The 225,322-nt window shown below is 60.5% G+C and carries 218 protein-coding genes, 4 tRNA genes, 2 pseudogenes and 1 riboswitch (2 of these 225 running past the window's edge); of the genes and pseudogenes, 128 read left to right on the forward strand and 96 right to left on the reverse strand.

Going from position 1 to position 225,322, the window contains the following annotated elements; all coding sequences use genetic code 11:
* Both PAF17_RS00275 and PAF17_RS00280 read right to left on the reverse strand, forming a co-directional pair.
* Nucleotides 1–1,027 carry the 5' portion of a hybrid-cluster NAD(P)-dependent oxidoreductase gene (locus PAF17_RS00275; protein ID WP_271887077.1) on the reverse strand. The gene continues 65 nt to the left of window position 1, outside the view, so 1,027 of the gene's 1,092 nt are visible here — the first part of the coding sequence; it begins with the start codon at nt 1,025–1,027; its stop codon lies beyond the left edge, outside the window.
* Nucleotides 1,028–1,033: 6 nt separating this feature from the next.
* Complete coding sequence (locus tag PAF17_RS00280; RefSeq protein ID WP_271887078.1) at nt 1,034–2,266, reverse strand: aromatic ring-hydroxylating oxygenase subunit alpha; 1,233 nt, start codon at nt 2,264–2,266, stop codon at nt 1,034–1,036.
* A gap of 232 nt (nt 2,267–2,498) precedes the next feature.
* Between PAF17_RS00280 and PAF17_RS00285 the strand changes: the two genes are divergently transcribed.
* The gene (locus tag PAF17_RS00285; RefSeq protein ID WP_271887079.1) at nt 2,499–3,545 is read left to right on the forward strand and encodes a DUF475 domain-containing protein; all 1,047 of its coding nucleotides are present in this window, start codon (nt 2,499–2,501) and stop codon (nt 3,543–3,545) included.
* Nucleotides 3,546–3,552: 7 nt separating this feature from the next.
* Here the strand turns inward: PAF17_RS00285 and PAF17_RS00290 are convergent, their stop codons facing one another.
* From PAF17_RS00290 to PAF17_RS00335, 10 genes are all read right to left on the reverse strand, one after another.
* Entirely contained in the window at nt 3,553–3,867 is a 315-nt protein-coding gene (locus tag PAF17_RS00290) for a protealysin inhibitor emfourin (protein WP_271887080.1), read from the reverse strand.
* A 15-nt stretch (nt 3,868–3,882) separates the two neighbouring features.
* Nucleotides 3,883–4,980, reverse strand: coding sequence for a M4 family metallopeptidase (locus tag PAF17_RS00295; protein WP_271887081.1), 1,098 nt, complete (start codon nt 4,978–4,980; stop codon nt 3,883–3,885).
* 107 nt (nt 4,981–5,087) lie between these two features.
* Nucleotides 5,088–6,095 carry a sn-glycerol-3-phosphate import ATP-binding protein UgpC gene (locus tag PAF17_RS00300; RefSeq protein ID WP_271887082.1) on the reverse strand — a complete coding sequence of 336 codons (1,008 nt, stop codon included), beginning with the start codon at nt 6,093–6,095 and terminating at the stop codon, nt 5,088–5,090.
* A gap of 1 nt (nt 6,096) precedes the next feature.
* Nucleotides 6,097–6,945: a sn-glycerol-3-phosphate ABC transporter permease UgpE gene (gene ugpE / locus PAF17_RS00305; RefSeq protein ID WP_271887083.1), complete on the reverse strand. Its 849-nt coding sequence runs from the start codon at nt 6,943–6,945 to the stop codon at nt 6,097–6,099.
* On the reverse strand, nt 6,945–7,823 hold the full coding sequence (gene ugpA / locus PAF17_RS00310; protein WP_271887084.1) for a sn-glycerol-3-phosphate ABC transporter permease UgpA: 879 nt from the start codon (nt 7,821–7,823) through the stop codon (nt 6,945–6,947). Before ugpA ends, ugpE begins: the two co-directional genes overlap by 1 nt.
* A gap of 66 nt (nt 7,824–7,889) precedes the next feature.
* Entirely contained in the window at nt 7,890–9,209 is a 1,320-nt protein-coding gene (gene ugpB, locus PAF17_RS00315) for a sn-glycerol-3-phosphate ABC transporter substrate-binding protein UgpB (protein ID WP_271887085.1), read from the reverse strand.
* A 179-nt stretch (nt 9,210–9,388) separates the two neighbouring features.
* A complete protein-coding gene (locus PAF17_RS00320; protein WP_271887086.1) occupies nt 9,389–10,393 on the reverse strand; it encodes a DUF808 domain-containing protein in 1,005 nt (334 codons plus the stop codon).
* Between the two features lie 184 nt (nt 10,394–10,577).
* Entirely contained in the window at nt 10,578–11,135 is a 558-nt protein-coding gene (locus PAF17_RS00325) for a fasciclin domain-containing protein (protein WP_271887087.1), read from the reverse strand.
* 101 nt (nt 11,136–11,236) lie between these two features.
* Nucleotides 11,237–11,947 carry an anti-sigma factor gene (locus PAF17_RS00330; RefSeq protein WP_271887088.1) on the reverse strand — a complete coding sequence of 237 codons (711 nt, stop codon included), beginning with the start codon at nt 11,945–11,947 and terminating at the stop codon, nt 11,237–11,239.
* On the reverse strand, nt 11,944–12,498 hold the full coding sequence (locus tag PAF17_RS00335) for a sigma-70 family RNA polymerase sigma factor (protein ID WP_334223650.1): 555 nt from the start codon (nt 12,496–12,498) through the stop codon (nt 11,944–11,946). Before PAF17_RS00335 ends, PAF17_RS00330 begins: the two co-directional genes overlap by 4 nt.
* Nucleotides 12,499–12,630: 132 nt before the next feature.
* On the opposite strand from PAF17_RS00335, the gene cobS reads away from it, so the two are divergent.
* Genes cobS through cobT form a run of 3 tightly spaced genes read left to right on the forward strand, consistent with a single transcriptional unit; the run spans nt 12,631 to nt 16,168 of the window.
* Nucleotides 12,631–13,602, forward strand: coding sequence for a cobaltochelatase subunit CobS (cobS, locus tag PAF17_RS00340; protein ID WP_271887089.1), 972 nt, complete (start codon nt 12,631–12,633; stop codon nt 13,600–13,602).
* The gene (locus tag PAF17_RS00345) at nt 13,599–14,249 is read left to right on the forward strand and encodes a hypothetical protein (protein WP_271887090.1); all 651 of its coding nucleotides are present in this window, start codon (nt 13,599–13,601) and stop codon (nt 14,247–14,249) included. The genes cobS and PAF17_RS00345 overlap by 4 nt, the downstream gene beginning before the upstream one ends.
* A 47-nt stretch (nt 14,250–14,296) precedes the next feature.
* Entirely contained in the window at nt 14,297–16,168 is a 1,872-nt protein-coding gene (gene cobT / locus PAF17_RS00350) for a cobaltochelatase subunit CobT (RefSeq protein ID WP_271887091.1), read from the forward strand.
* 108 nt (nt 16,169–16,276) lie between these two features.
* Here cobT and PAF17_RS00355 read toward each other — a convergent pair.
* From PAF17_RS00355 to PAF17_RS00365, 3 genes are all read right to left on the reverse strand, one after another.
* Nucleotides 16,277–16,352: transfer RNA gene (locus tag PAF17_RS00355), tRNA-Val, on the reverse strand.
* Nucleotides 16,353–16,364: 12 nt separating this feature from the next.
* Nucleotides 16,365–16,970, reverse strand: coding sequence for a histidine phosphatase family protein (locus PAF17_RS00360; RefSeq protein ID WP_271887092.1), 606 nt, complete (start codon nt 16,968–16,970; stop codon nt 16,365–16,367).
* A gap of 111 nt (nt 16,971–17,081) precedes the next feature.
* Nucleotides 17,082–18,053 (reverse strand): siderophore-interacting protein, encoded by a 972-nt coding sequence (locus tag PAF17_RS00365; RefSeq protein ID WP_271887093.1) that lies wholly within the window; start codon nt 18,051–18,053, stop codon nt 17,082–17,084.
* 199 nt (nt 18,054–18,252) lie between these two features.
* Here PAF17_RS00365 and PAF17_RS00370 point away from each other — a divergent pair, with 199 nt between their 5' ends.
* The 9 genes from PAF17_RS00370 to rplQ all read left to right on the forward strand — a co-directional run bounded on the left by PAF17_RS00370 (nt 18,253) and on the right by rplQ (nt 26,891).
* Nucleotides 18,253–20,310 (forward strand): TonB-dependent siderophore receptor, encoded by a 2,058-nt coding sequence (locus PAF17_RS00370; RefSeq protein ID WP_271887094.1) that lies wholly within the window; start codon nt 18,253–18,255, stop codon nt 20,308–20,310.
* 2 nt (nt 20,311–20,312) lie between these two features.
* Entirely contained in the window at nt 20,313–21,560 is a 1,248-nt protein-coding gene (locus PAF17_RS00375) for an MFS transporter (protein ID WP_271887095.1), read from the forward strand.
* Nucleotides 21,561–21,680: 120 nt separating this feature from the next.
* Nucleotides 21,681–22,157, forward strand: a complete 477-nt coding sequence (gene rplO / locus PAF17_RS00380) for a 50S ribosomal protein L15 (protein ID WP_271887096.1) — start codon at nt 21,681–21,683, stop codon at nt 22,155–22,157.
* 108 nt (nt 22,158–22,265) lie between these two features.
* Complete coding sequence (gene secY / locus PAF17_RS00385) at nt 22,266–23,636, forward strand: preprotein translocase subunit SecY (RefSeq protein ID WP_271887097.1); 1,371 nt, start codon at nt 22,266–22,268, stop codon at nt 23,634–23,636.
* 39 nt (nt 23,637–23,675) lie between these two features.
* Nucleotides 23,676–24,260: an adenylate kinase gene (locus PAF17_RS00390; protein WP_271887098.1), complete on the forward strand. Its 585-nt coding sequence runs from the start codon at nt 23,676–23,678 to the stop codon at nt 24,258–24,260.
* A 204-nt stretch (nt 24,261–24,464) separates the two neighbouring features.
* Entirely contained in the window at nt 24,465–24,833 is a 369-nt protein-coding gene (rpsM, locus tag PAF17_RS00395; protein ID WP_271887099.1) for a 30S ribosomal protein S13, read from the forward strand.
* Between the two features lie 12 nt (nt 24,834–24,845).
* Nucleotides 24,846–25,235: a 30S ribosomal protein S11 gene (gene rpsK, locus PAF17_RS00400; RefSeq protein ID WP_089344978.1), complete on the forward strand. Its 390-nt coding sequence runs from the start codon at nt 24,846–24,848 to the stop codon at nt 25,233–25,235.
* 114 nt (nt 25,236–25,349) lie between these two features.
* Nucleotides 25,350–26,366 (forward strand): DNA-directed RNA polymerase subunit alpha, encoded by a 1,017-nt coding sequence (locus PAF17_RS00405; protein ID WP_271887100.1) that lies wholly within the window; start codon nt 25,350–25,352, stop codon nt 26,364–26,366.
* Between the two features lie 111 nt (nt 26,367–26,477).
* A complete protein-coding gene (gene rplQ / locus PAF17_RS00410) occupies nt 26,478–26,891 on the forward strand; it encodes a 50S ribosomal protein L17 (protein ID WP_271887101.1) in 414 nt (137 codons plus the stop codon).
* A 39-nt stretch (nt 26,892–26,930) separates the two neighbouring features.
* Here rplQ and PAF17_RS00415 read toward each other — a convergent pair whose 3' ends face one another.
* Nucleotides 26,931–27,134: a hypothetical protein gene (locus PAF17_RS00415; RefSeq protein ID WP_271887102.1), complete on the reverse strand. Its 204-nt coding sequence runs from the start codon at nt 27,132–27,134 to the stop codon at nt 26,931–26,933.
* 95 nt (nt 27,135–27,229) lie between these two features.
* Here PAF17_RS00415 and PAF17_RS00420 point away from each other — a divergent pair, with 95 nt between their 5' ends.
* The 8 genes from PAF17_RS00420 to PAF17_RS00455 all read left to right on the forward strand — a co-directional run bounded on the left by PAF17_RS00420 (nt 27,230) and on the right by PAF17_RS00455 (nt 33,874).
* Nucleotides 27,230–27,841: a helix-turn-helix transcriptional regulator gene (locus PAF17_RS00420; RefSeq protein WP_271887103.1), complete on the forward strand. Its 612-nt coding sequence runs from the start codon at nt 27,230–27,232 to the stop codon at nt 27,839–27,841.
* A 64-nt stretch (nt 27,842–27,905) separates the two neighbouring features.
* Nucleotides 27,906–28,496 (forward strand): acyl-homoserine-lactone synthase, encoded by a 591-nt coding sequence (locus PAF17_RS00425; protein WP_271887104.1) that lies wholly within the window; start codon nt 27,906–27,908, stop codon nt 28,494–28,496.
* Nucleotides 28,497–28,557: 61 nt separating this feature from the next.
* Nucleotides 28,558–29,877: a replication-associated recombination protein A gene (locus PAF17_RS00430; RefSeq protein ID WP_271887105.1), complete on the forward strand. Its 1,320-nt coding sequence runs from the start codon at nt 28,558–28,560 to the stop codon at nt 29,875–29,877.
* A 31-nt stretch (nt 29,878–29,908) separates the two neighbouring features.
* Nucleotides 29,909–30,283: a fluoride efflux transporter CrcB gene (gene crcB, locus PAF17_RS00435; RefSeq protein WP_271887107.1), complete on the forward strand. Its 375-nt coding sequence runs from the start codon at nt 29,909–29,911 to the stop codon at nt 30,281–30,283.
* Entirely contained in the window at nt 30,280–31,329 is a 1,050-nt protein-coding gene (locus PAF17_RS00440; protein ID WP_271887108.1) for an RluA family pseudouridine synthase, read from the forward strand. The genes crcB and PAF17_RS00440 overlap by 4 nt, the downstream gene beginning before the upstream one ends.
* Nucleotides 31,326–31,982, forward strand: coding sequence for an HAD-IA family hydrolase (locus PAF17_RS00445; RefSeq protein ID WP_271887109.1), 657 nt, complete (start codon nt 31,326–31,328; stop codon nt 31,980–31,982). Before PAF17_RS00440 ends, PAF17_RS00445 begins: the two co-directional genes overlap by 4 nt.
* Nucleotides 31,979–32,692 (forward strand): ATP12 family chaperone protein, encoded by a 714-nt coding sequence (locus PAF17_RS00450; protein WP_271887110.1) that lies wholly within the window; start codon nt 31,979–31,981, stop codon nt 32,690–32,692. Before PAF17_RS00445 ends, PAF17_RS00450 begins: the two co-directional genes overlap by 4 nt.
* A 165-nt stretch (nt 32,693–32,857) precedes the next feature.
* Complete coding sequence (locus tag PAF17_RS00455; protein ID WP_271887111.1) at nt 32,858–33,874, forward strand: amino acid ABC transporter substrate-binding protein; 1,017 nt, start codon at nt 32,858–32,860, stop codon at nt 33,872–33,874.
* 54 nt (nt 33,875–33,928) lie between these two features.
* Here the strand turns inward: PAF17_RS00455 and PAF17_RS00460 are convergent, their stop codons facing one another.
* The 11 genes from PAF17_RS00460 to rpmH form a co-directional block, all read right to left on the reverse strand.
* Nucleotides 33,929–34,447 carry a SixA phosphatase family protein gene (locus PAF17_RS00460; RefSeq protein WP_271887112.1) on the reverse strand — a complete coding sequence of 173 codons (519 nt, stop codon included), beginning with the start codon at nt 34,445–34,447 and terminating at the stop codon, nt 33,929–33,931.
* Nucleotides 34,444–35,058 (reverse strand): ferredoxin, encoded by a 615-nt coding sequence (locus PAF17_RS00465; RefSeq protein WP_271887113.1) that lies wholly within the window; start codon nt 35,056–35,058, stop codon nt 34,444–34,446. The genes PAF17_RS00460 and PAF17_RS00465 overlap by 4 nt, the downstream gene beginning before the upstream one ends.
* Nucleotides 35,048–35,947 (reverse strand): acetylglutamate kinase, encoded by a 900-nt coding sequence (gene argB, locus PAF17_RS00470; protein WP_271887308.1) that lies wholly within the window; start codon nt 35,945–35,947, stop codon nt 35,048–35,050. The genes PAF17_RS00465 and argB overlap by 11 nt, the downstream gene beginning before the upstream one ends.
* A gap of 64 nt (nt 35,948–36,011) precedes the next feature.
* On the reverse strand, nt 36,012–36,662 hold the full coding sequence (gene yihA / locus PAF17_RS00475; protein WP_271887114.1) for a ribosome biogenesis GTP-binding protein YihA/YsxC: 651 nt from the start codon (nt 36,660–36,662) through the stop codon (nt 36,012–36,014).
* Nucleotides 36,659–37,420 carry an MOSC domain-containing protein gene (locus PAF17_RS00480; protein WP_271887115.1) on the reverse strand — a complete coding sequence of 254 codons (762 nt, stop codon included), beginning with the start codon at nt 37,418–37,420 and terminating at the stop codon, nt 36,659–36,661. The genes yihA and PAF17_RS00480 overlap by 4 nt, the downstream gene beginning before the upstream one ends.
* Entirely contained in the window at nt 37,417–39,276 is a 1,860-nt protein-coding gene (gene yidC / locus PAF17_RS00485; RefSeq protein WP_271887116.1) for a membrane protein insertase YidC, read from the reverse strand. The genes PAF17_RS00480 and yidC overlap by 4 nt, the downstream gene beginning before the upstream one ends.
* Before the next feature lie 130 nt (nt 39,277–39,406).
* Complete coding sequence (locus PAF17_RS00490) at nt 39,407–40,699, reverse strand: EAL domain-containing protein (protein ID WP_271887117.1); 1,293 nt, start codon at nt 40,697–40,699, stop codon at nt 39,407–39,409.
* Between the two features lie 60 nt (nt 40,700–40,759).
* Nucleotides 40,760–41,632, reverse strand: coding sequence for a tRNA 2-thiocytidine(32) synthetase TtcA (gene ttcA / locus PAF17_RS00495; protein WP_271887118.1), 873 nt, complete (start codon nt 41,630–41,632; stop codon nt 40,760–40,762).
* Nucleotides 41,619–41,897, reverse strand: coding sequence for a membrane protein insertion efficiency factor YidD (yidD, locus tag PAF17_RS00500; protein WP_271887119.1), 279 nt, complete (start codon nt 41,895–41,897; stop codon nt 41,619–41,621). Before yidD ends, ttcA begins: the two co-directional genes overlap by 14 nt.
* A complete protein-coding gene (rnpA, locus tag PAF17_RS00505) occupies nt 41,894–42,259 on the reverse strand; it encodes a ribonuclease P protein component (RefSeq protein ID WP_271887309.1) in 366 nt (121 codons plus the stop codon). Before rnpA ends, yidD begins: the two co-directional genes overlap by 4 nt.
* A gap of 91 nt (nt 42,260–42,350) precedes the next feature.
* A complete protein-coding gene (gene rpmH, locus PAF17_RS00510; RefSeq protein ID WP_089344996.1) occupies nt 42,351–42,485 on the reverse strand; it encodes a 50S ribosomal protein L34 in 135 nt (44 codons plus the stop codon).
* Nucleotides 42,486–42,736: 251 nt separating this feature from the next.
* Between rpmH and PAF17_RS00515 the strand changes: the two genes are divergently transcribed.
* Nucleotides 42,737–44,122 (forward strand): sensor histidine kinase, encoded by a 1,386-nt coding sequence (locus tag PAF17_RS00515; protein WP_271887120.1) that lies wholly within the window; start codon nt 42,737–42,739, stop codon nt 44,120–44,122.
* Nucleotides 44,123–44,232: 110 nt separating this feature from the next.
* Nucleotides 44,233–44,309 (forward strand) — tRNA-Arg (locus tag PAF17_RS00520).
* Nucleotides 44,310–45,146: 837 nt separating this feature from the next.
* Here the strand turns inward: PAF17_RS00520 and PAF17_RS00525 are convergent.
* On the reverse strand, nt 45,147–45,635 hold the full coding sequence (locus tag PAF17_RS00525; protein ID WP_271887121.1) for a hypothetical protein: 489 nt from the start codon (nt 45,633–45,635) through the stop codon (nt 45,147–45,149).
* Nucleotides 45,636–45,908: 273 nt separating this feature from the next.
* On the opposite strand from PAF17_RS00525, the pseudogene PAF17_RS00530 reads away from it, so the two are divergent.
* A pseudogene (locus PAF17_RS00530) lies at nt 45,909–46,361 on the forward strand (transposase); the annotation flags it as partial.
* 322 nt (nt 46,362–46,683) lie between these two features.
* Here PAF17_RS00530 and PAF17_RS00535 read toward each other — a convergent pair.
* Complete coding sequence (locus tag PAF17_RS00535; RefSeq protein ID WP_271887122.1) at nt 46,684–47,865, reverse strand: GAK system CofD-like protein; 1,182 nt, start codon at nt 47,863–47,865, stop codon at nt 46,684–46,686.
* Between the two features lie 80 nt (nt 47,866–47,945).
* Between PAF17_RS00535 and PAF17_RS00540 the strand changes: the two genes are divergently transcribed.
* From PAF17_RS00540 to PAF17_RS00580, 9 genes are all read left to right on the forward strand, one after another.
* A complete protein-coding gene (locus PAF17_RS00540; protein WP_271887123.1) occupies nt 47,946–48,398 on the forward strand; it encodes an NUDIX domain-containing protein in 453 nt (150 codons plus the stop codon).
* Nucleotides 48,385–50,016 carry a phosphotransferase gene (locus PAF17_RS00545; protein ID WP_271887124.1) on the forward strand — a complete coding sequence of 544 codons (1,632 nt, stop codon included), beginning with the start codon at nt 48,385–48,387 and terminating at the stop codon, nt 50,014–50,016. Before PAF17_RS00540 ends, PAF17_RS00545 begins: the two co-directional genes overlap by 14 nt.
* 10 nt (nt 50,017–50,026) lie before the next feature.
* Nucleotides 50,027–50,890 carry a GAK system ATP-grasp enzyme gene (locus PAF17_RS00550; RefSeq protein ID WP_271887125.1) on the forward strand — a complete coding sequence of 288 codons (864 nt, stop codon included), beginning with the start codon at nt 50,027–50,029 and terminating at the stop codon, nt 50,888–50,890.
* Nucleotides 50,887–51,963 carry an HprK-related kinase B gene (locus PAF17_RS00555; protein ID WP_271887126.1) on the forward strand — a complete coding sequence of 359 codons (1,077 nt, stop codon included), beginning with the start codon at nt 50,887–50,889 and terminating at the stop codon, nt 51,961–51,963. The genes PAF17_RS00550 and PAF17_RS00555 overlap by 4 nt, the downstream gene beginning before the upstream one ends.
* Complete coding sequence (locus PAF17_RS00560) at nt 51,956–52,642, forward strand: histidine phosphatase family protein (protein ID WP_271887127.1); 687 nt, start codon at nt 51,956–51,958, stop codon at nt 52,640–52,642. Before PAF17_RS00555 ends, PAF17_RS00560 begins: the two co-directional genes overlap by 8 nt.
* 27 nt (nt 52,643–52,669) lie before the next feature.
* Nucleotides 52,670–53,974: a metallophosphoesterase family protein gene (locus tag PAF17_RS00565; protein ID WP_271887128.1), complete on the forward strand. Its 1,305-nt coding sequence runs from the start codon at nt 52,670–52,672 to the stop codon at nt 53,972–53,974.
* 16 nt (nt 53,975–53,990) lie between these two features.
* Nucleotides 53,991–54,263 (forward strand): amphi-Trp domain-containing protein, encoded by a 273-nt coding sequence (locus PAF17_RS00570; protein ID WP_271887129.1) that lies wholly within the window; start codon nt 53,991–53,993, stop codon nt 54,261–54,263.
* A gap of 195 nt (nt 54,264–54,458) precedes the next feature.
* A complete protein-coding gene (locus PAF17_RS00575) occupies nt 54,459–55,760 on the forward strand; it encodes an NCS2 family permease (protein ID WP_271887130.1) in 1,302 nt (433 codons plus the stop codon).
* A 61-nt stretch (nt 55,761–55,821) separates the two neighbouring features.
* Nucleotides 55,822–57,030 carry an HPP family protein gene (locus PAF17_RS00580; RefSeq protein ID WP_271887131.1) on the forward strand — a complete coding sequence of 403 codons (1,209 nt, stop codon included), beginning with the start codon at nt 55,822–55,824 and terminating at the stop codon, nt 57,028–57,030.
* On the opposite strand, the gene PAF17_RS00585 is transcribed toward PAF17_RS00580, so the two are convergent.
* On the reverse strand, nt 56,984–57,766 hold the full coding sequence (locus PAF17_RS00585) for an IclR family transcriptional regulator (protein WP_271887132.1): 783 nt from the start codon (nt 57,764–57,766) through the stop codon (nt 56,984–56,986). The genes PAF17_RS00580 and PAF17_RS00585 overlap by 47 nt on opposite strands.
* Nucleotides 57,767–57,950: 184 nt before the next feature.
* Here PAF17_RS00585 and PAF17_RS00590 point away from each other — a divergent pair, with 184 nt between their 5' ends.
* The 5 genes from PAF17_RS00590 (at nt 57,951) to PAF17_RS00610 (ending at nt 63,296) form a co-directional block, all read left to right on the forward strand.
* Complete coding sequence (locus tag PAF17_RS00590) at nt 57,951–58,310, forward strand: hypothetical protein (RefSeq protein WP_271887133.1); 360 nt, start codon at nt 57,951–57,953, stop codon at nt 58,308–58,310.
* Between the two features lie 130 nt (nt 58,311–58,440).
* Nucleotides 58,441–59,844: a PepSY-associated TM helix domain-containing protein gene (locus tag PAF17_RS00595; RefSeq protein ID WP_271887310.1), complete on the forward strand. Its 1,404-nt coding sequence runs from the start codon at nt 58,441–58,443 to the stop codon at nt 59,842–59,844.
* 143 nt (nt 59,845–59,987) lie between these two features.
* Nucleotides 59,988–60,668 (forward strand): acrylate utilization transcriptional regulator AcuR, encoded by a 681-nt coding sequence (acuR, locus tag PAF17_RS00600; RefSeq protein WP_456299654.1) that lies wholly within the window; start codon nt 59,988–59,990, stop codon nt 60,666–60,668.
* The gene (gene acuI / locus PAF17_RS00605) at nt 60,646–61,638 is read left to right on the forward strand and encodes an acrylyl-CoA reductase (NADPH) (RefSeq protein WP_271887135.1); all 993 of its coding nucleotides are present in this window, start codon (nt 60,646–60,648) and stop codon (nt 61,636–61,638) included. The genes acuR and acuI overlap by 23 nt, the downstream gene beginning before the upstream one ends.
* A 224-nt stretch (nt 61,639–61,862) precedes the next feature.
* Nucleotides 61,863–63,296 carry a mannose-1-phosphate guanylyltransferase/mannose-6-phosphate isomerase gene (locus tag PAF17_RS00610; RefSeq protein WP_271887136.1) on the forward strand — a complete coding sequence of 478 codons (1,434 nt, stop codon included), beginning with the start codon at nt 61,863–61,865 and terminating at the stop codon, nt 63,294–63,296.
* Between the two features lie 91 nt (nt 63,297–63,387).
* Here PAF17_RS00610 and metH read toward each other — a convergent pair whose 3' ends face one another.
* The 3 genes from metH to PAF17_RS00625 all read right to left on the reverse strand — a co-directional run bounded on the left by metH (nt 63,388) and on the right by PAF17_RS00625 (nt 67,701).
* A complete protein-coding gene (gene metH / locus PAF17_RS00615) occupies nt 63,388–66,108 on the reverse strand; it encodes a methionine synthase (protein WP_271887137.1) in 2,721 nt (906 codons plus the stop codon).
* The gene (locus PAF17_RS00620) at nt 66,101–67,144 is read right to left on the reverse strand and encodes a homocysteine S-methyltransferase family protein (RefSeq protein ID WP_271887138.1); all 1,044 of its coding nucleotides are present in this window, start codon (nt 67,142–67,144) and stop codon (nt 66,101–66,103) included. Before PAF17_RS00620 ends, metH begins: the two co-directional genes overlap by 8 nt.
* Before the next feature lie 95 nt (nt 67,145–67,239).
* Nucleotides 67,240–67,701, reverse strand: coding sequence for an Lrp/AsnC family transcriptional regulator (locus tag PAF17_RS00625; RefSeq protein ID WP_271887139.1), 462 nt, complete (start codon nt 67,699–67,701; stop codon nt 67,240–67,242).
* Between the two features lie 134 nt (nt 67,702–67,835).
* Between PAF17_RS00625 and hppD the strand changes: the two genes are divergently transcribed.
* Nucleotides 67,836–68,948: a 4-hydroxyphenylpyruvate dioxygenase gene (hppD, locus tag PAF17_RS00630; protein ID WP_271887140.1), complete on the forward strand. Its 1,113-nt coding sequence runs from the start codon at nt 67,836–67,838 to the stop codon at nt 68,946–68,948.
* Nucleotides 68,949–68,988: 40 nt separating this feature from the next.
* Complete coding sequence (locus PAF17_RS00635) at nt 68,989–69,354, forward strand: Rieske (2Fe-2S) protein (RefSeq protein ID WP_271887141.1); 366 nt, start codon at nt 68,989–68,991, stop codon at nt 69,352–69,354.
* An 84-nt stretch (nt 69,355–69,438) separates the two neighbouring features.
* On the opposite strand, the gene PAF17_RS00640 is transcribed toward PAF17_RS00635, so the two are convergent.
* From PAF17_RS00640 to PAF17_RS00660, 5 genes are all read right to left on the reverse strand, one after another.
* Nucleotides 69,439–70,479 carry an ABC transporter substrate-binding protein gene (locus tag PAF17_RS00640; protein WP_271887142.1) on the reverse strand — a complete coding sequence of 347 codons (1,041 nt, stop codon included), beginning with the start codon at nt 70,477–70,479 and terminating at the stop codon, nt 69,439–69,441.
* A gap of 141 nt (nt 70,480–70,620) precedes the next feature.
* Nucleotides 70,621–71,493 (reverse strand): polyphosphate kinase 2, encoded by an 873-nt coding sequence (ppk2, locus tag PAF17_RS00645; RefSeq protein ID WP_271887143.1) that lies wholly within the window; start codon nt 71,491–71,493, stop codon nt 70,621–70,623.
* A 4-nt stretch (nt 71,494–71,497) separates the two neighbouring features.
* Nucleotides 71,498–72,424, reverse strand: a complete 927-nt coding sequence (locus PAF17_RS00650; protein WP_271887144.1) for a homoserine O-succinyltransferase — start codon at nt 72,422–72,424, stop codon at nt 71,498–71,500.
* A gap of 4 nt (nt 72,425–72,428) precedes the next feature.
* Entirely contained in the window at nt 72,429–73,289 is an 861-nt protein-coding gene (locus PAF17_RS00655; protein ID WP_271887145.1) for an ATPase, read from the reverse strand.
* A gap of 144 nt (nt 73,290–73,433) precedes the next feature.
* Nucleotides 73,434–74,567 carry an OmpP1/FadL family transporter gene (locus tag PAF17_RS00660; protein ID WP_271887146.1) on the reverse strand — a complete coding sequence of 378 codons (1,134 nt, stop codon included), beginning with the start codon at nt 74,565–74,567 and terminating at the stop codon, nt 73,434–73,436.
* Nucleotides 74,568–74,840: 273 nt separating this feature from the next.
* Between PAF17_RS00660 and guaB the strand changes: the two genes are divergently transcribed.
* The 3 genes from guaB (at nt 74,841) to PAF17_RS00675 (ending at nt 79,747) form a co-directional block, all read left to right on the forward strand.
* Complete coding sequence (guaB, locus tag PAF17_RS00665; RefSeq protein ID WP_271887147.1) at nt 74,841–76,289, forward strand: IMP dehydrogenase; 1,449 nt, start codon at nt 74,841–74,843, stop codon at nt 76,287–76,289.
* Nucleotides 76,290–76,384: 95 nt separating this feature from the next.
* On the forward strand, nt 76,385–77,533 hold the full coding sequence (locus tag PAF17_RS00670) for an RsmB/NOP family class I SAM-dependent RNA methyltransferase (protein WP_271887148.1): 1,149 nt from the start codon (nt 76,385–76,387) through the stop codon (nt 77,531–77,533).
* Between the two features lie 84 nt (nt 77,534–77,617).
* Nucleotides 77,618–79,747: an ATP-binding protein gene (locus tag PAF17_RS00675; protein WP_271887149.1), complete on the forward strand. Its 2,130-nt coding sequence runs from the start codon at nt 77,618–77,620 to the stop codon at nt 79,745–79,747.
* A gap of 12 nt (nt 79,748–79,759) precedes the next feature.
* Here PAF17_RS00675 and PAF17_RS00680 read toward each other — a convergent pair whose 3' ends face one another.
* Nucleotides 79,760–80,275 (reverse strand): hypothetical protein, encoded by a 516-nt coding sequence (locus PAF17_RS00680; protein ID WP_271887150.1) that lies wholly within the window; start codon nt 80,273–80,275, stop codon nt 79,760–79,762.
* Nucleotides 80,276–80,597: 322 nt separating this feature from the next.
* Here PAF17_RS00680 and recA point away from each other — a divergent pair, with 322 nt between their 5' ends.
* The 3 genes from recA to PAF17_RS00695 all read left to right on the forward strand — a co-directional run bounded on the left by recA (nt 80,598) and on the right by PAF17_RS00695 (nt 84,837).
* Complete coding sequence (gene recA / locus PAF17_RS00685) at nt 80,598–81,668, forward strand: recombinase RecA (RefSeq protein ID WP_271887151.1); 1,071 nt, start codon at nt 80,598–80,600, stop codon at nt 81,666–81,668.
* A 215-nt stretch (nt 81,669–81,883) separates the two neighbouring features.
* Nucleotides 81,884–84,541, forward strand: coding sequence for an alanine--tRNA ligase (alaS, locus tag PAF17_RS00690; RefSeq protein WP_271887152.1), 2,658 nt, complete (start codon nt 81,884–81,886; stop codon nt 84,539–84,541).
* Complete coding sequence (locus tag PAF17_RS00695; RefSeq protein ID WP_271887153.1) at nt 84,538–84,837, forward strand: DUF1330 domain-containing protein; 300 nt, start codon at nt 84,538–84,540, stop codon at nt 84,835–84,837. The genes alaS and PAF17_RS00695 overlap by 4 nt, the downstream gene beginning before the upstream one ends.
* 91 nt (nt 84,838–84,928) lie before the next feature.
* Here PAF17_RS00695 and PAF17_RS00700 read toward each other — a convergent pair whose 3' ends face one another.
* Both PAF17_RS00700 and gatB read right to left on the reverse strand, forming a co-directional pair.
* The gene (locus PAF17_RS00700; RefSeq protein ID WP_271887154.1) at nt 84,929–85,267 is read right to left on the reverse strand and encodes a DUF4177 domain-containing protein; all 339 of its coding nucleotides are present in this window, start codon (nt 85,265–85,267) and stop codon (nt 84,929–84,931) included.
* Nucleotides 85,268–85,321: 54 nt separating this feature from the next.
* Nucleotides 85,322–86,836 (reverse strand): Asp-tRNA(Asn)/Glu-tRNA(Gln) amidotransferase subunit GatB, encoded by a 1,515-nt coding sequence (gene gatB / locus PAF17_RS00705; RefSeq protein WP_271887155.1) that lies wholly within the window; start codon nt 86,834–86,836, stop codon nt 85,322–85,324.
* A gap of 297 nt (nt 86,837–87,133) precedes the next feature.
* On the opposite strand from gatB, the gene PAF17_RS00710 reads away from it, so the two are divergent.
* Nucleotides 87,134–87,760, forward strand: a complete 627-nt coding sequence (locus PAF17_RS00710) for a transglycosylase SLT domain-containing protein (protein ID WP_271887156.1) — start codon at nt 87,134–87,136, stop codon at nt 87,758–87,760.
* Between the two features lie 36 nt (nt 87,761–87,796).
* Here the strand turns inward: PAF17_RS00710 and PAF17_RS00715 are convergent, their stop codons facing one another.
* Complete coding sequence (locus PAF17_RS00715) at nt 87,797–89,182, reverse strand: M20/M25/M40 family metallo-hydrolase (protein ID WP_271887157.1); 1,386 nt, start codon at nt 89,180–89,182, stop codon at nt 87,797–87,799.
* A gap of 164 nt (nt 89,183–89,346) precedes the next feature.
* Here PAF17_RS00715 and hemA point away from each other — a divergent pair, with 164 nt between their 5' ends.
* Together hemA and PAF17_RS00725 are read left to right on the forward strand one after the other, a co-directional pair.
* Nucleotides 89,347–90,576, forward strand: coding sequence for a 5-aminolevulinate synthase (gene hemA, locus PAF17_RS00720; protein WP_271887311.1), 1,230 nt, complete (start codon nt 89,347–89,349; stop codon nt 90,574–90,576).
* Nucleotides 90,577–90,683: 107 nt separating this feature from the next.
* Complete coding sequence (locus PAF17_RS00725) at nt 90,684–91,952, forward strand: helix-turn-helix domain-containing protein (RefSeq protein WP_271887158.1); 1,269 nt, start codon at nt 90,684–90,686, stop codon at nt 91,950–91,952.
* 39 nt (nt 91,953–91,991) lie between these two features.
* Here the strand turns inward: PAF17_RS00725 and PAF17_RS00730 are convergent, their stop codons facing one another.
* Nucleotides 91,992–93,041, reverse strand: coding sequence for a dipeptidase (locus PAF17_RS00730; RefSeq protein WP_271887159.1), 1,050 nt, complete (start codon nt 93,039–93,041; stop codon nt 91,992–91,994).
* A gap of 136 nt (nt 93,042–93,177) precedes the next feature.
* On the opposite strand from PAF17_RS00730, the gene PAF17_RS00735 reads away from it, so the two are divergent.
* Together PAF17_RS00735 and parA are read left to right on the forward strand one after the other, a co-directional pair.
* Nucleotides 93,178–93,498 (forward strand): antibiotic biosynthesis monooxygenase family protein, encoded by a 321-nt coding sequence (locus PAF17_RS00735; protein WP_271887160.1) that lies wholly within the window; start codon nt 93,178–93,180, stop codon nt 93,496–93,498.
* Between the two features lie 96 nt (nt 93,499–93,594).
* Nucleotides 93,595–94,230, forward strand: a complete 636-nt coding sequence (gene parA / locus PAF17_RS00740) for a ParA family partition ATPase (RefSeq protein ID WP_271887161.1) — start codon at nt 93,595–93,597, stop codon at nt 94,228–94,230.
* Nucleotides 94,231–94,241: 11 nt separating this feature from the next.
* On the opposite strand, the gene PAF17_RS00745 is transcribed toward parA, so the two are convergent.
* From PAF17_RS00745 to PAF17_RS00770, 6 genes are all read right to left on the reverse strand, one after another.
* On the reverse strand, nt 94,242–94,982 hold the full coding sequence (locus tag PAF17_RS00745) for an ABC transporter ATP-binding protein (protein WP_271887162.1): 741 nt from the start codon (nt 94,980–94,982) through the stop codon (nt 94,242–94,244).
* Nucleotides 94,982–95,968 (reverse strand): FecCD family ABC transporter permease, encoded by a 987-nt coding sequence (locus tag PAF17_RS00750; RefSeq protein WP_271887163.1) that lies wholly within the window; start codon nt 95,966–95,968, stop codon nt 94,982–94,984. The genes PAF17_RS00745 and PAF17_RS00750 overlap by 1 nt, the downstream gene beginning before the upstream one ends.
* On the reverse strand, nt 95,965–96,723 hold the full coding sequence (locus PAF17_RS00755; RefSeq protein WP_271887164.1) for an ABC transporter substrate-binding protein: 759 nt from the start codon (nt 96,721–96,723) through the stop codon (nt 95,965–95,967). Before PAF17_RS00755 ends, PAF17_RS00750 begins: the two co-directional genes overlap by 4 nt.
* A gap of 31 nt (nt 96,724–96,754) precedes the next feature.
* Nucleotides 96,755–98,611 carry a TonB-dependent receptor plug domain-containing protein gene (locus tag PAF17_RS00760; RefSeq protein WP_271887165.1) on the reverse strand — a complete coding sequence of 619 codons (1,857 nt, stop codon included), beginning with the start codon at nt 98,609–98,611 and terminating at the stop codon, nt 96,755–96,757.
* 116 nt (nt 98,612–98,727) lie between these two features.
* Nucleotides 98,728–98,918, reverse strand: a riboswitch (cobalamin riboswitch).
* A gap of 40 nt (nt 98,919–98,958) precedes the next feature.
* A complete protein-coding gene (locus tag PAF17_RS00765; protein ID WP_271887166.1) occupies nt 98,959–99,639 on the reverse strand; it encodes an NAD-dependent deacylase in 681 nt (226 codons plus the stop codon).
* Between the two features lie 4 nt (nt 99,640–99,643).
* The gene (locus PAF17_RS00770; RefSeq protein ID WP_271887167.1) at nt 99,644–99,946 is read right to left on the reverse strand and encodes a hypothetical protein; all 303 of its coding nucleotides are present in this window, start codon (nt 99,944–99,946) and stop codon (nt 99,644–99,646) included.
* Between the two features lie 142 nt (nt 99,947–100,088).
* On the opposite strand from PAF17_RS00770, the gene PAF17_RS00775 reads away from it, so the two are divergent.
* From PAF17_RS00775 to PAF17_RS00800, 6 genes are all read left to right on the forward strand, one after another.
* Nucleotides 100,089–100,958, forward strand: a complete 870-nt coding sequence (locus tag PAF17_RS00775; RefSeq protein WP_271887168.1) for an HAD family hydrolase — start codon at nt 100,089–100,091, stop codon at nt 100,956–100,958.
* Nucleotides 100,955–101,863: a DMT family transporter gene (locus tag PAF17_RS00780; RefSeq protein ID WP_271887169.1), complete on the forward strand. Its 909-nt coding sequence runs from the start codon at nt 100,955–100,957 to the stop codon at nt 101,861–101,863. Before PAF17_RS00775 ends, PAF17_RS00780 begins: the two co-directional genes overlap by 4 nt.
* A 137-nt stretch (nt 101,864–102,000) precedes the next feature.
* Complete coding sequence (gene lepA / locus PAF17_RS00785) at nt 102,001–103,800, forward strand: translation elongation factor 4 (protein ID WP_271887170.1); 1,800 nt, start codon at nt 102,001–102,003, stop codon at nt 103,798–103,800.
* A 196-nt stretch (nt 103,801–103,996) separates the two neighbouring features.
* Nucleotides 103,997–104,650, forward strand: coding sequence for a protein-L-isoaspartate O-methyltransferase family protein (locus tag PAF17_RS00790; RefSeq protein ID WP_271887171.1), 654 nt, complete (start codon nt 103,997–103,999; stop codon nt 104,648–104,650).
* A complete protein-coding gene (locus PAF17_RS00795; RefSeq protein WP_271887172.1) occupies nt 104,647–106,041 on the forward strand; it encodes a TolC family outer membrane protein in 1,395 nt (464 codons plus the stop codon). Before PAF17_RS00790 ends, PAF17_RS00795 begins: the two co-directional genes overlap by 4 nt.
* Before the next feature lie 23 nt (nt 106,042–106,064).
* On the forward strand, nt 106,065–107,084 hold the full coding sequence (locus tag PAF17_RS00800; RefSeq protein WP_271887173.1) for a hypothetical protein: 1,020 nt from the start codon (nt 106,065–106,067) through the stop codon (nt 107,082–107,084).
* Nucleotides 107,085–107,144: 60 nt separating this feature from the next.
* On the opposite strand, the gene PAF17_RS00805 is transcribed toward PAF17_RS00800, so the two are convergent.
* From PAF17_RS00805 to surE, 3 genes are read right to left on the reverse strand one after another with little or no spacing between them, the layout of a single operon-like run.
* Complete coding sequence (locus tag PAF17_RS00805) at nt 107,145–108,278, reverse strand: LysM peptidoglycan-binding domain-containing protein (RefSeq protein WP_271887174.1); 1,134 nt, start codon at nt 108,276–108,278, stop codon at nt 107,145–107,147.
* Nucleotides 108,279–108,314: 36 nt separating this feature from the next.
* On the reverse strand, nt 108,315–108,977 hold the full coding sequence (locus tag PAF17_RS00810) for a protein-L-isoaspartate(D-aspartate) O-methyltransferase (protein ID WP_271887175.1): 663 nt from the start codon (nt 108,975–108,977) through the stop codon (nt 108,315–108,317).
* Nucleotides 108,974–109,807, reverse strand: a complete 834-nt coding sequence (gene surE / locus PAF17_RS00815; protein ID WP_271887176.1) for a 5'/3'-nucleotidase SurE — start codon at nt 109,805–109,807, stop codon at nt 108,974–108,976. The genes PAF17_RS00810 and surE overlap by 4 nt, the downstream gene beginning before the upstream one ends.
* A 171-nt stretch (nt 109,808–109,978) precedes the next feature.
* On the opposite strand from surE, the gene PAF17_RS00820 reads away from it, so the two are divergent.
* Together PAF17_RS00820 and PAF17_RS00825 are read left to right on the forward strand one after the other, a co-directional pair.
* Nucleotides 109,979–110,893 (forward strand): sulfite exporter TauE/SafE family protein, encoded by a 915-nt coding sequence (locus tag PAF17_RS00820; RefSeq protein WP_271887177.1) that lies wholly within the window; start codon nt 109,979–109,981, stop codon nt 110,891–110,893.
* Nucleotides 110,893–111,774 carry a TIGR02186 family protein gene (locus tag PAF17_RS00825; RefSeq protein WP_271887178.1) on the forward strand — a complete coding sequence of 294 codons (882 nt, stop codon included), beginning with the start codon at nt 110,893–110,895 and terminating at the stop codon, nt 111,772–111,774. Before PAF17_RS00820 ends, PAF17_RS00825 begins: the two co-directional genes overlap by 1 nt.
* 141 nt (nt 111,775–111,915) lie before the next feature.
* On the opposite strand, the gene PAF17_RS00830 is transcribed toward PAF17_RS00825, so the two are convergent.
* On the reverse strand, nt 111,916–112,875 hold the full coding sequence (locus PAF17_RS00830; protein WP_271887179.1) for an L-malyl-CoA/beta-methylmalyl-CoA lyase: 960 nt from the start codon (nt 112,873–112,875) through the stop codon (nt 111,916–111,918).
* A 157-nt stretch (nt 112,876–113,032) separates the two neighbouring features.
* Between PAF17_RS00830 and PAF17_RS00835 the strand changes: the two genes are divergently transcribed.
* A complete protein-coding gene (locus PAF17_RS00835; protein ID WP_271887180.1) occupies nt 113,033–113,899 on the forward strand; it encodes a D-amino-acid transaminase in 867 nt (288 codons plus the stop codon).
* A gap of 24 nt (nt 113,900–113,923) precedes the next feature.
* Here PAF17_RS00835 and PAF17_RS00840 read toward each other — a convergent pair whose 3' ends face one another.
* Nucleotides 113,924–114,664, reverse strand: coding sequence for an N-formylglutamate amidohydrolase (locus tag PAF17_RS00840; RefSeq protein ID WP_271887181.1), 741 nt, complete (start codon nt 114,662–114,664; stop codon nt 113,924–113,926).
* A 113-nt stretch (nt 114,665–114,777) separates the two neighbouring features.
* Between PAF17_RS00840 and pyk the strand changes: the two genes are divergently transcribed.
* The 8 genes from pyk (at nt 114,778) to PAF17_RS00880 (ending at nt 121,680) form a co-directional block, all read left to right on the forward strand.
* Nucleotides 114,778–116,223, forward strand: a complete 1,446-nt coding sequence (gene pyk / locus PAF17_RS00845; RefSeq protein ID WP_271887182.1) for a pyruvate kinase — start codon at nt 114,778–114,780, stop codon at nt 116,221–116,223.
* A 33-nt stretch (nt 116,224–116,256) separates the two neighbouring features.
* Nucleotides 116,257–116,487: a hypothetical protein gene (locus tag PAF17_RS00850; protein ID WP_271887183.1), complete on the forward strand. Its 231-nt coding sequence runs from the start codon at nt 116,257–116,259 to the stop codon at nt 116,485–116,487.
* A gap of 108 nt (nt 116,488–116,595) precedes the next feature.
* On the forward strand, nt 116,596–116,796 hold the full coding sequence (gene rpmI / locus PAF17_RS00855) for a 50S ribosomal protein L35 (RefSeq protein ID WP_271887184.1): 201 nt from the start codon (nt 116,596–116,598) through the stop codon (nt 116,794–116,796).
* 15 nt (nt 116,797–116,811) lie between these two features.
* Nucleotides 116,812–117,171, forward strand: coding sequence for a 50S ribosomal protein L20 (gene rplT / locus PAF17_RS00860; protein WP_271887185.1), 360 nt, complete (start codon nt 116,812–116,814; stop codon nt 117,169–117,171).
* Between the two features lie 216 nt (nt 117,172–117,387).
* Complete coding sequence (locus PAF17_RS00865) at nt 117,388–118,728, forward strand: cytochrome P450 (protein ID WP_271887186.1); 1,341 nt, start codon at nt 117,388–117,390, stop codon at nt 118,726–118,728.
* A gap of 86 nt (nt 118,729–118,814) precedes the next feature.
* Nucleotides 118,815–120,221: an alanine/glycine:cation symporter family protein gene (locus PAF17_RS00870; RefSeq protein WP_271887187.1), complete on the forward strand. Its 1,407-nt coding sequence runs from the start codon at nt 118,815–118,817 to the stop codon at nt 120,219–120,221.
* A gap of 92 nt (nt 120,222–120,313) precedes the next feature.
* Nucleotides 120,314–121,393: a phenylalanine--tRNA ligase subunit alpha gene (gene pheS / locus PAF17_RS00875; RefSeq protein WP_271887188.1), complete on the forward strand. Its 1,080-nt coding sequence runs from the start codon at nt 120,314–120,316 to the stop codon at nt 121,391–121,393.
* Complete coding sequence (locus PAF17_RS00880; protein WP_271887189.1) at nt 121,390–121,680, forward strand: YrhK family protein; 291 nt, start codon at nt 121,390–121,392, stop codon at nt 121,678–121,680. The genes pheS and PAF17_RS00880 overlap by 4 nt, the downstream gene beginning before the upstream one ends.
* Nucleotides 121,681–121,759: 79 nt before the next feature.
* Here PAF17_RS00880 and PAF17_RS00885 read toward each other — a convergent pair whose 3' ends face one another.
* From PAF17_RS00885 to PAF17_RS00900, 4 genes are read right to left on the reverse strand one after another with little or no spacing between them, the layout of a single operon-like run.
* Nucleotides 121,760–122,557 carry an SDR family NAD(P)-dependent oxidoreductase gene (locus PAF17_RS00885; RefSeq protein ID WP_271887190.1) on the reverse strand — a complete coding sequence of 266 codons (798 nt, stop codon included), beginning with the start codon at nt 122,555–122,557 and terminating at the stop codon, nt 121,760–121,762.
* A gap of 4 nt (nt 122,558–122,561) precedes the next feature.
* Nucleotides 122,562–123,536: an LLM class oxidoreductase gene (locus tag PAF17_RS00890; RefSeq protein ID WP_271887191.1), complete on the reverse strand. Its 975-nt coding sequence runs from the start codon at nt 123,534–123,536 to the stop codon at nt 122,562–122,564.
* An 18-nt stretch (nt 123,537–123,554) separates the two neighbouring features.
* Nucleotides 123,555–124,331 carry a CmcJ/NvfI family oxidoreductase gene (locus tag PAF17_RS00895; RefSeq protein WP_271887193.1) on the reverse strand — a complete coding sequence of 259 codons (777 nt, stop codon included), beginning with the start codon at nt 124,329–124,331 and terminating at the stop codon, nt 123,555–123,557.
* A gap of 36 nt (nt 124,332–124,367) precedes the next feature.
* On the reverse strand, nt 124,368–124,670 hold the full coding sequence (locus tag PAF17_RS00900) for a DUF1330 domain-containing protein (protein ID WP_271887194.1): 303 nt from the start codon (nt 124,668–124,670) through the stop codon (nt 124,368–124,370).
* A gap of 112 nt (nt 124,671–124,782) precedes the next feature.
* Between PAF17_RS00900 and PAF17_RS00905 the strand changes: the two genes are divergently transcribed.
* On the forward strand, nt 124,783–125,685 hold the full coding sequence (locus tag PAF17_RS00905) for a LysR family transcriptional regulator (protein ID WP_271887195.1): 903 nt from the start codon (nt 124,783–124,785) through the stop codon (nt 125,683–125,685).
* Between the two features lie 83 nt (nt 125,686–125,768).
* Here PAF17_RS00905 and nfsB read toward each other — a convergent pair whose 3' ends face one another.
* Nucleotides 125,769–126,431 (reverse strand): oxygen-insensitive NAD(P)H nitroreductase, encoded by a 663-nt coding sequence (gene nfsB, locus PAF17_RS00910; RefSeq protein ID WP_271887196.1) that lies wholly within the window; start codon nt 126,429–126,431, stop codon nt 125,769–125,771.
* A gap of 313 nt (nt 126,432–126,744) precedes the next feature.
* On the reverse strand, nt 126,745–127,065 hold the full coding sequence (locus tag PAF17_RS00915; RefSeq protein WP_271887197.1) for a TM2 domain-containing protein: 321 nt from the start codon (nt 127,063–127,065) through the stop codon (nt 126,745–126,747).
* A gap of 178 nt (nt 127,066–127,243) precedes the next feature.
* On the opposite strand from PAF17_RS00915, the gene pheT reads away from it, so the two are divergent.
* Entirely contained in the window at nt 127,244–129,631 is a 2,388-nt protein-coding gene (gene pheT / locus PAF17_RS00920; RefSeq protein ID WP_271887198.1) for a phenylalanine--tRNA ligase subunit beta, read from the forward strand.
* Between the two features lie 163 nt (nt 129,632–129,794).
* On the opposite strand, the gene PAF17_RS00925 is transcribed toward pheT, so the two are convergent.
* Both PAF17_RS00925 and PAF17_RS00930 read right to left on the reverse strand, forming a co-directional pair.
* Nucleotides 129,795–129,868: transfer RNA gene (locus PAF17_RS00925), tRNA-Gly, on the reverse strand.
* An 88-nt stretch (nt 129,869–129,956) separates the two neighbouring features.
* The gene (locus tag PAF17_RS00930) at nt 129,957–130,406 is read right to left on the reverse strand and encodes a nucleoside deaminase (protein WP_271887312.1); all 450 of its coding nucleotides are present in this window, start codon (nt 130,404–130,406) and stop codon (nt 129,957–129,959) included.
* A 118-nt stretch (nt 130,407–130,524) separates the two neighbouring features.
* Between PAF17_RS00930 and PAF17_RS00935 the strand changes: the two genes are divergently transcribed.
* The gene (locus tag PAF17_RS00935) at nt 130,525–131,811 is read left to right on the forward strand and encodes a pseudouridine synthase (RefSeq protein WP_271887199.1); all 1,287 of its coding nucleotides are present in this window, start codon (nt 130,525–130,527) and stop codon (nt 131,809–131,811) included.
* Nucleotides 131,812–131,851: 40 nt separating this feature from the next.
* Here the strand turns inward: PAF17_RS00935 and hemP are convergent, their stop codons facing one another.
* Both hemP and PAF17_RS00945 read right to left on the reverse strand, forming a co-directional pair.
* Nucleotides 131,852–132,028 (reverse strand): hemin uptake protein HemP, encoded by a 177-nt coding sequence (gene hemP, locus PAF17_RS00940; protein ID WP_271887200.1) that lies wholly within the window; start codon nt 132,026–132,028, stop codon nt 131,852–131,854.
* A gap of 103 nt (nt 132,029–132,131) precedes the next feature.
* The gene (locus PAF17_RS00945; protein WP_271887201.1) at nt 132,132–133,157 is read right to left on the reverse strand and encodes a zinc ABC transporter substrate-binding protein; all 1,026 of its coding nucleotides are present in this window, start codon (nt 133,155–133,157) and stop codon (nt 132,132–132,134) included.
* Nucleotides 133,158–133,245: 88 nt separating this feature from the next.
* On the opposite strand from PAF17_RS00945, the gene PAF17_RS00950 reads away from it, so the two are divergent.
* The 4 genes from PAF17_RS00950 (at nt 133,246) to PAF17_RS00965 (ending at nt 135,719) form a co-directional block, all read left to right on the forward strand.
* Nucleotides 133,246–133,746 carry a Fur family transcriptional regulator gene (locus PAF17_RS00950; protein WP_271887202.1) on the forward strand — a complete coding sequence of 167 codons (501 nt, stop codon included), beginning with the start codon at nt 133,246–133,248 and terminating at the stop codon, nt 133,744–133,746.
* Nucleotides 133,743–134,543, forward strand: a complete 801-nt coding sequence (locus PAF17_RS00955) for a metal ABC transporter ATP-binding protein (protein WP_271887203.1) — start codon at nt 133,743–133,745, stop codon at nt 134,541–134,543. Before PAF17_RS00950 ends, PAF17_RS00955 begins: the two co-directional genes overlap by 4 nt.
* The gene (locus PAF17_RS00960) at nt 134,536–135,318 is read left to right on the forward strand and encodes a metal ABC transporter permease (RefSeq protein WP_271887204.1); all 783 of its coding nucleotides are present in this window, start codon (nt 134,536–134,538) and stop codon (nt 135,316–135,318) included. The genes PAF17_RS00955 and PAF17_RS00960 overlap by 8 nt, the downstream gene beginning before the upstream one ends.
* A gap of 197 nt (nt 135,319–135,515) precedes the next feature.
* Nucleotides 135,516–135,719 carry a hypothetical protein gene (locus PAF17_RS00965; protein ID WP_408636351.1) on the forward strand — a complete coding sequence of 68 codons (204 nt, stop codon included), beginning with the start codon at nt 135,516–135,518 and terminating at the stop codon, nt 135,717–135,719.
* 352 nt (nt 135,720–136,071) lie between these two features.
* Here the strand turns inward: PAF17_RS00965 and PAF17_RS00970 are convergent, their stop codons facing one another.
* The 4 genes from PAF17_RS00970 to PAF17_RS00985 all read right to left on the reverse strand — a co-directional run bounded on the left by PAF17_RS00970 (nt 136,072) and on the right by PAF17_RS00985 (nt 141,400).
* Nucleotides 136,072–136,731 carry a YjbF family lipoprotein gene (locus PAF17_RS00970; protein WP_271887206.1) on the reverse strand — a complete coding sequence of 220 codons (660 nt, stop codon included), beginning with the start codon at nt 136,729–136,731 and terminating at the stop codon, nt 136,072–136,074.
* Between the two features lie 2 nt (nt 136,732–136,733).
* The gene (locus tag PAF17_RS00975; protein WP_271887207.1) at nt 136,734–138,923 is read right to left on the reverse strand and encodes a YjbH domain-containing protein; all 2,190 of its coding nucleotides are present in this window, start codon (nt 138,921–138,923) and stop codon (nt 136,734–136,736) included.
* A gap of 143 nt (nt 138,924–139,066) precedes the next feature.
* On the reverse strand, nt 139,067–139,909 hold the full coding sequence (locus PAF17_RS00980) for a COG3650 family protein (protein ID WP_271887208.1): 843 nt from the start codon (nt 139,907–139,909) through the stop codon (nt 139,067–139,069).
* Nucleotides 139,910–140,017: 108 nt separating this feature from the next.
* Nucleotides 140,018–141,400, reverse strand: coding sequence for an L-serine ammonia-lyase (locus tag PAF17_RS00985; protein WP_271887209.1), 1,383 nt, complete (start codon nt 141,398–141,400; stop codon nt 140,018–140,020).
* Nucleotides 141,401–141,626: 226 nt separating this feature from the next.
* Here PAF17_RS00985 and dusB point away from each other — a divergent pair, with 226 nt between their 5' ends.
* From dusB to hflX, 9 genes are all read left to right on the forward strand, one after another.
* Complete coding sequence (gene dusB, locus PAF17_RS00990) at nt 141,627–142,628, forward strand: tRNA dihydrouridine synthase DusB (RefSeq protein ID WP_271887210.1); 1,002 nt, start codon at nt 141,627–141,629, stop codon at nt 142,626–142,628.
* Complete coding sequence (locus PAF17_RS00995) at nt 142,625–143,743, forward strand: two-component system sensor histidine kinase NtrB (protein ID WP_271887211.1); 1,119 nt, start codon at nt 142,625–142,627, stop codon at nt 143,741–143,743. Before dusB ends, PAF17_RS00995 begins: the two co-directional genes overlap by 4 nt.
* Nucleotides 143,744–143,755: 12 nt before the next feature.
* The gene (locus PAF17_RS01000) at nt 143,756–145,198 is read left to right on the forward strand and encodes a response regulator (protein ID WP_271887212.1); all 1,443 of its coding nucleotides are present in this window, start codon (nt 143,756–143,758) and stop codon (nt 145,196–145,198) included.
* 73 nt (nt 145,199–145,271) lie between these two features.
* Nucleotides 145,272–147,539, forward strand: coding sequence for a sensor histidine kinase NtrY-like (locus PAF17_RS01005; RefSeq protein ID WP_271887213.1), 2,268 nt, complete (start codon nt 145,272–145,274; stop codon nt 147,537–147,539).
* A complete protein-coding gene (gene ntrX / locus PAF17_RS01010) occupies nt 147,532–148,923 on the forward strand; it encodes a nitrogen assimilation response regulator NtrX (RefSeq protein WP_271887214.1) in 1,392 nt (463 codons plus the stop codon). Before PAF17_RS01005 ends, ntrX begins: the two co-directional genes overlap by 8 nt.
* Before the next feature lie 604 nt (nt 148,924–149,527).
* Complete coding sequence (gene trkA, locus PAF17_RS01015) at nt 149,528–150,904, forward strand: Trk system potassium transporter TrkA (protein ID WP_271887215.1); 1,377 nt, start codon at nt 149,528–149,530, stop codon at nt 150,902–150,904.
* A gap of 10 nt (nt 150,905–150,914) precedes the next feature.
* Complete coding sequence (locus tag PAF17_RS01020) at nt 150,915–152,543, forward strand: potassium transporter TrkG (protein WP_271887216.1); 1,629 nt, start codon at nt 150,915–150,917, stop codon at nt 152,541–152,543.
* Between the two features lie 119 nt (nt 152,544–152,662).
* The gene (gene hfq / locus PAF17_RS01025; protein WP_020949330.1) at nt 152,663–152,896 is read left to right on the forward strand and encodes an RNA chaperone Hfq; all 234 of its coding nucleotides are present in this window, start codon (nt 152,663–152,665) and stop codon (nt 152,894–152,896) included.
* On the forward strand, nt 152,897–154,234 hold the full coding sequence (hflX, locus tag PAF17_RS01030; protein WP_271887217.1) for a GTPase HflX: 1,338 nt from the start codon (nt 152,897–152,899) through the stop codon (nt 154,232–154,234). It begins immediately after the preceding gene.
* Nucleotides 154,235–154,273: 39 nt separating this feature from the next.
* On the opposite strand, the gene PAF17_RS01035 is transcribed toward hflX, so the two are convergent.
* From PAF17_RS01035 to PAF17_RS01080, 10 genes are all read right to left on the reverse strand, one after another.
* Nucleotides 154,274–155,188, reverse strand: coding sequence for a carbohydrate kinase family protein (locus PAF17_RS01035; RefSeq protein ID WP_271887218.1), 915 nt, complete (start codon nt 155,186–155,188; stop codon nt 154,274–154,276).
* Between the two features lie 75 nt (nt 155,189–155,263).
* Nucleotides 155,264–156,493, reverse strand: coding sequence for a zinc ribbon domain-containing protein (locus PAF17_RS01040; protein WP_271887219.1), 1,230 nt, complete (start codon nt 156,491–156,493; stop codon nt 155,264–155,266).
* Between the two features lie 7 nt (nt 156,494–156,500).
* Entirely contained in the window at nt 156,501–157,631 is a 1,131-nt protein-coding gene (locus PAF17_RS01045) for an SPFH domain-containing protein (protein ID WP_271887220.1), read from the reverse strand.
* Between the two features lie 84 nt (nt 157,632–157,715).
* A complete protein-coding gene (locus PAF17_RS01050; RefSeq protein ID WP_271887221.1) occupies nt 157,716–158,555 on the reverse strand; it encodes an alpha/beta fold hydrolase in 840 nt (279 codons plus the stop codon).
* Nucleotides 158,552–159,205 (reverse strand): haloacid dehalogenase type II, encoded by a 654-nt coding sequence (locus PAF17_RS01055; RefSeq protein WP_271887222.1) that lies wholly within the window; start codon nt 159,203–159,205, stop codon nt 158,552–158,554. Before PAF17_RS01055 ends, PAF17_RS01050 begins: the two co-directional genes overlap by 4 nt.
* A complete protein-coding gene (locus tag PAF17_RS01060) occupies nt 159,202–159,990 on the reverse strand; it encodes an enoyl-ACP reductase FabI (RefSeq protein WP_271887223.1) in 789 nt (262 codons plus the stop codon). The genes PAF17_RS01055 and PAF17_RS01060 overlap by 4 nt, the downstream gene beginning before the upstream one ends.
* Before the next feature lie 27 nt (nt 159,991–160,017).
* A complete protein-coding gene (gene fabB / locus PAF17_RS01065; protein ID WP_271887224.1) occupies nt 160,018–161,247 on the reverse strand; it encodes a beta-ketoacyl-ACP synthase I in 1,230 nt (409 codons plus the stop codon).
* A 20-nt stretch (nt 161,248–161,267) separates the two neighbouring features.
* Complete coding sequence (gene fabA / locus PAF17_RS01070) at nt 161,268–161,777, reverse strand: bifunctional 3-hydroxydecanoyl-ACP dehydratase/trans-2-decenoyl-ACP isomerase (protein ID WP_271887225.1); 510 nt, start codon at nt 161,775–161,777, stop codon at nt 161,268–161,270.
* A gap of 137 nt (nt 161,778–161,914) precedes the next feature.
* On the reverse strand, nt 161,915–162,787 hold the full coding sequence (locus PAF17_RS01075) for a glycosyltransferase family 2 protein (RefSeq protein ID WP_271887226.1): 873 nt from the start codon (nt 162,785–162,787) through the stop codon (nt 161,915–161,917).
* A complete protein-coding gene (locus tag PAF17_RS01080) occupies nt 162,784–163,464 on the reverse strand; it encodes a hypothetical protein (RefSeq protein ID WP_271887227.1) in 681 nt (226 codons plus the stop codon). Before PAF17_RS01080 ends, PAF17_RS01075 begins: the two co-directional genes overlap by 4 nt.
* Nucleotides 163,465–163,616: 152 nt before the next feature.
* On the opposite strand from PAF17_RS01080, the gene infC reads away from it, so the two are divergent.
* The 4 genes from infC (at nt 163,617) to PAF17_RS01100 (ending at nt 167,869) form a co-directional block, all read left to right on the forward strand.
* A complete protein-coding gene (gene infC / locus PAF17_RS01085) occupies nt 163,617–164,210 on the forward strand; it encodes a translation initiation factor IF-3 (protein ID WP_271887228.1) in 594 nt (197 codons plus the stop codon).
* A gap of 75 nt (nt 164,211–164,285) precedes the next feature.
* A complete protein-coding gene (dut, locus tag PAF17_RS01090) occupies nt 164,286–164,756 on the forward strand; it encodes a dUTP diphosphatase (protein ID WP_271887229.1) in 471 nt (156 codons plus the stop codon).
* On the forward strand, nt 164,756–165,784 hold the full coding sequence (locus PAF17_RS01095; RefSeq protein WP_271887230.1) for a HesA/MoeB/ThiF family protein: 1,029 nt from the start codon (nt 164,756–164,758) through the stop codon (nt 165,782–165,784). The genes dut and PAF17_RS01095 overlap by 1 nt, the downstream gene beginning before the upstream one ends.
* Nucleotides 165,785–165,844: 60 nt before the next feature.
* On the forward strand, nt 165,845–167,869 hold the full coding sequence (locus PAF17_RS01100; RefSeq protein ID WP_271887231.1) for a M3 family metallopeptidase: 2,025 nt from the start codon (nt 165,845–165,847) through the stop codon (nt 167,867–167,869).
* 38 nt (nt 167,870–167,907) lie between these two features.
* Here PAF17_RS01100 and PAF17_RS01105 read toward each other — a convergent pair whose 3' ends face one another.
* Nucleotides 167,908–168,510, reverse strand: coding sequence for an SH3 domain-containing protein (locus PAF17_RS01105; RefSeq protein WP_271887232.1), 603 nt, complete (start codon nt 168,508–168,510; stop codon nt 167,908–167,910).
* Between the two features lie 206 nt (nt 168,511–168,716).
* Between PAF17_RS01105 and PAF17_RS01110 the strand changes: the two genes are divergently transcribed.
* Nucleotides 168,717–169,718, forward strand: a complete 1,002-nt coding sequence (locus tag PAF17_RS01110) for a 2-hydroxyacid dehydrogenase (RefSeq protein WP_271887233.1) — start codon at nt 168,717–168,719, stop codon at nt 169,716–169,718.
* A 61-nt stretch (nt 169,719–169,779) separates the two neighbouring features.
* Nucleotides 169,780–170,979, forward strand: coding sequence for an MFS transporter (locus PAF17_RS01115; RefSeq protein ID WP_271887234.1), 1,200 nt, complete (start codon nt 169,780–169,782; stop codon nt 170,977–170,979).
* Here the strand turns inward: PAF17_RS01115 and panB are convergent.
* The 6 genes from panB to uvrA all read right to left on the reverse strand — a co-directional run bounded on the left by panB (nt 170,976) and on the right by uvrA (nt 177,107).
* Complete coding sequence (panB, locus tag PAF17_RS01120; RefSeq protein ID WP_271887235.1) at nt 170,976–171,785, reverse strand: 3-methyl-2-oxobutanoate hydroxymethyltransferase; 810 nt, start codon at nt 171,783–171,785, stop codon at nt 170,976–170,978. The genes PAF17_RS01115 and panB overlap by 4 nt on opposite strands.
* 13 nt (nt 171,786–171,798) lie before the next feature.
* Nucleotides 171,799–172,656, reverse strand: coding sequence for a pantoate--beta-alanine ligase (panC, locus tag PAF17_RS01125; RefSeq protein ID WP_271887236.1), 858 nt, complete (start codon nt 172,654–172,656; stop codon nt 171,799–171,801).
* Between the two features lie 93 nt (nt 172,657–172,749).
* On the reverse strand, nt 172,750–173,349 hold the full coding sequence (locus PAF17_RS01130) for a TetR/AcrR family transcriptional regulator (protein ID WP_271887237.1): 600 nt from the start codon (nt 173,347–173,349) through the stop codon (nt 172,750–172,752).
* Nucleotides 173,350–173,641: 292 nt separating this feature from the next.
* A tRNA-Gly gene (locus PAF17_RS01135) sits at nt 173,642–173,716 on the reverse strand.
* A gap of 152 nt (nt 173,717–173,868) precedes the next feature.
* Complete coding sequence (locus tag PAF17_RS01140) at nt 173,869–174,252, reverse strand: DUF4260 domain-containing protein (RefSeq protein WP_271887238.1); 384 nt, start codon at nt 174,250–174,252, stop codon at nt 173,869–173,871.
* On the reverse strand, nt 174,249–177,107 hold the full coding sequence (gene uvrA / locus PAF17_RS01145) for an excinuclease ABC subunit UvrA (RefSeq protein WP_271887239.1): 2,859 nt from the start codon (nt 177,105–177,107) through the stop codon (nt 174,249–174,251). The genes PAF17_RS01140 and uvrA overlap by 4 nt, the downstream gene beginning before the upstream one ends.
* Nucleotides 177,108–177,342: 235 nt before the next feature.
* Between uvrA and PAF17_RS01150 the strand changes: the two genes are divergently transcribed.
* The 26 genes from PAF17_RS01150 to trmB all read left to right on the forward strand — a co-directional run bounded on the left by PAF17_RS01150 (nt 177,343) and on the right by trmB (nt 203,444).
* Entirely contained in the window at nt 177,343–180,777 is a 3,435-nt protein-coding gene (locus PAF17_RS01150) for a pyruvate carboxylase (protein ID WP_271887240.1), read from the forward strand.
* Between the two features lie 269 nt (nt 180,778–181,046).
* Nucleotides 181,047–181,412 (forward strand): NADH-quinone oxidoreductase subunit A, encoded by a 366-nt coding sequence (locus PAF17_RS01155; RefSeq protein WP_271887313.1) that lies wholly within the window; start codon nt 181,047–181,049, stop codon nt 181,410–181,412.
* Nucleotides 181,403–181,936, forward strand: a complete 534-nt coding sequence (locus PAF17_RS01160; protein ID WP_271887241.1) for a NuoB/complex I 20 kDa subunit family protein — start codon at nt 181,403–181,405, stop codon at nt 181,934–181,936. Before PAF17_RS01155 ends, PAF17_RS01160 begins: the two co-directional genes overlap by 10 nt.
* Nucleotides 181,937–181,939: 3 nt before the next feature.
* Nucleotides 181,940–182,560, forward strand: coding sequence for an NADH-quinone oxidoreductase subunit C (locus PAF17_RS01165; RefSeq protein ID WP_271887242.1), 621 nt, complete (start codon nt 181,940–181,942; stop codon nt 182,558–182,560).
* A complete protein-coding gene (locus PAF17_RS01170) occupies nt 182,557–182,982 on the forward strand; it encodes a GFA family protein (protein WP_271887243.1) in 426 nt (141 codons plus the stop codon). The genes PAF17_RS01165 and PAF17_RS01170 overlap by 4 nt, the downstream gene beginning before the upstream one ends.
* On the forward strand, nt 182,982–184,226 hold the full coding sequence (locus PAF17_RS01175; RefSeq protein ID WP_271887244.1) for an NADH-quinone oxidoreductase subunit D: 1,245 nt from the start codon (nt 182,982–182,984) through the stop codon (nt 184,224–184,226). Before PAF17_RS01170 ends, PAF17_RS01175 begins: the two co-directional genes overlap by 1 nt.
* Nucleotides 184,226–184,576 carry a hypothetical protein gene (locus tag PAF17_RS01180; protein WP_271887245.1) on the forward strand — a complete coding sequence of 117 codons (351 nt, stop codon included), beginning with the start codon at nt 184,226–184,228 and terminating at the stop codon, nt 184,574–184,576. The genes PAF17_RS01175 and PAF17_RS01180 overlap by 1 nt, the downstream gene beginning before the upstream one ends.
* A gap of 7 nt (nt 184,577–184,583) precedes the next feature.
* Nucleotides 184,584–185,789: an NADH-quinone oxidoreductase subunit E gene (locus PAF17_RS01185; RefSeq protein ID WP_271887246.1), complete on the forward strand. Its 1,206-nt coding sequence runs from the start codon at nt 184,584–184,586 to the stop codon at nt 185,787–185,789.
* 32 nt (nt 185,790–185,821) lie between these two features.
* Complete coding sequence (locus PAF17_RS01190; protein ID WP_271887247.1) at nt 185,822–186,418, forward strand: helix-hairpin-helix domain-containing protein; 597 nt, start codon at nt 185,822–185,824, stop codon at nt 186,416–186,418.
* Nucleotides 186,418–186,633 carry a DUF5337 domain-containing protein gene (locus PAF17_RS01195; RefSeq protein WP_271887248.1) on the forward strand — a complete coding sequence of 72 codons (216 nt, stop codon included), beginning with the start codon at nt 186,418–186,420 and terminating at the stop codon, nt 186,631–186,633. The genes PAF17_RS01190 and PAF17_RS01195 overlap by 1 nt, the downstream gene beginning before the upstream one ends.
* 28 nt (nt 186,634–186,661) lie before the next feature.
* The gene (gene nuoF / locus PAF17_RS01200) at nt 186,662–187,957 is read left to right on the forward strand and encodes an NADH-quinone oxidoreductase subunit NuoF (protein ID WP_271887249.1); all 1,296 of its coding nucleotides are present in this window, start codon (nt 186,662–186,664) and stop codon (nt 187,955–187,957) included.
* A 103-nt stretch (nt 187,958–188,060) separates the two neighbouring features.
* Nucleotides 188,061–188,480, forward strand: a complete 420-nt coding sequence (locus PAF17_RS01205; RefSeq protein WP_271887250.1) for a DUF5333 domain-containing protein — start codon at nt 188,061–188,063, stop codon at nt 188,478–188,480.
* Between the two features lie 11 nt (nt 188,481–188,491).
* Entirely contained in the window at nt 188,492–190,516 is a 2,025-nt protein-coding gene (gene nuoG, locus PAF17_RS01210) for an NADH-quinone oxidoreductase subunit NuoG (protein ID WP_271887251.1), read from the forward strand.
* Nucleotides 190,517–190,520: 4 nt separating this feature from the next.
* The gene (locus PAF17_RS01215; RefSeq protein ID WP_271887252.1) at nt 190,521–191,300 is read left to right on the forward strand and encodes a hypothetical protein; all 780 of its coding nucleotides are present in this window, start codon (nt 190,521–190,523) and stop codon (nt 191,298–191,300) included.
* Nucleotides 191,301–191,318: 18 nt separating this feature from the next.
* On the forward strand, nt 191,319–192,350 hold the full coding sequence (nuoH, locus tag PAF17_RS01220; RefSeq protein ID WP_271887253.1) for an NADH-quinone oxidoreductase subunit NuoH: 1,032 nt from the start codon (nt 191,319–191,321) through the stop codon (nt 192,348–192,350).
* A 3-nt stretch (nt 192,351–192,353) separates the two neighbouring features.
* Nucleotides 192,354–192,845, forward strand: a complete 492-nt coding sequence (gene nuoI, locus PAF17_RS01225; protein ID WP_271887254.1) for an NADH-quinone oxidoreductase subunit NuoI — start codon at nt 192,354–192,356, stop codon at nt 192,843–192,845.
* Complete coding sequence (locus PAF17_RS01230; protein WP_271887255.1) at nt 192,842–193,255, forward strand: carboxymuconolactone decarboxylase family protein; 414 nt, start codon at nt 192,842–192,844, stop codon at nt 193,253–193,255. Before nuoI ends, PAF17_RS01230 begins: the two co-directional genes overlap by 4 nt.
* On the forward strand, nt 193,252–193,854 hold the full coding sequence (locus tag PAF17_RS01235) for an NADH-quinone oxidoreductase subunit J (RefSeq protein WP_271887256.1): 603 nt from the start codon (nt 193,252–193,254) through the stop codon (nt 193,852–193,854). The genes PAF17_RS01230 and PAF17_RS01235 overlap by 4 nt, the downstream gene beginning before the upstream one ends.
* A 99-nt stretch (nt 193,855–193,953) precedes the next feature.
* Nucleotides 193,954–194,259 (forward strand): NADH-quinone oxidoreductase subunit NuoK, encoded by a 306-nt coding sequence (nuoK, locus tag PAF17_RS01240; RefSeq protein ID WP_089343058.1) that lies wholly within the window; start codon nt 193,954–193,956, stop codon nt 194,257–194,259.
* 6 nt (nt 194,260–194,265) lie between these two features.
* Nucleotides 194,266–196,377 (forward strand): NADH-quinone oxidoreductase subunit L, encoded by a 2,112-nt coding sequence (gene nuoL, locus PAF17_RS01245; protein ID WP_271887257.1) that lies wholly within the window; start codon nt 194,266–194,268, stop codon nt 196,375–196,377.
* A gap of 1 nt (nt 196,378) precedes the next feature.
* Nucleotides 196,379–197,947: an NADH-quinone oxidoreductase subunit M gene (locus PAF17_RS01250; RefSeq protein ID WP_271887258.1), complete on the forward strand. Its 1,569-nt coding sequence runs from the start codon at nt 196,379–196,381 to the stop codon at nt 197,945–197,947.
* A 10-nt stretch (nt 197,948–197,957) separates the two neighbouring features.
* The gene (gene nuoN / locus PAF17_RS01255) at nt 197,958–199,439 is read left to right on the forward strand and encodes an NADH-quinone oxidoreductase subunit NuoN (RefSeq protein ID WP_271887259.1); all 1,482 of its coding nucleotides are present in this window, start codon (nt 197,958–197,960) and stop codon (nt 199,437–199,439) included.
* Nucleotides 199,432–200,205: a biotin--[acetyl-CoA-carboxylase] ligase gene (locus tag PAF17_RS01260; RefSeq protein ID WP_271887260.1), complete on the forward strand. Its 774-nt coding sequence runs from the start codon at nt 199,432–199,434 to the stop codon at nt 200,203–200,205. Before nuoN ends, PAF17_RS01260 begins: the two co-directional genes overlap by 8 nt.
* Nucleotides 200,206–200,210: 5 nt before the next feature.
* Nucleotides 200,211–200,990, forward strand: coding sequence for a type III pantothenate kinase (locus tag PAF17_RS01265; RefSeq protein WP_271887261.1), 780 nt, complete (start codon nt 200,211–200,213; stop codon nt 200,988–200,990).
* Nucleotides 200,983–202,659 carry a ribonuclease J gene (locus PAF17_RS01270; protein WP_271887262.1) on the forward strand — a complete coding sequence of 559 codons (1,677 nt, stop codon included), beginning with the start codon at nt 200,983–200,985 and terminating at the stop codon, nt 202,657–202,659. Before PAF17_RS01265 ends, PAF17_RS01270 begins: the two co-directional genes overlap by 8 nt.
* 68 nt (nt 202,660–202,727) lie before the next feature.
* Complete coding sequence (gene trmB, locus PAF17_RS01275; protein ID WP_271887263.1) at nt 202,728–203,444, forward strand: tRNA (guanine(46)-N(7))-methyltransferase TrmB; 717 nt, start codon at nt 202,728–202,730, stop codon at nt 203,442–203,444.
* 50 nt (nt 203,445–203,494) lie between these two features.
* On the opposite strand, the gene PAF17_RS01280 is transcribed toward trmB, so the two are convergent.
* Complete coding sequence (locus PAF17_RS01280) at nt 203,495–203,722, reverse strand: DUF1150 family protein (protein ID WP_271887264.1); 228 nt, start codon at nt 203,720–203,722, stop codon at nt 203,495–203,497.
* 15 nt (nt 203,723–203,737) lie between these two features.
* Nucleotides 203,738–204,148 (reverse strand): Hsp20 family protein, encoded by a 411-nt coding sequence (locus PAF17_RS01285; RefSeq protein ID WP_271887265.1) that lies wholly within the window; start codon nt 204,146–204,148, stop codon nt 203,738–203,740.
* A gap of 219 nt (nt 204,149–204,367) precedes the next feature.
* On the opposite strand from PAF17_RS01285, the gene PAF17_RS01290 reads away from it, so the two are divergent.
* Genes PAF17_RS01290 through PAF17_RS01300 form a run of 3 tightly spaced genes read left to right on the forward strand, consistent with a single transcriptional unit; the run spans nt 204,368 to nt 206,160 of the window.
* Complete coding sequence (locus tag PAF17_RS01290) at nt 204,368–204,586, forward strand: YdcH family protein (RefSeq protein ID WP_271887266.1); 219 nt, start codon at nt 204,368–204,370, stop codon at nt 204,584–204,586.
* Between the two features lie 58 nt (nt 204,587–204,644).
* Entirely contained in the window at nt 204,645–205,130 is a 486-nt protein-coding gene (purE, locus tag PAF17_RS01295) for a 5-(carboxyamino)imidazole ribonucleotide mutase (protein WP_271887267.1), read from the forward strand.
* Nucleotides 205,123–206,160 carry a 5-(carboxyamino)imidazole ribonucleotide synthase gene (locus tag PAF17_RS01300; protein ID WP_271887268.1) on the forward strand — a complete coding sequence of 346 codons (1,038 nt, stop codon included), beginning with the start codon at nt 205,123–205,125 and terminating at the stop codon, nt 206,158–206,160. Before purE ends, PAF17_RS01300 begins: the two co-directional genes overlap by 8 nt.
* 26 nt (nt 206,161–206,186) lie before the next feature.
* Here PAF17_RS01300 and PAF17_RS01305 read toward each other — a convergent pair whose 3' ends face one another.
* From PAF17_RS01305 to radA, 4 genes are all read right to left on the reverse strand, one after another.
* Entirely contained in the window at nt 206,187–207,134 is a 948-nt protein-coding gene (locus PAF17_RS01305; RefSeq protein ID WP_271887269.1) for a glutaminase, read from the reverse strand.
* 109 nt (nt 207,135–207,243) lie between these two features.
* Nucleotides 207,244–208,734 carry an amidophosphoribosyltransferase gene (gene purF / locus PAF17_RS01310; RefSeq protein ID WP_271887270.1) on the reverse strand — a complete coding sequence of 497 codons (1,491 nt, stop codon included), beginning with the start codon at nt 208,732–208,734 and terminating at the stop codon, nt 207,244–207,246.
* 135 nt (nt 208,735–208,869) lie between these two features.
* Nucleotides 208,870–209,466 carry a CvpA family protein gene (locus PAF17_RS01315; protein WP_271887271.1) on the reverse strand — a complete coding sequence of 199 codons (597 nt, stop codon included), beginning with the start codon at nt 209,464–209,466 and terminating at the stop codon, nt 208,870–208,872.
* A gap of 42 nt (nt 209,467–209,508) precedes the next feature.
* Nucleotides 209,509–210,873 (reverse strand): DNA repair protein RadA, encoded by a 1,365-nt coding sequence (gene radA / locus PAF17_RS01320; protein WP_271887272.1) that lies wholly within the window; start codon nt 210,871–210,873, stop codon nt 209,509–209,511.
* A gap of 135 nt (nt 210,874–211,008) precedes the next feature.
* On the opposite strand from radA, the gene PAF17_RS01325 reads away from it, so the two are divergent.
* Genes PAF17_RS01325 through PAF17_RS01335 form a run of 3 tightly spaced genes read left to right on the forward strand, consistent with a single transcriptional unit; the run spans nt 211,009 to nt 213,437 of the window.
* Nucleotides 211,009–212,310, forward strand: a complete 1,302-nt coding sequence (locus tag PAF17_RS01325) for a lipoprotein-releasing ABC transporter permease subunit (RefSeq protein WP_271887273.1) — start codon at nt 211,009–211,011, stop codon at nt 212,308–212,310.
* Nucleotides 212,303–212,974 (forward strand): ABC transporter ATP-binding protein, encoded by a 672-nt coding sequence (locus tag PAF17_RS01330; RefSeq protein ID WP_271887274.1) that lies wholly within the window; start codon nt 212,303–212,305, stop codon nt 212,972–212,974. Before PAF17_RS01325 ends, PAF17_RS01330 begins: the two co-directional genes overlap by 8 nt.
* A 52-nt stretch (nt 212,975–213,026) precedes the next feature.
* The gene (locus tag PAF17_RS01335; protein WP_271887275.1) at nt 213,027–213,437 is read left to right on the forward strand and encodes a c-type cytochrome; all 411 of its coding nucleotides are present in this window, start codon (nt 213,027–213,029) and stop codon (nt 213,435–213,437) included.
* 5 nt (nt 213,438–213,442) lie between these two features.
* Here PAF17_RS01335 and PAF17_RS01340 read toward each other — a convergent pair whose 3' ends face one another.
* Both PAF17_RS01340 and parE read right to left on the reverse strand, forming a co-directional pair.
* Nucleotides 213,443–214,216 (reverse strand): hypothetical protein, encoded by a 774-nt coding sequence (locus PAF17_RS01340; RefSeq protein ID WP_271887276.1) that lies wholly within the window; start codon nt 214,214–214,216, stop codon nt 213,443–213,445.
* Between the two features lie 18 nt (nt 214,217–214,234).
* Nucleotides 214,235–216,196: a DNA topoisomerase IV subunit B gene (parE, locus tag PAF17_RS01345; RefSeq protein WP_271887277.1), complete on the reverse strand. Its 1,962-nt coding sequence runs from the start codon at nt 216,194–216,196 to the stop codon at nt 214,235–214,237.
* Nucleotides 216,197–216,446: 250 nt separating this feature from the next.
* Here parE and ccoG point away from each other — a divergent pair, with 250 nt between their 5' ends.
* The 4 genes from ccoG to ccoS are packed head-to-tail and all read left to right on the forward strand — an operon-like array spanning nt 216,447 to nt 220,762.
* The gene (gene ccoG, locus PAF17_RS01350) at nt 216,447–217,922 is read left to right on the forward strand and encodes a cytochrome c oxidase accessory protein CcoG (RefSeq protein WP_271887278.1); all 1,476 of its coding nucleotides are present in this window, start codon (nt 216,447–216,449) and stop codon (nt 217,920–217,922) included.
* Between the two features lie 3 nt (nt 217,923–217,925).
* The gene (locus PAF17_RS01355) at nt 217,926–218,390 is read left to right on the forward strand and encodes a FixH family protein (RefSeq protein ID WP_271887314.1); all 465 of its coding nucleotides are present in this window, start codon (nt 217,926–217,928) and stop codon (nt 218,388–218,390) included.
* A 1-nt stretch (nt 218,391) separates the two neighbouring features.
* Nucleotides 218,392–220,599, forward strand: a complete 2,208-nt coding sequence (locus tag PAF17_RS01360; RefSeq protein WP_271887279.1) for a heavy metal translocating P-type ATPase — start codon at nt 218,392–218,394, stop codon at nt 220,597–220,599.
* A 1-nt stretch (nt 220,600) separates the two neighbouring features.
* Nucleotides 220,601–220,762, forward strand: a complete 162-nt coding sequence (gene ccoS / locus PAF17_RS01365; protein ID WP_271887280.1) for a cbb3-type cytochrome oxidase assembly protein CcoS — start codon at nt 220,601–220,603, stop codon at nt 220,760–220,762.
* Between the two features lie 256 nt (nt 220,763–221,018).
* On the opposite strand, the gene PAF17_RS01370 is transcribed toward ccoS, so the two are convergent.
* Entirely contained in the window at nt 221,019–221,213 is a 195-nt protein-coding gene (locus tag PAF17_RS01370) for a hypothetical protein (RefSeq protein WP_271887281.1), read from the reverse strand.
* 70 nt (nt 221,214–221,283) lie between these two features.
* Here PAF17_RS01370 and PAF17_RS01375 point away from each other — a divergent pair.
* Nucleotides 221,284–221,457 (forward strand): annotated as a pseudogene (locus PAF17_RS01375) (IS3 family transposase); the annotation flags it as partial.
* Between the two features lie 310 nt (nt 221,458–221,767).
* A complete protein-coding gene (locus PAF17_RS01380; protein ID WP_271887315.1) occupies nt 221,768–222,352 on the forward strand; it encodes a (d)CMP kinase in 585 nt (194 codons plus the stop codon).
* Here PAF17_RS01380 and ade read toward each other — a convergent pair.
* Together ade and PAF17_RS01390 are read right to left on the reverse strand one after the other, a co-directional pair.
* Nucleotides 222,349–224,046: an adenine deaminase gene (gene ade / locus PAF17_RS01385; RefSeq protein ID WP_271887316.1), complete on the reverse strand. Its 1,698-nt coding sequence runs from the start codon at nt 224,044–224,046 to the stop codon at nt 222,349–222,351. The two genes, PAF17_RS01380 and ade, sit on opposite strands and share 4 nt — an antisense overlap.
* Before the next feature lie 69 nt (nt 224,047–224,115).
* On the reverse strand, nt 224,116–225,322 hold the 3' portion of the coding sequence (locus PAF17_RS01390) for a type III PLP-dependent enzyme (RefSeq protein WP_271887282.1). It continues 41 nt past the right edge of the window; only the last 1,207 of its 1,248 coding nucleotides appear in the window; the start codon falls outside the window, past its right edge; it ends in the stop codon at nt 224,116–224,118.

The raw sequence follows: 225,322 nt of genomic DNA on the forward strand, positions 1-225,322 counted from the left end.
TGTCTTCATCCGAGATGCCGCCGTTATGGACCATATGCACCTCGCCCGAGATCTTTCTGACCTTGCAGGTGCCGCAAAGCCCGAAGGTGCAACCTGACGGAATGTTCAGGCCCGCGCGTTTTGCTACTGCAAGCACCGTGTCGGTTTCGGTGCAGCTGGTCGTGACGCCGCTGGCCGTGAAGGCGATCTGGGCGCGGCTTTCCTCGTCGGGGATGACATCGTCGATCTCGGGGGCCTCGGCTTCGGTTTCGACCGGCGCGCCAAAGCTTTCCTGATGGTAGTGGTCCATATCGAACCCCAGCGCGATCAGCATGTCGCGCACCGCCTGCATGAAGGGTTCCGGACCGCAGCAAAACACCTCTCGTTCAAGATAGTCCGACGCCATCAGTCCCAGCATGATCTGGCTGAGCCGACCCTGATAGCCATGCCAGGTCTTGAATGGTTCGGTTTCCTCGACCGTGAAGCGCAGCTGCAGCCCCGGCGCGCGATGCGCAAACTGTTCCAGCCGCTGCCGGAAGATGATGTCCGAAGGGCGGCGGGCTGCGTGCACGAAAACGATGTCGTGATCCTGACCGCTATCCCATGCCCAGGTGGCCATGGACATCATGGGCGTGACGCCCGAGCCGGCAGAGATGAACAGGTATTTCCGGGACGGATGGCGATGGGACGAGAAGATGCCCGATGGACCGAATGCGCGGATCTTCATGCCCGGCTTCAGGTGGTCCATCATCCAGCGCGTTGCAATCGACGTGGCCTGTGCCTTGGCCGTGACGGTGATCGACAATGGTCGTGACGGCGAAGAAGACAGCGTATAGGTGCGCTGGACGTTGCCTGCGGCACCCTTTGACGGGTCGACGGGCAGGTCCAGCGTGATGAACTGGCCGGGCTCATAGTCAAACCATGCCCCGGACGGCGACCGGAACGTAAAGCTCCAAGTGTCATCGGTTTCAGGCACGATCTGGGTGCATTCCAGCATCTCGGAATCGTTCCAGGGTTCGACGGACCAGTTCGTGCGAGGTTTTGTCATTACGTATTACTCTGCTGCTGTTTGCAGTCCAAGGCGTTGGGACATGGTGGCGCAATACCAATCGACCAAATGGATCACGCCGGCTTCCTGGCTGGGGGAATAGGGACCGGGTTCATATGCGGGGCTGAGAATGCCGGCCTGATTTTCCTCGACCACGCGGCGATCTTCGTCATTGGTGGCCAGCCAGACCTCGGTCAGTTTCTGAAGGTCGTAATCCTCGCCCTCGACGGCGTCCTTATGCACCAGCCATTTGGTCGTCACCTCGGTCTCGGTCGGGCTGATCGGCAGGATGCGGAAAACGATGGCATGGTCGGGCAGGAAATGGTTCCAGCTTGAGGGCAGATGATAGAACATCAGCGCGCCGGCATCGTTCCACGGAATGCTGCCCATCCGCCGCGTGACCGCCGCCTTGCCCGACATCGTGAAGCTTTCGGCATTGTCCATCAACGGCACCCGTGCCAGCCGCCATTGCATGTCCGGCGCATTCACGAAACGGGACGGCAGATTCGCCGCATCGCAACGCTCCCAATGTGTCAGGATTTCCGGGCTGGCGGCGTTGGGTCCTTCCATCACCGTCATCAGGGGGTCATCGGAATATGTGCGACAGAGCGAGGGGTGCGACCCACCGCAATGATAGCATTCCCGATTGTTTTCCAGAACCAGCTTCCAGTTTCCCTTTTCGATGATCGTCGAACTGTAGGCGACCTTGGCGTCGGCCAATGCGCTTGGCATGACATAGCGTGTCAGGTTCCCGGCCAGTTCCGGCAGGGCAGGGGGGACGGGCGCGACGCAGATGAACACCATCCCGCCAATATCGACGCAGTGAACCGGTTTCAGGCCGTATTTGCTGGCGTCAAAGCCCTCGCCCATATCGCGGGCGTAAAGCAGTTTGCCATCAAGGTCGTAGGTCCATTGGTGATAGGGGCAGACAAGTTTCGGGCTGTTGCCGTTGGTCTTGGGGCAAAGCCGCTGGCCGCGATGCCGGCAAATGTTGTGAAATGCCCGCAGCCTGCCATCGCTGCCGCGCACGATGATCACCGGATATTCACCCAGTTGCAGGGTCGTGAAGCTGCCGGATTTTGCCAGTTCGCAGGCCGGCACCGCAAAGACCCATTCGCGGTACCAGATCTGTTGCAGATCGTCGCGCAGGGCCTGTTCGCCGCAATACAATTCGCGGGGCAGGGAAAATCCGGGTTGCCGTGCGGCAATAAGTTGGGCTGTTGGCGTTGCCTGGTTCATTACGCACCTGCTGTGAATGGCGCTGGGTCGGGTTCACCGCCACACTAATCCTCATGTGCGTTCGGGACGGCCGTTTTGCGACATCACAATTGCCAAATCAGACATGTCGCGATGCGACGGCGGGAAACTGCGCGGCTGCGTCCCGCGGGCCACACCGGTATTCGCCCGGGCGGTCCCTTGCTGTCCGTGGCGGGGGGGCATATCTGTCGGTGCAACTTGGAAAGGGAATTGCATGCGCTCGACGCTTTCGTATCTTCGTTGGCCTCTGATCGTGACCGGATTGGGTATTGCGCTTGCGGGTTTCCTGGGCTGGGAGTTTTCCCAAAGCTCTGGCGGGGCGCTGTCATTCCTGTTGATCGCGGTTGTTCTGGCCGTGCTCGAAATTTCGTTGTCCTTCGATAATGCCATCGTCAACGCCAACAAATTGCAAGAAATGACCCCGCAATGGCAGCGACGTTTTCTGACCTGGGGGATCCTGATCGCGGTGTTCGGGATGCGGATCGTTTTTCCACTGTTGATCGTGGTGATCGCGGCGCGAATCGGACCGCTGCAGGCCATCGAACTGGCCGCCGCGCATCCTGCGCAATACGCCGAACTGATCCGCGATGCCCATCTGCCCATCGCGGCTTTCGGTGGTTCTTTCCTGATGCTGGTGGCGCTGAGCTTCTTCTTTGATCAATCCAAGGAAGTCCACTGGATCGGGCGGCTTGAACGGGCGCTGCGGGCCTGCGGTTCGGTGCGCGGGATGGAGGTCGGTTTCGTGCTGGTCTTCATTCTGATATTCGTCTGGCTGTTGCCGGTGCGCGATGAACGCATGTTCATGTTCAGCGCGATGTGGGGCATAGTGACCTTTCTTGCGGTGGATGCGCTTGGCCATGTTCTGGACAAATGGGGCAGTGCACAGGCGGCAGCCTGCAATGGCACCGCGCGCGCCGGCCTTGGCGCGTTCTTGTACCTGGAGGTGCTGGATGCGTCGTTCAGCTTTGACGGCGTGATCGGTGCGTTCGCCCTGACGCAGAACCTGTTTCTGATTGCCATCGGACTTGGAATCGGCGCTATGTATGTGCGGTCGATGACCGTCATGCTGGTCGAAAAGGGGACCCTGGCCGAGTTTCGCTATCTTGAACATGGCGCCTTCTGGTCCATTCTGACACTTTCGATCATCATGTTTGGCCAGACGATGTGGCATCTGCCCGAGGTTGTGACCGGGCTGCTGGGCGCGGGCTTTATCGCAACCGCCTTCATCAGTTCGGTGCTATGGAACCGTCGCAACTGTTAGGGCGGTTTCAGAACTGATCCAGAAGATCCAGCATCTGCGCCGGCAGTTGATCTTCGCGCAGCGTGAAATTTCGTGGTGCGGCGCTGCCCTGAATGATGGTGATCCGATAGATCAAGCGATCGGCGCATGCGTTGCAGGGGGTGCGGGCCAGGCGCGCCAGCTGTTCGGGGCCAAAGACCTTGCACAGTTCCCGGCGTAGCTGGGTCGATTGCTGATCGACATCGATACGTTTGTTCAGGTTCGGGGCAGCAAAGCCGCCAATGCCACCCTGTGCCGCGATTTCAATGATCATGGCGATGCATCCGCCCGCAATGGCATCCATCAGCGAATCCTAGCCTCAGATGCCAATTCCCACAAGTTTCCATGCCCGGCGCAGCAAAACGGTTTCAAAGCTGCCGGGACCGGCCAGATCGGTTGCGGCGGACATGGTCTGGTCTGCCCAGTCGGCGAAGGTCGCCATCGGATTGTTCAGCCTTTGCAGCGCGCGATACCAGACGCGCCCCGGCAGTTCCCAGGAACGTCCGCCGACATAGTTGCAGAACAGGTAGAAGGCGTGATTGGGGATCCCGGAATTGATATGCACACCACCATTGTCATCGCTGGTCGTCAGGAATTGGTCCATGTGCCAGGGCTGGGGATCCTGTCCCAACATGTCATCTGCATAAGCGGTTCCGGGGGCCTTCATGCTGCGCAGGGCGGTGCCGTTAATCCCCGGCCCCAGAATGCCGCGCCCGACCAGCCAGTCTGCCTCGTGGACCTGTTGGCCAAGGCGTCTCTGCAGGGCCAGGCTGCCAAAGACATCTGCGATGCTTTCATTCAGCGCACCGGATTGGTTCTCATAGATGAGACCGCCAGAATGCTGAATGACGCCATGCGCCATCTCGTGTCCGATAACGGATAGCTCAAGGAAAGTCCGGAAAACCTGACCGTCGCCGGTTCCATAGGCCATCTGGCTGCCATCCCAGAAGGCGTTGTTATAGTTGCGGCGGTGACGCACCGTCGCGATCAACGGCATTCCGGCCCCATCCAGGGAATTTCGGCCGTATTCTTCTGCGAACAGCGAAAACACGTCACCGGCACCGTCATAGGCCAGGTCGACATCGCGGTCCCCGGCAGAGGGGTCACCTTCCTGGCGCAGCAGCCTGCCGGGAAGTGCCGCCTTGAACTCGCCGTCATGGATGCGGCGGTCGGGGCAGCACAATGACCCGTCATCGCTTCGCGCCTGTGCTTCCAGACCCGCGAAATCCCCGTGGGGGCCTGGCCCCGTCGTGGCGTGTTCGTTCCGTTCGTCCCGCAGTTTTTCCGTTTGCTTCAACAGGCTGCGTGCCATGCGGGCGGTGCTTTCATCGCCGCGTAGTGCCAGAACCCGCAACATATGCGGCGGAATGATGCAGGTGATGGGGTGATGTGATGCACAAGACAACGAAAAGCACATGGGGCGACTCCGGTCGTGATGGTCGGTCAAGACTAGCACGGCTCAGCTCGCATCGCATCAGCTGTGCCCGCCCGCGTCGCATCGACGCAGGCGGGCAAGGGCAGGCATCAATCGATGCGGACGCCGGTTTCCCGGTGGAACAGATGCAGGCTGGCACGATCAAACCCCAGCCGCAGCGTGTCGGCCAGTTCTGAATCTGAGGGCAGGGTAATGGTCAGCTTTTCACCACCGGTCTGGCCGTGCACAAGGCGCTGCGCCCCCAATTCCTCGACGGCCAGCACATCCATCAGGATGGGGCCATCGGGGGTGACGGTCAGGTCTTCGGGGCGGATTCCGATGGTCCCCGCATGGGCCGTGCCGGGCAGGTGCGGAACCGCGCGTGCATCGATCAGGTTCATCGCCGGGCTGCCGATAAAGCCCGCCACGAATGCCGAGGCAGGGCGGCGATACACCTCTAGCGGGGTGCCGATCTGTTCGACCTTGCCGCCGTTCAGGACAACCAGGCGGTCGGCCAGTGTCATCGCCTCAAGCTGGTCATGCGTCACATAAAGCGACGTGGTGCGCAGCCGTTTTTGCAGCTCCTTGATTTCCAGCCGCATCGCGACGCGCAGCTTGGCATCAAGGTTGGACAGCGGTTCGTCAAAAAGGAACGCGGCCGGCTCGCGCACGATGGCGCGGCCCATCGCCACACGCTGGCGTTGTCCACCGGACAGGGCGCGGGGCTTGCGGTCAAGGAATTGGCCGATTTGCAGAATCTCGGCGGCTTCGTTCACGCGCCGGTCGATTTCGGCCTTCGGGGTGCGCCGGTTCTTCAGCCCATAGGCCAGATTCTGGCGCACCGACATATGCGGATAAAGCGCATAGTTCTGGAAAACCATGGCAATGTCGCGGTCGGCCGGTTCGACCTGATTGACGACGCGTTCGCCGATACGCACTTCGCCATCGGTGATGTTTTCCAGTCCGGCAACCATGCGCAGCAATGTCGATTTGCCACAACCCGACGGGCCAACCAGAACGATGAATTCGCCATCGGCGATATCGATATTCACATCTCCGACCGCGCGCGTCCCGCCCGGATAGACCTTGCCGAGATTGTTGAGTGTAATTGAGGCCACGTTATTTCTCCGTCTCGACAAGACCTTTGACGAACAGCTTTTGCATGCCGATGACAACCGCAACAGGCGGCAACATCGCCAGCACGGCCGTCGCCATGACCAGATGCCATTGGGGCAAACCATCTACCGCATCGGCCATGCGTTTGATGCCCGCCACGATGGTGTAATATTGCGCGTCAGTGGTGACGAGCAGCGGCCAGAGATACTGGTTCCAGCCATAGATGAACAGAATGACGAACAGTGCCGCCATATTGGTGCGCGACAATGGCAGCAGGATGTCGCGGAAGAACTTCATGGGACCGGCGCCGTCGATGCGCGCGGCCTCGACCAGTTCGTCCGGCATGGTCAGGAATACCTGCCGAAACAGGAAGGTCGCCGTCGCACTGGCGATCAGCGGGATCGACAGACCGGCATAGCTGTTCAGCAGGCCCAACCCGGCAACGACCTGAAAGGTCGGCACGATCCGCACCTCGACCGGCAACATCAGCGTGATGAAGATGCACCAGAAAGCCAGGCCACGGAAAGGAAAGCGAAAATAGACGATCGCAAAGGCCGACAGGATCGAGATGGCGATCTTGCCGACCGCAATGGCAAGGGCCATGATCAGACTGTTCAGCATCATCCGCGCAACAGGCGGGGTGCCGCTGGTCGAGACACCGCTATCCAGCATCTTGCTGTAGTTTTCGACCAGATGGGGGCCGGGCCACATTGGGACCGTGCCCGACATGAAATCGGTGGCACTGTGGGTCGAGGCGACAAAGGCCACCCAGACCGGCAGCGCAACAACGACCACGCCAAGCACAAGGACCAGATGGGCCAGCAGGTTCAGACCGGGGCGGTTTTCGATCATCAGTATTCGACCTTCTTTTCGACCCAGCGGAACTGGATGACCGTCAGCGTGACGACCAGCAGCATCAGAACAACCGATTGCGCAGCCGAGCTGCCGATGTTCTGGCCGACGAAGCCGTCGAAATAGACCTTGTAGACCATGATATTGGTTGCCTGCGCCGGACCGCCTTCGGTCGTGGCATCGATCACCCCGAAAGTGTCGAACATCGCATAGACGATATTCACGACCAGCAGGAAGAAGGTCGTGGGCGACAGTAGCGGAAAGGTGATGTCAAAGAAGCGCCGCACCGGACCCGCGCCGTCGATCGCCGCAGCCTCGCGAAGGCTGGCGGGAACGGCTTGAAGGCCCGCGACAAAGAACAGGAAATTGTAGCTGATCTGCTTCCACGCGCTGGCGACCACCACAAGGATCATCGCGTCGGTCTTGGAACTGATATGGTTCCAGTCATAGCCGATCACGTTCAGCACATAGGGCATCACGCCGATGGTCGGGTTGAAGATGAACCACCACAGGATACCTGCCACCGCCGGGGCCACCGCATAAGGCCAGACCAGCAAGGTTGTATATAGCCGCGTCGACCGGATCATGCGGTCGACAGCAACGGCCAGCAATAGCGACAGGCCCATCGACAGTGCTGTGACCAGAACGGCGAAAACGGCCGTGACCTGAAGCGAATTCATGTATTCCGGGCTGTCCAGAAGGGCGCGAAAATTTGCCAGCCCGACAAAGCTGGAATTGATGCCGAACGCGTCTTCGCGAAGGAAGCTCTGCTTGATTGCCTGACCGGCGGGCCAGAGAAAGAAGATGAAGGTGATGGCCAGCTGTGGTGCCAGCAAAAGCCAGGGCAGCAGCTGATTGTTGAAGATTGTGCGCTTCATCGGGGATCCGGTCAGAAAATGGAACAGGGGGCGCGAAGATGCGCGCCCCCCGGGATTGTAGCAGGCTTACTGGTTCTGGGCCTGGAATTCCTCGATCAGCTTGTTGCCGCGCTCGACAACGCTGTCCAATGCGCCTTGTGCATCCTTCGAACCGTTCAGCAATTGCTCGAACTCTTCGTCGATGACGCCACGGATCTGGACGTAGTTTCCGAACCGCAGACCTTTCGAGTTCTCGGTCGGCTCGTTCAGCGTGATCTGTTGCAACCCGACCTCGGAACCCGGGTTTTCGGAATAATAGTTCTGTTCCTTGCCCAGATCATAGGCCGCCTGCGTGATCGGCAGGTAGCCCGAGAACTGGTGCCAGTCGGCCTGAACCTCGGGGCTGGACAGATATTCGAAGAACTTGGCTGCACCGGCATATTCTTCGTCGGGGCGACCAGACAGAACCCACAGGGTCGCGCCGCCGATGATGCTGTTCTGAGGGGCGCCCTCGACATCGTCGTAATAGGGCAGCATGCCGTAGCCCAGCTCAAAATCGGTCGCATTGGCGATGACCCCGGCGCGGCTGGCCGAGCTGTTCATGATCATCGCGCATTCCTGCGAATAGAACATCGGCGGGGCGTTGTCGCCGCCAACCGGGCCGCCATATTTGAAGACGCCTTCATCGGCCCATTTCTTCATGTTGCCCCAGTGCTTGACCTGCGCCGGGCCGTTCACGGTCAGGCGCGCCTCAAGGCCGCCAAATCCGTTCTGCTCGGTGCCGATCGGCTGGTTATGCCAGGCGCTGAAATTCTCGGTCTGGATCCAGCTGACCCAACCGGTGGTGAACCCGCAGCTGGCCGCGCCGCTTTCCATGATCTGTTTGGAAAACTGTTCCATCTCGCCCCAGGTCTTCGGGGGTTGCTCGGGATCGAGACCGGCCTTTTCGAACACGTCCTTGTTGTAATACAGGATCGGGGTCGAGCTGTTGAACGGCATCGACAGCATGTTGCCATCGGTGTCGGTGTAATAGCCCACGACGGCGGGCAGAAAGGCGTTCTGGTCGAACTGGACGTCGTTGTCCTGCATCAGCTGATAGACCGGAACAATGGCGCCCTCGGCGGCCATCATGGTGCCGGTGCCGACCTCGAAGACCTGCACGATGGCGGGCTGTTCCTTGGCGCGGAATGCCGCGATCGCCGCGGTCATGGTTTCAGGATAGGTGCCCTTGTAGGACGGGATGACGTTGTATTCATCCTGGCTGTCATTGAAGCCCTGGACGATTTCTTCCAGCTTGGCGCCCAGTTCGCCGCCCATGGCGTGCCACCATTGAATATCGGTCTGCGCATTCGCAGCCGACATGGACGCGATCAGCGCAAAGGCCGATACGGTAAAGGTACGAGACATGTTTTCCTCCCAGTGGAGTTGCGGTTCGTCGTCGGCCTAGTGGCGTTTGATGACGAACACGCAACGTTATTATGAAGGAAATGTGACAGTGTTTGTCCGAACGGTCAATATTCGGTTTTTTTCGACTTTGTTGTTTGATTTTCTATGTTTGTCGACAACGTTCGGTTGTGATCCTTGTGTCAGTTTTCGCTTTTTGCACCGAATAATGACCGCAGCCGCGCAGCTGCCGGAATCACTGTCGCCTGCAACATCGGGTTGATGATGCGGGTTGCGAGGGGAATAAGCAGCAACCCCAATATCAGCCCGGCGATCCCGTCAAAAAACGCTGTTGTCGCCCAACTGGCCGCGCCGGAAAAGCGGGTGATCATGTGGCCGACGGCCTCGGCCTGATGGTGGATCCAGTCATAGGGCGCGTGCCACCCCAGATCGGCCAGCCCGTGAATGACGATATTCCCGCCAACCCACAACATTGCCGCGGTGCCGATTATGGTCAGGGCAGTCATCAGGCCGGGCATGACCTTGACGATACCACGCCCCAGTGCGGCAACCGCACCACGCCCCTGTGTCGCCAGATGAACCCCCACATCGTCTGCCTTGACGATCAATGCGACCGCGCCATAGACGGCTACGGTGATGCCGATTGCGACAACCAGAAGGATCACCCCTTTCATCCAAAGCGAATCCTCGGCGGGAATCGTGGACAGGGCGATGGTCATGATCTCGGCTGACAGGATGAAGTCTGTCTTGATCGCCCCGGCAACGCGCTGTTCCTCCAATGCGGCACCGTCACCTTTGGGATGTGTGTGCTTTTCGCTGTCATGGCGGTCGGAATGCACGAAAAGATGTGCGATTTTCTCGGCGCCTTCGAAACACAGATACGAGCCGCCGATCATCAGAAGGGGGGTGATCAGCCAGGGTGCGAATACCGACAGCAACAGGGCCACGGGCAGCAGGATCACCAGCTTGTTGAAGAATGACCCCTTGGCGATTTTCCAGACGATCGGCAACTCGCGGCTGGCGTGAAAGCCCTGAACGTATTTCGGCGTGACTGCCGCGTCATCGATCAGGGCGCCTGCGGCCTTGGCCCCGGCCTTTGCCGCCTGTCCGGCCACATCGTCGATTGATGCCGCGGCGACCTTTGAAATCGCAGCTACGTCATCCAAAAGCGCTATCAGCCCGCTCATGCCTTGTCCGATCCTGTCCTGTTCGTCACACTGAAACTGAAAGCACTGGGCGCGGGTTGCAACCCCGCATGCGGCGCCCAGGGCAGGATTTGGTCATGGCGCTCAACACAAAAGGCCCGTGCGGTAGGGATCGCACGGGCCAGTCCGCCGGCCCGGAACCGGGCGCGGGCAGAGCGCTATATCTTTACATCTTGGGGGTCATGACAGTGTCGATGACATGAATGACGCCATTGGACTGATCCACATCCGGGAGCGTCACGGTGGCAACGGCACCGTTCTCGTCAGTCAGTTGCAGCGCGTTGTTGTCGGGGTTGATCGATGCCGTCAAGGTGCAGCCGCCAAGGGTCGGGACCGGATGCGCACCGCCATCATCCGCGATCATCTTGCCGATGGCGGGCGACATCGCGTCGGCGGCAACAACATGGCATTTCAGAACCGTCGCAAGGGTTTCCTTGTTCTCGGGTTTCATCAGGTCCTTGACGGCCTCGGGCGGAAGCTTGGCAAAGGCCGAATTGGTCGGGGCAAAGACCGTGAACGGTCCGGGGCCCATCAGGGTATCGGCCAGGCCGGCGGCTTTCACGGCTTCGACCAGGGTGGTGTGATCCGCCGAATTCACGGCGTTTTCGACGATGTTCTTGTCGGCAAACATCTCGGCGCCCCCAACCATCGTATTTGCGGCCCAGGCACCCCCGGCCAGCGCGGTCATGGCGGTTGCAATGAAGACGGTTTTGATGCGGGTCATGGTGTTCCTCCTTGAAGTCCAGAACGAGGTTTTCTCGTCCTTCTGACCACAACCACGAAGAGGAGCGGGAAAAGTTGCGCAGAGCGATGCGTTTTAAGAGATCACGACCGCGTGAGTGGTGAAATCGCGACCACCGGGCCAGTGGCCTGACCTGTCGGAGAGCCGCCTTCGGGTTCGTCGGACAGGGCAATCTGAATATCTTCGGACGGGTCCAGCCCATCCGGCAAGGTCATGCGCAACGTTCCTTCGCGGGGCACCAGCCCGATGGAAATCGGGGCCGAGCCATCGGCTTTGATCCACCAGATCTCGTAGTCGCGCCCTTCGGCGGCGGCACCACTTTCCAGTGCAATCTCCATGTCGCGTCCATCGACCCGGGCCGCAACGCGCAGCGATGCATCTTCGGTCACAAGTTCGGCCGCATAATCGGCCGATGCAGCGGGACGATCGGTTTGTTGCGGTATCCACAGGAACAATGCGACAGCGGCCGCCGACGCCAGACCCAGAACCGCAGCAAATCTGCGCCGCCACCAGGGGATGGACGCGTCAAGTTCCTCGGCCAGCGGCGCCTGACCATGCCCCAATCTTTCACGAATGCCCTGACGCGCGCGGGCGGGGGCCATGACCGGGGTCAGCCCCTCAGCCATTGCGGACAGGCGTTCCTGCCAGTCTAGGACCGATTGCGCAAAAGCGGGGTCGTCGGACAGGCGGGCGACGGTTGCGGCGGCTTCATCCCCTTCCAGCAGACCCAGCGCCAGTTCTGCGGCCAGGGCCTCGTCTTCTTCTTGCGGGGTGAGGGGGGCGTCATCTGTCATTGGCTGACACAATCTTTCAGGCGCAACAGACTGCGGCGCAACCAACTGCGGACGGTATTGATCGGCTTGCCCTCTCGTTCGGCCAGATCGGCATAGGTGGCACCTTCCAGATAGACGGCGCGGACCGCCCCCGCCTGCTGGTCGGCCAGCAGCGCCAGACACTCATCCAGCAGTCGACGTTCCTGAGCGCGAATCGCAGCCGATTCCGGCCCCGGCTCGGAGGACGCGACCGTTGCCGCGATATCGGCGGTGTCAGAGGTCGGGCGGGACTTGCGGGCCCGCAATTTATCAATGGATCGGTTGCGGGCGATGGTGATCAGCCACGTCATCGGTGACAGCCCGTTTGACGCATAGCGCGACGCGTTCTGCCAGATCTTGATATAGACGTCCTGCAGGGTTTCCTCTGCTTCGGGGCGATCCTTCAAGACGGCCAGGCAGACTGCGTGCAGTTTGGGGGAGGTTGCATCATAAAGCGCATCAAACGCCGAGCGGTCGCCCAGGGCGACCCGTGCGATCATTTCTTCAAGCTGAAGTCGGCGCGCATCCTGCAAACCGGGCCTCGGTCATGGGTTTCCGTTCGGCGCAACCTTATGGGCGCAGTCGGGGGGCGTCAACGCGAGCGTGGCTTGCACAGTTGCCACGAATGCGCGATCAAGGCGCGGATGCGAGGAAAGGGCCCAAGGATGCTGGACGCGAACGCCAAACCAACCGAAGAGATCGACCTGCGCGAAGTGTTCGGTCTGGACAGTGATATGAAGGTAAAGGGATTTGCCGAGCGCACTGACCGCGTGCCCGAGATCGACAGCACCTACAAGTTCGACCCTGATACGACGATGGCGATCCTTGCGGGCTTTGCCTATAACCGCCGGGTGATGATCCAGGGCTATCACGGCACCGGCAAATCGACCCATATCGAACAGGTTGCCGCCCGCCTGAACTGGCCCTGCGTACGCGTGAACCTGGATAGTCATGTCAGCCGGATCGACCTGATCGGCAAGGATGCAATCAAGCTGGTCGACGGCAAACAGGTCACGGTGTTCCATGAAGGCATCCTGCCTTGGGCGCTGCGCAACCAGACGGCCATTGTCTTTGATGAATATGACGCCGGTCGCGCCGACGTGATGTTCGTGATCCAGCGGGTTCTGGAAGCAGACGGCAAGCTGACCTTGCTGGACCAGAACGAGGTGATCACGCCCAATCCGTATTTCCGTCTGTTCGCCACCTCGAACACGGTGGGCCTGGGTGACACGACCGGCCTGTATCACGGCACGCAACAGATCAACCAGGGCCAGATGGACCGTTGGTCGCTGGTCTCGACGCTGAACTATCTGTCCCATGACGCAGAGGCGGCGATCGTGCTGGCCAAGAACCCCAATTACAACAATGAAAAGGGGCGCAAGGTCATCAGTCAGATGGTCAGCCTGGCCGACCTGACCCGCACGGCATTCATGCAGGGCGATTTGTCCACTGTCATGTCGCCGCGAACGGTGATCAGCTGGGCGCAGAATGCGCGTATCTTCGACAATGTCGGCTATGCCTTCCGCCTGACATTCCTGAACAAATGCGACGAGCTTGAACGTCAGACCGTGGCCGAGTTCTATCAGCGGCTGTTTGACGAAGAATTGCCTGAAAGTGCTGCGGCGAAGGCGCTGTGAGGCCGGGTTTCGCGGGGTGGCTGGCTTGCGGGTTTGCGCTTGTCGCAACCCGTATCGGGGCCGAGCCGGTTCTTTCTGCTGAAGAACGCGCCATTCTTCCGCGTGTGCTTCAGGCGGTTCACGTTGACATATCGCAAGAACATATCGGCGCAGAGCGGGCAGTTCTGCTGGCCAGTCGGAACCCGGATGCGGCCAAGGCCGATCTGGTGATCCTGGCTGGGGAACCCGACGATAATGCCGGGCAACCCCTGGCAATCGGGCGCGATCTGGTCTGGATGGGTCTGATGGCGGGGCAGGTGCCCCGCCTGGATGTGACCGAAAGCGGTGGCCTCAGGCTGCATGCCGAACAGATCGGCATCGGTCGTTCCCCTTGGGAAGAGACGCTGACCCTGGCCGAGCGTGAAGGACAGATCCGGATTGCAGGCTATACCCTGAAACAGTGGGATCGTCTGACGGCGGCCTCTGCGACCTGTGACTGGAACCTTTTGACGGGCAATTGGGTGCAGGACGTCACCATGCCTGCCGAGAGCGATCTGCCCCCCATTCATCACGAGGGAAACCGCCCCGCGCATTACCTGTTGTCGGACTGGAACGGCGAAGATCATGGCTGGCCCGATTTCTGCATGGTCGATCTGACTGCGTTCTAGGGGGCTTGCCCCTTGCGACAGGCTGCACGTGGTGGTCTATGGAAGACATGAAGAATTCTGACAACCCCGCCGACCCGTTCAAGAAGGCTCTGACCGAGGCCACCCGCGCGATGGCCGACGAGCGAGAGTTGAACGTGACCTTTAGCGCCGATCCTTCCGGGGTGGCGGGTGATACGATGCGGCTGCCCCAGGTCAGCCGCCGAATGTCGCGCGAGGAAATCCTGCTTGCACGTGGCACGGCCGATGCTTTTGCCATGCGATTGCGGCATCACGACACGGGCACGCACAACAAGTTTGCCCCCAGCGGTCCGATGGCGCGTGAATTGTATGAAGCCATGGAAACCGCGCGTTGCGAGGCGCTGGGCGCGCGCGACATGCCGGGCGCATTGTCGAATATCGATGCCAAGATCGGGGCGGATGCCGACAAGAAGGGTTATGGCCAAATCAACCAGCCCGCCGATGCGCCATTGTCGGTTGCGGCGGGTTACATTCTGCGTCAGGCAGCGACGGGGCGCGATTTGCCGCCTGCTGCGCAGAATGTCGCAGATCTCTGGCGTCCGTTCGTCGAACAGCAGGCCGGCGATGCGATCGCGGATGTGAACGCGGTATTGCACGATCAAGCGGCATTCGCCCGCCTGTCGCGGCGTGTCATAAGCGATCTGGGCTATGGCGATCAGCTGGGTGATGACCCTGACCAACCCGAAGATGACGAGGGCGACGAAAACGCCGAACAGGAAGAAGAGGCCGGCGACAACCAGTCGCGCGATCAGGATGACAGCGAGGAATCGGACGCTTCGGCCGAGCAATCGCAGGAACAGCAGCAGGATGAACGTCAGGCGCAGGTCAGCATGGATGACCAGTCCGATGATCAACTGGCGGATGAAGCGGAGATGCCCGAGGCTGAATCGCCGCCCGATCTGCCGCCTCCGGTCAGCGAGGCTTCGGCTGAATATACTGTCTATAGTCAGGAATGGGACGAAGAAATCCGGGCCGAAGACCTGGCCGACCCCGCCGAGCTTGAACGTCTGCGCGCCTATCTGGACAAGCAGCTGGAACCGTTGCGCGGGGCGGTCAGTCGTCTGGCCAATAAACTGCAGCGCCGATTGCAGGCACAGCAGAATCGCAGCTGGGAATTTGACAAGGAAGAAGGCGTCCTTGACGCAGGCCGTCTTGCGCGTGTGGTCGCGAACCCGACCACGCCGCTCAGCTTCAAGGTCGAGAAGGACACCGAATTCCGCGACACGGTCGTGACGCTGCTGATCGACAATTCGGGGTCAATGCGGGGCAGGCCGATCTCCATTGCGGCAATCTGCGCGGATGTTCTGGCCCGCACGCTGGAACGTTGCAGCGTCAAGGTCGAAATTCTGGGCTTTACCACCCGCGCGTGGAAGGGCGGACAGGCGCGCGAAGCGTGGCTTCAGGACGGTCGTCCGGCGCAACCCGGTCGCCTGAATGATCTGCGCCACATCATCTACAAGCCCGCAGATGCCCCGTGGCGGCGGGTCCGACCGAATCTGGGTCTGATGATGAAGGAAGGTCTGCTCAAGGAAAATATCGACGGCGAGGCGCTGGAATGGGCGCATAAGCGCCTGTCCCGGCGCGCCGAAGCACGCAAGATCCTGATGGTGATTTCAGATGGTGCGCCCGTCGATGACTCCACGCTGTCGGTCAATCCGGCCAATTTCCTTGAAAAGCATCTGCGCGATGTCATCGCCATGGTCGAACGCAAGAAAGCGGTCGAGTTGCTGGCCATTGGTATCGGCCATGATGTGACGCGCTACTATGAACGCGCGGTCACGATCACCGACGCCGAGCAACTGGCCGGGGCGATTACCGAACAATTGGCCGCATTGTTTGACAGCGATCCGCGCAAGCGCGCCCGCGTCATGGGAATGGCGGCTGCGCGTCGCGCTCTGTAAGAATCATGCCAATTCAGGCCGGGCGGCGATCCGCCCGGCACGATGGCGCGGCGCAATGCGCATGACGCCGCGATTACGGGCCGGAAAACAGTAGTTTATTGGCAAAAATGGTGGGCGGTGAGGGATTCGAACCCCCGACATCTTCGGTGTAAACGAAGCGCTCTACCAACTGAGCTAACCGCCCCCGGCCGCGCTTTTAGCCCGCGTGTCGGGGGGAATCCAGCCCTCTTGCGGCCTGATTGCAAGTTTTTCTCAGCACGCTGTGGCTCCGGTCGCGGATGGCGTGCACGACGCCCTGTTCGACTGGCAGGTCATTGATCCGCGTCGCTGGCCAATCCATCGCAATCACGCGCAGCATCCTGAGTGTGATGCCGTGGGTCACGATCAGCGCCGGTCCGGCCAGATCAGCCAGAAATTCCCGGCATCTGTCGTGTAACTGGCTGAAATGTTCGCCCGAAGGGGTCATGTCATACCAATCGATACCGCCCGATTCGAAGATCTTTGGATGGGATTTCTGCAAGTCGGACAGGCAATGCCCGGTGAAGTCCCCGACATCAATTTCGGCCAGCCGCGCGTCGATGCGAAAGCTGTTATCGCTAAAGGCGATCCGTGCTGTTTCCATAGCACGCCCCTGTGGGCTGCTGAATCGATCGGCTTGTATCGGTGCAATGATCCGGGCGAGATCGGCGGCCTGTGATTTGCCCTGATCCGTCAGGTTAGAATCCAGACGTCCTTGCAGGCGCCCCTGCAGGTTCCACATGGTCTGTCCATGTCGCATCAGGAAAATATCGGGACAGGTCATGATCGCCTTGGGTTGCTTATTGCCCGCCGGTTCTAGCCGATCCTGACAATGCCCGGAAAGCGCTGTGTCCGGATCCTTCGCAAAATCGGCGACAGACCGGGCACCAACGCGTCAGGACCAGTAGGAGGCGACCAGAAAGTCCCGCTTCGTCAATCCGGCATCCAGCAGATGCCGTCGCGCCGCGCGGGCAAGGTCAGCATGGGCGGCAAACCAGACGAACTCGTCTTTTGCGAAATGGGCGTCGGACAATCGCCCGATCAGGTCGTCGGTGCACGACACGCGGGGATCACCCGACAATCCGGTCAGGTCATGCGGTGCACAGGCGATATGTGCCGTCACGTCGCCGCGGCTCTCTGCAAGAATGCGGGTCATCGCGGGCAGGGCGGTTTGGTCTCCGAACAGATGCAGGCGGTCCCCGTCAGGGCATCCGCCGCCGCCCGGCCCCATGATGCCGACCGTCTCTCCGATTGGTTCTTTCAGAACCCAGTCCATGGTCGGGCTGTTGGCGTGCCGGAAAATGTCGAATTCCACCCAATCCGGTCCCAAATCCGAAACCGTGAAGACCGGACGATGCAGCGCGTCTTCCCCGTCCGGCCAGCGGACCCGGCCCGAACTGGCCACCCGCGGCCAAATCGGTTGGCGTCCCGGAGCCGGCAACAGCAGGCGAAAGTGATAACCGCCATGCGCGAAACGTGCCGCATCTGATCCGGTCAGGCGAACACGTATGAAATTCCGGGAGATATGGCTGACATCCTGAACCCGCATCAGGGACAGGCCGGGCGCCAGTTCGCCGGTGTTTACATGATCCCATGTGATGTCCAGCCCGATTTCGGCGAACAGTTCCGAAGCATTGTCCCGGAGGTTGCCGATCAGCCTTTGTTCCGGCGCGGCAAGGTCAATGGTCATGCTGTCTGGCTGCGGTGTCAGGCGCAGCTCACAGCCCCAGACGCTTATTGACAGATAGTCGCCGGTCTCGGTCAGGGGCACGTCCCACGCCGCCGCGCGCGCCTTGAGTGCCGCCACCGCGGCGCCTGCCGGGCGGCATACGGTTCCAGTGCTGCGATAGGTCCGAAGATGTGACATGTGTCCGCCCCGTCCGGTTGCATGATCGGCTGATACCAAAGTTTTTTACTTGGTTAATTGACATATCCGACTATTTCAATCAGTTCCTAGCCGCAATTTTGCGTGTGCCTGTCCCGGGCCCGCCGAGCGCCCCCCCGGCCACCACGATCCTTGCCGGTCTGCCGGGTAGGCACGAAGATAGGAAAGGTCGAAACCGACAATGAAACGCCCTCTGATCGCCTGCCTCTTGACCCAGGCTGCAATCTTGCCCGCCGCTGCGCAGGAAACCAGTTTTGTGCTGCCCGAAATCACACTGGAAGCCGAAAGCAATACAACACTTGTTCAGGACGGGTATGTGGCCCAGTCCAGCCGCGAGGCGACCAAGCTGGACACACCGATCGGGCGTATCCCGCAAGCTGTCTCGATCATCACCCAGGATCAGGTCGAAGATCAGGCCCCGCGGACACTGAACGAGGCCCTGGGATACACATCCGGGGCCAATCCGAACAATTTCGGTTTTGACACCCGCTTTGATGCGTTTTTCCTGCGTGGATTTCCGGCCTATTACAATGGCTTTTTCCGGGATGGCCTGCGCCAGTACAACGCGCCGACCGCATGGTTCAAGACCGAGCCATACGGGCTGGAAGGGATTGCGGTTCTGAAAGGGCCGAACTCTTCCCTCTATGGTGTCAGCGGTCCGGGCGGCATCGTGAATCTGGTGACCAAGCGCCCCAAGGATGAGCCATATCACGAAATTCAGGCGACAACCGGCGACAATGACCGCGCCCAGATCGCGGCCGATATTTCGGGGCCGTTGGGTGAAGGCAGCGATTTCAGCTATCGCCTGACCGGGCTGGTCCGTGATTCCAATACCGATCTGGCAGGATACAAGGATGACAAGACCTATATCGCCCCGGCTTTGTCCTGGGATAACGGTCAAACCCGTTTTACCGTTCTGGGTGAATGGTCCAAATCCCTGACAGGAGGCACGGCGGCCTTTTACAACCCTGCTTACGGCGAGGTCTCGGATCTGTATGAAGGCGATCCGGACTATAATGATTTCGACCAGACGCAGTGGCGGCTGGGATATGAGGTCGAGCATGACCTGACCGACAACCTGACCTTTCGTCAGTCGTTCCGCGCGGCGCATGTCGATATAGACCTTGAATATAGCGGGCATTATCCGGTCGGCGCGGATCTGGCGCGATATTGGGGGCATTACCTCGAAGAACTGGACACACAGACAGTGGACACGGGGTTGCGCTGGAATGTCTCGACCGGAAATGTCGATCACGAGATCCTGGCCGGTATCGATGTGACCCATTCCGATTACGACAGCAACAGCCTGGTCGGTTATGTTTCGGCGGCCGATACCGCAGCGCAGGATGTGCCCTTTGCCGGTGCGCAAGATACCGATCAGACCGGCATCTACCTGCATGACCAGATGAGCTGGGGAAACTGGCAGGTCTTTGCCAGCGCGCGCTGGGATCAGGTTGATACCAGTTCGAAGGCGGCGGACGGGACGCTCAGCAGCCAATCCGATGATGGCCGTTCGGGACGTCTGGCGGTCAGCTATGACTGGTCGAACGGAGTCATGGCCTATGCCAGCCTGTCGACTTCGTTCTCGCCCAATCTTGGCTTTGTCTATGACGGCGCAACCGATACAACCGGAAGTCCCGCCGATCCGACCCAATCGACGCAACGCGAAATCGGGATGAAATATGCACCCCAGGGCACGAACCTTCTGCTGTCGGCGGCGTTGTTTGACATCGATCAGCGCGACGGCGTGGTTCTGGATGCGTCGACCGGCATCAACCGCCAGCGCCAGCTGGACCTGAACAGCCGCGGACTGGAACTTGAAGCGCAGGCCAACTGGGACAATGGTTGGGGGCTGATCGCCAGCTATGCCCATCAGCGGGTCGAGATCGAAAAGGGCGCAACCGGAACCGAAGGTAACGAGTTGTCCGCCACCCCCAATGACACCCTGTCGCTTTGGGCCAAATACGATGTTCAGGCCGGCCCGTTGCAAGGCGTCGGGTTGGGCGCGGGCCTGCGCTATGTCGGCGAAAGCTATGGAGATGACACCAACACCATCACAAACGATGCGCGCACCTTTGTAGATCTGGGGGTCAGCTATGATGTGCCGCAGGTTCCCGGCGTGCGGATGCAGTTGAACGTCAAGAACGTCTTCAATCAGGAAAAGCAGACCTGCACCGCAGGATATTGCTACCGTGATGAGGGCCGCACCTGGACCGCAAGCGTCAGCCGGCGCTTCTGAGCATGCGCACGGGGCCGTCAAAGGGGTCATTCGCGATCCTGTCCGGGCTATGGGCTGCCTATGTGGCGCAAAGCGTCATTGGCGGCCTGACATGGGGCGGTTTGCCCGCCGTCCTGCGCGATCAGGGATTGCCGTTGGATCATATCGGGCTGTTGTCCTTGCTGATCGCCCCGTGGGCGCTGAAATTCTTGTGGGCCCCGCAGGTCGAACGTTGGCGTCTGACGCCCGGCGCTGCGCCGCGCAGCGCGGTCATCGTGCTGATCGCGGGCGCAGTTTCGGTGGCCGGACTGGCATTGACGGCGATGTTGGGGTTGAACCCGCTGCTTCCCGCACTTGCCTGTCTGATGCTGGTCGCGATTGCGACATCCACGGCGGATATTGCCGTGGATGGGCATGCGGTTGGCGTTCTGTCGCGCGCACAGCTTGGCTGGGGAAATGCGGCACAGGTCGGGGGTGCCTATGTCGGCTCGGCGATTGGGGGCGGTTTGCTTCTGGTGCTGGTCTCGGCAATGGGGTGGCGATTGGCGGTCTTGACGCTGGCGATCTTGGTTGCAGGGCTGCTTGGCTGGTTTGCGTGGTCTGCGCGCAGTGCGGACAGGGTTGCCGAAACCGCGCCTGAACCCAGCCTGCACAAGGCACTTGCGCGCCGGGACATCAGGCGCGGCATGGTCCTGACCGCAGCCTTTGTGATTGCGCAGAAATCCGCCCTGGGAATGTTGGGACCATTTCTGATCGACCTGGGGTTGCCTTTGGGCGTCGTGGGCTTGCTGAATGGTTTTGGTAGCCTGGTGTTAGGCCTGGTCGGGGCCGTTGCCGGAGGGATTTGCGTGCGCCGTTTCGGGATCGCGACGACGATGGTGCTTGCGCTTGGATTGCAGGCAGTGCTGATGGCCACCCTGGCATGTGGGGCAATGGGCATGGCGATGCCGCAGCCGGTGTTGATCGGCACGGCGCTTGGCGCGGGATCCGCGCTGCTGGCATTCGGGTTCACCGCACTTTATGCCCAGTTCATGCGTTGGTCCGACGCGTCGCAGGGCGGCGTGGATTTCACCCTGTTCCAATGTCTGGATGGCGGGCTGAGCATGGTGCTGGGCATGGCGGCCGGAGCCATCGCGCAATGGGCAGGGTTTGGCACTTTCTTTGCCATCTGCGCGGGATTGGCACTGTTGGTGGGGATGGCGGTCCTGTTTTGTCTGGTCCTCAATGCAGGCGGGGGGCACCGAGAGGCAAAGGGCCGTGTCGTGCCTTGACCCTGACCCTCGGCTTTAGTATCAGCGCGCGGTGCCCGTTCCGGGTGCACTGATTCAACCAAGAAATGCCGCGTCCGTCCTGTATCGCTTCGGGGATGTGTCCGGCCAAGGAGAAGCGATATGAAACTGCATGAAATCCGCGACAATGAAGGCGCGAACCGGACGAAGAAACGCGTTGCCCGTGGTCCCGGTTCGGGCAAGGGTAAGACCGCTGGCCGTGGTATCAAGGGTCAGAAGTCGCGTTCGGGTGTTGCGCTGAACGGTTACGAAGGCGGCCAGATGCCGCTGTATCGCCGCCTGCCCAAGCGCGGCTTTACCGCACCGAACGCCAAGAAATTCGCCGTCGTCAACCTCGGTCAGCTGCAGTCGTTCATCGACGCGGGCAAGCTGGACGCCAAAGCTGACGTCACCGAAGACGCGCTGGTCGCATCGGGCGTTGTGCGCCGCAAGCTGGATGGCATCCGCCTGCTGGGCAAGGGTGAGCTGAAGGCAAAGCTGAACATCGCCGTCACCGGCGCATCGACATCGGCGGTCGAAGCCGTCGAGAAAGCAGGTGGCAAGGTCACTCTGCCCGCCAAGACCGAGGCGGCGGAATAAGCTGTTGAATGGGGCCGCTTGGCCCCATAGATAGCAAACAGGTTTTCCTGGCGCCGCCGGTCCCCGGAAACGGGTCGGCGGCGCTGTCATGACACGGGACGGATACACATGGCGTCAGCCGCAGAACAGATGGCCGCGAATCTCTCTTGGGGTGCACTCGGCAAGGCCACGGAACTTCGCCAGCGCATCTGGTTCACGATCGGACTGCTGATCATCTATCGCCTTGGCACCTATATTCCGGTTCCCGGAATCGATGGTGCGGCGCTGCGCAACTTTATGGAGCAGGCCCAGTCGGGGATCGGCGGCATTCTGTCGATGTTCACCGGCGGCGCGTTGGGGCGCATGGGCGTCTTTGCGCTGGGGATCATGCCCTATATCAGTGCCTCGATTATCGTTCAGCTTCTGGCTTCGATGGTGCCTTCGCTGGAACAGCTGAAGAAAGAGGGCGAGCAGGGCCGCAAGAAGATCAACCAATACACCCGCTATGGCACGGTCGCGCTGGCGCTGTTTCAGGCCTATGGTCTGGCCCGCAGCCTCGAAGCCGGCGGTCTGGCGCATACGCCCGGTCTGTTCTTTCAGGCATCCGTGGTGATCACGCTGGTTGGCGGCACGATGTTCCTGATGTGGCTGGGCGAGCAGATCACCGCACGCGGCATCGGTAACGGTATCTCGCTGATCATCTTTGTCGGTATCGTGGCCGAAATTCCGGCGGCACTGGCCAATTTCTTTGCGCAGGGTCGTTCCGGCGCGATCTCGACCCCGGTGATCCTGGGTGTGGTGGTGATGGTCGTCGCCGTGATTGCCTTTGTGGTGTTCATGGAACGCGCATTGCGCAAGATCCGCATTCAATACCCCCGGCGTCAGGTCGGCATGAAGGTCTATGACGGTCAGTCCAGCCATCTGCCGATCAAGGTGAACCCGGCGGGCGTGATCCCGGCAATCTTTGCCAGCTCGCTTCTGTTGCTTCCGGTAACGATCTCGACCTTCTCGGGCAATCAAACCGGTCCGATCATGTCGACGCTTCTGGCCTATTTCGGCCCCGGCCAGCCGTTGTATCTGTTGTTCTTCGCCGCGATGATCGTGTTCTTCGCCTATTTCTATACGCAGAATGTCAGCTTTAAATCCGATGATGTGGCCGACAACCTAAAGAATCAGGGTGGCTTTGTTCCCGGTATTCGCCCCGGCAAACGCACCGAGGAATATCTGGACTATGTGGTGAACCGGCTTCTGGTGATCGGATCGGCCTATCTGGCAGGGGTCTGTCTGCTGCCCGAGATCATTCGGCACCAATGGTCGGTGCCCTTCTATTTCGGCGGAACTTCGGTGCTGATCGTCGTCTCGGTCACCATGGATACGATCAACCAGGTCCAAAGCCATTTGCTGGCGCATCAATACGAAGGCCTGATTGAGAAATCGCAGCTGCGTGGTAAACGGAAAACCGGAACCGCAAAGGCGCGCCGCGCACCGTCGCGGCGCTGAGATCAACGGCGGTGAAATGCCGCCGAAGGGGACAGAGATATGACCATCAATATTATTCTTCTGGGGCCTCCCGGCGCCGGCAAGGGCACTCAGGCCGGAAATCTTGTTCGGGATCGCGGCATGGTGCAGCTGTCGACCGGAGACATGCTGCGGGCCGCCCGCAGCTCGGGCACGGAAATGGGCAATCGCGTTGCCGAGGTCATGGATCGCGGCGAGCTGGTTACCGATGAGATCGTGATCGGCCTGATCCGTGAAAAGCTGGAAGAGGGCGGAAACGGCTTTATCTTTGACGGCTTTCCACGCACGCTTGCGCAGGCCGATGCGCTAGGCGATCTGCTGGCCGAGATGGACATGAAGCTGGACGCGGTGATCGAACTGAAGGTCGATGATGAGGCGCTGGTGGCGCGCATCGTCAAGCGTGCCGAAGATTCGCGTGCGGCCGGCCAGCCGGTGCGCAAGGACGACACCCCCGAGGTGTTCGCCGATCGTCTGCGCGAGTACTATAAAAAGACCGCGCCGCTGCTTGGCTATTATCATGCCAAGGGCGAGTTGCGTCAGGTTGATGGCATGGCTTCGATGGACGAGGTCGCGGCACAGATCGACAAGGTACTGTCCGACGCCTGACGACCCGGTGAATCCGCATTTGTCAACAGAATTTAACCCACACCCTTGACGGGGTGTGGGTCTGCCTTTAGATCACAATTTCTCGAAAGAGAATCGCCCGTGAGTACGGGTGAGGCATAGACTGGCCCGAAGGCATGGCTTTCGGGCCTTATGTTGTGAAAAAAGGTTCCGGGGTTACGGAACCGCAACCGAAAAGGAAAACGCGTGGCTCGTATTGCTGGCGTCAACATTCCGACGGGGAAACGTGTCCCCATCGCACTGACCTATATCCATGGTATCGGCTCGATGTATGCCGATCAGATCTGTGAATCTGTCGGCATCGACCGCACGCGTCGCGTGAATGAACTGTCCGACGCGGAAGTTCTGCAGATCCGTGAATACATCGACGCGAATCTGACCGTCGAAGGCGACCTTCGCCGCGAAGTTCAGATGAACGTCAAGCGCCTGATGGATCTGGGTTCCTATCGCGGTCTGCGTCACCGCCGCGGCCTTCCGGTCCGTGGTCAGCGCACCCATACCAATGCCCGTACCCGCAAGGGCCCGGCGAAGCCCATCGCCGGCAAGAAGAAGTAAGGGGGAACGGATATGGCACGCGATAAGACTCGTATGAAGCGCAAAGAGCGCAAGAACATCGCCACCGGTGTTGCTCATGTGAACTCCAGCTTCAACAACACCAAGATCCTGATCTCGGACGTTCAGGGCAATGCAATCTCGTGGTCGTCGGCCGGCACGATGGGCTTCAAGGGTTCGCGCAAATCGACCCCTTACGCCGCTCAGATGGCTGCCGAAGACGCAGGTCGCAAGGCGCAGGAACACGGCGTGAAAACGTTGGAAGTCGAAGTTCAGGGCCCGGGCTCGGGCCGTGAATCGGCGCTGCGCGCGCTGGCTGCTGTCGGCTTCAACATCACGGCGATCCGTGACGTGACGCCGATCGCGCATAACGGCTGCCGCCCGCCAAAGCGCCGCCGCGTCTGATCCTGGATCATCAACGACCGGGCCGCGTGGTTTCGCGCGGCCCGGACTGTCGCATTTAACCTCGGGCGTTTCCGGTCTTGGTCATGAGCCGGGAACAAGTATGGAGGAAAATCCATGATCCACAAGAATTGGGCAGAGCTGATCAAGCCGACGCAACTGGTCGTCAAGCCGGGTGCTGATGCGACCCGCACGGCCACCGTGGTTGCCGAACCGCTTGAGCGTGGCTTTGGCCTGACGCTTGGCAACGCACTGCGCCGTGTGCTGCTGTCGTCTCTGCAAGGTGCGGCGATCACTTCGGTTCAGATCGACAATGTCCTGCATGAGTTCAGCAGCGTTGCCGGCGTGCGTGAGGATGTCACCGATATCGTCCTGAATCTGAAGGGTGTGACCCTGAAGATGGACGTCGAAGGCCCCAAGCGCCTGACCCTGACCGCCAAGGGCCCGGGTGAGGTCAAGGCCAGCGCCATTCAGGAAACGGCTGGTATCACCATCCTGAACCGCGATCACGTGATCTGCCATCTGGATGACGGTGCCGATCTGAACATGGAACTGACCGTTGCGACGGGCAAGGGCTATGTTGCCGCCGACAAGAACCGTCCCGAGGACGCGCCGATCGGCCTGATCCCGATCGATGCCATCTTCTCGCCCGTCAAGCGTGTCAGCTATGAAGTCACGCCGACCCGCGAAGGTCAGGTGCTGGACTATGACAAGCTGACCATGAAGATCGAAACCGACGGTTCGCTGACCCCGGAAGATGCCGTCGCTTATGCGGCCCGCATCGTTCAGGACCAGCTGTCGGTCTTCGTGAACTTCGACGAGCCGGAATCGGCAAGCCGTCAGGACAATGACGACGGTCTGGAATTCGATCCGCGCCTGCTGAAAAAGGTCGACGAGCTGGAACTGTCGGTCCGTTCGGCAAACTGCCTGAAGAACGACAATATCGTCTATATCGGCGATTTGATCCAGAAAACCGAAGCCGAGATGCTGCGCACCCCGAACTTCGGCCGCAAGTCGCTGAACGAGATCAAGGAAGTCCTGTCGGGCATGGGCCTGCATCTGGGCATGGATGTCGTCGACTGGCCGCCGGAAAACATCGAGGATCTGGCCAAGCGTTTCGACGACCAGTTCTAAGAATTCGGTCGGGGGCTTCGGCCCCCGCCACACCGGGCATTCCGCCCCAAGGAGAGCGGTCCGCACGCATGGGCCGCCAGACAAAGCAAAAGACGTCAAAGGAGAAACATCATGCGTCACGCACGTGGCTATCGCCGCCTCAACCGTACCCACGAACACCGCAAGGCCCTGTTCGCCAACATGGCCGGCTCGCTGATCGAGCATGAGCAGATCAAGACGACCCTGCCCAAGGCGAAAGAACTGCGTCCGATCGTCGAAAAGCTGATCACCCTGGCAAAACGCGGCGATCTGCACGCCCGTCGTCAGGCTGCCTCTCAGCTGAAGCAGGACCAGCATGTCGCCAAACTGTTCGACGTTCTGGGAGAGCGTTTCAAGGATCGTCAGGGCGGCTATGTGCGCGTTCTGAAAGCCGGCTTCCGCTATGGCGACATGGCGCCGATGGCGATCATCGAATTCGTGGATCGCGATGCGTCGGCCAAAGGCGCCGCTGATCGCGCCCGCCTCGAGGCAGAAGCCGAAGAGTGATTCTGTCATAGTCCTGGCGCACAGGGCCAGACACGCGAATCAGACGCCCCGTGACGGAAGTTGCGGGGCGTTTTTCTGTGTTGATATGGGCTTATGGCAAATTGCAGGCTGTGAAAGTCGATGCAAAAGCGCAGTTTCGACCTCGAGAAGCTCTTTTTTGTTCAATTGGCCGGAATTGGCAAGAGCTTGTAATTGTTCGGCAATATCATCCGGCAGGCGCCAAGGCTCGACCAAATGCAACATTACATGCACCTCAAGCGGTTAATAGACTAGCAACTAAATTGGTCCATGATTATTTTGAACGTTGACGGTAACCAATGCAATTTGTCTAAAAAGTCATGTCATCACGCGCAGACATAAACGCAGCATTGCGAAAACTGGGCAGCCTTGCCCCATCAGGCTATTTCGTTGGCCTGCACATCCGCTTTGCCGCACCATTGATGCAGTTTCAGACCTATCCTGAAGACTGGTCGGAATTCTATTCCGAGAATGGCTATGCCTTGCGGGATCCGACGATTGCTTGGGGGTTTTCCACAACGGGAGCATGCAGATGGTCCAGCCTGCCCATTCCAGATCCGTTCAACATTCTGAAGGACGCGGCCGATCATGGCCTGACTTTTGGTCTGACAGTATCACACGGTCCAATTGCATCCCGAACCATCGCGAGCTTTGGCCGTGATGATCGAGAATTTACAGATGACGAGATCGTCGAGATCTCGACAACGGTTCGACGGCTCCACGAAATCACAGAGCCGCCGGCGAGCCTTACAAAGGCTCAGAAAGAAGCCCTTCGTTGCATCGCGGAGGGCGATCGTCATGCGGCAGCGGCAGCCAAACTTGGCATTACCGAAAGCGCGTTTAAGGCAAGACTGATCTCGGTCCGTGAAAGACTGAAGGCCCGGACCACTGCCGAAGCGTTGCAACGGGCCAAGGAATACCGACTGTTATAGGCGTTCGCCCAGGGGAACCGTGAGGCGGTGAGGGGTATCCTCACACCCCAGGAGTACGTTTAAAATGCAGACGACCACGCTTTCATTCTCGAACCTTCACAACCACGGCGAACTGTTCGCCAACCTGTTCCGCGCCCGCAAGCAGAGCTTCATCATCCAGAAGAACTGGGATCTGCCCGAAGCGGATGACATGGAATTCGATCAATACGATACTCCGCAAAGCCGGTGGATCGCGATCCATGACAAGGGCGATGTTCTGGCCGGTATCCGCCTGACGCCGACAACCGCACGTTGCGGGATCTACAGCTATATGATCCGTGACGCCCAGGAAGGCATTCTTGGCGGTTCGATCCCCCAGGATCTTCTTGATGAAAAGGCGCCGGTCGAAGAGCAGACTTGGGAATGTTCGCGTGTTTTCGTGAACCACGCCATTCCGCAAAGCCTGCGCCGCCGTGTCCACTTCAAGATGGTTGACGCCATGACTGGTGCCGCCCGCGAACTGGGCGCGACCCGCCTGATCGCGTTGACCGGTTCCAGCTGGCCCCGCTGGTATGGCCGCTGCGGACTGGAAGCGCATGCAATGGGCCGCAAGATGTGGATCGACGATGGCGAGTTCCAATGCGTGTCGATCGATCTGTCGGGCAAGATGCATTAAACATCCGCCGCGAAGCAAGGGAGTGTTGGTTATTTGATCTGCGCCATATTATGTGATGGCCATGGCAGATTTATTCGACAACTCTCCCGAGACACCGACAGTGCCGCCCAAGGTTGCGGCAAGGCCCTTGGCCGATCGCATTCGCCCGGTGCGCATGAGCGATGTGATCGGTCAGGAAAAGGTCCTTGGCCCGGATGGGCCGCTTGGGTCGATGCTGTCTTCCGGCAGCCTGTCCTCATTGATCCTGTGGGGGCCGCCGGGCGTAGGTAAGACCACGATTGCCCGTCTTCTCGCGGATGAAACCGACCTGAAATTCGTGCAGATCAGCGCTATTTTCACAGGTGTGCCCGATCTTCGCAAAGTGTTCGAGTCTGCGCGCCTGCGGCGGGAACAAGGCCACGGCACGTTGCTGTTCGTGGACGAAATCCATCGTTTCAACAAGGCGCAGCAAGACAGCTTTCTTCCACATATGGAAGACGGCACCATTCTTCTTGTCGGGGCGACCACGGAAAACCCCTCGTTCGAGTTGAACGCTGCCGTCATGTCGCGCGCCCAGGTCATCGTGCTTGAGCGGTTGTCCTTGGGCGAACTGGAACGGTTGGCGCAACGTGCGGAATCCGAACTCGGGCGCAAGCTGCCGCTGACCCCGGACGCCCGCAGTAACCTGCTCGAGATGGCGGATGGTGATGGTCGCGCCGCGCTGAACCTGATTGAACAGGTTGCCGCATGGAACACTGACGCACCGCTTGACCAGCAGGCGATGGCGCAGCGTTTGATGCGCCGCGCGGCCAAATACGACAAGTCCGGCGATGAGCATTACAACCTGATTTCGGCCCTGCACAAATCAGTTCGTGGCAGTGATCCGGACGCTGCCCTTTACTGGTTCGGGCGGATGCTCGAAGGGGGCGAGGATCCGCGCTATCTGGCCCGCCGGATCGCGCGCATGGCTGTCGAGGATATCGGTCTGGCTGATCCCGCTGCGGCCCGGCAATGCCTGGACGCCTGGGCCATGTATGAACGATTGGGCAGCCCCGAGGGCGAGTTGGCCCTGGCGCAGGCAGTGATCTATCTGGCCCTCGCGCCGAAATCCAATGCCGGATATGTCGCCTATAAGGGCGCGCGTGCCGAGGCGCGCCGCACCGGCAGCCTGATGCCGCCGGCCCATATCCTGAACGCTCCGACAAAGATGATGAAGGAACAGGGCTACGGCCTGGGCTATGCCTATGATCACGATGCAGAAGACGGGTTTTCGGGGCAGAATTATTTCCCCGATGGCATGAAACGCCCGGTGCTTTACACGCCGGTCGAGCGCGGCTTTGAAAGGGAGTTGAAGAAGAGACTTGACTGGTTTGTGTCCCGGCGTTTGAAGCGCGGCGGTTGACTTTGATCGCGCATCGTCACAGGACCACGCCATGATGAACCCGTTTCTCCAGGTTGCTATTGGCGGTGCGATGGGCGCCACGGCGCGTTATGGCGTGTATCGGTGTATTGCCTGGCACGGGCCGGGCTTTCCCGTCGCGACGGTCGCAGTGAACGTGCTGGGTAGCCTGGCCATGGGAGTGTTGGCAATCCTGCTGGCGCATCGGCTTGGCAACCATTATGCACCTCTTTTGTTGACAGGAATGCTGGGCGGTTTCACGACGTTTTCGGCATTCTCGCTGGATGCGCTGACGTTGTGGGAACGCGGACAAACCGGTGCGGCAATGATTTATGTGTTCGGTTCCGTGATCCTGTCGCTGCTGGCGGTGATTGCGGGGTTGGCGATTGGCAGAGGGTTCTGGTCATGAGCAAGGTTCAGACCATTCGCATCACCGAGGATGACGATGGGCAACGGTTGGATCGCTGGCTTAAGAAGCGATTTCCCCAGCTAAGTCAGGGCGCAGTCGAGAAGATGTGCCGAACGGGGCAGCTGCGGGTGGACGGGGGGCGCGTCAAGGCAGCGGCGCGGGTCGAGACCGGACAGGATATTCGTGTGCCGCCACTGCCGGACGCACGTCCCGCAGCGCCAGGGCCTGCGGGGCCGCGCATCGCCCCGTCTGATGAACAGATGATCCAGGCCGCGGTGTTGTGGAAGGATCAGCACGTCATCGCATTGAACAAGCCGGCCGGTCTGCCAAGCCAGGGCGGAAGCGGCCAGGGGAACCGGCATGTCGATGGTTTGGCCGCGGCCCTGATGTTTGGATACAAGGATCGTCCGAAGCTGGTTCACCGGCTGGACAAGGACACCTCGGGTGTCTTGCTTCTGGCGCGAACGGATCGGGTTGCGCGCGCGCTGTCCGAGGCATTTCGCGCCCGCACCACCCGCAAGATCTATTGGGCGGCTGTGGCTGGCGTTCCGGCGCCGCGTATGGGCACCGTGCGCTATGGTCTGGTCAAGGCGAGCGGGCATGGCCGGGGTGGCGAAGGTGAAAAGATGCGCGCCGTGATGCCACGCGACATTGCCTCGACCGAGGGCGCCAAGCGGGCCACGACTGACTATGCGGTGCTTGACGCGCTGGGAACACGCACCAGTTGGTGCGCCTTGGTGCCGATAACGGGGCGCACGCATCAGTTGCGTGCGCATATGGCGGAACTTGGCCACCCGATCGTGGGGGACGGAAAATACGGCGGCTCGGGTCAGGAAAACCTGGGTGATGGCTGGGGTGCGCAACTGGGTGGCGAAATCAGTCGCAAACTGCATCTTCACGCCCGAAGCATCAGTTTTGACCACCCGATTACGGGCAAGCGCCTGACGCTGGTCGCACCACTGCCCGACCATATGTCACGCACCTGGAAAACGCTTGGATGGCATGAGGGTGACGTCCCCGATGACCCCTTTCAGGAGGGGGAATGAGGCTGATCGTATTCGATGTGGATGGGACGCTGGTCGACAGTCAGCATCACATCCACGGCGCCATGTCACGCGCGCTGGAATTTGCCGGGCTGGAACCTGTTTCCCGCCCACGAATCCTGGGAACGGTCGGATTGTCCCTGCCTGCGGCAATTGCCCAGATCGCGCCCGAAGCCGATGCGCCAACGCAGGCGCGGATCCTGTCCTGCTACAAGGCGGCCTATCTGCAGGCGCGCTTGGCGAAGGATGCGCCGCTTTACCCTGGTGCGCTGGCTTGTCTGGGACGTCTGGGTGCGCGGGACGACGTATTGCTGGCGGTTGCCACCGGAAAGTCGCGCCGGGGATTGTCGGCGCTGCTCGAGGCGCATGGCCTGACGAACCGGTTCGTATCACTTCAGACGGCGGATGATCATCCCTCGAAGCCGAACCCGGAAATGCTGGTGGCCGCCATGGCTGAATCCGGCGCGGCGGTGACCGAGACGGTGATGGTTGGCGACACGACATTTGACATGGAAATGGCACGGGGGGCCGGGGTTGCAGCACTGGGTGTGGCATGGGGCTATCACCCCGATGCGGCTCTGACGCAGGCAGGAGCCAGTGCGGTCGCGCGGGATTTTTCCATGTTGGAAGACTTGATCGAAGAGTGGATGGCATGAACGAATGGAAGGCCCGGAAGTTCTGGGATGAAATTGCGGTGCGGGAATGCGAAGGCGGGCACGAGATCCTGCTGGATGATCGCGTCTTGCGGACCCCGGGCAAAAAGGGGCTGGTGCTGCCGACCCGTGGGCTTGCCGACGCCATCGCCAGCGAATGGCAGGCGCAGGCGGACGTGATCGATCCGGGCAGCATGCCGCTGACGCGGGCTGCGAACTCGGCCATCGAAAAGGTCACGCCGCAATTTGCCGATGTCGCCGACATGCTGGCCGAATATGGGGGCACTGATCTGATCTGCTATCGCGCGGATCATCCGGATGATCTGGTTGCGCAGCAATCGCTGGCCTGGGAGCCCCTGATCGAATGGGCTGCGGATGATCTGGGTGCACGGTTGAACCCGACGCAAGGGGTGATTCCCATCGCGCAGGATCCGGCGTCATTGCGCGCCTTGCGGCAAGCGGTTCACGCGGTGGATGTATTCGGGCTGACCGCCCTGCATGATCTGGTCACGCTACCGGGGTCGTTGGTCATCGGGCTTGCCGTGACCCGTGGGCATCTGGACGCGGATGAGGCGCACCGAGTGTCGCGGATCGACGAAGCCTATCAGAACAGTCAGTGGGGGCAGGACGAAGAAGCCGCGACGGCGGCCGAAAACAGATTGGCCGGGATACGCGCGGCTGCACGGTTCTGGGATCTGTCTCGCACAGGTTGAAAACGCAGTTTCGGCGATACGTCGCTTGACCTAAAGGGGCGTATCGGCAAAATACTGCCTGATCCAAATCGCGTCGCTTTGCGATGATTTCCGATTGAGGACAGGCATAATCGCAACGAGGCAAGACCGGCACGTGGTGCCTGCAAACCCGTTAAAGGGGCAATGATGATCAAACGGGCATTTCTGGGGGCAGCAGCCGCAGGCACATTCTGGGCAGGGGCGGCATCGGCCGATCTGCTGGACGATATTATCGCGCGGGACGAGCTGACTTGCGGGGTCAATCCCGGTCTGGCTGGTTTCGCATCGCCTGATGCGAACGGGAACTGGACGGGATTTGACGTGGCTTTCTGCAAGGCGGTCGCTGCTGCGGTGCTGAAGGATCCCTCGAAGGTTCGTTTCGTGCCGCTGGATCTGGAAAGCCGTTTCACCAAGCTTGCGGAAGGCGAAGTTGACCTTCTGGCGCGAAACTCGACCTGGACCTTCTCGCGCGATGTCGAGCTGGAACTGGAATTCGCCGGCGTAAATTATTATGATGGTCAAGGCTTTATGGTTCGCAAGGAACTGGGCGTGACCTCGGTCAAGGAACTGGACAGCGTGTCCATATGCGTTCAGCGCGGTTCGACCAGCGCACAGAACCTGGCCGATTATTTCAAGATCAACGGGATGACGCTGGATCAGGTCGATGTGTCCAGTGATGCCGAAGGTGAACAAAGCTATACCTCGGGCGAATGCGATGCCTATACGACCGATGCTTCGGGGCTGGCGGCCACGCGGGCGGCATTTGCCGATCCAGAAAACCATATCGTCCTGCCGGAAATCATCTCGAAGGAACCGCTTGGCCCGATCGTCCGCCAGGCCGATGGCCGTTGGGCTGATGTCGTTCGGTGGACATTGTATGCCTTGGTCGCCGCCGAAGAATTTGGCGTGACCTCGAAAAATATCGAGGAGTTGATCAAGGCCTCGACCAATCCCGAAGTTCGGCGCCTTCTGGGTGTGGAAGGAGATTTGGGTGCAAAGCTTGGCCTGGACAATGAATGGGCCAAGCGGGCCGTGCAGGCGCGCGGAAATTACGGCGAAATCTTTGCCGCCAATATCGGTGAACAGACCCCGATTGGCCTTGCGCGGGGCCTGAACGCGCAATGGACACAAGGCGGGCTGCTATACGCGCCGCCGTTTCGCTAGGCCCGATTCTTCAGGCCCGGCGAAACGCCATAGCGGATGAGAGGGGCGCTGCGGCTAGCGACGCCCGTCCAGCCTGACAAAGTCCATCACACTGCCCAACCCCGGCTGAACGTCGGCCCAACTGTCCACCTGGAAATCGACGACCAGCGTCGCGGCGGTTGGATATCTGCGAAAATCGGGGTCCAGCGGCGGGCGGGCCGGCAACAATGCCGCGAATTCCGATATGCCCGGATTATGCCCGATCATCATGACGGTGGGATGGCTGGCGGTGCGCAGCATTGCCAGCATTTTCTCGGGGCCGGCATGGTATAATCCGGGTTCCAGCCGCAGCAAGGGGCGCACCTCCAGCGGGGCACCTGCAACCATTGCCCATGTTTCCTGCGTACGTTTTGCCGTGGAACACAGGATCTCTTCCGGTTCGTATCCGCGACTGGCCATCCAGTCCCCCAACGCCAATGCTGAGCGACGTCCACGGTCGTTCAGCGGCCGATCATGATCCGCCAGGGTGGGATCATCCCATGCCGATTTGGCATGGCGCGTCAGGATCAATCTCTTGTGTCCGATCGGTGTCATCTATGGAACTGCCTCATATGCCATGCAGATTGTTCAGGCAGCCTGCCACAGCCTTTGCCAATCGGGCAAGCACGTCTGACACGACAACCGGCATTCATGCACTCGTCGCCGGCGGGACTATCCAGAAAATCATGGCACCGGCTGGCGTCATAGCTGCCCTGAAATGCGTCGGCGGGACAAGCCGTCAGGCAAGGGGCGTGGCAGGATATGCAGGGCGATGTTGATTGGGGTGGGGCCGGTAGCGGATGTTCCAGGATGATTGCTGCGCGAAAGCTGATGAACAACCCCATCTCGTGATGCACCAGCATACCGACGGGCGAAGCCCAGCATGTCCCGCTGGCGCGGGCCCAATCCAGAAAGGACGCATAGGGCGGACCATCGGACGGAAATACCGCTTTGGCCGCCCACCCGGCCGCCCATTGCGTGACCACGCGGCGCGACCAACGATCCATGGGATCGGGTTGTCCGTCCAGAAATTCCGTCGAGCGGCAGAATATTGTCCAGAAGCTCGGTTCGTCAGGGGCCAGCAATATGACCGCGCCTTCCGCACAGGGCGCATATCCCGCGATCCGCAGCCCGTCGGGCGGCGTGGGAAGGTCGTCAGAGACCATCCTCACCCTGCCGGAGGCCGCGCGGTGTGACGCGTGGTTCGGTCGAACGGATCAGGCTGCCCGCGCCATGTTCGGTGAACAGCTCAAGCAGGCAGGCATTGGGGACGCGCCCGTCCAGAATAACCACGGCACGCACCCCGTCTTGCAGGGCCTTCAGCGCGGTTTCGGTTTTGGGAATCATGCCGCCGGCGATCTGGCCGTCGGCGATCATGTCACGCACCTGATCGGGGTGCAGCTGCGTGACGACCTCGCCCGACGCATCCTTGACGCCTGCGACATCCGTCAGCAACAGCAGCCGGTCCGCCTTCAGCGCGCCGGCGATCGCGCCTGCAGCGGTGTCGCCATTGACGTTGAAGGTTTCGTTGTCCGCCATGCCTGTCGCGACTGGTGCGATGACCGGGATCATGCCCGCGCCATAAAGGTCGCGAATGATCTGGACGTTCATTTCGATCGGGCGGCCAACAAAACCCAGTTCCGGGTCGTCGGCGTCACAGACCATCATGTCGTCATCCTTGCCGCTGATGCCAACGGCGCGACCGCCCGCGTCGTTGATCGCCTGAACGATCCGCTTGTTGACCAGGCCGGACAAGACCATTTCCACAACTTCGACGGTTTCCTTGGTGGTCACGCGTTTGCCCCGGACAAACTTGCTTTCGATGCCCAGCTTGCCCAGCAGGTCATTGATCATCGGTCCGCCGCCGTGACACACGATCGGGTTCATGCCGACCTGCTTCATCAACACGATATCGCGTGCGAATTCTGCCATCGCTTCGTCATCGCCCATGGCGTTGCCGCCGAATTTGACCACGACTACCGCGCCTGAATAGCGTTGCAGATAGGGCAGGGCCTCGGACAGGGTGCGGGCGGTTGCGATCCAGTCACGGTTCATTTTCTGCGTTCTCATCTTTCGTGGCCCCTATACAACGACGCGGACCCTAGAACCCTCGTTACGGTCAGTCCAGCCCGGCGATGATCGCGCGAAGCGTTGCGATGCCCGCGCCCTTTTCGGAAGACGTGACGACCAGTTCTGGGAATGCGGCCGGATGCTTTTGCAGCTCTGCTTCGACCTGGGCCAGCACCGGTTTGATGGCATTCGGGCCCAACTTGTCTGCCTTGGTCAGCACGACCTGAAAGGGAACGGCCGATTTGTCCAGCAGCTGCATGATCTCATGATCGACGGGTTTGACCCCGTGCCTGGCATCGATCAGGCAAAAGGCCCGCCGCAATGTCTGCCGCCCGGCCAGATAGCTTTTCAGCAAAGCCTGCCATTTCGCCACGATGGCGACCGGAGCCTTGGCAAAGCCATATCCCGGCAAATCGACCAGATAGGCTTGCTGTCCCAGCGTGAAATAGTTGATCTCTTGTGTCCGGCCGGGCGTGTTCGATGCGCGGGCGATGCCCTTTCTTCCGGTCAGTGCGTTGATCAGGCTTGATTTTCCGACGTTGCTGCGGCCAGCGAAACACACTTCGGGGCGATCTGCCGGTGGCAGACCGTCCATCGCCACGACACCCTTCAGGAAATCGACCGGGCCCGCAAAGAGTTGCCGGGCTTGTTCAGCGACATGATGTTCCGGCTCGGACGCGACGGGGAAAGATACTTTCATTGCGCGACCTCATCTCCAACAGTGATTGTTCCACCTGTGACGACTTCGGCGAAGATCCCGAAATCGGTATGTCCATATAATTGGGCCAGCATGTCCACCATATCGATATCCGGGGCCCCTGTCGTGGTATCGACATTTGTCGCAGCACATCGGCCGATATGATCGGTTACGCGCAGTTCGGTTTCGCCGATCCGGATGACTTGGCCGACCAGTTCTCTTTCCTGGAATGGTTGCAAACCTTCGATCCAAAGATTCCCGCGCCAGCGATCCGTCCCCAGTTTCTTTCCGGTTTTTTGCTCAAGTTCGGTCAGGCTGTCTTGGGACAGGATCGAAATCCAAGGCCATTTCGAATCGGTCCAGATTGCCGCGCCCTTGATCAGCCGGGTCGGTCGCGGGGCCTTTGCAGGCCACAGGGGGCCAAGCCATTCGACCAGCCGCTCTTCTTCAAGCTGGGGGTCGAAGGTCAGATCCGGCCGTTCGGGGTGGGTCAGGGCGATCTTCTGCCCTCGCCAACCTCCGCGGACTGCCTGAAGTGGCGGCGCAGAGACCCCGCGCAGGAAGCAGGATTTCGGCAGCCAGCGATCCGGCTGCCCGTCGGACTGGCTGATTTGGGCGTGGCGTTCACCGGCTTCGGTCAGCACGGCCCATTCCCGGTCGCCGGGTATTCGGCGACCGGCCTGAAGACTGACCCGATCCAGAACCTCATGCCCGAGCGTTTTGATCGGATGGCGCTGAATCCGGGTCAGCGTGGCGATCACTTGCCGCTATCCTTGCCGTCCTGCTTGGATTTCCTTCCCGGCATCGAGGCCATGATGTTTCCAAACAGGTCGGGGCGATGGCCATGCATCGACATGATCGAATATTGTTGGATGATCGTGATCGTGTTGTTCGTGATCCAGTACAGGACCAGACCCGAGGCAAAGCCGCCCAGCATGAACATGAAGATCCACGGCATCCAGGCAAAGATCATCTTTTGCGCCGGATCGGTCGGGGTCGGGTTCAGCCGCTGTTGCATCCACATGCTGATACCCAGGGCGATCGCCAGCGCGGGCAGCGACAGCGAATGCAGCAGCGTGCCTTGGGCGGGCGGGGCGAAGGGCAGCAGGCCAAAGATGTTCAGCAGGCTGGAGGGATCGGGTGCCGAAAGGTCGCGGATCCAGCCGATCCAGGGGGCGTGGCGCAGTTCGATCGTGACAAAGATCACCTTGTAAAGCGAGAAGAAGATCGGGATCTGCAACAGCACCGGCAGGCAGCCCGCGGCGGGGTTGACCTTTTGGGTCTTGTACAGCTCCATCACTTCTTTCTGATACTTCATCCGGTCGTCGCCGGTGCGCTCTTTGATGGCCTCCATTTGCGGCTGCAATTCCTTCATCTTCGCCATCGAGATGTAGGATTTGCGTGCAAGCGGAAAGACCAGCAGTTTCAGAATGAAGGTCAGTGCGATGATCGACCAACCCATGTTGCCGATCAGGCCATGCAACCAATGCAGCAGCTGGAAGATCGGCTTGGTCAGAAAGTAGAACCAGCCCCAGTCAATTGAATCGACGAAGCGGTCGATCCCGGGCGTCTGCTCGTATCCCTTGATGACCTCCCAGACCTTCGCGCCCGCAAACAGATACCCCTGTGCGGTTGCCTCGGTCCCCGGCTGCACGGTTTGCATCGGGTAGCGGGCTTCGGTCTGATAGATGTCGGCGCCATCGGCATATTTGACGACTGCCGTGAATGCCTGGCCGGGGGCAGGGGCGAGGGTGGTCATCCAGTATTTGTCGGTAAAGCCGACCCAGCCGTTTTCTTCGACCTGAACGACATCGGCGCGACCTTCGCGGGCAACGGGGTCGAGATCGACGATTTTCTTGTATTTCAGTTCGCGCAACTCGCCGTCGAACATGCCGACCGCGCCTTCATGAAGCACGAAGAAGTTTTGCGTATCGGGACGGCCGTGGCGGGCGATGATGCCATAGGGCGCGGCACTGAATGCCGCATCCGAATTGTTCTGCAGCGATTGCGACACGGTGAACAGGTAGTTGTCATCCAACTCGAATGTCCGGCGAAAGACCTGTCCGGCGCCATTGTCCCAGACCAAGGTTACCGGTTGTCCCGGCGCCAGCGCATCGCCGGATTCGACCTGCCATATCGTCGAAGGGCCGGGCACCAGCGCAGGGTCCGTGCCTGCTCCGGGGGTCCAGCCATATACCGCGTAATACGGTTTCGAGCCGGTGGTGTCGATCGCCGGATCGGCTGTCGCCGACGATGGCGCAAGCAGGCGCACATCGGGCGAACCCGCGTCGAGCGTTTCCTGATATTTGGTCAATTGCAGGTCGTCGATGCGTCCACCGGCAAGCGAAATCGACCCTTCGAGCGAGGGAGAGGCGATTTCGATGCGCCCGGCCTGAGCCTCGGTCGCCGTTGCGCCCAGATCGGCGCCCAGATCAGCGGTCGTGGTGCCGGTCGGTGAGGCAGGTGTCACGGCGTTGCTGTCGGCGCTTTGCGCGGCGACGGCCGGCTGGTCCGTCTGTTCGACCGGTGGTTCCGGCGCGAAGACGGTGTACCATATCAGGATCACCACAAACGACAGCACGGTCGCCAGGATCAGATTGCGGTTGTTGTCTTCCATTCCGTCACCACTGTCATCGCGTCAGTCGCGCCGGTTCAACAGAAGGGGGGATGAAAGGTCAAGCGCATTTGCCCGGCTTGCCTGCATTCCAAGGGAAAATCGCCGCAAATTTATTGGCAGACAGGTCTTTCTAACCGAAATCACGCTTGATGAATGAAGGAAGCTGGTCGATGCGCGCAAGATGTCCATCAAGGAAATCCTGCGTTTCGTGAAGTGGCATGGGGCGTGCGATGGCGTAGCCCTGAACCTCGTCACAACCCATTTGCGCAAGGAATGTGTGTTCGTCGAGGCTTTCGACACCTTCGGCCAATGTCGAAATTCCCAATCGTTCGGCAAGGGCGAGGATGGCCAGAATCATGCGCTGCTGCCCTGCGTCGACATCGCAGCCAAGCACGAAGCTGCGGTCGATCTTGATGCGGTTGACCCCAAATTGCCGGATGGCGTCAAGGCTGGCATAGCCGGTGCCGAAGTCATCCAGATCAAGGCGACATCCGGCCTCGGAAAGGCGGGAAAGATTCTCGCGTGCAGCAGGCGAACTGGTCACGGGGGCAACGCTTTCGAGAACCTCCAGAACAAGGCGGCCTGGCCGAATATCCTGACGATCCAACTCCCACAGCAGGCCGGTGGCGAAGCTGGGGTCCGACAGCTCGCAATTCGAAATGTTGACCGAGACGGTGGGCACCTGCCGCCCGTCCCTATCCCATTGTTTCAATGCTGAAATCGATTGGCGCAGGATGGTCCGGGTCAGATCATGATGGTCCTGTTCCGTCATCCCGGGCATGAAGGATCCCGGTGCCAAGGTTCCGCGCGAGGGGTGGTGCCAGCGTGCCAGAGCCTCGAACCCGGTGACCATACCGGTATGGCAGCTGATCTGAGGTTGGAAATATGCGGAAATCTGATTGTCGGCGACCGCCTGGCTTACGCTGGCGGGCAGTCCAGGGCTGCACAGCGCCGGATCGTGGTCGAACAGCGTGATCGTCCCGATCTTGTGAGCGGGCAATGAATCCAGGCGAAAACAGGCGTTCTGGGACATTTCGGGTAGTGAAGGAGCGTCGGCGGCGCGCGGATGGATCATGACTCCGCTGAAAACCGGGGTGATGGCCTGACCATCAAGATTCACCGGATGCTGAGCGTCCCGTTGCAGGCGCAGCGCAATGCGCATCGCCTCGGCTTCGGCACGGTTCAGCAATGTCACGGCGAACAGGCCGGGCGCCACGATTCGAACCGGATCTTCGGTGCGGATTGCGCTGCTCAGGCGCATCGACAGGCTGACGAGCAGCTGTCCGAACGCCGCACTGCCCAGATGACGTTGCAGATCGTCGCAGTTTTCAAGCCGCAACATTAACAGGCCGCGATTTCCGCCCTTTGCCGCCGCCAGACGCCCCAGCGCATATTGTCCGGATCGCTTCAGCCAAGTCCACATTTCAACCCCTTTCCCGCATCGGATCGAAAGCAGGTATAGGATGAAATGCTTTTTGTTCCGTTAATGTTCCAGATTGGGAGGCAGATCTGCTGAGGACGCGGATCCGTCCGGGAACAGGTTGACGAAATCAAACAGTTTCGGGTCCAGCATATGCGAGGGCCTGATATTCATCAGGGCGCGAAACATGACTTGCCTGCGGCCGGGGCTTCGCTTTTCCCATTCATCCAGGATCCGCTTGACCTGAACGCGCTGCAAACCCTCTTGGCTGCCGCAGAGATCGCAGGGAATGATAGGATAGTTCATCGCCCGGGCAAAGCGATCACAATCATCTTCGGCGACATAGGCAAGGGGGCGCAGAACAGTCAGATCCCCTTGTTCATTCAACAGTTTCGGCGGCATCGTCGCCAGGCGCCCACCGTGAAACAGATTCATGAAAAACGTTTCCAGAATGTCGTCGCGATGGTGGCCAAGAACAACGGCCGAGCAGCCTTCCTCGCGGGCGATTCGATACAGGTTGCCGCGCCGCAATCGCGAGCAGAGCGCGCAATAGGTGCGGCCCTCGGGGACCTTGTCGGTCACGATAGAGTAGGTGTCCTGATATTCGATACGGTGTGCGACCTGACGTTTGCTCAGGAATTCGGGCAGGACCGTGGCTGGAAAGCCGGGCTGACCTTGATCCAGATTGCAGGCCAGCAGGTCGACAGGCAGAAATCCGCGCCATTTCAGTTCGTGCAGGATTGCCAGCAATGTATAGCTGTCTTTTCCGCCGGACAGGCAGACAAGCCAACGATCGCCGGGCCGTGCCATTCCATAGTCATCGATTGCGTTGCGCGTCTCGCGGACCAAACGTTTGCGCAGCTTGCGAAACTCGGTCGAAGAGGGCGCGCCGGCAAACAGCGGATGAATGTCGGTGGTGTCGCTATCGTCCAGCATTGTCGCGCCTTTCAGTATCGCTTTCGCCATCATGGGAAGGATCCGTGCCCGGAACCGGATCATAACCTTGCCCCCCCCAAGGGTGGCACCGGCAGACACGACGGCAGGTCAGCCAGCCACCCTTCACGGCGCCATGGGTCTCAAGCGCCTGAAGCGCATAGGCCGAGCATGTGGGTTGAAACCGGCAGCCATTGCCAACCCAGGGCGACGCGATCAACCGATACGCGCGCACGGGCAGGGCAAACAGGGCCGCAAGCGGTGTCATCGGTGCACCTTGCGCAATGCGCGCAAAGCTTCTTCGCAAAGCGCGGCGAAATCGCGTTCGGCCGTGGCCCTGGGGCGACCAATCAGCACATAATCCCAGCCCGGCCTGAGATGGGGTGCCATACTCAGCCGCGCCACCTCGCGCAGGCGGCGTTTGGCACGGTTACGCGCAACCGAATTGCCGACCTTCTTCGAGCAGGTATAGCCGATTCGCGCAGGGCCATCGTCTTTCCGGTCCCGGGCTTGCAGCAGGAAACCGGGCATACCCTGTCGATGCGCACGCGCTGCGGCCAGGAAGTCGGCGCGCTTGGTCAGCACGGGGGGGCTTGGCCGGTGGGTCATGTTCATGCGAAATGCCGCCATGCCGTTTCCACTTTGCTGTTTTGCAGCATCGGGATCAGGCAAGGGCGGCATATCCAAGGCCATGTTCGGCAGGAAATCCTGCCGGACGGGGTCAAGCCGACAGGTTCTTGCGGCCTTTGGCGCGGCGGGCATTCAGCACACGACGACCGCCTTTGGTGGCCATGCGAGCGCGAAAACCGTGGCGGCGCGCACGAACGAGGTTCGAGGGTTGAAAAGTGCGCTTCATGGTTGTTCTCCGGATCGAGTCTTGCGGGTGGCGTCAGCTAAGGGCAAGACAAGATGTCACAGCCCCGCGCTGTAGGCGCCGGTTGTTCGAAGCCCGCTGGATAGTGCAGACTGGGGGTGGCGTCAACCTTCAAGAGCTGCCTTTATATGTCGAAGTTTTCGTGGCAGGCCCGGAACCATGATGCGATCACTTTCGTTTGAACTGCAATTGCCGCCTTGCCCGGCAAACGCCAAGCCCTAGATCCGGACAAGATGCGATTGAACACGATTTCCGGCCGATTCGCAGCGTTGACGATTATCTTCGTCGTGATGGCCGAACTTTTTATTCTGCTTCCCGCTCTGGCTGGTTTCCGGCTGGACTATCTCGAATCGCGCTTGGAACGGGCGCAGATTGCCAGCCTTGCCCTGTTGGCGACCGACGAATCACTGGCCAGCGATCTTGAATCGGAACTGTTGCAGAATGCCGGCGTGTTCAACGTCGTCCTCCGGCGCGACGACGTTCGCCAACTTGTCCTGTCGTCGACCATTCCGGGGCCCGTCACCGCAACCTACGACCTGCGCGATGAGGATGTGGCCCAGACGATCGACGACGCGGTAGGCACCCTGCTCAACCGCAAGGATGAGGTGGTGCGGGTGATCGGGTCTCCGGTCAACCAGGCTGGTCAATTGATCGAGATCACGATGCCGACCATGCCCCTGCGTATTGCAATGCTGGATTACGGGCTTCGCCTGCTGTTGGTATCGGCGGCATTCTCGATCTTGACTGCGGTTTTGCTGAACCTCGCGGCCCAACGTCTGATTCTGGTGCCGATCCGGCGGGTGATCACCCACATGACGGGCTATGCGGGCGCGCCGGAAGATCCGCGCCATATCATTCGTCCGAATGCGCGGCTGGCCGAGCTGCGCGACGCCGAAACCGCGCTTGAGGCCATGCAAAAGACGGTGACGTCGTCGCTGAAACAGAAAGAGCGGATGGCCCAGCTGGGCGAGGCGGTTGCCAAGATCAGCCATGACTTGCGCAACATCCTGACCACGGCGCAGATATTTGCCGACCGACTGGAAGAAAGCGCCGACCCCAAGGTGACGCGCGCTGCTCCGAAATTGCTGAACTCGATTACCCGAGCGGTAACGCTTTGTGAAACGACCTTGGCGTTTGGCAAGGCTGAAGAACCAGCCCCCACGTTGTCGCGTTTCAATCTGGCGCAGCTTGTCGCAGAGCTGGTCGAAGCCGAGACCCTGGCAGCGGGGGCCGCCGGACATGTCGAGTTCTTGTCCGATATTCCGGCCAGCCTGACCATTCGCGCCGATCGCGATCAGTTGTATCGTGTTCTGTCCAATCTGGCGCGAAATGCCCGGCAGGCGATCGAAGGCACGGGCGAAGGCGGTACAGTGGAAATCGGCGCGGGCGAGACAGACCAGGGTTGGTGGATTCGCGTGGGCGACACCGGACCGGGCTTGCCGGACAAGGCGCGGGAATATCTGTTCAAGCCGTTTTCAGGCAGTCAGCGCAAGGGCGGAACAGGGCTGGGTCTGACCATCGCCGCCGATCTGATCCGTGGCCATGGCGGCCAGGTTGACCTTGTTCGCAGTGATGAACAGGGCAGTGAATTCATGATTCACCTGCCACGCGCACTCTAGCCGCGGGGCGGTCAAAAGCCGCCTCGAAGGTTTTTTACCTTTATGGTCATTTTTTCTGCGAATTGCCCTTGCACCCCCCGAAACAGATCGATAGATGATCGCCTCAAGACGGACCCGTAGCTCAGCTGGATAGAGCACCAGACTACGAATCTGGGGGTCGGGCGTTCGAATCGCTCCGGGTCCGCCATTCATCATATGTAGAACGTCAGACGAAATTGGCTTTTACGTCATAAACTGACCCAATCACCGCGAACCGGATGATTGTGGGCAAACCGCGAGCATCCGGTTCGCCCCCTCCCTGACGTGATGCTTCGCTATATCTTTAGAACGCCAATGCACGGAAAGCGCCTATTCTATTCTGGGATGGCGGCAGGACCGGTTAAGTAACAAACGGCCCTCTCCGGACTCTGGCGAATTACTCAAATGCTGCGACGCAACTTCCCCAGAGCGGACACTCTGGTAAGAACTCTGTGACACAGACAAGATCAAGAATACCGGTGTTCCCAGAAGGAACGCTCAATCCTTCGACACAATGTCAAAAACGAGCTTGTTGTAGTTTGACGCTTTGGCGAAGTAGCCCATCCGCTGTCCTGCGACAAATCTGCCTCGACGATCTGGGATATGGTCCGCCAGTAATTGATTTTCCGGTAGACACTGTTCCTGCATCTCGACGAGGCGCAGGATTTGACGCGGTTCCAAACCGAGAACCAGCGACGATCCGTGGTGAACACGTTGAAGTCGCTGATGGAGAACAGCCGCTTGCCGGTGGGGCTGATCCTGTCGGGTATCATCAGTTGCATGTTGACCTCATATCAAAGTTCTTCGTTGTACGCGGCACACAGCCGCCAGTAGGCCATCAGAATATTGCGTGTTCGGATCCTTCGTATCGGTCCCTCGTAGGGCGGGGCAGCAAAAATGGGGCAAGTTTGGTTTATTCGATGGGGATCAGTAGAACGTAGATGTCGTCGCTGGGCGTCATGATCGTCGTACGCGCCTTCGCGCGGGTCACACTGACGCGAAAATTCTACCCGACCTGCGTCATCGCATCTGAATTGATATTGCCGCGGACAATACGATCCGGGTTGCCGACGATTTTCCCCTTCACTCGCTTTGGCCAGCCTTCGAAGATGATGACTTTGTCGAATTGTTTCCCCTTAGCCTTATGCATGTTCATAACGTTGACCCCAGACCCGGGCTTGTGCGACATGGCGAAATGCTCTTGGATGAAAGCTTGTCGCATCACGGTAAGCGCATTTTTGTAGCCACGGTTGTCGCGCCAATCCTGTGAAAGGCTTTGACGTAACTGCGTGCCGGGTTCGAGAAGACGAACATTGCGGACTTCCTGCGCCACTTCGACCAGCCGCTTGCAAGCGGCGGTCTCGAGGACAGTTCGAACGGCCGTACAGTCGGCATCAGGTTGTCCAGTCAAGGCAATCGCCGTTGCAGCCCAGTAAACGTCAAATGTGGCTTGGAAAACACTTTCCGTGGCGGTGCCTTGCCCTTGGTGAGGCATTCTTCCATTTTTTCAGCGCGGCCTTGTAACGTGCTGCTTCAGCCAGATGGCTCTTCGTTGGTGCGGTGCCGCCGCGTCCCGCGAAAAAGCTACAAGGTGCATCGACAAATTCATCGAAACCGCTACCGCCCCCTGCGCTGTTGCAAAAGGAAGGTGATCACTTCTGCAGCAAGGATCGGTGAGTTGCCTCTAGTTTCCTAAACACCTGCCTCGTTCAGTTTCTGCTGTCTGATCTCGAGATCAACGGGCGACAGCATGCCGTTGCTCGTGTGCTTGCGCTTCGGGTGGGCGCACGTGTCCTGCGGTCAGCACACCGTTGTCGCTGCGGCGATATGGCAGGCCTTCAACCAGCCAGACCGCGCACATGTCAGCGAAACGTGGCGTAAGGTGGCCGCTCAACTGCGGCCCCGCTGGCCCACACTCGCCGAGCTGATGGACGTAAGCGAACACGATGTCCCGGCCTACATGTCCTTCCCTCGTCAGCACCGGACGAAGCTTCATACGACCAATCCCATTGAAAGGTTGAACAAGGAGGCGAAGCGTCGCGCAGATCTCGTCGGGATCTTCCCCAACGAGGCATCCATCATGCGCCTAATCGGCGCCGTTCTCTTCGAGCAGAACGACGAATGGCAGACCGTCAGCCGCTACATGATGGTCGAAGCCTTCGCCCAGATCGACAATGAGGAGATCGACCCCATTCTTCGCAATCCAACGAAACCCGCCTGATCATGACCTCAGGCCATCCGGGAAATTACACCTACTTGACGGACACGACCAGATTGCAACGTCGCTTGCGGTTGAGTTCTCGTCCGATCCGCGCCCGAATGGATGCGCTTGGCACTTGCTTGTGCGTTGCATAGGTGCGCACCGCCGACGGCCGGTTGTCGGTCTTGCAAGGGCGGTCGCTTCGATTTCTTTTTGGCAATCGAGGAACACGCCATGGATGCGCGGGCTTTTACGGGCTGTGTGCCGAATTTCTCACCCAACGGTATCAGCATCCGTTTGTATTCATGTCGAGTCGCTGCGGATCAGGGCATTGGCGTTGCCGTCAGTCCAGTGAAACCAGTATTCGGGCGATCTTGACGGGGTCGTATTTCGGTTCATTTTTCTGACGCAGCGGCAGGCGCAGGCAGGGGATTTCGTGCAGCCTGGCCACCCTTGCGCATTCCTCCTTGGGGACAGAGGTGTCGCAAAGGATATGGGTCATGAAATCGGTCGGGCTTGCGTCTGGACCTGCGTCAGCGCGCAGTGGCGCAAGGATGGCGGCCACCTGATCTGCAAGATCAAGTCCCAGGGCCTCGGGGTCTTGGCCAAGGCTGGGAAGATATGCTTTGGGAACGTGGCGGGCGGCGATTGCGGTGCCGACGCCTGCCGGCAAAAGGTTGGCAATGACGCTGGAATAGAGGCTGCCCGGCGGGTAGCAGATCGCGTCGCTTTGCTCGATCAGTTTTCGGTTGCGTTTGGGCAGGGGCACGTCGGCGGGCAGGATCTCTTGGGTGCCGTCGCTGAGGAAGCAGCGCGTGATCGGGCTGTCGATGGGCGGGGATTCCTTCCCGCTGATCAATCGCTGGCTGACGATACGCCGGCCATCCGCCAGATCGACGCCCAGATGGAGGTTCGCGTCCACGATCGCCCGCACGGTTCCGCGAACATCGACCATCTTGGACATCAGAAACAGCACGGGCTCCAGCTCTCTGCCGTGGCCAAGATAGCCGCCTGCAAGGATCAGGTTTCCAATGCTGGCATTGCGATAGTCGAAATCCGCAGGCACCTGCGCGGCGAAATCGCCAAGCAAGGTCAGGATCAGCGTGCGCATCGGCTTGGCGATTGCTGAGACAAGCGGATGTTTGCCCGAGATGATCCTTGACACTTCGGCGCCGAGCTTCTTGCACGAGGCATCTTTTGGCAGGCGATGGCTGAACAGGGCGTAGACATCTGGCTGGCCCAGAACGGTTTCATCCGCCAAGGCCATCAAGCGGCTGCGCAGATCTCCGACTGCGGGCATGTCAAATGCCAGGCGCAGGGTCTGGGAACTGCCGCCGCTGTCGAACGGTGTGATCAGATGCATCGAGTTGAACGTATATTGCTTCAACTGGCGCGAAATGCCGTTCAGGGCGCTGCCGCCGCTGAAGAACAGGATCCGGGGGCCATGATGGGGCGCTGCATGGGATCGGGCGACGCGCAGATCGTCAGGCAGGCGCAATTCACGCTGGACACGCATGATTGTCATGAAAATTTCATCTCCGGCGGCTGATTGGCGAGGGATTGGCGCTTGGATTTTCCGGCTTTCGGGGCGCATAAGAAGATATGATGTCCGAGGAATACATACGCCCAACCGTACGCGCTGTCATCCGCAAGGGTGAACTGGTTCTGGTTCAGGTCAAGAAGGGGGCGAAGGGGCAGCAATACCTGACATTGCCGGGCGGACGCCAGGAACACGGGGAAACCATGCAGGAATGTCTTGGCCGCGAATGCCTGGAGGAAATCGGGATTGCGCCGGGGATCGGCGAATTGCTGCATGTGGCAGATGTGTTTCGCCAGCGGTCTGGCAAGCCGCGCCATCTGGTCGAGATGCTGTTCGCCTGCACGGTGCCGGACACCTATGTCGCAGCCATGGGATGCAAACCCGACAAGCGCCAGATCGCGACGAAATGGGTGGATCTGTCCAGGGATGGTGCTTTGTTCCGGCCACGTTACGATCAGGCGCTGACGCGGAAAGATCGCCTGATCTATCTGGGAAGGCTTGTGCATGGCACGCCCTGACGCTGTTGGCGAAAACATGTCGTTCCTGCTGGCCGAGCTTGACGGCCAACTGACCCGGCTGGTGTCCTATATGCAGGATCCGGGGGCGGAAACGGCGATGCAACTGGTACAGCGGGCGGGGTATTCCAACAATCTGTCGGCCCGCGTCCGCAAGGCTTGCTTGGCCGGCATGATGCGATCCAAACAACCCGAGGCCGCTCGGTTGCGATTGCAGGGAATTGACACGATTGCCCGCAATCTCGACCTGATCTCGCGGTTGGGGCGGCGGGCAGTGGAACATGCCGAACGCGCGGAGCGTCAGAAGCTGTTGCGCACCGATACCTATGTCGCCCCGGTCAAGCTGGTGCGCAAGACAATCGCGCGAATCCCCGAGGCGATGGAAACGAGTGACAGCAAGCTGGCTGTCGAGATCGGGAAATCGCGCGGTCAGCTGGGCGTGTTTCACGATCGGCTGTTTCGCACCTATACACGTGACATGCAGGGCACCAAACATGTCGAGGATCTTGCCCATGGCCTGCTGACCCTGAACGAGGTTTTCCGCATGGGCGAGGCGCTTTCGGGCATCAGCGAAGCCTTGTTGTCGATCAATATCGGGCAGGTGGTTCAGTTCGACCGCTATTTCACCTTGCGCAGCGTTCTTGGGGGTGGAAAACGCGATGAAGAGGTCAGGTTGCAACCTCTGGCCGAAACCCGGTCGGGCAGCGCGATTTCCAGCGTCAACCTGCGCAATGCCAAGGGTGAAACCGTTGCTGCGGTGTTCAAGGATGGCGACCGGCGCAAGGTCAAGCAGGAGCGCGTGGGCGTCAAAAGCTGGAATTCGGTTTATCCCGGCCTTGCCCCCGAGATCCTGTCCTATGAACGGCATGGGAAATCGGCGGCGTTGCTGATCGAGCATCTCGAAGGGGAGACCTTTGAAGACATCGTGCTTGGCGGCAGCGATGATGCTTTGGCCAGGGCCCAGAAGGCGCTGCACAAGACGGTTGGCGACATCTGGCGCCAAACCCGAACGGACGAACCCTCTGAAATGAAATCGATGGCGCAATTGTCCGGACGGATGAAGGATGTCTATCGGCTTCATCACCGGTTCGCGCAGGGCCGCAAATCTGTCAACGGGACGAAGATTCCGTCCTTTGATGATCTGATCGCGATGGCTGCACGACGCGAAGAAAAGATCATCGCGCCATTTTCGGTCTATATCCACGGTGATTTCAATCTGGACAACGTGATCTATGACGCTGTCGGTAAAAAGATTCGGTTCATCGATCTGCACCGGTCCCGCTATATGGATTACGTTCAGGACGTTTCGGTGTTCATGGTGTCAAACTATCGGCTGCAGGTGCTGGACCGGGGCACTCGTGCGCGGATTTCAAGGGTTGCAACCGACATGCATGCCATGGCGGGAAAATTCGCCAGGCGACACAAGGACCCGACATTTGAATACCGGCTGGCGCTGGGACTGGCGCGATCGTTTGCCAGTTCGACCCGCTTTGTCGTCGACAAGGGGCATGCGCGCCGGATGATCCTGCGCGCGCGCTTTATTCTGGAATCGGCGCTTGCTGTCCCCGAGGGCAAGGAGGCGCGTTTCAAACTGCCTATGGGGATGCTGTTCAGTGACTAGGAAAATCGGGGTGATTGGGACCCCAGGGAAATGGTCCACCGAGGCGTTGGCCGATGCGTTGGAAAAGCGCACGGGTTTCCGGCAGGTGATCGACATGTCACAGGCGGTCCTGGACCTCGAGGCGGGAACGCTGTGCTGCGGAGATGTCGATTTGTGTCAGCTGGATGGCCTGATCCTGAAGAAGATCGCGGAAGATTACAGCCCGGATGCCCTGGACCGGCTGGAAATGTTGCGAATGGCGCAGTTCGCGGGGGTCCGTATCTTCAGCCCCGCCGTGAATGTTCTGCGCCTCATGGATCGCCTTGCCTGCACGATGACGCTGCGCAGCGCGGCAATTCCCATGCCTGCCACGACCATAACCGAATCGGAACATGTGGCGCATGAAACATTGGACAGATATGGCGCCGCCGTATTCAAGCCGCTGTTTTCCACCAAGGCCCGCGGCATGCTTTTGCTGGAAAGCGGGGCGGAGGATGCCAGCCAGCAGATCGCCATGTTCAGGAAGGCCAATCCGGTCATGTATATCCAGAAGAAGCTGGACCTGTCCGGCGAGGATCTGGGAATGGTTTTTCTGAATGGCGAATATCTCTGCACCTATGCGCGGGTAAGCCAGAATGACAGCTGGAACACGACGATCCATTCCGGCGGAAAATATGCGCCATATGATCCCGCGCCCGAATTGATCGAACTGGGACGCCGCGCACAGGCGCCTTTCGGGCTGACCTTTACCACCGTGGACATCGCCCTGACGGCAGATGGTCCCATTGTTTTCGAGGTCTCGGCCTTTGGTGGGTATTCGGGTGCCCAGAAGGGATGTGGAATCGACGCCGCGGCGCTGGTCGTGGATCATGTGCTGAACGAGGTGTCGCGATGAACTCGGTTCACGAGGTTTTGGAAAATCTGGATCTCGGTCAGGCCATGTCGGCCGATGCGTTCCACATGCAGGTCGGCCATATTGGCCTGACCGTGCATTGCCCAGAGCCGTTGCGCAGCGAACTGATGGAATATTTCGACGGTAATCTGTCTCAGCAGCCGGGTCAGATCACCGTGCATCTGCTGCCCGGACAGCAACTCGATCAGCCGGTCGCGTGGATCGACTGGCAGCGAGAGCCGGGCAAGGCAGGTCGCAAGGATGCGATCCTTGATCTGGATGACGGACGGCTGATCAAGAAGCTGCGCAGTGGCGTGACGTTCTTGCAGGCGCGCGATTGGGCGATAGCGTTCGGCCCGCTGACACAGAATGTCAGCACGGTGATCAATTTCATCAACACTCAGATCCTGTCGGCATGTCTTCGCGAGGGCTGGCAGCTTTGTCATGCCGCTGGCGCGACGCGACAGGGGCGGACATTGGCGATTTCGGGTTTGTCGGGCGGCGGAAAGTCCACGTCTATACTGCGCATGATGGATATGGACGGCATGCAGTTCCTCAGCAACGATCGCATCCTTGTGCATCCGGGTAACCCGGCGCGGGCGCTGGGTATTCCGAAATACCCACGTATCAATCCGGGCACGATTCTCGGGAATCCGCGCCTGCATGGCCTGTTGTCCGCCGGACGCCGGGCCGAGTTGTCGCATATGCCGCCGGATGAATTATGGCAGCTGGAAGAAAAACATGACCTGATCGTGCCAGACATCTATGGACCTGATCGCATCTGCCTGGCAGCGCCCCTGACGGATTTCTGGGTGCTGAACTGGGGGCATGACCAGCAGGGCGATACGCGGATTCTGCCCGTGTCACTTGATGGGCGTCCGGACCTGTTGGCGGCGATGATGAAAAGCGCCGGCCCGTTTCATCAGTATCGGAACGGCCATTTTGAAGCCAACGGAGTCGAGCCGGATCCGATGCCGTATCTTCAGGCATTGCGACATGTTCGTGTTCGCGAGGTGTCGGGGCGGATAGATTTCGACAAGCTGGCTGATGAAGGGCGACGGCTTTTCGATGGCTGAGCTAGGTTATTTCGCATTCTTGCGTCATGGGGAATATCATCAACGCGCCGACGCGCCTTCGGCCAGGCAACCATTTGCGCTGACACCCCAAGGGGGCAGGCAGGCCCGGTTGGGCGCGGATCAGCTGTTGGGGATGATGGTGCAGCATGACCTGCGCCCTGCAAGGCTGATACATTCATCGCGCCAGCTTCGGGCATGGCAAACCGCGCGCGAACTGCAGATGCGCCTGTGCGACAACGGATACGACATCGATGATATTGCCCAAAGCTCGGGGCTGGCGGAGCGCGGGCTTGGTTCGGCGGCGAATCTGACGGTTGGCGAAATCGAAGCGGTGCTGGCCGCCGATCCGCGATATGGTGCCCCGCCGACAGGATGGAAGTCCGACAGCGATTACTGCCTGCCGCTGGAAGGGGCGGAAAGCCTGGCCGATGCCGGCCGACGGGTCGCGGAACATATCCGGCGGATCGTGCAACCTGGGCTGTTGACCATCATGGTCGGGCATGGGGCGTCCTTTCGCCACGCCTGCCACGAGCTGGGTCTTTTGCGGCGCGACGAAATTGCCCGGCTTTCGATGTTTCACGCCCGGCCGTTACTATTTTGTCACGATGCCCGTGGTAGTTGGCGGCACTTGGCCGGGGAATGGAAGATCAGGACCCAACATGAGGTTTCGATCGACTAGGAGCCGGCCGCATGGAAGGGCCTGAACTTGGACTATGCGACTGATCACCGCCAACCGGTTTCACGATTGTTGCCTCCGGTTTTCGATGCCGAGGCATTGCTTGGCGATCTGCCCCGCGAGATCCAGCCTTGGCCCGAGGCTGTCAGCCAGCCCCAGATTTCAGCCTGTCTTGCGCGGGTGCGCGAACATGGCGGATGGAACTGGCCCGACAGACCGGTGATTTTCGTCTCTGACCCGCATGCCGATGCCGAAGGCTTTCTGCGATCCCTGTCCGCGGCGGGGGTGATCCGGCGCAATGGCTTGCAGATTGCCCTGACCAGCTTTGGGCGAAAGGCGCGCATCGTTCTGGGTGGGGATGCGCTGGACAAGGGGCCAAGCAATCTTGCGTTGCTTGATGCATTGGCCGCGCTGCGCGAGGCGGGTGCGGATCTGCATATTCTGGCGGGTAATCACGACCTGCGCATGCGGATGGCCATCGCGGCATTGCGGGGACCTCGCGATGCCTTGACCGAGCATTTGTTCGTGCGGATGGGGCGCAAGATACTGCCAGCCCTGCGCGAGGTTCTGTGTCGCTTTGTCACCCCGTCGGACATTGCGGCATTGCCCACCGAGGATGCCTGCCGTGCCGCGTTGATGCCGGGGCCGGATTGGCCGCAGCGTTTTGGCCAAGCCGCCCGCCACGAGCTGCGCGCCACGGTGATCGCCAAAGAAACCGGCAAGCTGAATGAGAAACTGCTGAAATTTGATCGCGAATGCGCGCGATCCGGCATGTCCTATCGTCAGATTTTGGCGTCTGCGTTGAAATGTCATGAGATTTTTTTCGAGCCGAGCGGCATCTATGCATGGTTCTATGATCACATGGATGTCGTCGCGCGTGCGGGATCGATCCTGTTCGTGCATGCGGGCCTGTGTGACGACATGTGCGAAATGCTGGTCGGGCAGGGTGCCGAAGCCGTGAACGCCCGATACCGTTCCGAGGCCGAGCGCGCTTCGCTCGGTTTCTATTTCGGTCCCGTCGCCAATCTCGTGCGGACGAAATACCGTGCGTCTGACTGCGAGCTGACCGATCGCGGTGTGACGGCATTGCATGGTGGCGGGATTCACATGGTGGTTCAGGGCCATGTGAACAATCATCAGGGGCAGCGCCTGCTGGCCAAGCGCGGCCTGTTGCATCTGGAAGGTGACGTGACGCTGGATCGCGCTTCGCGTCGATCCGAGGGGTTGGACGGGATTGGTGCCGGTGCGACCTTGATTTTTCCAAGCGGCGATGTGATCGGTCTTAGTCGGGATTATCCATGGGCCAAACATTTTGCCCCGGAACGCATGACATGAAAATCAAAGGTGTCCAATGAGTGATTCGAACAAACGCTTTACGCACGAATCGCTTGCCGACCCCAAGACGATCAAGACTCTGCTGTCATCTTTGGCAAAGGGCTTTTCCAAGGGGCAGATGACCCTTGGGGATGACAAGGATGAACTGGTCCTGAAAACTGCGGGCCTGATGAATGTGCGTATCAAGGCCGAACGCGAGGACGGGCAGTGTGAAGTCAGTCTTCGGGTGTCCTGGTCGGACCCCTCCACGCCCGCGCAGCGCAAGGGTTCGCCGCGTATCGAAAGCTGATTGCCGGTTCGGGCGATTGCCGGTGGCTGGCGTCGTGCAAATATCTGATGGCGGGGCGGCGTGCGGCGGTCGCGGCCAAACTATTGGATTGGCAGTTTAATCAAACGGGACTTGCGCCAAGGGCCGGTTCGCGGCGATACCGAATGTTTGACCCTGTCATGCGCCTGTCGGCCCGATGCATCCCGGAGGATATTCATGGAGCGCTTTTTCAAGCTAAGTCAGAACGGCAGCAATGTCCGGACCGAACTGGTCGCGGGCTTCACGACCTTTCTGACGATGGCCTATATCATCTTCGTCAACCCCGAGATCCTGTCGACGACGGGCATGGATCGCGATGCGGTCTTCGTCGCGACCTGCCTGGCCGCCGCGCTTGGGTCGGCGATCATGGGGCTGTGGGCCAACTGGCCGATTGGCATGGCCCCTGGCATGGGGCTGAATGCCTTTTTTGCCTTTTCCGTCGTCGGGGCGATGGGCTTTACTTGGCAACAGGCACTTGGTGCGGTGTTCATCTCGGGCCTCATCTTCCTGTTCCTCTCGGTGACCGGCATTCGGCGATGGCTGATCAGCGGTATTCCCGCCTCGATGCGCAGCGCGATTGCGGCGGGCATCGGGCTGTTCCTGGCAATCATCGCGATGAAGTCTTCGGGGCTTGTTGTTGCCAGCCCCGCAACATTCGTCACACTGGGTGATCTGACCCAGACCGGCACATTGCTGACCATCGGCGGTTTCTTTGTGATCGCGGCGCTTGATGCGCTGGATGTGAAAGGATCGATCCTGATCGGTATTCTGGTCGTGACGGTGGCCTCTATCGCGTTGGGCGTGTCGGAATTCGGTGGCATCATGTCCGCCCCTCCGTCGGTGGCGCCGACCTTCCTTCAGCTCGATCTGCTTGGCGCGCTGAGCTTTGGGATCTTTCATGTCATTCTGGTGTTGGTGCTGGTCGAAGTCTTTGATGCAACCGGTACGCTGATCGGGGTGGCAAAACGCGCCGGGCTGCTGACCGAAGGACCAACCCATCAGAACAAGAATCTTGGGCGTGCCTTGATGGCGGATTCGACGGCGATTCTGGCTGGCTCGGCCTTTGGCACATCTTCGACCACGGCTTATGTCGAAAGTGCGTCCGGTGTGCAGGCGGGCGGGCGCACCGGTTTGACCGCGCTTGTGGTTGCGGTCCTGTTCCTGCTGGCGATGTTCTTTGCGCCATTGGCGGGGTCGGTGCCGGCCTATGCGACGGCGCCGGCTTTGCTGTATGTTGCGGCACTGATGCTGCGCGAGATCGCAGACATCGACTGGCAGGATGTAACGGAATCGACCCCTGCGGTTCTGACCGCGATTGCCATGCCATTCACCTATTCGATCGCGAACGGCCTGGCATTCGGATTTGTCAGTTATTGCGCGTTGAAGCTGCTGACGGGGCGCGCCCGCGAGGTGCATTTGGCAACGTGGATTATTGCTGCGTTGTTTGTTATCCGCTTCGCATTCTTCCCCGAGGGCTGAGTCTTTGCGCCCTTGCCGGTCAGGTGCGGGGCGCAAATTCAGTTGACCCGGCGAGGGGACGATGACGACCAGCCTATCCAGACGCAGCTTGCGGGCCTTGGGTCCTGCAATACCTGTCGGTTCGTTCAAAGAGGCCATGCGCGCGGGGGGCGGCGCACTTGTGGGGATCGGCGTTGCCGCATTGGTGGTGATGCTTCCGGCAATCCCCGCCAAGCTGGGGCTTTACCTGATTGCGCCCTTCGGGGCGACATCTGTTCTGCTCTTTGCCGTGCCAAGCAGCCCGCTGGCACAGCCTTGGTCTGCGGTGGTCGGCAATGCTTCTTCGGCCATGGTCGCGGTGATCGTTTGTCAGTTCGTGGACGATCCGGGGCTGCGCATCGCCTTGGCCGTCGGTCTGTCGATCACGGCCATGATCCTTTTGCGGGCCTTGCATCCCCCCGGGGGCGCGGTTGCGATGACGGCCGCCTTGAACGTGGATGACATCCGCGAGCTTGGTTTGTGGTTTGCGCTGTCTCCGGTGGCCCTGGGAACGATTTTGCTGGTGGTGGTGGCGGTGATCTATGCACGCGCGACCGGACGGCACTATCCGTTCCGCCAGTTTGATGCCCCGAACAGCCATGGAACCGACGATCCCGAGCCGGCCGAACGACTGGGGCTCAGCGAAGCAGAACTGACTGACATTCTGACCAGCTATCGGCAGTCGTTGAATTTGGGTGTCGAGGATCTGGCGCGCTTGGTCGCGGCGGCCGAGATGCAGGCAGCCAGTCATCGCACCGGGCCATTGACCGCGGCTGACATCATGTCATCGGATCTGGTGACGGTGTCGCCGGACGCGACATTGGGGATGGTGGCAGATCTGTTTCGTGACCACGCCTTTACCTCTTTGCCGGTGACCGGGCAGGGTGATGCGTATCTGGGTGTGATTTTCCAGATGCACCTGATCCGGCGTGCACGACGTGATGCTTTTGCCTCGGGCAAGCGGTTTGGATCGGCGATGGCCGTTCTGCTTGAACATGACGCGGAATTCGGGCTGCGGGCCGAGCATATCATGGAAACCGAGGCCCCGGTGATCGCGCCGGATGATCCGGTGGCCGGGTTGCTGCCCAAGATGGCCGACGGCAAACATGATGCAGTTCCGGTTCTGGACAACGGGCGCATCGTCGGAATTGTCACCCGCACCGATTTGATTGCCGCACTGGCGCGTCAGAGCCTGAACCTGAAGGCTACCCCCCAAGGTCTTGGGTCAGATCCCCTGCCACCGCGGCCGTGATTGCGCCAAGCGTCTTGACATGTTCATGGCCGATCCGCTGGACCGGTCCACTGATCGACAATCCGGCGATCACCTTGCCGGAATGGTCGAAAACGGGTGCCGCGATGGCGCGCATGCCCTTGGTGCGTTCTTCGTCGTCGAAGGCAAATCCCCGTGCGCGAATGCGGGCCAAGTCCCCGGCCAATTCGTCCGGCGTGATCAGGGTCTTGTCGGTCAGGCGGGGCAGGGTGTCCGGAACGGGAACCACCTCAAATGCCAGAAAGATCTTGCCGATCGCCGATGCATGCAGCGGCAGGCGTGATCCGGGTGCAAAGCTGGCGCGAATGGTTTCATGGGTTTCGACCTGTTCAATGAACAGCGCGGCACCGGGCTCGGCGATGCCCAGATTCGCCGTTTCGCCCGTATGTTCGACCAGGGCACGCAGAAAGGGGCGCGCGCGTTCGATCAGGCCTGAACGGCGCATGAACGCGGCACCCAGGCGGAAGGTCGCGGGCCCGATATGCCATGTCTGCGTGGCCGGATCGCTTTGGGCGATGTCGCGCGTGGCCAATGTGTGCAGAACCCGGTGCACGGTCGAGGGCGACTGGTCCATCTGCTCGGCGATCTCGGAAAGGGTCAGACCGGGGCGTGCCGCCAACAGGTCCAGCATATCCAGCGCGCGATCCAGGGCCTGAATGGTCCCGGGCGTGTCAGTTGTGCTGCGCGGACGTCCGCGGCGACGGGTCGGTTCGGCCATGTTCAATTCCCGATAGGCTTGGCTGTCGTGCAGCGCGCAGTTTGTCCGTCTGCGGGGCGGAAATGCAATATGTAGCTTTTGAATTCGTCGTTCCCGCCATGCCGCAACCATGGAAACGGAGAAAAACCGCTCAGGGTGGGAATTCAACTTATCGAAATTGGGTTTTCACGGTATCCGGAGCGGGATGTTACAGCGAATCGTTCAACTTACCCTGATTCTCGGGGTTATTCTGGGCCTGCTGCTGCCGAAAACTTCGGCGGCGCTGTCCGAGCTTGGGTTGATCAATAGTCGCACGGTCGTCATCTGCACCGGTGCGGGATTGCAGGAAATCACGCTTTCCGAGGCCGGCGAACCGGTTCAACCATCTGCGTCCGATCACGACGCAGATTGCCTGCTTGTGCATGGGCTGGACCGTTTGACTCCGCCGGAACCGCCGGTCTGGGTTGCATTGGCGATGGCGTTGCAGCCTATGACGATGGCCCATTTGCACGATGACGTGCGTGTTCCGGCATCACATTTCGCACGGGCCCCGCCGTACGCCTGATCGCGTCCGCTTCCCAATCGAATATGTGAACCCGCGATCTGACCGCGCCAAGGCGCGCAGGTCGCAACCGGAGTTATGACTTTGACATTTCATGCCCCCATTCAGGCCCAAGGCCGGATCCGAGGTCATCATGGCCATCACTGACAACCAGTTCTCGGCTGCGGAGGCCGAAGACAGCAGCCGTTTCACCAAGCTATATCGCGCAGCGTGGCGGTGGCATTTCTATGCCGGGATCTTTGTCGTTCCCTTCTTCATGATTCTGGCTGTGACAGGCCTGATGATGTTGTGGATCGCCTGGATCGACGGGCGCGATGGCGAAAAGACCGCCGTGGTGCCCAACGGAGCCATTCAAGCCGTGTCCGTTCAGGCCGATGCCGCGCTGGCGGCTGTGCCGGATGGCAGGCTGGTGCAATATGTCGCGCCGCGCAACGAGGCGCTGGCGTCGATCTTTCGCGTCGACAATGCGGACGGCGCGCAGATGGTTGTCGTCGATCCCTATAACGCCACAGTGCTGGAACAGTTTGACCGGCGCAACGGGCTGTATGACTGGGCCGACACAATGCATGGCGAATTGCGGATCGGCGTGACCGGCGATCGCATGGTCGAGATTGCCGCTTCATTGGGAATCGTGCTGTTGGCGACCGGCCTGTTTCTGGCCTGGCCCCGCAATGGCGGCGTGTCGCGCGCGTTCATTCCCGACCTCCGTGCAAAGGGCCGTGCATTGTTCAAGACGCTTCATGCCTCGATCGGTGCGTGGATCGCGATCTTCCTGTTGTTCTTCCTGATTTCCGGCCTGTCGTGGTCCGGGGTCTGGGGCGAAAAGATGGTGCAGGCCTGGAGCAGCTTTCCACCTGGAAAATACGGCGATATTCCCCTGTCCGACGATATTCACGCCAGTATGAATCATGGCCCCAAGGAGGTTCCCTGGGCCATCGAACAGACACCTATGCCGGCTTCGGGGTCGCAAAAGGGGATGGACGGAATTGACGGGGCGGTCGATATTGACAGCGTTGACGATCTTGCCCGTCAGATTGGATATGAGGGCCGCTATCAGCTGAACCTGCCTTCGGGCGAAGACGGCGTATGGACCCTTAGCCGCGATTCCATGAGCACCGACAGCGTGGATCCCACCAGTGACCGGGTGGTTCATGTCGATCAGTATTCGGGCAAGATTCTGGCCGATATCCGGTTCGCTGATTATTCTTGGATGGGCAAGGCAATGGCCGTGGGCATTGCGCTGCACATGGGAACGCTGGGATTGTGGAGCGTGCTTGCCAATACATTGTTCTGCCTGTCAGTGATCTTTCTGTGCGTGTCCGGGGTCGTCATGTGGTGGAAGCGGCGCCCATCCGGACAGTTGCGTCTTGCCGCTCCGCCTTTGCCGGCGGATATGCCGCTGTGGCAGGGGGCGGTTGTCGTGGGGCTGATCGTGTCGCTGGCGTTCCCGATGGCTGGCCTGACGATTGCCACCGCGCTTTTGCTCGACTGGCTGATCCTGTCACGGGTGCCGGCGCTGAAACACGCCTTCGGCTAGCCCGGCAGGGCGATCACCTGAATTGAAATCGGAACGGGGCGGGCCTGTCGGCAGGTCGCGCCCCTTTTCCTTGGCTTGCCGCGTTTCCGGGCATGGATGCGCATTCACTTTGATTTATTGGACGGATTGGTCTATTAAATCATATGCCACAACGAATCGACACGTCCGCATCTCAGCCACCACGTCGCAGGGGCCGCCCCCGGCGCGATCCGGCCGAAGCACATGTGCGCCAAAGGCTTATTCGTAGTGGGCTGATATATCTGACGGAAAAAGGTTATGGTGCGACGGGGGTCGATGAAATCCTGGCCCATGCCGAACTGCCCAAGGGCAGTTTCTATCACTATTTCCGCAACAAGGAGGCGTTCGGCCTGGCTCTGGTCGATGCCTATCAAGCCTATTTTGCCGGACTTCTGGACCGCGCGTTCAACGCCCCTGACCTGCCGCCCTTGCAGCGCCTGCGGTCATTCACGCGGATTGCCGAAAAGGGCATGGAGAAACATGCATTCAGCCGCGGCTGCCTGGTGGGGAATCTGGGGCAGGAAATGGGCGCGCTGCCCGAACCGTTCCGCGATGCGCTGCAAGGCGTTCTGCTGGATTGGCAGGCCCGCACGGCGCAATGCCTTCTTGTCGCCCGGCATGCCGGCGAGCTTGGCGCTGACATCGATTGCGATGAACTTGCCGCGTTTTTCTGGACCGGCTGGGAGGGGGCGGTTCTGCGCGCCAAGCTGGACCGGAACCCGGCGCCGCTGCGCCAGTTCGCCGATATGTTCTTCAACCTTGTCCAAAGCAGGAGTGTTCCCGATGACCGACGCAATTCTGATTGAGAAAACCGACGATGCCCAGACCGTTTCGATCCACACAATTGATGATTCGGACCTGCCTGAAGGCGATGTTCTGGTCGATGTCGCTTGGTCGACGCTGAACTACAAGGACGCATTGGCGATCACCGGCAAGGCACCGGTCGTGCGCAAGTTTCCGATGGTTCCGGGGATCGATTTTTCGGGGGGCGTGGCGGAAAGCAGTCATCCTGATTTCAAGCCGGGCGACAAGGTCGTGCTGAACGGCTGGGGCGTGGGGGAAGGGCATTGGGGCGGCCTTGCCGGGCGGGCACGTGTCAAGGGTGACTGGCTGGTCCCGCTGCCTGACGGGCTTTCTGCACGTCAGGCCATGGTGATCGGCACGGCGGGGTATACCGCGATGCTTTGCGTTATGGCGCTGGAACGGCAAGGGGTTCGCCCCACTGACGGCCCGGTTGTCGTCAGCGGTGCCGCCGGTGGAGTCGGTAGCGTGGCGACCATGTTGCTGTCGGCGCGCGGGTATGAGGTTGCGGCCATCACCGGACGTCCCAGTGAAGGCGACTACCTGAAGAAGCTGGGGGCCAGCACCATCGTCGAGCGCAGTCAGCTTGAAGGTAAGGTCCGGCCCTTGGGCAAGGAATTGTGGGCGGCGGGTATCGATGTTGCCGGCAGCACTGTTCTGGCAAATATGTTGGCATCGATCCGATATCGCGGTTCGGTGGCCTGTTGTGGTCTGGCGGCCGGGATGGACCTGCCTTCGAGCGTGGCGCCGTTCATCCTGCGCGGGGTGTCGCTGATTGGCGTCGACAGCGTCATGTGCCCCCTGCAAGAACGTCGCGAAGCCTGGAAACGGCTTGCACAAGAACTGGATCTGACCCTGCTGGATTCGATCAGCACTGAAATCGGCTTTGAAGACGTGATCGGCGTCGCGCCCCGGTTCCTGGCGGGCGAGGTTCGCGGGCGGATTGTGGTGCCGGTGAATCCGTCTTTGGCTTGACGGAACATCGCGCCTTGCGACCTGCGCCGCCCTGCGGGGTGGCCGCGGGAAAGTGAAAATCCTTCAAAGCGATGACTTGGCGGATAGTTGTGCATCGGCTATCCGTTTCCCAACGGCTTTCCTTGGTGTACGTTTTTGACGTCCGAAAGTCGGATTGAGGTCGGGCGCCCCGTGCGCGATGCAGATTGAAGGTGCGGGTGCAGCGAACCGCGCAGGAGTGTTGGATGAGTATGATTACCCCAGTGTTGATGGCAGGCGGTTCGGGCACGCGGCTTTGGCCGGTTTCTCGCAAGGCATTTCCGAAGCAGTTTGCCCCATTGATCGGGGATGAAACGCTGTTTCAGGCTTCGGCGCGGCGCTTGTCGGGGCCCTGCTATGGCGACCCTGTGGTCATGACCAATTCGGATTTCCGTTTCATCGTGGCCGAGCAACTGGAACAGGTCGGCATCGGGCACGAAGCGATCGTGATCGAACCTGTCGGTCGCAATACCGCGCCAGCCGTGCTGGCTGCTGCATTGATGGCCGCAACCCAAGATCCGGATCGTCTGTTGCTGGTGGCTCCTTCGGATCACGTGATTCCAGATTCCGAGGCATTTACCCGCGCGGTTGAGCAGGGGATCGGCCCGGCGCAGGCGGGGCGGATCGTGACCTTCGGCATCACGCCCGATCGGCCCGAGACGGGATATGGCTATCTGGAACTTGCCGGGCAGGGCGAAGGCCCGCAGCCCCTGACACGCTTTGTCGAAAAACCCGAGGCCGCGCGCGCCGCTGAAATGCTGGCCGCTGGTAATTTCCTGTGGAATGCCGGGATCTTTCTGTTCAGTGCGCGCACGATGATCGACGCATTCCGCGCGCATGCCCCGGGTTTTCTTGAACCGGTTCAGAAATCGGTGGACGAAGCGCAGACCGATATCGGGTTTCTGCGCCTTGCCAAGGGCCCGTGGGAAGGACTGGCCGATGAATCCATAGACTACGCCGTCATGGAAAAGGCCGACAATCTGACGGTTGTGCGTTTTTCCGAGCGATGGTCCGACCTTGGCGGTTGGGATGCCATCTGGCGCGAAACGCTGGACGCTGAGCCTTCGGAAAACGGTGTTGCGCTGGACGGTCCGGCGACGGCGATCGATTGTCAGGATGTTCTGTTGCGTTCCGACAATGAAGATCTGGATGTGGTCGGGATCGGACTGCGCGACATGCTGGTCGTGGCCACCAGTGATGCGGTGCTGGTCGCGGATAAATCACGCGCCCAGGACGTGAAACAGGCCGTCACGGCGCTGCGCAAGAAAAACCGTAAACAGGCAGAGGCTTTCCCGCGCGATCACCGGCCTTGGGGATGGTTCGAAACCCTTGCGCTGGCCGACAGATTTCAGGTGAAGCGTATCGTGGTCAAGCCCGGAGCGGCGTTGTCCCTGCAAAGCCATGTTCACCGTTCCGAGCATTGGATCGTGGTGTCGGGCACCGCGAAGGTAACGGTGGATGAGACCGTCACCCTCGTGACGGAAAACCAGTCGATCTATGTTCCGCTGGGTGCGGTTCACCGGATGGAGAACCCGGGAAAGGTTCCGATGGTCCTGATCGAGGTCCAGACGGGATCGTATCTTGGGGAAGATGACATCATTCGCTATGAAGATGTCTATGCCCGCAACAGCGACGACTGATCTGCGATTGGCGGGCTGATGAAGCGACGGGGGCGACCAGCGATGGTCGCCCTGTTTTCATTTCCGGTCGGGCCCCATATCAGCCCCCAGATCAGGCCACCGCATCCTTGCGCACATAGTTCAGGATCGGGGCCAGCCAGCGTTCGGCCTCGGCCAGATCCATCCCCTTGCGCGCGGCGTAATCGCGGGCCTGATCTTCCTCGATCTTGGCGACCCCGAAATAATAGCTGTCGGGATGCCCGATATAAAGGCCCGAGACCGACGACCCCGGCCACATCGCCATGCTTTCCGTCAGCGTCACACCGGTGGTCGCCTCGGCATCCAGCAGGCGGAACAGGGTCAGCTTTTCGGTGTGATCGGGTTGCGCGGGATAGCCGGGCGCCGGGCGGATGCCGTCATAGGGTTCGCCGATCAGGTCCTGCGGCGCATAGGTTTCGGCGGCGCCGTAGCCCCAGTAATCCTTGCGGACCCGTTCATGCAGCATTTCGGCCATCGCCTCGGCGATGCGGTCGGACAGCGCCTTGACCATGATCGCGCCGTAATCGTCATTGGCGCGTTCATAGCGCAGCGCGATTTCCTGTTCCTCGGGGCCCGCCGTCACCACGAAGCCGCCGACATAGTCGCGATGCCCCTCGGGGGCCACGAAATCCGACAGCGCGACATTCGGGCGGCCATTGCGCTTGGTCACCTGTTGGCGCAGCGTGTGCAGCGTCGCCAGTTCATGTTCGCGATCCTCGCCGGTGAACAGGCGGATATCGTCGCCGACCGCATTGGCGGGCCAGAACCCGACGACCGCGCGGGGCTTGAACCATGCCTCGTCGATGATCCGGGCCAGCATGTCCTGCGCGTCGCGATACAGGTTGCGCGCGGCCTCGCCCTGCTTTTCGTCGTCCAGAATACGGGGATAGACGCCTTTCAGCTCCCATGTCTGGAAGAAGGGGGTCCAGTCGATATAGCGCGCGATTTCGGCCAGGTCCCAATCCTCGACCACCTTCAGCCCGGTAAAGTCCGGCGTCTTGGCGGCAAATCCGGTCCAGTCCAGTTTCAGCGGATTGTCACGCGCAGCCTGCAAGGGCAGACGCGATTTCGCGGCCTCGGACCGTTCATGCCGTTCGGCCACCAGCGCATAATCGTCGCGGATACCGTCGATATAGGCCTGCTGCTGCGCCGGGCTCAACAATGACGACACCACGCCGACCGCGCGGCTGGCATCGGTGACATAGACCGCCGGCCCCTTGGCATAGCGCGGCGCGATCTTGACCGCCGTGTGGATTTTCGAGGTGGTCGCCCCGCCGATCAGCAGCGGAATGTCGAAACCCTCACGCTCCATCTCGGCGGCCAGATGCACCATTTCGTCCAGCGATGGCGTGATCAGACCGGACAGCCCGATCACATCGACCTTTTCGGCCCGCGCCACTTCAAGGATCTTCTGCGGCGGCACCATCACGCCAAGGTCGATCACCTCGTAATTGTTGCAGGCCAGAACGACGCCGACGATGTTCTTGCCGATATCGTGGACATCGCCCTTGACCGTCGCCATCAGGATCTTGCCCGCGCTTTCGCGTTCCGATGCCCCGCTCAGGCGCTTTTCCTCTTCCATATAGGGCAGCAGGACGGCCACGGCCTGTTTCATCACGCGGGCCGATTTCACCACCTGCGGCAGGAACATCTTGCCCGCGCCGAACAGGTCGCCGACGACATTCATCCCGGCCATCAGCGGGCCTTCGATGACATGCAGCGGGCGTTCGGCGGCCTGACGCGCCTCTTCGGTGTCGCCTTCGATATATTCGGTGATGCCGTTGACCAGAGCATGTTCCAGACGCTTTTCGATGGGCCATTCTCGCCAGGACAGGTCCTTTTCACGCTTTTGCCCGCCACCATCGCCGCGGAATTTCTCGGCGATGTCCAGCAGGCGCTCGGTCGCGGTGCCGCCCGACTTGGGCGCACGGTTCAGCACGACATCTTCGCAGGCCTCGCGCAATTCGGCGTCGATCTGGTCATAGACGGCCAGCTGCCCGGCATTGACGATGCCCATGTCCATGCCGGCCTGAATCGCGTGATACAGAAAGACCGCGTGCATCGCCTCGCGTACGGGTTCATTCCCGCGAAAGCTGAAGGACAGGTTCGACACCCCGCCCGAGACATGGGCATAGGGCAGGTTCTGCCGGATCCAGCGCGTGGCCTCGATGAAATCGACGCCGTAATTGTCGTGTTCCTCGATGCCCGTAGCGACGGCAAAGATGTTGGGATCGAAGATGATGTCCTCGGGCGGAAAGCCCACCTCGTCCACAAGGATGCGATAGGCGCGTTCGCAGATCTCGATCTTGCGGGCGGCGGTGTCGGCCTGGCCCTGTTCGTCAAAGGCCATGACCACGACGGCGGCCCCATAGGCAAGGCACAGCTTCGCCTGCTGGCGGAACTGTTCGACACCTTCCTTCATGCTGATCGAGTTCACGACCGGCTTGCCCTGCACGCATTGCAGACCGGCCTCGATCACCTCCCATTTGGAACTGTCGATCATGATCGGCACGCGGGCGATGTCGGGTTCGGCGGCCAGCAGGTTCAGGAACTCGACCATGGCGGCGCGGCTGTCGATCAGCCCCTCGTCCATGTTGATATCGATGATCTGCGCGCCGTTTTCGACCTGATCGCGGGCGACCTCCAGCGCGGTGGCATAGTCGCGGTTCTTGATCAGCTTGCGGAAACGTGCGCTGCCGGTGACGTTGGTGCGTTCGCCCACGTTCACGAAGGGAATGTCCGAGGTCAGGACGAAGGGTTCCAGCCCCGAAAGGCGCAATTGGCGTTCAGGCATATTCGGGCACCTTTCGCGGGCTGAACTGGGCCACGGCCTCGGCAATGGCGCGGATATGGTCGGGCGTGGTGCCGCAGCAGCCGCCCACGACATTCACCAGCCCCTCGCGGGCAAATTCGGCGACCTGCCGGGCGGTGTCGTCGGGGCCTTCGTCATATTCACCAAAGGCGTTGGGCAGACCTGCATTGGGATAGGCGCAGATCAGCGTGTCGGCCACGCCCGCCATTTCGGCCAGATGCGGGCGCATCGCCTCGGCGCCAAGGGCGCAGTTCAGGCCAACGGTCCAGGGGTTCGCATGCCGGACCGAATGCCAGAACGCGGTCGGCGTCTGCCCCGACAGGGTCCGCCCCGAGGCATCGGTGATCGTGCCCGAAATCATCAGCGGCAGCGCGCGACCATGCGCCTCCATCGCCTCGATACAGGCAAAGATCGCGGCCTTGGCGTTCAGCGTGTCGAAGATTGTTTCGATCAGCAGGATGTCGGCCCCACCTGCGATCAGGCCTGTGGCCTGCTGCAGATAGGCGACGCGCAGTTCCTCGAAGGTGACGGCGCGAAAGCCCGGATTGTTCACGTCCGGGCTGATCGAGGCCGTGCGGTTCGTCGGCCCCAGCGCGCCCGCAACCCAACGCGGCTTGCCATCCTGCGCGGTCGCGCGGTCCAGCGCCCGGCGCACGACGCGCGCGCCCTCGACGTTCAGGTCATGGACGGCGGCTTCCAGCGCGTAATCGGCCTGCGCGATGGTGGTCGAGGAAAACGTGTTGGTTTCCACGATATCGGCACCCGCCATGGCATAGCGGTAATGGATCTCTTCGACCGCTTCGGGCTGGGTCAGGATCAGAAGGTCGTTGTTGCCCTTCTGCGGATGGTCCGAGTGGTGGCGGCAGACATGACCCGAGCCGTGGCCGGTATAGTCGTCCTCGCCCAGGCCAAGGTTCTGAATTTGCGTGCCCATCGCGCCGTCAAGGATCAGGATCCGTTCCGCAGCGGCGCGGTTCAGTGCCTCGAATGCGGGCGAGGGGGGAAGTCTGCCGGTCATGTTCGTGCCTTTGTCAGGAAGCCGGCAACATAGGCACAGTTCATCCCGGCGGCAAATTCATAATATTCCAGAAGATTATGAGTCAGATCGATGATTCAGGCTACCGGCACACCTTGTTCGTCTTTCAGGGTCTTTAGCACAATCTCCGAACGCACTTGCGCCACCTGCGGGTGGGGCAGCAGGTGGCGATGGACGAAATCGGCAAAGGCGTCCAGATCACGCGCCCGCACATCCAGCACGTAATCGGCATCGCCAGATACCGAATATGCCGAACGGATCAAGGGCTGCGCGGCGACAAAACGCGAAAAATCGCTGTCTTTCCCCGGCCCGTGGCTGGACAGGTTCACCCGGATGACCGCCCGCAATCCATAGCCCAGCTGAGCCGCGCTGAGTCGTGCGCAATATCCCTCGATGACACCGGATTGTTCCAGGGCGGCCCGCCGGCGCGAACATTGCGAAGGCGAAAGATTGACCACCCCGGCCAATGCGGCATTGGTCATCGCGCCATCCTTCTGCAATGCAGCCAGAAGCGCAATATCGTAGCCGTCAAGTTCCATATCGTGCGCATCCTTATGCCTTTATGCGTCTTTCGTGCAATAATGAGGGATGCCCGGGCCGCTTCGCAAGGTTCATGCGCGGTCTATATGGAATAATGGTGCCAACATGCTGACATATCGAACAGGAGCATCCCATGGGTCCCTTTCCTCATAACGCCCCCAAGGCGACGATCAGTGCCGCGAACCCGGCCGGCACCGATGGATTCGAGTTTGTGGAATTTGCGCATCCCCAGCCTGAAATTCTGGCGCAGATCTTTGAGCAGATGGGTTTCACGCCGGTTGCAAGACATCGCACCAAGAATATCACGCTCTATCGGCAGGGTGATATCAACTATCTGCTGAATGCCGAGGCAGATAGCCATGCGGCGGAATTCGTCCGTGACCACGGCCCATGTGCACCTTCGATGGCGTGGCGGGTCGTCGATGCCAAGGCCGCATTGCAGCGTGCGCTGGATCTGGGCGCGACCGAGTACACGGGCGACGGAAAATCGCTGGATGTGCCGGCCGTTTACGGAATCGGTGGCTCACTTCTGTATTTCGTGGATGTCTATGGCGATGCTGGCAGCGTCTATGAAGCGAATTTCGATTGGCTGGACGAGGTGAACCCCACCCCGGAAGGGTTTGGTTTCTACTATCTGGATCACCTGACCCATAACGTCATCCGCGGCAACATGGACACGTGGTACAAGTTCTATCACGACACGTTCAATTTCCGCGAAATCAAGTTCTTTGATATCAAGGGAAAGCAAACCGGGCTTGTCAGCCGTGCGCTGACATCGCCGGACGGCAAGATCCGCATCCCGATCAACGAATCCACCGACGATCACAGCCAGATCGAGGAGTATCTGCGTGAATACAAGGGCGAGGGGATCCAGCACATCGCCATCGCATCCGAAGACATCTATGCCGGAACCGAACAGATCGCCGATGCCGGCATGGAATTCATGCCCGGACCGCCGGATACCTATTACGAAATGTCGCACAAGCGCGTGAAAGGTCATCAAGAGCCGATCGATCGCATGAAAGAGCGCGGCATTCTGATCGATGGTGAAGGCGTCGTCGGGGGGGGCGAAACGCGTATTCTGTTGCAGATCTTTTCCAAGACGGTCATCGGCCCGATCTTTTTCGAGTTCATCCAGCGCAAGGGCGATGACGGCTTTGGGGAAGGAAATTTCCGCGCGCTGTTCGAATCCATCGAAGAGGATCAGATCCGGCGTGGCGTTCTGGACGCGGCGTCGAGCGATTGACACCAATGGCAGCTTTCATCTGCTGTGAGGGCCTGTCGCGATGAGCTGGACCGATTATGCAGCCGCCCCCGCGCCAGGCACCAGGATCTGCGATGCAGCCGGTATCACCACGCCGATTGCGATGGAGGTGACCACCGGGAAGGGGAAATTCCCGCTATTGGTGATGCGTGTCGGGCTGGGATTCCGGGCCTATGTGAATGCTTGCCCGCACCAGTTTCTGCCGCTGAACTATCGGGCCGAACGTATCATGTCGGCGGACGGAACCAAGTTGCTCTGCACGGCGCATGGCGCGCGTTTCGACATGGCGACAGGGGCGGTGGTCGACGGCGCGGATTGCGGGTTGGAGCCCGTGCCGCTTGAACTGATTGATGGTTTCCTGCATATCGCGCCGCCGCCAGCCGGGTGATCCCCTCCCTGAGATGGGGCTGTTGTCGGGCACGAAAAAGGCCGGGGATATTCCCCGGCCTTTCCAGAAATGTTGGCTGGTCGATTAGAATCCGGCCTTGATTTTCTCGAATTCGGCCAATTGCCTTTCGCGCTGCTCGGCGGAATTCGGGACCTGTGACAGGATGGGGGCATCGGTTTCCGACAGCCCGTCCTTGACGGCCTGTTCGTCGACGATCGTTGCCATCGCTTCGGTCGAGGTGTGGCCGTAGCCAATAGCATCCAGCAAGGCTTTGCCCGCCGAAGGTTCAAGCCAGGCGTTGATGAAATCATAGGTCTTGTCTTCGCTGCCCGGACCGTCTTTCAGTTTGATAAAGCCGCAGAAGAAGGTCGATGAACCTTCCTTGGGTGCGCGTTCAAAGCCGACGGGGTAATTGTCTTCCTGCAGATAGACAACGCCGTCGTTCCAGGACCAGGCGATGTCGACCGCGCCCGATGCCATCAGCTGTGCCTGTTCCGCCGGGTCGGCCCAATATGCCGCAACATTCTGATGGGCCTGGCGCAGCCAGTCGGCCGCTGCCTGAAACTGATCGTCTGAAACATCGGTCCAATCGGTGGTTCCGGTCGCCAGATAGGCCAATGCCCAGACATCATCGGACCCGTCCGGCAGCGAGGTGCGGCCCTGATATTTCGGATCCACAAAGACCTGCAGCGTCGAGACGTCTTCCTGGGGCACCGTTTCGGTGTTGTAGGCGATTGCCGTCGCGCCCCAGTCTGTCGGGATATACCAGACGCCTTCTTCATCCTTGAACACTTCGGATTCGAGGAACTTGGGATCGATGGTGTCAAAGGCGGGAATGCGCGACACATCCCAAGGCTCGATCAGTCCGGCATCGCGATACTTGCCGACCATCTGGCTGCAAGGATGCGCCACATCGGCCTTGAAGCCAGATGCCACTTTCTGAAAGGCCTCATCGTCATCGCCATAAAAGGCGAAGGTCGGGCTGTCGCCATGTTTGTCGATATAGCCTTGAAAAATCTCGGGTTCCTCGAAACCGGCCCAGTCAAAGACCGTGAATTCGGGATCGGCGGCCAAGGCGGGAAACGCCAGCCCGGCGGCAAGGATTGTTGTCGTCGTGAAACGCATGAAAGGGCCTTCCTGTTGGACCGTTTTCCCAGACGCTAGCCGCAGCCCGAAATCCGTGCAAGTGCCTTGCATGCTTCAGGGGCCGTGGCGTCAAAAAGGACTGCAAACCGGGGTCTTGCCTGTGCCGAAGGCAGGTCGTGGTCAGGCGTCAAGCATCTCGGGACCGCCAGCGATGCTGGGATCGACAATCCCGATCTTGTCGCTGTCCTTGCCGGCGAAATCCACCGCCTGAAGGATTGTCTGGATCGCGGCAATTCTTGCCCGTCTCTTGTCATCTGACCGGATCACGTGCCATGGCGCGATTGGCGAATGCGACAGGTTCAGCGTATCGCGGATTGCTTCGCTGTAGATATCCCATTTCGCCAGGCCCTCGACATCCACGCTGGACAGTTTCCATTGCTTCAACGGGTCCTGTTCTCGCGCAAGAAACCGGGTCAGTTGCTCGGCCCGTCCCACGTTCAGCCACAGTTTCACCAGGGTGATATTGTCATCAACCAATGTCTGTTCGAAATTCGGCAACTGTCGGAAGAACGCATTGCGCTGTTGTTCGGTCGAAAAACCGAAAACACGTTCGACGACGCCGCGATTATACCAGCTGCGATCAAACAGCGCGATCTCGCCCGCCGCGGGCAGCCAGTCGACATAGCGTTGGAAATACCATTGCGATGCCTCACGCTCGTTTGGTTTGGGCAGCGCGACGATATAGCAGGAACGCGGGTTCAGGTTTTCGCGCACCCGTTCGATCGTGCCGCCCTTGCCTGCCGCATCACGGCCTTCGAACAGAACGACGATTCGCTTGCCGGTTTCGCGGCTCCCGTGTTTCATGCGAACCAGTTGAAGTTGCAGGTCCTGCATGCGGTCCTGGTATTCGTCCTTGTCCATTTCCTGACGATAGGGATAGCCGGGATCCAGAATGTCCTTTTTCCCTGCCTCGCGGATGGTTTTGCGGATTTCCTTTGGGGCGCCGTTTTCCAGATAGTCGCTGATTTGGCCCACCAATGGCATCTCGGTCATGTCCCTATCCCTCTCCGATGCGCGACATGTCGTAGTATGTCGTCTGGTATATTTCGTTGATCCAGTTACCGTAGAGCAGATGGGCGTGGCTGCGCCAGCGGTTCATTGGCCGTCGGCTTGGATCGTCATCGGGGTAATAGTTCCGGGGAATGTTGATCGCCTTGCCGGTCGCGACGTCGCGGTCATATTCCTCTTTCAGGGTCTCGTTGTCATATTCCAGGTGGTTGAAAATATACAAGGACCGCCGTTCCCTGTCTTCAAGCAGGCAGGGGCCAACCTCGTCACTGGCCAGCAGGGTTGTCAAACCGTCGCAGCGGTCGACATCGCTTTGACGAATTTCGGTCCAGCGGCTGACTGGCACAAGCACATCGTCCGAGAAGCCGCGAAGATAGGGCGAGGCCAGATCAAGATTGCGGTGGCGAAAACATCCGAAAGCCTTGCGTTCCAACATGTGCTTTTCAAGGCCGTGGAAATGCCAGGCCATCGCCATGCCCCCCCAGCAGACGCCGAATGTCGAATGCACATGGGTCCGTGTCCAGGCAAAGACCCGCGTCAATTCCTGCCAATAGGTGACCTGATCGAAAGGCAGATGTTCGATGGGCGCGCCTGTGATGATCAACCCGTCGAATTTCTCGCCGGTTGCCTCGACCTCGCGAAACGGTCGGTAAAAGCTGGCCATGTGATCGGCGGCGGTATTGCGGCTTTCATGGTCCGACATGCGGATCAGCTGGAAATCGATTTGAAGCGGTGTCGCCCCGATCAGACGCGCGAACTGGTTCTCGGTCTGGATCTTCTTGGGCATCAGGTTCAACAGGCCAATCCGCAGCGGTCGGATGTCCTGGGTCTCGGCCCGGCCTGGCGACATCACCATGACGCCTTCGTTCGACAGAATACGATAGGCGGGCAGGTTTTCGTTCAGGGTAATGGGCATAGGATCAATCCTTGCGGTCGATTGCGCGTGCGATCAGGTTGTTGAAATCTTGGGGGCTGCGGATCTGCGCAACCTCTTGGGCGGTGACGGTGACACCGCGCCTTGCCATGGCTTCGTATCGGGGTTGGCGATGCGCCAATGCGCGCGCATAGGTCCAGCGGATGAAATCGTCGGGGTTGACCTCGTGTTCGTGCAAGCCCTTTTCGACGCGATAGGAAATCCAGGCATTTTCAAGGAATTCCGGCTGATAATACATTGGCTTGGGGGCGCGATCGAAACGGCGCACAAGTTCGGCGGTATGGGCGTCGCTGCCCTTGATCCAAACCATCAGCAGGTCTTGTTCCAGGGCGTTCAGGACCGGATCATCGGGGTTTTCCGGATCGACGACCTCGCAGATCGATCCGCCTGAATCGCAAACGAAATGCGGGATGTTGTAGATGTCGATCGCGCGATCCAGGAAATGGCCTGTGTCCAGCAAGGCTGAAATTTCCGCACGCCGGTGCTGATTTTGGCGCAGGCAGTATTCGCCAAAGTCAAGTCCGCCGCGACTGGCGCTGCCGGGTTTGCCAAGATAGGTCGACAAGGGTGCCAGATTTTCGAATGTGATGTTGCTGGCGATATAGACGCTGTCAGACATAAGCAATTCGCGCAGGAACGGCACCTTCATCGCCTCGCGCTTGAAATTGTCGGCGATGAATTCGCCCATGTATCGGGTGCCGATCCGGTAATCGATGGAATAGTGGAACCAATCGCCGGCGTCGCGAAGCATATTTGACAGATAGGTCTTGCCAAGGCCGGACATGCCAAACAGCACGACCCTTTTATTTGCCGAACCCAGCCATTCGCGGCCACTGCCATAGATCATCACGCACCCCTTGTTCCTTGCGCATAACTAGTGGCTTGCCGCGTCATAGGGAAGGGCGCGCGCTTTCTGGCAAATGGGCGTTGCGGATACGGGAAAGGCGGCCCACGAAGCAGGCCGCCTTTTATCATGTGTCTGAAGTGCGGATCAGAAGCTGTAGCCGACGCGAACGCCAATGCCCCACAGGTCGTTGTCTTCCATGGAGGCGCGGGCCGTATCTGCGGTTTCAGGCATGGCATCACCCAGTTTCGAATAGTTGATGCCGGTGGTGATCTTCATGTTGTCCATGGTGTAGATCGCCGCAAGCGTGATGCCCATGCGTCCGTTGGTGGGCGCAAGGGGGGAAACAAGATCATCGCCCTCGGGTTCATAGGTGAAGGCGGCCGAACCCGCCCATGCCTCTGTGAACTGGCGTCCGACGCCGATGGTGTAGGTGGTCGTGTCTTCCAGTTCGACAAGCCCCTCACCGGTCACGGCCGTGAAATTTTGCGGATCAACGAGGAATTCGCTCCAATTGACCCAGCGGACCGAACCGAAGACAAGCGTATCTGCCGCAACACCGGTCTGGAATTCAAGATTGACCGCTTCCGGGGTCGAGACCGTCGTGGTCGAATCGCCGTCCAGCAGCGGTAGATCCCCGATCGGGGTCGGAATCAGCGGGCCGGTTTCGGTCGTGTCGAAATCATGATCGATTTTCGAGTGGTAGGTCAGCGAGATCCGGGCAGCATATTCGGGAATTTCATAGGCCGCACCGACGACATAGCCAACGCCCCAGGCGCCATCGAGATCGACGTTATATCCCGCAACCGCGCCATAGGCCGCACCGTCCAGCGTGACATTGCCATCGGCATATGAACCGCGGATACCACCGTGGAACGACATGTTGTTGTCGAATTTGTAGCGCAGCAGCGCTGTGTATGTGGTCGAGTCCACGTCCACCGCCGTGCCGCCCAGCAACGGAGAGCCACCGGTCAGAGCGGATTCATAGGTCAGATCGGCGCCGTAAGGCTGTTCGACGATCAGGACGCCCGACAGGTTCTGGTTGAACTGATGTTTGTAGGCCAGGCCGAAAAAGCCATAACCGTTTGCCACATCGCCGGTCGATACGCCCAGTGTGTCGGTGCCCTCGACTGTCGGGTCCGCAGCGCCAAAGCTGAGCTCGGCGTAGTTTCCTTCTTCGAACAGGGCCGACAGCGACTGCGGTGCGCGTTCGATTCCACCGGCAAATACGGGCGCGGTGCTGACCAGCAGGGCCGCGATGCCGGAGTATGCGATCTTCATGTGTTGTTACCTCCCTCACGTGGGTCGGGTGACCCTTAGGTCCAGACTAAACAGCATAAATGTCGAATCAATCGGCGTCGTCGGAAATTCATCATCTAGGTTAATGTGACCTTACGACACAGTGACATTGTCGCAACGCGATTGTGACAGCACGCATCGGGCGTTGTCGCCACTGATTCGGATTCGGGTGAAAAATGCAACTGTGGTCTGGACAAAGGCGCGTGCGCATGAAAGGGGAAACTGCCAAACGAAATTGCCGCAAGGACCCCCGCCATGCAGATTCGTGAGGCTTTGACCTTTGATGATGTTCTTCTGGTGCCTGCCGCTTCGTCGGTGATGCCATCGACTGCGGATGTGACCACTCATGTCACCCGTTCCATACGCATGAACATACCCTTGCTGTCCTCGGCGATGGATACCGTTACCGAAAGCCGGATGGCGATCGCGATGGCCCAGTCCGGCGGCATGGGGGTGATCCATCGCAACCTGACAACCGAACAGCAGGCCGACGAGGTGCGTCGCGTCAAGAGGTTCGAATCCGGTATCGTCTACAAGCCGATCACATTGCGCGCGGATCAGACGCTGGCAGATGCCAAGCTGTTGCAGGATCGCTACAATGTCACGGGGTTCCCGGTCGTTGACGACGAAGGTCATGTGCTGGGTATCGTCACCAATCGCGACATGCGCTTTGCCAGCGATGACAAGACGCCGGTCCGCGCCATGATGACCGCACAAGGGTTGGCGATGCTGACCGAGCCGGCGGACCGTCAGCAGGCCATCGACCTGATGAAAGAGCGCCGGATCGAAAAGCTTCTGGTGACCGATGGCCAGGGCAAGCTGACTGGTCTTTTGACGCTGAAAGACACCGAAAAGGCTGTGTTGAACCCGTTGGCCTGCAAGGACGATCTGGGTCGCCTGCGCGTCGCCGCGGCCTCGACGGTGGGCGAAGAAGGGTTCGAACGCAGCAAGGCGCTGATCGATGCCGGTGTCGACATGGTGGTGATCGATACCGCGCATGGCCATTCGGAAGGGGTCGCCAAATCGGTCGAGCGGGTCAAGGCCTATGCCGGTGATGTGCAGGTGGTTGCAGGTAACGTGGCCACCGCCGAGGCAACCCGCGCGCTGATCGGTGCGGGTGCCGATGCCGTGAAGGTCGGTATCGGACCGGGCAGCATCTGCACCACCCGGATCGTGGCGGGTGTGGGCGTGCCGCAATTGACCGCCATCATGGACGCGGCATCCGCAGCCGGTGACACACCGATCATCGCCGATGGCGGTATCAAGTTCTCGGGTGATTTCGCCAAGGCGATCGCAGCGGGCGCAAGCTGCGCCATGGTCGGCAGCGCCATCGCGGGCACGGATGAAAGCCCCGGCGAGGTGATCCTCTATCAGGGCCGCAGCTTCAAATCCTATCGGGGTATGGGCAGCCTGGGCGCGATGGCACGCGGCAGTGCGGATCGCTATTTCCAGAAAGACGCCGCGACAGACAAGCTGGTGCCCGAAGGCATCGAAGGGCAGGTGCCTTACAAGGGGCCGGCCGGCACAGTCATTCACCAGCTGGTCGGCGGGTTGCGGGCGGCGATGGGCTATACCGGATGTGCCACCGTGCCCGAGATGCGCAAGAACTGTCAGTTCGTCCGCATCACCGGTGCCGGGCTGAAGGAAAGCCATGTGCATGACGTCGCGATTACACGCGAAAGCCCGAATTACCGGCTGGGATAGGAAATCAGATGGCCCGCATATGATGTGGGCCATTGCTTGGCGGAAATCGAAGGTGGACGCATGATGTCTTGGCTGGGGCTATCCGGGGTTTCGCGATGAATCCTGCGGCCCGGATCGCGGCGGCGATCGACATTCTGGATCGGATCCTGGCTGGCGAGCCTGCCGAACCCTCGTTGTTGCGTTGGTCCCGTGCCAGTCGCTTTGCCGGATCTGGCGATCGCGCGGCGGTGCGCGATCTGGTTTTCGACGCCTTGCGGCGACGCAATACGCTTGCTGCATTGGGGGGCGATCTCAGCGGTCGCGGCCTGATGATTGGTAGGTTGCGCGACCTCGGCACCGACCCCGAGACCGTGTTCACCGGATCGGGCCATGCGCCGTCCCCCTTGGGTGAACATGAACGCCGGATGCCCGAGGCGAGTCCAGCCATTGATCTGCCGGAATGGGTTGTGCCGCGCTGGCGCAACTCTCTTGGTGCACAGGCAGATGACATCGCGATCCTGATGGGGCAACGGGCACCGGTTTGGTTGCGCGTGAATCCGGTTCGGGCAACGGTCCGGCGCGCGATGGAGGTGCTGGCGGCAGGGGGGATCGAAACCGTCGAGGACGACCGGCTGCCCGGCGCGCTGCGTGTCATTGCGGGTGAGCGGAAGGTCGCGCGGAATGCGGCCTATCTCGGCGGTATGGTCGAGCTGCAGGATCTGTCGCCACAGCTTGCCTGCGCGGCCTTGCCATTGCGGCCGGGGGACCGGGTGCTGGACTATTGCGCCGGCGGCGGGGGCAAGTCGCTGGCGCTGATCGGCCGGCAACCGGATTTGCGCGTCGAGGCCCATGATGCCGATCCTGCGCGGATGCAGGATTTGCCGGCAAGGGCGTCTCGGGCGGGGGTATCGGTTTTGCGGGTCGATGCGCCCTCGCAGCGATACCAGCTGGTGGTCGCCGATGTGCCCTGTTCGGGGTCGGGAACCTGGCGGCGCAGCCCGGACGCGAAGTGGCGGCTGGATGAAGCCGCGCTGGACAATCTGGTTGCGACCCAGGCGGAAATTCTGGACCGTGTTTCGGATCTGGTCGCGCCGGGGGGGTGTCTGGCCTATATGACCTGTTCACTGCTGGCCGAGGAAAACGGCGCTCAGATCGATGCGTTTCTGGAACGGGATGATGGCTATACGCGGATGTCGCAATGTCTCTGGACGCCGATTGACGCAAGTGACGGTTTTTTCCTCTCGGTGCTGCGGCGTCATGACTAAGCATTGCGGCAGCCATGGATTAACGTGATGTTAAGCTCTGCGCAGCACGTTGGGCGATAGCTTGGGCGCAGGGGGACGATTCGCATGACAAAGCTGGAGGAACGGCTGGGGCTGTCGGGCTCGGCACTGGCGATATTGCCGGTTCTTCTGCTGCCGATGGTAATCGGGGCGTCACTGCTGCTGTTCGTGCCGTCGCTTGGTATGGGGCGCGTAGCTATCGTGTTTTCCACCGTCGCTTTCGCCTGGTATCTGTTGGGCGGCGCGATATCTGTCGCCCATGGCTTGCGTCGTTTCGCGGTGCGCCGCACCTTGCATGCCATTCGCGGCGAAGTGTCGGCCGCGCCTGAACCGATCTGGATCTGTGACGATGACGGGCAGGTGATCTTTCAGAACGCGGCCTCCCGTGATCGGTTTGGCGATATTTCGGGGCAGCCGATGCTGGTGATCTTCCAGCGTCTGCGCGCAGATGCCGAGAACGAAATGAATGATCTTCTGAGGCGTGCTATGGCGACTGGCGGGGCCGAGCTGGATCTGCAGAATGGTGACACGATCGCGCTTAGCGCGGCATCGGATGCGCCATTGCGCGTGTGGTCCTATCACGGGCCGGAGGATGCGATTGCACCGATCGACATTGCATTGGCGGCGGATGACGAAAACCAGAGTGACGCCGAGATGCTTGCGGCCTTGCCTGTCGCGTTGCTGCAGATCGGGCGGGACGGACGGATCTGGCACGCCAACAATGCTGCCTGTCGGTTGCTGGGCAAAGACCTTGGCAATCAGTTGATCGCAACGCATCTCGGCAGCTTCCTTGATGGGCCGGGGCGGTCGCTGAGGGACTGGATCGATGATGTCAGCGCCGGCAGAATCGAGGGCCGCCCCGAGGTTCTGCGCCTGCGCACGCCAAAGATGACGCCTGGGGCATCCAGGGCGTCAGAACGCTATTTTCAAGTGTCTCTGGCGACCTTTCCGGGTGACAGCTCAAGATTGATTGCCGTTCTGAATGACGCAAGCGCGATGAAAACGCTGGAAGCGCAGTTCGTCCAGAGCCAGAAAATGCAAGCCATCGGTCAGCTGGCTGGCGGGGTCGCGCATGATTTCAACAACCTGTTGACTGCGATCAGCGGTCATTGTGACCTGTTGATGTTGCGGTATGAAAATGATCATCCCGATTATGCCGATCTGGATCAGATAAGCCAGAATGCCAATCGGGCGGCGGCGCTGGTCGGGCAGTTGCTGGCTTTCTCACGCAAGCAAACCTTGCATATGGAAACGCTGGATGTGCGCGATACGCTGGCCGATTTGACGCATTTGCTTAACCGCCTTGTTGGCGAACGCGTACGGCTGACCATAAATCACGATCCCACCCTGCATCCCGTGCGTGCCGACAAGCGGCAACTTGAACAGGTGATCATGAATCTGGTGGTCAACGCGCGCGACGCGATGCCCGCCGGGGGCGATGTATCCATTGACACGGATCTGGTGCAGATCAGGCAGCCGTTGATGAAGGATCGCGTCGAACTGCCGCCCGGGCAATATGTCCGGATTCGCGTCAGCGATGAAGGTTGCGGGATCGCGCCAGAAAACCTCGAAAAGATATTCGAGCCTTTTTTCACCACCAAGCGAACGGGCGAGGGCACAGGTTTGGGACTTTCAACTGTTTATGGCATCGTCAAACAGACTGGCGGATATATCTTTTGTGACAGCCAGCCGGGATCCGGCACCAGCTTTTCACTGTATTTTCCGGCGTTGACGCAGGCACCCGATGTGATGGAGAACGGGGCCACGAACGCGCCCGCGGCTCAGGTCGCGTCACAGACGGAAAGCAAGGCCAAGGTGCTGCTTGTCGAAGATGAGGCGCCTGTGCGTGCCTTTGCTGCCCGCGCGTTAGGATTGAAAGGGTATGAGGTGATCGAAGCGGACAGCGCGGAAGCCGCGTTGACGATTCTGAAAGATCACAGTTTGCATGTCGATATTTTCGTTACGGATGTCGTCATGCCAGGTATGGACGGGCCGACATGGGTGCGCCAGGCCCTGCAGGATCGTCCTGGCACGCGCGTGGTCTTCATGTCGGGTTATACCGAGGACATCTTTGGCGAAGATCATGAGCCGCTTGAAAATTCGGTCTTTCTGGTCAAACCATTCACGCTGGCAGAGCTGAACGAAACCGTCAGGGCTCAGCTGGCGCAGCCACGGCGGGTTGTTCGGCGACATTGATCTGTCGACGTGTCAAAGTGAGTGATACAGATCCATGTCGCGCCGGAGCAACTGACGCAGATCTTCTTCCTGAGCTGGGGTCAGGTCGGTGGCTACTGCGGGCGGAACATTGACCCGGGGCAGTTCAATGTGACAATCCATGCGATCTTCCAGGAACTGCACGAACGTTCCGATTTCTTCATATTTGTAGATCCTGTCGACACGTTGATCATCGCAGGTCAGGAATTGTGATTGTGAGCAGATGCCACGATATGCAGGATCGCCTGTCGCCGAGAACTTTCTTGCAAAATCCACGAAATCCGGCTGACCGGGCCCGATACCAGGTTGGTCCAGTTCGTCACGCAGCTTGAAGCGATACCAGCTGCGCAGCCAGTCGAGTGGCTCTCGCATCAAGGCAACCGTATCGAATTTTACGCCGGATTGGCGGTGCAGCCATGGGCCGATGAAGGTGTGATAGGCGAAAAAGTCGGTATGTTTTGCGGGTGTCGGCCGTAGGATCGAAGCCGCCGCCAAAGATTCGAGCGCCATCGCGATTGCTGTTGAGCCGGCTTTGGGCGTGGCCAGAAAAACCAGCCTGTGTTCCCAGAAAATCAACATGTTGTGGTAAAAAGTTGTGTAAATGTCGGGTTCGATAGACTGCCGCGTCAGATAGTCGTCGAATTCGGCGATGTAAACGATTTGTTAATATTGCCGCATCGATAATGATCTGTGGCTGATGGATCTTGCGGAAAAATCACTTGCGTTAACCTTTCGTTTCGCGCATCCATGGGTGAGAACAACAGTAGAACATCGTGCGCGAACCGGGCAGATTGCTCTGCCGGGGGGGCTGTGAAATAAGGGTGGAAATCACATGGCACAGGCGAGCATATTCGACATGAACGACAAACGCAGTGCGGACAAGCAAAAGGCGCTGGACAGTGCTTTGGCGCAGATCGAACGTCAGTTCGGCAAAGGTTCGATCATGAAACTGGGCAAGGAAAGCCCGGTTGCCGAAATCGAGGCCACTTCAACAGGTTCTCTGGGTTTGGACATCGCCCTGGGGATCGGCGGGCTTCCCAAGGGCCGGATCATCGAGATCTATGGCCCTGAAAGTTCGGGCAAGACCACACTGACCCTGCATGCGGTTGCCGAAGAACAGAAGAAAGGCGGTGTTTGCGCGTTTGTTGATGCTGAACATGCGTTGGACCCGCAATATGCGAAGAAGCTGGGCGTCAATCTTGATGAACTGTTGATCTCGCAGCCGGATACGGGTGAGCAGGCGCTGGAAATCGTCGATACGCTTGTGCGGTCGGGTGCCGTGAACCTTGTTGTCGTGGATTCGGTCGCCGCATTGACGCCCAAGGCGGAAATCGAAGGTGACATGGGGGATCATCAAGTTGGCGCTCAGGCGAGATTGATGAGCCAGGCGATGCGCAAGCTGACGGCCAGTATCGGCCGGTCGAATTGCATGGTGATCTTCATCAACCAGATCCGGATGAAAATCGGCGTCATGTTCGGCAACCCAGAAACCACATCCGGCGGGAACGCGCTGAAATTCTATGCCTCGGTCCGACTGGATATTCGCCGCACCGGTTCGATCAAGGATCGTGACGAAGTTATCGGCAACTCGACCAGGGTAAAGGTGGTCAAGAACAAGGTTGCGCCGCCCTTCCGCCAAGTCGAGTTCGATATCATGTATGGCGAGGGGATCAGCAAGGTTGGCGAGCTGATTGATCTTGGCGTCAAGGCCGGCGTCGTCGAGAAATCGGGGGCATGGTATTCCTATGGCGACGAGCGCATCGGACAAGGGCGCGAGAATGCCAAGCAATTCCTGCGTGACCGTCCCGAGGTTGCACTTGATATCGAAGACAAGATCCGTGCCAGCCATGGACTTGAGTTCATACCCGGCGAAGGGGTGGATGACGCGCTGACCGAAGACTGATTTGGTATGCGGTTGCGCGAAGGTCAGGACCTTTTGCGCAACCGCATACCGCCTGCATGGGCCGTTGGCAGGCAAATGAATCGCAATCGAATGCGAAACGCGCGATGCATCAGTGCCCGCGATCGCTGGACAGCAGGCGTTGCCGAGTCTAGACCGAACGCCAGCCCGGAATGATCCGGAATATGATGCCACCGCATTGCGATGAAGGCCCACATATGCCCAGTCTGAACGATATCCGTTCCACTTTCCTCGGATTTTTCGAAAAGAACGGCCACCGCGTCGTCGAAAGCAGCCCGCTTGTGCCGCGCAACGATCCGACCCTGATGTTTACCAATTCCGGAATGGTTCAATTCAAGAACGCGTTCACGGGCCTGGAAACGCGCGACTACAATCGCGCAACGACGGCGCAGAAATGTGTGCGGGCAGGTGGCAAGCATAACGACCTGGACAATGTGGGCTATACAGCCCGGCACCACACGTTTTTCGAGATGCTGGGGAATTTCAGCTTCGGCGATTACTTCAAGACCGAAGCGATCCCCTATGCGTGGGAACTGCTGACAAAGGATTTCGGTATCCCCAAGGACAAGCTGCTGGTCACCGTGTATCACACGGATGACGAGGCGGCCGATCTGTGGAAGAAGGTTGCGGGTCTTTCCGATGACCGCATCATTCGCATCGCGACCAGCGACAATTTTTGGCAGATGGGGCCGACCGGCCCCTGCGGCCCCTGCACCGAGATTTTCTTTGACCACGGAGAGCATATCTGGGGCGGACCTCCGGGCAGCGCTGACGAAGACGGCGATCGTTTCATCGAGATCTGGAATATCGTGTTCATGCAGAACGAGCAGTTCGAGGATGGCTCGATGCGCGCGCTGGACATGCAATCCATCGATACCGGCATGGGGCTGGAACGCATTGGTGCGCTGCTTCAAGGCAAGCACGACAATTATGACACCGATCTGATGCGCGACCTGATCGAGGCCAGCGCGAACCTGTCCAGCAATGATCCGGACGGTCCCGGCAAGGTGCACCACCGCGTCATTGCCGATCACTTGCGCTCGACCAGCTTCCTGATTGCCGATGGTGTCATGCCTTCGAATGAGGGGCGCGGATATGTGCTGCGCCGGATCATGCGCCGCGCGATGCGGCATGTGCATATGCTGGGCGTGCAGGATCCGATGATGCATCGACTGGTGCCCGAGCTGGTCAGCCAGATGGGTGGCGCCTATCCCGAGCTTGGCCGGGCGCAGCCATTGATTCAGGAAACGCTTCGCAGTGAAGAAACCCGTTTCCGCCAGACCCTGGACCGGGGGCTGAGGTTGCTGGATGACGAATTGTCCCGCCTGCCCGAAGGTGCGAATTTGCCCGGCGAGGCGGCGTTCAAGCTGTATGATACCTATGGTTTCCCGCTGGATCTGACCCAGGATGCGCTGCGTGAAAAGGGCCGGGCCGTTGACACGGACGGGTTCGACAGCGCGATGGCGCAACAGAAGGCCAAGGCGCGGGCCGCATGGTCGGGTAGCGGTGAAACCAAGGATGCCGCGATCTGGTTTGACATGGCCGAGCAACATGGCGCGACCGAGTTTCTGGGCTATGATACCGAAGAGGCCGAAGGTCAGGTTCTGGCACTGGTTTCCGAGGGCGCCGAAACCGACAGTGCGGCAACCGGCGACAAGGTGCAGATCGTGGTGAACCAGTCGCCTTTCTATGCAGAAGCAGGCGGGCAGGTCGGCGATACCGGGCTGATCAAGACCGAAAGCGGCGCGGCGCGGGTGACCGATACGAAGAAAATTGCCGGTGTGTTCGTGCATATGGCCGAAGTAACGCTTGGCAGTATTCAGCGGGGGCAGGGTGCGCAACTCTCTGTCGATCATGACCGTCGCGAACAGATACGCGCCAATCACTCGGCCACGCATTTGCTGCACGAAGCCTTGCGCCGCACGCTTGGTGAACATGTGGCGCAGCGCGGCAGCTTGAATGCGCCTGATCGTCTGCGCTTTGATTTTAGCCACAATCACGCCATGGCTGCGGATGAAATGTCCGCCATCGAGGCCGAGGTGAACACTTACATTCGTCAGAACACACCTGTCGAAACCCGTGTCATGACACCGGATGACGCCCGTGCAATTGGCGCCCAGGCGCTGTTTGGCGAGAAGTATGGCGACGAGGTGCGCGTGGTCGCGATGGGTCAGCAGGCCAATTCGGGCAAGGGCAGCGATGGCCAGACCTATTCACTGGAGCTTTGCGGCGGCACTCATGTCGCGCGGACCGGCGATATTGGCGCCTTCGCCCTTCTCAGCGACAGCGCATCAGCTGCCGGTGTGCGCCGGATCGAGGCGCTGACAGGCCAGGCGGCACTGGATCACCTGCGCGGATCGGATGCCCAGCTGTCCGAGGTTGCCGTAATCCTCAAGGCGCAGGCGGGCGATGTGGTCAACAAGGTTCGTGCCCTTGCGGATGAACGCAAGTCGTTGGCAAACGAGGTTGCGCAACTCAAGCGTCAGCTTGCAATGGGCGCGGGTGGCGCGGCCGAGGCCAAAGAGCTTGGGGGTATCAAGTTCCTTGGCCGTGTCGTCGATGGTGTGTCCGGAAAGGAACTTGGCCCGCTGGTTGATGACATGAAGCAGCAGCTGGGCAGCGGGGCGGTTCTGGTTCTGGCGCAGGCGGATGGCAAGGCAACGGTTGCTGCCGGCGTGACCTCTGATCTGACGGGGCGGCTGAGCGCGGTTTCTCTGGTCCAGACTGCGACGGCGGCGCTTGGTGGCAAGGGCGGTGGCGGACGCCCTGATCGTGCGCAGGGTGGCGCGCCGGGGCTGGATGCCGCCGACAATGCGATTGCGCAGGTTGAAAAGCTGATCGGAGAGCTGGAATGAGCGCGCTTTGGATTGCACATGTCCATGTGACGGATGCAGACGCCTATGGGCTATATGCCAAGGCCGCAGGCCCGGCGATTGCAGCACATGGCGGCGAGTTTCTGGCCCGTGGCGGTCGGTATCGCCAGATGGAAGGCAATGATCGGGCGCGCAATGTCGTCGCCCGGTTCCCCAGCTTCGAAGCCGCAGTCGCCTGCTATGAGAGTGATGAGTATCAGGCAGCACTTGCCCACGCGAAAGGGGCATCGGAACGCGATCTGGTGATCGTCGAGGAAACCCCGCCAGCGATGGGCTGATGTTTTTCGCGACGGCCTTCAATCAATGAGAAACCGCCGCCTCGGCTGACCGGGGCGGCGGTTTCTCGTTGCGGCCCGAAAGGCGCGGCTGTCAGTTGGATTGCGTAACCTCGGCGTCTGGTTTGGCATCCGGTTGCATTTGCGGTTCGGGGGCGGAGGGCTGTTCCTGCGTGGGGGCCTGCAGGGTTTCAGGCGTTTCCGCCACGACCCGACGAAAGACCAGCACATTGTGATAGATGGTCGATCGTCCGGTCAGGCCGCTGCGCTCTTCGCTGGGAAGCACATCGGCGCGCAGGTATTCCCAGCCGTCCTTTGCCATCCGATTCAGTTCGGTGGTCAGCGCCAGAGCATAGCGATCGGTCGGGGTCTTGGCGTCCTTGGCCTTTTCACCACGGTTCGGCGCGGCGATGACAGAATATTCAAATGCCATGTTTTCATCCTGCTTCTGCGCAACCGATATGCGCGGGGACAGAGGGGGGCGGTTTCAGCCGCCCAGCTTCTTGGCGACCAATTCATTGACCGCTGCGGGATTCGCCTTGCCGCCGGTCGCCTTCAGGACCTGGCCGACGAACCATCCTGCAAGCTTGGGGTTCTGCTTGGCCTTTTCGACCTGCGCGGGGTTTGCCGCGATAATGTCATCCACGGCCTTTTCGATGGCGCCCAGATCGGTGACCTGTTTCATGCCGCGGGTCTCGACGATTTCTGCAGGGTCACCGCCCTCGGTCCACAGGATCTCGAACAGGTCCTTGGCAATCTTGCCCGAGATGTCACCCTTGGCGATCAGGTCGATGACGCCGCCAAGCTGTGCGGCGCTGATCGGAGAGGTCTGGATTGTCAGCGCCTCTTTGTTCAGGCGGCCGAACAATTCGTTGATCACCCAGTTGGCGGCCATCTTGCCATCGCGGCCCTGCGCCACCGACTCGAAGTAATTTGCATTGTCCACATCGGCGGTCAGAACGCCCGCGTCATATTCCGACAGGCCCATATCCTTGACGAACCGCGCTTTCTTTTCGTCGGGCAGCTCGGGCATGTCTGCCGCGATGGCATCGACCCAATCCTGTTCGATTTCCAGCGGAAGCAGATCGGGATCGGGGAAATAGCGGTAATCATGCGCCTCTTCCTTGGATCGCATGGAGCGCGTTTCACCCTTGTCGGGATCATACAGGCGGGTTTCCTGCGTGATCGCGCCGCCATCTTCCAGAATGGCGATCTGGCGACGGGCCTCGTAGTCGATGGCGGCCTGAATGAAGCGCATCGAGTTCATGTTCTTGATTTCGCAGCGGGTGCCCAGATGGCTGAAATCCTGGGTTTCCACATATTTCTCATAGGCGCCTGGCGGGCACACGGACACGTTCACGTCGGCACGCAGGTTTCCGTTCTGCATGTTGCCGTCGCAGGTGCCCAGATAGCGCATGATCTGGCGCAGCTTGCCGACATAGGCCGCGGCTTCTTCGGGGCCGCGAATGTCGGGGCGGCTGACGATTTCCATCAGCGCGACGCCGGTGCGGTTCAGGTCCACGAAGGACATGTTGGGGTCCATGTCATGGATCGATTTCCCCGCGTCCTGTTCCATGTGGATCCGCTCGATTCGGACACGGCGGGCCACGCCGGGTCCCATGTCGACGATGACTTCGCCTTCTCCGACGATGGGGTGGTAAAGCTGGCTGATCTGATATCCTTGCGGCAGATCTGGATAGAAATAGTTCTTGCGGTCGAACGCGCTGACCAGATTGATCGCCGCCTTCAGTCCCAGGCCGGTGCGCACGGCCTGTGCCACGCAATATTCGTTGATGACAGGCAGCATTCCCGGCATCGCCGCATCGACGAAAGCCACATTGCTGTTTGGCTCGGCGCCAAAGGCGGTGGATGCCCCGGAAAACAGCTTGGCATTCGAGGAAACCTGGGCGTGCACCTCGAGGCCGATCACCAGTTCCCAGTCACCCTTGGCCCCTGCGATCACCTTGGGTTGGGGTTCTGTGAATGAAAGATGATCAAGCATCGCTGGCCTCGCATACGGATTGGCATTCTTGCGCGTGTTCTTAGGTCAGCGCGCGCGGGTTGTCACGGGTTTGCGGGGCTGCAGAGTCACGAAAACCTCGGAATTGCCCGAACGGAGCCCAAGCCAAGAGGTTAAGATTTCGTGAATTGCCGACAAAGCAGCGCCGGATCGGCGGAAATCCGGCATATCGGCCGCAAATTGGCAGCGTGTTTTTGCCGACATCCGTTTCGCCAGCTTGCGCGGTGCCGTCCCTCGGCGCATCGGTATGATCGAAAAATCTGCAAGTCCGAGGGTTTCATGCGCCGTGCATTGGTTCCGATTGCCTTCTTGGCGTTGTTGGCGGCTTGCCAGCCTGCTGTCGACAAGGAAACATCCGCTCAAAAGGCCGAGGCACAAGCGCGACAGATGGCGCTGGCGGCCAGCCCGCCCATGCGTTGGGGTGAGCGTCAGGGTTCGGATGCCTGGACCAAGGCAACCCTAGCCGCCCTTGATCGCGAAGGGGCGACGATCCTGTCCAGAGTGCCGCATGATATCGAGAATTTCTGCCCGAACTATGCCGAGTTGTCGACGACCGGTCGCAAGGCATTCTGGGCCGGGCTTCTTTCGGCGCTTGCCAAACATGAAAGCACGTATAACCCCAAGGCAAGTGGCGGCGGGGGCAAATGGTTGGGCCTGATGCAGATCGCCCCCGCGACATGGCGCGGGTATGATTGCACGGGAAACATTACCAATGGTGCCGACAACATGAGCTGCGCAGTCAGAATCATGTCCACGCAGGTCGGACGCGACAATGCCGTGGTGCGAGACGGCAGCGGCGGTTGGCGCGGTGTGGCGCGTGACTGGGCGCCGATGCGCAGCCCCAAGAAGCGCGCAGACATCGCGTCATGGACCAGTTCGCGCAGCTATTGTCTGGGGCAGGGCTAGGGCCGGGGCGCGCATGCGCAACCCGGCCATGAGGCGTCAACGCAATGCCGCAATGATCCGCGCCCAGGATCGCGCCCCTTTCGTAAAGCTGTCCAGATCGTATTTCTCGTTTGGGGAATGAATGCGATCATCATCGCGCCCAAAACCGATCAGCATCGAATCCATTCCGAGGATCTGCTTGAAATCGCCTGCAATCGGGATCGAACCTCCGGCGCCGATATAGGCGGCGTCGCGCCCCCATTCATCGCTCAGGGCCTGCTTTGCGGCGGCGAAGGCCGCGTCGGACGTGTCCATGACGCTTGCCGGGCTGGCGCCGTGATCGTGGAACTCGACCTGGCAATCCTGGGGCAGGTGGTGGCGGATATGGGCGCGGAACGCATCGCGGATCTTCTGCGGGTCCTGAGCACCGGTCAGGCGAAAGCTGACCTTTGCCCGCGCGGTTGCGGGCAGGACTGTCTTGAACCCGTCGCCGGTATAACCGCCTTCAATCCCGTTGATTTCGGCAGTCGGCCGGTTCCACAGCATTTCCAGCGGAGTGCGGTCCTGTTCGCCGATCGGCGTCGACAGGCCGACACGGCCCAGAAATTCGGCGGCGTCGAAATTCAGCGCGTCCCAGTCGCGGCGCAGGGTTTCGTCGGCATCTTCGACACCATCGTAGAATCCGGGCAACGTGACACGGCCGGTGTCATCCTTCAGCGTGCCGAGGGCCTGTGCAAGAACCATGATCGGGTTCGCGGCAAGCCCGCCAAAGCTGCCGGAATGCAGGTCGCGATCAGCGCCGGTGACAATGATTTCCTCGCCAACCAGTCCGCGCAACTGGGTGGTGATTGCCGGGCGACCATCCGCATAAAGCGCCGTGTCGCAGATCAGGGCGATGGATGCGGTCAGGCTGTCCCGGTTTTCTGTCAGAAACGGGCGCAGCGAAGGCGAGCCGGATTCCTCTTCGCCTTCGAATAGCAGGATCAGGTCCGACGGCAGCGCGCCATGCACCGCTTTCCACGCCCGGCAGGCTTCGATAAAGGTCATCAACTGCCCCTTGTCGTCCGAAGCGCCGCGCCCGCGGATGACGGTGCCATTCTCCGTTTCCTCGAGCGCTGGCTCGAAAGGCGGGCGATCCCACAGGTCCAGCGGATCGACGGGTTGCACATCATAGTGACCATAAAACAGCACCGGCCGGGCATCGCCGGACTGAGAGCGTGCGACAACCATCGGGTGGCCAGGGGTGTCGCGTATATCCGCCGTGAACCCCAGACCCCGCAATTCCCTGCAAAGCCAGGTGGCGGCATCGCGCACATCGGCCTCGTGCGCGGGGTCGGTGGACACCGAGGGAATGCGCAGGAATTCCAGCAGGCGTGCGATCGCGCCGTCGCGATCCGAATCGAGCGTTGCCAGTGTCTTGTCTAGTTGAACCGGGTTTTGCATGTCTGCCTTTCGTGTAAATGATGACAAATGCGGCCATCTCGCGACTTTGGTCCCGTTGCGACAATTTGGTCCTGTCTTTTTCGGGAATTGATCTGTATCAACGACGGGCCTCGCGTGATCGGAGAATGATCGCACCCAGCCAGCTACGCAAGGGAATGCCCGCGATGAACTATGATGCCGCCTTGGATCAGGCTATTGGACGACTGCATGATGAAGGGCGCTATCGCACCTTTATCGACATCGAACGTGCCAAAGGCCAGTTCCCGAAAGCTGTCTGGACCCGTCCTGACGGCGAAAAATGCGACATCTCGGTCTGGTGCGGCAATGACTATCTGGGCATGGGGCAGCATCCTTCGGTCCTTGCCGCCATGCACGAGGCGCTGGATGCCGTAGGTGCCGGTTCGGGCGGGACGCGCAATATTTCCGGCACGACGATCTATCACAAGCAGTTGGAGGCCGAGCTTGCCGATCTTCATGGCAAACAGGCCGCGCTGGTGTTTTCCAGCGCCTATATCGCCAATGACGCGACGCTTTCGACCCTGCCCAAGCTGTTTCCGGGGCTGATCATTTATTCCGATGCGCTGAACCATGCTTCGATGATCGAAGGGATCAAGCGCAATGGTGGGGCCAAGCGGATTTTTCGTCATAACGATCTGGCCCATCTGCGCGAACTGCTCGAAGCAGATGATCCTGCGGCACCCAAGCTGATCGCATTCGAGTCGATCTATTCGATGGATGGCGATTTTGGCCTGATCGAGGAAATCTGTGATCTTGCAGATGAATTCGGTGCCCTGACGTATCTGGACGAAGTGCATGCCGTCGGTATGTATGGCCCGCGTGGCGGCGGTGTCGCCGAGCGTGACGGCCTGCTCGATCGCATCGACATCTTCAACGGCACGCTTGGCAAGGCCTTTGGCGTGTTCGGGGGCTATATCGCCGCAAGTCCCAAGATGTGCGACGCGATTCGATCCTATGCGCCGGGTTTCATCTTTACCACCTCGTTGCCGCCAGCCGTTGCTGCGGGCGCTGTGGCGTCGATTCAGCTGTTGAAAAGCGCAGAAGGGCAGGAACTGCGCGATGCACAACAGTTGCATGCCCGTATTCTGAAAATGCGGTTGAAGTCGCTGGGGATGCCGATCATCGATCATGGCAGCCATATCGTGCCTGTGCATGTCGGCCACCCTGTGCATTGCAAGGCGCTGTCGGACATGCTGCTGAACGATCACGGCATCTATGTCCAGCCGATCAATTTCCCGACCGTTCCGCGCGGAACGGAACGCCTGCGTTTCACGCCGTCGCCAGTGCATGATCCCAAAGAGATCGACCGGCTGGTGCGCGCGATGGATTCGCTGTGGTCGCAATGCGCGCTAAATCGCGCCGAAATGAGCGCCTGATCGAAATCCACTGGTGAACTGCTCGCATTGCCGTGATAAGCTTGTCTTAATCAATGTAAAGTATCGTCCGATTCGGGCGATCTGTCAGGCGGGCAGGGCAAACAGACATGAGCAGGCTGCGGGCTGAGAACCCGGCAGAGGAGTATGTGCTGGTGGAGGAAGATTGCGATTTCCTCGACGATGACACGCGTCTCGGTGATATCATGCGAGGCGAACGTGCCACTTTGGGAAAATCCTTGCTGGATGTTCAGCGGGAACTTCGCATCCGGGCCTCTTACGTGGCTGCGATCGAGAATTGCGACATCACTGCGTTCGATGCTCCGAGTTTCATCGCCGGCTATGTCCGGTCATATGCGCGATATCTGAACATGGATTCGGATTGGACCTTTCGCAGGTTCTGCGCCGAATCCGGATTTCAGCCAACGCATGGAATGGCACCTTCCGCTTCGGGGCCCAAGCCGGCCCGCCGGCCGTCCGATCCGGCCGAAGCACTGGCCAATCCGCACGCGCTTTTCATCCCACAACAGGAGAGCTTCTGGTCGAGTGTCGAACCGAGGGCCATCGGTTCGGTTCTGGTGCTTGCGCTGGTCGTGTTCGGACTGGGCTATGGCGGCTGGTCGGTTCTGCAGGAAGTTCAACGGGTCACGCTGACGCCCGGCGATGATACGCCCGGGGTTGTTACGGCGCTGGATCCCGTCGCGACTGCGGGCATGTTGGAACCTGCGCTCGAGATGTCGGGAACCGCCGAACTTGCCCAGAACCTGCCGCAGCCCGAAGCACTGGATCGTTTGTACAGGCCCCAAACCCTCGAGGCGCCGGTTCTGACCGCCCGCGACGGTCCGATAGCGGCCATAGATCCCGGCTTGGGCGCATTTTCGCATTTTGACGTTGCGGCTGCCGGAATGGCGACCAATCCGCAGCAGGACTCTGAAACGGTGGTTGCCGAACCCGGCGAGGCACAATCAGGGCAGACAGCGCCAGAGGCAGCCACGCTGGTCAGGACTGTTGCCGCCGATGCCCCCGAGTTGGAGTTGTTGGCCGCGCGCCCGGCATGGGTGCGTGTAACCTCGGCGGACGGAACGGTCTTGCTGGAAAAGATCATGGATGCGGGCGAACGCTTTACGCTGCCCAAACTGGAAGAGCCGCCGTTGCTGCGCACCGGAAATTCGGGCGCGGTCTATTTTGCTGTGGCCGGTCAGACCTATGGTCCGGCGGCGCCCGGCCCGCAGGTGGTCAAGAATGTCGAGCTGTCCTCATCCAGTCTGACCGCCAGCTATGCGCTGGCTGATCTGAATGCCGATCCTGAACTGGCGCAGATGGTCTCTGTTGCGCAGGCCGATACAGGTGGACAAAGTCAGGATCAATTGACCGATTGACATAAGGGGGCAAGCCTTGGCCTGCCCCGGACATTTCGCTTATTTTCCCCAGGTGCGGCGCAGCAGTTCGATCCAGTTCCGACTTGCGATTTTCGCCACCAGATCAGAACCATAGCCGTGGTTCTGCATCGCCTCGATCAGCTTTGGCAACGCTGCCGCGCTGCCAAGCTCGGTCGGCATAAGGGCACCGTCGAAATCCGAACCCAGCGCAACCCCGTCTTCACCAAGCGTGTCCAGAAGGTGGTCCAGGTGGCGCAGGATCACGTCGAACCCGTCCAGGGGCAGACGCTTGCCATCGGGACGCAGGAAACTTGACGCATAATTCAAACCGACCAGCCCCTTGCTTTCGGCAATCTGGCCAAGCTGGCGATCGGTCAGGTTCCGGGCGCTGGGGCATATGGCGTGGGCACAGCTATGGCTGGCAACCAGGGGCGCGTCAGACAGTTCAGCGATGTCGTTGAACCCGGCCTCGTTCAGGTGCGACAGGTCCAACATGATCCGCAGGGCATTGCATTCCTTCACAAGTTGCCGCCCTGCCGCAGTCAGGCCGTCACCGGTATCCGGCGAGGATGGAAATGCAAAAGGCACGCCATGTCCGTATGCCGTCGGACGAGACCAGACCGGGCCAAGCGATCGCAATCCGGCGGCATGCCACAGATGCAGTGCATCCATATCGCGGATCGCTTCGGCACCTTCCATATGCATGATCGCCGCAATGCGGTTATTTTGCGCGGCCTCGTCGATTTCTGCGGCGCTGGTGATGATATCCAGCGTGCCGGTGCGTTCCAATGCACGCAGCGCGGCGGCCTGACGAAACGCATGGGGCAAGGCACTGTCATGCGGGATCTGGTCCGGCAATGGCAGCTCGAAAGGCGGGTTTTGCATGATCGCCACGGTCGCGTCGTCATTTGGCCCCGAAGGCGATGGGATCCAGATCGCGAAGAACCCGCCAATCATGCCCCCGGCGCGAAGGCGGGGCAGATCCATATGACCGGTGCCATCGCCGTCAAGCCAGATGCTCGTGCCTTTGTCGCCGGCTGATACGACACGCTGGATGAAATCGTTATGGCCATCGAATACCGGGGTCATGGCGGTCTCCTGTTTGGGTTCGTCGTGAACATGCACAGTTGCGTGGGCACGGGCAATGGTCTTTGGCTTCACGCTTTGCTGTGGCGGGATTCGCGCATAACCTGACAGGGAAAGCATAGCCAATTGGAGGTCAGCCATGCCCGATATCCGTCAGGATTTTGACGGTCAGACCGTCATCTGCACATTCGAGGTCAGTCCCGGAACCGCCCATGACGTTCTGGATATGCTGGAAGATGCATGGGATCAGGTCATTCGCAAGCAACCGGGGTTCATTTCCGGCGCGATCCATTTGAACGACGCCCAGACCCGCATTGCGACCTATTCGCAATGGCGCGATCGCAAGGATTATCAGGCAATGCTGCGCAGCGATGAAATGCGGCGCCGCAATCGCGAGATCAATGCGATGTGCAAAGGTTTCGAACCTGTCATGTATGAATTGCAGTCGGTCTACGAATAGACAGGCCAGCCGTAACAAATCCCGTGCAAACAGCATGTTCGACCGCTAGTCTGCCTGTCAAAACAAGGCAGGCGGATTAACGATCGGGGGATCGGCATGGCAGGCAGGATCATCACTGTGGCCCAGCAAAAAGGTGGGTCGGGGAAAACCACATTGGCCGTCAATCTTGCGGTGGCGTTGTTGTCGCGTGGCCATACGGTCGCCTTGGTCGATACCGATCCGCAAGGCAGTCTGGGGCGCTGGTTCATGGAGCGTATGCAGGGCTTTGGTGAAGATGAGGCGCTGGATTTTTCGACCTCATCTGCGTGGGGTGCAAGCTATGAATCCGAAAAGCTGAAGAAACGCTTTGATTTCGTCATCATCGACACGCCGCCCAAGATCGACAGCGATCTTCGCCCCTCGCTGCGTGTGGCGGATCTGGTTATTGTGCCGGTATCTGCCAGCCTGGTCGACCTTTGGGCGACCGAAGGGGTGCTGGACCTTGCCGGGCGCGAAAAGGCGCCGGTGCTGGTGGTCTTGAACCGCGTTCGTCCAAACACCAAGCTGTCGGTCGAGGTGGCCGAGAAGGCGGCAGAGCTTGGCGCCCAGGTCGCCCGGGCGCAGATTGCAAACCGGGTCGCCTATGCCGAAACCTTGGGGCAGGGGTCGGGGGTGGTCGAACACGCCCGTAACGGTGTGGCCCGCGACGAAATCGCCACCATGACCGAAGAGGTTCTGGACATCATCGGCTAACGCGCCTCCGGTCAAATCGGGATGATGATCGGACCGTGCGTGGTCTCGATGCGTTGCGTGCGCATTTTGAATGCGCGCTGCATCAGGTCATCACGCAGCACCTCGTGTGGTGTGCCGTCAGCAATGATCCGGCCTTCCGACAACAGGATCAGCCGGGTGCAGAAACGCGCCGCCAGACCCAGATCGTGGATCGACACCAGCAGGCCATGCCCTTCGTCGGCCAGTTCGCGAAAAATCCGCATACATGCCAGTTGCTGGGCCGGGTCGAGGCCCGCAATGGGTTCATCCGCGATTACAAGCGGGGTTTCCTGCGCCAGGGCGCGTGCGATCAGAACGCGACTTTGTTCTCCGCCCGAAAGACGCAGGGCCGTGCGCTTGCGATGGGTCTGCAACTGCATCCTGGCGATGGCGGCGTCGATTGCCGCGCGATCAGATATGGCCGTCCCGCTGCCGGGCCAGGGAATGCGACCCAACGCGACAAGATCTTCCACGCTGACGGGCCAGGCAATTTCGCGGGATTGCGGCAAATAGGCTGCGTTGCGCGCCCGTTCACTCGCATTCATTTGCGCAAGGTTGCTGTGACCCGCAGCCGTTGGCAGCAGGCCGAGCGCGGCCTCCATCAATGTCGATTTCCCCGCCCCATTCGCACCGATCAGGCCAACAAGTTCGTGCCGGTCAAGGGTCAGATTGACATCATTTAACACCGGTCGCTTGCGCCGCGACACGGTCATGTTTTGCAGCCGCATCAGCATTACAGGCGTCCCCCACTGCGTGTTTTCCAGATCAGGTGCAGAAAGAGTGGCGCGCCGATCAAGGCGGTGATGACCCCCAGCTTCAGATCGCGTTCGGGCAGGATCAGACGCACCGAGATATCCGCGCCAAGCAACAGGATCGCGCCGCCCAGCCCCGCCGCGAGCAGCAATGCTGATGGGCGCGCGCCGACCAGGGGGCGCAGGATATGGGGAACAACCAGCCCAACGAAACCGATCGCGCCGGCGACTGCTGTTGCCGGTCCGACGATCAGTGCAACCCCGACCACCAATTGATACCTCAGACGTTCAGGGGATACGCCAAGTGCCGCAGCCGCGGCTTCGCCCAATGTCAATGCGTCCAATGCGCGTCGCGTTCGCCAGATCATATAGCCGCCCAGCAGCATGGGCGGCAGCGCCAGCCAGACATGGACCATCGATCGATCCGCCAGGGATCCCATCAGCCAGAAGACGATCTCATTCGCGGCATATGGGTTGGGCGACAGGTTCAGCACAAGCGCTGTTCCAGCCCCGGCCAGCGCGGATATCGCCACCCCCGAAAGAATGAGGGTGATGGAACCGCCCCGTGGCCCTGCCAGCATGAACAACAGCGCAATGCCGCCGGCCGCACCAAGCAATGCCGCAAACGGCAGCGCCAGTCCCGAGACCTGCGAAAGCCCGGTCTGGATGGCCAGCACCGCGCCAAGTGCCGCCATGCCGGACACGCCGATCAGCCCTGGTTCGGCCAGGGGGTTGCGCAGATATCCCTGCATTGCGGCCCCGGTCATGCCCAGTCCCGCTCCTATGGCAAAGCCCAGTATCGCACGCGGCAAGCGGATTTCCCGCATGACGATTGGCATCGGCCCTTCCCCGAGACCGAACAGGGCGGTGATCGCCTGCACCGGGCCGATGCCTGCCGGACCGGTCAGCAGCGATATCGCAAACAGGCACAGGGCAAGGCCCGCCAGCAACCAGATCGCAGGTCTCACGGATTCAGCCCCTCGATTGCGCGAAGTATATAGGGTGTGCCGCAAATCCAGTCCCTGTCGGTGACATGTGACGTATTTGGTGCAATACGCGAAAGGGCGGGGTGGTCCAGGATGGCCTCGCTGCGTGATTGGCCTGGCCATTTTGCCCCTGTGATCAGGTAATCGGGTTGCGACATGACCAGAAGCTCCATCGGCAATGTGCCGGTCCGGCGAATGCCCAGTTCGTCCGCGACATTGTCAAACCCGGCATGTCGCAAGATGGTGCCGGCCAGTGTATTCCCACCCGATGTGATGCCGTTCGCATAATAGAGTGCGGCGCGGCCGCGGGTTCGAGAGGCCGTCACACGCGACAATTCCTGATCAAACTGATCCAGCAACGCCCGCGCCGCCACCTCGCGGCCCATCAAGGCGCCGACATGCTTGATCTCGTGGCGAATGGCCTCGATGGTTTCTGCGGGCGGCAAAACCTCGACCCGCAGGCCGAGACGGCGCAGCATCGCCACCGTCGGCCCCGAGGCAAACTCGCCCGCAAGCACAAGATCCGGGCGCAGAAGGTAAATTTCTTCGGCGCGGCCGTAATTGATTGGAAACGCGGCCGCCTGCGATGACATCGGCGACATTCGGGGATCCTGCGCCAGATCACTGACCGAGATCAGTTGCCCCGGGGCCGCCAGCATCATCGCGATCTGGTCGGTGCACAGGTTCATCGACACCACCCGTTTGGGCGCGGCATGCGCAGCGAACGCAGATATCATGATCCACGTCGCTGCGATGGCGATCCAGTGCCTAGAATGCGGCACGAATCCCCACATATGCTGCACGATCCGAGGTGCCATAGCCGTCATTCAACTGATATTGCTCGTCAAGGATGTTCTCCAGCCGCAGATAGGCCTCGACATTGCGGGGCAGGGCTTGGCGCAAGGTCAGGTCGACGGTCGTGAAATCGTCCAGGCCATCGGGCCGGTTGGCGACATGCAGCAACTGGATTCCGGCGGTGGTCTCGGTGGCGAAGCGGGTTTCAAAACCAAGGTTCAGGACATGCTCGGGCACTTTGGCCCATTCCGATGTCTGCCGGTTGTCGGTATAGGTATAGGCGGCGGTAAAGGCATGGTTGCCCAGACCGTAACGGCCGTCAACCTCCAGCCCCGAGCGACTGGCCGAGCCGTCGATCTGCGCATAGCAGCCCGGCAGGCCGAACGGGCCGGTTGCCGCCGCACAGGACATGCTGTCCTGGTCCCAGCCGATCAGGTTGTCGGCCTCCATCCAGAATGCTGTCGCACGCAGATAGCTTTCTTCACCCCACAGTTTTTCGACGCCGATTTCGGCCGTGCGGCTGTCCTCGCGTTTCAGGTCGGCATTGCCGTAGGCGCTGTAAAGCTCGTAAAGCGAGGGGGCGCGAAAGCCGTTTCCTATTGCGGCGCGGAACAGCAGGTCTTCGCTGGCGCGATAGACAGCTGCCAGACGTCCCGACGTATATCCACCAAACTGTGAATGATCATCGTGGCGCAGCGATGCGTTGATGTCGATGGCCTCGCCGACCGGGATGTTCAGCTCGCCAAAGACGCCGGTCAGGCGGGCATCGCCATTTCCCTTGGCCTCTTCCTTTTCGGTGTCTGCGCCGAAGACCGCGCGTGTGCCTTGGGTGCCGATATCCGTCGCACCCTGCCAGGACAGCTTGGTGCGCGTGCCTTTGAACGGCGTTTCATAGCCGTTCGACCAGCTGCTGCGATCCAGTTGATAGCGCGTGGCGGCAACTTCATGATCGATGGCGCCTGTCGAGAAGTTGGCGAAGGCGCGAATGCCATAGGATTCCTTGTCGGTGTAGTCGTCGCCCGGCGTTCCGTACCGATCCCCGAAATAATATGTTCCTGTCGCGAAATCATAAAAGCCGTCATCGAAATCGGCGCGGCTTTCTTCCCAGAACGCGTTGACGCCGATGGTCGCCCCCGATTGCAACTCATGTGCGGCATAGAAGGTCAGCCGGGTGGCATCATATCCGTCATCCTCGGTGTTGCCGTCATTTTCGTCGCTGGCAGAAAAACCGTCGGTGATGATGCGGCTGGCCTGGAAGGCCAGATCCGTGTTGTCACGCCGCAGGGTCACACCATAGCTGGCCTGCAGGGTGCCATAGCTGCCGGCCTCGATTGCGAATTCCTGCTGCAGACCGTCCTGCGTCGGCCGCAATGTCTGAAGGCTGAGAACGCCGGCCACCGCGCGCGATCCATACAGCGCAGATTGGGCGCCACGCAACAGTTCAACCCGGTTGATGCCGCTGCTGGTCAGCCCGCCGATATCGTAATAGGGCTGTCCGGCGGCCGGGTCCGACACATCGATTCCGTCGATGATCACAGGCAGATACTGGCTGGGGGCGCCGCGGAGCTGGATTGATCCGGTCGTGCCCAGAGGGCCGGATTGACGCCAGTTGATCCCCGGCAGCCGCGAGAGGGTGTCTGCCAGCGGTTGCGATGCGCGATCTTCCAGCTCTCCTCGGGTCAGGACCGAGACCGAACTGCCGGATCGGGACAGCTCGGTGGCTTCGCGATTGGCGGTCAGGGTAATCGTCGGCAGGACAAAACTGTCCTGCGCAAGAGCGGGTGTGGCAAATGCCGCGACAGATGTCGCAAGAATTGAAAGACGTTTCACGTCATGGCCCTTTTCAGGCGCCGGCAGGGGCGCAATGCGGTCTGTCCGGTTCAGCTGCCGGACGGCGGGTACCACCACGTCGGAACATCCGTTTCGTGCATGCCCCACGCATGCACTCAGGGTGATAGGCTTCGGCAGGTCTCCTGACTATGCGGGTTGTCGCTTGGCCGGGCCTTCCCATGCACGGGCTGTGCGCAGTGGCATTTTCCGACCTCGCTCGCCGCTGACAGTTGCGGGGGCAGTCGCGGAATTGCACCGCGTTCCCTATTCACCGGGCAAGCCCGGAACCGAGGCAGGACGGGGTTAGACCAGAGGCCGGATTCGCGCAAGGATTATCGCCGGTCCCGTCAGCTCCCCAGCGAATCGACCCATGCGGGAACGGTCAGCGATGCGGGGCCGCGAATATGATCGTCGAAATCCCGCGAGGTTGCGCTGTCTTGCAGGTTCAGTTCGACACAATGGGCACCGTTGCGTGCGGCGTGCTGCGCAAAACCTGCGGCCGGGTAGACATTGCCCGATGTGCCGATGGCGGCAAACAGATCGGCCTGTTCCAGCGCGACCCAGATCTGTTCCAGGTGAAAGGGCATTTCCCCGAACCAGACGATATCGGGGCGGATTGTTCTGGCGGCGCAAGCGGGGCAGGGCATGTCCACGGACATTTGCGGGGGCGCGGCCCATGTCAGGTTGCAACTTGTGCATCGGGCGCGGTTCAGGCTGCCATGCATGTGGATCACTTTGGCGCTGCCTGCGCGTTCATGCAGGTCATCGACATTCTGTGTGATCAACGTGAGGTCGTGCCGTTCTGCCAGTCGCGCCAGCGCCTGATGCGCCGCGTTCGGCACGGCCGCCGCGGCATTCTTGCGGCGCTCGTTGTAGAACTGATGGACCAGCGCCGGATCGCGGGCAAAACCGTCCGGGCTTGCCACGTCTTCGATGCGGTGGTTTTCCCACAGGCCGTCGCTTGCGCGGAATGTGGCCAGTCCGCTTTCCGCAGAGATCCCGGCACCGGTCAGAACGGTGATTCGCAAATGATCAGCGGCAATAGGCTTCGGCAGAGGATGCAAAGCGTTTGTAGCGGGCCCAGAACGCGTTATCGGCATTGGATTTCGACATCCGCACGACTTGTGCCTGATGCGGATCCTTGAAGAAGGATGCGGCGCGGCGTTGGTCGGAACGCGACAATGTCTGATTGGCCACGCGCTGGATGCAGCTGCAAAGCGGCTTGTTGCCGCTGGCGCGATCAGAACGCACGCAGGCACTGTCGATGGGGCCGGACATGGCCAATGGCGCCGTCAGAACAATGGCGGCCGCCGCGATTACAATGCGGTTCAGCATGATGCTGTCTCCTCGGTTTCCTGGTCCTATCCTCAGGGTGAGGGAATGCCGGTTGACCCGGTCTGGAATCCCTTCTTAGGCTGCAACAATAACAAAATCGTTAAGGCTTCTCAATCGTGGCGCGACCCAAAGGCGGCGCCATGTGGCCTTGCCGAATGGCCCAGGTGACGGCGGCGCATGGTCGGTGGGTGACTGTCATGGGCGCGAAACGGCAGGAATTGCCGGCTGTCGCTATGCGGGCAGGGTGAATGGCGAAGGGTTTGACAATGGCGCGGGGGCGTGGTCTCGCTGCGACAACACGCCGCGAGAGGTTGGAATGTTTGAGGCGATTGCGCTGGATGCGGACGATACCCTTTGGGAAAACGAAACCTTCTTTCGGGCGACCGAGGCGGATTTCGCGGCATTGCTGTCGGAACATGCCGATCCAGATCTTGTGAATGCGCGCCTGGTCGCGACCGAGATGCGCAATCTTTCGCGCTATGGTTTCGGGATCAAGGGGTTCATGTTGTCCATGGTCCAGACCGCCATCGAACTGACGGAAGGCCGTATCGATGGCAATTCCATCGGGCGGATCATCGAGATGGGGCAGGATATGCTGTCCCATCCGGTTCATCTGCTGGAAGGGGTTGAACAGGTGCTTGCGACCCTTGAAGGGCGCCATCTCCTGTTGATCACCAAGGGCGATCTGATCGACCAGGAACGAAAGATCGCGGCATCGGGCCTTGCCGGTCATTTTGCGGGGGTCGAGATTCTGGCCGATAAGACACCGGCCAGCTATGCCAGCGTCTTGGCGCGCCGCGCCATTGCCCCCGAGCGGTTCCTGATGGCAGGAAACTCGATGAAAAGCGATGTCATGCCTGTGATCCGCATTGGGGGAACGGGTGTGTTCATCCCTCATGACCTGACATGGTCCCTGGAACATGCCGAGCCGCAACAGGATGAAAGCTATCATGAGCTGGCCGCCATCGCGCAGCTGCCTGTGCTGATCGACGAATTGGAGGGCCGGTCATGACCCCGAACGCCCGCGCTGCTGTGTTGATGACTGTCGGTATGGCCAGTTTCGCCTGCGAGGATACGTTGCTGAAGCTGCTCGCCCGCGAGATCCCCACAGGGCAATTGCTGTTTCTGGTGGGGCTGGCCGGCATGCTGGTCTTTGGTGCCTGGCTGGCCCGCAGCCCGGAAGGCATTTCGTGGCGGCACCTGCTGGTTCCCAAGGTGCTGATGCGCAACATGGCCGAAGGGGTCTGCGGCGTCACCTTTCTGCTTGCGCTGTCGATCGGCGATCTCAGCATCGCCTCGGCCATCCTGCAGGCCTCGCCATTGCTGATGACCCTGGGGGCGGCGCTGTTCCTGAAAGAATCGGTTGGCTGGCGGCGTTGGCTGTCGATCGGTTTGGGGTTTGTCGGGGTGTTGCTGATTGTCAGGCCGGGCACGGATGCGTTCCAGCCGGCTTCGGTGCTGGCGGTGATTTCCGTGGTCGGGCTTGCCATACGCGATCTGCTGACACGGCAATTGCCGGCCGATATCGGATCGGGTTTCCTGACGGCCTCGGCGTTCGGGTCCATGGCGGTGGCGGGGGTGGCCCTGATGGTCATCGGCGGACAGACAATGGTGCTGCCCTCGGGCATCGAGACGGCCACCATGGTTGCCTCGCTTGGGTTCGGCCTGGCGGGGTATATCACCATGGTGACGGCGACCCGCATCGGAGAAATCGGGGCAATCGCTCCATTTCGCTATTCGCGGCTTGTCTTTGCAATCGTGCTGGCGGTGCTGGTCTTTCGCGAACGGCCTGATGCCTTGACCTTGGTGGGGGCGGCGATCATCGCCCTTGCGGGCGGGTATACGATGTGGCGTGAGGCGCGCCTGCGACAACAGCGTGTCGCAGACCCGGCCCTGAGTGTCGTTCGCTCCGGTTGAACCACCCTTTGGCGGGGAAGCAACGCCGCCCCCATCGAGGGGTCGGCGTTGCTCCGAGGCGATGCCTCGGGCAATAAGCCGCAGCGGGAGCGCGAAAGCCTCTTTTCGCGGCGTTTCAAGCCTTGTATAGCCGCGCAATGACCGAGCTGTCCCATATACGCAATTTCTCGATCGTGGCGCATATCGACCACGGTAAATCCACGCTTGCCGACCGGCTGATCCAGCTGACGGGCACTGTTGCCGAGCGCGACATGAAGGCCCAGCTTCTGGATGCCATGGATATCGAGCGAGAGCGCGGCATCACCATCAAGGCCAACACGGTCCGCATCGCCTATCCGGCGAAGGACGGCCATACCTATGTGCTGAACCTGATCGACACGCCGGGCCATGTCGACTTTGCCTATGAGGTCAGCCGCTCGATGCGCGCCGTCGAAGGGTCGTTGTTGGTCGTGGATGCGACGCAAGGGGTCGAGGCGCAGACGCTGGCCAATGTCTATCAGGCCATCGATGCCGACCACGATATCGTCCCGGTGCTGAACAAGATCGACCTGCCCGCGGCCGAGCCTGACCGTGTCAAGGAACAGATCGAGGATGTCATCGGGATCGACGCATCGGATGCCGTTCCGATCAGCGCCAAGACCGGGATCGGCATTCCCGATGTTCTGGAAGCCATCGTTCAGCGTCTGCCCGCGCCCAAGGGCGAGCGCGATGCCCCGTTGAAGGCGATGTTGGTCGACAGTTGGTATGACCCCTATCTGGGCGTTGTGGTGATGATCCGGGTCATGGACGGGGTCATCCGCAAGGGCGATCAGGTCAAGATGATGCAGACCGGCGCCAGCTATCGTCTGGACAAGCTGGCCGTTCTGACGCCCGCGATGAAGGATATTGCCGAACTGGGTCCGGGCGAGATCGGCGTGTTTACCGCCTCGATCAAGCAGGTGCGCGATACCCGCGTCGGGGATACGATCACGCATGAAAAGAAGCCCTGCGACAAGCCGCTTGCGGGCTTTAAGCCCGCGCAACCGGTGGTTTTCTGTGGCCTGTTCCCCGTCGATGCCAATGATTTCGAGGCGCTGCGCGACGCCATCGAGAAGCTGGCCCTGAACGATGCCAGCTTCAGCTATGAGATGGAAACCTCGGCCGCGCTTGGCTTTGGCTTCCGCTGCGGCTTTCTTGGCCTGCTGCACCTTGAGGTGATCCGTGACCGGTTGGAACGCGAATACGATCTGGACCTGATCACCACCGCCCCCAGCGTGGTGTTCAAGCTGCACATGAAGGATGGCGAGGTGCGCGATCTGCACAACCCCGCCGACATGCCGGATCAGACCCTGATCGACCACATCACCGAGCCGCGCATCAAGGCCACGATCATGGTGCCCGACGAATATCTGGGCGATGTCCTTAAGCTGTGCCAGGACCGTCGCGGCATCCAGATGGACCTGACCTATGCGGGCAGCCGGGCGATGGTCGTCTATGACCTGCCGCTGGCCGAGGTGGTGTTCGATTTCTATGACCGCCTGAAATCGGTGACCAAGGGCTATGCCAGCTTTGACTACCAGATCAGCGAATATCGCGAGGATTACCTCGTGAAGATGTCGATTCTGGTGAATGACGAACCGGTCGACGCGCTGGCGATCATGGTCCACCGTGACCGTGCCGAAAGCCGCGGCCGCGTCATGGTCGAAAAGCTGAAAGAGCTGATCCCGCGGCACATGTTCAAGATCCCGATCCAGGCCGCGATCGGATCGCGCGTGATCGCGCGCGAGACCCTGTCGGCCATGCGCAAGGACGTGACCGCCAAATGCTATGGCGGCGACGCGACGCGGAAGAAAAAGCTGCTGGAAAAGCAGAAGGCGGGCAAGAAGAAGATGCGTCAGTTCGGCAAGGTCGAAATTCCGCAGACGGCATTTATTCAGGCCTTGAAGATGGACAACTGACCGCAGGGCATGGTCGCGCGGCTGGTTGGTTCGCGCGATTGTGTTCGGGCCTGCGAAGGGGGTGTGGCCAGCGTCACCCCCTTTTTTCAGCGATGATTGATGCAGAATGCTTGGCCATGATCCCTGTTGCAGCGTTGCCCAACCCCGCGTTTCGTGGCAATAAGCGCGCAAAGCAGGTCGAGCAGAGGTTCCCGACATGACCGATTTCGCCGCGCGCCGCACCACGATGGTGGATACTCAGGTTCGTCCGAACGATGTAACGAAATTTCCCGTGATTGAAGCGATGCTGACCATCCCGCGAGAGGATTTCGTTCCCGCGTCGCGTCGCGCCGTCGCATATTCCGGGGAAAACTTGCCATTGGGCGATCAGCGGATCATGCTGGAACCGCGCACCTTGGCCAAGATGGTCGATGCGCTTGATATTCAATCCGGCGATCTGGTGCTGGATCTGGCCTGTGGGTTCGGATACTCGGCCGCGGTCATTGCGCGTATGGCCGAAGCAGTCGTGGCCATCGAAGATGACGAGGAAATGGCAACCGAGGCACAGGCGCGACTTGCAGATGCCGCCGTCTTCAACGTGGCGGTGCTTGCCGGTGAGCTGGCCGAAGGAAACGCCAAGCAAGGCCCATATGACGCGATTCTGATCGAAGGTGCCGTCGAAGAAGTGCCGCCTGCGATCATCGAACAATTGAAGGACGGCGGTCGCATTGCGGCGTTGTTCATGGAAGGCTCGCTTGGCGTGGTGCGTATCGGGCATCGCTTCAAGGGCCGCGTGAACTGGCGCTACGCATTCCATGCGCATGCTCCGCTGCTAAAAGGATTTGAGCGACAACGGGGGTTCAGCCTGTGAAGGTTTTTTCGGGATTTCGCGCGACTGCGGTTGCCATCGGGCTTTCGGTCGTGGGCATTGGACAGGCAGGGGCCGAATCCTTGGCCGATACGCTTGTGGCGGCCTATCGCAATTCGGCGCTGATTGAACAGAACCGTGCGGTGCTGCGCGCCGCCGATGAAGATGTGGCCACGGCATTGGCCGCGTTGCGACCGGTGGTGGAATGGGTTGCCAGCCACACTCCGCGTCGGCAAGAGGGCGTCACTACCATTCGCACGACGTCTTTGGGCGTATATGCGGAGATGACCCTGTATGACTGGGGGCGCTCGGCGCTGGCCATTGACGGCGCAAAAGAACAGGTTCTGGCGACCCGTCAGGCACTGGTCGGGGTGGAACAGGACGTGTTGCTGACGGCTGCGCAAGCCTTTTTCGGGGTGCGCGAAGCGACCGAACAGGTCGCGTTGCAACAAAACTCGGTCAATCTTGTCAGCCAGGAACGACAGGCTGCGCGCGACCGTTTCGAGGTTGGTGAAATCACCGTGACGGATGTCGCCTTGGCCGATGCGGAACTTGCGGCAGGGCGTGCGTCCCTGGCGGCGGCCCAGGGTGATCTGGAGGTTGCGCGGGAAAACTATCTGGCAGCTGTCGGCAGCAAGGCCGGGTCGCTTTCGGCGCCACCGCCCTTGCCGAAATTGCCCGCGAATCTGGATGCTGCCCGTGCGATCGCGCAAAAGAACCATCCTACGATCCTGCAGGCACAGCGCACGGCCGCGGCTGCCGAATTGGGCGTTGCTGCTGCCGCGGCAGAACGCAACCCGTCCCTGTCAGGGTCTCTGGGCGCGGAAATCGTTGGCAGCAACGATCCCGCGACGGGTGACTACGACAAGCCGATCAGCGGTTCGATCGGCCTGAACCTGAGCCAGACGATCTATTCGGGGGGGCGTTTGTCTGCTGCGCACCGAAAGGCCATGGCTCAGCGAGATCAGGCGCGTTCATCGCTGTTGAATGTCGCGCGGCAGGTTAGTCAGCAGGTGGGGGTCGCCTGGGCCAATATCGATGTTGCCCGTGCCCAGATCGGTGCAATCGACGAACAGATCTCGGCCGCGCAGCAGGCGTATGACGGCGTTCGCGAAGAGGCATCGCTGGGTGCGCGTACGACCCTGGACGTTCTGGATGCCGAGCAGTCCTTGTTGGAAGCCCGCGCCGACAAGATCACTGCAGAGGCCAATCTGCAATTAGCACATTATCAACTTTTGGCTGCTATGGGTTTGTTGACGGTAGAACACCTGAAACTGGGGATTCCGACCTATGACCCATCACAATACTACAATGCCGTGCGCAACGCACCGCATACCAGCAAACAGGGCGAAAGCCTCGATCGCGTCTTGCAGGCAATCGGAAAGGGCAACTAAAGCCTCTTTGAACGGGGGGCGGCATGGCTGATTTTCACGGAAACCAGAACGCCGCCCGCCTTTCAGAAGACATCGGAGATGTGCTGAGCGCGATCCGGCGGCTGATCGCTGCCGATGAAGGCGCAGACAGGTCGATTTCGCCACAGCCCGCCGTTGAAAGCGACCTTCCCGATCCGATCACGGACCCCGCAGAACAGCTTGCCCGTCGCTATGGAGGCGAGGCCAGCCTTGCGCGGCGGCTGGTAGAGGCCGGCACCTTGGGGGAACAGGCCGACAGGCGTGACGGCCCCTTGGATCATGATGATCTGTTGTCCGAGCCTTGGCCGTTCGGGGCCTCCGCAAACGGCCCTGCGGCGGAGCGTGACGATCAGACGTCTCTGGGATCGCAAGAACATGGGAACGCCGAAACACCCATCCTGCGCCATCGATCCACGCATGATACGACAGATGACGCCCACGAGGCCGGCCGTAATGTTCGGCACGCCCCACGCATTGTGCGCATGTCCAGGGGGGCGTTGGAAACCGTCCGAACCGAAGATGATCGCCCGCCGCTGAAATTGGAGGAAGCCAGTCGGGTCATCGATGACAGGGCTGGTGACAGCCCGGATACCTCCGAGTGGCACAGTTTCATTCGGGCGCGTCGGGCAGGATGCGCTGAAAACCAGGGCTCGAATGTCGTGAGTCTGGCCGATCAGTTGCCGTCCGCAGGCAATGCTCCGGCAGTAAATATCCCTGCGGCCACCACCGACGAGGATGAAGCATCTTTCGCCGAAGCATTCGACTGGAAGGCAAACCTGACCGCTGAGCAGCCTGTCGAGGCCGTCTCACGAACGGAAGCACCAAAGGTCGCGCAACCCGAGGGTGAACAGGCCACTTTTTCGGGCATTGCGATGCAATCCGACGATGAGATCCGCGCCTTGCTGCGCGATATGATCCAAGAGGAAATGCACGGGGAACTTGGGCAGCGGTTTTCCCGGAATTTGCGTGCGGTGATCCGCCGCGAGGTTGCCGCAGCCATTGACGAGCAACTCGATCGGCTCTGACCGGGCAAGGAAACCCATCCGGCGCGCCGCCAACTGGTCTGCGCGCCGGATCCGGCTGGATCAGTTCAGATAATCTTCCGGATCGACGCTTTCAAAGCCGCGCCGAACCTCGAAATGCACGAAGCCTGAATTGCCGGCCGTGCCTATGCCCTGGCCCGAAGATACGGTATCGCCCTTGGCGACGTTCAACCCGTCAAGACCGGTATACACGGTCATCAAGTCCCCGCTGTGGCGCAGGACCACAATCGGCACCCCTGCAGTGTCGCGGGTAATTGCGGCGACGGTGCCGCTGCCTGCTGCCTTGACGGCGCTGCCCGATGGCGCGGCGATGTCGATTCCTTCGTTCTTGCCCTTTTCATAGACGCGGATGATCGACCCGCTGACCGGCATCTGGAAACGACCGCTGCCGGATGCGGATGTACGGGTTGCGCCGAGATCCGTCGTCGGAGCTTCGGGGCCGGGTTCCGCCGTCGGGGTGGTTTTTTCTTCGGGCAGGGGCTCGTCTGCCGATGGGGGGCGAGGGGTCGGGCTGCCGCTGCCCGGGGCGGTGGTCGTGCTCTCGGCTTCTGTCGGTGCCTGCCCGGCCACCGGGATCATCAGGCGTTGACCCACCCGGACATTCATTGATTGAGGCAAGCCGTTCCAGCTGGCCAGATCCTGCACGCTGACACCATATTTGCGTGAGATCGACCAGGCCGTTTCACCCGCAGCCACGACATGCTGCCGCGGTTGGGCGCTTGTGGCTTGCGGTTTGGCGCTTTCGGCTGCTGTTTTGCTGGCCTCGTTGGCGAAGGGGTCGTTGACCATACCCGGAGTGCCGGACGAGCTGCCCGCAGCCGGGCTTCCCGCGGCAACACGTCGTGGCAGGATCAGTGTCGTACCGGGCTGTAACTGGGCATCTGCGGGCAGAGCGTTATAGCTGGCCAGCTCGGCAGGGCTCAGGCCGAGGCGTGTTGCGATGGTTGTCGGTGTGTCGCCCTTGCCGGCGATTGCGACCTGATAGTTCGGAAAACTGATCACCCCGCGCGAATCCGCAGCCGGTCGCGGGGCCGCCTTGGACGCGGCCTCGGCAGTGTTCAGATTTCCCGGTACCCAGCCGCGAAGATCGGGATCGAAGCCGCCATTGGGTCCGCATGACGCCAAGAAGGCAAGGGTGGCCGATGCACCCAGAATATGGAAATAGGTCCTGCTCATTCTGTCGTCCTTAACCTGCCTCTTTCCGCTTGGGGGTCATGTCTGTCCCAACCCCTCGACCAGCGGGACGAACCGCACCTGACGCAGTTCGTCATAATCGAATCCGCCTTCGGTCCGGGATACGCGGATCAGTGTTTGCACGGCGTCCGATTGCCCGACCGGCACCACCATGATACCGCCGATCTTGAGCTGTGCCAACAGAGGGCCGGGCGGATCCTCGGCTGCGGCGGTGACCAGAATACGATCAAATGGTGCTTGATCCGGCAGGCCCCGGGAACCATCGGCCACCTGCGCCGTGATGTTGGACAGGCCAAGATCGCGAAATATCGTTTCGGCTTCCTGCACAAGACGGCGGTGGCGGTCCACGGTATAGACACGGCGGCACAACCCCGAAAGGACAGTTGCCTGATAACCAGAGCCGGTTCCGATTTCCAGAACGGTGTCACGCGGCCCGACATTCAGGGCCTGAGTCATCAGCCCGACGACCGAAGGCTGGCTGATCGTCTGTCCGCAGGGGATGGGAAGCGGCGTGTCCTCGTAGGCGCGATCGGAAAACTGGCCGCGCACGAACAAGCCCCGATCAATGCGCTCCATGGCGTCGAGAACGCGCGGGTCCGTCACGCCGCGCGATCGGAGCTGAAACAGAAAGCGCATCTTGCGCTCGGCAAAGCTGTCCTCGCTGTCGTCGTGTTCGCTCATCCCGCGTCGCTATTCATTGGCTGACGAAATGACGCAATCGCGCCGTTCAGCGCATCGCCCAGACGTTCAAGCGAGTTGTGGCAGGTCAGATCCGCGCGCATCGGCGTCACCGAGACATAGCCTGACAGATTGGCGGTCACATCGCTGTTTTCAGCGGCCGACGCCTGCTGGGATCCGCCCGAAACCCACATGAAACGTCGACCGTTCGGCGCGGTGTAGGGAACAACGCCAAAGCTGGATCCGCGCCGACGCCCTTGCGGGGTCACGCGCAGCCCCTGAACATCCGCTGCCGGGACCGGCGGGAAGTTCACGTTGTAGAACAGGCGGAAATCGGCATCGGATTCCCAATCTCCGTGGTCCAGCAGGCTGCGGATCACGGCGGCGCCATGCTGACGCGACGCTTCGAAGGGATCCTCCAGATCAGCGGTCTTGGGGCCAAGATATTGCGAAAGGGCGATGGCGGGCAGGCCTTGCAGCGCCGCCTCCATCGCGCCACCGATCGTGCCGGAATACATGACATTTTCGCCGGCATTGTTGCCGCGGTTCACCCCTGACAGCACCAGATCGGGACGGTTGTCCTTCAAGATGTCCGAGATCGCGGCCAGAACGCAATCTGCAGGGCTGCCCTCGGCGGCAAAGCGGCGTTCGCCAAGGCGCGCCACCATGGTGGGGTGGGAATAGCTGATGCAATGTGCGACGCCGGATTGCTCGAACGCGGGGGCCACTGTCCAGACCTCACCGTCAGGGCCGGCCAGCTCGGCCGCGATCTCGCCCAGAACCTCCAGGCCCGGGGCGTTGATTCCGTCGTCATTGGTGATAAGTATGCGCATGTCAGCCCCGCAGCCCGATTGCCAGCCCGGCAGTTCATCTGCCCGCTATGATCATGTCTTGCTTAGCGATCTGCAGGACGCGCTTCAACCCGTTCACCATAGGTTGGAAACCGGTTTGACGCGCCATGCTGTGCGTTGCATGGTTCCGCAAACGAAAAAGTGGCGCGCGCGATGCAAATCTACCTTCCCATTGCCGAGGTTTCGGTCAATGCGTTCACCCTGACCGGTCTTGGCGGGCTGGTCGGGCTGATGAGCGGGCTTTTCGGTGTTGGCGGCGGTTTCCTGATCACGCCGCTGCTGTTTTTTATCGGCATTCCGCCCGCGATTGCGGTTGCGACCGGTGCGAACCAGGTTGTCGCGTCGTCGGTGTCCGGTGTGTTGGCCCATGTCAAACGCAAGACCGTCGACTTCCGAATGGGGGGTGTGTTGCTGGCGGGTGGCCTTGTCGGGTCATGGATGGGGGTCTGGGTCTTTACCATCCTGCAAGAGGTCGGCCAGGTCGATCTGGTCGTGCAGCTTTGCTACGTGGTCTTCCTGGGGCTGATCGGGGCGATGATGTTGCAGGAAAGCCTGCGCGCCCTGCGCAGATCCAAGAACCCGACCTATCGCAAGCGCCTGCACCAGCACATGTGGGTTCATCGTTGGCCCGTCAAGATGAAGTTTCGTTCCTCGGGGCTGTATATCAGCATCTTTCCCCCGCTGATGGTCGGGGTCGCAGTCGGCGTGCTGGCCGCGATCATGGGCGTTGGCGGCGGATTTATCATGGTGCCGGCGATGATCTATTTGCTTGGCATGCCGACCAAGGTCGTTGTCGGCACCTCTTTGTTTCAGATCACATTCGTCACCGCGTTCACGACCCTGATGCACGCGATCAGTTACAATACCGTCGATATCATGTTGGCGGTGCTGTTGATTGTCGGCGGGGTGATCGGTGCGCAGATCGGCACGACACTGGGCGCTAAGCTGAGGGCCGAACAGCTGCGAATCCTGCTGGCTTTGCTGGTGCTTCTTGTTTGCGGCAAGCTGGCGCTGGATCTGTTCCTGCGGCCAGACGAGCTGTATTCGATCAGCGTGGGAGAGCGGTGATGCGTGGATTGTTCGCAGTCGCGATGTCGCTGTGTCTTTGTGGCGGGGCTGCATTGGCGCAGCAGGGCGCTGGATCGACGGTGCCGCTGGAATCCGCCGATCAGGGCTATCCGCTTTACCCGCATCCCGGTCTTGCCCGGGTGGAACCGATCGAGACCCGGCATACGCCGCCCGAGCAGGTCGTTGCCGGGCTGTCGCGGGATTCCGTCGCCATCACGGCCAGTTTCGATGGCTCGGAAATCTTGATCTATGGCGCGGTCAAGCGCGAAACGCCGATTCCCGAAGGTGACCCGTTGCAGGTCGTTGTGACGGTCGAGGCACCCGCCCAGCCTTTGACGATCTGGCGCAAGGATCGCAAGGTCGGTATCTGGATCAACTCTGAAAGCGTGGATGTCGGCGCTGCGCCCGGGTTTTATGCGGTTGCGACCAGTGGTCCGCTGGACGACATCCTGGACCCGGCCTTTGACAACCGTTATCGGATTTCGCTGCCCCTCGCGTTGCGCGCCTTTGGGGGCGAGGTGAATGTTGACGACGTTGTGCCATATACCGAGGCACTGGTGCGGTTGCGCACGCAAAACGGCCTTTACAGGCTGGACGAAGGCAGCGTGAAGGTTGTGGATCAGACGTTGTTTCGCGCCGATGTGCGTCTGCCGGCCAATCTGATCGAAGGGAATTACAAGACACGGATCTTCCTGCTGCGCGGCGGAGAGGTTGTCGATATGTATCTGGCCCCGATCGAGGTGCGCAAAGTCGGGCTTGAGCGTTGGTTGTACCGCCTGGCATTCGACCAGCCGCTGATCTATGGGTTGATGTCCTTGCTGGTGGCCGTTGCCGCCGGTTGGGGCGCATCCGAGGCATTCAGAAAGCTGCGTCGGGCCTGATCCGCTTTGGTGCCTGCCGGGCACGGCTGGGGCAGGCTGGTCAGGTTTGAAATGCGACGGGCCTTGCGCCATGCGCAAGGCCCGTGCCCTCCCACGTCGCGGTGCCTATCCCTCCACTGATCGGCGCCGCTTGTGTGTTCCTTACTGGCCGTCGATCATTTCGGCTTGGCGGACGATGACCTCGGCCTGCTTGATCGAGGCGATGTCGACCAACCGACCCTTGTATACGGTTGCACCAGCACCCGAACGCTTGGCGTCCTCCATCGCGGCCAGAATTTCGCGCGCCTCGGTCACAGCGGCCTCGGAAGGCGAGAATATCTCGTTCGCCAAGGCGATCTGGGACGGGTGAATGGCCCATTTTCCGACCATGCCCAAGGTGGCCGAACGGCGTGCCTGGGCGCGGAACCCTTCGTCATCCTTGAAATCGCCGAAAGGTCCGTCGACCGGCAGCAACCCATGCGTCCGGCAGGCGGCGACGATATTGGTCTGCGCCCAATGCCAGGGATCGGACCAGTATTTCCGGCCCTCATGATGCATGTAATAGTTTTCCTGCGTGCCGCCGATACCTGTGGTCGCCATGCCCATCGAGGCGGCGAAATCCGCGGCGCCAAGGCTGATGGCCTGCAGGCGGGGCGAGGCGGCGGCGATATCCTCGACATGGCAGATGCCGGCCGCGGTTTCGATGATGGCTTCGAAATTGATGCGCTTGCTACGCCCTTTTGCGGCCTCGATGGCGCTGACAAGTGCATCGACCGCATAGATGTCACTGGCATTTCCCGCTTTCGGGATCATGATCTGATCCAAGCGTTCGCCTGCCTGTTCCAGCAAATCGACCACATCGCGATACCAGAACGGGGTATCAAGGCCGTTGATGCGCACCGAAAGGGTCTTGTCACCCCAATCGACATCATTGATGGCGGCAATGGTGTTGCGCCGCGCCTTGTCCTTGTCATCGGGCGCGACCGAATCTTCCAGATCGATATTGATCACATCCGCAGCCGAGCCCGCCATTTTTTCAAACAGCCCATCACGAGAGCCCGGGCCAAACAGCTGACAGCGGTTCAGGCGGGCAGGGGGCAGAGGCTGGGTGCGGAAGCTCATTGCTGATCCTTGCTTCGGAACGAAACGATGTTGCGCAAGCATTAGCGCAGCATTTCTGGCGCATCAAGCATGGATTGCGTACCATCGCATGCCACGGCCATGCTTGACGCAGCGCCACTTTCGGCGCAGTTCCTGTGCAACTTGCCGGAAGAAAAGGATGAGGACGGTGCGGACAGTCTATGTGAATGGCGAATTTGTTTCGGAAGATCAGGCGCATGTGTCGATTTTCGATCGCGGCTTCCTGATGGCGGACGGGGTTTACGAAGTCGTCAGCGTGCTTGACGCGAAACTGCTGGATTTTCCGGGGCATCTGGCCCGCCTCAAGCGTTCGCTGGAGGCGCTGGAAATCGCGAATCCGCTTGAGGATGATGAATATCTGTCCGTTCACCGAGAACTGGTTGCGCGCAACGGGATCACCGACGGTCTGGTCTATCTGCAGGTGACGCGCGGCAATCCCGGCGATCGCGATTTTGCCTATCCGGCCGCCGAAACACCCCAGACGGTGGTGATGTTTACCCAGGCCAAGCCGGGCCTTGCAGATGCGCCCGCAGCGCGCACGGGATGGAAGGTCATCACCACCGAGGATCTGCGCTGGCACCGCCGCGACATCAAGACCGTGCAGCTTCTTTTCCCGTCGATGGCGAAGATGGAGGCCAAGGCAAAGGGTGCCGATGATGCATGGCTGGTCGAGGACGGAAAGGTGACCGAGGGCACCTCGAACAACGCCTATATCGTCAAGGGCGGCAAGATTATCACCCGTCAGCTCAGCCACGACATCCTGCATGGGATCACGCGGGCCGCCGTGCTGCGTTTTGCGCGCGAAGCGCAGATGCAGGTCGAGGAACGCAGCTTTACCATCGAAGAGGCGCAGGATGCGGATGAGGCATTCGTGACCTCGGCATCGGCCTTTGTCATGCCCGTCGTCGAGATTGACGGCGCATCGGTCGGGGACGGCAAGGTCGGGCATGTCGCGACGCGTCTGCGCGAAATCTATCTGGACGAAAGCCGCAAGACAGCCGTCTAGCCTGTGGTCAATGCCATGCCGCGATCACAGCCCGGTCGCGGCAAGCACCCTGTTCATGACGGGGGCCAGCCGGCTGGCCCATTCCGTTTGCCCATCCGGTGTGGCGATCAGGTCGTTGCGTAGCTCGATCAGCACATTCGGACGTCCATAGGGCAGGGCATGACGGTCGATGGAATCGCCGGCAAGATGCCCTGTATAGGGTTGGTTTTCGCCGGTAACCCATCCTTCATCGCGACAGGCCTGCACCAGCGCCGGGCCCAGCCTCGCATCGCGATGCGAATACAGAATGCCGACCTGCCAGGGCCGCGGGGGGCGGCCGCGCAGCTGTGGCGTGAAGCTGTGAACGGCACAGATACAGCGGGCCGGATGTTGCGCGGCGATCTGTTCCAGCGCCCGGTGATAGGGGCGGTGCAGGCGGTCAAGCCGGGTTTCGCGTTCTGCGTGGTCGGCATGTTTATTGGCGGGTATGACCGTTCCGTCATACAGGCGCATCAACAGGGTCGGGTCGTCTTCCCCGCGATTCGGATCGATGACCAACCGCGAGAATTGCGACAGAATCGCCGGTGCATCCAGTCGATCGGCAAGCATTTCGGCCAGGCCCGCGGCTCCGACGTCATAGGCGATGTGGCGCGCCATGTCCGATGCGGAAATGCCCAGATCTCCGTTGTTGATCCAGTCCGGAACCCGGTTGCTGGCGTGATCGCAGGTGATCAGCCAGCGAGAGGGCCGGCCTTCGCCATAACTGCGAAAAGCGTGCTGTGTCATTCGCGCGTCATCCTTCATGTCGCAGGCTGTCTATGCCACACAAGTGGCAGACGCCAGTTGCCGTTGGGGCACGGTTGTGGCATTGGTAGCGCTAAAAGTTAGGGACGGCACGGATGAGACGACATCGCAATGTGAAAATCGTGGCAACCTTGGGGCCCGCCTCAAGCAGCAAGGAGATGATCCGCTCGTTGTTCGAGGCGGGGGCCGATGTGTTCCGCCTGAACATGAGCCATGGCAGCCATGAGGACCATCGCGAACGCCATGCCGCGATCCGCGAGATCGAGGCGGAAACGGGGCGCCCGATCGCCATTCTGGCGGATTTGCAAGGCCCCAAGCTGCGCGTCGGTCAGTTCGCGCAGGGCGGTCATGATCTGGAGGTCGGGGCATCCTTCCGGTTCGATCTGGATGAGACAGCGGGTGATGCAGCCCGTGTGCAACTGCCCCATCCCGAAATTTTCCAGGCATTGACCAAGGGCAGTGAGCTGCTGGTCAATGACGGCAAGATCCGCCTGACGGTGGATGAATGCGGCGCCGATTTCGCCGAATGCACCGTCACCGTCGGCGGCACGATTTCCGATCGCAAGGGCGTGAATGTGCCGGACGTGGTGCTGCCTTTGGCCGCGCTGTCCGACAAGGATCGTTCGGATCTGGAATTTGCCTGCGAGCTGGGCGTGGACTGGCTGGCATTGTCGTTCGTGCAACGCGCCGAAGACGTTGAAGAGGCCAAGCAGCTGGCCAAAGGGCGTGCGGCGGTCCTGTCCAAGATCGAAAAACCCGCCGCTGTGCGTGCCTTTGACGAAATTCTGAAAGCGTCGGATGGCATCATGGTTGCGCGTGGCGATCTGGGCGTCGAACTGCCGGTTCATTCCGTTCCGCCGATCCAGAAACGTCTGGTGCGGGCCTGCCGCGCAGCAGCCAAGCCTGTCATCGTTGCCACGCAGATGCTGGAATCGATGATCGAAAGCCCGATGCCGACGCGCGCCGAGGTCAGCGATGTCGCAAATGCCATCTACGAGGGCACCGACGCCGTCATGCTGTCGGCTGAAAGCGCCGCGGGTTCATTCCCGATCGAGGCGGTGAACACGATGGACAGCGTTGCCCGTTCGGTCGAGGCCGATGCAAACTATCGCGCCATCCTCGAGGCGTCACGCAGCGCCAAGCTGCACAGCGTGGCCGATGCGATAGTCACCGCGGCCCGCGAAATTGCCGAAACCACGGATATTGCGGCGATCTGCGCATTTACCCAATCCGGCACAACCGTCAGTCTGGTGGCACGTGAACGTCCTCGCGTTCCGATTTTGGCCATGAGCCCGGTGGAAACGGTGCTGCGGCGGATGTGCCTGACATGGGGAACCCACTGCGTTCAGACGCCGCGTCTGCATCGCTTCAAGGAAGCGGTGGTCAATTCGGCCCGCGCGGCCCGCGACTTTGGCTTTGCCGATGAAACCCGGCAGGTCGTGTTGATGGCGGGTGTGCCGTTCAATGTGCCCGGAACAACGAACATCCTGCGCATCACCCCCTGTGACGAGCGGTTGATTTTCGCATCGGATCCGGAATAAACCCGCATATCGAAACGAGAACGGGTCGCATCCATGTCCGATTACCTTTTGCTGGGCGGAACCGCGCTTTGCGTGATTTCGGTGCTGCTGGCCGTGGTCCAGCTTTTGCGTCTGGAACCGCCGCGCGCGGCGGTGATCACCCTTATCGTGGGGATCGTGATGCTGTTTGCCGGGGCCTATTTCGGGCCTGCGCAATTCAGCCCGCAGGAAATCCTGTCGGCCTGGTCGCGGATCACGGCCGAAGCGACCGGAAATGCGCCCTGAGGACTTGTCAATTCCGTAGCGCGCCTGTATAGGGCGCGCTTCCAATCCGTGCGGCCGGCCAATCTGGCATTGCCGAGTCGCGCGTTCACTCTGATGAAGGAGACGAAAATGCCGAAGATGAAGACCAAAGCGGCCGCAAAAAAGCGGTTCTCGTTCACGGCTTCGGGCAAGGTGAAATCGGGTCAGGCAGGCAAGCGCCACGGCATGATCAAACGCACCACCAAGTTCATTCGCGACGCACGCGGCACCACCGTTCTTTCCGAAGCGGATGCCAAGATCGTCAAGAAATACATGCCCTATAACCGCTGATCCGAGGACTGACACATGGCACGAGTTAAATCCGGCAAGGTTACCCACGCCCGCCACAAGAAGGTCCTTGACAAAGCCAAGGGCTATTACGGCGCGCGTTCGCGCAACTTCCGCACCGCAACGCAGGCTGTCGACAAGGCGAACCAATACGCCACCCGCGACCGCAAGAACCGCAAGCGCAATTTCCGCGCACTGTGGATCCAGCGGATCAACGCAGGTGTTCGCGCCATCGACGCCGACCTGACCTATTCGCGGTTCATCAACCTGCTGTCGAAAGCCGGCATCGAGGTTGACCGCAAGGTTCTGGCCGATCTGGCCGTCAATGAGCCCGAAGCATTCGGTGCAATCGTTGAAAAAGCGAAAGCGGCTGCCTGATCCGACAGGTTCTTTGCAGTTCAAGATGAAAACCCGCGCGACAGCGCGGGTTTTTTCGTTTCAGGTGCGCGTTGTCGGATCGCATGGTGTCGGAAGGCACAGGATGTTTGGGATTGAGTTGATGTCAGGTGGCTCCTATCCTCGGGCGATCAACCTGAAATGGCGGGCCCTTGGCTGATTCCGGGCTGCGCCGGGATCAGGAAGCGGGGGGCAGGCATGAACGCGGATTTTCCGCCCCGGGTTCCCTTGGTGACAAGACCGGTGGGGATATGGGAAACGGTTGGCATGGCCCGGCGCAATGTTCTGGGCCTTATTCCCCAGATTGCCGTTCATCAGCCGATTGTCTCGGGTCGCACCGGCATTCGCTGGCATATGGTGATGGATCCCGACAGTTTGCGACGGATTCTGAAGGAACGGGTCGATGATTACCCGAAATCGGAAACCACCAAGCTGATTCTGAACCCCGCTGTCGGAGACAGCCTGTTTGTGGCCGAAGGTGCGCATTGGCGGTGGCAGCGCCGGGCCATGGCGCCGGCTTTTGCGCTGCGCCATGTGACCGCCCTTGCCCCGGTCATGACAGCTGCTGCCGAAGCCTCGTCCGATCGGTTGATGAAGGCTCGCGGCCCGGTGGATCTGTTCGAGGAAACCGTTGCCGCGACCTTCGAGGTGATCGCCGATGTCACGCTGTCGGGCGATTCCGGATTTGACCGCAAGGCGGTGCATCACGCCATCAACCGATATATCGCGCAGGTCGCGAAACTGTCTTTGTTGGATGTTCTGGGGCTGCCTGCATGGGTGCCCCGGCCCGGAAGGGCGTTTTCGGGAAAGGATCTGCGGCGGATGAAGGCAATGGCTGATCAGGCCATCGCCGCCCGCGCGACTGTCCCGGCGCGGCCAACAGCGGATCTGCTGGACCTGCTTTATGCCGCGCAGGATCCTGAAACAGGTCGCAGCATGACGGCCGACGAATTGCGCGACAACCTGTTGACCTTCATCGTTGCGGGCCATGAAACCACGGCGCTGACTCTTGCGTGGTCGCTCTATCTTTGCGCCTTTGATCCCGAGGTGCAGCAACGCGCCGCCGCCGAGGCCGGACTTGCATTGCAAGGCCGTGCGGCAACGGCGGATGATCTGCCGGCCTTGCCCTATATCCACCGCGTCGTGAACGAGGCATTGCGACTGTACCCGCCTGCGGCCTTCCTGTCGCGGACGGCCCGCGCCCCGGATGCGTTATGCGGCCGCAACATCCGTGCCGGTGATACGATCATCCTGCCGATCTATGCGCTGCATCGCCATCATTTGCTTTGGCGCAACCCGGACGCCTTTGATCCGGATCGTTTTCTGGACACACCGGACCGCTACGCGTTTCTTCCCTTCGGGGCGGGGCCGCGTATTTGCATCGGAGCAAGCTTTGCCATCCAGGAGGCGGTCATCATCCTTGCGACCCTGCTTGCGCGGTTCCGCTTCGAAACCGTTTCGGGGCAGACACCGCAACCACGGATGATCCTGACTTTGCGTCCGCATGGGGGTGTCATCCTGCGGGTTTCGCCGCGCTGAGGTGCAAGATGGCGGTTGCGCCGGTTGCCTTGCACGGGTTTACGATACACTGTTGCACAGAATTGACGCAGTCAGGGGACAGGCGGATGAACATAATCATCGATTTTCTCAATACGATTTTCTGGGGATACATCCTCATTTACGGCCTGTTGGCGGTTGGCGTCTATTTCACGCTGAGGCTGGGGTTCATCCAGTTCCGCAATTTCGGTGAAATGATCCGCTGCGTCAGCGGATCGGGTGCGGCGGATCGCGATGGCATCACACCCTTTCAGGCCCTGACGGTCTCATTGGCCAGCCGAGTGGGCACCGGCAATATCGCCGGTGTGGCCGTGGCGCTGACATTGGGCGGTCCGGGCGCGATCTTCTGGATGTGGATGGTGGCATTGGTCGGGATGGCCACTGCCTATGCCGAATCGACCCTGGCGCAGCTATACAAGGTTCACGGTCCAGACGGGATGTATCGCGGCGGTCCGGCCTATTACATTGCGCATGGTTTGAAACAGCCGTGGCTGGCGGCGATATTCTCGGTTGCGCTGATTCTGTCCTTTGGGCTGATCTTCAACGCGGTTCAGGCCAATTCCATCGCCGAGGCGGTCGAAGGCGCCTTTGGGATCAACAAGGCGCTGGTCGGTCTGGTTATTGCCGGCATGTCGGGAATCATCATTTTTGGCGGCATTCCGCAGATCGCAAAGGTGGCCGAAAAGATCGTGCCGGTCATGGCCGGATTGTATCTTCTGGCGGCGATGATCGTTCTGGTCATGAATATCGGCCAGGTGCCCGGCATTCTGATCGGGATCGTCAAATCGGCCTTTGGTCTGCAAGAGGCCGTGGGCGGTGTCGCGGGCGGGGTCATTGCCGCCGCGATGAACGGCATCAAGCGGGGTCTTTTCTCGAACGAGGCCGGCATGGGGTCGGCCCCCAATATCGCCGCCGTGGCGGTGCCCAATCCGCACCACCCTTCAAGCCAGGGATTCGTGCAGGCGCTTGGGGTTTTCGTTGATACCCTGCTGGTTTGTACCGCGACGGCGGTGTTGATCCTGTTGGCGAATGTGATGCCGTCCGAGGAATTAACCGGGGTCGCACTGACGCAGGCGGCGCTGGCCGATCACTTTGGCGGCTTTGGTTTCGTATTCATCGCGATCGCGATCTTCTTTTTCGCCTTTACGTCGATCATCGGGAACTATTCCTACGCCGAAAACGCGGTCGTTTATCTGGGCGGCGGCAAGACCGGCGTTCTGGTGCTGCGCGTCGCGGCCCTGGCAATGGTGGTCTGGGGGGCGATCCAGTCGGTATCGACCGTGTTCAACTTTGCCGATGCAAGCATGGGGCTGATGGCGACCATCAACCTGATCGCCATCGTCGCGTTGTCGGGGACGGTCACATATGTCACCCGCGACTATCTGCGCCAGCGCAAAGCCGGGGAACAACCCATGTTCCATATCGAAAAACACCCCGAGATCGCGCCCGGCGTGAACCGGCAGATCTGGAAATGAGGCCCGGCCTCGGCCGTCTGGCACGGCCGAGGCTTTCACCTTGCGGCGACAAATGCTAACGCAGGCCCCGACCGGGACGCTAAGGCATGACAATGGATGATCTGACTCCGCTTCGCCAGCAATGGCTTGATCGTATCAAAGACGCTGCAGACCCTGCGGCCATCGAGAATGTGCGCCTTGCCGCGCTTGGCAAGAAGGGCGAAATCAGCCTGAAAATGCGCGAGCTGGGCAAGATGACGCCTGAACAGCGCCAGACCACAGGTCGCGCGTTGAACGAGCTGCGCGACGAGATCGACAGCGCGTTGCGTGCCCGCAAGGCCGCGTTGGATGATGCCGCACTCGAGGCGCGGCTGGCCGAAGAATGGCTGGATGTTACCTTGCCCGGACGTCCGCGTCCGCAAGGCACGATCCATCCCGTCAGCCAGGTCATCGAAGAAGTCACCGCGATTTTCGCGGATATGGGCTTTGCCGTGGCCGAAGGTCCACAGGTCGAGACAGACTGGTATAATTTCGATGCACTGAACATCGCGCCCGAACATCCCGCGCGCCAGGAACATGACACGTTCTTCATGCATCGCGCGGAGGGTGATGACCGCCCGCCCCATGTGCTGCGCACCCATACGTCGCCGGTGCAGATCCGCGCGATGCAGGAACAGGGCGCACCGATCCGGGTGATATGTCCGGGACGCGTGTATCGCATGGATATGGATCAGACCCACACGCCGATGTTCCACCAGATCGAAGGTCTGGCGATCGGGCGCGATATTTCCATGGCGCAACTGAAATGGACGCTTGAAGAATTCTTCTCGGCCTATTTCGGCAAGCCGGTCAAAACCCGTTTCCGCGCCAGCCATTTCCCCTTTACCGAACCGTCGGCCGAGGTCGATATCCAGTGTTCCTGGGAGGGCGGCACGCTGAAGGTCGGCGAGGGCGACGGGTGGCTTGAAGTCTTGGGTTCTGGCATGGTCCATCCCCATGTGCTGCGCTCAGGCGGCATTGACCCGAATGAATGGCAGGGCTTCGCCTTTGGCATGGGGATCGACCGGATCGCGATGCTGAAATACGGCATCCCCGATCTGCGCGCCTTCTTCGAAAGCGATTTGCGCTGGCTGCGTCATTTCGGCTTTGCGCCGGGGGATGTGCCTTCGGTGGCCGGCGGGTTGAACCGTTGAGCTTCTGGCGGGAAATATTCCGCCACGAGAACCGAGAGGCGACGCCGCAATCGCGCCGCCTCTATGCCCGGTTCGAGATCGCACATACCGTCGTGGATTTCACTGCCGCGCTTTGCTTTATCATTGGTTCGATCATGTTTTTCTACGAGGCATGGCAGATTCCGGCGACATGGTTCTTTACCATTGGCTCGGTCTTTTTCGCGCTGAAGCCCAGCCTGCGTCTTTGGCGCGAGATCAAGCTGTATCGTATGGGCAAACTGTCAGAGCTGTCTGATCGGCTGCGCTGAGACGCAATGATGTCGGAAACAGAACGCGCCGCCCTGTTTTGCAACCTGGCGGCGCGTCTTGTTTGTCAGCCCTGTGCGATCAGGCTTTTTCGGTCAGGCGGGCGACGGTCTGTTCGATCGTGTGCATCACCTTGCGGCTGTGGGTTTCGTCCAGCGCGGCGGCATGGGGTTGATTGAACCGTCCGGCGTCATTGTCAAAATACAAGCCGCTGGCATTTGCAAATTCCGGGTCGGTAGAGAGCGCGGCCAGGATATCTGCGCCGATCTGCAGATCGCTGCCCGCCACGCCAAAGCCTTCTTTGACCATTTTAGAGGCCAGCAGCGACCCCGGATTGACGGCAATCATGGCCGGTCCGTTCGGATGGTTGCGGGCCAGTTCACGGGTCCAGATCGTCAGGGCCAGCTTGCTTTGCGCATAGGCAGGATAATCATCTATGACATGCTTTCCTGCCATGGCCTCGGTGTCGATGGGGGCTTGGGCAGCGGATGACAGATTCACGATCCGACCCTCGGGCGGAACGATGGGCAGCAGCAGCTTGGTCAATAGATAAGGGGCAAAGGTATTGATCACGAAACGCAGGTCCAATCCGTCGGGGCCGATCGGATCGGGGATCTTGTAGACGCCGGCATTGTTGATGATCACATCCAGCCGCTTGTGCCTGGCCAGCACAGCATCAGCCAATGTCTTGACACCATCCATCGATGACAGGTCTGCCAGATAGCTTTCGGTGATGCCGCCGATTTCCGCGGCCGCCGCCGCCAGCTTGGCTTGGCTGCGCCCGTGAAGCAAAAGCGTATGGCCGTCTTTTGCCAGTGTCCTGGCGGTTTGCAGACCAACGCCGTCGGTTGCGCCGGTGATCAATATGGTCTTGGCCATGATGTCAGTCCTTATGGGAAAAGGCGGGCAGAAGATCTTCTGCCATGCGTTTCATCGTTGTTTCGATATCGGCATTGTTAAAGCGCAGGTTCAAGGCGACGTGATTGACCCCAAGCGCCCGCAACTCCGAAAGATACAGCCGCAGGAAGCGCGCCCCCGATCGGAACCCCAGATGGATCGGGCGTGCCGGTGCATCGGGATCTTCTTCCAGATCCACGTAGAGCGACTGCATCACCGGGCGGTCGCCGATGCCCGCCGCAGACGTCTGGTTGCGATAGGTGCTGACCACGCGTTCCTGCGCACGGATGTCGCGAGGATAGGTCATCCAACCGTCTCCGTTGGCTGCAACCCATTCGGGGGATTGCTGGCTGCCGCCCGTGATCAACAGCGGCAGGCGGCCGCCGGTGGGTTTGGGCAACATGTCGATATTGCCGGAAAGATCGCCCAGCTGTGTTTGCAGGGTGGGGCAGGTTTCGGCCATCTTGCGGATATAGGTGAAACTGTCGCGAAACCGTGCGCCGCGATCCGGGAACGTCGCCCCCATTGCGGGATATTCCTCGGGTCGATCACCTGATGCCACACCCAGAAGCAACCGCCCCCCTGAAAGCTGATCGACCGAAGCCGCCGCCTTGGCAACATGGGCCGGATGACGCAGAGGCAGGACGACGCTGGCCACCCCCAACGCGATATGCTGTGTCGTCATGGCCAGCGCGCCAAGATAGACGAAAGGATCATGGATCTGACCCGCATCGCCGAAACCGGGAACGTTGAAGGGCACGTCACGCAACCATATCGCTGAAAAACCAAGCGTTTCGGCCAGTTTGATCCGTTCGATATGGCGTTCCAGTGTCGGCACCGGATTGTTTCCATGCGCTTCGACAGGCGCGACCAGGCCCAGGGTCAGGCGTCCGGGCCGAAACACCGAGTTATAGGCGCGGTTGATGGTCGGGAATGCATCGGGATGGGCAGAGTCACGCATGATTGCACCTTCTTGTGGTCAGAATCTTACCAAAGTCCGGCTTTCGAGGCTTTTGCGCACGGAGGTTATGCCGGGGTTCTCGACCAGATCGATCGCGCTGTGCGCCACGGATGGCAGGCCTCGATTGTCATATATGTTGAAATAGACGATCTCGTTCGGGTTCATGCAGGATTGATAGATCCATTCATGATGCTTGTTTGCGACAAGCCCCATGATGTTTCCGCGCCGGTCGGGATAGATCAGGTCGATCTTGATCCAGTCTTCATGCGGCACCGATGCGGGCCGAACAAACCCCAGAGGCGCACTGTTGATCGGGTTTTCCACCGGGCGCCATATATTGATGAACGCATAATGCCCGTCTTGCCAATCTGCTGCGCGTTGCGGCCCCAGCAGATCGACCAGCCGTTTTTCCGCGCCCTCGGGGCTATAGTCGCTATGGACGTTGCGGGCGGGTTTGCGATTGGCGTCGGGATCGTCGACGCGCAATGTGTGATCGAACACGATCACCTCACGTGCCGCCAGCCGATCTGTCAGCAATGCGGCCAGTTCGCGGTCATATTGCTGGCGCCAATCCTGCATATCGGAAAAATCAGTGATCGCGCTTGGATAGGTTTCAAAGGCAACGCCGTCGCGCGCATATATTGTCGACCCCGCAATGCGCAGATCGTTCAGGGTGATCTGGGTTTCGGCCAGTTCGGGCGAGATCAGATTGCCCGCCACCCCATCGGCATCGATGACGAATGATTGCCGGTAGGGGGCATGAACGTGATAATTGACGCGTCCTGTGTTCGACATGGTACGTGTTCCCTTTCTCTGTCCGCCCTGTGCCGGTCAGGCCAGATCGTCCTGGGCTTCGATGATGAAATGCGTCGACACGGATCCCTTGCTGCGCGCGCTAAGCCACGGTGCGTATTCGGGATCGTTCAGAAAGCTGAGCGCCGCCTCTTTCGAGGGCCATTCCAGAATGATGCGCATTCCAGCAGGCTGTTCGATGCCTTCCACCTGTTGGTGGTCGACGGTGCGTGCCAGATAGCGGCCACCATGTTTTGCAACAATGTCGTTGACCGAGTTGCGATAGCCTTCGACCCATGAAGTTTCGGTCGGAGTGACGGCGAGAACAGAATAGCAGGTCATCTTGCAGATCCTTTGAACGGATGGTTGCTTGTGAATGACCTCAATTTATTAGTTGCATAGCGTAAATAAATTGCCGAAATTCTGAATCATATTTCGCAATTTGGATATAATGATGGACACAGATGCGCTTCGACTGTTTGTGCTGGCCGCCGAAAAGCTGAACATCAGCGCGGCGGGACGCGCACTGGGTCTTGCGCCCGCGGTTGCGGGGGCGCGGCTGGCCAAGCTGGAAAATGCTGTTGGTGCGGATCTGTTGCATCGCTCGACCCGGAAGGTGTCCCTGTCGCTGGAAGGGGCGGAATTCCTGCCATATGCCCGCGAAATTCTGGCGCAAGAGGATGCGGGCCGTGCTGCATTGGGGATGGGTCAGGCCACGCCTCGGGGAACGTTGCGCTTCACCGCGCCCAGCACGTTTGCCCAATTGTATATCGCGCCGATCCTGCCGGACTTTCTGGCACGTTATCCTGACATGACGCTGGATCTGCGGTTGTCGGATTCCGTTTTCGACCTGATCGAGGGCAGCTTCGATCTGGCCATCCGCAATTCCGCGCTGGAAGATACCAGCCTCAAGGGGCGCAAGCTGGCCGACGACCGGCGGGTGCTTTGTGCAGCGCCGGAATATCTGACGCGGCACGGTCTGCCCGAACACCCTGATGACCTGATACGGCATCAGGTCATTGCCTTCAAGAACCAAAGCCCGCGCCCGCTGACCGGACCAAATGGCGAGTCCGCCGTGTTCGAGCCCGCGGCGTCGCATTGCCGGTTGGTGGTCGATGATGGCCTGACGCAAAAGCTGACCACCATGGCGGGGGCCGGGATTTCAATGAACTCTCGCTGGAGCGTTGCGGGCGAGTTGGCTTCGGGGCGGCTTGTCCAGGTCTTGCCAGACTACAGGATCGCCGACCGGTCGGTTCTGTGGCTGGTTTATCCGAAATCCAACGTGCTGTCCTTGAAGGTTCGGGTGTTCATGGATTACCTGATCGAGAGGATCGGAAAATCGCCGGACTGGGAATGAGCCGGCCCGCCGTCGCGGGATCGCCATGCAGGCAAGGGCGGTGCGATCTGTTTCACCGTCCTTGCCTTGTCTTGAATGAATGATCAGACGGTCGTGATGATGTCCGATTCGGGCAGGCGGGATTTCGGCAGGGCCTTGTTGTAATCGGCTTCCGGGTCCGCATAGCCGATCGGCACGACGAACAGGCTGGCATAGCCTTGTTCGCGCAGCCCGAATTCTTCGTCCAGAACGGTCGTGTCGATCCCCTCCATCGGCGTTGCGTCGATTCCCATGGCGGCAACCCCCAGCAGGAACTGGCCAAGGTTCAGATAGACCTGATGCGCCATCCATTGCGGGCCGTCGCCGATTTGCTGCTGATGGATGTTCAGAAACATTGTGCGGCCCTGGTGCATCGCGGGCTTGAAATCCGGATTTCCGTCGAAACGGCCGGCACGCTCTTCTTCCTTCAGCACCTTCAGCAGATAGTCTTCATCGGCTTCGATGCGGCTGGCGAATACGATCACATGCGACGCGTTCCGGATCGCAGGGGCATTGAAGGGAAATTTCTCGGCGGCGGCCTTGGCGACGCGTTCCTTGCCTGCGTCCGATTCAGCAATGATGAAATGCCACGGCTGCAGGTTGGTCGATGACGGGCTGTAGCGAAGAAGTTCACGCACCTTCTCCATATCCTCGTCCGAGATATGGCGCGGCGAATAGGCTTTTGCGGTGTGGCGAGATTTGGCGAAATCGGTGATGTGGATGGTCATGGACTCGTCTCCTGTGATTGGCCGGCCCGGAACGTTCGCCCGCTTTTCGCGATGCGTCAGGATCCGGCATAAGTGGTTAAATTTTCTGATGAAAACTCGGGTGTGTTCGACTGACTGTCAGGTCGATCTTTCGGCTTGGTCGGTGTTGATTGAACAGATAGGAGCGGCTGTAGACCCGGTAAACGGAGTTTTCGCGAAAACATAATTCGAGAATGTCGGATAATCGCGGCCGCCGCGCATCAGAAAGGCCCGAACCGTTTTGGTTCGGGCCGGTCATGGCAGTTGGGCAATGTGTGTGGACGCGAAGCGGGCGTCAGCGCCCGCCGAAAAACTCGGCGCTCAGCTGCTGACGCAACATAGCCTGATCTTCACGGATCATCGCCGGGATCAGGAAAAGGTCGATCACCGCCCAGACACAAACCAGGGCGATCGGAATCCATCCGATCAGGATTGGTGCCGTCAACCAGCCGATTCCCCAAAGGGCAAGCATGATGATGCCGCTCATGTAACGGCCCAGATACAGACGATGCGCGCCAAACCCCCAAAGCAGAATCGCAAGCAGATAGGCCACGAAAGGGGATTTTGATTCATTCGCGACCCGCTGTTCGATCAGCAATTGTTGTTCGATGCTCATGCGTATCCGATCCTTGCGGCGATCCTGTGGTTGGCATCCTTGAGATAGGCACAAACCCGGACCAAACAAGTGTCGGGCGCGATCGCAGGGACTGTCCGGCGGCCCCTACCAATCGTCGTCACCTTGGGGTAATTAGCCCGCAAAAGCGGCGCGCCGCACCGGAACGGAAGTTTGCGACATGAAATTCACGCTGTCCTGGCTCAGGGAACATCTGGAAACCAATGCCAGCCTTGGTGACATCACCGAGGCACTGACCGATCTTGGCCTTGAGGTCGAGGAGGTGACCGATCCTGCATCGAGGCTGGGCGGCTTTACGCTGGCCAAGGTCACGCATGCCGAACAGCATCCCGATGCAGATCGCCTTCGGGTTTGTCGCGTTCTGACGGATGAGGGCGAAAAGCAGATTGTTTGCGGTGCCCATAATGCCCGTGAGGGGATTACCGTCGTGCTGGCCAAGCCCGGCGATTATGTTCCCGGAATCGATGTCACGCTGAGCGTCGGCAAGATCCGTGGCGTCGAAAGCCACGGCATGATGGCCTCGGAGCGCGAGCTGGAGCTGTCGGACGAACATGACGGCATTATCGAGCTGCCTTCGGGTGAGGTCGGCCAGAGATTTGTCGACTGGTTGGCGGCGAACGCCCCCGACAAGATCGATCCGATGATCTATATCAAGATCACGCCAAACCGCCCCGATGCGTTGGGTGTTCGCGGAATCGCCCGCGATCTGGCCGCGCGGGGGCTGGGTGAGCTTCGGCCGTTGCGCCAAGCGGATATTGCGGCGGAATTCCCCTGCCCGGTGTCGGTGACCATCGACGAGGATGTCGCCGCCAGGGCACCGTTCTTCAGCGGCCGTCTGGTTCGCGGTGTCAAGAATGGCCCCAGCCCCGCATGGCTGCAAAAACGCCTGGTTGCGATTGGCTTGCGGCCGATCAACACGCTGGTCGATATCACGAATTTCTTCACCTATGATCTGAACCGTCCGCTGCATGTCTTCGATGCGTCCCGGATCAAGGGGGATCTGACGCTGCGCGCCGCAAAGGCAGGTGAACAGCTGCAGGCACTGGACGAAAAGACTTATGCCCTGCCGGAACATGCCGTGATCATCTGCGATGATAACGGTCCCGAGAGTATTGCCGGAATCATGGGGGGCGCCGCGTCGGGCGCGACCGATGACACCACCGATGTGTTTATCGAAGCGGCCTATTTCGATCCGATCGCAACTGCGGCGACGGGCCGTGCCATGAAGATCAACTCTGATGCGCGGTATCGCTTTGAACGCGGCATCGATCCCGCGTTCACGGTTCAGGGCCTGGATCTGGCAACGCAGATGGTCATCGATCTGTGCGGTGGCAAAGCATCCACGCTGGTGACGGCCGGTGCAATTCCAGATACCGCGCGGGCCTATCGCCTGGATCCTGCACGGACCAGCAGCCTTGTTGGGCTGGACATCCCCGAAGCTTCGCAGCGGGCATCGCTTGAGGCACTGGGTTTCCGGCTGGAAGGCGATATGGCGCATGTGCCCTCGTGGCGGCCGGATGTGTTGGGCGAGGCTGATCTGGTCGAGGAAATCGCACGGATCGCCAGCCTCACCAAGCTGGAGGGCAAGCCCTTGCCGCGACCACAGGCAGGTGTTCCGCGGCCCATCCTGACGCCGCTGCAAATGCGTGAGCGCGCGGCCCGCAGGCAGGCTGCCGCGTTGGGTTACAACGAATGCGTCACCTACAGTTTCATCGATGAGGCCGCGGCCCGTCTGTTTGGTGGTGGCGATGACGTTGTGCGCGTCGACAACCCGATCAGCAGCGAGATGACCCACCTGCGGCCCGACCTGCTGCCGGGCCTGTTGGCGGCCGCTGCACGCAATCAGGCGCGCGGTCATTCTGACCTGTCCCTGTTCGAGATCGGTCAGACTTTTTCAGGCGGCGAGCCGGGGGAGCAGGCGTTGCAGATTACCGGCCTTCTGGTGGGGGCACGGGCATCGCGCGATCCCTATGGCAGCCATCGCAAGGTGGATCTCTATGATGCCAAGGCGGACGCCGAAGCGGTGCTGAACGCCATTGGCGCCCCCGCCAGGGCGCAGATCAATCGCAAGCTGGATCCGTGGTGGCATCCGGGCCGTGCAGGAAATATCGCATTGGGGCCGAACATATTGGCCAGCTTCGGCGAGGTTCATCCGCGTGTTCTTCAGGCGTTGAACGTCAAGGGTGCGGCCGTGGCCTTTACGGTGCGCATCGAGAACGTGCCTTTCCCCAAGGCCAAGGCGGCGTCCCGTCCGGCATTGCAGCTGTCCGAGTTGCAGGCGGTCGATCGTGACTTTGCTTTTGTCGTGGCCCCGCAGGTCGAGGCCATGACGCTGGTCAATGCGGCACAGGGCGCAGACAAGGCGCTGATCCAATCGGTCAGCGTGTTCGACCAGTTTACCGGTCTGGAAGACGGCCGGAAATCGATTGCGATCACGGTGCGCCTGCAACCGCGCGACAAGACCTTGACCGATGCAGAAATCGAGGCCGTTGGGCAAAAGATCATCGACAAGGTTCAAAAGGCCACTGGCGGGACGTTGCGCGCCTGACTGTTTCTTGGTTTTGATTGATGACGGGCGTCGGCGGAAACCGGCGCCCGTTCGTATTCGCGCATGTCAGGCGCGATATGAAAAAGGCGGCGTCCAGATCGCGCCGGAATCGCCGTGCTGACAGGTTCGCCGCGTCGCACCTGATTGTCATCGCTGGGAATGATGGAGCGGGTGATGGGAATCGAACCCACGTATTCAGCTTGGAAGGCTGCTGCTCTACCATTGAGCTACACCCGCATCGAAGACGGTATATGACGCCCGCACCGTCGGTGCAAGTCGTTGCGGTCCGCAGATGGTTGTTTTGTGGCAGATTCTTGCACAAACCCTATCGGCGCGCGTTGAAAAAACGTTTCAGCAGCTCGCGCGACGGGGCTGAATCAATGTCGTCAAAGATGTCGGGACGATGATGGCATTGCGGATGATCGAACACGCGGGCACCGTGGTTCACGCCGCCCATCCTGACATCCTGCGCGCCGAAATACAGGGTTTCGATACGCGCGGCCGAGATCGCCGCCGCGCACATCGGGCAGGGTTCCAGCGTCACCCATAGCTTGTGGCCGGGCAGGCGCTCGGATCCGCGCAATGCGCATGCCTTTCGGATCGCCAGAATTTCGGCATGGGCCGTCGGGTCGCACAGCTCGCGGGTGCGGTTGCCTGCGCTGCTCAGGACCATCCCGTCAGGGGCTACGATCACCGCGCCAACCGGGACCTCGCCACGGTTCGCGGCGGCCTCGGCCTCTTTCAGGGCCAGCGCCATATGCGATGTGAAGGTCATATCCGCCATGCACTGGTCCGAATGCTGTGTCTTTGCATTCAAAAGAATCCTTCCCACATGCCCTTCATCGGCATAGAAGGCCATTTTTACCCCGCAGCGATGCGAAGGAGAACTCGCAATGACCGACAGCCCCGAAAATTCACAGAAACCCGCGAATGCGGATCGTATTGCCAAGGTCATGGCCCGCGCCGGCGTCGCAAGCCGCCGCGAGGCTGAGCGCATGATCGTGGAAGGTCGCGTCAGCGTCAACGGGCAGAAGATCAACAGCCCCGCCCTGGATGTCACACCGGCGGACAAGATCGTCGTGGATGGCAAAAAGCTGGACGAAAAACAGGAAACCCGCCTGTGGTTGTATTACAAACCGAACGGGCTGGTCACATCGGAATCCGATGAAAAGGGCCGCCAGACAATCTTTGATGCATTGCCGCGCGACCTGCCGCGGGTCATGACCGTCGGTCGTCTGGATCTCAATTCCGAAGGTTTGTTGCTTTTGACCAATGACGGCGAGCTGAAGCGCAGGCTTGAACTGCCGGCAACCGGCTGGCTCCGTCGTTATCGCGTTCGTGTTAACGGCACACCGAATGATCTGACATTCGATCCGTTGCGTCGTGGCGTCACCATAGATGGCGAAGATTTTGCGCCGATGGAAATCCGTCTGGACAGCCAGCAAGGGGCAAATGCCTGGGTCACGGTGGGGATCCGCGAGGGCCGCAACCGCGAGATCCGCCGGGCGATGGCGCATGTCGGTTTGCAGGTCAACCGGCTGATTCGAATCGGATACGGGCCGTTCAAGCTGGTCGGTTTGGAAAAGAATCAGGTGTCCGAGGTCAAGCGTCGGGTTCTGCGCGACCAGTTGGGTGGTCTGTTGACCGGCGAAACAACCGAGAAAGAGCGTGAGCTGCGCCCGCGGGGGGCGGACACCAAAGAGCGTGGTGACCGCCGCAATCATGCCGAGTCAGGGCGCGGGTTCCGCAAGGATGACGGGCAGCAGGATCGCCCGCGTCGTTTTTCGACGGGGCGCAGGCCGGATGATGCAGGCTTCGCCAAGCGCGGTCCCAGACAGGAATCCGAGGGTGACAATCGCCGCGGCCCCGGTGACAAGCGTTTCGGGGGCGCCTCCCCACGTTCAAACGAGGGCGGCGCGGACCGCCCACGTCGCGGTTTTTCGGGACGCTTCGACGACAAGGGGGGCGACAGGGCCGGGGGCAAACCGTTCAGAAAGCCATCAGGTGGCAAGCCCGGATTCAAATCCGATCGCGGTGGTTCTGATCGCAGCGGTCAGGACGCCTCCTCGCGCGATGGACGTCCCGGCGGTTTTTCACGCCCGGGCGGCAAGCCGGGCGGGCGCTTTTCCGGCAAGCCTGGCGGTGCAAATCGCGGCAAACCACGCGGTCCGAAAAGCTGAAAGACAGGCTGAGATTCAGGGGCACTTCAAGTGCCCCTTTTCATTTGGTCAGGATCAGCTTGCCAGCACGGGTGATCCGCAGTTGATAGATTTGTTCGTCAAGCACGATAAGCGCCTGATTTCCGCCCCGCGTCAATTCCGTAGCGTCATGTTGCGGCAGGCGCGCCAATACGCTGGTTGCGGGGCGGTTGAATTCGGATGGGCGGGTCGCGGTCATCATCGGCCTCATTGAACAGGTTCCAAGCTCTCGCAATGCTGACAAAATTTATCAGGTAAGTCAAAGTAAAAGAGTCGGAATTATCTGGGCCGATGAAATCAGTTCACGATTCGCCCATGCAGTCGGTCAACGTGCGGGCCAGATTCCGCATCAGGGTGGCATAGAAATCGGGTCCGCCCTCTAGTTCTGTGCCGGCCGGATCCAGTGCCGCGCCCAGTTTGGTTCCGCTGTTCTCGATGGCCGTTTCGATCAGTTTCGGGTCGTGGCCGGCTTCGGGAAAGGCGCAATTGACGCCGGTGTCGGCGATTCTTTCGCGGATTTCGCTCAGACGGGCCGCGGATGGGCTGGTAGCGTCGCCCAAAGACACGGCAATCGCGGGACGTAGCCCGAAATGCGTCGTGAAATAGCCGTATGCGTCGTGAAACACGACAAAGCTCTGGTCAGAGATGGGGGCAAGTTCGGCGTTCAGTTCTGCGTCCAGATCGCTCAGCCGGGTCGCTGCAGCCTCGGCGTTGGCTTTGTAAGCGTCGGCGTTTTCAGGGTCGAGGCGTGACAGTTCTTGCGCAATGGCCGCCAACCAGACCGGCCCGTTCTCGGGCGTCAGCCATGCATGCGGGTCGGTGCCGCTGTGATCGTGGTCATGACCATCATGTTCTGCATGTGCTTCATGTTCATGTTCGTCGTGACTATGTCCTTCGTGATCGTGATCGTGATCGTGATCATGTGCGGCGTGCCCGTGCTCGTCATGCTCTTCATGCGCATGGTCGTCATGTGCGGGATCATGTGCGTCGCCGGCGAAACCTTGCAGATGGGTTCCGGGCACATGGGTCAGTTGCAATTGTGATGCAGTGACGCCCGATACTGCACGTTCCAGCCAAGGGGTCAGTTCAGGGCCGGTCCAGATCACGGTATCTGCGGATTGCAGCTTGCGCGCATCCGACGGGCGCATCTGATAGTGATGCAGGCTGGCGCCCGAGGGAATCAGAACCGAAGGTTGGCCAAGATCTCCCATGACTTGCGCAACGAAAGATGCTGTGACCGCAGTATCCGCGACCACCGTCGGGGGGGCGGCCAGCGTCGGGGTTGCCAGACAGGCTGCGAATGCAGCGACCGAAAGATGAGCATGCATGGGAAATCGCCTTCTTGGATCGGTTGTGAAACCTGTGTAATCAATGTAATAAAATAACAAGTCAACCAGTTTTCAAAGGGTTTCCCTTGTGACGCAAGAACGAACCGGCGCGGGGGCCGCATTCGCGCCCCATGATCATCAACGCTGTCAGGCGGATGCCTTGCAGGTCGCAGAACAGCGGCTGGCGGCGAAAAAGGCGCGACTGACGCCGGTGCGCCGACGGACATTGGAACTGTTGCTGGAATCGCATCGGGCAATGGGCGCATATGAGGTTCTGGAACGCCTTGCTGCCGAAGGCTATGGTAGCCAGCCGCCTGTTGCCTACCGGGCGCTGGAGTTTCTGGTCCAGCACGGCCTGGCGCATCGCCTGCAGCGGCTGAATGCCTTTGCGGCCTGTTTGCACCCGGAATGCGAACATGCGCCTGCCTTCCTGATCTGTCGGGTTTGCAGCAAGTTGGCCGAAGTTCCGGCCGGGTATTTGCAGGATGAGCTGGGCGAATTGTCGCAGGACAACGGATTCACGATCGAACGGCTGACTGTCGAGGCTGTCGGGCTTTGCGCGGGCTGCGCAAAGGCAGGTGCTGCGTGACGCCGTTGATCAAGGCCAGCAACCTGTCGATCCATCGCAGCGGGACTACGGAAGCGGTTTTGAAGCAGGTCGATTTTTCCATTCGTCCGGGAGAAATCGTGACCGTGGTGGGACCGAACGGGTCGGGAAAGTCTTCGCTGATTCGCGCGCTTCTGGGGCATATGCCCTTGGCGTCGGGCGGGGTGGCGCGCAAGGCGGGGCTGCGGATCGGCTATGTGCCACAAAAGCTGCAACTGGACAGTGCGATCCCGATGACGGTTCGCCGTTTCTTGTCCCTGCCACGCCGCGTCAGCGATTCCGTGGCCAGAACCGCGCTGGAGACAACAGGTGTGCCGGGTATCGAGCAACGACAGCTGACGCGCCTTTCGGGCGGCCAGTTTCAGCGCGTGCTTCTGGCGCGGGCGCTGCTGCATGAACCCGATCTTCTGGTTCTGGATGAGCCGACGCAGGGGCTGGATCAACCGGGTATCGTGGCCTTTTACCAGTTGATCGAAGATGTGCGCCAAAAGACCGGCGCGGCTATCCTGCTGGTCAGCCACGATTTGCTGGTGGTCATGCGGGCCTCGGATCGGGTCATTTGCCTGAACGGGCATATTTGCTGCGAAGGAACCCCAGAAGATGTCAGCGTCGACCCGGCCTATCATGCCCTGTTTGGCAGCGGTGCGCGGGGCACCCTTGCGCTGTATCACCATCACCACGATCACGACCACGGCGCGGTATGCGAGCCGAAATTGGGGCAGGGCGGGTTCTCGGTTTCTGCCAATGATACCCATGTGACGGAACAAACGCGTGCTTGACGATTTTCTTATCCGCGCGCTGTTGGCCGGGCTTGGGTTGGCCCTGGTGACCGGCCCCCTTGGCAGTTTTGTCGTCTGGCGGCGCATGGCCTATTTCGGTGATTCGACGGCGCATGCCTCGATTCTGGGGGTGGCGATCAGTCTTGCGTTTCACATGTCGATCTATCTTGGCACGCTATCCGTTGCGATCGCGATGGCGGTGCTGGTGACGGTGCTGACCAATCGCGGTCAGGCGATGGATACCGTTCTGGGCGTTCTGGCGCATTCCGCACTGGCCTTCGGCCTGGTTGCCATCAGCTTTGTGCCTTCGGCCCGCAGCGATCTGAGCGCGTTTTTGTTTGGCGACATCCTGGCGGTGCAGCGTTTCGACCTTGCTCTGATATGGGCTGGGGCCCTGTGCGTGCTTGCGCTGCTGTGCTGGCGATGGCAGCGTATGGTCACTGCCACCGTCAATGAAGAACTGGCGATGGCGGCGGGCATCGACCCGCGACTTGAACGGCTGATCCTGTCCCTTGCGCTGGCGGTCGTGGTCGCACTGGCGATCCGTGTTGTCGGGTCCTTGTTGATTTCGGCATTGCTGATCGTTCCGGCTGCGGCGGCGCGCGGGCGGGTTTCAACCCCAGAGAAAATGGCCCTTCTGGCGACGGGAATCGCGGTGATTTCCGTGGCGTCGGGCCTGTGGGCCAGCCTGCAATTCGACAGCCCCACGGGACCGTCGATCGTGTCGGCATCCGCGGTTTATTTTGCAATCGCGCAAATTTTTCGTCGCGTTTAGGCCGGGTTTGACGCAGACTTATGCTATTGGCACGCCAAGGGAACCTGCGCGCTCCGGAAGTGTTGGCCAATATGCAACAGTGGACACAAGCCCTAGGGGGAATTGATTTAATGCTGCTTTTCAACCGTCCGGGATTGTGTAACTGTCTCTTCGATGTTGCCGGAAACGGCAGCTTTCAAATGTAACGGAGCATGATCATGACCAAATTCGCTACTTTCGCTGCCGCTCTCGGCCTGACCGCAACCTCGGCTCTGGCTGGTGGCTATGTTGCACCCGTCGTCGACGTCGAGCCCGTCGTCATCGAAGAAGAGCCCGCGTCCTCGAACGCTGGCCTGGTGATCCCCGCCCTGCTGCTGCTGGGCGTGATCGCTGCTGTTGCTTCGGACGACGACGACAGCTGATTACGGAACAGGTCGGTTTATCCGGTCTGTTTTGAAGGGGGTTGGCCTGGTGCCAGCCCCCTTTACTTTTTTGGGTGCTATCGCTTTGGGCGCGGGCCTGCATGCGATCATGCTGGACGTTTGATCGGGACCTCCGGGGAGCGTCTCTTTTTTTGCAGATTGCGCGCGTGGCGCGTCTCTGTTCGCAGCAGGCCATGTCCCGACATCTTCGAAAAGCTGGGCATCATCCATGACACTGCGCTGATGTGCGGTGGCTTCGAGATCCCGCGAAAAGATTATGCTCTTTCGGCAGGTCAAATAAAAAAGGCCGCGTGAAGGGCGGCCTTTTCCATGGAGGTCAGGGGAACAGTGCTTAGGGGCGCAGGGTCTGGACGGTGACATATCCCAGTGCCGGTCCCACCCATTGGCGCGACACGGCGATCTGTCCGCCCTGGGTCATATAGCTGTTCTGGAAGCTGGTGTCGTGCCCTTCACAGCTTTCGATCGTCACGCCGGGCTTTGGGCCCGCGCCAACTGTGCAGGTGAATTGCAGCGGACGTTCCTTGCCGTCACCCGAGTAATAGCGCATGACGCGCTGCGCTGTGCCTGTGCGGCCCGCACGGATCAGGGCTTCGGTCTGGGGTTCCGCGACCGACAGGTCATTACCCAGTCCTCGCGTGCCGACCAACATGCCACCGCGCATGATCAGCGCCTCTTCCGAGGGCGTCATATAGGTCCGTTGGCCGCCGTTCTGACCGGTCATGGCCATGATCTGCGTACGGCCCAGACCTTCGAAACCGACCTGGATCAGCGGGGCAGGATTGACGCGCAGCGCCTCGGCTGCCGCTTCCTGAGGCGATTTCGGCGGTGCCTTCGGCGCTTCGGTCTTGGCGGCGCTGCGCGAGATGGCCGCATCGGTCGCGGTTTTCAGCAGCACATCGATTGCGGCACCGCTGGCCCCATCGCCGGTATCGTTGCCACAGGCTGACAGCATCGCCAGCAGGGTCGCTGCGATTGCGGTATTGCGAGCCATGTTCATCGCCAGAACCTCCCCCAGCCTTCGTAAAGTTTGACCGAATGGGTGTCGCGCACCTTGTCGTACAGGCGGCCATCCACCTGCACCCGAGAGCCGCCGTCGCGTGACAACGAACGGATGGTCGTGCTTGCGCGGTCGCGTGACGGTGTTCCAGTTGCCCAGCTGACCGGGATGGACAGGGTGATGCCCTTGTCGAAGGAGCCTTCGCCGAATTCTTCGTCGCTGAGATCGGTCTTGGTCGCAAATGCGCCGACCTGCCAGCCATTTGCGAATTCACGCGTCAAGGACACGGTCGCGCCCTTGTCACCGGCGAGGTATTTGCCGACGTCCAGTTGCGCGGTGAAGCCTTCGGCGAATTCGTAATAGGCCGAAACGAAGCCGGTCGTGACCTCATAATCACGGAAATCGAACAGCACGTCGAAATCGCGTTTGCGGACGCGGTTGATTTCCGCCCCGAAAGCCAGCGGTGAATTCACCGGCTTCCACAGTGCCTCGGCGGAAACGCCGCCATAGGCGCGTTCCAGAAGGCCCGCCGTCACACGGGTATAGATCTGCTCGGAGGGGCGGGCATACCAGGCCAGGGTCAGCTCGGGGATCGTGGGGGACGTGTTGCCGGTATACATCCGCGTATCCGAACGCACCCGTGGCACCCCTTCCGGGGTGGTTTCCAGGCTTGGATCGGCTTCGTATTCCTCGGGCGTATAGTGGTCGCCGCGTTGGCCATTGTTCAACGAGGCCGGGATGCCGGGGCCGCGCTGCTCCATGTCGCCAAAGGCGCGTTGACGCAGGGTGCCGCTGAAGATCAGTCCGGGCATCAGCTCATAGTTGATACGTGCCTCGGCACCGACCTCGTAGCGCAGTGGCTCTTCGGGGTCGAAAAGGCCCAGGTCGAGATAGGGGCTGATCCGCCAACGAAAGCGCGGATACATCCCCTCGGAATAGACCAGGTCTGCGGGGCGCGGTTGGGCATCGCCAAGCGCCGCAGCGGATGCAATCTGGCCTGCCTCGGTATTTTCAAGGCGTTCGACATCGGAACGGCGCAACGTGACCGATGATGTCGGCACGCCATCAGCCGACGATGTGATGACCAGCGTCTCGACCGAGGGCGGCAAGGCGCGCGTCATCAGGCGGGCGGTGCGGCCGATGGCTTCGGCCTGTTGGATATAGCGTTGGTTGCGGATGCGAACCTCGGCACGATTCGAGGACAGGGCCATTGCCTCGAGAACCTGCCCTTCTTCGGCAAGGGCATCGCCCAGAACCTTCTGGATGGCGGGCTGTGCAGTCGGGTCCTGCGCCCATTGCCCCGACCAGCCTTCCGGGTCCGCCGATGGCGCGGGGCGCGGACGCACCGGCGCGGGCGCCTTTTCCAACCCTGACGGATAAGGGGCCTGACGGGGGTTCAGCGCAAATGAGAACTGCGCCCCGACGGTGTTGCCACCGATCGTGTAAAGGCCGACTTCGTAATTTTCACCGAATTTGTAATAGGCGGCCAGGTTGAAATTGCTGTCGGGCGCTTTGCCACCTTCCTGGAAGGTGCGGATGTGATTGCCGTTGTCATAGCGGGCGACATATTCGTCATTCGAATATTCGGCAACAAGGCTCAGGCTTTCGGTTGTCTGCCAGCTGATCGAGCCAAAGGGCTTGGGGCTGCCGCTGAACCAGTTTTCGACGGTGGGTTTGCCGCCGGTATCGGTCGAATCGATGGTGCGGGGCTTGCCCGCCAGCGTGCCCCATCCGAGACCGGCCGAGGCGCGAATGCGCGGCGTCAGGTTCTTGGTCGCAACGATATATTCGCCCGAATAGACGCCGGTTCCCAGAAAGTCCTGCAACCCGACGGCTACCGCCGGGCGCCAGCCTTCAGGATCTTCGTCAAGGAACTTGAAACGCAGATCGAACGAGCGATCGTAGATATGATCCGGGCTGTTGTAATCCGGGATGCCCTCGACCCGCGAATAACGCAGCACGGTTGTCAGGCGCGGCATTGCCTGAAACACCACATTGGTGCGTCGACCGTAATCCGAATAGGACACGCTGGCACCCAGGGTGCCGTCGGGGAACATTTCGGCGGTCGGTGTGTCGATGCCGCCGGGCAGGCCATAGGTCGACACGTTCTGTCCCAGCACCGGTTCGGCGATTGCCGTCGACGAGACGGACCCCAACAGAACGGCAGCAGGAAGGGTTGTCGCCATCAGGCGCCTGAGTAACAGAGAGCGTCGCATCGGGATTTCCCTCGTTCAGCGTTTTAACGGGATCATAACCGGCTAGGCCGCGAATTGCAGCCCGCCAGCATCACGTGACCGGCGGGGTGCGTCATCTAAGCCGCAGGGGATCCCTATTCGTCTTCCGTGGTCGCTTCGACGTCGGCAGGCACGGCTGGGGTGACGGCGGGCGGGGTCGAGGGCAGCGCAATCGCCGGGGCCGGAACCGCAGGCGTGGCCGGGGCAGCGGGCGTGGTTGCCGTTTCGGCTGCGGGTTGCGGCGTGGTCGGAGCCTCGGTTTCGGTGCTGCTGTCGGTCGATGACGCCTCGGCTGCGGTCTCGGTCTCGGTCACGGCAGCTGCTGCGGCGGGGGCTGTTGCGGGGCGTGTCGGGGCTGGTTTCGGCGCGGCTGCCGGCTGCGATCGGCGCGGCGCAGCCGGGGCCGGTGCCTTGGTGGCGGCGACAGCGTTGGCGACCTCGGCCGAGGCCGGGCTTGCACAGCCACTATTGCTGCGTCCTGAAACGGTCAGGGTTGCAGTAAAGGGGAATTTCTCGTCAGACATGGTGTCCTGACAGGCCGCGCCGCGAATGTTCAGCACGAAGGGGCGACCGCTCAAAACCCCGACATATTCCACGCCTTTGTCAAATGTCAGCCGGTTAACGCGGATGGCACGGCCTTTTTGATTGCCCGGCGTCTTGTAGATGGCCGTTCCGCCAGCGACATCGACGGCCCAGAATGGCTCGTTGCCGCGGGCGCTGAAGGCGCCTGTGCTGTTGGTCGTGCCTTCGGCGGTGGCCACGGCCTTGCCCGGAGCCTCGCCGGTTTCGATGGGCTGTTCCAGCGGAGAAACGCTTGGCGGGCCTTTATGGCCTTCGACCTGTGCGTCCTGCTGCGAGCCGAGGCCGGGGATGCCGGTGCCCTCGCAAGCGGCAAGTGGCAGGGTCAAAAGAGCGATGAGTGCGAGACGCGGAGACATCGGACGGCCTTCTTGTTATGGATCACTGTCGCACACAGCGTTAGCAACGGGCGCGCCTCGGGGCAAGCATCGTCGAAACGGGGCGGCGACAGATCGCCGCAGGTCCGATCAGCAATTCGGGATGTTCACCGCCAGTCCGCCCAATGAGGTTTCCTTGTATTTCTCGCTCATGTCGCGGCCGGTCTGACGCATGGTCTCGATCGCGGCATCCAGCGGAACAAGGTGCTGGCCGTCGCCGCGCATGGCCAGGCTGGCCGCGCTGACTGCCTTGATGGCGCCCAATCCGTTGCGTTCGATACAGGGAACCTGAACCAGTCCCTTCACGGGGTCGCAGGTCATGCCCAAGTGGTGTTCAAGCGCGATTTCCGCAGCGTTTTCGATTTGTTGCGGCGACCCGCCCAAGACCGCGGCAAGGCCCGCCGCCGCCATGGCACTGGCGCTGCCGACCTCGGCCTGACATCCGCATTCGGCGCCCGAAATGCTGGCGTTATGCTTGATCAGCCCGCCGATCGCCGCAGCCGTCAACAGGAAATCGGGCAATTCACGCTCCGTGGCACCGGGCACGTGATCCAGCCAATACCGGATCACTGCGGGCACGACCCCCGCAGCCCCGTTTGTCGGAGCGGTAACCACCTGACCTCCGGCGGCGTTTTCCTCGTTTACGGCCATGGCATAAACCGACATCCAGTCATTGATCACATGCGGAGCGGTCAGGTTCATGCCGCGCTCGGCCAAGAGCTTCTCGTGAATGCCGGCGGCGCGGCGTTTGACATTCAGGCCGCCGGGCAACACGCCGGAGGTCGCCAACCCCCGGTTCATGCAATCACGCATGACCCGCCAGATTTCCGACAACCCGTCACGCAGCGCCAGATCAGAGATGAAGGCCAGTTCATTAGCGCGCTTCATCTGGGCAATGGACTGGCCCGAACGTGCTGACATTTCCAGCATTTCGGCGGCGCTGGCGAATGGAAACGGCAATTGGGCGGCATCGTCGCTGCGATCTTCGTCGCCTTGGCGGGCCAATTCCTCATCGGTCAGGACAAAGCCACCCCCGACCGAATAGTAAATCCGGTGAAAGATGACATCGCCTTGGGCATCGGTTGCCGACAGGGTCATGCCGTTCGCGTGCCCCGGCAGGGGTTTGTCGAAATCGAAGCGCAAATCCCGGTCGGGGTCAAAGTGCAGATCGCCCAGACCTTCCGGGCAGAGCATCTTGTTCTGGCGATTTTCGGCCAGCGCACGTTCTGCGGCATCGGCATCGATCGTGGCCGGCACGAACCCGGCAAGGCCAAGGATGGTGGCGCGATCGGTGGCATGTCCCTTGCCGGTAAAGGCCAGGCTGCCATGCAGGCTTGCGCAAAGGCCGGTGGCGCGAAACGGCTGCTGGCGCAGTTCTTCCAGGAAACGCGCACCGGCGACCATCGGCCCCATCGTATGCGACGATGATGGCCCAACCCCGACTTTGAACAGATCGAAGACCGAAAGGAACATGCTGACCCCTTGCAAATGTCCGGGTATCTAATCAGTTCACTCCGGTGGTTGCCATCATGAATGCGACGCTTGGGATGGGTGACCACGACATCGCCTGCAAGTTGTTTGCCCGTTTTCCGGGCGATGTGCTTATTATTTGTGCAGCGCAGTCTGCCTGCAAGAAAGGCAGCCAAATGGGGAACTGCCGCAGCTTGCGGCTGGCACCGCAAGAGGTGAGGAACAGGTTATGCAAACCCATGAACCAATCATCATCGGCAATACGCGTCTTGGAGCTCCGGTCTTTCTGGCGCCGATGGCGGGCATCACCGATCTGCCGTTCCGGCGGGCGGTTGCGCGCCACGGTGCCGGCCTGATGGTCAGCGAAATGGTTGCATCAAGCGAGATGGTGACGCCAAGGCCATCGACCAAGGCTGCGATACGGGCCAAGGCGCTGACCGAGGGCGATCTGCCCGTCAGCGTCCAGATCGCCGGGCGCGAAGCCGCCGCGATGGCCGAGACCGCCCGGATCGTCGAGGGCATGGGCGCAAGGATCATCGACATAAATATGGGATGTCCGGCCAAGAAGGTGACCGGAGGGCTGTCAGGTGCAGCGCTGATGCGCGATCTGGATCACGCCCTGTCATTGATTGATGCAGTGGTCGGCGCGGTTCAGGTCCCGGTCACGCTGAAAATGCGGTTGGGCTGGGATGATGCCAGCCGCAATGCCGCCGAACTGGCGCGTCGCGCCACCGATGCCGGGGTCAGGATGCTGACCGTTCATGGCCGGACCCGGGCGCAGTTTTACAAGGGCAATGCCGATTGGGACGCCATTCGCCTCGTGTCCGGGGTGTCTGGTCGCCCGCCGCTGGTGGCCAATGGTGATGTTGTCGATGCGCGCTCTGCCCGCGATGCCATGGCGGCATCCGGTGCCGAGGCGGTCATGGTTGGTCGGGGGGCGCAGGGGGCGCCCTGGCGGCTGGCGCAGATTGCGCATGAGCTGTGGGGGACGCCCGCACCCGTCGTTCCGAGAGGTGAGGATCTGGCGGATGCCGTCGAGGAACATTACGAGGATATTCTGGCCTTCTATGGCGTGGAACTGGGACTGCGCGTCGCACGCAAGCATCTTGGCTGGTATGCCGATGCGAATGACGCGCCGTTGCGGGCACAAATGCTGCGCGCCGACAGTGTTGCCGCGACTGTGTCGCTGATCCGTCAGGCCTTTGCCCACAGCGGCGAGGTCGCGGCATGACCTGCATCAAGGCCGAAGAACTGGGCTTGCCGTTGCCGGGCGCGGCCTGGAACAGCCTGCCTTTGCCAGCCTTGATGCTGGATGCCACCGGTCATGTGGTTGCCATGAACGATGCGGCCGAGGTCTGGTTGAACCTGTCGCGCAATTCGACGCTGGGCAAAAGCCTGGACGGTGATTCACTTGCCAAGCGGCTGCGCGTGCGCCCCTCGTTGCATCCCCTTGTGGCGCGGGTGTTGAACACTGACGAACCGCTGTATCAGGCCAATGTGCAATTCGAGATCGGCGATCGGGCAGGGGGGCACGAGGCCCGTCGCGCCGCCGTCCATGCCGGACCTGCGATTGATATGGATGGGGTGGTGTCGCTGTTGATGGTGCCCTCTGCCGATGATGGCCTGCGTTCGCAGAGCAGGGCGGTCCGTTCGGCGGCGCGCAGCGCGATTGGCATGGCGGAAATGCTGGCCCATGAAATCAAGAACCCTCTGGCGGGTATCCGGGGGGCGGCACAGTTGATGGCAATGAATGCCACGCCCGAAGATCGCGAGATGGCCGAAATGATCGTCAGCGAATCGCGTCGTATCGTTGCCTTGCTGGAACAGGTCGAACGGTTTGGTGATACATCGGCACCCCAGCTTGGGCCGGTGAATATCCATGACATCCTTGAAAAAGTGCGGCGTTCGGCCAGCGTCGGCTTTGCCCGAAATGTCGCCATTGTTCCCGACTACGACCCCTCACTTCCCCCGGCATTGGCGGATTCGGACCAGTTGACGCAGGTCTGTCTCAATCTGGTCAAGAATGCCGCCGAAGTCTTGGCGGATACGGATGGGGCGACGATCCGGTTGCACAGCTTTTATGATCATACGCTTCGGCTGCCCCCTGATGACATCGACCCGGCGGGGCGTTCCTTGCCCTTGCAGATCGTTGTTGAAGACAATGGGCCGGGGCTTCCGCCTGCGATTGCCGATCAGATCTTCGAGCCATTCGTTTCGGGCCGGGAAAACGGCACCGGGCTTGGGCTGGCGCTGGTCAGCAAGATCATCACCGATCACGGCGCGCTGATCCGCGTGGACAGCAGGCCCGGGCGCACCATCTTTCGTATTTCACTTCCAAAGGCATAAGGATCAAGGCACATGGACGGAACAGTTCTGATCGCCGATGACGACCGCACGATCCGCACCGTGCTGACGCAGGCATTGACCCGTGCGGGATGTCGCGTCCATGCCACGGGCAGTCTGGCCCAGTTGGAGAAATGGGTTGAAGAGGGGCGCGGCGATCTGGTCATTACCGATGTGATGATGCCCGACGGCAATGGCATCGACCAGATTCCGGCGATTCACCAGGCGCGGCCCGATCTGCCGGTGATCGTAATCTCGGCCCAGAATACCATCGTCACGGCCATTCGCGCGACCGAGGCTGATGCGTTCGAATACCTGCCCAAGCCGTTTGATCTGCCGGACCTCATGGCCAAGGCCAATCAGGCCTTGTCACGCCGGCCGCGCAAAAGCGATCAGGTTTCCGAGGTACCCGTGCCCAGTGCCGAAGGCGCGGACCCGGCGATGCCACTGATCGGTCATGCTCCGGCAATGCAGGCGCTGTTTCGAATGGTGGCGCGGGTTCTGAATGCGGATCTGCCGGTCCTGATCGCAGGTGAGGCGGGGGTGGGAAAATCCACCATCGCCCGTTCCTTTCATGAATTGTCCGACCGGCGTGACCGCGGGCTGGTTTTTCTGACCTCGGCTGATGCGGGTGAGAAATCGGTCATGCAGGCCACCGAAAAGGCCCGTGGCGGAACCATTGTGATCGAAAATCCCGCAGGGTTCGATACAGCGGCGCAGGCGCGCCTGATCGGTCTGATCGAAGCCATGGAAACAGGGGCCGACCGCGCCGAGGCGCCGCGCTTTGTGGCGACGACCGGACCCGATCCGCAGGCGGATGTGGCGTCGGGGCGGTTACGCTCGGATCTGTATTATCGGCTGGCCGGCATCACGATGGTGGTGCCTCCGCTGCGCGCGCGGGTCGATGACATCCTGCCCCTGGCATCGCATCTGTTGGCCCGTGCGTCGGCGCAGGGTCTGCCCGAGCGCAGCCTGTCGGACGAGGCGGCGGCATTGCTGCGCGCCCATCCGTTCCCCGGAAATGTGCGAGAGCTGGAAAACATGATGCGCCGGTTGGCCCTGACCGCAAGCGCGGCCGCCATTTCGGCCAGTGAGATGCGTGATGCGCTAAGCCAGCAGGGTGGCGGACGTGTGGCGGCGGTGACCTCATCCGCGATGGGCCTTGATGGCGTGTCCCCCGTTGCGGGGCATATGCCGGCAGATGATGGCCCCTTGGCGGATTCCGTCGAAGCGCATTTGCAGCGGTATTTCGATCTGCATGGCGATGCCCTGCCGCCTCCGGGACTGTATGACCGCATTCTGCGCGAGGTCGAGCGCCCGTTGCTGCAGGTCGCGTTGGATGCGACCGGCGGAAATCAGCTGCGATGCGCCGATTTGCTGGGAATTAATCGCAATACTTTGCGCAAAAAGCTGACAGAGTTGAATATCGAGGTGACACGGCGCCGCAAACTGATGTAAAACCGCCACAGAAGGCAGTGTCAGAGTCACGACACTGCAACAGACAAGCCGCGTCAGACGGCGAGTGGGGGAAATGGCAGAGTCCGCATCAGGGCTAAGCTGGGACAGGCTGGCCGGAATTCGATTGCCGCGACGTTGGCGCAGTTTCGCCAAATGGGGCGCGCTGATCATCGGGATCGTGCTTGTTGCGGCGACAATGTTCGTGCTGGGTCCGCTGAGCCACGGCATCCAAAGCCGTGTCCTGCGTGTGATCCTCATGCTGGATCTGCTGTATCTGATTACCTTGACGGGTGGGGTGATGGCGCGCATGGCGCGGTTGATCACGGCGCGGCGGCAATCTGCGGCCGGGTCGCGCTTGCATGCCCGTCTGGTGATGATCTTCGCCGGATTGGCATTGGTTCCCACCGTTCTGGTCGCGCTGTTTGCGGGCTTGCTGGTGAATATCGGGCTTGAGGGCTGGTTCTCGGATCGGGTCCAGCAGGTCGTCATGACCTCTCAGGCCGCGGCCGAGGCTTATCAGGCCGAACATCGTCAGGACCTGACCGAAGATGCAAGCGCCCTGGCCGGGGTGTTGACGCAGGCCGGCCGCGAAAGCCCGATGATCGAAGATGGCGAGATGCGCCAGTTGCTGGTTCAGGGACAGTCTCTGATTCAGCGTGGCCTGCGCGAAGCCTATATCATCAATGGTGCCGGTGAAATCCGCGCGCGCGGTGAGCGCAGCTATCTGTTCTGGTATGAGGAACCGACAAGTGATCAGCTGGACCGCGCGCAAGCCGAAGGTCTGATCCTTGTCGAGGATTGGAAAAACAACGAGTTTCGCGCACTTGTCGCGCTGCCGCCACTTGCGGACCGGTATCTCTATGTCACCCGCGACGTCGATGGCGATTTGCTGGGGCTGTTGGACGATACGCGGGCGACCGTGGGCGATTATCGTCAGCTGGAAGAAACCCGTGGTCAGGTGCTGTTCGAGTTTTCTCTGGTGTATCTGGGGTTTGCGTTGCTTCTGGTTGCGGCGGCCATCTGGCTGGGCCTGTGGTTTGCAAGCCGGCTGTCCCGTCCGATCGGCCAATTGGCCGAGGCCAGCGAACGCGTCGGCCATGGCGATCTGGACGTGCAGGTGCCCGAGCCGGACACCAACGACGAAATCCAGACCCTTGGCGCAAGTTTCAACCGCATGACCCGGCAGCTGAAGGCACAACGCGAAGAACTGGTCGAAAGCTATCGCATCAGTGACGGTCAACGGCGGCTTTTCGACAATGTGCTGTCCTCGGTGACGTCCGGCGTGATCGGACTGGATGCCGCCGGCGAAATTGATTTCGTGAACCGCTCGGCCACGCGCTTGCTGGGGCTGGATCCGAAAACCGATATTGATGCCCTGCTTGGCGAAGCTGTGCCGGAATTCGCGTCGCTGTTCGAACGCCTGTCCGGGTCGGTCGCTGAAACCGTTCAGGACGAGGTCAGGCTGTCGCGTGAAGGCAGGCTTGAAAGCCTGCTGGTGCGCATGGCCGTGCGGCGCGGGACGGATGGCGGCTTGGAAGGTTATGTGGTTGCCTTCGATGACGTAACCGAACTGGTCAGCGCCCAACGCCTGGCGGCCTGGGGGGATGTCGCACGCCGTGTGGCGCATGAAATCAAGAATCCGCTGACGCCGATCCAGCTGTCGGCCGAGCGTCTTCGCCGCAAATTCGCACCTTTGGCCGGGCCCGAGGAAAAGGCGTCTCTGGATCAGTATGTAGATGTGATCATTCGTCAAACCGGGGATCTGCGGCGGATCGTGGATGAATTCAGCCGTTTCGCGCGCATGCCGGAACCCGACCGCGCGGAAACCGATATGGCAGGGCTGCTGCGCGAGGTTGTCTTGTTGCAGCAGGATGCCCTCAAGGGGGCATTGCAATCCAGTATCCCGCAAGAACCTGTGATCGTGGATTGCGATCCGGGCATGTTGCGACAGGCCCTGACCAATCTGTTGAAGAACGCAGGCGAGGCGGTCGACGAACGTGCCGGGCAGATGGAAGACGGCTGGACGGGGCGGGTGATGGTGGAAATGGATGTCGAAAACGACACGGTCACGATCCGCATCATCGACAACGGTCCCGGCCTGCCGGCGGATCGTTCGCGCCTGTTCGAACCCTATGTCACGTTGAAATCACATGGCACCGGCCTCGGCCTGCCGATTGTCAAGAAGATCGTCGAGGAACATGGCGGCAGCCTTTCCCTGACGGACGCGCCCGACCGAGAGGGTGCGATGGCCGAAATACGCCTTCCCCGGGAGAGGCACCCGGTGCGGGGCACCCAGCGCAAGAGCAGACAAGAAAAACACGAGGCGGCAACACATGACTGATATTCTGATCGTAGATGACGAACGCGATATCCGCGAACTGATTGCTGACATCCTGAAGGATGAGGGCTTCGAAACGCGGTTGGCATCCAATTCGGACGAGGCGATTGATGCCCTGAACGAAAATGAACCGGCCCTGATGGTTCTGGATATCTGGCTCAAGGATAGCCGGATGGACGGGATCGATATTCTGAAACAGGTCAAGCGCAACAATCCCGACGTGCCGGTGATCATAATTTCCGGGCATGGCAATATCGAGATTGCGGTCGCTGCGATCCGTCAGGGTGCCTATGACTTTATCGAAAAGCCGTTCAATATCGATCAGTTGATGGTGGTGGTGAATCGGGCGATGGAAACCAGCCGTCTGCGCCGCGAAAACAGCACCCTGCGTCGGGGCGGCGAGCGTGCGACCGACATGCTGGGCCATTCGGTCGCGTTCAAGCGCCTGCGCGACAATCTGGACAAGGTGGCCAAGTCCAATGGACGTGTCATGCTGTCGGGTGAGCCGGGCGCCGGCAAGGAACTTGCGGCCCGTTATATCCACGCTCACAGCCCACGTGTGAACGCGCCGTTCGTCACGGTGCCCTGCGCCAGCATAGAACCAGAGCGCATGGAAGAGGTGCTGTTTGGCCGCGAAAGCCCCGAGCGCGGCGTTGAAAAAGGATTGCTGGAACAGGCCCATGGCGGGATCATCTATTTCGATGAGGTGGGGGATATGCCGCTGGGAACCCAGCCCAAGATACTGCGCGTTCTGACGGAACAGCAGTTCAGCCGGGCGGGAGGCACCGATCAGGTGCGGGTCGATCTGCGCGTCATTTCCTCGACCAATCGCGATCTGCCCAACGAGATCGCCGCGGGCAGGTTCCGGCAGGAACTGTATGACAGGCTGAATGTCGTGCCCGTCGCCGTACCGTCACTGGCCGATCGCCGGGACGATATGGCGCATCTGGCCAATCATTTCATCGAGCAGTTCCATTCCGCCCAGGGGTTGCCCATGCGCGACCTGCCCGAAGAAACCGTCGCGGCACTGCAATCGATGCGCTGGCCGGGCAATATTCGCCAGCTGCGCAACGTGATCGAGCGTGTCCTGATCCTGACCGAGGACAGTGGACCCATCCAGCCAACCGAGCTGGAACCCCAGGGCGCAACCCCGGACAACAGTGATGCGCTAAGCCTTGGCCCACAGATCACGGCGATGGCCTTGCGCGAAGCCCGCGAAATGTTCGAACGGGAATATCTGCTGGCCCAGATCAACCGTTTCAGCGGCAATATCAGCCGCACCGCCCAATTCGTCGGAATGGAGCGCAGCGCATTGCACCGTAAACTGAAATCGCTTGGCGTGGTCGGTGGGATGCGCAGCGAAGAAGAAATGGTCGCCGGAAAATAGCCGCTGCGCAGGTTCTGTCGCGTCGGCCCGGCGGTATGGCGGGGCCGCGCCAGATCTGATTGGCGTCAGGCGCTATATGTCAGGGGAACGTGGTCGGCGGGGTGCTGCCAGATCACCGTCGCCGACCACGCCCGATCCAGTCTGACCGAAGAGGGCGTTCGGGGAAACAAACACGATCCGAGGAAATGCAAGGCTGCGGGAGCAGACGAAACCTGAACCTTGCATCAATCGGGATACTCCATCTCCGTTTTTGTCATCTGGTTCGGTTCACATGGCCCGAAACCACGTCCGGGCCGCATGGCAAGCATTGCGTCTTGGCCGCGTATATGCGGCAACCGGAGCCAATGGGCAACCCGCAGCGTGGCAATTGCATGCAGCACGGGCAGGAACATGCCAAGCTTGACTGGCCGGTTATCTTCATCCGTTGTTAACTATAACGCGGGATCAGTTACCCTTTCAAGTGTTTCCGGGGTTGATATTCAATCGGGGGTTGCGAATCCGGGGCGCAGCAAATGGCGGCGGTGCAAGGGTGGTTGCACCATCACGCAAGGCGGCATAGGCAAAGAAGGACAGGTGGGCAACCGCCGTTTGCACGAGGGTTCGGATGAAGATCATCATCTGCGGAGCGGGGCAGGTCGGTTGGCAGATTGCCCGCCACCTGTCCGGAGAGCGTAACGATGTCACGATCATCGACAACAATGCCGAGCTGATCCGACGCGCGACAGATGCGCTGGACGTTCAGGGTGTCGCAGGATTTGCCAGCCATCCCGATGTGCTGGACAGCGCAGGTGCGCGGGACGCGGATCTGATCATTGCCGCAACGCATTCGGACGAAGTGAATATGGTGACCTGTCAGGTGGCCCATTCTGTCTTTCAGGTGTCGCGCAAGATCGCCCGGCTGCGCAGCACCGCCTATCTTGATGCGATCTATTCCGATCTGTATCGCACCGACCATTTGCCAATCGATGTCGTCATCAGCCCCGAGCGAGAGGTGGCCAAGGCCGCGTTGCAACGCCTGTCCGCGCCATCGACATTTGATGTCGAGACCTTCCTTGATGGACGTATCAGCCTGTTGGGCATTGTTCTGGAAGATGATTGCCCCGCATTGAACACCCCGCTGCGTCAGCTGAACGAGATTTTTTCCAGCCTGCGCGCCATCGTGGCCGGGGTGCGTCGTGGCGGACGCCTGTTTGCGCCAGATCCCGGCGATCAGCTGTTCGCGGGGGATCAGATATATGTGTTCTCGCACAGGGATGACGTTGCCCGAACCCTGGAAATCTTTGGCAAGCCGCCGCAGAAACAGGAACGGGTCGCGATCATCGGTGCCGGAAATGTCGGCCTTGCCGTTGCCCGCACGCTGGAGGCCCAGCCGGAACGGATCCGCGCCAAGCTGATCGAGCGTGACAGATCGCGTGCGGAATTCGCGGCCGATCACCTGGAACGCACCATCGTTTTGCACGGTGACGGGCTTTCGGCAGAGCTGCTGGAAGAAGCCGCTGTCCCAAGCGCAGACGCCGTTCTGGCCGTCACGGATGATGACAAGACCAACATTCTGGCGTCGGTCCGTGCCAAACAGGCCGGGGCGGGCATGGCGATCGCCCTGATCAACGATCCGACGCTGGTGCCCTTGATGGGCGCGTTGGATATTGATGCCTATATCAACCCGCGCGCCACGACCGTATCCACGATTCTGCGCCACATCCGCCACGGACGGGTGCGTGACATCTATTCCATCGGTGATGCCGAAGCCGAAGTGATGGAGGCGCAGGTTCTGTCGACCTCGCCCATGTCGGGGCGGGCAATACGCGACATCGAATTCCCCGAAGGTGTTCTGATCGGTGCGGTGCAAAAGGGTGATCGCGTGATCAAGCCGTCTTCGGATACCAGGATCGAGGAAGGTGATATCGTTCTGATCTTCGCCCTGACCAAAGACGTGCCAGAGGTCGAGCGCCTCTTGCAGGTCTCGATCGACTTTTTCTGAGGCGCAGGCCATGTCCGTCCTGCTGCGTCTGCCCCTGTTCATCCAGCTTTGCATTTTGGTCGGGCTGTCGATGTTGATCCCGGCGTCCTATGCGTCGGTGACAGATCACGACGCCATTGCCCGCAATTTTTTCTATGCGTCCCTGCTGGTCTTGGTGCTGGCGGGGCTGGTCGGGCTGGCCACAGCGGCAAATCCGCAGGGGCGGCGCGCGCGGGATACGTTGCTCAGCATGTTGGCCACGATGGTTCTCTTGCCGGTCATTCTGGCCTTTCCCTTTGCGGAAAGCCTGCCAGACACCGGCATGTTCAATGCCTGGTGGGAAATGGTTTCTTCGCTGACCACGACCGGGGCGTCGCTGTATTCCGCGGATTTGTTGCCTGCCCCTCTGCATCTTTGGCGCGCTCTGGTGGGCTGGATGGGGGGATTCTTCATGCTGGCGGCGGCCGTCGCGATCCTGGCCCCTTTGCGGGTTGGCGGCTTCGAGTTGATGGCGTCCCCCTATGGCCGCAGCGAACAATTCGAAAGACTGCCCGAATCCTCGGACCCGCGAGAGCCGCAACCGCATCTGTCCTCGCCTGAATTTCACACCCGTTTGAACGATCCGTCATTTCGGCTGTTGCGTTCGGCGCGAGCGGTGTTCCCGGTTTATGCGGGGTTGACCCTGTTGATCTGGCTTGGGCTGTTGTTGTTGGGCGATGAATCCCTGATCGCGCTGTGTCGTGCAATGGGAACGCTGGCGACCAGTGGCATCGCACCCGATCTGGGTGCCGCCCAGGAAAAGGCGGGCTGGTCGGGAGAGGTGTTGATATTCCTGTTCATGATCCCCGCCCTGTCACGACGTTTCTGGCCCGGCGGCCGAGAGTTGAGGGCCACCGAGAGGCTGCGCGACGATCCTGAACTGCGCATGGCGGCCGGGTTGGTCGTGGTGGTGACGGCCATTCTGTTCCTGCGCCATTTCCTGGGGGCGATTGAATCGAATACCGGGGAAGGGGCCGGGATTCTTGCAATGTCCGGTGCAGCCAAGGCGCTGTCGGCGTTTTGGGGCGGCATGTTCAATACGCTCAGCTACCTGACGACAACCGGCTGGAACTCGGTTGACTGGCAGGGCGCACGGGCCTGGTCGGGCCTGACCTCGCCGGGGTTGATCCTTGCAGGGCTGGCCATGATGGGGGGCGGCGTTGCCACCACGGCCGGCGGGGTCAAGCTGCTGCGGGTCTATGCCCTTGCGCGCCACGGCGAACGTGAAATGGAAAAGATCATCCATCCCAACTCGATTTCGGGCGGAGGGCGGATTGCACGGCGTCTGCGGCGCGAAGGTGCATATCTTGCGTTCATTTTCTTCATGCTGTTCGCCTGTTCGATCGGCACGACCGTCGCCCTAGTGTCTATACAGCAGATCGAATTCGATACCGCCACGATCCTTTCAATTGCCGCGCTGACAAATACCGGGCCGCTTGCAGGCGCCATTCCCCTGACACCGGCCTTTGACGCAACGGCGGGTGTTGCCTCGGCCCCGTGGGAAGGGTGGTCGGGCCTGCCGTCCTTCACCAAGCTGGTTCTTGCGGGCGCGATGATCGTGGGACGGCTGGAAACCTTGGCAATCCTTGCATTGTTTTCGCCTGATTTCTGGCGCAAGTAAGCCCGTTTGGCGCGCTGGCTGGCATGGCGGCGATTGTCGGTTTGTCTTGCTTGCAAGGACTGCGGCAAGGCCTTACATGTGAATCGGACCGGACAGTGCAAATAATGGAAAGAAAAAAGATGGCTGGCGATAAACAAAACCTTCAGGACGCCTTTCTCAATCATGTCCGCAAGGCAAAGGTGCCGGTTACGATTTTTCTGATCAATGGCGTGAAATTGCAGGGTGTCATTACGTGGTTCGACAATTTCTGCGTCTTGCTGCGTCGTGACGGTCAGTCGCAACTGGTGTACAAACACGCGATCAGCACCATCATGCCGGGACAGCCGATTTCGCTTTACGAAGGCGAGGATTGATTGGCCGAGCCCACTTCGACCGAGGCCCTGCCGACCCGCGCCTATGTCATTCATCCGGATCTGGGCCATGCGCGCAGTCAAAGGCGCGCGCCTGAACACGCCTTGGCCGAAGCCGTGGCGTTGGCTCATGCCCTGCCGGGGATCGAAATTGTCGGGGAAGAGGTTGCCCGTCTGCGTGACCCCAATCCGGGCATGTTGTTTGGCAAGGGCAAACTGGCTGAGATCAAGGGACGTCTGGCATCGGTCGATGCCGAACTGGTCTTGATCGACGGCCCGGTGACGCCCGTCCAGCAGCGCAATCTGGAAAAGGAATGGGGCGTCAAGCTGCTGGACCGAACCGGGCTGATCCTTGAAATTTTCGCCGATCGCGCGCGCACGCGCGAGGGGGTGTTGCAGGTCGAACTTGCCGCGCTGTCCTATCAGCGGACGCGTTTGGTGCGCGCCTGGACCCACCTTGAACGTCAACGCGGCGGGCTTGGATTTGTTGGCGGGCCGGGGGAAACCCAGATCGAGGCCGACCGCCGTGCCATTGACGAACAGATGACCCGTCTGCGTCGCCAGTTGGAGCGTGTGGTCAAGACCCGATCCCTGCACCGCGCGGCACGTGCCAAGGTTCCCTATCCCATCGTCGCGCTGGTCGGATACACCAATGCCGGCAAGTCGACTTTGTTCAATCGCCTGACCGGCGCCGAGGTCATGGCCAAGGATATGCTTTTTGCCACGCTGGACCCGACAATGCGGGCGATCCGCCTGCCGGATGCCGCTGGCGGTGGTTCCGGGCGCAAGATCATCCTGTCCGATACCGTGGGTTTCATCAGCGATTTGCCGACCGAACTGGTCGCCGCGTTTCGTGCGACCCTGGAAGAAGTGCTGGAGGCTGACCTGATCCTGCATGTCCGCGACATCAGCCACCCGGAAACCGAAGAGCAGGCTGGCGATGTCGCCGATATTCTGGAAAGCCTGGGTGTCGATGAAGACGTCGAACTGATCGAGGTTTGGAACAAGATCGACGCGCTGTCAGCGGACACGCGTGAAGCCCTGCGTCGGACCGACGCGCGGACCGAAGGCGTTCAGGCGGTCAGCGCCCTCAGTGGCGAAGGGCTGGATGATCTGATCGCGGCCATTGACACCCATCTGGCCAATGCGCTGGATGAACCACGCGAAGCCGCAACGTTGATCCTGCCGTTCAGCGATGGCCGGCGTCGTGCTTGGCTGCATGAGGCGGGCGTTGTTGAACATGAAGAGGCTGGAGAAAACGGGCTGACGCTGCAATTGCGCTGGACTGCCCGCCAGAAAGGCGCATTCGACGCGCTGGAAAACCTGCCCGACGACAGCTGAGCTGGGCGGGCAGGTTTTGATGGTGCCTTTGGGTAGGGTCTAGTGACCGGGCATCTCGTGTTGCCAGGGCGGGTTCGCCCCGGCGCGCGACACGGTGATCGCCGCTGCCTGCGCCCCCAGCGTCAGCGCTGCCTTGATTGCCGGTGCGGTGATTTGCGCCAGCCCGTCTTTGCCAAGCACTCCCTGCCGGCGCAGGCTTGCCAGAACGCCGGCATTGAACGTGTCGCCCGCACCGATCGTGTCAACGACGGTTGTGCGAATGGCAGGCGCGGTCACCGTTTCCCCCGACCAATAGGCATGCGCGCCTGCGGCCCCCCCGGTTTGCAGCACGATTTTCGGTCCCAGTGCCAATACCTTTCGCGCAGCCTCTTGTGCATCGAGGCCCGGATAAAGCCATGCCAGATCGTCACTGGACAGCTTGACGATGTCGCATTGGGGAATGATGCGGTTCAGGCGGTCGCGAAATGCCCCCTCGTCCTGAATGAAGAACGGGCGGATATTGGGGTCCAGAACAACCGGTAATCTGGAATGGTTCTGTGCGATCAGGCTTTCGATGGCGCCGCCGCAGGGGTCGGGCACAAGGCTGATGCCGCCGGCAAAAATCGCGCTGATATTGTCGGGCAGGGCAGGAATGTCCTGAACCGACAGCATCCGACCTGCCGAACCTTCGTCATAGAAAGAATAGACCGCCTCGCCATTGTCCAGCGTGACCAGTGCCAATGTCGTCAACCGGTCCGAGCGCGGGCAAAGATCCAGATTGACCCCGGCTTCATTCAGCGGCGCAAGCAACATCTCGCCAAAAGGATCGCGGCTGATGGGCCACAGATAGGCGACATCCTCGCCCAAGCGGCCCGCAGCAATCGTGGTATTGTAAACCGCTCCCCCGGCCAGTGGGCGAAATGTGCCATGTTCAGGCACCATATCGATCAGTGATTCACCCGCACACAGGATCATATCGTCCCCCCTTGAGTTGCTTTCTGACGGCGTGGCCGGAATGCTTGGCCACCGAATCCGCGGAATTGCGCTGCTTTACTGCACATAGCCGCCCGCTTCGGCAAAATAAAGAAAAACTGCTAGCGCTATCAGTCCGGCGAGCACCGCTGCTGCGATCTTCCAGATCGACCAGGGGCGTTCGCCATGGACGCGGCCAGTCTGGGCATTGACAAGGAACCGATAGCTCTTGCCGTTGTATTTATAGGCCGCACTCCAGATTGGCAGAAGAACATGTTTGAAGGTTTCGGCGCTGTGATCAGTATGGATATGCCGGATCCTCTGTTCATCGCCGCCAATGTCGCGGCGCACATCGTTTGCGATAACCGATGCCATTTCCTGGCGCGCGGTCGCATGACCATCGGACAGGGCCACGGTATAGCCCTCGGCCTCGAATCCGGCCAGATAGTCAGGGCGATAGGGGCGCAAATGCGAAAGGTCCCAGGGCGTCAGCCCATCGGTGAACCGGCGCGGCAGCGAGGTGGCAGCCAGAACCAGCACGTCGTTGAAATCGCGTCGGACGCGACCGTGCACCGCCCGCCAGCGAATGCGCCGGACCTGTTTCGCGACCCGCTGACGCCGTCCGTTGACCTCTTGCGTGACATGGACCGTTTCATAATAGGCATCACCGCGTTCGCCCCGGTATTCCGATCGTGTGCTGGCGTCAAATGTCCAATAAGGTGAATAGACACCCCGCATCCGTCGCCCCCGCCGCGCATAGGCCAGCAGACCCGAAGGCGCGAACCACAGCCGCCCCAACCAGTCTTCCATCGCCTTGCGCGCCTGATCCTCGTTGAGGATGAAGGGCAGCACCCCCTGAGGTTTGATTTGCCGCGATGCGCCCGTATCAGTCACCACCGCCGTGGCGCAGAAAGGGCAGGCGCTGGCATGAACCTCTGCCGTGATGTCGATCTTCGCTCCGCAATTGGGGCAGGACAATGTTCGCACTTCATGCGCAAGTTCGGTCGCGGCATCGATCCTCAGGCCGCGCTCCAGGGGGATTTCGACCAGTTCGGGCGCCTTGTGCCCGGCGTCCCATTGCAGAGCGCGATCGGCATTGACCTTGGGCGCGTCCGAGATCCGATCGGTGTTCCCACCGACTTTTCCTCCGTCATCGCGCTGCCGGGCCGGCGCGCGGCCTGGCCCGGTGCCAATCCGTTGCTCGTGCCCGCAATAGTCGCAGATCAGTTGTTGTTGTCCGGGCTGGAAACGCAGACTGGCCCCGCAATTGTCGCAGGGATAGCGAAATTCGCTGACCTGAGGAGGCATCTGTTGATCAGCCCGGCAATGGTGGCGGCATCATGGTGAACAATTGCGCCAGCTCGGGGACGTCATCGGCGGCCAGCCAGCCAACCTGACCTGGTGCCCAAACAAGCGTTTCGCGGGTAAAGCTGCCCTGCGCTGCCAACCGACCCAGATGGCCGCGCCCGAACGGGCCTTCGGCCTTTCCGTCCTGCGCAACATGCCACACAGTCTCGACCTGCTTGCCGGGCAGGGGCGGCGGGGCCATGCCATGTTGTGCCGCGGCTGGCTGGGGTTGGGGTTGGGGGGTGCCCCAAGGTCCGGGCCTAGCCATTCCCATGCCCATGGCCGCACCCATCGCGGCCCCCATGCCCGCCCCGGCGCCGCCGGGATTCTGGCTGGCATTCAGCATCGCCTCGCTGGCCGCATATTGGCCAAAGCGGTCAAGGTCCCCGATGATTCCCATGGAGGTGCGCTTGTCCAGCATTTGCTCGACCGCATCGGGCAGGCTGATGTTTTCGATATAGAATTCGGGGATCGAGATCCCATAGGCCGCAATGACCGGCTCGATCGCCTTGGCCACCATCTTGCCAAGCTGATCCGTGTTCGCAGCCATGTCCAAAACCGGGATGCCTGATCCTGCGATCATGCGCGAAAATTCTTGCACGATCACGTTGCGGATCTGAAAGCTGATCTCGTCGCTGGTAAATTCGCCGTCGGTTCCCACGATTTCGGCCATGAAACGCGCCGGATCGCTGACGCGCATCGAATAGGTTCCAAAGGCGCGCAGGCGCACCGGGCCGAATTCAGGATCGCGTGCGATGACGGGGTTTTTCGTGCCCCATTTCTGATTGTTGAACCGCGTCGTGTTGACGTAATAGATCTCGGATTTGAACGGGCTGCGGAAACCGTGGTCCCAATGCTGCAGTCGCGTCAGGATCGGCAGGTTGTTCGTTTCGAGAAGATAGAGACCGGGTCCGAAAACATCGGCCAGCTGCCCCTCGTGAACGAACACGGCGGCCTGACCCTCGCGCACGGTCAGCTTGGCACCATATTTGATGGCATGTCCGACGGTATCATAGCGCCAGACCATCGTATCGCGGGTGTCATCCGTCCATTCGATGACTTCGATGAACTCGCCACCGAAAATGTCGAAGATGCTCATCGGGATGCCTTTCGTGTGACCTGTTCTGCCTGCGGACCATTCACCGGATTGCCGACGGGCTTGTCAATCATCTGCCCAAGGTTCTCAGCCTTGATAGGCGGTTTGGCAAAGGTCAAGCCATCGCGCGATCACGTCCCGAGAGGCGGGTTCATCCAGCCAGGGCACATGGGCGCGGTCGGGAACTTCGGCATAGACAAGATCGTTTCGGCGGCGCTGCATTTCTGCGGCCACTTCTGCGGATAGCAGGTCGGAATTCGCGCCGCGGATCAACGCCACCGAAAGGTCCGCGGTCGCATCCCAAAGTGGCCATAGATCGGGCATTTCGCCCTTGAATGCGTCGAGAAAGGCCTGCCGCAGATCGGGATCGTAGCGCAGTTTCAACCCTTCTGGCGTTTCCAGATAGTGTTTTTCGACATCTGCGCGCCAGCGCCCTTCGGGCACATTGGCAAAGCCGGGCATCACGACGGGCAGGCGTTCGGCCAATGCGTCATAGCCGAAAAGCGCGGGGCTGCGTCCGACATAATCGAAAATGCGCTGCAAACCGCTTTGTTCGATCACCGGGCCCACATCGTTCAGGCACAGCCCGAGCATGCGGTCATGGGCAGTGGCGGCCAGCAACAATCCGATCAGCCCACCGCGTGAGGTGCCAAGGATCGCGGCGCGTTTCACCCCCAGGTGATCCAGCAGTTCGACAGCATCCTTGCCTTCCTGCGGTACGGTATAGGTTGCCGCGCCCGTGTGGTCCGATTGCCCGCGCCCCCGGTAATCCATGCGGATCATGCGCACGCCGCCGAGTTGGGGCGCAACATAGTCGAAATCGGACATGTTGCGGGTCAGGCCCGCCAGGCACAGGACAGGCATGCCCGTGCCTTGATCCGAATATGCCAGCCTTGCGCCATCACTGGCCGTGAAGAACCCGGTCACGTCAGCAGCCCCTGCAGGTCGGAAAGAATATGGCGCGGAGCCCGGGGCAGGCGATCCACGGGCAAGCCGGCGCGGTTGACCCAGTGCGTCTCAAAGCCAAACCGCGTGGCGCCATAGATGTCCCAGCCATTGGAAGAGACAAACCTGACCTCTGATGGCGCGCAGTCGAAATGATCGGTCACGATGCGATAGCTTTCGCTTGCGGGTTTGAAGCGGCCGGTTGTCTCGACCGAAAGCAAGGCATCAAGACAGTTTCCCAGATCGGCGCTTTGCGTTGCATCGATCAGCATTTGCGGCGAGCCGTTCGAAAAGATCGCTGTCCGCGCCCCTTTTGCGCGCAGATCATCCAGCACGCCGGGCACCTCGGGGTAGGCAGGAAGGTGGCGATACAGATCCAGCAGCCGGGCGGCCTGATCTGCGGTTGCGCCATGGCGTTCCACCGACCAATCCAGAGCTTCTGCCGTGACCTGCCAGAAATCGACATGATCGCCGGTGATGGCGCGCAACCAGCTGTATTCAAGCTGTTTGCGCCGCCAATCAGCTGACAACCCGGCCCAGATGTCCTGCAGGGACGGGTCCGATTGCGCGGCGATACGCGCGGCACCGTCTACATCGAACAGGGTGCCATATGCATCGAAGACATAGATCATAGGTTTTCGCTTTGGGGCATGCCCAGCACGTGATACCCACCATCCACGGTCACGATTTCCCCGGTGGTGCAGGCCGCCCAATCTGACAGCATCCAGACCGCCGTGCCTCCGATGGCCTCGAGCGTGGCATTGGCACGCATCGGCGCATTCGCCTCGGTATGCCGGAAGGTCTTGCGCGCGCCACCGATCGCGGCGCCCGCCAGCGTTTTCATCGGACCGGGGCTGATGGCGTTGACGCGGATACCGTCCGGACCCAGATCATTGGACAGATACCTGACCGATGCTTCCAGTGCCGCCTTGGCAACGCCCATGACGTTGTAGAACGGTGTCACGCGGTTCGAGCCGCCATAGGTCAGCGTGATGATCGATCCGCCATCCGACATCAGCGGATGGGCGCGACGCGCAACCTCGATCAGCGAATAGCAGCTGATTTCGAGGCTGTGCTTGAAATTGGCCCGGCTGGTATTCATGAACCGGCCGGTCAATTCGTCCTTGTTGGAAAAGGCGATCGCATGGATCAGAAAGTCCAGCTTGCCCCAGCGCTCGGCGATCTGTTCGAAAGCGGCGTCCAACGAGCTGTCGTCGGTCACATCGACATCCAGCAGGAAATCCGACCCGGCCGCCGCCGCAAGGGGTGCGACGCGTTTTCCAAACGCCTCGCCCTGATGGCTGAATGCCAGTTCGGCACCTTCGGCCGCGGCGGCCTTGGCAATTCCCCACGCGATGGACCGCTCATTGGCGACCCCCATCACAAGCCCGCGCTTGCCTTTCAGAAGATCGCCCATGATCCGTCCTTCTCGTCGTTTCTTGTTTTATTCCAGGTATTTGGACATCAGGAGAGAGGCATTGGTGCCGCCGAAGCCGAAGCTGTTTGACAGAACCGAATCCAGCCCCGCGTTGTCCACCCGGGTGGTTGCAATTTCGCCCGCATTGATCTCGGGGTCCAGTGTCTCGACATTTGCAGATGCTGCAATGAAGTCATTTTGCAACATCAACAGCGAATAGATCGCCTCATGCACACCGGTCGCGCCAAGGCTATGGCCTGTCAGCGATTTGGTCGAGCTGACCGGCGGTGTCGCACCTTCGCCAAAGATACGGCGGATCGCCTTGATCTCGCCGATATCGCCGACCGGGGTCGAGGTGCCATGCGCGTTGATATAGCTGACCTTGCGGCCGTCGGGCAGGGTGTCGACGGCCAGGCGCATCGAACGCTCGCCGCCCTCGCCCGAAGGGGCAACCATGTCATAGCCGTCGCTGGTCGCGCCATAGCCGGTGACTTCGGCATAGATCTTGGCGCCGCGCGCCTTGGCATGTTCCAGTTCTTCCAGAACGACCACACCACCGCCGCCTGCGATCACGAAACCGTCGCGGGTTGCGTCATAGGGGCGCGAAGCTGTTTCGGGCGTATCGTTGTATTTCGATGACATCGCGCCCATCGCGTCGAACAGGCAGGACAGGGTCCAGTCCAGTTCCTCGCCGCCGCCGGCAAACACGATGTCCTGCTTGCCCATCTGGATCTGTTCCACGCCATTGCCGATGCAATGCGCGCTGGTCGAACAGGCCGAGGTGATTGAGTAGTTGACGCCCTTGATCTTGAACGGGGTCGCAAGGCAGGCTGAGTTCGTCGATGACATGCAGCGGGTGACCATGAACGGGCCCATCCGCTTTGGGGCACCCTTTTCGATCACGATCTGATGCGCATCGAAAAAGTTAGAGGTCGACGGCCCGCCCGAACCCATGATCAGGCCGCTGCGGGGGTTCGAGACATCACTGTCTTCCAGTCCGCTATCCTTGATCGCCTGTTCCATGGCGATGAAGTTATAGGCCGCGCCGGGGCCCATGAAGCGCAAATTGCGCTTGTCGATATGGTCTTCCAGAACGATCTGGGGCATGCCGTGCACGCGGCTGCGAAAGCCGTGTTCGGCATATTCGGGCGCGGCGACAATGCCCGAACGCCCGTTGCGCAAGCTTTCAGTGACCTCAGCGGCGTTATTGCCGATGGGGGAAACGATACCTAGCCCGGTAATGACGACGCGTCGCATGGGGGCCTCCTCTTGAATGATCAGCTGGTCGACAGGGCGACTTTCATGTCCTTGACCTGGTAGATGGTTTCGCCATCCGCTTCGACGCGTCCATCGGCAACCCCCATCGTCAGGCGGCGGGTCTGCACGGCCTTGGTGAAATCGACGTAATAACGCAACATCTTGCGGTCGGGGCGGACCATGCCGGTCAGCTTGACCTCGCCCACGCCAAGCGCATAGCCGCGGCCTTCCCAGCCGCGCCAGCCAAGATTGAAACCGGTCAGCTGCCACAGGCCGTCAAGGCCCAGACAGCCGGGCATGATCGGGTTGCCCGGGAAATGGCAGCCAAAGAACCACAGGTCGGGATTGATGTCGAATTCCGCGACGACATGACCCTTGCCATGTTCACCACGATCCTCGGAAATATCGGTGATCCGGTCCATCATCAGCATGGGCGGTTCGGGCAGCTGGGCATTGCCCTGTCCAAACAACTCGCCCCGCGCACAGGCAAGCAGATCGTCGCGGTCAAAGCGGGTTTGGGACATTGCCATGCATCAAGCCTTTCATCTGGCGTCACCCCAAAATGGGGGTCATCGTGAAATTCACAAGTTTGACGTCTCGTGTATCACTCGCAGCGAAGCCGGTGCAAGTCAAAGCGGTTTACCATGATCGCGGTTGCCGCGCGGGGTCAGAACCACTGCCCGGGCTCCATCAGCCCCAGGTCCATCAGCTGCTGGGAGTTCCATTCAAAGCGGTAAGAGTTGCGCCAGGTGAAACCCGTGATGTCATCGCGCGACCCGGGATTGCTTGCCAGTGCCTTGGCCACGCGGAATGATGCGATCGCCGCGGTCAGGTTGTGATGCCAGGGACAGGAATAGGTATTGTATTCCTCGATGTTGAAGCGGTGGTCAGATGTGATGCGCAGATCCTTTCTGGCGCGGAAAAGCGCAATCCTGTCGATGCGCCGCCGGTCCCGGGGCAGATATTCCTCAAAGCGCCAGCGCAACCCGCCGTGGAAATCCAGTTGCCTTTCCTTGACATGTCCATGTGCGTCCTTGCGTCCCAGCGCGTAATACCCGCTGCGGTCGAACATCGCGTCATCGAGGCAGACCGCATTGGGATGCGCAGCCAGATCGGACGCGTAGAGATCGATTACATAGGTCAGCATCGCGGGCCGGCGTTCTTCGGTGTGAAATGCCAGCATTTCCCCGATGCGGCGGCTTTCCGAGAATGGAAAGAACAGGAATTCCGCGTTGAAGCCGTAATAGAGCCAGGTTCCATCGGGCACCGCTGCGATCACGGCATTTACCGCGTCGACATGGGCGGCGGGCCGGCGGGTGTTCCAGATCAGGTTCGTGATCCTGCCATCAGCCTGTTGCGGCAGGTCGATCGGTTCCGGCGACAATGCCAGAATATGGTGAAAGCCCGCGTCCAGATGATGGGTCAGCGTGTCTGCGACAACAGCGTCATCTTCGACGAAGATGATTGCCACGGGGCCGCGCTGAATCGCGGCGGGCTTGCGGCCAAGAAACGACTGCAGGGCAGGCACCGGTGGGTTCATTTCATGACCGCCTTGACCTGATCCAGCGCCGCGCGCAGCAGGTCGGGATTGGCGGCGGCCGTATCGACCAGTCGCTGCAAGGTCGCCTTCTGCACATCCGAGATTGCGGCGCCCTGAATGATCTTTGAAACCTGTTCGGCGTCGAACCCTTCGGGCGTCAGCAGGGTTTCGATTCTGGCCGCAACAGCGGTCGCATCGGCAGCCACGGCGGCGGCTTCGGCCGCATCTTCGGCGGCTTCGCTGGCCCGTTCCGCGCTGACCTGATCGCCCTGATCGTTTTCAGGTGCAGCGGCGTCCGCCGCGCGATCGGCGGCCGCAATTGCGGCCTCGGCTGCGGCCTCGGCTTCGGTGGCCGCACGGTCTGCCGGTGCGATGCCGCTGTCTTCCGATGCGCGCACGGCCTCGGCCGCGGCGTCGGCGGCAATGGCTGCCGCATCCGCCGCGGCATCCGCTGCGGTTTCGGCCTGTTCGTCGGGCTCGTCGGGGGGGGCGGCAGATTGGGCGGTATCTTGCGTTGCTGCGGCGGTTGCCTGCGCCAGTTCCGCAGCTTCGCCCGCCGGGGTGTCGGGCAGGGTGGAAACGGCTTGCTCTTCCGGGGATGCATCGCGTTGGTCGGTCCACCACCACGTCCCGGCCGCTGCCACCAGAATCACGATAAGAATAGAAAGCTTGCGCATGATTTGGTCATCCTTCCAGATGCGTTTCCGCCGACGCGGGTTGCGTTATGGCACAGGCATGAAACGCCCGAAAGCCGCAGTCGGTCCAGATATCGGCGCAAAACCTGCCAAAAGCGGGTGCGCGGCGCTGTTATTCGGTTGAAACGCGCGGTTTGCGGGACTATTTTCCCCTCCATTCAAGCCATGGCCATATAAGGAGCAACGCCATAGCCCGTCGACCGCATAATGCACCGCCCACCCGTGACACCGGCCCTCGCGTCAATGAACGCATTCGTGTCGCCGAAATCCGCCTGATCGGCCCCGATGGAGAAAATGTCGGCGTCGTGCCGCCCTCGGTCGGCCTTGAGATGGCAAGGGATTCCGGGTTGGATCTGGTCGAAATTTCGCCGAACGCGACTCCGCCGGTCTGCAAGGTCATGGACCTTGGCAAGTTCAAGTATGAACAACAGAAACGTGAAGCCGAGGCCCGTAAGAAACAGAAAATCATCGAGATCAAGGAAGTCAAGTTCCGCCCCGGAACCGACACCCATGACTATGATGTGAAAATGCGCAACGTGATGAAATTCCTCGATGCGGGTGACAAGGTGAAGGTAACCTTGCGCTTTCGCGGGCGGGAAATGGCGCACCAGGATCTTGGGCTTGAACTGCTCAACCGTGTGCGGGACGATGTCGGCGAGGCCGGCAAGGTCGAGGCCATGCCAAAGATGGAAGGTCGCCAGATGATCATGATGATCGCGCCGCGCTGAGCGACCGGTGACAGCAGGATGAAAACGGGCCGCGCAGGCATTTGCCGCGCGGCCTTTGCAATCAAGGGGGCAGGAATGGTGCAATCACCCGTGATAGGGATGAAATGGCTGGACGGCGCGGATCAGGATCTTGGTTTTCCGGTCTATCAGACAGCCGGGGCGGCAGGCGCGGATCTGCGCGCGAATTTTACGCCTGACGGCCGGGATGGCATTCGGCTTGCACCCGGTCAGCGCGCATTGGTGCCGACCGGCCTGGCCATGCAGATCCCGCAAGGATGGGAGGTTCAGCTGCGACCCAGGTCAGGGTTGGCGCTGAAGCAGGGGGTCACGCTGGCCAACAGCCCGGGAACCATCGACAGCGATTATCGCGGGCCATTGGGGGTGATCCTGATCAATCTGGGCGATGTTGATGTGCATGTCGCACATGGTGACCGCATTGCGCAGATGGTGGTCGCGCCCGCCCCTCAGGCGGTATTCGCCCTGGTCGAGGATATTGATCAGACGACGCGCGGCGCAGGTGGATTCGGCTCGACCGGGGCCAGCTGATGCTGGGGGTCTGGTTGCTGGCCGGATTTGGCGCGTTCGGCCTGATCCTCAGGCTGCCCGGACGCGTGATGGGGGCCGCCCTGTCATTGCTGTGGGCTGGTATCATCGTGCTGCTGGCGGTTGCGCCAGATGCATCCTTGTCGCGCATGGTTGGGGGAAGTGCGATTCAGTGGTTGGTCGCCGGCGGCTTTGCCGCGCTCGTTCTGGGTTATCGGGGGCTTCTGGGACGTCTGCGCGCCCGTGCCATCCAACCCGAACCGCTCGCCCCGTCGCCAGAGGATGACGGGCTGTCAGGTGCCGAGCTGGATCGCTATGCGCGTCATCTCGTGCTGCGAGAAATCGGTGGCCCGGGACAGATGCGTTTGCGTCGGGCGCGGGTATTGGTGGTGGGTGCCGGTGGGCTGGGGTCGCCGGTTTGCCTGTATCTTGCCGCCGCCGGTGTCGGCCGGATCACGGTTGCCGATGATGATGTGGTCAGCCTGTCAAACCTGCAACGTCAGGTGATCTTTCGAAGCGATCAGCGCGGTGAGGCCAAGGCCGAAGCCGCCGCGACTGCGATGAAGGCCTTGAACCCTCATGTCCAGTTGACGCCGCTGACCCGACGGGTCGGGGCCGGAGATGTCGATCTGTTCCGTCAGCATGATCTGATTATTGACGGTTCGGACAGCTTTTCGTCGCGTCAGGCGGTCAATGCGGTCTGCGTCGCGGCGGGTGTCCCCTTGCTTGCCGGATCGATTTCGCAATGGGAAGGACAGGTGACCCTGTATGATCCCGCGCGGGGTGGGCCGTGCCTGACATGCCTGTTCCCGGATGAGCCTGCCGCCGGTCTTGCACCCGCCTGCGCCGAGGCGGGCGTCGTGGGCGCCTTGCCCGGTGTGGTCGGCAGCCTGATGGCATTGGAGGCGATCAAATACCTGACCGGCGCCGGGCGGGACCTGCGGGGACGCCTGATGTTGTTCGATGGGCTTTACGGGGAAAACCGCGTGATCAAGACACAGCGCCGGGCGGGATGTTCTGTTTGCGGCTAGGCTTCTACTGGAACTTGGCTTCGGCGCGACCTAGGTATCTGTCATTGACAGGAGACGCGCATGAATTCCGAACTGACCCGCTGGACCGGACCCGAGGGCTTGCCGCGCTTTGACCTGATTTCAGATCAGGACTTTGCGCCCGCTTTCGATCAAGAGCTGGCCGCAGCAGAAGCCGCGCAAGAAGCGATTGCCGCCAATCCCGCGCCTGCAACATTTGAAAATACGATCGCCGCGCTTGAAACCGCAGAACTGGGACTCGGGCGTGTTCTGTCCATCTTTTACACCGTTGCCGCAGTCGATTCGAACGCGGCCCGTCAGGCGTTGCAGCGTGATTTCGCGCCCCGCCTTGCGGCCTATGGCAGCCGCACAAGCATGGATCCCCGACTTTTCGAACGGGTCCGGCACGTCGCCTCGGATATGGCCGACCTGAGGCCACAGGACCGGCGGATCACCGAACTGGCGTTGCGTGACATGACCCGATCGGGGGCGGGGCTGACAGGCGGGGCACGCAAGCGCATGGCCGAGATCCGCAGCAGGATGGCCGTGTTGACCACGGAATTCACCCAGAACGTGCTGACAGATGAACGCGAATATGCCCTGCCTGTTGCCGATGATCAGCTTGGAGGGCTGCCCGACTGGCTGATTCGTGCGATGCGCTCTGCCGCGGCGGAACGTGGGCACGACGGACAGGTGATGACGCTGAACCGGTCCTTGATCGTGCCTTTCCTTGAACATGCCAGCGATCGAAGCCTGCGCGAAACCGTGTTCCACGCCTGGACAGCGCGCGGCACCGGAAATGGTGCAGGGGGCGCAGACAGCAACAACCTGCCCATCGCCGCCGAGATCCTGGCCTTGCGTCACGAACGGGCCAGGTTGCTGGGATATGCCGATTTTGCCTCTTACAAGCTGGCACCGGAAATGGCCGGAAATGCCGATAGGGTCGAAGCCCTTTTGGGACAGGTCTGGCAGGCGGCCACGGCCCGCGCCCGTCAGGACCAGGCCCGCCTGACCGAGTTGCTGCATGAAGATGGGCGAAATGGCGCGCTCGAACCTTGGGACTGGCGGTTCTATGCAGAGCGTTTGCGCCGGCGCGAACATGATTTCGACGTCTCGCAGGTCAAGCCCTATCTGGGGTTGGACGCCATGCTGGGTGCGGTCTTCGACGTCGCCAATCGTCTGTATGGTCTGGAATTTGCGCCACTCGAAGCGCAACTATGGGCACCTGACATTCGTGCATGGCGCGTGACGCGTGATGGCAAGCTGATGGCGATATTCGTGGGCGATTACTTTGCCCGACCCGGCAAGCGTTCAGGGGCATGGTGTTCGTCATTGCAGCCGCAGCACAAGATCGGCAAAGGTCAGCGCGCGATTGTCGTGAATGTGTGCAATTTCACGCCCCCCGAGGCACCGGGAGCACAGGCATTCCTGTCATGGGATGACGCCCGGACATTGTTCCATGAATTCGGACATGCGACGCATCACATCCTGTCGGACGTGGATTGGCCTTCGATTTCGGGAACGTCGGTGGCGCAGGACTTCGTAGAGCTGCCCAGCCAGCTTTACGAACATTGGCTGGAGCAGCCCGAGGTTCTGGACCGTCATGCCAGACATTTCCAGACCGGCGAGGTGTTGCCCGCCGATCTGCGCGACCGGTTGATCGCTGCCGGAAATGCCGATGCCGGTTTTGCCACGACCGAATATCTGGAAAGCGCGCTTGTCGATCTGGCATTTCATCGCGGGGAACCGCCGCAGGACATTCTGGCGCGTCAAAACCAGATTCTTGAAGCGCTTGCTGCACCCGCAGCCATCCCGATGCGTCATGCGGCGCCTCATTTCGCGCATGTCTTCGCCGGCGACAGCTATGCCAGCGGATATTACAGCTATATGTGGTCCGAGGTGATGGACGCAGATGCCTTTGCCGCGTTCGAGGAAACCGGAAACATCTTTGACGGCGCGACCGCGAAACGGCTTGAGCAGAGTATTCTGTCACGCGGGGGTTCCGCCCCGGCCGAGGAATTGTGGCTGGCGTTCCGCGAGAGAATGCCCGGAGTCGAGGCGCTGCTGAAAGGTCGCGGGCTTGCCTGATCCCGCAAAGGCGGCCCCGACGGGGCCGTCGCCAGGCTTTAGTCGCGGATCTCGTCCGGGTCGACGCCCCACAGGGTTGATTTCATGACCCATCCGCGCTGCCCGCCGCCAGTGACGCGGCACCAGTCGCGGTTGCATTCGCCCAGACGGACAATTGCCCCCGATTCTGCACGTGCGGCAATATCCGCATCCTGGTGGGGGCGGTTGCGCAAGGCGACCATGTCCTCGGTGACGACAGCGGTGCGCACGCCCGACAAAAGGGCGTAATGGACCCACCCGCCGGCACCGTCCTTGTCTTCGACCCGGCGCCAATGACCGAATTCGGCCACAACGCGCAACGGCATGCCTGCATGGCGGAAAACCCAGTCGATGCGATGTGACAGGCTGGGGCCGCGGCGGGCGTTTCCTTCGCTGCCCTTCAGGCTGACATAGCGTGGAAGGGGCAGGTTGGTGACCGGGCCGCGTTGCTGTGGTGTTTCCGCGGACTGGACGCGGGTCACGGTTGCGTCGCCGGCAGTGCCGGGGGCTGATGTGCCGCCGCTGCCGGCCGTTCCGGGCAGGGCACCGGCCAGCAGGATGGTCCCCGCGGCGATAGTTGCGGTGATCGTCTGGCGGCAAACCCCGAAAGCGGTTCTGTTCATGTCATGCCTGTTCCTGCTTGCCCCTGCTCGGGTCTGTTCGCTTCTGCGTTGCCTGACTGATCCGGTTCCGCAACTTGCCAATCGGGCGCTGGCGGTATTCGGAGCCGGTGGGGTCTTGTGCCTGCCCCGCAACGCGGGCAGTTTGCCAAAAGCCGTCGCGCAATGGAAGGTCGGCGCCGACACGTCTTCGAGAAAGTGAGGTTTCCATGCACAGCACTTATTCTTCGCGTCAGAAAATGCGTGTCGCCGTTACGCGCCGCCTGCCCGAGGCGGTCGAGACACGCATGAAAGAACTGTTCGATGTCGCCTTGCGCGAAGAAGAACGCAAGATGACGCGCGACGAATTGATCGCGGCGATGCAGAATTGCGATGTTCTGGTGCCTACGGTGACCGACCAGATCGATGCCTCGATGTTGGCGCAGGCCGGCGAGCGGCTGAAACTGATCGCGAATTTCGGTGCCGGGGTCGATCATATTGATGTCACCACGGCGCGCCAGCGAGGGGTGCTGGTGTCCAACACCCCCGGGGTGGTGACCGAGGATACGGCCGACATGACCATGGCGCTGATACTTGCCGTGACCCGGCGTATTCCCGAAGGACTGGCCGAAATGCAGGCCGGACGATGGGGAGGATGGGCGCCGACATCCCATCTGGGCGGACGCGTGGGCGGGCGCCGGCTGGGTATTCTTGGAATGGGGCGAATCGGGCAGGCCGTGGCGCGGCGTGCCGCAGCTTTCGGAATGCAGGTGCATTACCACAATCGCCGGCGGCTGCGCCCCGAGACCGAAGAACAGCTGCAGGCCACCTATTGGGAAAGCTTTGACCAGATGCTCAGTCGTATGGACGTGATCAGCATCAACGCGCCCCATACGCCTTCAACCTTTCATCTGCTGAACGCGCGGCGTCTGAAATTGCTGAAACCGTCCGCCGTAGTCGTCAACACCTCGCGCGGGGAAGTGATCGACGAGAACGCGCTGACGCGGATGTTGCGGGCAGGTGAAATCGCCGGCGCGGGGCTGGATGTTTTCGAACACGGGCATGAAATCAATCCCAGGTTGCGCGAACTGCCCAATGTCGTGTTATTGCCGCATATGGGCTCGGCGACGGTCGAGGGACGCGCCGAGATGGGCGAAAAGGTCATCATCAATATCAAGACCTTTGCCGATGGTCACCGTCCCCCGGATCTGGTCGTGCCAAGCATGTTGTAAATGACGTCGCTGGCCGCCGCCCAAAGGATCGGCAGCGCATAAGACAAAGGGATCGTGCCTGATGCAGATCACGACGCAGCGGGTGGCCGTATCGGCGCTGTTCTTTGCCAATGGCTTGATGATCGGCAGCTGGGCCCCGAAGCTGGCCGTGCTGATCCGGAGGCTTGGAATCACGGAAGGGACGGCCGGTCTTGTCGTGCTTTGCCTTGGGCTTGGTTCGCTTGTGGTGATGCCGGTCTTTGGTGCGATGACGGCCCGCGTCGGGTCGCGCCGCGCTGTATGGATGGCCAGCCTGCTTGCAACGCCGACGCTGCTGTTGATGACTGCGGCGCCGGGGCTGGTCTGGGTCGCGCTGGCCGTATTCCTGTTCGGCGGTTTCCTGGGCGGAATGGATATCGCGATGAATGCCAACGCAGTTGTCGTCGAGCGGGTGCAGCGCCGGGCGATCATGTCTTCGTGCCACGGTTTCTGGTCCCTTGGCGGAGGGGTCGGCGCGGGGCTTGGCGGTATGATTCTGGCCGCATGGGGCGAAGCCGGGCATGCCGTTCTTGTCACGTTGCTGTTTCTGGCTGTCCTTGCCCTGGCGCTTCCGCGATTGCAGCAGGACGCACCGGCGACGGATGCCGACAAGGCCCCCATCAAGCTGCCAGGAACGCCGCTGCCCTATGTCCTTGGTGTTGTCGCGCTGTGCTGCATGGTGCCCGAAGGGGCGATCCTCGACTGGGGTGCGGTGTATTTGCAGCGGGAACTGGGGGCCTCACTCTCCTTGGCAGGGTGGGGGTTTGCGGCTTGTGCCGCGACGATGGCTGTCGTGCGTTTTCTGGGTGACATGTTGCGCAACCGGTTTGGCGCCGTGAGTATGATGCGGTTCAGCGCCTTGACCGGCATCGCCGGTCTGGGCGTGTCGGGAATTGCGGCGGATCCGATCGTGGTCATCCTCGGGTTCGGTCTTGCCGGAATTGGAATCGCGAATCTGATGCCCATTGTCGTGTCCGCGGCAGGAAATCTGCCGGGGCTGGCGCATGGGGTCGGGCTGTCAGTCGTGACGATGATGGGGTATTCGGGCATTCTTCTGGCACCCGGTTCGATCGGCTTCCTTGCCGAAAGACACAGCTTTGCGACGATCTATCTGGGGCTGGCGTTCCTGTTGCTGATACCGCTGCTGTTCTCGCGGCTTGTACGCAGCGCAGGGTTCGAGATGTCGGAAGCCGACAATTGCGGCGAACAGGCGGCCGCCAGCAGCCTGAGGGATGTGGCCTAGCGATAGGTTTGCTCGGGTGCGGGAAAGCTGCGATCCCGGACCGCTGCGGCATATTCGGCGATGGCGTCGGCACAGATTTCACCCGCATTTCCGAATTTGCGCACAAAGCGGGGCACCCGTGCCGACATGCCCAACATGTCGTCTATGACGAGGATCTGCCCGTCACATTGCGCAGACGCGCCGATGCCGATGGTGGGGACCTGAATTGCTGATGTGATCCGATTCGCCAGTTCGGCCATCACACCTTCGACGACCACACAAAATGCGCCTGCGTCGGCGATGGCCCTGGCGTCATCGATGTGGGCGGGCCAACTGTCTTCATCGCGCCCCTGTGTTTTGAAACCGCCCATGACATGCGTTGCCTGCGGCGTCAGGCCGACATGCCCCATGACCGGAATGCCCCGGCTGGTCAGAAAGGCAACCGTTTCGGCCATGCGCGCGCCCCCTTCCAGCTTGACCCCGCCACAGCCGGTTTCCTGCATGACCCGTGCGGCATTGCGAAACGCCTGCTCGGGGCTTTCTTCATAGCTGCCAAAAGGCATGTCGACCACGACCATCGCGCGATGTGATCCGCGCATGACCGCCTGGCCATGCAGGATCATCATTTCCAGCGTGACGCCGATGGTCGAGGGAAGCCCGTGCACCACCATGCCAAGACTGTCGCCGACAAGGATCAGTTCGGCATGCTCATCGATCAGGGCCGCCATCGGTGCCGTGTAAGCTGTCAGGGACACGATCGGGGTGTCGCGCTTGCGTGCGGCGATCTGGGGGGCGGTAAAGCGTTTTACGGATGCCTGTGCAGACATGGGGACCTCTTGTTCAGGGGCGGGCGGTGCGCTGATCTATCAGCAGCACATCACCGAAAGCCACGGCCAGCAGCATCACGACCGGGCGGTCAATGCGTGTCAGTCGCGCCAGCGTGGTCGCATCACGGATGTCGATGGAACGGATGCTGGCTCTGGGTTGATTGCGCAGGACGCGGCGCAGCTCGGCCCGCAGGGCGGCAAGGCTGCATCCCTGCATGACCAGTTCTTCACCGCGATCCAGCGCCGCACACAGCGCGGTTGCCGCCTGACGGTCTTCGGGGGAAAGGCGGCTGTTGCGCGAAGACATCGCCAGGCCATCGGCCTCGCGCACGGTCGGGACGCCCAATATGTCGATCGGCACATCCAGATCCGCGACCATCTGCCGGATGATCGCAAGCTGTTGATAGTCCTTCTCACCAAATGCCGCCATATCGGGCCGGACGATATTGAAAAGCTTGGTGACAATTGTCGACATGCCGCGAAAATGTCCGGGACGGAGCCGGCCGATCAGCATGCGTGACAGACCCGTGACCTCGACGACGGTTTGTGCGCCGGGGCGATAGATGTCGTCGACCGCAGGCAGAAAGGCGGCGTCGCATCCGGCCTGGCGCAGCAGGCGCAGGTCATTTTCCTCGGTGCGTGGGTATGACGCCAGATCCGAGGCCTGATCGAATTGGGTCGGGTTCACGAAGATCGAGGTGACGATCTTGCCCCCGCCGCGCTGATCCAGCCATTCCCGCGACCGGGATACCAGCTGCAAATGCCCGTCATGCAATGCCCCCATTGTCGGCACCAACGCAACATGTTGGTCCTGATCGCGCCACTGTGAGACGCAATCGCGGATCGCCCGCTTGTTGCGGCAGATCTGCATGTTCTGGTCCTCCCCCCGCCCTCGGCGTGGGGGGGAACCTACATGAACTGGCCTGTTTCGCACAAGTGCTGCGTTGCAGCATTGCCGGTTTGGTCAGTCCGGCGTGTCGTTTGATGGGCCGAGCAGCAGCATCCGCATCATGTCCTCGCATGGAGGGTTGGGGGCAGGGGCGTTGGGGCGCGGGCTGTTCATGCCCAGCACGGCAAATCCATGCGCCATGGTCCAGACGGCATGTTCGACCTCTAGCGCGTTGCGGCCCTCGGTAAAGGGGCGGCAGCTGTCGCGCAGGACCTGATAACAGTTCAGGGCGATCTTTTGCAGTTCTGGGTCGTCATAGCTGGCTTCGGTGAACATCAGCCGGAACAGCGGTTCGTTGCGATCGCAGAAATCGAGATAGGCATGCACCCTGACCATCAATCGCTTGAAAGGGTCAGGTTGGTCGTGATTGCCGTTCTGATGTTCGACATTGCGCAGGTAGTCCAGCAGCATTTCGAACCCGCGCTTGGCAATTGCATTCAACAAGCCCCGCAATCCATCGAAATGATGGGCGGGTGCGGAATGTGAAACACCAGCCCGTGCCGCGGTCTTACGCAACGTCAGACCTGCCTGTCCGGATTCGGCCAAAAGCGCCAAGCCCGCGTCAATCAACGCTTCCTGCAGGTTTCCGTGGTGATGCGGCTTCTTCGGGGTCATTGTTTTGACCAATTGCCCATAGTTGACAGTGTAAAGTTTGCTGCTAGAAGCGCCAAAGCCCTGTTTGTATCGATTGCATGGCGCGCAAATGTGGGGTGCGCCATGCGTGTTTGTTAACGATTGCTGGGTGCCTGCGGTCGCCTTGGCCCTGAAAAATCCATTTTATTACTGATTTAATTCTGTGTTTGGGTTGGGGCGACCACCCCGCTTTCGCGCTGGTATTCAGAATAGCATGAAGCCCCGAATGCCAAAACAAAAAAGGCCGAACCATCAAGGTTCGGCCCTTTTTGTTTGGAGCGGGCGATGAGATTCGAACTCACGACCCTAACCTTGGCAAGGTTATGCTCTACCCCTGAGCTACGCCCGCATCCGTTCCGTCCGGCGCTTCGTGTTACCGTTTCGCCTTCGGTGAGCGGTGATTTATGGGACTGCGCTGGGGGGTGCAAGGGGAAAATTTCGTTTTCGCGAGATTTTTTCGCAGGGGTGAATTTAAGATGCTGAAATGAATGAATTTATTATTCATCGATCTTCGCTTTTCCCTGTTCGGGATACGCGCAGATGGTGATCGTAAAAGCCGCCCGTCCCCTTGAGGCCGATCCCAAGCGCACGATCGGCGCCGACATGCGCCAGCCAAAAGGCGCCGGCCGCGATCACGGCGGGTTGTCCCAGCAGCAAGCCGGCCAAAGCAAGGCCCATGCCACCTGCATACAGGTGAAACAGGTTGTAGATCATGGCCCCGATCCTGGGCCCCGCGAGATAACCCGTCATCGACAGGTCGGGCGCCAGCAGCGCCAAGGGCCAGACCCAAAGAGGCCAGCCCGGCTGTGTCATCGCGGCCAGCGGAATCGCCGCAACGAACATGGCTATGCCTTCGGCACGCTGCCACGCGATGGCAGAGGTCATTCCGCGGCCCTGATGCGGGCCTGATCCAGCATCGGGGCCAGATAGCGGCCCGTATGGCTGGCAGCGTTCTGTGCCACGTCTGCGGGTGTGCCTTCGGCCACGATGGTGCCGCCGCCATCGCCACCCTCGGGGCCGATATCGATGATCCAGTCGGCGGTCTTGATGACGTCCAGATTATGTTCGATGACGATGACCGTATTGCCTTGGTCGACCAGACTGTGCAGCACCTCGAGCAATTTGCGCACATCTTCGAAATGCAGGCCGGTGGTCGGCTCGTCCAGGATATACAGGGTGCGCCCGGTCGATCTGCGCGACAATTCCTTGGACAGCTTGACGCGCTGCGCCTCGCCGCCCGACAGGGTCGTGGCCTGCTGGCCGACCTTGATATAGCCGAGGCCGACCTTCATCAGCGCATCCATCTTTTCGCGGATCGAGGGAACGGCGGCAAAGAACTGCTGCGCGTCCTCGACCGTCATGTCCAGCACATCGGCAATGGACTTGCCCTTGAAGGTCACTTCCAGCGTTTCGCGGTTATAGCGTTTGCCCTTGCAGGTTTCGCATTCGACATAGACGTCGGGCAGAAAGTGCATCTCGATCTTGATGACGCCGTCGCCCTGACAGGCCTCGCAGCGGCCGCCCTTGACGTTAAAGCTGAAACGGCCCGGCTTGTAGCCACGGGCCTTCGATTCGGGCAGGCCGGCGAACCAGTCGCGGATCGGGGTAAAGGCGCCGGTATAGGTGGCCGGGTTCGATCGGGGTGTGCGGCCGATCGGGCGCTGGTCGATATCGATGACCTTGTCCAGATGCTCCAGCCCCTTGATCGTCTCGCAAGGGGCGGGGGTCTGGCGCGCGCCGTTCAACCGCAGGCTGGCGGTCTTGAACAGCGTTTCGATGGTCAGGGTCGATTTGCCGCCGCCCGAGACGCCTGAGACACAGATGAATTTTCCCAGCGGGAACTCGGCCGTCACGTTTTTCAGGTTATTGCCGCTGGCGCCGACAACCGTGACCTTCTTGCCGTTCCCTTCGCGTCGTTCGGCGGGGATCGAAATTTCGCGCGCACCGGCCAGGTATTGCCCGGTCAGGCTGGCGGGGTCGGCGGCGATCTGGTCCGGGGTGCCGTGGCTGACCACGGTGCCGCCATGAACGCCCGCGCCGGGGCCCATGTCGAAAACATAATCCGCATGGCGGATCGCGTCCTCGTCATGTTCCACCACCAGAACCGAATTGCCCTGATCGCGCAGGTTCATCAGCGTGCGCAGCAACCGGTCATTGTCGCGCTGATGCAGCCCGATCGAGGGTTCGTCCAGCACATACAACACGCCGGTCAGGCCGCTGCCGATCTGGCTGGCAAGGCGGATCCGCTGGCTTTCGCCCCCCGATAGGGTGCCGGCAGCGCGAGACAGGGTCAGATAGTTCAGGCCGACATTGACCAGGAAACCCAGGCGCTCGCGGATTTCCTTGAGGATCGCACCGGCGATTTCATTTTTCTGCTTGCTCAGATGCTGTGGGGCGGTTTCGACCCAGTTCAGCGCGTCCTGAATCGATAATTCGACCACTTGCCCGATATGGCTTCCGGCGATTTTCACCGCCAGCGCCTCGGGTTTCAACCGATAGCCGTCGCAGGTTCCGCATGGGCGGTTGTTCTGATAGCGTTCGAATTCGTCGCGCACCCATTGACTGTCGGATTCGCGCAGGCGGCGCTGCATGTTCGGAATGACGCCTTCGAAAACGCGGCTGATCTCGTAGACGCGGCCTGCATCGTCGAAGCGGAACTTGATCTGTTCTTCACCCGATCCGTAAAGGAAGAGACGCCTGACCTGTTCGGGCAGGTCGCGCCACGGGGTTTTCTTGTCAAAACCGTAATGCTTGGCCAATGCATTGATCGTCTGCGTCAGGTAGGCCGATTTCGATTTCGCCCAAGGTCCGATCGCGCCCTTGGCCACGGATAGTGAACTGTCGGGGACGACAAGCCGTTCGTCGAAGAACAGTTCGACCCCAAGCCCGTCACAGGCAGGGCAGGCCCCGAAGGGTGCGTTGAACGAAAACAGCCGCGGCTCGATTTCGGGAATGGTGAAGCCGCTGACCGGACAGGCAAAATTCTCGCTGAAGGTGATCCGCTCGGAGTCGGCATCCTTGGCGGCGGTTTCCAGAACCGCGATACCGTCGGCCAGATCCAGCGCGGTGCGCAGGCTGTCGGCAAGGCGCGTCTCCAGCCCCTCGCGCACAACGATGCGGTCCACCACCACGTCGATATTCTGACGGAATTTCTTGTCCAGAACCGGCGGCTCATCCAGTTCGTAGAACTCGCCATTCACCTTGACGCGCTGGAAGCCCTGCTTGCGCAGTTCCAGAAACTCTTTCTTGTATTCGCCCTTGCGGTCGCGAACGATGGGGGCCAGCAGATAGGCACGGGTGCCTTCCTCCAGCGCCATGATCCGGTCGACCATGTCCTGAACCTGCTGCGCCTCGATCGGCAGGCCGGTGGCGGGGGAAAACGGCGTCCCGGCCCGCGCGAACAGCAGGCGCAGATAGTCATAGATCTCGGTCACGGTGCCCACGGTCGAACGCGGGTTCTTCGAGGTTGTCTTCTGTTCGATGCTGATCGCGGGCGACAACCCGCTGATATGGTCCATGTCGGGCTTGCCCATCATGTCCAGAAACTGCCGGGCATAGGCCGACAGGCTTTCGACATAGCGCCGCTGCCCTTCGGCATAGACAGTATCGAAGGCCAGCGAGGATTTGCCGCTGCCCGACAGCCCGGTGATCACGACCAACTGGTCGCGCGGGATGTCCATGTCCACGCTTTTCAGATTGTGTTCGCGCGCGCCACGAACCTCGATGAACTTTTGTTCCATGTCCGAGCCTTTTCCGACCAAGGGCAACACATAGGCAGGCAGCTTGAAAAAGCAACCGTCGCATAAAGAACATAGAGCGAACATGCGTTCAACCCTGCTCTGGCGGCGATTGATTCCTGTGCGTTCAAAGGGCGTTTCGCGCAACAAATGGCGGGTTTTCACAGAACTGTATTGCAAATGCTTGCGCTGCGGTGCGGCATCGCTAGGATGCCGCAAACCGAGAAGAGGGGCCGGTATGTTTCAGAAGATCCTTGTGGCGAACCGTGGTGAGATCGCAATTCGCGTGCTGCGTGCAGCAAATGAATTGGGAAAGCGCACGGTCGCGGTCTATGCCGAAGAAGACAAATTGGGGCTGCATCGCTTCAAGGCCGATGAAGCCTATTGCATTGGTGAAGGGCTGGGACCGGTTGCCGCCTATCTCTCCATCCCCGAGATTATTCGGGTGGCCAAGGAAAGCGGCGCGGACGCAATTCATCCGGGATACGGCCTGTTGTCCGAGAACCCGGAATTCGTCGATGCCTGCGCCGCGGCCGGCATCACCTTTATCGGCCCCAAGGCGGAAACGATGCGCGCGCTTGGCGACAAGGCCAGCGCAAGGCGGGTTGCGATCAAGGCCGGTGTCCCGGTCATCCCCGCGACCGAGGTGCTGGGCGACGATTTCGACGCGATCAAGGCCGAAGCGGCCGAGATTGGTTATCCATTGATGCTGAAGGCCAGCTGGGGCGGCGGCGGTCGCGGCATGCGCCCGATCAACGGTCCCGAGGAATTGGTCGAGAAGGTCCGCGAGGGTCGCCGCGAGGCCGAGGCCGCATTCGGCAATGGCGAGGGTTATCTGGAAAAGATGATCCTGCGCGCCCGCCATGTCGAGGTGCAGCTGCTGGGTGACACGCAGGGCGGTCTGTATCATCTGTTTGAACGTGATTGCACCGTGCAACGCCGCAACCAGAAGGTCGTCGAGCGGGCCCCCGCACCCTATCTGACCGAGGAACAGCGTAACGAAGTCTGCGAACTGGCGCTGAAGATCGGGCAGGCGGTCGGTTATGAATGCGCCGGCACAGTTGAATTCCTGATGGATATGGACAGCCAGGAATTCTATTTCATCGAGGTGAACCCCCGCGTTCAGGTCGAGCACACGGTCACCGAAGAGGTGACGGGTATCGATATCGTGCAGGCCCAGATCAAGATTGCAGAAGGTGCCACCTTGGCCGAGGCGACGGGTGCGGCGCGGCAATCGGACATCTCGTTGTCAGGCCATGCATTGCAATGCCGGGTGACGACGGAAGATCCGCAGAACAACTTCATCCCCGATTACGGCCGAATCGCAGCCTATCGCAGCGCGACCGGCATGGGCATCCGGCTGGATGGCGGCACGGCTTATGCGGGTGGCGTAATCACGCGCTATTATGATTCGCTGCTGGTCAAGGTGACGGCATGGGCACAGACCCCCGATCAGGCGATCAAGCGGATGGACCGGGCATTGCGCGAATTTCGCGTGCGCGGGGTCAGCACGAATATCGATTTTGTCATCAACCTGCTGAAACACCCGACCTTCCTGAACGATACCTACACGACCAAGTTCATCGACACGACTGATGACCTGTTCACCTTCAAGAAGCGCCGGGACCGCGCGACCAAGATCCTGACCTATCTGGCCGATATCAGCGTGAACGGCCACCCCGAGACCGCGGGCCGTGCCTTGCCTCCGGCGCAGGCCCGTCCGCCCTTGCCGCCTGCGGCCAAGGGCGAGCCGGTTCCAGGAACCCGGCAATTGCTTGAAGAAAAGGGCGCACAGGCTGTGGCCGACTGGATGGCCGCACAAAAACAGCTGCTGATTACCGACACGACCATGCGTGACGGTCACCAATCGCTGCTTGCCACGCGGATGCGCAGCATCGATATGATCCGTGTCGCGCCAAGCTATGCGGCGAATCTGCCGCAGCTGTTCAGTGTGGAATGCTGGGGGGGCGCAACCTTTGACGTGGCTTACCGGTTCCTGCAGGAATGCCCGTGGCAGCGTCTGCGCGATATCCGCGCGCATATGCCCAACCTGATGACGCAGATGTTGCTGCGGGCCAGCAATGGCGTCGGCTACACAAACTATCCCGACAATGTCGTGCAGTCCTTCGTCAAGCAGGCGGCCGAGACCGGCGTTGACGTGTTCCGCGTGTTTGACAGCCTGAACTGGGTCGAAAACATGCGTGTCGCGATGGATGCGGTCATCGAAAGCGGCAAGATCTGCGAAGGCACGGTTTGCTATACCGGCAACATGCTGGACCCGGAGCGGTCCAAATATGATCTGAAATACTATGTGCAGATGGCGCAGAACCTGAAGGCAGGCGGGGCGCATGTTCTTGGCCTCAAGGACATGGCAGGGCTGTTGAAGCCCGCCGCCGCGCGGGTTCTGATCAAGACCCTCAAGGAAGAGGTGGGCCTGCCTGTCCATTTCCATACCCATGACACCAGCGGCATGGGTGGGGCAACGATCCTGGCGGCGGCGGATGCCGGTGTCGATGCGGTCGATTGCGCCATGGATGCCCTGTCGGGCAATACCAGCCAGCCGACCATCGGTTCCGTGGTCGAGGCCTTGATCGGCACCGAACGTGACACCGGGCTGGATGTCGAGGCAATCCGTGCGATCAGCAACTATTACGAGCGCGTGCGGGAAAACTATGCCGCCTTCGAATCGGGGCTGCAGTCGCCGGCATCCGAGGTCTATTTGCATGAAATGCCGGGCGGCCAGTTCACCAACCTGAAATCGCAGGCCCGTTCGATGGGGCTTGAGGATCGCTGGCACGAGGTTGCGCAGGCCTATGCCGATGTGAACCAGATGTTCGGGGATATCGTGAAGGTGACGCCATCCTCGAAAGTGGTCGGCGACATGGCCCTGATGATGGTCGCCCAGAACCTGACGCCCGAGCAGGTGCTTGACCCGCAGGTCGATGTCAGCTTCCCGGATTCGGTCGTTGACATGATGCATGGCAATCTGGGGCAGCCCCCCGGCGGCTGGCCCAAGGGTTTGCAGGGCAAGGTTCTGAAGGGCGAAGCCCCGATCAGCGACCGACCCGGTGCGCATCTTGAGCCTGTCGATCTCGAGGCGACCCGGGCCGAGCTGTCGGCCCTGCTGGAAGGCCGCGATGTCGATGATGAGGATCTGAACGGCTACCTGATGTATCCGAAGGTCTTTCTGGACTACATGGGCCGCCACCGGACCTATGGCCCGGTCCGCACCCTGCCGACGCGCAACTTCTTCTACGGGATGGAGCCGGGGCAAGAGATCACGGCGGAAATCGATCCCGGCAAGACGCTGGAAATCCGTCTGCAGGCTATCGGCGAAACCGACGAAGCAGGTGAGGTCAAGGTCTTCTTCGAACTGAACGGCCAGCCTCGTTCGATTCGGGTTCCCAACCGCAAGGTGACGGCAGCCACGGCCGCGCGGCCCAAGGCTGACCCCGCCGATTCGTCGCAGCTGGGCGCACCGATGCCAGGTGTCGTGGCCTCGGTCGCGGTGTCGCAAGGGCAGGCCGTCAAACAGGGCGACATGCTGCTGACGATCGAGGCCATGAAGATGGAAACCGGCATCCATGCCGACCGCGATGGTACGATCAAGGCCGTTCATGTCACGCCGGGGGCCCAGATCGATGCCAAGGACCTGATGGTCGAGTTCGAATAGTCGAAACCTGATCGCCATGTTCCCGAACGCCGCCGGACAATGTCTGGCGGCGTTCTTCGTGAAGCAGTCCGGAACCGACCATGCAGGCCTGGCCGTGCGGGGGCAGGTGGGGCAGATCAAATGCGGATCATTGGGTCAAAGGCCTTGCGTTTCAATGGCACTTGTCCGCCTCGGCCCGTTGACCCCGCGCATCGTCAGGTCTAAACCGACCACAGCCAACCCGTCGCGGGTAGCCATGTTTCCCCGCGACGCATAAGGGGAACATGCCCGTGGAAACTCTGTTGCAGGAATATCTGCCCGTACTGGTCTTCGCAGCAATGGCCTCGGCGCTTGCGCTGGTGCTGATCCTGGCAGCGGTGGTCGTCGCAATTCGCAACCCGGATCCCGAAAAGGTCAGCGCCTATGAATGCGGTTTCAACGCGTTCGACGATGCGCGAATGAAGTTCGATGTCCGGTTCTATCTTGTGTCGATCCTGTTCATCATCTTCGACCTTGAAGTCGCGTTCCTTTTTCCCTGGGCAACCAGCTTTGCCGGATTGTCCGATGTGGCGTTCTGGTCGATGATGGTTTTCCTCGCTGTTCTGACCGTTGGCTTTGCCTATGAATGGAAGAAAGGGGCGCTGGAATGGGCGTGATGACCGGTGCCAATGCCGCCGGCGCGGATCGTGAATTCGCGACCAAGGCGCTGAATACCGAGCTGCAGGACAAGGGGTTCCTGCTGACAAGGACCGAAGACATCATCAACTGGGCGCGCAACGGGTCGCTGCACTGGATGACATTCGGCCTTGCATGCTGCGCCGTCGAAATGATGCAGGTTTCCATGCCGCGTTATGACCTGGAACGCTTTGGCACCGCGCCGCGTGCCAGCCCGCGCCAGTCGGACCTGATGATCGTTGCCGGCACGCTGACCAACAAGATGGCGCCCGCGCTGCGCAAGGTCTATGACCAGATGCCCGAGCCGCGCTACGTGATCAGCATGGGCAGCTGTGCCAATGGCGGCGGCTATTATCATTACAGCTATTCGGTCGTGCGTGGCTGTGATCGTGTCGTTCCGGTGGACATCTATGTTCCGGGCTGCCCGCCCACCGCCGAGGCGCTGCTATATGGTATCCTGCAACTTCAGCGCCGCATCCGGCGCACAGGCACGTTGGTGAGGTAAGCCATGGCAGTTTATCCCGATCTGGAAGCGCTGGAGCAACTGGCCGAACATATCAAGCTGCGTCGCAGCGGCGAAGTATTGGGCGCCAAGGTCGAGTTCGACGAACTGACCGTGACATCGACCGTCAGCGGCATCGTCGATCTGATCGAGTTCCTGCGCACCGACAGCAGCTGCCGGTTCTCGACCCTGGTCGATATCACCGCCGTTGATTACCCCCAGCGTCCGCAGCGGTTTGACGTGGTTTGGCATTTCCTGTCGATGTACCAGAACCACCGCATTCGCATCAAAGTCGCCATCCGCGAGGATGAAATCGTCCCGTCGCTGGTGAATATCCACCCCTCGGCCAACTGGTTCGAACGCGAAATTTTCGATATGTTCGGGATCCTGTTCTCGGGGCATCCGGACCTGCGCCGCATCCTGACCGATTACGGTTTCCGCGGCTATCCGCTGCGCAAGGATTTTCCGACCACCGGCTATGTCGAAGTCCGCTATGACGAGGCTGAAAAGCGCGTCGTCTATGAACCCGTCAATCTGGTGCAGGAATACCGGCAATTTGATTTCCTTTCGCCGTGGGAGGGCGCGAAATACGTCCTGCCCGGTGATGAAAAGAAAGACGGGCAATGAGCACGCTTGACGCATCCTGCCTTTGCGGTGCCTGCAAGATGACCGTGCAGACCGGTCCGAACCCCGAGGCCGGGGCATGTCATTGCAGCAAATGCCGCAAATGGAGCGGCGGCATCTTTCTGGCGGTCGATTGTGACAAACCGGTTGTGTTCAATGATGACGCGCCGATCGGGGTTTACGGATCCTCGGAATGGGGAGAACGGGTTTTTTGCAAGATATGCGGCAGTTCGCTTGTCTGGCGTTCGCTGGATGGCGCGCATAGCGCCGTTTCACTGCAATGCTTTGATGATCCCGAAAGCTTTCCCGTGACGGCCGAGATCTTTACCGATTGCAAACCGGGCAATTATGCTTTGGCCGGGCAGCTTCGCGGCATGACCGAGGCCGAATTCATGGCCCAGTTCACCCCGCAACAGGAGGGTTGATGATGGACGGCGACATTCGCAACAATCAATATGATGACGGTTCGTCCGATGCCCTGACCGGCGAACAGCGCATTCGCAATTTCAACATCAATTTCGGCCCCCAGCACCCGGCGGCCCATGGTGTGCTGCGCATGGTGCTGGAGCTGGATGGCGAAATCGTCGAGCGTTGCGATCCCCATATCGGCCTGCTGCATCGCGGCACTGAAAAGCTGATGGAAAGCCGCACCTATCTGCAGAACCTGCCTTATTTCGATCGGCTCGATTATGTGGCGCCGATGAATCAGGAACATGCATGGTGCCTCGCCATCGAGCGCCTGACCGGGACTGAGGTGCCGCGCCGGGCCAGCCTGATCCGGGTGCTCTATTCCGAGATTGGCCGGGTTCTGAACCATCTGCTGAACGTCACCACACAGGCCATGGATGTCGGGGCCCTGACGCCCCCGCTCTGGGGTTTTGAAGAACGCGAAAAGCTGATGGTGTTCTATGAACGCGCCTGCGGCGCTCGCCTCCATAGTGCTTATTTCCGGCCCGGTGGCGTGCATCAGGATCTGCCGCCCGAACTGATCGACGACATCGAAGCATGGTGTGATCCGTTCCTGAAGGTGCTGGACGATATCGATGGTCTTCTGACCGAGAACCGTATCTTCAAACAGCGCAATGCCGATATCGGCATCGTGACCGAGCAGGATATCCTTGATTGGGGTTATTCGGGTGTCATGGTTCGCGGCTCCGGGCTTGCCTGGGATCTGCGCCGCAGCCAGCCCTATGAATGCTATGACGAGTTCGATTTCCAGATTCCCGTCGGCAAGAATGGCGATTGTTATGACCGCTATCTGTGCCGCATGGAGGAAATGCGCCAGTCGGTCAGCATCATGCGTCAGGCGATTACCAAGCTGCGCGAACCGAATGGGCAGGGCGACATTCTGGCGCGCGGCAAGCTGACTCCGCCCAAGCGTGGGGACATGAAGCGCGACATGGAAAGCCTGATCCACCATTTCAAGCTGTATACCGAAGGTTTCCATGTTCCGGCAGGCGAGGTCTATGCCGCGGTCGAGGCCCCAAAGGGCGAGTTCGGCGTTTATCTGGTCAGCGACGGAACGAACAAGCCCTATCGCTCGAAGATCCGCGCGCCGGGTTATCTGCATCTGCAATCCATCGACTGGATGTCCAGGGGGCATATGCTGGCTGATGTGTCCGCCATAATCGGAACAATGGACATTGTGTTCGGCGAGGTGGACCGCTGATGCTGCATGATCTGGTCCAGATTGTCGGCTGGCTGGTTGCCATCTGTCTTGGGGTGGTCACGTTGCTGCTGGCGTTCAACCGTCAAACCGGCCTCCGCCTGATCCAGCATCGGGTTGAAATGCTGCCGCAGGCGATGTTGGTGCGCTATGGTGCGCTGACATTGCTGGCCGTGATTGGTTCATGGCTTGGAACGCCGGTTTTCCTGTTCGCTGTCTTGATTGCGTTCTCCGCGATCGGGTTCGGCGATGCCTTCATATACCGTCGGGCGGATCTTCCGTTCCGGCTTCACCTGGTCGTTGGCGGGGTTGCGTTGTTCGGCGCCCTGCTTGCATTGATCGCGAATAGCTGAGGTCGTCATGCTGCGCCGCCTTTCCCCCGTCCAGCCCGACAGTTTCGAATTCACGCCCGCCAATCTGGAATGGGCCAGGGCGCAGATGACCAAATACCCCGAAGGTCGCCAGCAATCCGCCATCATTCCGGTGTTGTGGCGGGCGCAGGAACAAGAGGGCTGGCTGTCGCGCCCCGCGATCGAATATTGCGCTGATCTTCTTGGCATGGCCCATATTCGCGCCCTTGAGGTCGCGACATTTTACTTTATGTTCCAGCTTCAACCTGTTGGTAGCGTTGCAAATATTCAGATTTGTGGCACCACAAGCTGCATGATTTGCGGGGCCGAAGAACTGGTCGAACTGTGTAAACGCAAGATCGCGGCGACACCGCATACCGTTTCCGCCGACGGCAAGTTCAGCTGGGAAGAGGTGGAATGTCTCGGGGCCTGCGCAAATGCGCCGATGGCGCAGATCGGCAAGGATTACTACGAAGATCTGACGCCCGCGAAGCTGGAAAAACTGATCGACGCCATGTCGGACGGCAAGGTTCCGCTGCCCGGACCACAGAACGGGCGTTTTGCGTCCGAACCTGCCTCGGGTCTGACCAGCCTCAGGGATCTGCAGGGTGAAGCTGACGATTTGAACGCCAGCGCGTCCCTGGCGCGCCAACATGGCGAGACGCTCAAGCGGATCGATGGCACCGAAGCTCCGATCCTGACCAAGTGGCTTCCCAAGGATCGTCCTGATCAGGCTGTTGATCAGAAAACCGGTCAGAACGAGACAACCAAGGATGAACCGCGCCCCGCAAAGGGCAAGCCGGTTGACGCGACCGGGGTCACCAACCAGGAGGCACGCGCCGATACCGCCGGGCGTCCTGCGGCGACCGCAAAAGATGCCGACGGGCATAACGCTGCCGCAGGTCAGACCGGTGATGTCGGCCGCCGTCCCGAGGGGCTCGATGCCCCGAGGGGGGGCTCTGCCGATGATCTCAAGATGATCAAGGGCGTCGGTCCCAAGCTCGAAGAGCTGCTGCACAGCCTCGGCTTTTTCCATTTTGACCAGATTGCGGCGTGGGGCAAGGAAGAGCTTGCCTGGGTCGATGCGAATCTGGAAGGTTTCAAGGGACGGGCATCGCGGGACGAATGGGTGCTTCAGGCAAAAACACTGGCTGCGGGTGGTGAAACCGAATTTTCCCGACGAGCAGACGCCGATGGCCGTTACGATGAGGAGTAGGACCACCGAAGCCTAGGATGGGATAGCGCAAGATGACGACCAAGGATCATACCACAACCTGCTGGGCTGCCGGCATCGTGCTTGGATTGCTGGTTTGGATCATGACTGCATGGCCAGGCGATCTGAACTGGTTTGAAGGTTTGGTTCTTGGTGTGGTGTCGGGCGTTGTCTTTGCCGCTTTTCTGGTTTGGCTGCTATGTCGCGGCGAACCCGCAATGGATAGTGCGGATTGGCATCCCGTCCAGCATCGCAGCAGCTTTGAGGAAGATGTTCAGCTGCAGCCGCGCGGTGTCCAGAGCCAAGCGGCTTCAGTGTTTCTGGGCGATAGCGCCCCGGCTTTGGAACAGAAGGACGCGGATACGGGCACGGCTCCGGTCGCAACGGTTGATGATCTGAAGGAAATCAAGGGAATTGGCCCTAAACTGGAAGAAATGTTAAACGATCACGGCATCACCAGTTTCGCGCAGATCGCGACTTGGGATGATGAGCGGATCGATCATTTCGCCGAACTGATCGGGCGCATGGGATCGCGGATTCGCAGCGATGACTGGGTGTCCCAGGCCAGAACCCTTGCCGCGGGCGGCACGACGGAATTTTCCAAGCGGGTCGAAGAGGGCGAGGTCAATTGATGGCCGGACCGACGGATCGCGACTCGGTGCAAATGAGGCTGGCGGCGATCGTGATCGCCGTAACAATGCTGCTCTGGCTGGCTGTGCAATGGCTGGGCGGGCAATATGGATGGGCGGCGAAATGGGCTTTTCTGGCTGATCTTGCCGCGATTGGTGCTTTTGTCTGGTCGCTGTTGGTGACCTGGCGTATCTGGCGTCGCAGAAACGATGCGTAACGCCCGGACGATGAGGATTGATAGTTAGATGCTGAAAGACCAGGATCGCATTTTCACCAACCTCTATGGCATGGGTGATCGCAGCCTGAATGGCGCCAAAAAGCGCGGCCATTGGGATGGCACTGCCGAAATTCTCGGCCGCGGGCGCGACAAGATCATTGAACAGGTCAAGGCGTCAGGTTTGCGAGGCCGGGGCGGTGCGGGCTTTCCGACCGGTCTGAAATGGTCCTTCATGCCCAAGGAATCGGATGGCCGCCCGGCCTATCTGGTCATCAATGCCGACGAATCCGAACCCGCGACCTGCAAGGACCGCGAGATCATGCGCCACGATCCGCACACGCTGATCGAGGGGGCATTGATCGCCAGTTTCGCGATGAACGCGCATGCCTGCTATATCTATCTGCGCGGCGAATATATCCGCGAACGCGAGGCGCTGCAGTCGGCCATCGACGAATGCTATGACGCGGGCCTTCTGGGCGCGAATGCGGCGGGGTCGGGCTGGGATTTCGACCTGTATCTGCACCACGGCGCGGGTGCCTATATCTGTGGCGAGGAAACGGCGCTTCTGGAAAGCCTTGAAGGCAAGAAGGGCATGCCGCGGATGAAGCCCCCCTTCCCGGCAGGGGCGGGTCTTTATGGCTGCCCGACCACGGTGAACAATGTCGAATCCATTGCTGTCGTTCCGACGATCCTGCGTCGCGGCGCCGAATGGTTCGCGGGTTTCGGCCGTCCCAACAATGCGGGGGTCAAGCTGTATGGCCTGACCGGGCATCTGAACAATCCCTGCGTCGTCGAAGAGGCCATGTCGATCAGCATGAAAGAGTTGATCGAAAAGCATGGCGGCGGCGTGCGCGGCGGCTGGAAAAACCTCAAGGCCGTGATTCCGGGCGGGGCATCCTGCCCGATCCTGACCGCCGAGCAGTGCGAAACCGCGATCATGGATTACGACGGGATGCGGGATCTGCGGTCCAGCTTTGGCACCGCCTGCATGATCGTGATGGACAAGGACACCGATGTCATCAAGGCCGTGTGGCGCCTGTCCAAATTCTTCAAGCATGAAAGCTGCGGGCAGTGCACGCCCTGCCGCGAAGGCACCGGCTGGATGATGCGGGTGATGGAACGTCTGGTCACCGGCGAAGCCGAGGTCGAGGAAATCGACATGCTGCTGGACGTCACCAAGCAGGTCGAGGGGCACACGATCTGCGCCCTTGGCGACGCCGCCGCATGGCCCATTCAGGGCCTGATCCGCAATTTCCGCGAAGAGATCGAAGACCGCATCAAGGCGAAACGCACAGGGCGCATGGGGGCAATGGCGGCAGAATGACAGGTTGGGCGGATATCGTTCACACCCCGCGCACGGGGTCGTGTCGGGCCGCGAAGGCTCTGGGCTGCTATGGATTGATCCATGGTAGAACGGAGGTTTTCCTATGACCGGATTCATGCACCGCACATGTATCGCCCTTGTCCTGGCGGTTGTTGCCGCCGGGCTCTCGCCGGCACAGGCGCTGGAGCCGCTGAGCAACCAGTGCTATATCAATGACCGGTTGATTGCCGCACGGATTGCCGATCGGATCCGGCGTGAATGCCCAAGCATCGATGCGCGTATGGTCTATGCCTTCATGCAGGCGCGCGAGCTGAAGAAATACGCGCGCAATCAAGGCTATAGCGAGGCGCAGATCGATGCGTTTCTCGACAGCAAGCCCGACAAGAAACGGATCTATGCCGCAGCGGATGATTATATGGCCCGCAATGGCGTGAAATCGGGCGATGCCGAGAGCTATTGCCGCCTCGGACGGGACGAAATCGCACGGAAGACGGTCACCGGATCGCTTCTGAGTGCCAAGTAAGGAATGCAGTGATGGCCGATTTGCGGACAATCAAGATTGATGGCAACGAGATCGATGTCGATCCCAATCTGACCTTGATCCAGGCCTGCGAGCAGGCCGGGATCGAAATTCCGCGTTTCTGCTATCATGAACGCCTGTCGATTGCGGGCAATTGCCGGATGTGTCTGGTCGAGGTCGTGGGCGGCCCGCCCAAACCCGCCGCGTCCTGTGCCATGCAGGTCAAGGATCTGCGCCCCGGACCCGAAGGTGCCCCACCCGAGGTCCGCACCAACAGCCCGATGGTCAAGAAGGCCCGCGAGGGCGTGATGGAATTCCTGCTGATCAACCACCCGCTGGACTGCCCGATCTGCGATCAGGGCGGTGAATGCGACCTGCAGGATCAGGCCATGGCTTATGGCGTGGATTTCAGCCGCTATCGCGAACCCAAGCGCGCCTCGGACGAGTTGAACCTTGGTCCGCTGGTCGAAACCCATATGACGCGCTGCATCAGCTGCACCCGCTGCGTGCGTTTCACCACCGAGGTCGCGGGCATCAGCCAGATGGGCCAGACCGGCCGTGGCGAGGACAGCGAGATTACCAGCTATCTGAACGAGACGCTGGCCTCGAACCTGCAGGGCAACATTATCGACCTGTGCCCGGTCGGTGCGCTGGTCAGCAAGCCCTATGCCTTTACCGCCCGTCCGTGGGAATTGACCAAGACCGAGACCATCGACGTGATGGACGCGCTTGGCAGCAATATCCGCGTGGACACCAAGGGCCGCGAAGTCATGCGCATCATGCCGCGCAACCATGACGGCGTGAACGAGGAATGGATCAGCGACAAGACCCGCTTCGTCTGGGACGGCCTGCGCCGTCAGCGTCTGGACAAACCCTATATTCGCGAAAACGGCAAGCTGCGCCCCGCCACCTGGCCCGAGGCGCTGACCGCCGCGACCCGCGCAATGACCGGCAAGAAGGTTGCCGGTCTGATCGGTGATCTGGCCCCGGTCGAAGCTGCGTTCAGCCTGAAGACGTTGATCGAGGGCATGGATGGCAAGGTCGAATGCCGCACCGACAACGCGCGCCTGCCCATTGGTAATCGCAGCGCCTATGTCGGAACGGCTACGATCGAGGATATCGACAATGCCGCGATGATCCAGCTGATCGGCACCAACCCGCGCGAAGAAGCGCCGGTCCTGAACGCCCGGATTCGCAGCGCCTGGATCAATGGCGCACAGATCGGACTGGTCGGTGAGGTGGTCGATCTGACCTATGATTATGCGCATGTCGGAACGGACCGAGCTGCGCTGGAAGGTCTGTCCGATCGCAAGATCAGCGACGAGACGCGCGAAGCGCCCTCGCTTGTGATCGTGGGGCAGGGTGCCATCCGCGAAGCCGATGGCGAGGCGGTTCTGGCCCATGCGATGAAGCTGGCCGAGAACAGCAACTCCAAGTTGCTGATCCTGCACAGCGCCGCGTCGCGCGTGGGGGCCATGGATGTCGGCGCCGTGACGGACGGTGGCCTGACCGCCGCCATCGACGGGGCCGAGGTGATCTATAACCTTGGGGCCGACGAGGTCGAAATCGACGCCGGTGCCTTCGTGATCTATCAGGGCAGCCACGGTGATCGTGGCGCCCATCGCGCCGACATCATCCTGCCCGCTGCCTGCTATACCGAGGAAAACGGCCTGTTCGTGAATACCGAAGGCCGCCCGCAACTGGCCATGCGCGCCAATTTCGCACCGGGCGAGGCCAAGGAAAACTGGGCCATCCTGCGGGCGTTGTCCGCTGAACTGGGGCAGCAATTGCCCTGGGATAGCCTAGCGCAACTGCGGACGGCGCTTGTACAGGCCGTGCCGCATTTGGCCAAGGTTGATCAGGTGCCCGAAAACGCCTGGCAGCCGCTGGTTGCAGCGGATCTTGGAAAAGCCGATTTTGTGAATCCGATCAAGGATTTCTACCTGACGAACCCGATCGCGCGCAGCTCTCCCCTGATGGCCGAGCTGTCGCGGATGGCCTTGGCACGCCGTTCGGTTTCGGCCGTAGCAGCGGAGTAAGGACATGCAGCCAGCCCTTCGCCAGCCCCTGACAGTCGCCGCCGCGCTGGTCGCGTGCGGGCTGGTCTGGGGGTGTTCCGGGGACAATCGGGATGGTCGTCCGCCGGAAAAACCCGATCACGTTACTGCGCAGGTGGTGACCGATGGCAAGGTGGGAGGCAAGCCCGCGCTCAGCCGCGCGCGCATCTCGACGAAATCGGGTGAGATCCTGATCCTCGAAGAAGACGGCAGCGTCACGAAGATGGATCTCGACAGCGATGCCGGGCGCGATGCCTTCGACGTGACCGAGGCGGATCTTATGGCGTTGAACGCCAATCTCGATCTTGATTTCGGTGCCGGCCGGGGGGGATCGCTGCCAAGCTATCGCTCTGGGCGCAAGACGGCGCAGGAAAAGGCGCTGGAGGAATTTGCAAAGCGCACACAGCCTGCCTTGCCCGATTGGGATGAAAGCAGGATCGTCGAAGCCGAAGATTTCATCGGCAGCAAGGTGGCGACCCTCGGCGATGGTGACCGGGCCGATCTGGTCGAGGTCACGGCAAATCTGCGCGAAGGGGTGGACGCCGATATCGCGTTTTCGTATGCGACCTGTGCACTTGCCGGATGGGCAAAGGGCGAGGGCGCGAAATATGGGCGTCATATCCGCACGCTACAGCAGACACGTGACGGAAAATTGCTGATTGGCGCGGCCTTTACAATATCGGACAGCAAGCCCATGGGGCTGCGCGTCATGGAAACGAATGAGACCTTGCGCGAGTGCAAGGCACGCGGCATTCCCGCGGCGTAAGGAAGAGGAACAGGCGTCATGGCTGATTTTTGGGCATCTTCCTGGGGCACTGCGTTGATCCTGCTTTTGCAGGGTCTTGCGCTGATCGCCTTCGTGATGCTGTCGCTGGTCTATATGGTCTATGGCGACCGCAAGATCTGGGCTGCGGTGCAGATGCGGCGCGGTCCCAATGTGGTTGGTCCCTGGGGGCTGTTCCAGACCTTCGCGGATGCGCTGAAATACATCGTCAAGGAAATCGTGGTTCCGGCGGGCGCGGACAAGTTCGTGTTCTTTCTGGCACCTTTCCTGTCGATGACGCTTGCGTTGACCGCGTTCGTTGCGATTCCCTTCGCGCCGGGCTGGGTCATGGCCAATATCAATGTTGGCGTGTTGTTCATCTTCGCGGTTTCCTCGCTTGAGGTATATGGCGTGATCATGGGCGGATGGGCGTCGAACTCGAAATATCCGTTTCTGGGATCGTTGCGCTCGGCGGCACAGATGATTTCCTATGAGGTCAGCCTGGGCCTGATCATCGTTGGCATCATCATCTCGACCGGATCGATGAACCTGACCGCCATTGTCGAGGCGCAGCGCGGGGCAGGGCTGTTGTCCTGGTACTGGCTGCCGCATCTGCCGATGCTGGTGCTGTTCTTTGTCAGCGCGCTGGCCGAAACGAACCGCCCGCCCTTTGACCTTCCCGAAGCGGAATCGGAACTGGTCGCGGGCTTCATGGTCGAATATTCCTCGACGCCCTATCTGTTGTTCATGGCCGGCGAATACATCGCCATGTGGCTGATGTGCGCACTGATAAGCCTGCTGTTCTTCGGTGGCTGGCTGTCGCCGATCCCCGGCATCCCGGACGGTGCGCTGTGGATGTTCATCAAGATGGTGTTCTGGTTCTTCATGTTCGCCATGGTGAAGGCCATCGTGCCCCGCTATCGCTATGACCAATTGATGCGCATCGGCTGGAAAGTGTTTCTGCCCCTGTCGCTGGCCTGGGTGGTCGTCGTGGCGTTCCTTGCGAAATTCGAAGTCTTCGGGACCTTCTGGGCCCGTTGGGCAGGAGTATAAGAAATGGCATTCGATATTGCCCGCGCCACCAAGTATTTCCTGATGTTTGACTTCATCAAGGGATTTGGGCTGGGGCTGAAATACTTTCTGGCACCCAAGGCGACGCTGAACTATCCCCATGAAAAGGGTCCGTTGTCCCCGCGCTTTCGTGGCGAACATGCGCTGCGCCGTTATCCCAATGGCGAAGAGCGTTGCATCGCCTGCAAGCTGTGCGAGGCGATCTGCCCGGCTCAGGCGATCACGATCGATGCCGAACCGCGCGAAGATGGCAGCCGCCGCACCACCCGCTATGACATCGACATGACGAAATGCATCTATTGCGGCTTCTGCCAAGAGGCTTGCCCGGTGGATGCCATTGTCGAGGGGCCGAATTTCGAATTTGCGACGGAAACCCGCGAAGAGCTGTTTTATGACAAGCAGAAGCTGCTTGAGAACGGTGACCGCTGGGAGGCCGAGATTTCCCGCAACCTTGCAATCGATGCGCCTTACAGATGACCGACGCATTCCAGAAAATGTTTCAGCAGATGCTGCAATCGGGGCAAGAGATGGCACGCTCTTTCAACCCCGCGCTCGAGCATGTGGACACCAAGGCGTTCGAGAAACTGATCCCGACCATGCCATCGGACATGCTGGAAATGTGGTTCGGCAAGACCTTCAATCGCGACGGGCTTGATGCGCGCACGCGCCTTTTGGTCACGATCGCTGCGATGACAGTCCAGGGCGCACATGCCGAGCCGCAATTGCGTCTGACCATTCGTCACGCAATCGAGGCAGGCGCCACCCCGCGCGAGATTGCGGAAGTGATTTATCAGATGGGCATGTTCGGCGGCATTCCGGCCATGCAAAAGGCGCTGGAAATCGCGCAAGGCGTCTTCACGGAATCCGAAGGGAAAGAAAACGAATGATCACCTTTGCCTTCTACCTGTTCGCAATTTCGGTCTGCATCTCGGGCTTCATGGTCGTTCTGGCACGCAACCCGGTGCATTCGGTTCTGTGGCTGATCCTGGCCTTTCTGTCGGCGGCGGGACTGTTTGTTCTGCAAGGGGCCGAATTCGTCGCGATGCTGCTGATCATCGTTTATGTCGGCGCGGTAGCCGTGCTGTTCCTGTTCGTGGTGATGATGCTGGATGTCGATTTTGCCGAGTTGAAGGGCGAGTTCGCGCGCTATCTGCCACTTGGCGGCCTGATCGCGGTCGTGCTGCTGGCACAGTTGGCGATCGGTTTCGGCGTCTGGGAAAGTTCGGAACTGGCCGAAGGGCTGCGGGCGGCGCCGATTGCCGCAGATACGATGAATACACATGCAATCGGCACGGTATTGTATGACCGCTATCTTCTGCCGTTCCAGTTTGCCGGCCTGATCCTGCTGGTTGCCATGATTGGTGCCATTACCCTGACCATGCGCCACCGCAAGGACGTCAAGCGTCAGGACGTGGTTGCCCAGATGCATCGTGACCCGGCAAAGGCGATGGAACTGAGGAATGTGAAGCCCGGGCAGGGGCTTTGAACGCCGCAAGCTGGCTTGCGGTCGCCATCGGAATAGCAACGGCGGTTCTGGTGGCAAACGGATATTTCAACGGGTGAACGACCCGGAGGGACAGAAACGATGATCGGATTGACACATTTCCTAACGGTGGGGGCGATACTTTTCGTCGCCGGCGTCTTCGGCATCTTCGTGAACCGAAAGAACGTCATCGTCATCCTGATGTCGATCGAACTGATGCTTCTGGCGGTGAATATCAATTTCGTTGCCTTCTCGGCGCATCTCGGAGATCTGGCAGGGCAGGTATTCACCATGTTCATTCTGACGGTCGCTGCCGCCGAGGCGGCGATTGGCCTGGCCATTCTGGTGGTGTTCTTCCGCAATCGCGGAACCATCGCGGTCGAAGACGTCAATGTGATGAAGGGTTAAGAGGTCATGGCGCAATTCATTCTCTTTGCCCCGCTTTTGGGCGCGATCATTGCCGGGTTCGGCTGGCGGATGATCGGCGAACAGGCCGCGCAATATCTGACCACGGGCATCCTGTTCGCGGCCTGCTTGTTCAGCTGGATCATCTTTCTGGGCTTTGACGGCGAGGTTCGTCACCTGCCGGTCATGGACTGGGTCGTATCGGGCGATTTCACCAGCGAATGGGCCATCCGGCTGGACCGGCTGACGGCCATCATGCTGATCGTCGTGACATCGGTTTCGGCGCTCGTGCATCTTTATTCGATGGGCTACATGGCCCATGACGAGAACTTCACACACGACGAGAACTACAAGGCGCGTTTCTTCGCCTATCTGTCCTTCTTTACCTTCGCCATGCTGATGCTGGTGACGGCCGACAACCTGCTGCAGATGTTCTTTGGCTGGGAAGGCGTCGGCGTCGCGTCCTATCTGCTGATCGGTTTCTATTACAAGAAACAATCCGCGGGCGCGGCCGCGATGAAAGCCTTCATCGTGAACCGGGTTGGCGATTTCGGCTTTCTTCTGGGTATCTTTGGCCTGTTCTGGATGACCGGTTCGATCCAGTTCGACACGATCTTCGGGCAGGTTCCCGCGCTGGCGCAGACCCAGATGCATTTCCTGTGGCGCGACTGGAACGCGGCCGAGGTTCTGGCCGTGTTGCTGTTCATCGGCGCGATGGGCAAGTCGGCGCAATTGTTGTTGCACACTTGGCTGCCCGACGCGATGGAGGGCCCGACGCCCGTTTCGGCGCTGATCCATGCCGCGACCATGGTGACGGCCGGTGTGTTTCTGGTTTGCCGGATGTCGCCGCTTTATGAATTCGCGCCCGATGCCAAGACCTTCATCACCGTCATCGGTGCGACGACGGCTTTCTTTGCGGCGACGGTCGGGCTGGTGCAGAACGACATCAAGCGCGTCATCGCCTATTCGACCTGCTCGCAGCTGGGCTACATGTTCGTTGCGGCAGGTGTCGGTGTCTATTCGGTCGCGATGTTCCACCTGCTGACACATGCCTTTTTCAAGGCCATGCTGTTTCTGGGTGCGGGTTCGGTGATCCACGCCATGCATCACGAACAGGACATGCGCAACTATGGCGGTCTGCGCAAGAAGATCCCGCTGACCTTCTGGGCGATGCTGATCGGCACGCTGGCCATTACCGGTGTCGGGATTCCGCTGACGCATATCGGTTTTGCCGGGTTCCTGTCGAAGGATGCGGTGATCGAAAGCGCATGGGCCGGCAACAACTATGCCTTCTGGATGTTGGTCATCGCGGCCGCGTTTACCAGCTTTTACAGCTGGCGGCTGATGTTCCTGACCTTCTGGGGAAAACCGCGGGGCGATCATCATGCGCATGAGCACGCCCATGAAAGCCCGCGCGTCATGACCGTTCCTTTGGGTGTTCTGGCGGTCGGTGCGATCTTTGCCGGGATGGTCTGGTATGGTCCGTTCTTCGGCAGCCATGACAAGGTGGCGCAATTCTTCCATATGGGCCATGGCGAAGCCCATGCCACGGCGGAACATGGCGGCGAAGCTGACGCACATGGCGACGATCATGGCGCGCCCGCTGACGCCACGCATGCCGTCGACGCACCTGAAGGCGCCGAGACCGGACATGCAGAGGTCGCGGCCCCCGTGGGTGGCGCGATTTACATGCATCCCGACAATCATGTTCTGGACGAGGCCCACCACGCGCCCACTTGGGTCAAGGTCTCGCCGTTCATCGCCATGCTGTCGGGTCTGCTTCTGGCATGGATTTTCTATATCCGCAGCCCCGAGGCACCGGCCAAACTGGCTGCGCAACAGCCGGTTCTTTACCGGTTCCTGTTGAACAAATGGTATTTCGACGAAGTTTACGACGTGGTTTTTGTCCGTCCTGCCAAGTGGTTGGGCCGAACCCTGTGGACGGGCGGGGACGGAGCCGTTATCGACGGCGCCATCAACGGTGTCGCCATGGGAATCATTCCGCGGCTGACACGGTTTGCCGGGCGACTGCAGTCGGGCTATCTGTTCCACTATGCTTTCGCGATGGTGCTGGGCATCGTGGGCTTGCTGATCTGGGTGATGATGCGGGGAACGCACTGACATGACGAACCTACTTTCGATCATCACCTTCCTGCCGATCGTTGCGGCGGCGATCCTTGCGCTGTTCCTGCGCGGGGATGACGAGGCCTCGCAGAAGAATGCCAAGTGGCTCGCCCTGATTGCGACGACGGCGACCTTCCTGATCTCGCTTTTCGTGCTGTCGGGCTTCAACCCGGCCGATACGGGCTTTCAGTTCGTCGAAGATCATGCCTGGATCATGGGGCTGCGCTACAAGATGGGCGTTGACGGCATTTCGGTGCTGTTCGTTCTGTTGACGACGTTCCTGATGCCCTTGACGATCCTGTCGACCTGGGACGTCAAGACACGCGTCAAGGAATACATGATCGCCTTTCTGGTGCTGGAAGGTCTGATGATCGGTGTCTTCACGGCGCTTGATCTGATCCTGTTCTACCTGTTCTTCGAGGCGGGACTGATCCCGATGTTCCTGATCATCGGGATCTGGGGCGGGCAAAACCGTATTTATGCAGCCTTCAAGTTCTTCCTGTATACATTCCTTGGGTCGGTCCTGATGCTGGTGGCGATGATCGCCATGGCGCGCACCGCCGGAACGACCGATATTGCCGCTCTGCTGCAATTCGACTTTCCGTCAGAGACGATGCGCGTCCTGGGCTTCACGATCGTCGGCGGCATGCAGACGCTGCTGTTCATCGCCTTCTTTGCCAGCTTTGCGGTCAAGATGCCGATGTGGCCGGTTCACACCTGGCTGCCCGATGCCCACGTTCAGGCGCCGACCGCCGGGTCGGTCGTGCTGGCGGCCGTGCTGCTGAAAATGGGCGGTTATGGCTTCCTGCGCTTCAGCCTGCCGATGTTCCCGGTCGCGTCAGACCTGCTGCAGCCACTGGTGTTCTGGATGTCGGCGATTGCCATCGTCTATACCTCGCTGGTGGCCCTTGCGCAAAGCGACATGAAGAAGCTGATCGCCTATTCCTCGGTCGCGCATATGGGCTATGTCACCATGGGCACATTTGCGGCGAACCAGCAGGGGATCGATGGTGCGATCTTCCAGATGCTCAGCCATGGCTTCATCTCGGGGGCGCTGTTCCTGTGCGTCGGCGTGATCTATGACCGCATGCACACGCGAGAGATCGACGCCTATGGCGGGCTGGTGAACCGGATGCCGCTTTATGCGCTGGTGTTCATGTTCTTCACCATGGCGAATGTCGGCCTGCCGGGCACCTCGGGCTTTGTCGGCGAATTCCTGACGCTGATGGGGACGTTCAAGGCCAATACCTGGGTCGCGATGGTTGCTGCGACGGGGGTGATCCTGTCGGCGGCCTATGCGCTGTGGCTGTATCGCCGGGTGACGCTGGGGGCTTTGATCAAGGAAAGCCTCAAGACGATTGCCGACATGACTCCGCGCGAAAAGTGGATTTTTGCGCCACTGATCGCGATGACCCTGCTGCTGGGCGTTTATCCGCGCCTTGTTACCGACATCACCGGCCCCTCTGTCGAGGCGTTGCTGGTCCGCTATCACGACGCGCTGCCTCATGAAGCACGGGACGGGCTTGCCGTCACCGCCGCCATAGACGCAGCCGAAGCCAGCCATTGAGGAACGCAAGATGACCGCGCTCGATCTTTCGACCATCCTGCCCGAGCTCTTGCTGGCGATCTATGCCATGGCCGCCCTTATGGCGGGCGCGTGGTTCGGCAAGGATGGCATTGCCCGCCCGATCCTTTGGACGACCGTGATCGCGCTATTGGTGATCGGCGTCTATGTCGGTTTTTCCGACCGCCCCGATCAGGATGCTTTCTTTGGCATGTTCCGGGATGACGCATTCGCCCGTTTCGCCAAGGTCACGATCCTGCTGTCTGCCGCGGCGGTTCTGGCCATGAGCGTCGACTACATGGACCGGCGCGGGTTGATGCGGTTTGAATATCCGATCCTGATCACGCTGGCGGCGATCGGGATGATGATGATGGTGTCGGCGGGCGATCTTCTGTCACTGTATATGGGCCTCGAATTGCAATCCCTGTCGCTTTATGTGGTTGCTGCAATGCGCCGCGAAAGCGCACGCTCATCCGAGGCGGGCTTGAAGTATTTCGTTCTGGGCGCTCTGAGTTCGGGGATGCTGCTCTATGGCGCATCTCTGGTCTATGGGTTCGCAGGCACCACCAGCTTTGATGGAATTTTCTCCACCGTGTCGGCCGGAGAGATGTCGCTTGGCGTGTTGTTCGGGCTGGTCTTCCTGCTTGTGGGCCTGGCGTTCAAGGTGTCGGCCGTGCCCTTCCATATGTGGACGCCCGATGTCTATGAAGGCGCGCCCACGCCGGTTACGGCCTTTTTCGCCACCGCGCCGAAGGTTGCGGCGATGGGCCTGATCGCGCGCCTGATGTTTGATGCGTTCGGCAATGTTCCCGCCGATTGGGGACAAATCATTGCCATGCTGGCCGTTCTGTCGATGTTCCTTGGGTCGATCGCCGGTATCGGGCAGCGCAATATCAAGCGGCTGATGGCCTATTCTTCGATCGCGCATATGGGTTTTGCCCTGGTCGGTCTGGCCGCCGGAACGGCTTATGGCGTTCAGGCGATGCTGATCTATATGGCGATCTATGCCGTGATGAATGTCGGAACCTTTGCCTTCATCCTTTCGCTGGAACGCGAAGGGATGCCGGTCACGGATCTGGCCAGCCTGAACCGCTTTGCCTCGGCCGAGCCGCTGAAGGCCTTTGCCGTGCTGTTCCTGATGTTCAGCCTTGCAGGCGTGCCGCCGTTCCTTGGTTTCTTTGCGAAATTCGGTGTGCTGTCCGCCGCCGTTCAGGCGAATATGGCCTGGCTTGCCGTGATGGGGGTGATCGCGTCGGTGATCGGTGCGTTCTACTATTTGCGCATCGTGTATTACATGTTCTTTGGTGCGGAATCCGAGGGCGTCGAAAGCAGGATGGGCCTGATCCAGTATCTTGCGCTGCTGATTCCGGCGGCGATGTTGCTGTTGGGTGCGGTGACCATGTTCGGCGTCGACGATGCCGCTGCGACCGCCGCGCAATCGCTGGTCGGCTCGGAGGCCACGCATGTCGACACCAGCGGTGCAGCGGGTGAGTAAGCCGATCGTTGATGAATGGCCCCAAGGCTATGGCCGCCATGTGATCGACCGCGTTGACAGCACGAATGCCGAGGCCTTTCGCATGGCGCCGTCGCTTGCCGGACCGACCTGGATCATGGCGCGTCGCCAAGAGGCTGGTCGTGGCCGCCGGGGCAGGGCGTGGATCGATCCGGTCGGGAACTTTGCCGCGACATTAGTCATGCAAACGCAATCCGGGCCTGCGGATGCCGCGCGCCTTTCATTTGTGGCGGCTTTGGCCGTTCATGACGCCCTGATCCGTCTGTGCGGCCCGCGTTTGAATATTTCATTGAAATGGCCCAATGATGTGCTGCTGAACGGGGGGAAATTGTCCGGCATTCTTCTGGAAAGTTCGGGTTCCGGGGGGCGGGTCAACGCATTGGCCATTGGTATCGGAATCAACCTGATTTCGACACCACCCCAGGATGCCGTCGAAAAGGGAGCATTGCGGCCGGTCAGCTTGCAGGACGAGGCGGGCGTGGTTTTGACCCCTGATGATGTCTTGCCGGCCGTGGCGCAGGGCTTTGATCACTGGTTCCGCCAGGATCGCGATTACGGATTTGCCCCGATCCGAGAGGCCTGGACCGCCCGTGCGGCACGTCTGGGTGAAACGGTGACGGCGCGAACCGGAACAAGCGAAACGACCGGACGCTTCGAGGGGATGGACGAGACGGGCGCATTGGTCCTGATGACATCGCGGGGCAGGGTGGCGATCCCCGCTGCCGACATCTATTTTGGCGAAGGCTAGATCCGATGCTGCTTTGCATCGATACCGGAAATACGAATACCGTCTTTTCGATCTGGGACGGTCAGAAATTTCTGGCACATTGGCGAATCTCGACCGATCACCGGCGGACTGCGGATGAATATTTCGTCTGGTTGTCCACGTTGATCGCTGTTCAGAAATTCGAACTGCAGATCAATGCCTGTATCATCAGCGCCACGGCGCCGCGTGTCGTTTTTAACCTGCGGGTCTTGTGCAACCGCTATTTTGACACCCGTCCTCTGGTGGTGGGAAAGCCCGATTGTGCGCTGCCCGTGGCACCGCGCGTCGATACCGGCACGACGGTCGGGCCGGACCGCCTGGTGAATACCGTCGCGGGCTATGAACGCCACGGGGCGGATCTGATCGTGGTTGATTTCGGCACGGCAACCACGTTTGACGTCGTTGATTTCGATGGGGCCTATGTTGGCGGGGTGATCGCGCCGGGGGTCAATCTGTCGCTTGAAGCCTTGCATATGGGTGCGGCGTCGCTGCCGCATGTCGATGTGACGCGGCCGCCCAGGGTGGTGGGCACCAATACCGTGGCCTGTCTGCAATCAGGCATATTCTGGGGTTATATCGGGCTGGTCGAGGGTATCGTGACCCAAATCAGGCAGGAACGTCAGCGGCCGATGAAGGTTGTCGCGACCGGCGGACTTGCGCCTTTGTTCGATCAGGGGTTTGACCTATTTGACGCGATCGAGGACGATCTGACAGTTCACGGTCTTAGACTGATACATGATTACAACAAGGAGATGGGCAATGTCTGAACGCCTGATTTATTTGCCGCTTGGCGGCGCGGGCGAAATCGGCATGAACGCCTATGTCTATGGATATGGCGCGCCGGGCAAGGAACGCCTGATTCTGGTCGATCTGGGTGTGACCTTCGGGGATATGGACAGCAGTCCGGGAATTGACCTGATCATGCCGGATCTGAGCTGGCTCGTGGACAATCGCGACCGGCTTGAGGGCATATTCATCACCCACGGGCACGAAGACCATCTTGGTGCGGTCGGGCATCTGTGGGCGCGTTTGGGCGTGCCGATCTATGCGCGTCAGTTCACCGGTGCGCTTTGCCGGCTGAAGCTAGAGGAAATGGGTCACCCTGCCGACACGGTCAAGATCACCGGTCCACGGCCCGAGGTGACGCGGCTTGGCCCCTTCACCGTGCAGTTCGTGCCGGTCAGCCATTCGATCCCGGAAAGCGCCGCCTTGGTGATCGACACCCCGGCAGGGCGGGTTGTGCATACCGGTGATTTCAAGCTGGACGGAACGCCGGTGGTCGGTGAACGCTTTGACCCGGAAATGTGGCACGACATTGCGAATGAAGGGCGCGGCATCAAGGCGCTTACCTGCGATTCGACCAATGTGTTTTCGACCCATCCAGGCCGTTCCGAAGCCGTGTTGGCGAACCCGATCACCGAATGGGTGCTTGCGCAGAAGAACATGGTGATCGCCACGACCTTTGCATCCAACATCGCCCGCCTGAAAACATTGGCCGAGGCGGCCATCGCCGCAGATCGCAAGGTTTGCCTGTTGGGGCGAGCCATGCGGCGGATGGTCAGCGTCGGATTGGAAACCGGTGTGTTGACCGATTTCCCCAACACGATCGGCCCGGACGAGGCAGCGGGTTTGCCGCGCAACAAGGTCATGCTTCTGGTGACCGGCAGTCAGGGCGAACGCCGCGCCGCCAGCGCGCAACTGTCGCGGGGGCGGTATCTTGGCCTGTCACTGAAAGAAGGTGACAGTTTTCTGTTCAGTTCGAAGACCATTCCCGGCAATGAACGTTCGGTCGGGCGGATCATGAACGCGCTGAGCGAGATGGGGATCGATCTCTATGATGGCGACGATGGGTTGTTCCATGTGTCCGGCCATGCAAACCGACCGGATATCGAAGCCCTGCATGATTTGCTGAAACCGGAAATCGTGATTCCGATGCATGGTGAACATATGCATCTGCGTGAACATATGACGATCGCGAGATCAAAGGGGATCGCGTCGTCGGTTGCGACCAATGGCATGATGGTGGAGCTGACGGGCGAAGCACCCAAAGTGGTGGATCAGGTCGAGACCGGGCGGTTGTATCTGGACGGGAATGTCCTAATCGGTTCGATGGATGGGATCGTGCGCGATCGCATCCGGATGGCTCTGAACGGTCATGCGCTGGTCAGTGTCATCGTTGACGAAGATGACAATCCGTTGCCGGATGCCTGGGTCGAGATTTCGGGTTTGCCCGGACGCAGTCGGGGGGGCGAGGATCTGGCCGCCCATATCGAAGGTGAGCTGGCCGAGTTTCTTGAAAGCGCCGATCGCAAGACCGCGCGCGACGATGCCAAGATCGAGGAAGCGGTCCGCAAGATCACGCGGCAGGTGTCGATGGAGGAAATCGGCAAGAAGCCCGAGGTCACGGTGATCATCAGCCGTCTGATGGCCGAATGAACGAATGAGCAGCCAAAGGCCGCGCCAGATCTTGACGCTGCGCGGCCTTCGGTGCAATTCCCGCCGATATGACAGATACGCCCAAATCCCCGTTCGATCCAAATCCGCCCCGCCGCAACTTTTATGGTAGACGGCAGGGCAAGACCCTGCGTCAGAGCCAGAAAGGCTATCTGAGTGAGGATCTGGGCGAACTGCGCCCAATGGGTATTTCGATCGAGGAGAATCCCGAGCGCCGCGCAATTGATCCTGCAAAGTCCTTCGGCGATGACCGTCCGCTATGGCTGGAGGTTGGTTTTGGCGGTGGGGAACATATGGTTCATATGGCGGCGACCTATCCGGATATCAGGGTGATCGGTTGTGAGCCGTTTATCAATGGCGTCGCGATGTTGTTGGGGAAGATCCGGGCCGCGGATGTTTCAAATGTCAGCGTCTATCCCGGTGATGCACGGGATATGATGGATGTCCTGCCCGCGGGCAGTATCTCGCGGGCTTTCCTGATGTATCCTGATCCCTGGCCAAAGTCGCGCCATCATCGCCGCAGATTCGTGACGCCCGAACATCTTTTGCCGCTTGCACGGGTGATGCGCCCTGGCGGCGAGTTTCGGGTGGCGACCGATATTCCCGATTATGTTCGCCAAACCCTGGAGGAGGTGCCTGCTGCCGGGTTTGATCTTGTTTGCGAAGGGCCGGAAGCGTGGGATGACTGGATCAGCACGCGATATGAGAAGAAAGCACTGCGCGAAGGGCGCAAGCCTCATTACGTGACATTCCGCCGGCAAGGCTGAGTGGCGTAGGGTCGGGGTGCATATTCCAACGCACCCCGACGCGCCTTGTCCTAGTGGACGCTGACCGGGCTGAGTTCGTTTTGACGTGCAAGAACGAACGCCATCGAGCGGTCGCGCACCAGGGCAAGTTGTTCGCCCTCGGCATCGTGGACGGCGTACATGCTGTCCAGGTCAGGGACCTGTTCGCGGATTTCCTCTGGCAAGGTGCTGGTTGCAACCCGGCGAATATAGACAGTGTTCTGGCTTTCGGGTTCACCGAAATCAAATTTGGTATCCATGATGATCCCCTTTCTTTACTTGCGGCTGATCGGAATGGTTTGGACGACCTGATCTGCCTGTTCGCGCCGCAGATTGACGTGCAGCAGACCGTTCTCGATTTCGGCCGATATCACCTCGACCCCATCGGCCAGCACGAAACTGCGCTGAAAGGCGCGTCCGGCGATTCCACGATGTAGAAAGACCCGCTCTTCTTCGGTTTCGGGCAGCTTGCCCCGGATGACCAATTGCCGGTCTTCGGTGGTGATGTTCAGGTCTTTCTCGGCAAATCCCGCAACGGCCAGCGTGATACGAAAGCCGTCAGGCGCGATGTGTTCGATGTTATAGGGGGGGTAGCCTTCGGCCCCCTTGGCGGCCCGTTCCGCCAGTCGTTCGAGCTGGTCGAAGCCCAGCAGGTAGGGATGCGCCCCCAGCGAAATCTTGGTCATGGTCATCAGCCCTTTGATGATGAAGCGACTGTCATGTCCGGGCCCCGGAACTGGCGACCCGATTACGTTCAATATGTGCATTTACGGGTCCGGAAACAAGATATGGGTCTTTCGCTGCTGGCCCTGAATGTCACGGAAACGGAAGGATTCAGTTAACAGCTCTTTGCTGTCGGGCTATAAGCAAGGAAACGATGTTGGATCCCTGGTGCCGGTAGTCTGATGAATATCCAGAATGAAATGTCCCATAACGAGATTGTGCGCGCCAAGCTGACTGCTTTGCGTTGTGAACATCGCGATCTGGACGAAGCCATTGCGGCACTTGCGTCGCAGCAACTGACCTCATCATTGGCTCTGCAGCGGTTGAAGAAGCAGAAACTGGTTCTGAAGGACAGGATTTCGCGTCTGGAAGATGAATTGACCCCCGATATCATCGCCTGATTGCGGCTGGCGCGGTCCCGCGCTATTGCCTGCGCAATCCACAAGAAGGGGAACCCGTATGGACAAGCCGGTCGGAATCATCATGGGCAGCCAGTCGGACTGGGCGACCATGCGCGAGGCGGCAGCTATTCTCGATGAGCTTGGCATCGCCTATGAAACGCGCATCGTCAGTGCACATCGTACGCCGGACCGCTTGTGGGATTACGGCAAGGGTGCCGTATCGCGCGGGTTGAAGGTGATCATCGCCGGGGCTGGCGGTGCTGCGCATCTTCCGGGAATGATGGCGTCCAAGACGCGCGTTCCGGTGATTGGCGTGCCGGTTCAGACCCGCGCCTTGTCCGGCGTGGACTCGTTGTATTCGATTGTGCAGATGCCCAAGGGATTTCCGGTTGCCACCATGGCCATCGGTTCGGCCGGCGCGGCCAATGCGGGGTTGATGGCCGCAGGCATCCTGGCGATCAACGATCCCGAACTGGCTGCACGGCTTGATGCGTGGCGCGATGCCCTGTCGGCCTCGATCCCCGAGGAGCCGGTTGATGAGTGATATTCGGACCATCGGCATTCTGGGCGGCGGACAATTGGGCCGGATGCTGTCGGCGGCGGCCAGCAGGCTGGGGCTGCGCTGCCACATTTACGAGCCGGGCGTCGCACCTGCGGCCGATGTCGCGTGGCGGGTGACCAATGCCAGCTATGATGACCATGACGCGTTGCGGGCATTCGCGCAGACCGTTGATGTCATCACTTATGAGTTCGAGAATGTGCCGACCTCGGCGCTGGATCTTTTGGAGTCAATCCGCCCGATCCGGCCCAACCGCAGGGCGTTGGCCGTGTCGCAGGATCGCTTGACCGAAAAAAACTTCCTGAATGAAATCGGGCTGGCCACCGCGCCATTTGCAGATGTCGCAACCCAAGGCGATCTGGCGGCGGCAGTGGCTGTCATCGGAGCGCCATCGATCCTGAAAACGCGGCGCATGGGATATGACGGCAAAGGGCAGATCCGGATCGATCGCCCGGAAAATCCGGGCTGGACGGGCGCGGCATCGGTGCTGGAAGGGTTTGTAAGCTTTTCCGAAGAGATCAGCGTCATCGTTGCCCGTGGTGCCGATGGACGGGTCGCGGCCTATGACCCGGGCCTGAACCTGCATCAGGAAGGCATTTTGCGACGCACGACCGTGCCTTCGGGGCTGCCGACCAAGATCACGACGGATGCGGTGCTGATGGCCGCCAGAATCGTCAATGCGCTGGATTATGTCGGCGTCATGGGGGTCGAATTGTTCGTGACGCCAGAGGGCCTGATCGTGAATGAGATCGCCCCGCGGGTCCATAACTCGGGTCACTGGACTCAGGCCGGATGTGCGGTGGATCAGTTTGAGCAGCATATCCGCGCCGTTGCAGGCCTGCCCTTGGGTGACGGCAAACGCTATGCGGATGTGACCATGGAAAATCTGATCGGCGACGATATGGACCAGCTGCCTGATCTGCTGGCTTCGGCGTCGGTCCAGGTCCATATCTATGGCAAGTCCGAGGTCAAATCCGGGCGCAAGATGGGCCATGTGAACCGCATCACCAAGTGATATCTGCGGCGGCCCATGCGCCGCCGCTAGCCTTGAGACGCCATCCCCGGCGCGACCGAGAACATCGACAGGCACAGTTCTTGTGATAATATCTCGAGCGCCTGCGTGCCCAGCAATGAGTTTCCGTAGCGGTCCAAGCCCGGAGACCAGACCGCAATCGACGCGCGGTTGGGCAGAACCGCAAGGATTCCGCCCCCGACTCCGCTTTTTGCAGGGATGCCGACGCGATAGGCGAATTCGCCCGAGCCATTGTAATGGCCGCAGGTCATCATCAGCGCATTGATGCTGCGTATATGACCGGGAGCGATCAGATTTCCGGCAGGATGTATGCCCGCCAGAAAACGTCCCGCGCGTGCCAGTTGTTCGGCGGTCATGGCCAATGCGCAATGATGGAAATAGGTGCCAAGGGTCAGTTCGCATTCGTGGCGCAGGTTTCCGCAACTGCGCAGGAAATGCGCCAGGGCCCAGTTTCGGTGCCCGGTTTCCTTTTCTGAACTGGCGACGTCTGGATCGATGAAGATCGCGTCATCGGATGCGGCCAACCGCATGAATTGGACGATTTCGGCCAGTGTTTCCTTCGGGGTCGCCCCGACCAGCAGACAGTCGGTCGTTGCGATTGCGCCTGCATTGACGAAGGGGTTGGGGGGAATCCCGTCGCGGGCCTCTAGTTCTTGGACCGAGTTGAAGACATGGGTCGATGGTTCACGGCCCACGCGGGTCCAGAAATGATCCCCGTGGCGTCCCAGTGCGATGGCCAGCGTAAAGACCTTGGACACGCTCTGGATCGAAAATTCGATTTTTGCGTCCCCAACGCTTATTTGTGTTCCGTCGGGCAAACACACCGACATCGCGAAATGGGCCGGGTCGATGCAAGCCAGTTCGGGGATATAGCTGGCAACAGCACCCCGATCCTGCTCGTTGCCCATATGGGTGCAGATCTGATCCAGCAGAGGGCGTATGCTATCTTGTTTCATCACGCCCAGAATTGTGAATATCGCGGCGCTGTCAATCGGCCAGTCCGGAAAGCTGTGGCGACACTGGCAGGGAAGGGCGGGCCGTTGCGGACGGCCCGCGATGGTGGCCTTACTCGGCTGCCTCGGAGGTGGCGGTTTCGGAACCGGGCTGCATGCGGAAGCCGCGCTCAAGCTGGTCGAACGGTGCCACCGGGTAATCGCCCGAGAAACAGGCGTCGCAATATTGCGGACATTTCGTGTTGCGGCCCTTCTTTTCGCCAACGGCCCGATACAGGCCATTCAGCGTCACGAAGGACAGTGAATCGACGCCGATCCAATCGCGCATTTCCTCGGTGGACATGTTGGCCGCCAGCAGCTTTTCGCGGTCGGGCGTATCGACACCATAAAAACAGGGCCAGGCGGTTGGCGGAGAGGCAATCCGGAAATGAACTTCGGCGGCACCCGCATCGATGATCATGTCCTTGATCTTGCGGCTGGTGGTGCCGCGCACAACGCTGTCATCGACCAGCACCACGCGCTTGCCACGGATCAGGGCGCGGTTGACGTTCAGTTTCAACCTGACACCCATGTTGCGGATCTGGTCGGTCGGTTCGATGAATGTGCGGCCCATATACTGGTTGCGGATAATCCCCATGCCATAGGGGATGCCCGATTCCTGTGCAAACCCGATCGCCGCCGGGGTGCCGCTGTCGGGGACCGGGCAAACAAGGTCGGCTTCGATGGGGGCTTCGCGGGCCAGCTCTACGCCGATCTGGCGACGGGTTTCATAGACCGAACGCCCCCCGATGATCGAATCGGGGCGCGAGAAATAGACATGCTCGAAGATGCAGAACCGCCCCTTGGATGGGCCGAAGGGGCGCGATGATTCGACCTTGCCTTGCGAAATCACGACCATCTCGCCCGGCTCGACCTCGCGGATGAATTCCGCGCCGATGATGTCCAATGCGCAGGTTTCCGAGGCCAGAACAAAGCCGTCATCGCCAACCTTGCCCAGAACCAGTGGACGCACGCCAAGTGGGTCGCGCACACCGATCAGCTTGGTGCGGGTCATGGCAATGACCGAGAACGCGCCCTCGATGCGGCGCAGCGCGTCCTTCATTCGCTCGGGGATGTTGCGCTGGATGGAGCGCGCCATCAGGTGGATGATGCATTCGCTGTCGGATGAGGACTGGAAGATCGAGCCGCGCTCGATCAGCTCGCGGCGCAGGGCGGCAGCGTTGGTGATGTTGCCGTTATGGGCGATGGCGCAGCCGCCCATGTGGAATTCACCGAAAAAGGGCTGCACGTCGCGAATCGCGGTTGCCGCCTTGGTTCCCGCAGTGGAATAGCGCACATGCCCGATGGCAAGATGACCCGGCAGCGTGGCCATGACATCGGCCTTGGTGAAGTTGTCGCGGACATAGCCGAATCTATGCGCGCTGTTGAAACCCTGTTCGGGGTCATGGGCGACGATGCCGCCGGCTTCCTGACCACGATGTTGAAGGGCATGAAGCCCTAGGGCGACGAAACTGGAGGCATCGGCCATGCCTATCGCTCCGAATACTCCGCATTCTTCGTGAAGGCGGTCCGAATCGAACGGATGGGCCAGAAATGGTTGCATCACGGCGTCCTGAATGGCTTTGGGCTGTCAGGGGCTATGTAGTGGCCACAGAGCATAAAGTCACGCCCTCGCGGCGACGCGAGGGCGGTTTTTTGTCATCTGGTCGTCATGAAACGGGTTTCCAGGGCCGTTTCATCAGTTGGAGGCAGGCGGGGTCTGATCCGGCGTCACCGTTTCGGTTTGGGTGCAGCCGCGCACCATCTGTTCGTAGCGGCTGACGATCCAGCTTGGGGCGTCATCGGGGATCTGTTCGTCCATCTGGCCGCGCATACGTTCAAACACCTGTGCCGAGCGCGAATTTTCGACCATTGCGACCTGCTGGCTGGTCATGACGCGATCATAGACGATAAAGGCGATGGCAACCAAAAGGATGCCGCGCGCAACGCCGAACAGAAAGCCCATGCCCTGATCCACCCCGCCAAGGGCTGAACGCTGGACGACCGACGAAAACAGCGGGGTAATGATCGAGAAAACCACAAGTGCCAGCGCAAAGACCACGGCAAAGCCGGCGATCGTTGCCAGTTCGCAACTGTCACCCAGAAATCGATCCAGCACCGGCAGTTGCGCGATCATCGGTCTGATCGTCGCGGCGAAAAGAAACGCCAGTATGGCCGCAGCGATCCAGCCAAGAATGGCCAGTGATTCGCGCACGAAACCCCGCGACCACGCCAGTATTGCCGAAAGAATGATGACGCCCGCCACCACCGCGTCAATAATCGTGAAACCGTCCATCAATCTGTCCCTGCGCCGGATATCGTTTCGTTTTCAGGCGGATCAGCCGGCGCCGAAAATCTCGCCAACAAACCCGGTTAGGTCTGCAATCTGCCGACGTGTCATCCCGCCCGCGCCCTCGATCTTTTGACCATCGGGCAAAATCGCTTGTGAAAAACCAAGTTTTTGCGCTTCTTTCAACCTGTTTTCCGCCTGTGCCACCGGTCGCAACGCCCCGGAGAGGCTGATTTCACCGAAAAGAACGGCCTCGGCGGGCAGCGCGTTATCCTCTCGGGCGCTGAGCAAAGCCGCCGCGATTGCCAGATCTGCCGCCGGTTCCTGGACGCGCATTCCGCCGGCGACGTTCAGAAAGACATCCAGCCCGGCAAAGGGAATGCCGCATCGCGCCTCGAGCACGGCGAGGATGGTCGAGACCCGGCCCGAATCCAGCCCGACAACCGTGCGTCGTGGAGAGGCGAGTGTCGACGGCGCGACCAGCGCCTGCACCTCGGTCAGGACCGGTCGCGTCCCTTCGATGCCCGCAAAAACCGCGCTGCCGGGCGAGGGCTGGCCACGTTCACTGAGGAAAAGTGCCGAGGGATTTGCGACTTCGGCAAGGCCGCCGCCGGTCATTTCGAATACGCCGATCTCGTCGGCGGGGCCGAACCGGTTCTTGACGCTGCGCAGGATACGGAACTGATGACCGCGTTCGCCTTCGAAATACAACACGGTATCGACCATATGTTCGACCACGCGTGGGCCGGCGATCTGCCCGTCCTTGGTCACATGTCCGACCAGAATCACGGCGACGCCGCGGCGTTTGGCAAAGGTGACCAGCTCATGTGCCGCCGCCCTGACCTGGGCGACCGATCCGGGGGCGGCCTCGACCGTGTCCGACCAAAGGGTCTGGACCGAATCGATAATGGCGAGGTCGGGGCGTTCCTGATCCAGCGTTGTCAGGATGTCGCGAAGATTGGTTTCGGCACCCAGGCGCACCGGGGCATCCGCCAGACCCAGCCGTTGTGCACGCATCCGGACCTGCGCGCTTGCTTCTTCGCCGCTGATATAGATTGCGTTCTGGCCCCCTCGGGCAAAGGCGGCTGCCGCCTGGAGAAGCAGTGTCGATTTGCCGATGCCGGGATCGCCGCCGACAAGAACCGCCGAACCGGGGACCAGCCCGCCACCAAGGACCCGATCAAGTTCGGCCAGGCCGGAATGGCCACGAGGCGGCGGGGCATCTTTGGTTGAAAGGCCGGACAGGGGAACGGCACGGCCCTTGGCCGCGCCCAGGCCACGGCCGGGCCCCTGCGACAAGGGCGCTTCTTCGATGATGGAGTTCCAGGCTCCGCAAGAATCGCAGCGCCCGGCCCATTTCTTGTGCGCGGTGCCGCATTCTGTGCAGGTGAAAGCGATACTGGGTTTTGCCATGCCACATGTTGTGGCATCCCGCGCGCGTCGCCGCAATATGGGTATTTGGACGAAGAAGAAGTCTTCACGCTTTTGTCGGCTTGCACTTCGGTCCCCGGGCGGTCAGTTTCACAGCGGTTTACGCAAGGTTTCCCAATGTCCGGCCCCGCCATGTTTTCCAGATATGAGTTCATGATCGCCTGGCGATACCTGCGGGCGCGGCGCAGCGAGGGCGGGGTCAGTGTGATGACCTGGATCAGCCTGATCGGAATCGCGCTGGGAGTCATGGCGTTGATCGCGACCCTGGCTGTGCGGGCAGGATTTCGTGCGGAATTCGTCGATACGGTTCTGGGCGCGAATGCTCATAGCACGGTTTATATGGTTCCGCAGCGGATCGAGAATGATCTGACCGATGAGGTCTATGTCGTTGCCGGCCGTATTCAGGATTATGACGGAATGGCGCAGAAAGTGGCCGATCTGCCCGGAGTGACCCGGGCTGCGGCTGTTGTGCGTGGACAGGTCATGGCAAGCGCGCATGACAAGTCGAATGTGGCCGAAGTCTATGGGATCGGCAAAGCGGATCTGGAGGCGATGCCGCGGATCGTGGATCCTGCAACCCTGCGCGGAGATGTTGCGCAGTTCGGGCCCGGAATCGCGATCGGCGCGGGCATCGCGCGGGAATTGTCGGTGTCGGTTGGCGACAAGATACGTTTGATCGCCCCGGAGGGCGCGCGCACGGCATTTGGCACAACACCGCGCGTCAATTCCTATGAGATTGGCTTTATCTTCAATTCGGGGCGTTACGACGTCGATCGCACGCGGATCTACATGCCCCTGGATGAGGCGCAGAGCTATTTCAATCGTGAGGGCGTCGCCGATGAGATCGAGGTGTTCGTCGACGATCCTGAACAGGTCGCGGACTGGACCTTGCCCTTGCTGAGAACGGTGGGCGAAGGGGCACAGGTCTGGACCTGGCGCGATGCGTCGAGCAGTTTTCTTGCCGCGCTGGATATGGAGGATGACGTCATGTTCGTGATCCTGTCCGTACTGGTATTGATAGCATCCATGAACATCACATCCGGGTTGGTGATGCTGGTCAAGAACAAGGGGCGCGATATCGGCATCTTGCGCACGATGGGGTTGACCGAGGGGGCGGTGCTGCGCGTGTTCTTTTTGTGCGGGGCCTTCACAGGCGTGCTGGGCACGATAATCGGGGTGATTTTGGGGGTGATGCTGGCACTGAACGTCGAAAGCATCATGGCGGGGCTGAATGCCCTGACCGATGGAGGCGCCTGGCAGCCGGAGGTGCGGGGTATCTATCGCCTGCCGGCAGAATTGCGCGCCTGGGATATTTTCCGCGCAGTGGGTCTTTCCCTGACGCTGTCTTTCATCGTGACGATCTTTCCGGCCCGTCGCGCGGCGCGCATGAACCCCGTGGAGGCTTTGCGTTATGAGTGACGTTTTGCAATTGATCGGCGTGTCCAAGACCTATGCCAAGGACGGGCCTGCGCCGGTCAGTGTTCTGCATGATCTGGACCTGTCGGTGGGGCAGGGCGAGGTGGTGGCGCTGGTCGCGCCGTCAGGGGCCGGGAAATCCACGCTGTTGCACATTGCCGGTCTGCTGGACACGCCCGATTCGGGGAAGGTCATGTTGCATGGGCGTGATATGAGCGGACTGGGCGACCGTGCGCGGACCGAGGCCCGCCGCCGCGAGCTGGGTTTCGTTTACCAGTTCCATCATCTGCTGCCCGAGTTCAGTGCCGCCGAGAACATCATCCTTCCACAACTTGCAAATGGCAGCGGCGAACGCGTGGCGCGGGAACGGGCCGAGGACCTGCTGCACAAGGTCGGCCTGGCGCATCGTGGCGATCACAGGCCCGCCGAGATGTCGGGCGGTGAACAGCAGCGGGTCGCCTTTTGTCGGGCGCTGGCGAACAAGCCGGCCCTGTTATTGGCGGATGAGCCAACCGGGAATCTGGATCCTGAAACCTCGGACCGGGTGTTCGAGGTGTTGATGGGCCTTGTGCGTGAAACCGGCCTTTCCGCGATGATTGCCACGCATAACCACGAACTGGCCGGACGCATGGATCGGGTCATCCGCCTGAACGAAACGGTTGCTTGATCCTGACAGGCAGGGCAAGCTCGATCCGATCGACAGGCATTCAGGGGCAGATATGCGACAGACGATTCTCGGCGGGGTTGGGTTTCTGGCGGTGGCAGGCGTGATCGTGGCCTGTGCGCCCGACGCGCAGATCACCACGGCGCGCAAGGATTACCAGCAGTTCTGCGCAGATTGCCATGGCCGGGACGGCAAGGGTGACGGTGCTCTGGCGGCCAGCCTTGATCCGCGACCCGCCGATCTGACGCAAATCGCAGCGCGCAACGGCGGCAGCTTTCCCGAAAGCCGGGTCATGAGCCATATTGATGGATACACGACCGGCACGACGCATAGCGCGATGCCCGCATTTGGTGATCTGCTAGAGGGCAGGACGGTATTGTATGATTCCGGTGACGGGATCGAGACACCGACCCCTTGGAGGCTGGTTGCCCTGATGGAATATCTTGAGGGCATGCAGGAAGGTTAGCCCTGTCAGCACAGCTCGGCGATTGATTTTCCCAACCTGAAGGGCGCCGCGATCGCGATCAGTGACAGGGCAAGGACCTGGAACAGAACGAAAAGCGAGTTCTTCTGGAGAAACTCCCAGTCCAGCTTGACGCGACGCAGTGACTCGATCAGATCGCGATAGGTCAAGGCAAGGACGCGATAGTCGGCGGCAATCTCGGCGGATGCCCGTTCGACCGATTTCAGCGCCATCACCGTGTCCGTGTCCAGCGGGTCGAAGGCCAGAAGGTTTCGGGCATCAAAGCGTTCGACGCGCGACAGTTTCTCGGCATAGCTGGCAGCCTGGCCGTCGGTTTCCGGCTCTCCGATCAGCGGGCGCAGCATGCGCAGGGGCGCGCTGGCATGGGCCACATCGGCGAAGAATGGCAGTTCGGTGTTGATCGCGGCCGAGGCAGACAGGAATTCGATCCGTTCGCAAAGTCTGGAGATGGCGGGATTGTCGGCATCAACGCAATAGCGCAGGCGAAACCGCGCCGCATCGCGATCAAACGCATCCGACGTCGCATAGCTGAGGTCGATCTGGCGTTCCAGCCGTGCGCTGTCATCCGCATAGACACCGGCCAGCAAGGCCGTCACGACGCCCAGCCCGCCCAATGCGACCCAAACCAGATCGGCAATGCGCCACCAAAGGCGATTTCTGGTGTTGCGCAACACCAGAACCATGCCGATCAAGCCGATCACAAAGCAGCTCAGGATCAATAGAAGGCGATTTTCGATGATGGTCGAGATCAGGGGCTGCATTGATACCGCCCCCTTCGATCAGACGTCGAGCTCTTCGACGAACTGCGCGTTTTCCTGAATATACTGAAAGCGCAGTTCGGGCTTTTTGCCCATCAGTCTTTCGACCAGATCGCCGGTTTCACCGCCTTCATCATCGTTGATGCTGACCCGGATCAGCTTGCGCGTCGCCGGATGCATCGTGGTGTCCTTGAGGTCCTTGGCGTCCATTTCGCCAAGCCCTTTGAAACGCTGGACGTCGATCTTGCCCTTGCCGCCCAGCCCTTTGGCCAGCATCCGGTCCTTTTCGGCGTCATCCGCGACATAGATCCGGTGCGCACCCTGTGTAAGACGATACAAAGGCGGGCAGGCCAGATACAGGTGCCCCTTGTCGATCAGCGGGCGCATTTGGGTGAAGAAGAAGGTCATCAGCAAGGATGCGATATGGGCGCCGTCGACATCGGCGTCGGTCATGATGATCACCTTGTCATAGCGCAGGTCGTCGATATTGAAGCGACTGCCAAGTCCAACACCAAGTGCCTGACAAAGATCATTGATTTCCTGGTTGGCGCCCATTTTGGACGATGCGGCACCAAGCACGTTCAGGATCTTGCCTCGAAGGGGCAGAAGCGCCTGGGTTTTCCGGTCACGCGCCATCTTGGCGCTGCCGCCGGCCGAATCACCTTCGACGATGAACAATTCGGTGCCATCACGAACCGAGGTCGAGCAATCGACCAGTTTTCCCGGCAGGCGCAGGCGTTTTGTCGCAGATTTGCGGGCGGTTTCCTTTTCCTGGCGACGACGCAGGCGTTCTTCGGCGCGCAGGATCAGAAAATCCAGAATGGCCCCGGCGGATTTGGTATCTGCGGCAAGCCAGTTGTCGAAATGATCTCGCACGGCATTCTCGACCAACCGCTGTGCCTCGGTCGTGGCCAGGCGGTCCTTGGTCTGGCCGACAAATTCAGGCTCGCGGATGAAACAGGATACCAGGGCGCAGCCGCCGGCGATCAGGTCTTCGCGGGTGATCTGGGCTGCCTTCTTGTTGCTGACACGTTCGCCATAGGCACGCACGCCCTTGAGGATTGCCGCCCAGAACCCGGCCTCATGCGTGCCACCTTCGGGGGTCGGGACCGTGTTGCAATAGGATTGAATGAAACCGTCACGCGATGGTGTCCAATTAATGGCCCAATCGACTTTTCCCGGTGCATTGAAACGCTTGAAATCAACGGTTCCGGCAAAGGGGCGCTCAGCGTAGGTTGTTGTTCCCGAAAGGGTTTCGCCAAGATAATCGGCCAACCCGCCCGGAAAGTGGAACACCGCCTCGGTCGGTGTCTCGCCATCGTCAATCTCGGTCTTCCAGCGGATTTCGACACCCGAGAACAGATAGGCCTTGGATTTGACCATCTTGATAAGGCGTGCCGGCTTGAACCGATGGTGGCCGAAAATCTGTTCGTCGGCATGAAAGGTGACCGTCGTGCCGCGCCGGTTGGGGGCCGCGCCGATCTTTTCGACCGGGCCTTCGGGTATCCCACGCGAAAAGCGCTGTTCGAACAGTTCTTTGTTGCGGGCGACCTGCACGACCATGCTGTCGGAAAGCGCGTTGACCACCGAGGCACCCACGCCATGCAGGCCGCCTGACGTCGCATAGGCATCGCCCGAGAACTTGCCGCCCGCGTGCAGCGTGCACAAGATTACCTCAAGCGCGGATTTTCCGGGGAATTTCGGATGCGGATCGATCGGAATGCCCCGACCGTTGTCGCGCACGACAATGCTGAAATCGGCGCGCAGCTCGACCTCGATACGGCTGGCATGACCGGCCACCGCTTCGTCCATCGAGTTGTCCAGAATTTCGGCAACCAGATGATGCAAAGCGCGCTCATCGGTGCCGCCAATATACATTCCCGGTCGCTTGCGGACCGGTTCCAGCCCTTCGAGCACCTCGATCGATGAGGCCGAGTAGCTGTTGGAATTTGCATCGGCGGCGGATAGGAGGTCGTCGGCCATCGGGACTGCTCGTTTCTTGTGTGGTTGCTGCGACTATCTCATGTGACGGGCCATAACGGCAAGGGGTTGTGGTTGCCGATCCCCCTTGCCGCAAGGCCTTGCCGATGCGCGTGCCACGGGGCGCAGCACAGGACCAACACGAAAAATTCGTCCGATCCGCAAGGAAGCACGCCGTTATTTGATACAGGTCAAGGCGATAACGCGATCAACCGGTCTATAAAAGAAGGTGCGCAACAGGAGCAATGCCGTCATGTCCACGGAACAGGCGAGCCCGCCGGGGTTATATGCCGCACGTGAACCGATCTTTCCCAAACGTGTCAAAGGGCGGTTCCGTAACCTGAAATGGTTCGTCATGGGGATCACCCTGGCGATTTACTATGTCACGCCGTGGCTGCGATGGGACCGGGGGCCAAACATGCCCGATCAGGCGGTTCTGGTCGATCTGGCCAACAGGCGCTTCTTCTTTTTCTGGATCGAGATCTGGCCGCATGAATTTTATTTCGTTGCCGGCTTGCTTGTGATGGCGGGGCTGGGGCTGTTTCTGTTCACTTCGGCCTTGGGGCGGGTCTGGTGCGGATATACATGCCCGCAAACGGTATGGACCGACCTTTTCATTCTGGTCGAACGCTGGATCGAAGGCGATCGCAACAACCGGATACGCCTGCACCGGCAATCCTGGAATGCGGCCAAGTTGCGATTGCGGCTGTTCAAATGGACGGTCTGGCTGATCATCGCATTGCTGACGGGCGGGGCGTGGATTTTCTATTTCACGGATGCGCCAAGCTTGTTGCGTGATCTGGTGACGGGGCAGGCCCATCCGGTCGCCTATATCACCATGGCGGTTCTGACCGGCACGACATTCCTGTTCGGCGGCTTCGCCCGCGAGCAGATCTGTATCTATGCCTGTCCATGGCCGCGTATTCAGGCGGCGATGATGGATGAAGACACCCTGACCGTCGCCTATCGCGAATGGCGGGGCGAGCCGCGTGGAAAGAAGCATCATCAGGCCCCACAATCGGCGGCCCGGGACACAACTGCCACGAATGCTGCAAACGCGGGGCCCGAGCAAGGCGATTGCATCGATTGCATGGCCTGCGTGAATGTCTGCCCCATGGGGATTGATATTCGTGATGGACAGCAGTTGGAATGCATCACCTGCGCTTTGTGTATCGATGCATGTGATGACATCATGGAAAAGATCGGCAAGCCGCGCGGGCTGATCGACTATATGGCGCTCAGCGATGAAACGGCTGAACGTGCGGGTGCCAAGCCGCGCCGCGTGCTGCAACATATTCTGCGGCCCAGAACGATTCTGTATTTTACCCTTTGGTCCGGGATCGGCGTGCTTCTTGTGGTGGCATTGTTCATGCGTTCTGCGGTCGACCTGAATGTTTCACCGGTGCGCAATCCGCTATTCGTGACCATGTCCGACGGTGCGATCCGGAATACCTATGAATTGCGTCTGCGCAACAAGCAGCATGAGGTCGCGCAATATGCCATCGCGGTCGAAGGGGTTGCGGGGCTTGATCTGCGGATCGAAGGGGCCGAGGGTAACAGTGTGGTCGTTGATGCCGATGAAACGCTTGCTGCCCGCCTGTATCTGACCGCACCGGCCGGATCACAGCTGACGGGCGCGGAAAGCACATCCATTCGGCTGGTCGTGACTGATCCCGGCAATGATGCGTCGGCAAGTGTTGAAACCGTGTTCCACGGCAAGGGGGAATAGGTGATGCGTCGTGAACTGACCGGACGGCATGTCCTGATCATCACATTGGCGGCCTTTGGTGTCATTATCGCGGTCAATATCACTATGGCGGTGAAGGCGGTGGGAACCTTTCCGGGGCTTGAGGTCAAGAACAGCTATGTCGCCTCTCAGGGGTTTGACCGGGAAAGGGCGGCGCAGGATGCGCTTGGCTGGACCGTGATGGCCGATTACGACGGGGAATGGCTTGAGATTGCCGTTACGGATGCGGATGGTTTGCCTGCACCTGCCAAGAACCTGTCGGTCACAATCGGCCGTCCAACGCATGTCCGCGCGGACCAGAGCCCTGAACTTGCCTATCGCAACGGTGTCTACCGTGCCGCAGTGTCATTGCCCCCGGGCGTCTGGAATATTCATGTGACAGCCGCTGCCCCCGACGGAACGCCGTTTCGTCAAAGGTTGGATCACTATTCCGGTGCCGTGGTGAACTAGCATGAGCGATTCCGCCCGTATCAGCGCATGCCCTGCCTGTGATGTCGCCCCGCTCGCGCAGAACATGGCGCGTCAGGACAACGGACATGGTGGGGTGGGTCAGCTGATCCTGTCCCTGCCGACCGTTCATTGTGCCGTCTGCATCAGCGATGTCGAGCGTGCGTTGATGGCCGTGCCTGGGGTGCGCCATGCTCGGGTCAATCTGACGTTGCGCAGGGTCAGGGTCGAAGCGCCGGGACTGGTGGCTGATGATTTGTTGCCGGTATTGGAAAAGATTGGCTACGAGGCGCATGAGCTGGACCCGGCGGCGCTTGATGGGGCGGGAACCGACAGGGTTGGGCGCGACCTGTTGATGCGGATCGGCATTGCCGGGTTCGCGATGATGAACATCATGATCCTGTCCGTGGCGGTCTGGGCGGGGGCGGATGCCGCATCGCGCGATATGTTCCACTGGATTTCTGCCGCCATTGCCTTGCCGACGATCGCATTTGCAGGGCAGCCATTCTTTTCCAGTGCCCAGAGCGCGCTGCGGGCGGGGCGGTTGGGGATGGATGTGCCAATATCGCTGGCCCTGATTCTCGCGACAGCGATTTCCTTGTATGAAACGCGCAATTCCGGCCATCATGCCTATTTCGACGCGGCGGTGATGCTGTGTTTCTTTCTGCTGATCGGTCGCTATCTGGATCATCGCACGCGCGCTATCGCAAGATCGGCCGCCGCCGAACTCAGCGCGCTCGAGGTGCCCCGCGCAACCGTGCTGCATGACGGGACCGAGCAAATCGTTCCCGTCGCCCAACTGCGCCCCGGTGATCTGGTTCGCGTGCTGCCCGGCACCCGCGTGCCAGCGGATGGAAATATCGTCGACGGCCAAAGCGAGATCGACCGGGCCTTGCTGACAGGTGAGACGCTGCCGGTTGTCGCAGCCGCAGGCGATGGGCTTTCAGCGGGCGAGATAAACCTGACCGGCCCGCTGCTCATGCGTGTGACAGCCGCCGGTTCGGACAGCTCGCTTGCACGCCTGACGGCATTGGTCGAAGCGGCCGAAACCGCTCGGGGGCGTTATACGTCGCTGGCTGAACGTGCTTCGCGCGCCTATGCACCGGTGGTGCATGTGATGGCGCTTGCCAGCTTTGTTGCCTGGTTTCAGGCGACGGGCGATTTGCGACATGCGGTCAATATCGCGGCAGCCGTTCTTATCATCACCTGCCCATGCGCCCTGGGCCTCGCAGTTCCTGCGGTGGTGACGGCCGCTTCGGGGCGGCTGTTTGGCAAGGGGTTGCTGATCAAGAATGGCACCGCGCTAGAGCGCTTGGCCCAGATTGATACGGTGGTCTTCGACAAGACGGGGACCTTGACGATGGGGCGGCCGACCCTGATTGCCCCCGGGCAAGTGCCATCGGATATCGCGCCAGTCATCGTTGCTTTGGCCAGGGCATCCTCTCATCCCTTGTCTCAGGCCCTCGTAACCGCTTTGGCGCAGTATGCGCCGGCCTCTGTCAGTGACATCCGCGAGATGCCCGGCTATGGCGTGATGGCAACGTGGAAGGGGCGACAGGTTCGTCTGGGGCGGGCCGATTGGCTGATGGCCGGGGATGATCCCGATGTGCGGCCGGGGATGTCCACCTGGTTTTCGATCGAGGGGCAAGGGGCACCCGTCAGGCTGGACTTTGCCGACGCATTGCGCCCCGGCTCTGAGGAATGCGTTTCCCGCCTTGGGAAGCTGGGGCTGAACGTGATCCTGCTTTCTGGGGATCGGCCAGCAGCCGTGGCCGATCTGGCGGCAAAGCTGAGCATTCAAAACTACCATGCTGCCGTTGATCCGCCTGGCAAAGCCGCAGTGGTCGCCGGGCTGGAGGGCCAGGGGCATCACGTGTTGATGGTCGGCGATGGGCTGAATGATACCGCCGCACTGGCCCGGGCGCATGTCTCGATTTCGCCGGCCACGGCGTTGGACGCCGCCCGAGTGGCTAGCGATATGGTTTTGACAGGGCAGGACCTGTCCCCGGTGGCTGATGCGGTGGCGACGGCCGTCCGGGCAACGCGACGCATCAAGGAGAACTTTGCGATTTCGATCCTGTATAATGTCGTGGCGGTGCCCATCGCGGTCGCAGGTTTTGCCACGCCGTTGATTGCCGCACTGGCGATGTCTGCCAGTTCGATCACGGTCACCCTGAATGCATTGCGTTTGCGCAGAACGAAAAACCGCTGATATGGAAATTCTGGCAATTCTCATTCCTGTATCATTGGGCCTTGGCGCCGCAGGACTGGCTGCTTTCATCTGGGCGTTGCGTGCGCATCAGTTCGAAGACCCCAAAGGTGACGCAGAGCGCATCCTCAGCGATGAATGGGATGATCGCCCCCGACCGGACTAGCAACCTCTTCTGTGGTTGCCGCCCGTATCGCAGGAAGTTTCTGACCTTCCAGGCAGATGATCGAGTGCGACCTTCTGTCAGGCCTCAGTGAGCGACATTTCCAGAAGTCGCGGGCCGGGATGGTGAGCAGCGGATCGGGTCCAGATCTGTCTTCCGAGCTTTGTGCTCGCAGTTGCTAACTGGTTTTCCCAATCCGGATCTATTCGATCATTGTGCCCATTCAGGTCATCGTCTTCTTACCCCCTTCGCACCGTCGTTAGCGGTCCGGCACGAGCATCTCGGCGATCAGCATAGCGCTGGCGACAGGCCCGATCCCGGGAACGGAACGCAGGATACCGGCAGTCGCAGCCAGGTCATCACCCGAGGCCATTGTCTGCTCAATCCGCCCTTCCAACTCTGCAATCTGGCGATCAAGAAGACCTTTCAACTCGGCGTCGGTGACATCAAACATATCCGCCGATCCCATCTTCCCGTGCGCCTTGATCTGCGCCAGAAGCTGTTTGCGTGTTCCAACGAGCTGGCTGAAGAGAGAGCGGAACAGGCGTCGGACATATCCGACCAGCGACGACGCCCGCCGCGACGTGCTCGACTACATTGAGATGTTCTGCAACCCGATGCGCAAGCACACGAACAACGGCATGCTGTCACCGGTTGACTTCGAAAACCGACAGCACAAACTGAACGAGGCAGGTGTCCAGGAAACAAGGGGCAGCTCAGCAGCATACAACTTCGCGCGCCGGCTCAAGGCCCTCGGTGGCCTCACATCATACGAAGACATCTGCAAGGTCTGAAAGTCAGAGCCGGATCGATTCATCCTAAATCCGATCCACAAGATGCCAGGGCTGAACAACTAGAATCGAAATATAAAATAATTCCCCAATTGGAAGGCACCGACGCCCGCTTGCCGAGCAAAAAGCGGCTTGCAAGGTGCTTGGGCTGGACCTAGGCGACGAATTCATGCGAATGAAGCCCGATTGCGCCCTAGCCAAGATGGATCCGCTCTATATGCCATTCGTTGTTGCCATTGATGGTCCTGCAGCCTCAGGGAAAGGCACCATTGCACGCGCGATCGCCGCGCATTTCGGATTTCATCATCTGGATACCGGGCTTTTGTATCGCGCGACCGGCGTAAAAGGGGGGGATCCCGTCACGGCGGCCAGGGGGCTGATGCCTGATGATCTGTCACGCCCGGATCTGCGCAGCGCCGAGGCAGGGCAGGCGGCCAGCCGGATTGCCGCGATCGCGGATGTGCGCGCGGCACTGGTCGATTTTCAGCACCGCTTTGCGGCACGCAATCCCGGCGCGGTGCTGGACGGGCGCGACATCGGCACCGTGATCTGCCCGCAGGCCCAGGTGAAACTATATGTCGTTGCCTCGGACGAGGTCCGCGCTGTGCGCCGCGCCCGTGAACTGAATTGCGACCCGGCAGATATGCTGGTGCAGCTGCAAGAACGTGACCGCCGCGACAGCGAACGCGCGGCCGCCCCAATGCGTCCTGCAGATGATGCCGTGGTCATAGACACCAGCGACATGAGCATCGATGATGCCGTCGCGACGGCAATTGCCGCGGTGGACAAGGCGCGGCGCTAGCCCGCGATAATCTCAAAGCGCGTGACATCGACCATCCCGTGATCGGTGATTTTCAGGGCGGGTATGACGGGTAAGGCCAGAAAAGCCAGTTGCAGGAAGGGCTCTTCCAAGGTGACACCCAGTTCTTGCGCTGCGGCGCGCAAGGCGATCAGGGCATCCCGGACCTGCTCGAAGGGCAACAAGCTCATCAGGCCGGCTACAGGCAGGGCCAGTTCCGCCTGAATTTTTCCATCCCGAACCACGACAAAGCCGCCCTCGATTCCGGACAGGCGATTTGCGGCGATGGCCATATCTTCGTAGTCCATGCCGACAACCGCGATATTGTGATGATCGTGGCATACGGTCGAGGCGATGGCCCCGCGTTCAATGTTGAACCCGCGCACGAAGCCGGTTGCGATATTGCCGTTCCGGCCATGTCGCTCGATAACGGCGATGCGGGCAAGGTCGCGTGCCTGATCGGGGCGCTTGTCCCCATCAACGGGCTGGATTTCCTCGGTCAGGTGTCGGGTGATGATCTTACCTTCGATGATGCCGATGATATCCGTCCGGGCACGATTGCCCGCCGCCCTGAAATCGCGTGCTGACAATTGCGGTGCACGCACCGAATTTCTGCCCACGGGATCGACGGATGCGCGCGCCGCGAAAGCCGTGTCATCCACGACTTTTCCGCCTGCCAGAACCAATTGTGCATGGCAGGTCGCCAGATCATCGACCGCGACGATATCGGCGCGCAGCCCCGGTGCGATCAGGCCGCGATCCTTCAGCCCGAAGGCTTCGGCCGCCGAAAGCGAAGCGGCGCGATAGGCCGCCAAAGGAGAGCTGCCCAGCTGGATCAACCGCCGTATCATATAGTCGAGATGCCCGTGTTCGCCGATATCCAATGGATTCCGGTCGTCGGTGCACAGGCACAGATACGCGCTGGTGGCATCGGTCAGGATCGGTTGCAATGCTTCCAGATCCTTGGAAACCGAACCCTCACGTATCAACACCCGCATACCCTTGCGCAGTTTTTCAAGCGCCTCTTGTGCAGTTGTTGCCTCGTGTTCGGTGCGAATGCCGGCGCTGATATAGGCGTTCAGGTCTCGTCCGCCCAATTGCGGGCAATGCCCGTCGATATGCTTGCCGTCAAACAGCGCCAGTTTCTCGATCACTTTCGGATCGCGATGGATCACGCCGGGATAGTTCATGAATTCGGCCAGTCCGATCCCCGACGGATGGTTCATGACCCGCTGCAGGTCGTCGGCATCGATCTGCGCGCCAGAGGTTTCCATATCCGTGGATGGCACGCAGGATGACAATTGCACCCGCAGGTCCATCAACAGATGTTGGGACGCTTGTTGGAAATACCGGATCCCGTCCAACCCGATAACATTTGCAATCTCGTGGGGGTCGCAGATCGCAGTGGTAACGCCGCGCGGGGTGACGCATCGGTCGAACTCGAAAGGTGTTACCAGACTGCTTTCGACATGCAGATGCGTGTCGATGAACCCCGGCACCAGAATCAGTCCGTCCACATCAATAATATCTGTGGCGTCGTATTCGTCCCCGATGCCGACGATCCTCTCGCCGCAAATCGCGACATCGCCTGCAATCAAAGAACCGGTGATCAGGTCGAAAACCCGCCCACCGCGCAGGACCAGATCGGCGGGAATGTCGCCCTTCGCCTGCGCGATGCGCTTTTCCAGTTCTTTCATGGCCTGCTCCTGCATGAGGTTTTCCTTACAGAACCTCATTGCGGGGGCGGGGTCCAGTGCAGGCCGCGCCTATCGATCGCTGAGGCCGCATCCCTCGATACGTGTCACATCCAGAAGTTGCCCACCTTCGGCCAGAATCTCGCGCGGGGTGGGATGGCTGATGAAATTCACCGGGCTGGAGCTTGGCCCATAGGCACCGCTGGCATGGATCGCGATCAGGTCGCCTTCTTCGACGCGGGGCAGGGCAACCTTGGAACCAAGCTTGTCGATCGAGGTGCAAAGCGGCCCGGAAATGTCGATCGGTTCTTCGCCCTCGCCTCCGCCGACGCGGTGGATCACATAGTTGCGCCGCAGCACCATTCCGAAATGCCCCGACGCCGCGAGGTGGCTGTTCATACCGCCGTCACAGATCGCAATGCGTGTTCCGCGCGATTCCTTGATCGATGTGACCCGCGTCACGAAATAGCCCGCCGGTCCGACAAGATACCGGCCCAGTTCCAGGACAAGTTCGGTCTTGGAAAAACGTGGTTCGGCCTTGAATGCGTCAAGCTGTGGCCCCGCCGCCTCGGCCACCTGTCCCAGATCAAGCGGCATATCACCCGGGTGATAGGGAATGCCCAGCCCGGCCCCGAAGATAAGGCGATCCGGATGCAGATCATGGCGTTCGCACAGATCGCGGAAAATGGTCATGAAAATGCCCCAGTTCTCGACGATTGCGGCGGGCTTCAGGCACTGGGTCCCGGAATAGATATGCAGCCCGGCAATCCGCAAATGCGGCAATGAGGCGATGTCTGTCAGTGCGCCCGGCGCGTCCTCGATGTCGATGCCGAACGGGCTGGGGCGTCCGGCCATCTGGTCGCCGAAGCCCTTGGGCACGCGGTCGGGCGCAATGCGAATGACCACATCCTGAATCCTGCCCGTTTCGGCGGCAATGCTGTTGGCAAGTTGCGCGTCGCGCGGCGATTCGACGACCAGTTCCCCCAAACCTTCCTGAATGGCGCGACGCAGCTCGACCTCTCGCTTGGCGGGGCCGGTAAAGCTGGCGCGGTTGGCGGGCCAGCCGGCGTCGATGGCCAACAACAGCTCTCCGCCGGAAGATACGTCGATATAGGGAATGCGTTGTTCCAGCCATGACAACAATCCCGGATTGGGGTTGCATTTCATGGCGAATGACAGCTTGAACCAACGGCCAAGCTTGTCTTGCAGGTCCCTGATCCGGGGCGTGATCAGATCGGTCGCATAGACATAGGCCGGCGTCCCGAAACGGTCCGCGGCC

Source organism: Paracoccus onchidii (assembly GCF_028294535.1).
In the GTDB taxonomy this organism is placed as follows: Bacteria; Pseudomonadota; Alphaproteobacteria; order Rhodobacterales; family Rhodobacteraceae; genus Paracoccus; species Paracoccus onchidii.

What these genes read in the sequence shown, in the direction of transcription:
- PAF17_RS00280 (WP_271887078.1), bottom strand. Translation starts at nt 2,266, where the DNA reads ATGAACCAGGCAACGCCAACAGCCCAACTTATTGCCGCACGGCAACCC.
- PAF17_RS00285 (WP_271887079.1), top strand. Translation starts at nt 2,499, where the DNA reads ATGCGCTCGACGCTTTCGTATCTTCGTTGGCCTCTGATCGTGACCGGA.
- PAF17_RS00290 (WP_271887080.1), bottom strand. Translation starts at nt 3,867, where the DNA reads ATGGATGCCATTGCGGGCGGATGCATCGCCATGATCATTGAAATCGCG.
- PAF17_RS00295 (WP_271887081.1), bottom strand. Translation starts at nt 4,980, where the DNA reads ATGTGCTTTTCGTTGTCTTGTGCATCACATCACCCCATCACCTGCATC.
- ugpE (WP_271887083.1), bottom strand. Translation starts at nt 6,945, where the DNA reads ATGATCGAAAACCGCCCCGGTCTGAACCTGCTGGCCCATCTGGTCCTT.
- ugpA (WP_271887084.1), bottom strand. Translation starts at nt 7,823, where the DNA reads ATGAAGCGCACAATCTTCAACAATCAGCTGCTGCCCTGGCTTTTGCTG.
- ugpB (WP_271887085.1), bottom strand. Translation starts at nt 9,209, where the DNA reads ATGTCTCGTACCTTTACCGTATCGGCCTTTGCGCTGATCGCGTCCATG.
- PAF17_RS00320 (WP_271887086.1), bottom strand. Translation starts at nt 10,393, where the DNA reads ATGAGCGGGCTGATAGCGCTTTTGGATGACGTAGCTGCGATTTCAAAG.
- PAF17_RS00325 (WP_271887087.1), bottom strand. Translation starts at nt 11,135, where the DNA reads ATGACCCGCATCAAAACCGTCTTCATTGCAACCGCCATGACCGCGCTG.
- PAF17_RS00330 (WP_271887088.1), bottom strand. Translation starts at nt 11,947, where the DNA reads ATGACAGATGACGCCCCCCTCACCCCGCAAGAAGAAGACGAGGCCCTG.
- cobS (WP_271887089.1), top strand. Translation starts at nt 12,631, where the DNA reads ATGCTGGACGCGAACGCCAAACCAACCGAAGAGATCGACCTGCGCGAA.
- cobT (WP_271887091.1), top strand. Translation starts at nt 14,297, where the DNA reads ATGAAGAATTCTGACAACCCCGCCGACCCGTTCAAGAAGGCTCTGACC.
- PAF17_RS00360 (WP_271887092.1), bottom strand. Translation starts at nt 16,970, where the DNA reads ATGACCTGTCCCGATATTTTCCTGATGCGACATGGACAGACCATGTGG.
- PAF17_RS00365 (WP_271887093.1), bottom strand. Translation starts at nt 18,053, where the DNA reads ATGTCACATCTTCGGACCTATCGCAGCACTGGAACCGTATGCCGCCCG.
- PAF17_RS00370 (WP_271887094.1), top strand. Translation starts at nt 18,253, where the DNA reads ATGAAACGCCCTCTGATCGCCTGCCTCTTGACCCAGGCTGCAATCTTG.
- PAF17_RS00375 (WP_271887095.1), top strand. Translation starts at nt 20,313, where the DNA reads ATGCGCACGGGGCCGTCAAAGGGGTCATTCGCGATCCTGTCCGGGCTA.
- rplO (WP_271887096.1), top strand. Translation starts at nt 21,681, where the DNA reads ATGAAACTGCATGAAATCCGCGACAATGAAGGCGCGAACCGGACGAAG.
- secY (WP_271887097.1), top strand. Translation starts at nt 22,266, where the DNA reads ATGGCGTCAGCCGCAGAACAGATGGCCGCGAATCTCTCTTGGGGTGCA.
- PAF17_RS00390 (WP_271887098.1), top strand. Translation starts at nt 23,676, where the DNA reads ATGACCATCAATATTATTCTTCTGGGGCCTCCCGGCGCCGGCAAGGGC.
- rpsK (WP_089344978.1), top strand. Translation starts at nt 24,846, where the DNA reads ATGGCACGCGATAAGACTCGTATGAAGCGCAAAGAGCGCAAGAACATC.
- PAF17_RS00405 (WP_271887100.1), top strand. Translation starts at nt 25,350, where the DNA reads ATGATCCACAAGAATTGGGCAGAGCTGATCAAGCCGACGCAACTGGTC.
- rplQ (WP_271887101.1), top strand. Translation starts at nt 26,478, where the DNA reads ATGCGTCACGCACGTGGCTATCGCCGCCTCAACCGTACCCACGAACAC.
- PAF17_RS00415 (WP_271887102.1), bottom strand. Translation starts at nt 27,134, where the DNA reads ATGTTGCATTTGGTCGAGCCTTGGCGCCTGCCGGATGATATTGCCGAA.
- PAF17_RS00420 (WP_271887103.1), top strand. Translation starts at nt 27,230, where the DNA reads ATGTCATCACGCGCAGACATAAACGCAGCATTGCGAAAACTGGGCAGC.
- PAF17_RS00425 (WP_271887104.1), top strand. Translation starts at nt 27,906, where the DNA reads ATGCAGACGACCACGCTTTCATTCTCGAACCTTCACAACCACGGCGAA.
- PAF17_RS00430 (WP_271887105.1), top strand. Translation starts at nt 28,558, where the DNA reads ATGGCAGATTTATTCGACAACTCTCCCGAGACACCGACAGTGCCGCCC.
- crcB (WP_271887107.1), top strand. Translation starts at nt 29,909, where the DNA reads ATGATGAACCCGTTTCTCCAGGTTGCTATTGGCGGTGCGATGGGCGCC.
- PAF17_RS00440 (WP_271887108.1), top strand. Translation starts at nt 30,280, where the DNA reads ATGAGCAAGGTTCAGACCATTCGCATCACCGAGGATGACGATGGGCAA.
- PAF17_RS00445 (WP_271887109.1), top strand. Translation starts at nt 31,326, where the DNA reads ATGAGGCTGATCGTATTCGATGTGGATGGGACGCTGGTCGACAGTCAG.
- PAF17_RS00450 (WP_271887110.1), top strand. Translation starts at nt 31,979, where the DNA reads ATGAACGAATGGAAGGCCCGGAAGTTCTGGGATGAAATTGCGGTGCGG.
- PAF17_RS00455 (WP_271887111.1), top strand. Translation starts at nt 32,858, where the DNA reads ATGATCAAACGGGCATTTCTGGGGGCAGCAGCCGCAGGCACATTCTGG.
- PAF17_RS00460 (WP_271887112.1), bottom strand. Translation starts at nt 34,447, where the DNA reads ATGACACCGATCGGACACAAGAGATTGATCCTGACGCGCCATGCCAAA.
- PAF17_RS00465 (WP_271887113.1), bottom strand. Translation starts at nt 35,058, where the DNA reads ATGGTCTCTGACGACCTTCCCACGCCGCCCGACGGGCTGCGGATCGCG.
- argB (WP_271887308.1), bottom strand. Translation starts at nt 35,947, where the DNA reads ATGAACCGTGACTGGATCGCAACCGCCCGCACCCTGTCCGAGGCCCTG.
- yihA (WP_271887114.1), bottom strand. Translation starts at nt 36,662, where the DNA reads ATGAAAGTATCTTTCCCCGTCGCGTCCGAGCCGGAACATCATGTCGCT.
- yidC (WP_271887116.1), bottom strand. Translation starts at nt 39,276, where the DNA reads ATGGAAGACAACAACCGCAATCTGATCCTGGCGACCGTGCTGTCGTTT.
- PAF17_RS00490 (WP_271887117.1), bottom strand. Translation starts at nt 40,699, where the DNA reads ATGTGGACTTGGCTGAAGCGATCCGGACAATATGCGCTGGGGCGTCTG.
- ttcA (WP_271887118.1), bottom strand. Translation starts at nt 41,632, where the DNA reads ATGCTGGACGATAGCGACACCACCGACATTCATCCGCTGTTTGCCGGC.
- yidD (WP_271887119.1), bottom strand. Translation starts at nt 41,897, where the DNA reads ATGACACCGCTTGCGGCCCTGTTTGCCCTGCCCGTGCGCGCGTATCGG.
- rnpA (WP_271887309.1), bottom strand. Translation starts at nt 42,259, where the DNA reads ATGGCGGCATTTCGCATGAACATGACCCACCGGCCAAGCCCCCCCGTG.
- rpmH (WP_089344996.1), bottom strand. Translation starts at nt 42,485, where the DNA reads ATGAAGCGCACTTTTCAACCCTCGAACCTCGTTCGTGCGCGCCGCCAC.
- PAF17_RS00515 (WP_271887120.1), top strand. Translation starts at nt 42,737, where the DNA reads ATGCGATTGAACACGATTTCCGGCCGATTCGCAGCGTTGACGATTATC.
- PAF17_RS00525 (WP_271887121.1), bottom strand. Translation starts at nt 45,635, where the DNA reads ATGCCTCACCAAGGGCAAGGCACCGCCACGGAAAGTGTTTTCCAAGCC.
- PAF17_RS00535 (WP_271887122.1), bottom strand. Translation starts at nt 47,865, where the DNA reads ATGACAATCATGCGTGTCCAGCGTGAATTGCGCCTGCCTGACGATCTG.
- PAF17_RS00540 (WP_271887123.1), top strand. Translation starts at nt 47,946, where the DNA reads ATGTCCGAGGAATACATACGCCCAACCGTACGCGCTGTCATCCGCAAG.
- PAF17_RS00545 (WP_271887124.1), top strand. Translation starts at nt 48,385, where the DNA reads ATGGCACGCCCTGACGCTGTTGGCGAAAACATGTCGTTCCTGCTGGCC.
- PAF17_RS00555 (WP_271887126.1), top strand. Translation starts at nt 50,887, where the DNA reads ATGAACTCGGTTCACGAGGTTTTGGAAAATCTGGATCTCGGTCAGGCC.
- PAF17_RS00560 (WP_271887127.1), top strand. Translation starts at nt 51,956, where the DNA reads ATGGCTGAGCTAGGTTATTTCGCATTCTTGCGTCATGGGGAATATCAT.
- PAF17_RS00570 (WP_271887129.1), top strand. Translation starts at nt 53,991, where the DNA reads ATGAGTGATTCGAACAAACGCTTTACGCACGAATCGCTTGCCGACCCC.
- PAF17_RS00575 (WP_271887130.1), top strand. Translation starts at nt 54,459, where the DNA reads ATGGAGCGCTTTTTCAAGCTAAGTCAGAACGGCAGCAATGTCCGGACC.
- PAF17_RS00580 (WP_271887131.1), top strand. Translation starts at nt 55,822, where the DNA reads ATGACGACCAGCCTATCCAGACGCAGCTTGCGGGCCTTGGGTCCTGCA.
- PAF17_RS00585 (WP_271887132.1), bottom strand. Translation starts at nt 57,766, where the DNA reads ATGGCCGAACCGACCCGTCGCCGCGGACGTCCGCGCAGCACAACTGAC.
- PAF17_RS00590 (WP_271887133.1), top strand. Translation starts at nt 57,951, where the DNA reads ATGTTACAGCGAATCGTTCAACTTACCCTGATTCTCGGGGTTATTCTG.
- PAF17_RS00595 (WP_271887310.1), top strand. Translation starts at nt 58,441, where the DNA reads ATGGCCATCACTGACAACCAGTTCTCGGCTGCGGAGGCCGAAGACAGC.
- acuR (WP_456299654.1), top strand. Translation starts at nt 59,988, where the DNA reads ATGCCACAACGAATCGACACGTCCGCATCTCAGCCACCACGTCGCAGG.
- acuI (WP_271887135.1), top strand. Translation starts at nt 60,646, where the DNA reads ATGACCGACGCAATTCTGATTGAGAAAACCGACGATGCCCAGACCGTT.
- PAF17_RS00610 (WP_271887136.1), top strand. Translation starts at nt 61,863, where the DNA reads ATGAGTATGATTACCCCAGTGTTGATGGCAGGCGGTTCGGGCACGCGG.
- metH (WP_271887137.1), bottom strand. Translation starts at nt 66,108, where the DNA reads ATGCCTGAACGCCAATTGCGCCTTTCGGGGCTGGAACCCTTCGTCCTG.
- PAF17_RS00620 (WP_271887138.1), bottom strand. Translation starts at nt 67,144, where the DNA reads ATGACCGGCAGACTTCCCCCCTCGCCCGCATTCGAGGCACTGAACCGC.
- PAF17_RS00625 (WP_271887139.1), bottom strand. Translation starts at nt 67,701, where the DNA reads ATGGAACTTGACGGCTACGATATTGCGCTTCTGGCTGCATTGCAGAAG.
- hppD (WP_271887140.1), top strand. Translation starts at nt 67,836, where the DNA reads ATGGGTCCCTTTCCTCATAACGCCCCCAAGGCGACGATCAGTGCCGCG.
- PAF17_RS00635 (WP_271887141.1), top strand. Translation starts at nt 68,989, where the DNA reads ATGAGCTGGACCGATTATGCAGCCGCCCCCGCGCCAGGCACCAGGATC.
- PAF17_RS00640 (WP_271887142.1), bottom strand. Translation starts at nt 70,479, where the DNA reads ATGCGTTTCACGACGACAACAATCCTTGCCGCCGGGCTGGCGTTTCCC.
- ppk2 (WP_271887143.1), bottom strand. Translation starts at nt 71,493, where the DNA reads ATGACCGAGATGCCATTGGTGGGCCAAATCAGCGACTATCTGGAAAAC.
- PAF17_RS00650 (WP_271887144.1), bottom strand. Translation starts at nt 72,424, where the DNA reads ATGCCCATTACCCTGAACGAAAACCTGCCCGCCTATCGTATTCTGTCG.
- PAF17_RS00655 (WP_271887145.1), bottom strand. Translation starts at nt 73,289, where the DNA reads ATGATCTATGGCAGTGGCCGCGAATGGCTGGGTTCGGCAAATAAAAGG.
- PAF17_RS00660 (WP_271887146.1), bottom strand. Translation starts at nt 74,567, where the DNA reads ATGAAGATCGCATACTCCGGCATCGCGGCCCTGCTGGTCAGCACCGCG.
- guaB (WP_271887147.1), top strand. Translation starts at nt 74,841, where the DNA reads ATGCAGATTCGTGAGGCTTTGACCTTTGATGATGTTCTTCTGGTGCCT.
- PAF17_RS00670 (WP_271887148.1), top strand. Translation starts at nt 76,385, where the DNA reads ATGAATCCTGCGGCCCGGATCGCGGCGGCGATCGACATTCTGGATCGG.
- PAF17_RS00675 (WP_271887149.1), top strand. Translation starts at nt 77,618, where the DNA reads ATGACAAAGCTGGAGGAACGGCTGGGGCTGTCGGGCTCGGCACTGGCG.
- PAF17_RS00680 (WP_271887150.1), bottom strand. Translation starts at nt 80,275, where the DNA reads ATGGCGCTCGAATCTTTGGCGGCGGCTTCGATCCTACGGCCGACACCC.
- recA (WP_271887151.1), top strand. Translation starts at nt 80,598, where the DNA reads ATGGCACAGGCGAGCATATTCGACATGAACGACAAACGCAGTGCGGAC.
- alaS (WP_271887152.1), top strand. Translation starts at nt 81,884, where the DNA reads ATGCCCAGTCTGAACGATATCCGTTCCACTTTCCTCGGATTTTTCGAA.
- PAF17_RS00695 (WP_271887153.1), top strand. Translation starts at nt 84,538, where the DNA reads ATGAGCGCGCTTTGGATTGCACATGTCCATGTGACGGATGCAGACGCC.
- PAF17_RS00700 (WP_271887154.1), bottom strand. Translation starts at nt 85,267, where the DNA reads ATGGCATTTGAATATTCTGTCATCGCCGCGCCGAACCGTGGTGAAAAG.
- gatB (WP_271887155.1), bottom strand. Translation starts at nt 86,836, where the DNA reads ATGCTTGATCATCTTTCATTCACAGAACCCCAACCCAAGGTGATCGCA.
- PAF17_RS00710 (WP_271887156.1), top strand. Translation starts at nt 87,134, where the DNA reads ATGCGCCGTGCATTGGTTCCGATTGCCTTCTTGGCGTTGTTGGCGGCT.
- PAF17_RS00715 (WP_271887157.1), bottom strand. Translation starts at nt 89,182, where the DNA reads ATGCAAAACCCGGTTCAACTAGACAAGACACTGGCAACGCTCGATTCG.
- hemA (WP_271887311.1), top strand. Translation starts at nt 89,347, where the DNA reads ATGAACTATGATGCCGCCTTGGATCAGGCTATTGGACGACTGCATGAT.
- PAF17_RS00725 (WP_271887158.1), top strand. Translation starts at nt 90,684, where the DNA reads ATGAGCAGGCTGCGGGCTGAGAACCCGGCAGAGGAGTATGTGCTGGTG.
- PAF17_RS00730 (WP_271887159.1), bottom strand. Translation starts at nt 93,041, where the DNA reads ATGACCCCGGTATTCGATGGCCATAACGATTTCATCCAGCGTGTCGTA.
- PAF17_RS00735 (WP_271887160.1), top strand. Translation starts at nt 93,178, where the DNA reads ATGCCCGATATCCGTCAGGATTTTGACGGTCAGACCGTCATCTGCACA.
- parA (WP_271887161.1), top strand. Translation starts at nt 93,595, where the DNA reads ATGGCAGGCAGGATCATCACTGTGGCCCAGCAAAAAGGTGGGTCGGGG.
- PAF17_RS00745 (WP_271887162.1), bottom strand. Translation starts at nt 94,982, where the DNA reads ATGCTGATGCGGCTGCAAAACATGACCGTGTCGCGGCGCAAGCGACCG.
- PAF17_RS00755 (WP_271887164.1), bottom strand. Translation starts at nt 96,723, where the DNA reads ATGATATCTGCGTTCGCTGCGCATGCCGCGCCCAAACGGGTGGTGTCG.
- PAF17_RS00770 (WP_271887167.1), bottom strand. Translation starts at nt 99,946, where the DNA reads ATGCTGAACCGCATTGTAATCGCGGCGGCCGCCATTGTTCTGACGGCG.
- PAF17_RS00780 (WP_271887169.1), top strand. Translation starts at nt 100,955, where the DNA reads ATGACCCCGAACGCCCGCGCTGCTGTGTTGATGACTGTCGGTATGGCC.
- lepA (WP_271887170.1), top strand. Translation starts at nt 102,001, where the DNA reads ATGACCGAGCTGTCCCATATACGCAATTTCTCGATCGTGGCGCATATC.
- PAF17_RS00790 (WP_271887171.1), top strand. Translation starts at nt 103,997, where the DNA reads ATGACCGATTTCGCCGCGCGCCGCACCACGATGGTGGATACTCAGGTT.
- PAF17_RS00800 (WP_271887173.1), top strand. Translation starts at nt 106,065, where the DNA reads ATGGCTGATTTTCACGGAAACCAGAACGCCGCCCGCCTTTCAGAAGAC.
- PAF17_RS00805 (WP_271887174.1), bottom strand. Translation starts at nt 108,278, where the DNA reads ATGAGCAGGACCTATTTCCATATTCTGGGTGCATCGGCCACCCTTGCC.
- PAF17_RS00810 (WP_271887175.1), bottom strand. Translation starts at nt 108,977, where the DNA reads ATGAGCGAACACGACGACAGCGAGGACAGCTTTGCCGAGCGCAAGATG.
- surE (WP_271887176.1), bottom strand. Translation starts at nt 109,807, where the DNA reads ATGCGCATACTTATCACCAATGACGACGGAATCAACGCCCCGGGCCTG.
- PAF17_RS00820 (WP_271887177.1), top strand. Translation starts at nt 109,979, where the DNA reads ATGCAAATCTACCTTCCCATTGCCGAGGTTTCGGTCAATGCGTTCACC.
- PAF17_RS00825 (WP_271887178.1), top strand. Translation starts at nt 110,893, where the DNA reads ATGCGTGGATTGTTCGCAGTCGCGATGTCGCTGTGTCTTTGTGGCGGG.
- PAF17_RS00830 (WP_271887179.1), bottom strand. Translation starts at nt 112,875, where the DNA reads ATGAGCTTCCGCACCCAGCCTCTGCCCCCTGCCCGCCTGAACCGCTGT.
- PAF17_RS00835 (WP_271887180.1), top strand. Translation starts at nt 113,033, where the DNA reads ATGAGGACGGTGCGGACAGTCTATGTGAATGGCGAATTTGTTTCGGAA.
- PAF17_RS00840 (WP_271887181.1), bottom strand. Translation starts at nt 114,664, where the DNA reads ATGACACAGCACGCTTTTCGCAGTTATGGCGAAGGCCGGCCCTCTCGC.
- pyk (WP_271887182.1), top strand. Translation starts at nt 114,778, where the DNA reads ATGAGACGACATCGCAATGTGAAAATCGTGGCAACCTTGGGGCCCGCC.
- PAF17_RS00850 (WP_271887183.1), top strand. Translation starts at nt 116,257, where the DNA reads ATGTCCGATTACCTTTTGCTGGGCGGAACCGCGCTTTGCGTGATTTCG.
- rpmI (WP_271887184.1), top strand. Translation starts at nt 116,596, where the DNA reads ATGCCGAAGATGAAGACCAAAGCGGCCGCAAAAAAGCGGTTCTCGTTC.
- rplT (WP_271887185.1), top strand. Translation starts at nt 116,812, where the DNA reads ATGGCACGAGTTAAATCCGGCAAGGTTACCCACGCCCGCCACAAGAAG.
- PAF17_RS00865 (WP_271887186.1), top strand. Translation starts at nt 117,388, where the DNA reads ATGAACGCGGATTTTCCGCCCCGGGTTCCCTTGGTGACAAGACCGGTG.
- PAF17_RS00870 (WP_271887187.1), top strand. Translation starts at nt 118,815, where the DNA reads ATGAACATAATCATCGATTTTCTCAATACGATTTTCTGGGGATACATC.
- pheS (WP_271887188.1), top strand. Translation starts at nt 120,314, where the DNA reads ATGGATGATCTGACTCCGCTTCGCCAGCAATGGCTTGATCGTATCAAA.
- PAF17_RS00885 (WP_271887190.1), bottom strand. Translation starts at nt 122,557, where the DNA reads ATGGCCAAGACCATATTGATCACCGGCGCAACCGACGGCGTTGGTCTG.
- PAF17_RS00890 (WP_271887191.1), bottom strand. Translation starts at nt 123,536, where the DNA reads ATGCGTGACTCTGCCCATCCCGATGCATTCCCGACCATCAACCGCGCC.
- PAF17_RS00895 (WP_271887193.1), bottom strand. Translation starts at nt 124,331, where the DNA reads ATGTCGAACACAGGACGCGTCAATTATCACGTTCATGCCCCCTACCGG.
- PAF17_RS00900 (WP_271887194.1), bottom strand. Translation starts at nt 124,670, where the DNA reads ATGACCTGCTATTCTGTTCTCGCCGTCACTCCGACCGAAACTTCATGG.
- PAF17_RS00905 (WP_271887195.1), top strand. Translation starts at nt 124,783, where the DNA reads ATGGACACAGATGCGCTTCGACTGTTTGTGCTGGCCGCCGAAAAGCTG.
- nfsB (WP_271887196.1), bottom strand. Translation starts at nt 126,431, where the DNA reads ATGACCATCCACATCACCGATTTCGCCAAATCTCGCCACACCGCAAAA.
- PAF17_RS00915 (WP_271887197.1), bottom strand. Translation starts at nt 127,065, where the DNA reads ATGAGCATCGAACAACAATTGCTGATCGAACAGCGGGTCGCGAATGAA.
- pheT (WP_271887198.1), top strand. Translation starts at nt 127,244, where the DNA reads ATGAAATTCACGCTGTCCTGGCTCAGGGAACATCTGGAAACCAATGCC.
- PAF17_RS00930 (WP_271887312.1), bottom strand. Translation starts at nt 130,406, where the DNA reads ATGACCTTCACATCGCATATGGCGCTGGCCCTGAAAGAGGCCGAGGCC.
- PAF17_RS00935 (WP_271887199.1), top strand. Translation starts at nt 130,525, where the DNA reads ATGACCGACAGCCCCGAAAATTCACAGAAACCCGCGAATGCGGATCGT.
- hemP (WP_271887200.1), bottom strand. Translation starts at nt 132,028, where the DNA reads ATGACCGCGACCCGCCCATCCGAATTCAACCGCCCCGCAACCAGCGTA.
- PAF17_RS00945 (WP_271887201.1), bottom strand. Translation starts at nt 133,157, where the DNA reads ATGCATGCTCATCTTTCGGTCGCTGCATTCGCAGCCTGTCTGGCAACC.
- PAF17_RS00965 (WP_408636351.1), top strand. Translation starts at nt 135,516, where the DNA reads ATGACCAAATTCGCTACTTTCGCTGCCGCTCTCGGCCTGACCGCAACC.
- PAF17_RS00970 (WP_271887206.1), bottom strand. Translation starts at nt 136,731, where the DNA reads ATGGCTCGCAATACCGCAATCGCAGCGACCCTGCTGGCGATGCTGTCA.
- PAF17_RS00975 (WP_271887207.1), bottom strand. Translation starts at nt 138,923, where the DNA reads ATGGCGACAACCCTTCCTGCTGCCGTTCTGTTGGGGTCCGTCTCGTCG.
- PAF17_RS00980 (WP_271887208.1), bottom strand. Translation starts at nt 139,909, where the DNA reads ATGTCTCCGCGTCTCGCACTCATCGCTCTTTTGACCCTGCCACTTGCC.
- PAF17_RS00985 (WP_271887209.1), bottom strand. Translation starts at nt 141,400, where the DNA reads ATGTTCCTTTCGGTCTTCGATCTGTTCAAAGTCGGGGTTGGGCCATCA.
- dusB (WP_271887210.1), top strand. Translation starts at nt 141,627, where the DNA reads ATGCAAACCCATGAACCAATCATCATCGGCAATACGCGTCTTGGAGCT.
- PAF17_RS00995 (WP_271887211.1), top strand. Translation starts at nt 142,625, where the DNA reads ATGACCTGCATCAAGGCCGAAGAACTGGGCTTGCCGTTGCCGGGCGCG.
- PAF17_RS01000 (WP_271887212.1), top strand. Translation starts at nt 143,756, where the DNA reads ATGGACGGAACAGTTCTGATCGCCGATGACGACCGCACGATCCGCACC.
- PAF17_RS01005 (WP_271887213.1), top strand. Translation starts at nt 145,272, where the DNA reads ATGGCAGAGTCCGCATCAGGGCTAAGCTGGGACAGGCTGGCCGGAATT.
- ntrX (WP_271887214.1), top strand. Translation starts at nt 147,532, where the DNA reads ATGACTGATATTCTGATCGTAGATGACGAACGCGATATCCGCGAACTG.
- trkA (WP_271887215.1), top strand. Translation starts at nt 149,528, where the DNA reads ATGAAGATCATCATCTGCGGAGCGGGGCAGGTCGGTTGGCAGATTGCC.
- PAF17_RS01020 (WP_271887216.1), top strand. Translation starts at nt 150,915, where the DNA reads ATGTCCGTCCTGCTGCGTCTGCCCCTGTTCATCCAGCTTTGCATTTTG.
- hfq (WP_020949330.1), top strand. Translation starts at nt 152,663, where the DNA reads ATGGCTGGCGATAAACAAAACCTTCAGGACGCCTTTCTCAATCATGTC.
- PAF17_RS01035 (WP_271887218.1), bottom strand. Translation starts at nt 155,188, where the DNA reads ATGATCCTGTGTGCGGGTGAATCACTGATCGATATGGTGCCTGAACAT.
- PAF17_RS01040 (WP_271887219.1), bottom strand. Translation starts at nt 156,493, where the DNA reads ATGCCTCCTCAGGTCAGCGAATTTCGCTATCCCTGCGACAATTGCGGG.
- PAF17_RS01045 (WP_271887220.1), bottom strand. Translation starts at nt 157,631, where the DNA reads ATGAGCATCTTCGACATTTTCGGTGGCGAGTTCATCGAAGTCATCGAA.
- PAF17_RS01055 (WP_271887222.1), bottom strand. Translation starts at nt 159,205, where the DNA reads ATGATCTATGTCTTCGATGCATATGGCACCCTGTTCGATGTAGACGGT.
- PAF17_RS01060 (WP_271887223.1), bottom strand. Translation starts at nt 159,990, where the DNA reads ATGGGCGATCTTCTGAAAGGCAAGCGCGGGCTTGTGATGGGGGTCGCC.
- fabB (WP_271887224.1), bottom strand. Translation starts at nt 161,247, where the DNA reads ATGCGACGCGTCGTCATTACCGGGCTAGGTATCGTTTCCCCCATCGGC.
- fabA (WP_271887225.1), bottom strand. Translation starts at nt 161,777, where the DNA reads ATGGCAATGTCCCAAACCCGCTTTGACCGCGACGATCTGCTTGCCTGT.
- PAF17_RS01075 (WP_271887226.1), bottom strand. Translation starts at nt 162,787, where the DNA reads ATGAACCCACCGGTGCCTGCCCTGCAGTCGTTTCTTGGCCGCAAGCCC.
- PAF17_RS01080 (WP_271887227.1), bottom strand. Translation starts at nt 163,464, where the DNA reads ATGCGCAAGCTTTCTATTCTTATCGTGATTCTGGTGGCAGCGGCCGGG.
- dut (WP_271887229.1), top strand. Translation starts at nt 164,286, where the DNA reads ATGGTGCAATCACCCGTGATAGGGATGAAATGGCTGGACGGCGCGGAT.
- PAF17_RS01095 (WP_271887230.1), top strand. Translation starts at nt 164,756, where the DNA reads ATGCTGGGGGTCTGGTTGCTGGCCGGATTTGGCGCGTTCGGCCTGATC.
- PAF17_RS01100 (WP_271887231.1), top strand. Translation starts at nt 165,845, where the DNA reads ATGAATTCCGAACTGACCCGCTGGACCGGACCCGAGGGCTTGCCGCGC.
- PAF17_RS01105 (WP_271887232.1), bottom strand. Translation starts at nt 168,510, where the DNA reads ATGAACAGAACCGCTTTCGGGGTTTGCCGCCAGACGATCACCGCAACT.
- PAF17_RS01110 (WP_271887233.1), top strand. Translation starts at nt 168,717, where the DNA reads ATGCACAGCACTTATTCTTCGCGTCAGAAAATGCGTGTCGCCGTTACG.
- PAF17_RS01115 (WP_271887234.1), top strand. Translation starts at nt 169,780, where the DNA reads ATGCAGATCACGACGCAGCGGGTGGCCGTATCGGCGCTGTTCTTTGCC.
- panB (WP_271887235.1), bottom strand. Translation starts at nt 171,785, where the DNA reads ATGTCTGCACAGGCATCCGTAAAACGCTTTACCGCCCCCCAGATCGCC.
- panC (WP_271887236.1), bottom strand. Translation starts at nt 172,656, where the DNA reads ATGCAGATCTGCCGCAACAAGCGGGCGATCCGCGATTGCGTCTCACAG.
- PAF17_RS01130 (WP_271887237.1), bottom strand. Translation starts at nt 173,349, where the DNA reads ATGACCCCGAAGAAGCCGCATCACCACGGAAACCTGCAGGAAGCGTTG.
- PAF17_RS01140 (WP_271887238.1), bottom strand. Translation starts at nt 174,252, where the DNA reads ATGACCTCTGCCATCGCGTGGCAGCGTGCCGAAGGCATAGCCATGTTC.
- uvrA (WP_271887239.1), bottom strand. Translation starts at nt 177,107, where the DNA reads ATGGAACAAAAGTTCATCGAGGTTCGTGGCGCGCGCGAACACAATCTG.
- PAF17_RS01150 (WP_271887240.1), top strand. Translation starts at nt 177,343, where the DNA reads ATGTTTCAGAAGATCCTTGTGGCGAACCGTGGTGAGATCGCAATTCGC.
- PAF17_RS01160 (WP_271887241.1), top strand. Translation starts at nt 181,403, where the DNA reads ATGGGCGTGATGACCGGTGCCAATGCCGCCGGCGCGGATCGTGAATTC.
- PAF17_RS01165 (WP_271887242.1), top strand. Translation starts at nt 181,940, where the DNA reads ATGGCAGTTTATCCCGATCTGGAAGCGCTGGAGCAACTGGCCGAACAT.
- PAF17_RS01170 (WP_271887243.1), top strand. Translation starts at nt 182,557, where the DNA reads ATGAGCACGCTTGACGCATCCTGCCTTTGCGGTGCCTGCAAGATGACC.
- PAF17_RS01175 (WP_271887244.1), top strand. Translation starts at nt 182,982, where the DNA reads ATGATGGACGGCGACATTCGCAACAATCAATATGATGACGGTTCGTCC.
- PAF17_RS01180 (WP_271887245.1), top strand. Translation starts at nt 184,226, where the DNA reads ATGCTGCATGATCTGGTCCAGATTGTCGGCTGGCTGGTTGCCATCTGT.
- PAF17_RS01185 (WP_271887246.1), top strand. Translation starts at nt 184,584, where the DNA reads ATGCTGCGCCGCCTTTCCCCCGTCCAGCCCGACAGTTTCGAATTCACG.
- PAF17_RS01190 (WP_271887247.1), top strand. Translation starts at nt 185,822, where the DNA reads ATGACGACCAAGGATCATACCACAACCTGCTGGGCTGCCGGCATCGTG.
- PAF17_RS01195 (WP_271887248.1), top strand. Translation starts at nt 186,418, where the DNA reads ATGGCCGGACCGACGGATCGCGACTCGGTGCAAATGAGGCTGGCGGCG.
- nuoF (WP_271887249.1), top strand. Translation starts at nt 186,662, where the DNA reads ATGCTGAAAGACCAGGATCGCATTTTCACCAACCTCTATGGCATGGGT.
- PAF17_RS01205 (WP_271887250.1), top strand. Translation starts at nt 188,061, where the DNA reads ATGACCGGATTCATGCACCGCACATGTATCGCCCTTGTCCTGGCGGTT.
- nuoG (WP_271887251.1), top strand. Translation starts at nt 188,492, where the DNA reads ATGGCCGATTTGCGGACAATCAAGATTGATGGCAACGAGATCGATGTC.
- PAF17_RS01215 (WP_271887252.1), top strand. Translation starts at nt 190,521, where the DNA reads ATGCAGCCAGCCCTTCGCCAGCCCCTGACAGTCGCCGCCGCGCTGGTC.
- nuoH (WP_271887253.1), top strand. Translation starts at nt 191,319, where the DNA reads ATGGCTGATTTTTGGGCATCTTCCTGGGGCACTGCGTTGATCCTGCTT.
- nuoI (WP_271887254.1), top strand. Translation starts at nt 192,354, where the DNA reads ATGGCATTCGATATTGCCCGCGCCACCAAGTATTTCCTGATGTTTGAC.
- PAF17_RS01230 (WP_271887255.1), top strand. Translation starts at nt 192,842, where the DNA reads ATGACCGACGCATTCCAGAAAATGTTTCAGCAGATGCTGCAATCGGGG.
- PAF17_RS01235 (WP_271887256.1), top strand. Translation starts at nt 193,252, where the DNA reads ATGATCACCTTTGCCTTCTACCTGTTCGCAATTTCGGTCTGCATCTCG.
- nuoK (WP_089343058.1), top strand. Translation starts at nt 193,954, where the DNA reads ATGATCGGATTGACACATTTCCTAACGGTGGGGGCGATACTTTTCGTC.
- nuoL (WP_271887257.1), top strand. Translation starts at nt 194,266, where the DNA reads ATGGCGCAATTCATTCTCTTTGCCCCGCTTTTGGGCGCGATCATTGCC.
- PAF17_RS01250 (WP_271887258.1), top strand. Translation starts at nt 196,379, where the DNA reads ATGACGAACCTACTTTCGATCATCACCTTCCTGCCGATCGTTGCGGCG.
- nuoN (WP_271887259.1), top strand. Translation starts at nt 197,958, where the DNA reads ATGACCGCGCTCGATCTTTCGACCATCCTGCCCGAGCTCTTGCTGGCG.
- PAF17_RS01265 (WP_271887261.1), top strand. Translation starts at nt 200,211, where the DNA reads ATGCTGCTTTGCATCGATACCGGAAATACGAATACCGTCTTTTCGATC.
- PAF17_RS01270 (WP_271887262.1), top strand. Translation starts at nt 200,983, where the DNA reads ATGTCTGAACGCCTGATTTATTTGCCGCTTGGCGGCGCGGGCGAAATC.
- trmB (WP_271887263.1), top strand. Translation starts at nt 202,728, where the DNA reads ATGACAGATACGCCCAAATCCCCGTTCGATCCAAATCCGCCCCGCCGC.
- PAF17_RS01280 (WP_271887264.1), bottom strand. Translation starts at nt 203,722, where the DNA reads ATGGATACCAAATTTGATTTCGGTGAACCCGAAAGCCAGAACACTGTC.
- PAF17_RS01285 (WP_271887265.1), bottom strand. Translation starts at nt 204,148, where the DNA reads ATGACCAAGATTTCGCTGGGGGCGCATCCCTACCTGCTGGGCTTCGAC.
- PAF17_RS01290 (WP_271887266.1), top strand. Translation starts at nt 204,368, where the DNA reads ATGAATATCCAGAATGAAATGTCCCATAACGAGATTGTGCGCGCCAAG.
- purE (WP_271887267.1), top strand. Translation starts at nt 204,645, where the DNA reads ATGGACAAGCCGGTCGGAATCATCATGGGCAGCCAGTCGGACTGGGCG.
- PAF17_RS01300 (WP_271887268.1), top strand. Translation starts at nt 205,123, where the DNA reads ATGAGTGATATTCGGACCATCGGCATTCTGGGCGGCGGACAATTGGGC.
- PAF17_RS01305 (WP_271887269.1), bottom strand. Translation starts at nt 207,134, where the DNA reads ATGAAACAAGATAGCATACGCCCTCTGCTGGATCAGATCTGCACCCAT.
- purF (WP_271887270.1), bottom strand. Translation starts at nt 208,734, where the DNA reads ATGCAACCATTTCTGGCCCATCCGTTCGATTCGGACCGCCTTCACGAA.
- PAF17_RS01315 (WP_271887271.1), bottom strand. Translation starts at nt 209,466, where the DNA reads ATGGACGGTTTCACGATTATTGACGCGGTGGTGGCGGGCGTCATCATT.
- radA (WP_271887272.1), bottom strand. Translation starts at nt 210,873, where the DNA reads ATGGCAAAACCCAGTATCGCTTTCACCTGCACAGAATGCGGCACCGCG.
- PAF17_RS01325 (WP_271887273.1), top strand. Translation starts at nt 211,009, where the DNA reads ATGTCCGGCCCCGCCATGTTTTCCAGATATGAGTTCATGATCGCCTGG.
- PAF17_RS01330 (WP_271887274.1), top strand. Translation starts at nt 212,303, where the DNA reads ATGAGTGACGTTTTGCAATTGATCGGCGTGTCCAAGACCTATGCCAAG.
- PAF17_RS01335 (WP_271887275.1), top strand. Translation starts at nt 213,027, where the DNA reads ATGCGACAGACGATTCTCGGCGGGGTTGGGTTTCTGGCGGTGGCAGGC.
- PAF17_RS01340 (WP_271887276.1), bottom strand. Translation starts at nt 214,216, where the DNA reads ATGCAGCCCCTGATCTCGACCATCATCGAAAATCGCCTTCTATTGATC.
- parE (WP_271887277.1), bottom strand. Translation starts at nt 216,196, where the DNA reads ATGGCCGACGACCTCCTATCCGCCGCCGATGCAAATTCCAACAGCTAC.
- ccoG (WP_271887278.1), top strand. Translation starts at nt 216,447, where the DNA reads ATGTCCACGGAACAGGCGAGCCCGCCGGGGTTATATGCCGCACGTGAA.
- PAF17_RS01355 (WP_271887314.1), top strand. Translation starts at nt 217,926, where the DNA reads ATGCGTCGTGAACTGACCGGACGGCATGTCCTGATCATCACATTGGCG.
- PAF17_RS01360 (WP_271887279.1), top strand. Translation starts at nt 218,392, where the DNA reads ATGAGCGATTCCGCCCGTATCAGCGCATGCCCTGCCTGTGATGTCGCC.
- ccoS (WP_271887280.1), top strand. Translation starts at nt 220,601, where the DNA reads ATGGAAATTCTGGCAATTCTCATTCCTGTATCATTGGGCCTTGGCGCC.
- PAF17_RS01370 (WP_271887281.1), bottom strand. Translation starts at nt 221,213, where the DNA reads ATGTTTGATGTCACCGACGCCGAGTTGAAAGGTCTTCTTGATCGCCAG.
- PAF17_RS01380 (WP_271887315.1), top strand. Translation starts at nt 221,768, where the DNA reads ATGCCATTCGTTGTTGCCATTGATGGTCCTGCAGCCTCAGGGAAAGGC.
- ade (WP_271887316.1), bottom strand. Translation starts at nt 224,046, where the DNA reads ATGAAAGAACTGGAAAAGCGCATCGCGCAGGCGAAGGGCGACATTCCC.